Below are 193,921 nucleotides of genomic sequence, written 5' to 3' on the forward strand. Positions count from 1 at the left end.
ATGCCCGACATCACCACCGATGACATCCGCACGCTTGCCTTTGCCCATGCCACGGCCCCTCAAACTGTTCACCGCGCGGTGACCGCGGGCGGCCAGGCCGGTCACCCGGTGATCCTGCCCGCACGCCTGCGCCCCGCGATGGCAGGGCTGCGCGGCGATGAGGGCGCCTGGCCACTTTTGCGGAGTGAGACGGTGATATTGGTGCCACTCGACGGTGATCGCGCTGTGACCGATCTCGACACGCCCGGGGCCTGGGCCCGCTGGCGCGCGAGAGAGCGTTAGAGTGTTCAGACGGTAAAGCGTTTCGCGCGACGCTTGTTTCCAAAAACGAAACAACCCCGACAAAAAGCCGGGATTGTTCCGTTCAGAACCGGGTTGGCCCCCGCAACCGATCCTGGGAACCAGCCCGCGGGGGGAGCTGGCCGGTCCGGCTGCAAGGTATTACTTGGTCAGAAGCTGTGCCTCGTGCTTCTTGAGCGACCGGCGTGCGGCCTGATAGGCATTCACACCTTCGGCTTCGCGCAGTTCGGGGAAGAGCGTGAAGATTTCCTCACGGCTTTCCGCATCCATGTCGCCCAACGTCTGCTCACCGGGTTGGAAGCTCTCGGTCCACGATCCGTTCGAGAGCACGACCTCGTGCTGATCGAACATGAAGTGGATGTAGCTCACCTCGCCGGTGTCCACGTGATCCACACCCTCAAGCCCGGTCAGATGCTTGGCCGAGACCAGCACTTCGCGATCCTCGAAGTAGAGCGCCGATTTCTCGTTGTTGATCAGCACCCTGTGGTTCGGACTGACAAGAAGATCAGTCTCGGGAAGGCCGCGGCCCAACGCGCCCGCACGGATCAGAACCGGTTTGAGCTGCGGTGCCTGAAGAAGTTCGGCCCCCTCAAGATCACGCCGCCCGATCCAGCGGATTTCCTGAAGCCCGTTGTCGCGGGTGATGACCCGGTCACCGATCTCCAGATCCTCCACCTTGCGTTCGCCCTTCGGTGTCGCGATGAGCGTTCCGGGTGTGAAGCAGGGGATGATCCGCTCGATTTCCTGGAAGGTCATCGTGCCCGTCACCGACCCGCCTGGCGCATCGAGGAAGTTGATCCGCCCCGAGGTCGAGTCGCCATCGGGGTCGACCGTTTCATTCACCCGTTCGAAGTCGCCCGCGCCCGTGAGGTCGAGCGTATCGAAATCGTCGCCACCGGACCCGCCATCGGCATTGTCGCCATCTCCATCTGCGGCCGAGCCGATGATGAACGTGTCACGGCCAGTGTCGCCCGACATGTCGTCGGCCCCGGCGCCGCCGATGATGGTGTCATTGTCCGCACGGCCTTCGATGGTGTCGTCACCGTCGCCGCCTTCAATGATATCGTCGCCATTGCCACCTTGCAGGGTGTCCATGCCGTCGCCGCCGAGAATGCTGTCGTCACCGTCCTGACCGCGGATCGAGTCGTCGTCGATCCCGCCGTCCAGCGTATCGTTGCCGATACCGCCACGGATCGTGTCGTTGTCATCCTCGCCGAAGATCATGTCGTCGCCGGCACCGCCGCTCAGATCGTCGTCGCCGTTGTCCAGCTCGGGATCGGTCGCATCGGGAATGTTGGCCGCCGGGTCATTGACGCCACCATAGATGGTATCGTCACCCCTACCCCCGGTCACGGTATCGCTACCCTCACCCGCGATGATCTCGTCATTGCCGTCGCCGCCGTCGATCTCATCATCGTCAAGGCCACCGTCGATCACGTCATCGCCGGCACCGCCGGTGATCGTGTCGGCATCGTCGCCGGTCGTGATGGTGTCGTTCCCGGCGCCGCCCGCCGCGAGATCGCGGTCGTTATCGACATTGGGGTCTTCCGGCACCGTGGCCCCGAAACCGTCATCCGGCAGGGGGAAGTCGGGATCGCTCGGCGATCCGACCGACGCGGACGTGTCGATGACGTCATCGCCACCGCCGCCAAGCGCGGTATCCTGACCGTCGCCACCAAGAAGCGTGTCGTTCTCCGGCCCGCCGATCAGCGAATCGTCACCCTCACCGCCGACAAGGGTGTTTTCCCCGTCGTCACCGCGAAGCGAGTCGTCGCCATCGCCGCCGTCGATGATGTCGTCACCGCTATCGCCGCGCAGGCTGTCGTCGCCGTCGCCGCCACGGATGTCGTCATCGCCTTCACGGCCGCGCACGGTGTCGTCACCGCCGCCTGCTTCAACGATGTCATCCTGCGGCGCTTCGCCCGGCAGGATCGCGTCCATGTCGTCGATCGTGTCGCCATCCGGGTCGCCGGTATAGCCAAGGTCGATCGTCTCGCCCGCGTCGGTGCCGGAAACGATTCCATCGGGGCCCGGCGCGTCATCCGGCAGGATCAGGTTCTCGATCTCCGAGAACTCCATGGTGCCTGTCGGGTCGCCATCGTCATCGAGAAACTCGATCACGCCGCTGGTCGAATTTCCATCGGGATCATCGGTTTGGCTGACCACGCGAAGCGGGCCGCTCCCACTCAGATCGAGCGTGTCATTGTCGGTTCCGCCATCGCCGCCATCGGCGGTGTCACCGGCCGTGCCGCCGGTGATCGTGTCATCGCCGTCGCCGCCCGTGATCTGATCGGCACCTTCACCACCGGTCAGCTCATCATTGCCACCCTCGCCCAGCAACGTATCGTCGCCCTCACCACCGGTGAGCGTGTCATCGCCAGCCGCCACTTCGGGGAACGCATCGTAATAGACATCGGTCAGCTTGATACCCGAGGTGTCGGGTCCGTTCTGATCGTGATTGACCGTGATCTGCGACACCGGCCCCGGAATATCCACAAGAACAGAATAGGCCGGCGAGGAATCAGGCTCATAGCCGCCATCGCTATCGGCCGTATCGGCCCCGGCCACCGCGTCTGTATCCAGCAGCGTGACATTGCTGCCCGCTGTCAGGTTGACCTCGATGGGGTTACCCTCGGCATCAAGCGCCGAAATCCGCACGACGCCGTCGCCGTCGATGTCGTTGACGCGAAATGATACGTTTTCCACCGGATTCGAGAAGCCGAGCGCGTATTCAGTATTGGCCGTCTCGCCGCCCAGAACATTGTCGAGCGAGCTGTTGGAATCGGCGGGCGCGCCATCGGTGGCAATACCATCCACCAGATGGAAATTATCGGCAAAGACCGTGGGAGCATTCGAGCCCGAGGTGGTCGAGGTGAAGGTCACGTCGACATTTCCTGTGTCCTGCGTGAACGTGGTCAGAGCATCGCCGTCATCAATTCCAGGCGACCCGTCCGCGCCATCAGGATCGGGCGCTTCACTCCAGCGTAGAACCTCACGGGTGGCGATATTGTCAATGATATCGCGGTCGCCTGCGATCAGGTCGTCGCCCGCGCCGCCATCAAGGTCATCATTCCCCGCGCCGCCGAAAATCTCGTCGTCGCCGGCACCCGCGTCGACCGTATCGTCGCCATCGCCCGCGTTCACGATATCGTCGTCGCCCGTCTCGCCGGGAAGCGAGGCGTCACCGCCATCAATCACGTCACCTTCGGCATCACCGGGGGTCAGCGCGTTGATTTCGTTGTCAGTTGCATCGCCTTCGACGACGCCGCTACCCGTATCCGTTCTATCAATACCCATTACTCTTCTCCTAATGCCGGCCTGAGCCGTCCACGCAAACCGCGGAATAAGTTTTCTCGCCGCCGACGATGCAACGGTTACGCAAGCGACCTGCACGGACCTCGTGATCATTGGAGGGGAGATAATCGGCGCGTCGTTGCGTCACCAATTTCGTCAGGTCTTCGCCTGACCGATCGTGTTTCACGACACCGCATTACGCGGCTTTGCGATCACACGTCTCCCCGTACCTCTCTCGATACGAAATGCCGTGTGGTCGCCCCCGTGACCATCTTCATCGCCCCCCAGCTGGGCACATTCTTTTTAGGACAGCCGAAACGGCCAACAAAGGAAAAATTTAGGCAAATGCGCTTTCACCAAGGCACAAAGCGCCGATCCGCGCCCCGATTTGCCATGTGTGGGGCGGGTGTTCCGGGCCATTGTTTCCAAACCGGAACCTGTCGATCACGGCACAAACGACCTGTCTTAGAAGGTCAGAACGCTATTGCGCCGGTGCGGCGCGCCTCTCGTCGGACGAATGATTGTTTCTGTTTGGCGAACACTTAATCTCGATTGCCCAAATTAATCTTTGTTAAAAATGCGGCAGACGTTGTGTTGGCGATTTTTGTCCAATTCTGACGTTTCACGCAGTTTGAACCCGCTCTGGAAACGCTACCTCCGATTCGGGCCATCGGTGCAGATGTTTCGGCACGTTTCATGGCGCGCCCCGAAACGGTCTTACTCCTCGTTCCGGCAAAGGCACCGGCATTCGCCAATGAGTTGATATCTTGGTCGCTCTGGAGGGTGTGGTGCCCAAGGTCGGACTCGAACCGACACGCTATTGCTAGCGGGGGATTTTGAATCCCCTGCGTCTACCATTCCGCCACTTGGGCCACGGATGTGTCTCTAGCGAATGCGCATCCGCTCGTCCAGACCTCTTGACCCCGCGTGCCCCCCATGATCAATCCGGTCTCGCACAGCCGGGACACGAGACATGCTCAGACGCCTTTATGACTGGACGATCACGCTTGCGGATCATCCCCGTGCGCTTTGGGTTCTGGCATTTGTCTCGTTCATCGAAAGCTCGGTTTTTCCGATTCCTCCCGATGTGCTGATGATTCCGATGATCCTCGCGCGGCCCTCTCGGGCCTGGCTTGTCGCCACGGTTGCGCTCGTGTCGTCGGTGGTGGGCGGACTTCTGGGATATGCCATCGGCGCGCTGGCCTATGAACAGATCGGACAGCCCATTCTCGAGTCGCTGGGCAAGGTCCACGCGATGGAAGAATTCGCCACCCGTTTCAACGATTTCGGCTTTTGGGCGGTTCTCACGGCGGGGGTGACACCGTTCCCCTACAAGGTCATCACCATCATGTCGGGCTGGACCGGCATGCCGCTCGGCACCTTTATCGCCACTTCGATTCTCGCCCGGGGATTGCGGTTTTTCCTCGTGGCCGCCCTGCTGTGGAAATTCGGTGCGCCGGTGCGGAACTTTATCGAACGCCGCCTCGGGCTTATGTTCACTCTATTCGTGATCATCCTTCTGGCGGGGTTCTACGTGGTGAAGTTCCTGTGATGCAGCGCAACACGCTAATCGGCTTGGCGGCCTTTGGGTCGCTCGCGCTCCTGCTGGGGGCGTTCGCGTTTCAGCATCTGGGCGGCCTTCCCCCCTGCAAGCTCTGTATCTGGCAGCGATGGCCGCATGCCGTCGCAATTCCCATAGGGCTGATCGCGGTGGCGATCCGTGGCTGGCTTTTGCCGCTTCTGGGGATGCTCGCCGCACTGACCACAGGCGCAATTGGCCTCTATCACACCGGGGTCGAGCGCGGCCTGTGGGAGGGGCCCGCCACCTGCACAGCATCGGGCGGCGACGGGCTTAGCAATGCGGATTTCTTCGACAAGATCGTCACTGCCCCGGTGATCCGCTGCGACGATGTCGCGTGGGAGATGCTTGGCCTGTCGATGGCAAGCTGGAATGCGCTCATCGCGTTCGGACTGGCCGCGCTCTGGTGGGCAGCCCTGCGCAAAAGCTGATCGCTTGACCCCGCCTTGCCCGCGCCCCTATCGTCAACCGCGACAGGAGCACGAACATGCGCAATCTCGACCCACGACACTATACATCCCCGGAAATTCACGCCTCCGACGTGTCGCGCATATTTGCGCGCACATGGCAATTGATCGGGCCGGCCTCCCGTCTATCGGAGCGGGGTGACTATGTGGCGACCGAAATCGCCGGTCAGAAGGTTTTCGTGCTGATGACCCGCGAGGGTATCCGCGCCTTCCGAAATGTCTGCCGTCACCGCGGCGCGCGCCTTCTGCCCGAAGGTTCGGGGCGCTGTTCCACCATCCGCTGCCCCTATCACCAATGGGTCTGGGGCGAGGACGGATCGCTTCTCAATGTGCCGTGGTGGGGCGATGATCCCGATTTTGAAATGTCCGACTGGGCCCTTGATCAGATCGCGTGGGAGGTCTGGCGCGGGCTGCTTTTTGTCGCCATCGACCCCGAGCGCACATTGACAGAGCAATTGGGCGCCACCGCTCCCGAACTTGCCGAGGAACCGCTCGAAACCTTCCACTGGACCCACGAAGAGGTGATGACCTTCGACGCCAACTGGAAAATCTATACCGACAATTTCGTCGAAGGCTACCACATCCCCGGCGTCCACCCGCAATTTCACGCGGCCATCGAGTTTGACGCGTTCGAGACCACCGCCCATGACGGCCTTGTCCGCATGACCGCACCGCCGCGCGACGGGCTGTTTTATCGCGGCAAATGGCTCTGGATGTGGCCCAACTGGACGCTTTCGCTATTCGACGGCGGTATGAACACGTCGCGCATCAACCCGGTGGACCACCGGCGCACCGAACTGATCTACAATTTCTATTTCGCCGACACCTCCGAGGCAACGGCCGAGACCCGCGCCCGAACCATCGCCGACAACCTTCAGGTCATTCGCGAGGATTTCGAAATTTGCATCGAAACTCAGAAAAATTACGAAAGCGGCGGGTACCGCCCCGGTCCCCTCTCGCCCCGGCATGAACAGGGCGTGAAATATTTTCAGGATCAGTTGCGCAAGACGTCGAAGGCGGTGCAGACCGGCTAAACCGGTTCGCCCAAGCGGTTGGTAACCAGAACCAGACGCCGCGCCGCGCAGCTCAGGCCGAGGATTTCCGCGTGCTCAGAAGCAGGCTGGTTTCGCTTGATACCACGCCGTCGAACTTGCGGATCTGGCTGATCACCGCGTCGATCGCCTCAAGCGAGGTGGTGCCAAGTTCGGCGATCACGTCCCAGCGGCCATTCGTGGTATGAGTGGCGCGCACGGCGCTCAGACCGTTCAACTGCCGCAGGATGCGGTCGGTGCCCCGCCCCTCGATTCCCAGCATGATCAGCGCGCGCACCGGATCGCGGGCCGCCTCTCCCTTGAGCACGACGGTAAATCCCACGATGTCACCCGCGCGCTGCAACCGTTCGATACGGCTGCGCACCGTAGTGCGTGACACCCCCAACTCCAGCGCGAGCTGCGACAGAGAGGCGCGGGCATCATGGCGCAATGCGGATATGAGCCGCTGATCCGTTTCGTCCATTTCGGCTAAATTTCCTTCCGGTTTGGCTATAGTACTTCCCATAAGTTCAAAATAGCCGCTTCACCCCAACCTAAATGATCATCATCTTGCCGCCAACACCTTAAGTTCTGACGGAGGACATCATGACCAATTGTATCCTCATCGGCGTTCCGATGGACAGCGGCAAGCGCAGCCAAGGCTGCCGCATGGGCCCTGACGCCTATCGCGTTGCAGGCATTCACGAAGCCCTGAAAAGCCTCGGCCACAACGTCGAGGATGTCGGCAACATCACGCCCGACGCGGCGACAGCACCGGCCGAGCTTCCCGAACATGTCTTTGAACCCGCCGGGATGATCGGCTGGACCTCGGCGCTTGCCCGCGCTGCGCAGGACGCGCTGCCCAATGGTCTGCCGATCTTCATGGGCGGCGATCACGGCCTTGCCCTCGGGTCCATTCTTGGCGCCGCACGTCATGCCGCCAAGGCCGGACGCCCGCTTTTCGTGCTCTGGCCCGATGCCCATACTGATTATCATACGCCACAAAGCACCGGCTCGGGCAACCTGCACGGCGCGCCATTGGGGTATGTGACCGGGCGCGACGGCTTCCACGGATTTCCCGAAGTGACAAGCCCGGTCCCGCACGAGAATATCTGCCTTCTCGGTCTGCGCTCGGTGGATCCTGCCGAACGCGATGAGCTTCAGCAGACGGCGATGCGCTACCATGATATGCGCGGTATCGACGAAACCGGCATCGCGCGCCCTCTCGCGGCATTCCTCGAGGATGTGGCCAAGGCCGACGGCATGCTCCATGTCTCGCTCGACGTGGATTTCCTCGACCCGTCTTTCGCCCCGGCGGTGGGCACCACCGTTCCCGGCGGCGCGACCATCCGCGAGGCGCATCTGATGATGGAAATGATCTGCGACAGCGGTCTCATGACCTCGCTCGACCTTGTGGAACTGAACCCCTTTCTCGACGAGCGCGGCCGCACCGCACAGGTCATGGTGGACCTTGCGGCCTCGGCCCTTGGCCGCCGCGTCTTCGACCGACCCACCCGCGCATTCACCTGAGGAGTATCACGATGACCAACCTCCTGCCTTCCGAAAAGGCCCTCGTGCCTTTTGTCTCAGTCGACAACATGATGAAATTCGTCCACCATATCGGGATCGAACCGATGCTGCGCGGCCTTGCCGACTATATCGAGGCCGATTTCAAACGCTGGGAGTTGTTCGACAAGACGCCGCGTATCGCCTCGCACTCCGCCGAAGGCGTGATCGAGTTGATGCCTACCTCCGACGGTGAGGTCTATGGCTTCAAATACGTGAACGGCCATCCCAAAAACACCAAGTCCGGCCTTCAAACCGTGACCGCGTTCGGCCTGTTGGCCGATGTGGGCAACGGGTATCCCGTTTTGCTCAGTGAAATGACCGTTCTGACCGCACTGCGCACCGCCGCCACCTCGGCCATGGTGGCCAAGCATCTCGCCCCTCAAGGGTCCGACACTATGGCGATGATCGGTGCGGGGGCGCAAAGCGAATTTCAAAGTCTCGCCATGAAGGCCATCTGCGGCGTCAAGAACATCCGCCTTTACGATATCGATCCCGCCGCCACCGCCAAGGCCGTGCGCAACCTCACCGGGCAGGGCCTGAATGTCGTGGGCTGCAAGACCGCCGAAGAAAGCATGGAAGGGGCGCAGATCATCACCACCTGCACCGCCGACAAGCAATATGCCACCATCCTGACCGACAACATGGTCGGCTCGGGTGTCCACATCAACGCGATCGGCGGCGACTGCCCCGGCAAGACCGAGCTTGCCCCTGCGATCCTGCACCGTTCGGATATTTTCGTGGAGTTTCCGCCCCAGACCCGCATCGAGGGCGAAATTCAGCAGATGCCCGAAGATCACCCCGTCACCGAGATGTGGGAAGTCCTCAGCGGCAAGGCCACCGGACGCACCTCGCAAAGTCAGATCACGCTTTTCGACAGCGTTGGTTTCGCCATCGAGGATTTCAGCGCGCTCCGTTATATCCGGGATCACATCGCGGGGTCCGACTACTATCTTGATCTCGACCTACTGGCCGATCCCGACGATCCGCGCGATCTTTTCGGGATGCTGCAACGCGCCGCGACCTGAACCCCCGCGGCACCCTTTTGCATCCGGCGCCGGTGAAATTGCACCTCGCGTCTGAGGGCCGCGTGATAGCCCGCCCTCAGACACAGGATCGCAATGAGACCCAAGAGCATGGGACATGCCTTTCTGGTCAGGTCGGGAAAGCGATGCCCTCGGGCCGCAGTCTTCAAAAGCCGGATAGGTGGCCGTGGCCCGGAAAAGCCGGGTAAGCTCAGCCACCCGGCGAGGACGGTATGAGCCCCCGATCCTGCGCAGCGACCATCTCGCTGTCGCCGATGACGCCATCGCCGTTCGTGTCGATCTCGATGACACCCTCGCTCAGCGCGATCGCCGAATGCGCCATGAGGCTCATTCCAAGGGTGAGTGCGATATACTTGATCATGTGTCGGTTTCCCGTGTCAGGTCGGATTTTGGTCAAGCGCCGCCGAACGCAGCCCTACAGGTAACAGGAGGGTCAGATCGGTCGCTTGCGTCCGGCCACGCGCAGCGGCGGGCGGTGCTTCGCCCAAGCCCGGCCACGCGATGCGCCAAGCCTTGCCGACACGCTCCCCGATGAGGGCATGCCACCAGCGGTCTTTCCCGCCCTCGCGCTTCGGGACATCGTTCTGGCGATCGAGACCCTGCCGCCGGATCAGGCCGAGGTGCTGCTGATCGTGCTGGAAGGGCGAAACCAGCCCCCGCCGCATCGCCCTGCGCACGGGTGTTCCGGTCGGCACCGTCATGTCGCGGCTGACGCGGGCCCGCGTACATCTCCGGCGTCGGATGGAATTGGCCCCCGATGACAAGGTCTCAAATCTCTTTTGATCTGCCGATGTTGGTATCCGCGCCAGTCTGAACTTGGATCAAAGCCCCAAGGCGCGCCGCCGCTCTGCGGCAAATCCCTGCACGAGACGGTCAGCCACCAGCGCCAGCATCGCCATCGCCGCACCCGATGCGATGCCAAGACCGACATCCGCCTGCCCCAGTGCAAGATAGATCGACTGACCAAGACCCGTCGTCCCCACCAGCGCCGCGATGACCAGCATCGCGAAGGCATAAAGGATCGTCTGGTTCAGCCCCAGAAGGATCGTTGGCGTCGCATAGGGAATACGCACTTCGCGCATCAACTGCGCCGAGGTCGCCCCTGACGACACCGCCGCCTCGACCAATTCGTCCGGCGTCATGACAAGGCCGTGCCGCGTATAGCGGATCATCGGCACGATGGCATACATGCAGATGGCCAAAAACGCAGGAAACTCACCGATGCCAAAGAACATCAGGACCGGTATCAGAAAGACGAAAAGCGGAATGGTCTGAAGCATGTCACAGATCGGCCGCACCACGCGCCACGCCATCGGGCTCACCGCACACAAAAGGCCGATCCCCCCGCCCAGCACCGCACAGGCCAGAACCGCGACCCCCGACAGGTAAAGCGACAAAAGCGCCTTGTCCCACAAGCCGCTGACAAGGATGATGGCCATCATGATGCCCGCAAACCCCGCGAGCCGCGCGCCGCCGGCGCTCCACCCGATCGCGGCCGCCGCAATCACGACAAACGGCCAAGGAAGCTCGACCACCCCGGTTTCGAGCACACCTGCAAGGATCACGAGGACCAGACCGCCCACCACGCGCCCCGTCGCGATCAGTCCCAGCCCCAGAACCGCGGCCACCGCGTAAAAGACAAGGCTCATGGTCTGGGTCCATTGGAACCCCCAAGTGAACGGCAGGACCGCCCCGTCAAGCCCGATCCGCACCGGCAACAGCCCAAAGAACATCGCCCCGTTCTTGATCGCATCGAGCGTTCCGCCATTGGCCACCAGAAATCGGCTCAGCGCTGCATCGAGCCAGTCTTTCGCCGGCTCCATCAGCGTGATCGCCCCCGGTGCCGTCGCCTGCCCCCAAAGCACAAGCGTGATGACCACACCGATCGCCACGATACCCGCCGATATCCGTAGGGTATGGCGTTCGCGCTCGGTCGCCATGTGCAAGCTCATCCGGTCGATCACGATCGCAAAGACCACGATCACCATCCCGGCAAGAAGGCTTGGACCCAACTGCGCCTTGCGCATGGTCAGAAGAACTTCCCATCCGATATCCTCATAACCTCCGATCACGGCGGCGATGATCACCATGCTCAGCGCGGCCATCAGGCATTGATTGACGCCCACCATGATCTGGGTCTTGGCCGACGGGATTTCGATCAGGAAAAGCTGTTGAAGACGCGTGCCACCCGACATGATCGCGGCTTCCTTGATATCCATTTCGACACGCTCAAGCCCAAGGATCACGTTGCGCGCCATGGGCGGCGCGGCATAGATCGCACTTGCGATCAGGCCGACAACCGGGCCAAATCCGAACAAAAGCAGGAGCGGCGTGAGATAGGCGAAGGTGGGCACCGTCTGCATGACGTCCATGACGGTCTGCACGGCGCCCTTGACGCGCGGAATTTCATTGGCCAGCACACCCACTGTCCCCCCAAGGAACAGTGCCAAAGGCACCGAAACCGCCACCAGAGACAAGGTGTTCATGCTCTCGGTCCAATACCCCGAGGCCAGCACGAAGCCCATTCCCACAAGACCCAGAGACGCCATTCGAAGGCCGCCCACCCACCAGCCGAACGCGGTCACGAGCGCGATCAGAATCGGATAGGGCACCGTATTGAAAAGCCAGTTCGACCCATCCATCGCCCCGCCCAACGCGGCCGAGACGACCCGCATCGCGGGTTTTATCGCCTCGAGGAACCAACCAAGGCCCGCACCGATCCATTCGGTCATCGGCAGCGCCCAGTCCGACGGAAACTCGAACAACCACGGCGCATAGGGCTCAAGCGCAAGACATATGGCCCCCGTCAGGATCGTCACCATCGCGGCCCATGCACCGGGGCTCAGACGCCGCGCCGTGGCGGGGCCTGTGCCGGCACCCAGACCTATGTCGGGCGCGCTCATGTCTCGTCCACCTGCAATGCAGCGGCCAGATCGCTGGGATGCACGACGCCCACGATCTTGCCCGTGGCATCATGCACTGGCACGGGTTTATACCGGGTGATACATTTGCCCAACGCATCCTCGAGCGTCATGTCGGCGCGGATGCCGGGATCGTCCATCATGTCCGCCGTGCCTTCCGACGCGGGCCGAATGACCGAACTGATCTTGGCATGCCGTCCCTTGGCCACATCCTTCGAAAATTCGCGCACATAATCATCGACCGGTTTCAGCACGATCTCGGTCGGCGTTCCTATCTGCACGATCTTGCCATCGCGCATGATGGCGATACGGTCCGCGATCTTCAGCGCCTCGGCAATATCATGAGTGATGAAGACAATGGATTTCTTCAGCCGCGCCTGAATATCGATGAACTCGTCCTGCAACTGCCGCCGGATCAACGGGTCAAGCGCGCTGAACGGCTCGTCCAGAAACCAGATGTCGGGATTGACCGCGAGAGACCGGGCGATGCCGACACGCTGCCGCTGTCCACCCGAAAGCTCGCGCGGATAGGCGTCCTCGCGCCCCTCCAGCCCCACAAGCTCGATCACCTCATGCGCCCGCGTCAGGCGCTCGGCCCGGCCCTTGCCCTGCATCTTGAGCGGGAAGGCCACGTTTTCGGCCACGCTCATGTGCGGGAAAAGACCAAAATGCTGGAACACCATTCCAAGCTTGTCGCGCCGCAATTCGGTCATGCGCGCCTTGTTCGCCTCGAGGATATTCTCCCCCTCGATGGAAATCTCACCGCCCGTCGCCTCAATCAGGCGCGCGATACACCGCACGATGGTGGATTTGCCCGATCCCGACAGGCCCATGATCACGAAAAGTTCGCCCTGACGGACGTCAAAATTCGCGTCCCGCACCGCAGGGATAAGCCCGTCCGCGATAAGCCGCTCGGCGGTGGCGTCCCGGTCTCCGCCCGTGGCCTCCTGCGCCTCGCGAAGCTTTTCGCCGGCGCGCGCGCCAAATACCTGCCAGACATTGCGGCAGCGGATCGCCGGCCGGGTCGCGTCGGTCGTATCTGTCATGGTCATCCCCGAATGTCCCTGCGGGCCGGCGCCCACCCTGTCATGCCGGGTGGTTTCGCGGGCCTTCGCATACGCGCGCGCCCCGGACCAAGGCCCGGAACGCGCTTTGTTTCAATCTATCCGGTCACGCGGATCAGTTGACAGCCGCGTCCACGATCGGTTTCCACGCCTCTTCGTTCTCGGCCATCCAGTTCTCAACGGCCTGATCGACCGACATGCCATCAACATCGACCTGTCCCATCAGGGGTTGCTGATCGGCGACATCCATCTGGAAGTTTCCGAGAATTTCGGCCGCAGCCGGCCATTTCTCATCAAATCCCGACCAAGTGGCCTTGAAGATGCGCGTGGGCGCGAAATCACAATCATGCGTGGCATTTGGGTTCGTGCCCCAAGACGCATCGTTGAAACACTCCTCGTTACCCGCGGGCATCTCGACGAATTTCACGTCGTATTTCGACATCGCCCAATGCGGTTGCCAAAAAGTGATCAGTAGCGGGCTCTCCCGCTCGGTCGAGGCGCGAAGCTCGGCGATGAGCGCGCCTTCCGACCCGGCCGGCACCGCCTTGAAGGGAAGATCGAACCCCGTCAGCCGGTCCGCACCCGGCGTGCCCCAGTCAGCGGGATAATCCACAAGACGGCCCTGCGGCAGTGTCTCTGCGGTCGCGAATTTCTGCGCGCAGTCATTCAGCGCCTCCCACGCCGGAAGACCGGGGCACATTTCCTCGACATGCGCGGGATACGCGATCCCTTCCTTGGCCGCGAGTCCAAGGTCGCCGATTTCGGTCACGCCGCCGGCCTCGACTTGCTTGGCATAATCGTCGCTCACGTTCGAAGACCAGATTTCCAGCGCCGCGTGGATCTCACCATCCGCCATCGCCTGATACATGTTCATGTATCCCGCGGTGGTGTATTCCACCTCATAGCCCGCTTCTTTTAGCATTTCGCCCGCGATATGCGTCGTCACATGCTGGCCGGTCCATTCGTTCACGGCGAGTTTGATGGGCTCGTCCACGGCGCCCATTTCGGCGGCATGCCCAGCCGTCGCGATAGATGCGGCCGCAAGACCGATCAGTGTCTTTTTCATATTGTATCTCCCTGATGTTTTTTTAATTGACTGGCCAATCAGTAACCGCGCAACCGCAGCCGGACAACCACTTTCGACACATCTTAAGGCTCTTGCGACATACCGCAAACAGAAATACCGCCCTATTCCCCCGGGCGCCTAGTTCGTCACGAGGGAATATTGCGTGCCGTTTCCCTTGTTCGTCACCTGCACGGTATAGGTTTCGGTGCTTTGCGGATACCATCCGCAATGGGCGAAATCGCTGATATCCGTGTCCGAACAAACCAGCCGCCCTTTCCCGTCATAGACAAAGAGATCAAGGTTCGCGCCACCATGGCCCTCGATATAGATCTCAGCGAACCTGCCGCCCTTGAACGTCAGGCCCGGATACCGGTCCTTTCCCTTCGCCGCGATCGCCGCCGAGTTGAAGGCCGGACCGCCCTGCAACCCCTTTGGCACAGCCTGATCCATCGTTGCGCGGGCGGCTTTCACCGCCGCCTCCGCCACCGGATCGCCCTGCGCCATGTCCAAGGCCACGCCCAGCATCGCCGCCGCCGAAATCGGCCCGGCCTGTGCCGCGCTGCCCTCTTGGGGGGCACGGTCGGCGCGCATCATCCGAACCGGCGCGCGAATTTTCGACGCGGCCAGCACAAGGTAGGGGTCCAACTGCGCCAACCCTTCAAGATAGACCATCCGCGACGCTTCGAGCCGCTTGATATCGCTCATCTCCGCGGTCGCGCGCCCCGGCCCCGCCATCAGCGTCACAGCCAAGATCATCACACCCATCCATTTCATAAGGCACCCCCCGGTCTCGCCTGCGGCCCGCTGCGCCGCCCCCTCAACATAAATAGGCCACCCGGTCCCCGGCAACGATTTTCGGCCCAACTTATTTCCGGTCGACCCTGCCAGAGTTTCAGGCGGGCGACCTTTTTGATCCGATCCGGGGGCGGCACCTGGCCGATCACATCCGCCTCCAAGAATCCTTGCTCGGGCGCGCGCATCTGGCCTACCCTTTGAAACGACGTATTTTCAGGACCAACCCCTATGCCACGCTTGGCCGCCAGTCTTGCCTTTGCCGCCTCGCTCGCTCTTGCCGCCTGCGCGGTGACGAACACGCCCATTAACGCACCGCTTCCCGCCACCGTCGCCGCGCAACCCCCGCTTCAAACGCTTGATAACGCGGTCGACGATGGCATCTATATCGGCCTTGCCTTCTCGGGCGGGGGCACCCGTGCCTCCGCTTTTGGGTATGGTATGCTCGAAGAACTGCGCGCCACCGCCCGCGAGGCGTATGGCAACGACGGGTTGCTCTCTCATGTCGAGCTTGTCTCGGGCGTCTCGGGTGGCTCTGTCACAGCGGCTTATTACGGTCTGCACGGCCCGCGCGGTCTGCGCTCCTACCGCGAACGCTACCTCGTGCAGAACGCCGAGAAATACATGTCAAACTCCCCCTTCAACCCGGTTGCGATTGCGCGCGGGCTCTCTGGTGGCGCCAATTCACGCAAAACCTTCGCCCGGTTTCTCGACGAATCGATCTTTCACAAGGCCACCTTCGGCGACCTCTCACAGCGCGGCCATGCGGTGACGTGGATCAACGCCGCCGATATCGCCAACAACACGCCCTTCCTCTTTTCCTCCGAAACATTCGACGCGCTCTGCTCGGACCTCTCGCGCCTGCCGGTCTCCGAGGCGGTCGCGGCCTCTGCCGCCTTCCCGCTCGTTTTCTCGCCCATCGTGCTCGAGGCGCATACCGATGCCTGCACCTATACCGAGCCGGGCTGGCTCACCACCGCACGCTACAACCCCGAAGCCAGTTCGGCGATGAAAGCCTACGCCCGAACACTCGAAAGCTATCGCGACCCGGCCAAGGTCAAGTTCGTAAAACTTCTCGATGGCGGCATCACTGACAATTTCGGCACGACCGGCCTCACGATGGCACGCGCAAAATCACAGACACCGCATGGGCCTCTCACCGCGCGCGAGGCGGTAAACCTGCGCCGCATGCTCTTTCTCGTCGCCAATGCCGGGGTGCAGTCCGACTATGCTTGGACGCAAAAGATCAAGGGACCGGGCGGAGTGCCCCTCGCCATGGCCATCGCCAATTCGTCAATGTCCTCGGCCACGCGGGTTGGCTATGACGTGATGCGCATGACACTCGATGACTGGGTCGAGGATCTTGTCGAATTCCGCTGTGATCTTTCTCCCGCCGAGCTGCGCCGCCTGCGCGGATCCACCGACGGCTGGGACTGCGCGGATATAAAACTCTTCGTGGGCGAAGTCTCGTTTCAGGGGGTGTCCGATGATCGTCGCGACCGGCTGAATGAAATTCCCACGCGCTTGCGCCTGCCCGCCGAGGACGTGGACATGGTGATCGCGGCGGCCCGCGACGCGACCCGCAACAATCCCGAACTGCGCGGCTTCCTGCGCAGCCTCGAGACAGAGCGAACCCGCATCGCCATTCCCGACGGGGCCCGCCGCATCACGCCGCAATGACCCCCACGGGCGTTGCGAACGGGCCGCCGCCCAAACCCGCAATTCGCCCCCTTGCATTCCGCCAGAATCCCCGGCAACCTCTCGTCTGAATGATCGTTCAGCGGGGCTGCGTCGTGCGCCCCGCCTTTGGGCTTGCATCTAGGGAGGACAGCCATGCACTTCGTGTCACCGCAATCAACCGAGGAGGCGGCGCGCCACCTGGCCGAAGGTGGGGCCAAGGCCCGCATCCTCGCCGGCGGCACCGATCTTCTTGTCCAGATGAAATCCGGCATGGTCTCGCCCGAGACCGTCATCGACATCAAGCGCATTCCCGGCATGCGCGACATCACCGAAGAAGATGGCGGCTATCGTGTGGGTGCGGGTGTTCCGGGCCAACAACTCAACGAACATGCCGGCGTCAAATCGCTCTGGCCTGGCGTGGTCGAGGCATGTGACCTGATCGGCTCCACGCAGATTCAGGGGCGCTGCACCATCATCGGCAACCTCTGCAACGGGTCGCCAGCCGCCGACACCGTTCCGGCCATGGCCGCGGCGAACGCGGTGGCCCATGTCGTCGGGCCGTCGGGAACCCGCGACGTGCCGGTAGCCGACCTGCCTCAGGGGCCGGGCAAGCTCGCGCTCGAAGAAGGCGAGTTCGTGGCCTCCGTGCTGCTGCCCGCGCGCCCCAAACGCGCCGCCGACGCCTATCTGCGCTTCACGCCGCGCACCGAGATGGATATCGCCGTGGCCTCCGCCGCCGTGTCGCTTGAGCTGGCCGAAGACGGGACCGTCTCGGACGCCCGCGTCGTGCTGGGCGCCGTCGGCCCCAAGATCATCGTGGCGACCGCCGCCGCCGAGGCGATCATCGGCACCAAGCTGGACGATGACGCGCTCGAGGCGATGACCAAGGCCTGCCGCGATGCGGCCACGCCCATCGACGACAAACGCGGCACCGTCGAATTCCGAACCCAGGTTGCGGGTGTTCTGGCCAAACGCGCCGCCCGCATCGCCAAGGACCGTGCAGGAGAACGCACATGAGCAAGCTACACGTCACCACCACCGTCAATGGCGACGAATTGGATTTCGTCTGCCCCCCCGAAGAAACCCTGCTTGACGCACTGCGCGGGCGGCTCGGGCTCTCGGGCTCCAAGGAAGGCTGCGGCACCGGCGATTGCGGCGCCTGCACCGTCAAGATGGATGGCCGCCTCGTCTGTGCCTGCCTCGTCCTCGCCCCCGAGGCGCAGGGCGCCGAGATCGAAACCATCGAAGGCATGGCCACGGGCGAAAGCCTGCATCCCCTGCAATCGAGCTTCATCGACAATGCCGCCCTGCAATGCGGCATCTGCACGCCCGGCATCCTTGTCGCGGCCAAGGATCTGCTCGAACGCAACCCGGACCCCTCCGAAACCGAGATCCGCTATTGGCTCGCCGGCAATCTTTGCCGCTGCACAGGCTATGACAAGATCATCAAGGCGGTTCAGTTCGCCGCCGCCGAAATGCGGGGAGAGACAGCATGAACAAGATGTCCCGAGAGAAGCAAGACTTCAAAGTCATCGGCACCCGCGTCAAGCGCCCCGATGGCATCGACAAAGTGACGGGCCGCGCCCAGTATGGCGCCGATCTCGTCGTGCCCGGCATGCTCACCGGCGCGGTGCTTCGAAGCCCGCACGCCCATGCCAAGATCAACGCCATCGACACCTCCGAGGCAATGGCCCTGCCCGGCGTCAAGGCGATCGTCACAAACGCCGATTTCGCGGCGCTCGACGATGAGTTCCTGCTGGATGTCGCCGACAACTGCCTCGCGCGGGAAAAGGCGCTCTATCATGGCCACGCGGTTGCCGCGGTCGCAGCCAAGGACGCCCAGACCGCCAAGGCGGCGCTCAAGCTGATCAAGGTCGACTATACCCCCCTGCCCCATGTCACCGACGTGGACGACGCGATGGAATCCGACGCACCCGTGGTTCAGGCAGGCCGCAAACAGGAAAACGTCAAGGGCGACTATTCCGACAATGTCACGATGTATTGCGAATTCGGCCATGGCGATCTCGACGCGGGCTTCGCGAAGGCGGACCACGTGATCGAACGCAGCTTCAAGACCGCAGCCACCCACCAAGGCTATATCGAGCCGCATGCCTGCCTTGCCTCGATGACATCGGACGGCAAGGCTGACCTGTGGTGCTGCACCCAAGGTCAGTATTTCGTGCGCACGCTGTGTGCGGGCATACTCGGCATGGAAGCAAGCCAGCTTCGTGTCACCGCCTCGGAAATCGGCGGCGGCTTCGGCGGCAAAACCACCTGCTTCATCGAACCCGTGGCCCTCGCGCTCAGCCGCAAGGCGGGCCGCCCGGTCAAGCTTGTGATGACCCGCGACGAAGTGTTCCGCGCCACCGGGCCGACGGTCTCGTCCTCTTCGGACGTCAAGATTGGCATGACCAAGGATGGCCGCATCACCGCCGCCTACGCCGCGCTGCGCTATCAGGGCGGGGCATTTCCATGTGAAACCGTGGCGATGGGCGCACAATCGGCCTTCGCCGCCTATGATCTCGACGCGGTCAAGACCGAAGGCTGGAACGCTCTCACCAACCGCCCCAAGGAAGCGGCCTACCGCGCCCCCGGCGCACCGATGGCCGTCTACGCGGTCGAAAGCGTGGTCGACGAGCTGACTCAGCATTTCGGGCTCGATCCCCTCGACGTGCGGCTCAAGAACGCCGCCGACGCAGGCACATTGTCCTCCTATGGCCCCACCTTCGAGGCAATAGGCCTTGTCGCCACCCTTGAGGCGGCACAGAAACATCCGCATTACAGCGCACCCTTGGGTGAAAATCAGGGGCGCGGCGTGTCCTGCGGCTTCTGGTTCAACTTCGGGGGCAACACCTGCGTTTCGCTCAACATCAACGATGACGGGACCGTCGGCATCACCGAGGGCAACCCCGACATCGGCGGCAGCCGCGCATCCATCTCGATGATGGCCGCCGAAGAGCTGGGCATCCCCTATGAACAGGTGCGCACAATCGTCGCGGATACCTCGTCCTTGGGCTACAATGACGTGACAGACGGTAGCCGGGTGACCTTCGCCGTTGGTCTCGCCACCATCGAGGCCGCGCGCGACGCGATCAAGAAGATGTGCAGCCGCGTGGCCAAGATATGGGAGATCGACCCCGACGCGGTCATCTGGGAAAACGGTCAGGCCAAGCCGTCGGGCCCGAACGCAGGCGATTTCGAACCGATGAGCCTTGCGGAAATCGCCGCCCTCTCGTCTGAAACCGGCGGCCCCATCGCAGGCCATTACGAGGTGAATGCCGATGGCGCAGGCGTCTCGTTCGGCGTCCACCTTGCCGATGTCGAGGTGGACCCGGAAACCGGCGCGACCAAGGTTCTGCGCTATACCGCCTTCCAGGACGCGGGCAAAGCGGTGCATCCCGACTATGTCGAAGGCCAGATGCAGGGCGGCTCGGCCCAAGGTATCGGCTGGGCCCTGAACGAGGAATACATCTACGACGATGACGGTATGCTTCTCAACGCGGGCTTCCTTGATTACCGCGTGCCCGTGGCCTCAGACCTGCCATCGATCGAACCTGTGATCCTTGAGATCCCCAACCCCGGTCACCCTTACGGTGTGCGTGGCGTGGGCGAAACGTCGATCGTGCCGCCACTCGCGGCGCTCTCCAACGCGGTCAGCCGTGCGGCAGGTGTGCGTCTGCACGAACTGCCCATGTCGCCACCCAAGATCCTCAAGGCGATCACGTCCAAGGGTTAAAACGTATGGTTCAGGTCAAGCTCTGGGGCAATCTGCGCGACGCGACCGATGGTCAAGACGTGGTCGAGGTCGAGGCGGGCAACTTCAAACAGTTGCTCGACCGCCTGTCCGAGAAGTATCCGGGCCTGAAACCACAGATCGAGCGCGGGGTCTCCCTCGCGCTCGATGGCCGCATCTACCGCGAGGCATGGTTCACCGAAATCCAGCCGGACAGCGAAGTTGTTCTGATGCCATACATGAAAGGCGGCTGAAAAATTCATGCCTTCAAGCATGCTGCCTATGACCTGACACAACAGCGCAAGGCGAGCCGCTTCGAAGGCAGGAATTTTGCGACCGATCCAAGCGCACAGCCCTTAATCCTCCGCCCGGTCGCTTCATCACGCCCCTGAACGCCTCCCGCACCGACGTGATACCGACGTGAATACCGACGTGAATGCCGACGTCGGAAATCACGCTGTTTCATGTGCTTAACGCTCTTTTCCGGTCGTTTCGGGCAATTCGGGGGGATTGACCCGGCTCAATTCCCCTATTCTCCGGCGCGCTCCTCCTGTCTGTTAACCGCGAACACGCCACGAAAAGGGAGCAAACATGTCGATTCTCAAACTTCTCCAAGGGGCTCAGAACGGTCAGGGCCTCGGACAACTCGCGAGCCAATTCGGCTTGCCCGAGGACAAAGCCAACCAGCTTGCGGGTATGCTGGCTCCGGCCATCGGTCAGGCCACGAAAAAACGCGCCGAGGCGGGCGGCCTTGGCGATGTCCTCGGGGCCTTCAAAGGTGAGGATCAGGCAGCCCTCTTCGACGACGCCACGCAAGCCGCCAGTCACGACGGGCAGGAAAAAGGCGCTCAGTTCCTTGAAAAAATTCTCGGTGGCCGCGATCAGGCTCAGGCGCTTGCCAACGAGGCGGCGACCCGCGCCGGAGCCGATTCCGCAGCGGTTCAAAAATTCCTGCCCGCACTCGCGGCAATGGCACAGGGCGGCTTGCAAAAGCAGATGCCCGATAGCCAGATCGACGGAATGCTGAGCCAATCACAAAGCAGTGGCGGTGGTGGCCTGATGGGGCTTGTCGGCGGCCTTCTGGGGGGGAATAAATCCGCCGGCGGCGGTATGGACCTGTCGATGCTCAACACGCTGCTTGACGCCGATGGCGACGGCTCGGTTATGGACGATGTCCTCGACAAGTTCATGAAAAGATAAGGGATTTGCGCTTTCCGTTCGGTACGGCGTTACCGCCGGATCGTCAGATTGCATCCCACCGATCTTCACCAAACACAAAAGCGGGCCACGCTGAATGGCCCGCTTTTGGTTTTCTCAACAATGCGTTCCGCCTTTGACCCGACACACCGGATCAAAGCGAAACGCTTCTGCCTCAGCCGTCCTTGCGGATCGTCTCGTTCTTGGGGTCATAGGTGCTGTCGCAGGTCACGACCGCATCCCACAACTTGTCCAGCATCTTAACCTTGAGCTTGGTCCCCTCAACCGCAAGGTCGGGTTTGACATAACCCATACCGATGGATTTCTCGAAGGCCACCGAATACCCGCCCGAGGTCAGGCGACCGACGCGCGTGCCATCCTCGGAATAGAGCACCTCACGCCCCCAAGGGTCGGAATCCTCAGGCCCGTCAATAAGGACCGTGCAGCATTTCACCCGAACCCCGGTCTCGACCATTTTCTCCTTGCCAAGGAACTCCTTATCAAGGTCCACGAAGCGTGGCAGATCTGCCTCGAGTGGGGTGGCATCCCGGCCCAGCTCATTGCCGAAGGCGCGATAGCTTTTTTCCTGTCGAAGCCAGTTCTGCGCCCGCGCACCAACAAGCTTCATTCCGTGCTTTTCCCCTGCCTTTTCAAGCAGATCAAACAGGTAATTCTGCATTTCGATCGGATGATGAAGCTCCCAGCCAAGTTCACCGGTATAGGCCACGCGGATGGCGTTCACAGGGCACATGCCCAGCTCGATTTGCCGCGCACTCAACCACGGGAACCGCTTGTTGGACAGCGCGGTTTCGGGATCGGCATCCTTGATCACCTCATTCAGAACGTCGCGTGATTTCGGCCCTGCAATGGCAAAGACACCCCACTGGGTCGTCACGTCCTGAATTTCGATATACCCGAACTCGCCCGCCTTCTTCTCGGCCGCCTTGCGCAGGTAATCCGCGTCATACTCTGTCCACGCGCCCGCCGAGACGAGGTAATACTGATCCTCACCAGTGCGCACGATGGTATATTCTGTCCGCGTCGTTCCGTGCTCGGTCAGCGCATAAGTCAGGTTGATGCGGCCCACCTTGGGCAGCTTGTTGCAGGTAAACCAATCAAGGAACTGCGTCGCGCCGGGCCCTTTGACCACATGCTTGGTAAAGGCGCTGGCATCGATCAGGCCAACGCCTTCTCGGATGGCTTTTGCCTCGTCCACCGCATATTGCCACCAGCCACCCCGGCGGAAGCTGCGGGCGTCATGGTCAAAGTCTTCGTCCGCATCCAGAGGGCCGAAATAGTTGGGCCGCTCCCACCCGTTGGTCCAGCCGAACTGCGCGCCCCGTGCCTTCTGCCGGGCATAGGCCGGCACTGTCCGCAGCGGACGGCAGGCCGGCCGCTCTTCGTCGGGATGATGCAGGATATAGACATGCGCGTAAGCTTCTTCGTTCTTGCGCGCCGCGAACTCCGTCGTCATCCAGTTTTGCGAATACCGCTTGGGATCAAGGCTCGCCATGTCGATCTCGGCCTCGCCATCGACCATGAGCTGCGCAAGATAGTGCCCCGTGCCGCCCGCCGCGGTAATCCCGAAGGAAAAGCCCTCGGCCAGCCACATGTTGCGAAGCCCCGGAGCAGGCCCAACGAGCGGGTTGCCATCAGGCGTGTAACAGATCGGCCCGTTGAAATCGTCCTTCAGCCCGCAATTCTCGGCCGAGGGGATGCGATGGTTCATCGCCATGTACTGATCTTCGATCCGATCCAGATCGAGTTGGAAAAGATCGGCGCGGAAACTGTCGGGCACGCCGTATTCAAAGCACGCCGGCGCGCCCTTTTCATAGACGCCCAGGATCCAGCCGCCACGCTCCTCGCGAACATAGCTTTGCGCGTCGGCCTCGCGAATGACGGGATGTTCGGGATTGCCCTCATCCTTGCGGAATTTCACCAGCTCGGGGTCTTGATCCATCACGATGAACTGATGCTCGACCGGGATGGCGGGCATCTTGATTCCAAGCATCTTCGCGGTGCGCTGCGCATGGTTGCCCGACGCGGTGACGACATGCTCGGCGGTGATGACGATCTGCTCGTCCGAAGGCACGAGGTTGCCACCCTTTTCCACCATCTTGGTGCAGGTGACCTCCCACGCCTCGCCGTTCCAGTGGAACGCGTCGGCCTGCCATTTGCGTTCGATCATGACGCCCCGCTGGCGCGCGCCCTTGGCCATCGCCATGGTCACATCGGCAGGGTTAATATATCCGTCCGTCTGGTGATAGATCGCACCCTTCAGGTCTTCGGTGCGGATCAATGGCCACTTCGCCTTGATCTCGTCGGGCGTCATCCACTCATAAGGCACACCGCATGTCTCGGCGGTCGAGGCATAGAGCATATACTCGTCCATGCGCTCTTGGGTCTGCGCCAGCCGCAGGTTGCCGACCACGGCAAAGCCCGCGTTGAGCCCGGTCTCTTCCTCAAGTGTTTTGTAGAACTTGATCGAATAGTCGTGAATATGCGTCGTTGCGTAGGACATGTTGAAATAGGGCAGAAGGCCCGCCGCATGCCAGGTCGAGCCGGATGTCAGCTCGTCGCGCTCCAGAAGCATGACATCATCCCATCCGGCCTTGGCCAGGTGATAAGCAATCGAGGTTCCGACGGCACCGCCGCCCACAACCAGAGCTTTGACTTGCGTTTTCATATGCTGCGACTCCCACAAGCACTATTTCGATTTCATGCTCAATATCAGCCTTGCAGATCGGCGCAGGGTTCAGCCGACCATCGAGACCACAAAACCGACGCGCAGGTCCGATTGCGCGCGCCTCATTCGCCCAGTGCCACACCCTCACGGCGCGGGTCGGCCCCACCCTCGAGCCCATCGCGCATGTCGATCACGTGCAGGCCCGAGTTCAGGTCCCGCACCGCCGTCTCGAACCCGAGCCAACGAAGCTCGGGCTCAAGGCGTGTGGCGCTCGTGTCCGACTCGATATCATAGGTGCCAAACCGGTTCACCAGATGCGGATATGCGACCGCCTCTTGCGCGTTCAAATCCCAGTCGATCATCGCCACCAGCGTCTTGGACACATAGGGAATGATCCGGCTGCCCCCCGGACTGCCAAGCACGATCACCGGCGTTCCGTCGCGCATCACGATGGTCGGCGACATGGACGAGCGCGGGCGCTTGCCCGGTGCAACACTGTTGGCGATCGGGAGGCCGCCGCGATGAGTTCGAAACGAGAAATCCGTCAGTTCGTTGTTGAGCAAGAACCCCCGCACGAAAAGACGCGAGCCAAAGGCGTTCTCGATCGTCGTCGTCATCGCAAGCGCATTGCCATAGCTGTCGACGATCGAAATATGCGACGTCGACGGAAGCGCGCGCGAAGCGTCATCAGCCCAATTCAACGCGTGTTCGAACTCGGGCGCGCCCACTGGCGCCTCGTGCAACGCGCGCGCCCCGTTAAGCAATTTGCCCCGTGTCTCAAGGTAAGACGGATCGACCATCCCCGCGACGGGCACAGGCACATGATCCTCATCGGCCACGTATCTTCCACGATCCGCAAAGGCGAGTCGGCTTGCATCGCCGATCAGGCGCCACGCCTGCGGGCTCTCGGGGCCCATCGCACGCAGGTCAAACGCCTCAAGCGCGCCCAAGGTCTGCCCCACCGCAAGCGCGCCGGAACTCGGCGGTCCCATGCCGCAAATGTCATAGCCGCGATACGGCGCGCAGACCGGGTCGCGCTCCTTGACTTGGTAAAGCGCGAGGTCGATTTCGGCCAGAACACCGGGATTGTCCGCCGCTCCGGTCACGGTTGCCACGATGTCGCGCGCAATGTCACCCGTGTAAACGGCCGCCGATCCCTCTTCGGCAAGCTGCTCGAGCGTTGCGGCATAGGCAGGGTTACGCAGGTGATCGCCTGTCCGCAAAGGCATCCCGCCCGGCAGGAAATAGGCCGCCGTTTCGGGAAACCGCCCAAGCCTTTCGGCATCGCGGGCGATCGAACTCGACATGCGTTCGCTCACCTTGAAACCGTCGCGAGCATGGGCGATGGCCTCATCGAACAGACCCGGCCACGCGGCCCGGCCCCAGCGGCGATGCGCCTCCTCCATCAGCGCAGGGGTCGCGGGCGTTCCAACACTCAGCCCCCCGACAACCGCCTCGAAAAACCCGAGCGGCTCCCCCTCCGCCGTCTGGAAAAGCAGCGGTGTCGCGGCCAATGGCGCGGTCTCGCGCCCGTCAAGCGTAGTCAGCGTGCCGCTACCCGCATCCCACCAGACAAGGAACGCACCACCTCCCAGCCCGCTACTCTGCGGCTCCACCAGCCCCAACACGGCCTGCACCCCCACCATGGCATCCGCTGCGGTGCCGCCCTCGCGGAGCACTCTTGCGCCGGCCTCGACCGCCAGCGGATTCGCGGCGACCACCATCCAGTCATCGGCTTTGACAGGTCGACCGGCGGCCTTGTCCTCAAGCGAGCGGGCAACCTCATCGGATGTGACGACCTCTCCCGCGCCGCCCGCCTCAGGAGCGACCGAATCGGCGCTTTGCTGCGCGTGCGCCGTCCATGAAAGGCCAAGCGTAACAGAAATTATATATAATAATTTCAATATGTTACGATACTTTCTAGAAGTCGTATGGCAACACTTGATCGGGCGGTCTATGCCCATCTTCAAACACCTTTACATTGATGATGACACGCTCGCCCATTTCCACGCGCCCCTCGCGCGTGGCCGAGGCCATATGCGGCAAAAGCACCACGTTGGACAATGCCCGCAGGCGCGGGTTCACGCCGTTGTCCTGTTCATAAACATCGAGTCCGGCCCCGGACAGATCACCGGTGCGCAACATCCGAGTCAGGGCATTTTCGTCAATCACCTCACCACGTGAAGTATTAATGATAAACGCTTCTTTCTTCATGAGTTTCAGGCGTCGCGCATTCATCAGATGAAACGTCGATGGCGTGTGCGGGCAATGCAGGCTCATCACATCCATGCGCGCAACCATTTGGTCCAGGCTCTCCCAATAGGTTGCGCCAAGCTCGGTCTCGGTCTCCGCTCGCAGGCGGCGTCGGTTGTGGTAATGCACCTCAAGGCCAAAGGCTGCGGCGCGCCGCGCCACCTCTTGTCCGACCCGTCCCAAACCCAGAATGCCCAGCTTCTTGCCCGAAAGCCGCGCCCCCAGAAGCGCCGAGGGCGACCAGCCTCCCCAGGCGCCCTCCTGCATCATCGCCATCCCCTCCGGTATCCGCCGCCCCACCGCAAGGATTAGAGCCATGGTCATGTCTGCGGTGTCCGCCGCCGACACACCGGGCGTATTGGACACGATGATACCCCGCTGTCGCGCCGCCTGAACGTCGATATGATCGACCCCTGCGCCATAATTCGCGATCAGTTTCAGACGGTCGCCCATTTCGTCCAGAATCTCGGCATCGATCCGGTCGGTGATCGTCGGCACCAAAACATCGGCCTGTTGCCCCGCCCGGATCAGGGCCCTGCGGCCCATTGGCTGGTCATCCGCACTCAATTCGGCATTGAACAATTCACCCAGCCGAGTCTCGATCCGGTCCGGCAGGCGTCGCGTTACGACAACACTCAGGCGCTGAGATTGCATCATGGCCCTCCCCGGCCTTTCCAAATCACCTACTCGCTGCCAGAGTGGCGCAGGATCACGCGGGGCACAAGAACCCCGAGTCCAATGACAGGCAAATTCGGGCATCGCACATGAGAAAATCCCTGTTGACCGCCGCCCTCGTGGCGCTGCTGCCTGTGACGCTCATCGCCGAGGAGCGGGGGCCGGTCACAAATCTGCCCATGCCGCGTTTTGTCTCGATGAAAACAACCGAAGGATACGTCCGGCGCGGACCAAGCCGGACCCACCGCATTGACTGGATATTCAAGCATCCCGGCATTCCGCTCGAAATCACCGCCGAGCACGGCCATTGGCGGCGCGTGCGCGACCGCGACGGTATGGGCGGCTGGATGCACTATTCGCTGCTCTCGGGGTCGCGGACGGTGTTGATCGAAACCGATCTGCTCGAACTACGCAGAAGCCCGCTCCCCGATGCGCCCGTCGTGGCCCAGCTTGAACTGGGTGTCGTTGCGCGTGTCCGGGAATGCGCTGGCACATGGTGCGAGTTGGCGGTTCAGGGCTACAAGGGATGGGCGCCGAAATCACACCTTTGGGGCGTGGGCGCGGACGAGACCATCGACTGACTCACACGACCGCCCGGCCTTTGGGTGGTCACCACCACTTTTTTTCCGATTCCGGTCTTGCACAGCCATCGACCAGCGAGTAATTAGCGCGCGAAGTTGGGGTGTAGCCAAGTGGTAAGGCAACGGTTTTTGGTATCGTGTACCGTAGGTTCGAATCCTACCACCCCAGCCAATTTCCTCTGAGACATGATGCGCCGACCGCTCTGAGCGGAACCGTGCTTAATCGTCGTAATCTATGGAAACAATCCGCTCTTGCCGCGTTTGTTAACAGCAAACGGAAAGCGAGGTTATCCATGGCGACAGATATCACAACCGTAAATCCAGCAACAAATACCAAGATCGCAACATACGATCTCATGGACGACACGACGGTCAAACTGGCCATCGAAGAGTGTCACACCGCATTTCTTCAGTGGCGCGAATGGTCGTTGGAGGGGCGCGCGCAAGTCATCGGCGCCATCGCCAAGGCTCTGCGCGACAACAAGGAGGAGTTCGCCCAACTCATGACCAAAGAGGTGGGCAAGCTTATTGCCGACAGCCGCGAAGAGATCGAATTGTGCGCCGCGATCTGCGACTACACAGCCAAGACCGGACCAACCGAACTGGCCGATGAAGAACGCGACATCGCCCCCGGCAAAGGTGTCATCACCTATGCGCCAATCGGCGTCATCTATGGCATCCAGCCGTGGAATTTCCCTTGCTATCAGGCGGTTCGATACACGATCGCGAATCTCATGGCGGGCAATGGCGTCTTACTCAAACACGCTGCGAACTGCACCGGGAGCGGTCTTTACCTGCGCGATCTTTTCCAAAACGCGGGCCTGCCCGAGCATCTTTTCACCGTGCTTGTCATCGACCACGATCAATCCGATCGCGTCATCGAAAACGACCTTGTGCGCGGCATCACCCTGACGGGAAGCGACGACGCGGGCCGGATAGTGGCCGAAAAGGCCGCCTCGGTTCTCAAGAAGACGGTGCTCGAACTCGGGTCGAACGACGCATATCTGGTGCTTGAGGATGCCGATCTCGATGTCGCCGTCGAGGCCTGTGTCACGGGCCGCATCTACAATAACGGCCAGACTTGTGTGAACGCCAAACGCTTTATCGTGACGGCGCCGCACTACGACGAATTCGTCAAACGGTTCACCGATAAGATGGAGGCGACTGAACTGGGCGACCCAACCGAGGAAGAGACCGCCCTTGGCCCGATGGCCCGCGATGATCTGCGCGACAAGCTGGCCGAACAGGTCGCTGAAAGCGTGGCGAAGGGCGCGACTTTGCTCTGCGGAGGCGAACTACCTGAAAAGACCGGCGCGTGGTACCCCGCCACGGTGCTTGTCGATGTGGTTCCCGGGCAGCCAGCCTATGATGACGAGCTTTTCGGCCCTGTGGCCTCGATCATCCGTGCCGAGGATGACGAGGATGCCCTTCGTATCGCCAACGATAGCCGCTATGGCCTTGGTGGTGGCGTCTTCAGTCGCGACAGCGAAAGGGCCCGGACACTGGCGTCGAAGTATTTCGACACCGGCATGGTTTCGATCAACGGCTACACCATCGCCCTGCCGAACATGCCGTTCGGCGGCGTAAAGAATTCAGGCTATGGCCGCGAACATGGCGGCTTTGGTATGAAAGAATTCACCAACGCCAAATCGCTTTTTATAACGCAGTGACGAACCGGGGGTCGGGGAGTGGACACGGCTCGCCGCCCCCACTCCCCGGCCCCACCATCCGGCCAATCCTCTAGCCGAACACCTTGAGCCGCGGGCCGACACCCCGTTGCAAGATATCCGCAAGCCAATCCTGTGTGCCTTTGACCGAGCCAAGAATGTGAAACTGATGCTGACGGTATAGCCCGCGATAGGCGGCCCGGGCGAACCTGTCACCGATCATGAAATCATCGGTAAACCGTGTCCTGACTTTGGCGATGCTGCCCCCGTCGCCCAGTGACAAAACCGTGCCCTTATTGCGGAACTCGAACGGCTCGGGCGTCTGCCCCTCAAAAAGCCAGCGTGGCAGATAGCGGGCAAGATGGGCGGCCTGCTCGCTCGCCGCCTGCGCAGATGGCGGAGCCGGGTCGTCCTCTATCGCGGCGCAATCGCCCAAGGCAAAGATCGCATCCGACGCAAGGGTTTGCAGGGTCGGCTTTACGCACCACTGGCGCTTTTCATTCGTATCGAGCGCCGCGATGTCCTCTGCGATGCGCGGCCCCACTATTCCCGTAGTCCACGCGGTCAGGTCCGAGCGGAATCTTGCGCCGTCATCCGTCTCGACCGCACATTCGGTCACACGACTGACCAGTTGTCGCGTCTCTACCCGCACACCCTGCTTTTCCAGACGCTCGCGAATGCCCCTCCGCACTTCATCGGATAGGCCCGGCATGATCTCATCGGTCGCCTCGAGCATGGTCACCCGTATCTCGGGCAGGTCGGCACGCGGTGCAATCGTGTTGCATTGACGGCTTTCGATAAGATGCGAGGCCAGTTCCACACCGGTAGAGCCGGACCCGGCAATCACCACCTCGAAGGCACTGGCATCGCTCATCAGAGATTTGGCGAGCAGCCCCCGGGAGAGACGGACGAACATCTCTTCGGCGTCCTTGCCATCGTCGAGCATGAGGCTGTGCTCATGCACACCGTCAACCCCCAAATCGGGGGTCACTCCCCCCAGAGCCAGCACGAGAGCGTCGTAATTCACTTTGAACTCCGGCACGATAACCGCACCATCGGCGTTTCGCACGGCGCCAACCGTGATCGTGCGGTCCTGCGGCGACACATCGCTCAGGGTGCCCTGCCGGAACGAGAACCCCCAGTGTTCGGCCACCGTGGCATAGGAGATTTCATCCACATCAGCCGCGCCAAGACCTGCGGCCATTTCGTGCAGCCGCGGCTTCCAGACGTGACAGGCGTTGCGGTCGATCAAAAGCACATCGCGATGCCCAGCCCGTGCCAACGCGGTGACAAGTTCGAGGCCGCCAGCCCCTCCGCCCACCACGACGATCGGAAAGAATTTCTGAACTGTTGCGCGCATCACGTAGAACCTTGACGGCCTAAGCGCGGGCCATGCGCGTCGCGATGCGGCTTGGACGTGTCTGACATGGTCACTGATCACCTCCCATTGAGTGTCGCGGACGTCAACGCCCCCGGGGTTTACCGATCAACGAGTGAGGCCATGTCTGCGTTCCACAAAACCGGCGAACGACGTGATTTAGCCGTGAAGAAAATTCGGCGTCATGGATGGTGCCGTTAAACCTATGCCGACAGGTTTTCGCAGAATACCTTGGCGCAGGGTTCAAAGCGGCCCGACCACGTGCAAACGGGCCGCTTCCGGCCCGTCGCTTGTGTGTCCGATCCGGGCGCGTCGCTCAGGTAAACCACCACCGCTCAATGCAACGTTCGCCGTCCATGTCCCAATTCGAAGCGAACTGTTCGGGCAGGCCAAGCCCGTCACGGGTGCCAAAGACATACGAGGCAAACATCGGCGCAATCAGACCACCGTCATTGCTCAATATCTCCTGCATCTCGTGATACATCTCGCGCCGTTTCTCGGTTTCCAATTCGGCGCGCGCCTTGATCAGCAAGTCATCGAACCGGTCATTCGACCAGCGCGTCCCATTCCACGGCACGCCGCTCTTGTAGGCCGTGGCGAACATCAGATCCTCGACCGGGCGTCCCCCCCAATAGACCGCGACAAAGGGTTTCACGTTCCACGTATCAGTCCAGTAGCCGTCATTCGGCACCCGGACCGGCGTGATGTTGAGCCCGGTTCCCTTGGCCGAGTTCTGATATAGCGTGGCGGCATCCACCGCCCCGGCAAAGGCCGCATCGGCCGCCAAAAGCTCGATATCGACCGACTCGTACCCCGCTTTCTTGAGGTGGTGACGGGCCTTGTCGGGATCGTATTCACGCTGTGGCAGGTCCTTGTTGAAGAACCTCTGGCCTTGTCCGATCGGGTGGTCGTTGCCGATCACGCCATATCCAAAGAGGATCTTGTCGACCAATTCCTGCCGGTCGATGGCGTATTTCAGCGCGAGCCGCAAATCGCGATCGGTATAGGGATCGACCGTGCACATCATCTCGAATGTGAAATGCTGCGTTCCCGGCACTGAATGCACCGTGACACCTTGTGCTTGCTGGATCCGGTCCACGGTCTTGAGGTCGAGCCTGTCCACCGCATCAAAATCCCCAGTCTGAAGACCGGTGGTTCGCGCATTCGTGTCGGTCACCGACAAAAGTTCGGCCGAGTCAAAAAAAGCACGGTTGCCAAGATCCCAGTGATCGTCATTGCGCGACAAGTCGGCGCGCACGCCCGGCTCAAAATTATCGAGCTTGTATGCCCCCGCGCCTATCCCCGTGGTCCAGTCAACCTGCCCGTCCTCGGACATGCCGACGGGAATGTGATAGTCGCTAAGCGTGAAGGGGAAATCGGCGTTCCCGGCATCAAGCTCGAACACCACGCGGCGCTTGCCATCGGCGCGCACATTGGTCAGCGCGGCCAGCAGCGGCTTGGCCGCCGATGTCGAATCCTCGCCTCGGTGATGGTTGACCGACGCGATGACATCCTCGGGCAGGACCGACTTGCCATTGTGGAATGTCGTCCCCTCGCGCAGCTCGAATGACCATGTCTTGCCATCCGGCGATGCCTCCCAGCTTTCGGCAAGACCGGCGGTAAGGCTGCCGTCCGGGGCCACTTCGGTCAGGTAGCCGTGATAGGATTGCAGCAGATTGACCATATACCCGTTCTCGGCGGTGCCGGGGTTCATCGTGTCGGTTGTCTGACCATGTCCCTTGCCGATACGGAAGGTGCCCCCGCGCTTGGGCGCTGCGGCCTTTGCGCGGTCGGCAAGGCCGGTGGCCGTCGCCGCCGCCATCCCCGTCGCAAGCAGGGACCGCATAAAGCTCCGGCGGCTCATCCCACCCGCCATGAAGCGGTCACTCAGTTCCTTGATCTTTTGATCTTTCATGTTGTTCTCCCTGTTCTTGTTGGCAATCCGGCCGTTTCAGCCGGCATCGCGGCGCAATGACTGCGCCATGCAGTGAATGCCCCCTCCCATCATACTGAACATGTCCATTTCCGGGTCATAGACCTTGAACCCGTTGGCGCGCAGTTTGCCCACCAGATCCTTGCTTGCCGCCGGGGCAAGTACTCTTTCCCCGCCCAGCGACATGACATTACATCCAAGCGCCATCGTGTCGCGGAATCCCACGGGGATGATCTCTATGCCCTTCGATCTCAGCCAATCGGTCACGTGGTCCGGCGTCGTTTCAAGGCAAACCGCCGCACATTTCGGTGCGATCATGCAGACCATCAGGTCGATATGCACATAGTATGGATCGATATAGGCATAGTGGACCTCCCAGCCCTCCTTCTCGACCCATGCACCGATCTGACGCGCCGAGACTTCCTCGCAACGAAGCCCGGTATAACCGATCAGCACCGCGCCCGGCTCGATGATGTGAAAATCTCCACCCTCGAAGCTACCTGCGCTCACCATGTCATAGATCGGAATACCAGCCTCCAGGTAGAAGCGAAGCGCGGCGGAATACTCGCCGCGACGACGCGGATTTGCCATCTGGGTGATGACCGCGCCCCACGGCGTCATGAAGCTCGAATCGCGGGCATAGACGCCATAGCGAAGATGCTCGTCGGCGGGCAGCGTATGAATGCGCACCCCCGCCTCTTCATAGGCATCGCACATCTCGCGGTATTGCCGAACCGCCGCTTGGTGGTCCCAGGCTCGCCCGGTCCGGGCCGTTTCCCGATAGATCGAGCTGAAGGCGGTGTTGTCCATGTGCCCGAAGGTTTCGACCGGGCCAAGAAGCACATCCTGCAACAGGCCATATTCACTGTCGATCCCCCAGTCGCTTAGCGGCGCAGTGCCACCCTCAGGATTGCGGGCCTGAAGCGGGGATTGAGGGGCAACGATCTTGTCCTTGGGCATGACGTGTCTCCGGTATGAGGGCTTTTGGCAAGTTTACCGGCAAGTCCACCTTGATCAAAACGAATAAAATTGCTTGTATAGATGAGGTGAAATCATCAAGCGTGGCATGCGGTGAAGATCGGTGACAAATGGCTCTCGCTCAACGCGCTTCAGTCTTTCGAGGCTGCGGCCCGGCATCAGCATATGGGCCACGCAGCACAGGAACTGGGCGTCACGCAAAGCGCAGTCAGCCATCAGGTGCGCGCGCTCGAGGCAACGCTTGGCGTACGGCTTTTCGACCGACACGGGCGGCGGATCGAACTTAATCCGGCCGGAGAGCGCCTTGTCCGGTCGATCCAGTCGGGCTTCGATGATATCACGGCCACCGCGCTCGCGCTTTCGGCGGATGCGTTTTCGGGCACGCTTTCCATCGCGGTTCCGGTCTCGCTGATGGTCGAGTGGCTGGGTCCGAAACTCGCTGACTTCCTGAAACGCTTTCCCGATCTCTCTCTGCGATGCTCTTATGCCGAACGCACGATGAGCACGCTGCCTGCGGATGTGGACCTTGCCATCGTCTTTGCCGCCCATAGCTTTGCGGGCCACCGGGTAACGCCCTTCATCCGAACCGAAATCTTTCCGGTCTGCGCCCCTGAACTGACACGCGGCCCGCTCCCGCTCGACCCGTCGGTCCTGCGCAAGTCCACCATCATCCACGAAGATGGCGGCGACCTCTGGGCGCGTTGGTTCGCCAGCCGCGGCATCGAACAGGTTCGCCCGGCCCGCGACGTTCACGCCGGATCGCATCACGATGCGGTGGCCTATGCCCGCGAAGGTGTCGGCTTTGCCCTCTCCGATTGGTTCATGGGCGGGCGCGCCCTTGGCTCAGGGGCGCTCGTTCAGGCTTTTGGACCCGGCGTCATGGAGTATGAAGGTTACTACATCGTGACCCGCGGTGCTCAAACCCGCGACAGCGCGGCAGGCGCACTGGCCGCGTGGCTCATGCGCGCGGCGGCACAGGATGATGTCTCGGGGATCACCGGCTCCAAAGGCTGAGGCGGACTGCGCGCCCGGTGCGTTACCTGTGTTGGAACGCGATCGGCAGGTTGAAGGAATAGCTGGGTTGCCCAAGGCCACGCGGCGCGGCCGGATACCGGGTGCGCCGCACCGCTTCGACCGCCGCGCGATCAAGCGCCGCATCGCCCGAGGATTGCGCAACGCTCATCCCCAAAAGACGCCCCTGCCGCGACACCGTTATGCGCAGCTTGGTCGTGCCGGACGCAGTGGTGCCACGCGGATAGCGTTTGCGCCGCTCAATGCCGTGCCGGAGGGCTGCGCCCCATTGCGCCATCAAGCTATGACGTTGCGCCTTCGAGATCGTGGCGGCTGCGGCCTGTTTCGTCACACCCGCGCCCTGACCGCTATTGCTGCCGGACGAGGTCTGCGCGGTCGCACCTTTCTGCGCGGGCTTTGCATCGGCGCTTTTCGCTTGGGGCTTGGGGGCCTCGGGCGCGGCGCGTTCGGGCTTTTGGACAGGCTTGGGTGTGGGGGCGGTCTGCTCCGGGCGTTGCTGCGGGCGTAGCGACGCGGTGGGCGCGTCAGACACCGGCGGTTCGAAACTTTGCCTGTCGGTTTGCGGCAGGGTGTCATCGGGCAATGCCGGAGTTGCGGGTGCGGGCCGCTGCATAGGCTGCGCCGGCCTATCCCGCGTCTCTGTTGGAGCAGCGATCGCGACCGGTTCGGCCTTGGGGGCATCCATCTGGGAAGGTTGCATGGCCTCAACCGTCTGCATCGTCTCGGGCGGCTTGCTCCATGCTCCGACCAACTCGCTCATCTCCCCCGTGGCCGCGGCGAGCGTGACCGAAGCCGCACCTTCGTCTCCTGCCGCTGGCGTGCCAGCCCCGTTGCCTGCGTGCCATGCCCACGCGCCCAGATGCGCGGCGACGGCAAGGCCGCCAAAGGTGAAAAGCTCGACGATCCGCATCAGTCAGGTCTCGTTGCCAAGTGAAGGTTTTCGAACCCAAGGGCGCTCAGCCGCCCAAGGACGCGGGCAAGATCAGCCGCCGGAAGCGCACCATCGACATTCAGCGTCATCGGCATCTGTCGGTTCTCCTCATCCATCGCGGCCAGCATCGCCCAAACCGCCTCCGCGCGGGCCTCTCCCATGGCGAGCACGCCCTCACGTGTGACGTAAAGCACGCTCTCGGCCACCGCTGCCTCCGCGCCACTCGCGGCGGGCGGACTCACCTCGACAGGCGGCGGTGTGCTGATCTGCGCGCTCATCAAGAAAAAGATCAAAAGCAGAAAGACCACGTTGATCATCGGCAGGGCCGGTTCCGAGGCGCGTCGCATGCGGGAGGTCGAAAAATCCATGCGCCCTACTCCACCAACACCAGACGCGCAAAACCCGCTTCCGAGAGTGTCTCGATCAGGTCCGCCAACCGCTGAACATCCGCGCCGTCCACCCCGCGCAACACGACGATATCCTCGTTCGTTTCGGTCAGGTCCCGCAATGCAGTAACCAAGTCGGCCAGCCCAAGGGCTCTCCCGTTCAGGCGCAGCTCGTCCGGCCCAACGGTAACAAGGCGCGGCGGCCCTGAATAGTCGCCCGCGCCGCTGCCTCCCGACAGGGGCATGGAAGTCTCTCGCCCGAATTGCGCGGCCAGCATGAAAAAGACCAACAGCAGGAACACCACGTCAATCAGCGGTGTCAGCCCCGGCCGCCTGCGCGGGCGATATGCGGCAAAGCTGAACATCAGCCGCGACGCCCCGCTTTCTGTGAGCCGGCTTCGGGAATACCGGGCGCCGTGAAGACCTGCGTCGCCGCGTCCTCCATGTCGGCCTGCGCGCGCTCCACCACGCTTTCGAACCAACTCAGCGCCATCGAGGCGGGGATTGCCACAGCCATACCTGCCGCCGTCGTCAGAAGCGCCTCCCAGATACCCCCGGCAAGGATCGCGGGATCGGCACTGTTACCGCTTTCCTCAAGCGCCTGAAAGGCCTCGATCATGCCCAGAACCGTGCCCAGAAGTCCGATAAGCGGCGCGATTGTGGCGATGAGCTCAAGCGCCCGAAGGCCGCCCCGCGCCTCGTTGAGGATGCGCTTTGCCTCGCGCTCGGTCTCTTCTCGCGCCGCAGCGGAGCCAAGTGCGGTATCAGACCGGTTGCGCATCGCCGCCAAAGCCAACCGCGCCCGCAAACCCCGCCGACCATCCAGCAGGTCGCACGCCTCGGCGTGCTGCCCGGCCTTCCACATCGTCACCGCGCGGCCTGTCGCCTGCCCGGCCCACGCGCCAGTCACCACAAAGCGCCACACCTTCCACAGGATCAGGGCAAGGGTCACCACCGACAGAACCGCGATCAGCCAGAGCGCGGGCCCCCCGCGTGCCAGAAAGTCGATCAGACCATTGGTATCCATCGTGTCTCTCCCTCAGTTCCGTCCGGCCGGACCGGTCAGTTGCGGCGCGGCCCTTACGGTGGTCAGCCAATCGCGCGCGCCCTCGAAAACTGCGTCATAGACGGCCCGCCCCACCGCCTCACCGATATCCGTGTGCAACCCGGCATAAGCGGCCAATCCCGGGCGTGCCGCGATCGCGACACAGTCTGTCCCGGTCCCGGTTGCCACGCCGGTCGGCAACGGCAGGTCCGCATCCATCACCGCCGCGGTGCGGGCCTCGACCGCGATACTCATCGCCTCGAGCAACGCCGCATCGGTCAGCCGCCGGTTAAGCCGGATCGCCACATTGATCGTGCCCCAGTCCTGCCCCGTGCGGTCCATCCGCGCGCCCACCCGCTCGGCATTGGAAAGCCCAACGGTGGTGACCACATCTGCCCGCGTCGCCGCGGCCGTCGCCTGCGCGACATGATACCGGCTTACGTCGCGCGACGTGAGAAACGCCACCGCATCCGAGGCATTCCGCGCCTCAAGCTCCTGTGCGAACCAGCGCGTCACATCCAGGTCTACCGGCAGATCGGCATTGCGCACCTCACGCCAGACGATACGGCGCGCATCGGCGAAACCGGGCCGATTGATCGCCCAGCTCAGAACGCGCATCTCGGACCCAAGATCAAAGTCCAACCATGGCCGATTCAGCGACACGCCTTTCATCTCAGCACCTCCAGTGGCTGATAAACAGGGCCGTGTTCCGTCTCTCGGTACCATGCGCTGATTCCGAAGACCTCCGCGATCCGCTCAGGCGTCATGACCTCGGCCGGCGGACCATCCGCGACAAGCCGCCCCTCGCTCAGCAATAGAAGCCGGGTGCAATGACGCACCGCAAGGCCCAGATCGTGCAGCGAAACAAGCACGGATCGCCCCTGCCCGGCGAGGGCGACGAATGTCTGCATCGTGGCGATCTGATGCGCCGGATCAAGGCCCGCGATCGGTTCATCCGCCATAAGAAGCGGCGTGCCCTGCGCCAGCGCACGGGCAATCAGGACGCGCGTCTGTTCGCCCCCCGAAAGTTCGGTCGCGGGCCGGGTTCGCAGATGAGATAGCTCCATCCCCACAATGGCCCTGTCTATGGCCGCGCGATCCGCCGGGCCCGGGCGTTGACCGGCACCAAGATGCGGCAAACGGCCAAGCGTCACCACGGTTTCGACACTCACCGGCCAGGCGATCTCACGCGATTGCGGCATCCACGCGACGCTGCGCGCGCGGTCGGTCGCAGACAGCTCCGCAAGCGAGCTGCGCCCCCCGTGCGGCAACAAACCCAAGGCCGCCCGCATCAGTGTCGTCTTGCCCGCGCCATTGGGACCGATCAAGCCGATCACCTCACCCTCGTTCAATTGCAAGGAGATGTCGTGGAACACGTTCCGCCCTCCCCGCGTGACCGAAAGCGTCTCAAGCGTCAGAAGGCTCATATCCGGGCCCTCCGCGTCTTGACGATCAGATGCAGGAAAAGCGGCGCACCGATGATGGCTGTCAGCACTCCAAGCTTCAGGTCCCGTTCGGGCAGGATAAGTCGAACCGCGATATCAGCCGCCAACAACATGACCGCACCGCCAAGGGCCGACGCCCAGAGAAGGCGCGAAGGCCGCGCACCCACCAGCGGCCGCAGAAGATGCGGAACCACCAACCCAACAAAACCAATAGCGCCCGCCACCGCAGTGCCCGCCCCCACCACACAGGCCGTGCCGACAATCAGCATGAGCCGCAGCCGCATGAGGTTAATCCCCATCGCTTCCGCCGCGTCCTCGCCCAGTGTCAACGCATCCAGCCCCCGGCCAAGTGCCATCAGAAGCCCAAGGCCCATCCCCATGAACGGCAGAATGATCCAAACATGGGTCATGGACCTGTCGGCGAGCGACCCCATCATCCAGAACACGATTTCGCTCGCGGCGAAGGGGTTTGGCGACAGGTTCAGCACCAGGGACGTGAACGCGGCGGCCAGCGCCGAAATCGCGATTCCGGCAAGGATCAGCGTAAGCGAGGTGCCGCGCGGTCCCGCAAGCGCAAGGATCAGCAGGACCGCCGCCAGCGCACCGGCAAGCGCCGCCAAAGGCAGGGCAAGCGCGAACATCGCCGCAAACCCCGTCTGAAGCGCCAGAACAGCACCGAAAGCGGCCGACCCCGACACGCCAATCAGCCCCGGTTCGGCCAGCGGGTTGCGCAGATACCCCTGCATTGCCGCCCCGGCAAGGCCAAGACTGCCCCCGATCAGCACCGCAAGGATGGCGCGCGGCAGGCGGATTTCACGCATGATCATCGGCAAAGGCCCCTCGCCCCCGCCCATAAGAGCGCGCAGGCTCTCGGCCCAACCCACCTGCGCCGGCCCCACCATGAGCGAGCCCGCAAAAAGAAGCGCCACGACACACGCAAGAGGGACCAAGACCCGCGTCATTCGTCCGTGCCCTTGAGCGGGCCGAGCGCGTTGCGTGCTTGAGCCAGTTCCTCGATCGCGCGCAACACGAACGGCGTGCCGCAGACCCAATCACTGTCAGTCATCGCCGCCGTGCCGTTTGCGCCGCGCAACTCCTTGACCACAGGATGTTGCAGAATGGCTTCCGACCGCGACGCGCCGGGATATTTTTGCGCGGTGATCACGATATCGGGGTCAAGCGCCGCCAAAACCTCAAGCGGCATCCGCGCGCCCGACGCATAGCCGGCACGCAGAGCGGCATTTTCAAATCCCGCCGCCTCAAGGATATCGCCCGCCAGCGTCTGACCGCCCAAGGTATACCCATTGGCATAATAGAGCACCGCTTCGGGACGCGGGCCATCCCCAGCCCGAAGTTCGGTCAGACGGGACTCGAACTCGTCGATCATGGTCTGCGCCGCGTCCTCACGGCCCAGCACCGATCCCATCTTGGCGATCCGCGCCGCCACTTGGTCCAGACCTCTGGTCGTGTCGAAAATCGCCACCGGGATCCCCAAGCGGCGCAGCATTTCAACAGTTGCAAGATTGGTATATTGTCCGGCCAGCACAAGGTCGGGCTGCATCAGGTAGATTTCTTCGGCCAGTCCATGATTGACGCGATAGGCGCGCGCCTCCTCGACCATGGGGGACATCAGCGGATCCTGCGCGATGTCCGAGATCGAATAAAGCTGACCCTCTGCCGCCAGCATCATGGCAAGCTGATCTGTGCAAAGATTCATCGACACCACGCGCTCGGGCGTCCCGGCTGCGGCATCTGCCGCATAGCCTGTCGCGGCACCGGCCACCAAGGCCAGCGCCGCGAAACGGCCTATGATCTCAGAAGGACGCACGGACCCCGACGAACGCTGTGCGCCCCGGTGTGTTGAACCCGCCGGCCGTCTCGTAATCCTCGTCAAAGAGGTTCTCGACACGCAGATAGGCCTCGGCCCGGTCGGTCACGGCGAAGGTCACACCCGCCCCGACCAGTGTATAGTCCCCGACCTTGTTGTTGGCGGGGGCAAAGGCGCTTGGCACGATATCAGCGACGTGACGGATATCGGCCTCGGCTGTGACGCGCTCACCGATCTCACCCGTGATGCCCAGCGTGACATCATGCTTGGGCGTCCGCGTCAGGCGCGCACCGTTCGTTTCAGCATCGGTATAGGTATAGTTGCCATAGACCGTGACTGCGCCGTTCAGAGCATATTCCCCCGAAAGCTCGATCCCTTTGGACGTGGTCGTGCCCGGCACCTGATTATAGCAGCCGAAACCGCTGCCACAGGCCACGGCGGTCGTGTCGAACTGGATCAGATCGTCGATTTCGGTGTGAAACAGGGTTGCCTTGACAAAGCCCGCGTCGCCAAAGCGTTTTTCGACGCCCAACTCGTAGCTGATGCTCTCTTCGGGTTCCAGGGTAGGATCGCCAAATCCGCTGAACCGCTCAAAAAGCGAAGGCGCGCGAAACCCTGTTCCGGCCACCGCGCGAAAGGCGAGATCCTGAACCGGGCGCCACACAGCGGCGATACGGCCCGTCGTCTTGCCGCCGAAATCGGATTCGTCGTCATGGCGTATCGCGGCCGAAACATCCAACGCATCCGAAGGGCTGAACAGAAGTTCGGCCTGCACCGAATTTGTGTCGTTATCGCCCACGGCCCCGGCCTGAAACTCTTCCTCGGTCCGGTCGAACCCGAAGTTGAAGGTGGTCGTCGGGCTGATCTCATAGCTGCCCAGATATGAGAATTGGCGGCGTTCTCCGTCAAAACGGGGGGTAAAGCCGCCCGGATCACGGCGTGCGATATCAAAAAACGCAAAGCTCAGGGTATGGGTGACCGGTCCGGTGCGGACCTCGCCAAAGACGCGATATCCGGTTTCCTCGGTATCGACCTCGCCGCTGTTGTTGGTCGCAGAGCGGTCAATCTCAACCGACCCGTCGCGATAGAAAGCTGTGGCGCCCAATGTCACGTTGTCGCTCAGGTCATATTCGCCATAAAGGATGAGCGTATCCTGTTCGAAGCCGTCTTTTTCCGGGTCTCCCGCCCGTGCCGAAATTCCTTCTGAGGTGGTGCGCCCGTAGGTCAGCGCAATCTCGCCCCGCACACTCTTGACGCCCATGTTGAGCGTGCCCTGATACGTCTCGTTGCCTCCGGCTTCGGCCGTGAAGTCCCCGGAAAAGCCAAGCTCTTGCGGGCGATAGCTGGTGATGTCGATCAGCCCGGCTATGGCTTCGGAACCGTAAAGCGCGGATTGCGAGCCCTTGAGCACCTCGATGCGGCTGATCCCCGAGGGCGTGAGCCCGCCGAAATTGAACTGGTTCTGCACGCCCGAAGGGTTCGCCACGTCGATGCCATTGACCCGCACACTGACATAGCGGGCCGGCAGGCCGCGAATCTGGATGTTGCTGGACGCGCCCAACCCGCCATTCGCGGTCGAGCTGACGCCCGGCAACCGGTCAAGCCGGTCAATCACGGTCGTGTCCGTGGTGCTCAGTTTCTCGGCGTCGACCACATTGACCGATGCGCCGCTGCGCTCGGCTTCGATGGGCGAAAGGCTTCCCGACACGACGATCGTATCAAGGTCGAATGCCTCTTGTGCCGTTGCCGGCTGCATGAATGTGATGGCTGTTGTGCCCATGAGGGCCGCAAATGTCTTGCGTGTCATGTCCTGTAGTCCCTTCCGATCGCCGCGCGGGCGATTGACTTGTGTATATCTGCGGAAAGGATTCAGGGCTCCCGCAGACGGTGCGATTGCCACCACTACGGAAAGGTCCGTTATCCACGGCGCGCCCCGCGCCCGGATAGGGTGATCACCTCGGCAGGTCTCCTGACTTGCGGGTCAACGCTTGGCCGGGTCTTCCCACCACGCCCAAGACGCGGCAGTGACATACATCCGGCTTCGCTCACCGCCTACAGTTGCGGGGGCAGTCGCGGAATTGGCGCATTTGCATGCACCGCACCGCGTTCCCTATTACCCGGACATATGCGCCCGGACCGAAGCTCCCCGGCTTTAGCGCGAGTCCTGTCACGAGGAAAGAGAAAATTCGGGTCATATGGCTCCTACGATAGGCCCCGGTCCCGGATGAACGCCGATTTGTTCCGCGCGTCATGGCAAGGCCGATACGCCTGAAAGGCCGGTATCGGGTGCGGTGGTTTCACCTTCGCGCCACGCTCTCCTTCAATGCCGCATTCGCCCCCGGTCACTGCAAGAAGGGGCGCAAAACAGGCAGGAACGGTCCACTCTGCACAGTTTCTACGCATCTAATAAGATCATTGACGGTATGGGCTGCGTGGTGTCGCAAAATGTATCTTGTCCATGTGCGAATCCGTATACTGCAGTGCAGCATGTGCGCAGAGCTTGCACCGATCCAGTGACCACAGGAACCTCGCAAAGGCGGGCCTTTCATGATCAAGTTGTTATCCGGAGTTTGGGCTCTTCTTCTCGGCATCGTGCTTATCATGCTGGGAAATGGCATGCATTTTACCCTGATCGGCCTGCGCGGCGGGATCGAGGGGTTTTCGGCATCTGAGCTGGCTGTTGTCACGTCGGGGTATTTTCTGGGCTTCCTGTCGGGCGCGCGCTTTACTCCGGTTTTGATACAGCGTGTCGGACATGTGCGTGTCTTCGCCGCGCTCGGCAGCTTCATGTCGGCGGGCCTGATCGCACTGCCGCTCCTGACCGAGCCATGGGCATGGACCTTGCTCAGGATACTTGTCGGCTTCTGCATGTCGGGCATCTATGTCACGGCCGAAAGCTGGCTCAATGACGCCTCCACAAATGAAACGCGCGGCAAGGTGCTCTCGGCCTACATGATCGCGCAGACGCTCGGGATCATCGGGGCACAAGGGCTCTTGACGCTGGGCGATGCCGCAACGTCGGCGCTGTTCATCGCGGCCTCGATACTGGTGTCGATTTCGTTCGCGCCGATCCTGTTGTCGGTCACGCCGGTGCCGATCGTCGAAGTCGCGCGCCCGATGTCGCTGAAGAATCTCTTCGTGGGCTCGCCACTTGGCACGGTCGGGATTTTTCTGTTGGGAAGCGTCTACGCGACACAATCCGGCATGGGCGCAGTATTCGGCAGTCAGATCGGGCTTACAGCATCGCAAATCGCCTTGTTCGTCGCGATGCTGTTTGCCGGGGCACTGCTTCTGCAATACCCGATCGGATGGCTGTCGGACCGGATGGATCGCCGTAAGCTGATCTTCGGGGCGGCCACGCTGGGCGCGGTCTCCTGCGCCATAGGATGGATCAGCGGCGATGGGCTATGGGCCCTGATGGCCGCCGCCTTCTTTGCCGGTGGGGTCACGACGCCGCTTTATGCGCTGTTTCTGGCCTACACGAACGACTCCCTCTCGGCCGAGGACATGCCCGCCGCATCGGGTGGCCTTGTCTTTACCTTTGGCTTGGGGGCCATCGTGGGCCCGCTCGTGACCGGTTGGACGATGCAATGGCGCAACCCTCATGCGTTTTGGCTGACGCTTGGCACGACATTCGCCGTGATCGCGATTTATGCGCTTTACCGGATGACGCAACGCGCGACGGTGCCCGTCGAGGAGACGGAAAGCTACCTGAACATGCTGCCCACCGCCTCGACCGTGGCCGTTGAGGCCGCGGGCGAATGGGCCGCCGAACAGGCCGAAGCCGAGCGCAACGAAGAGGCCGCGTCATCGTCCGGGTCTGACCAAAGCTGACCTATGGCGGCGCGGGCCTGCGCCCGTCGCGCGGCCGCCGACACGCAAAAGGGCCGGATCGCTCCGGCCCTTGTCATTGGTTCGGATCTATCGGGCAGGCTCAGCCGAGAACAGTCTCGACGGCGCGCTTTGTGGCGGCGACCACCGTATCGGCCTCCTCCTTGGTCAGGCAGAAGGGAGGTGCGAACCCAAGGATATCCCCCTGCGGCATCGCCCGTGCGATCACGTTGTCCTGCTCCAGAAGCTTTGCCGACACCTGCGGACCGATCTTCTGCGACGGATCAAAGAATACGCGATCGTTGCGGTCCTTGACGAATTCAACCGCGCAAAGCATCCCTTCGCCGCGCACGTCGCCGACATGGGCATGGTCCCCCAGCGCGCTCTGCATCTCGGCATTGAGATAGGCGCCCACCTCACCGGCATTCTGCACAAGGTTCAACTCGTCGATCAGCCGCAGGTTCGCCACCCCCGCCGCCGCGCCGATGGGGTGCGCCGAATAGGTCCAGCCATGCCCGATGGGGCCGTTTTCATCCGTGCCCTGCTCAAGCACTTTCCAGACCTTGTCGCCCACGATCGACCCCGAAAGCGGCGCATAGGCCGAGGTGAGGCCCTTGGCGATGGTGATGATGTCGGGCGCGATCCCGTAATGGTCCGACCCGAACATCGTGCCAAGCCGGCCAAACCCCGTGACCACCTCGTCGGCGATAAGCAGGATGTCATGCTTTTTCAGAACCGACTGAATTGCGGCCCAATAGCCTTCGGGCGGCGGCACGATGCCCCCGGTACCCAGAACCGGCTCGGCCACGAAGGCAGCGATGGTGTCCGCGCCCTCTCGCTCGATCATCGCCTCAAGTTCGGAGACGCAATGGGCGACGAACTCTTCCTCCGTCTGATCCAGATCGTTGCGGCGGAAATAATACGGCGCTTCGGTGTGGAGCACCTGCTCGACCGGCAGGTCGAACTTCTTGTGGAAAAGCTCGAGCCCGGTCAGCGACCCTGTGACAAGACCCGACCCGTGATAGCCCCGCCAGCGCGAGATGATCTTCTTCTTCTCCGGGCGGCCCAGAATGTTGTTGTAATACCAGACAAGCTTCACGTTCGTCTCGTTCGCATCGGACCCGCCAAGGCCGAAATACACCTTGGACATCCCTTGCGGCGCGCGGTCGAGGATCATCTTGGCCAGAGTGATGCTCGCCTCGGTGCCATGGCCGACATACGAATGGTAATAGGCCAGTTCACGCGCCTGCGCGGCAATCGCATCTGCGATCTCCTCGCGGCCATATCCCACGTTGACACAATAAAGCCCCGCGAACGCATCCAGAAGTTTGGTGCCATCGCGATCCTCGATATGCGCGCCGCTGGCGGTGCGGATGATCCGCGCCGCGCTTTCCCCACGCGCGTGCTGTGCCAGATGGGTCGAAGGGTGAAAAAACGCCTCGCGGTCCCACTGTTCAAGTTGATCGTTTTTCAGCATGTCACATTCTCCGCCTGACCGTGATTATCGCCAAGCCCTAGCCGATTTAAAGTCCCACTGCCACCCCTGCGCACAGGGTCACGCGTGCCATTGTCAACCGCGCGGTGCCGCCCTACGGTCACGTATATTCGCAATCATAGGAAATAATAATGTCCGACCCCGCCACGGATGCGTCGATCTGGCTTCCCGACTGGACGGCGGCCCCCTATTGGCACGAGGCCGCGCCAGCGGAAACCACGGACGCGAGCCCGCTTGCGCAGGAGACAGACGTGCTGATCGTGGGGTCCGGTTATACCGGCCTCAACGCCGCGATAGAAACTGCTGGCGCCGGTCGTGATACTCTTGTTCTGGACAAGGACGCACCGGGGCACGGGTGCAGCACCCGCAACGGCGGCCAGATCGGCCACAGCATCAAGCCCGGCTTCGAAACTCTCGCCCGCCGCCACGGGGCCGACCGGGCACAGGCCATTCTGGATGAAAGCCGCACCGCCCTTCACTGGATTGAAGACCGTATTGGCACGCTCGGCATTGACTGTGATTTCAACCGAGCCGGGCGCTTTCACGCCGCACACTCGCCGCAAATCTACGAGGCACTCGCCCGTCACGCCGAGGCAAGCACTCATACCGACGGCACCGAGGCATTCGCGGTTCCACGCGCCGAGCAGCGCCGGGAACTGGGCAGCGATCTCTATCATGGGGGCGTGGTCTATCCGCAGGATGCGGGGCTTCACCCCGCACGCTATCACCAAGGCCTGCTGAAGGCGGCGCGCGACGCGGGGGCGCAGATCACCGGCCACTGTGGCGTCACCGCCATCGCGCGCACCGCCCGGGGCTTTGACGTCCAAACCACCCAAGGCACGGTGCATGCCCGTGACGTGATCGTCGCCACCAACGGCTATACCGGCACCGCCACGCCATGGCTGCGGCGCCGCGTCATTCCCATCGGCTCGTATATCATTGCCACCGAAGAGCTGCCTGCCGATCTGATGGACCGGCTCTTTCCAACCGACCGCGTGATCAGCGACACCCGGAAGGTCGTCTATTACTACCGCCCCTCGCCCGATCGCCGCCGCGTGATCTTCGGCGGGCGCGTCTCGGCGGGCGAAACAGACCCCGCCCTCAGCGGCCCACGCCTCCACGAGGAAATGCGCACGCTTTTCCCCGAGTTGCAGGGCACGCGCATCTCGCATTCATGGCTGGGGCACGTTGCCTATACCTTCGACGAAGTGATGCATGTCGGGCGGCATGAGGGCGTGCATTACGCGATGGGTTATTGCGGCACCGGCGTCTCGATGGCCTCCTATCTCGGGATGCGGCTCGGACAGAAAGTTCTGGGCACGCCCGAAGGCGCTACGGCCTTCGATGACCTACCCTTTGCCACCCGGCCATTCTATACCGGCACGCCGTGGTTCCTGCCGCCGCTCGTCGCATGGTATCGTTGGCGCGATCGCATGCAGCGCCGCCGCGCATAGCCACAGCGTGCGTTGACATTGACGACTGAATCGTCACCACTTCGCGGCGACACTACAGCATTACGGGATGCCGCAAGATGAAACTCATTTCGATCGAGACTTTCGCCAATGAATTCGTGGGCTTCGTCCGCGTCACCGCCGAAGATGGCAGTCAAGGGTGGGGCCAGGTCTCGACCTATCACTCGGACATCACGGCACAGGTGCTGCACCGGCAGGTCGCACCATGGGTGCTTGGTCAGGACACGACCGACCTTGATGACCTGCTCGATATCGTGACCGAGCGCGAACATAAATTCCCCGGCTCCTACTTGCGCCGCGCCCTTGCCGGTCTCGATACCGCGATCTGGGACATGCGCGGCAAACAGGCGGGCAAGCCGGTGGCAGAACTGATCGGCGGCTCCGCCGGAACAATCCGCGCCTATGCCAGCTCGATGAAACGCGACATCACCCCCGCCGACGAGGCCGCCCGCATGCAGCGCCTGCGCGACAGGTTCGGCTTTGACGCGTTCAAGGTGCGCGCCGGGGCCGAGGTCGGCCGGAACCGCGATGAATGGCCCGGTCGCACGGAAGAGATCATACCGACCATGCGCAAGGCCATGGGCGATGACGCTGCGCTCCTGATCGACGCGAATAGCTGCTACTCGCCCGACCGTGCCATCGAGGTGGGCCGCATGCTCGAGGATCATGGGTTTTCCCACTACGAAGAACCCTGCCCCTACTGGGAGTTGGAGCAGACGAAAGAGGTGACCGACACGCTGGATATCGACGTCACCGGAGGTGAACAGGATTGCGACCTGCCCACATGGCGCCGGATGATCGAGATGCGCGCGGTCGACATCGTGCAACCTGACATCCTTTATCTTGGCGGCATCTCCCGAACGCTTCGCGTCTGCCGAATGGCCGAGAATGCTGACCTTCCGGTCACGCCGCATTGCGCCAACCTCTCGCTGGTCACGCTCTTCACGATGCACCTGTTGCGTGCCATCCCGAACGCGGGCAAGTATCTCGAATTCTCGATTGAGGGCGACGATTATTACCCGTGGCAGGACGGGCTTTTCGTCGAAGACCCGTTCACCATCGAGGACGGTCACGCCCGTGTCACCGATGCCCCCGGCTGGGGGATCGAGGTCAACCCGGAATGGCTCGCCCGCTCACAGTATCAGGCGAGCACGCTCTGAGCGTCGACACTAAAGGCTCTTCCACATCTGGTTGGCCACGAATGCTGCACGGTAAAGCGGCGACATGAGTGGGGCCAAACGGTCCCGCTCAGGTGCCGTCACCGGCAACGGCAGGCAATCGGGGTCGCCGCCGCTCATCAAATCGGCCATGGCGTGCCCGAAAATCGTGCCCGTCGTGATGCCCCGGCCGTTATACCCGATGGGTGCATAAAGCCCCTCCTCAAGCCGTAGGATACGCGGCAGGTGATCCGGTGTCATCGCGATCTGGCCATGCCATGCCTCCTCGAAGGCGACATCGCCGAGATCGGGAAAAAGCCGTCGCAGTTTCCGCCTCGCCCAACGGCACGACAGGCCCGACTGAGCCGTGCCCACCACTTCCCCCATCGAGCCGATGATCAACCGCCCCTCGGCGTCGCGACGCAGGGAAAACATGATCGTGCCGGTGTCCCACAACCCCTGCCCGCCGGGCAGGATATGTGCGGCCCGCGCGCCCAGCGGCTCGGTCGAGATTTGAAAGAACGGGATGCGCGTCAAACACCGCTCAAGCCCCGGCCAAAGGTCATCCGTATAGGCGTTCGTCCCAAGCACCACGTTGCGGGCGCGGCATGTGCCCGCCGTGGTATCGACGTGCCAAAGACCGTCCTTTTGCCCAAGGCCCTTGGCGCGGACCCCGGTCACGATCCGGGCGCCCTGCGCCCGTGCCGCGCGGGCAAGACCCCGCGCATAGCCCATCGGCTGAACCGTGCCCGCTCGTGTATCCCTGAGCCCGCCGTGAAACGCCTCGGACCCGGTGAGGCGTGCGACCTCCCCCCGGTCAAGCAGGTCGACCGGCGCTTTCAGGCGCTGCCACTCGGCGTGCCGCGCCTCGAGGTCGCGCAGGCCACGCGGCGCATGGGCGGCGTGAATCGTCCCGTTGCGCACCGGGTTGCACCGAATCTGATGACGTTCAATCAAGGAAAAGACATAGTCCGGCGCCTCGCTGAACCGCCGCACAAAGCGCGGGCCATACGTCTCGCCCAGAAGATCGCAGACCTTGGCGGGCGGCAGCCATGCCGCGGCATTGACCAAGCCCACGTTGCGCCCCGACCCGCCATAGCCCACGTCCTGCGCTTCGATCACCTGAACCGATAGCCCCTTCTGAGCCGCGTGCAACGCCGTGGACAGCCCCGTATAGCCACCGCCGACAACAGCCACATCCACAACCTGATCCGCAAAGATATCGGATGCAAGGTCAGGTTCCTGTGCCGTGCCGTGCCAAAGTGAGATTGCCGTTGCCGAATTCATCATGCGCCTCCTCACGCCATGGACTCGCTGCCGCGGGTCCGTTTAGTGATGAAGCAGATCATTCACGCTGTCTATGGCAGCCACGCCCTGACCCGCGAAAAGGAGCCTCGACATGCCGACCCTCAAAACCACGGCCGCAGACATGGTCGCCGCCGCGCGCCAACGCATTGACGAGATCGACACCGAAACGCTGATCGCACAACAGGATGACCCGGACCTCGTGATCGTCGACATTCGCGATGTCCGCGAACGGCACAAGACAGGCCACATTCCCGGAAGCATCCACGCGCCCCGTGGGATGATAGAATTCTGGGTTGACCCTCAAAGCCCCTACCACAAGGACGTGTTCGCGCAGGAGGGGAAACGATACGTCTTTCACTGCGCCTCGGGTTGGCGCTCGGCCCTGACGGTGGCGACGTTGCAGGACATGGGGTTCAACGCCGCCCATCTTCGCGATGGCTTCTCCGATTGGGTGAAACAGGGTGGTGCCGTCGCCCTGCCTGAAAAGTAACCCCGCTTGGACAGCCCGTTGGCGCACATCTCTGACAGATCACTCATCTCCCTGCGATGAAAAACAGGCATCATGCGTCGGCTGCGCATGCGGCGACATTGCCGAAGTCCAAGGCTGGCCAATCTGCGTTCGGCTTCGAGCTGGCCATATGGCCACAGCACCGCAGAGGTCTTCGCCCGACCGGCACCACCTGAAAAATTGCTGACCATGACGGGGTTACAAAGTCTTGAACGAATGTTCGGCCTCGCCTAGTCTGCTGCCAACCATTTTGCACAAAGGGACAAGGCCATGGGATTCAAAGAAGCAATTCGTACAGTACTGAAGGAGAAATACGCCACATTTCAAGGCCGTGCGCCACGGTCGGAATTCTGGTGGTTCGTACTTTTCGTAACGCTTGTCGGTGTTGTTCTGATGGGCCTCGCCTTTGCCTTGGACGGTGGCCGGATGATGCAAGGCCGCGATCCCAACGCACTCTCCATGATCTTTTTCGCACTCTACGGCATCTTCTATCTTGCCGTCCTCATTCCCGGTATCGCCGTCTCGGTGCGCCGGCTGCATGACCGCAACATGTCGGGCTGGTGGTATCTGGGCATGATCGTGGCCAGCTTCATTCCGTTCGTGGGGATCATCGCCTCGATCGCATTCCTCGTGATCATGTGCCTCAAAGGCACGGACGGTGAAAACAAATATGGCCCCGACCCGCTGAAAGGTCCGGCCAACGCCGAAGTCTTCTCGTAAGACAATGGCGCGGTTTCGCGCCTCGGGCCCCGCGCTATGGCTGTGCGGGGCCGTTTTGTCTGTGGCGTTCGGATGCGCCACAGCGGCGCAGGATGCGCAGCCGGACATTTCACTTGTCGATCCCCCGCGCGCGGCAAATCAGGATTATGTCACCGCTGCACGTGATGCGCGTATTCAGACCGACATGCGCTATGCCGATCACTTAAGCGCCGCGTATCTGACCGGCGACAACCCGAACATGGAACCCACAACACCGTCGCGCGCGCCGTCACCGGTCCGCATTGAGGGTGGATTCGGCGTGTTCCTGATGGTCGCCTTGATCGTGCTCCTGCTCTTTCTCTGGCTGCGCTTCGGAGGCACCGGGGCGCTGCTGTCCGCCTCCCCCAAGGACAATGATGGGGCCCCGACCGCGCCCGACGCCTGGCAGATCAGCACGGACGAAGCCGCGATGGAGGGCCAGAACCTGATCGACCGCATCCGCGCAATGCCCGATCGCCGCGCGGCGCTCGTGCATCTGCTTCGCCACGCGCTGCTTGCAGCGGGAGAGGACAGTCAGACCCGTTTCGCCCGCTCCGACACCGAACGCGAGGCGTTTGCCCGCCTGCCCGAGGGCTGGCGGCACCGCGACATGCTGCGCTTCATCCTGCGCGCTGCCGAACTGGCGCATTACGGTGGCCGCCCCGTTTCGGAGGAGGCGTTCGAAACCGCGCTGCAACAGGGGGCTGCCATCCTTGGCACCGGGCAAAGGGGGCGGCACCATGCGTGACAAGGCCCCGTTTTTCGTGGTCGCTGGCCTCATCGTTCTGGGGCTTCTGGGACTTTTCATGCTGCGCGCCGGCGATGAGGGGCGCCGCGTCGACCGCTCGGCAATCGGCGTGCATGGGCTGGGTCTCGTCGTGCGTGAGGCCGGCTTGAATCTGCGCCAATCCCATCCCCGCCTTTCGCCGCATATACGCGATCTGTCGATCAGGGTTTTCGCCCTTTATGACACCAATCTTCTGGGCGACGACCCCGCCCCCGAAACCAAGCGCGACCTCTTCTTCCAGAAAACGCAAAAATCCATCACGCTCGACGATCTCCGCACCAAGCTTTCGGAGCTGCCAACGGTCCTTCTGCTGCCCAAGTGGACCACCGGCATGTTTGAGGCTGGCATCGCCCATGAGCTGACCCTGATCCCCGCCCCCTCGATCAGGCGGGTGACCAGACAGCTTGGCCTTCGCGGCCTGTCGCTGCGGCGGGCGGGCCCGTCCTTTTCCGATATCACGGCCGACGGGCACGCGATCGCGCTCTTTCATGCTCAGGGGTTTGAGCCGGGCTCGCTCCCCGCGATGTGCCGCCCCGAAGTCACGGCGGGCGAGCTTGTCCTCGTGATGTCCTGCGACGTTCCCGAAACACAGCAAATCACATGGATCGTTGCCGACCCCGACCTGATGAACAATCACGGGCTGGCGAATGGAGACAACCGGGCCATGGCGCTGACGGTTCTGCGGGCGCGGCTTGATGGGGATACGCGACCCATCTATCTCGACACCAGCGGCGAATTGCTCACCTCCTACGAGGAAGCCGAGAGCGAACGGCAGGAATACGAACGCTCGCCCACCGATCTCAGCCGGTTTTTCGACTATCCGTTCAATGTGCTTTGGGCGATGCTGCTGATCGTTTTGGGCGTTCTTTACTGGCGCGGCGCGCGGCGCTTCGGACCCATCGCCAAGCTGACCGATCAGGGGCGCGAGATGTCTCGCACCGCCACTATCGCCGCCAAGGGCCGGCTCCTGCGATTGTCAGGCAATGACGGACAGCTTGTGGCGGATTTCGTGCGCGCACAGCTACTGGATCTCACGCAGCAAACCTTTGGCCCCGATGTCGGTGCGGCAGGGCAAAAACGGTTCTTTGCGCATCTCGCCCGGCAGGATGCGAGCCTCGCGCATGACTTCGAAACAACAGCCCACGGCCTGATCTCGAACGCCGCTACCCTTCCCCGCGGCGAGCTGTACCGCCAGCTCGGCCACTATAAATCTCTTCTGGAAAAAGTTGTGAATGCTCATGGATCTCTCAGAATTTCAAAGAACCGCTGACACCATCCGCTCCGAGGTGGGCCGCGTGGTCCAAGGTCAGGAAGGCGTCGTGGATTTCCTGCTCACCTCAATCTTCGCACGCGGCCATTGTCTTCTCGAAGGTCCGCCGGGCACTGCGAAGACGTTGCTTGCACGGTGTCTTGCTCAGGTCATATCGCTTGATTTCGGGCGGGTTCAATTCACCCCCGATCTGATGCCGGGGGACGTGTTGGGGGTGAACCTCTACGATTTTCAGTCGGGGAGTTTCCGCCTGACCAAGGGCCCCGTGTTTACCGACATCCTTCTGGCCGATGAAATCAACCGCGCGCCGCCAAAAACGCAGTCGGCGCTGCTTCAGGCCATGAACGAGCGCGAGGTGACCATCGACGGGACGAACTATCCGCTGGGCGGCGAGTTTTTCGTGATCGCCACGCAAAACCCCATCGAACAGCATGGCACATACCCCCTGCCCGAAGCACAGCTTGACCGGTTTCTGTTCAAGCTTGTGGTGGATTTCCCCGACCGCGAGGCCGAGATTTCGATCCTTGCCCGCAACGCGTCCTTGCCCGTGGAAACCGACAAGGGCCGCACCGATCTTACCCCGGTTCTCAGCCGCGAGGCGCTTCAGGCGGGGCGCGCGCTGGTCGACTCGATCCGCTTGGACGAGACGATTTTGACTTATATCGTCGACCTTGTGCGCGCCACCCGCACCGATGCCGAAATCCTGCACGGCGCCTCGACGCGCGCGGCCGACGCGCTCGCGGGCGCAGTGCGGGCACGCGCCGCCCTTGACGGGCGCGATTATGCGATCCCCGACGACGTGCAGGCGCTCATCACGCCGGTCTTGCGCCACCGGATCGTGCTTGGCCCCACGGCCGAGATCGAAGGCCGAAGCCCGGATGACGTGCTCGCCACCATCGTCAACCGGCTGGACGCTCCGCGCTAGGATGCGCCCGTCCCGCCGCCTCATCGCCCTCGTGCTTGGGCTTGCCGCGCTCACCATCGTGCTGATGGTGGTCCTGCGCGAGGCAAGCGGCGCATTGTTCATCGTTTGGGGCGGGCTGCTGGCGGCGGCCGTGCTCGATCTCATCACCTCCGTCTCAAGCCGCAGCCTGAACCTCGAGGCCGACCTGCCCGAACACGGCTTCACCGGTCTGACCGCGCCGCTGACCGGGACGGTTTCGCGCGCATCCGGCGGCCTGCCCGCCCGCTTCGAGATGCGCCTCACGCTGGATGACGGGCTGACTGCCCCCTCCGAGGTCATCCTCACCCCCGACGCCGGTGCCACGTCCGTGCCATTCGACGTGCCCATCGCGATGACGCGCCGCGGCCCCCGCATGCTGCACACTCTCGTGCTGCGCTACATCTCGGGGATGGGATTGTTCGAAATCCTGCCGCGCTGGAACGTGAACCTGACCCTCACCGTCCTGCCCAACATTCAACCAGTCCTATCTGGTGAAATACAGGCGCAGCTTCTGCCGCTTATGGACGGGCTCAAATCCACCACCCTGCGCGGCGAAGGCTCGGAATTTCATCAACTGCGCGACTTTACCGCCGGTATGGACCCACGCACCATCGACTGGAAACGGTCGGCGCGGATGAATGCCCTCGTGGCGCGCGAAACGCGGGCGGAACGAAACCATCAGATCATGATCTGCGTCGACCATGGACACCTCATGGCTCAGCGTGTGGGCGCCCTTTCCAAGCTCGATCACGCGATCAACGCCGGGCTCGCGATGACATGGGCCGGCGTGCTGGGCGGGGACAATGTGGGGTTCTACACCTTTGGCGCCCGCCCGGGTCAGATGATCGCCCCGCGCTCGGGGCGAACGGCCTTCGCGCGCATCCGGGCCGCCTGCGCCGAACTTGACGAAAGCTTGTCGGAAACCAATCACACCCTTGCGATGACACATCTGCACGGGGCTCTGTCGCGGCGCTCTCTGGTGATCATCTTCTCTGATTTCGTCGACACCACCACCGCCGAACTCCTGATCGAGAACATGGCCGTCATGACACGTCAGCATCTCGTGCTCTACGTGGCGATGCGTGATCGCGCGATAGAAGACCTTGCGCGCCCCGAAACGCTCAGCATGGATGCCATCTCGCGGGCGATCTCGGCCACCCATATCCGGCAAGAGCGCGCGCAGGTGCTCGACCGGCTACGGCGTCTGGGGGTGCAATGCCTTGATACCGACCCCGAGAGCCTGACACCGGACCTCGTTTCGCGCTACATCGACATCAAGCTTCAGGGGCTCATATGACCGTCGCGGCCAACACGATTGCGGAGGATGACGCCATCCGCTCCACCCGCTTCCGCAAGGAGCGCGAAGATGGATGGAAACGGCTCGATACGCTTGTGACCACCGCCGAGAAACGCGGTGTTCAGGGGATGAGCTATGAGGACACGCTCGCGCTCGCCTCGCTCTACCGTCAGGCGATGAATTCGCTCAGTGTCGCGCGCGCCATCTCGATGGACCGTGCGCTGCTCAGATATCTCGAGGCGCTTTGCGCGCGCGCCTATCTTGTCGTCTATGCCCCCCAAGAAAGCGTGACTGGTGTTCTCGGGCGGCTCTTTACACACGGCATTCCACAGGCGGCACGGCGGTCGGGCACCGCGCTCTTCATCGGGTTTCTCGCCATGATGCTGGGCGCGTTCACCGGCTACATGCTCTATTTGCAGGATCCGGCATGGTTTTTCACCTTCGTCCCCGGTGGGCTGGCCGACGGGCGCACCCCGTCCGCCTCGACCGAATACCTGCGCCGCACCCTCTTTGACACGTCCACACGCTCAAGCGAGGCACTCGGTCTCTTCGCCTCCTATCTCTTCTCGCATAACACGCAGGTGGCGATCCTGACCTTTGCGCTCGGCATCTTCGTCACCCTGCCAAGTTTCATCCTGACCTATTACAACGGGCTTATCCTTGGGGCCTTTTTCGCGATGTTCGCGCAGGCAGGACTTGGCTATGAACTCTTGGGCTGGCTCTCGATCCACGGCGTGACCGAGCTTTCGGCGATTTGCGTGGCCTGCGCGGGAGGGGCGCAGATGGGGCTTGCGGTGCTGCTGCCGGGCAACCGAACCCGCCGCGCGGCCCTGCGCGACCGGGGCCGTGACGCGGTCAAGCTGATGATCCTCGCGGGGCTGATGCTTATCGTGGCGGCGTTCGTCGAAGGTTTCCTCCGCCAGCTCGTGCAATCCACCGAACTGCGTCTTGTCATCGGCTGGGGGCTTGGCCTCATGTGGCTGGCATGGCTTCTGCTCTCGGGCCGCGACGGGCCGCGCTCATGACCACGACAACCGTCACCAAACGCCACGGACTGCGCCGGCTTGAGAATTACCTCCCCCCCGAGGGCGTCCCCATCGCCTTCGACATCGCAGGGCTTGGCGCAAGGTTCGGCGCGCAATTTCTCGACATCCTCATAACTTTCGGCTCGGTATTGGCGCTGGTCTGGTTTTTGGCATGGCTCGATCTTCTGGGATGGAGCGCCTTTGTCACGCTCTTCGTGCTGCTGATCTTTTTCGTGCGCATCCCTTACTACGTTCTCGCGGAACTGGTCTGGAACGGTCGCACCCTTGGCAAGCGGATGGTCAGGATACGCGTGATCAGCGCCGATGGAACCCGTCTTACGCCCTATCAGGTGACGGCGCGCAACCTCATGAAAGAGGTCGAGGTCTTCACCCCGATCACGCTCCTGTTCGGCGCCGCAAATTTCCAATGGCCCGTGACCATCGCGATTTTCATCTGGACCTTCGGAACCCTTTTCGTGCCGCTGTTCAACAAGCGCAGGCAACGGCTCGGGGATATGGTCGCGGGAACGCTTGTAGTCGATCAGCCCAAGGCCGTGCTTATGCCCGACCTGACCGAGGCGGCCACCGGCACCGCCAAATCGGCGCGCTTCGACTTCGACCCCAGTCACCTTGGCATTTATGGCCGCTACGAACTTCAGGTGCTTGAACAGATTCTGCGCGAACCACCCAAAACCCCCGAGGCCCGCACCCGCATCACCGAGGTGGTCAAGACCATCCTCGCAAAAATCGACTATCCCGAACATGTCGCACATGCCGAGGAATGGGATTTCCTCCTCGAATTCTATCGCCAGCAACGCGAATACCTCGAAAGTCGGCATCTTTTCGGTGACAGCCGCGAGAACAAGTTCCACAGTCGAGGCCCCGGGGATGGCGGCACGAAAAATCCCGGTGGACAGACACCCAGAACGTGAATAGTCGTTTTTTATCCGGCTCGCGGTTCTTCGATAAGTTAGAGCGGGACCGGAGTGTTTGCAGGAGGAGTGTCATGTTCCTATCCGTCTTCGATATGTTCAAAGTAGGCGTCGGCCCCTCGTCGTCGCACACGATGGGCCCGATGGTTGCCGCCGCACGGTTTCTAGACAAGATGCGCGCCGCCCCGTTCGAGGCTCATGGCGTCAAGGGCTCCCTGCACGGAAGCCTTGCGTTTACCGGTGTCGGCCATGCCACCGACCGCGCCACCATACTGGGCCTCGCCGGATTCCGACCCGACACCTATGACCACGAAAAGGCCGAAGAGACGCTCACCCATATCCGTGAGACGCACACGCTATCCCCCGAAGGGCTGCCCACGCTTCAGTTCAATCCCAAGGACGATCTCGCGTTCGACTTCGGCCCCAACCTGCCCGGCCACGCAAACGGCATGATTCTCATGGCAACCGATGCGCAGGGCGACACGATCCTTCAGGAAACCTATTATTCCATCGGCGGCGGGTTCGTCCTGACCGAGGAAGAGCTGGCACAAGGCCGCGACACCGACGATGGCGCACCGGTGCCCTACCCGTTCAAATCCGCGGCCGAGATGCTGGAAATGGCCGAAACCTCGGGCAAAACCATCGCCCAGATGAAGCGCGCCAACGAGGAATCACGCGGCGGGGCCGAGAACCTCAAATCCGGTGTCGCGCGTATCTGGCAAGTGATGAACGATTGCATCGACCGGGGCCTCGCCGTTGACGGCGAACTGCCCGGCGGACTCAGGGTGAAACGCCGCGCCAAGGGCATTCATGACGCGCTGCTGGCCGAACGCGGGACCAATCTCAACGCGCCGCACAAGATCAATGACTGGATGAGCATCTATGCCATGGCCGTGAACGAGGAGAACGCCGCCGGCGGACAGGTCGTCACGGCCCCCACCAACGGGGCGGCAGGGGTGGTGCCCGCGGTGATCCGGTATTGGCTCGATCATGTGCCCGGCGCCTCGGCCGAGCGTGTGGACGAATTTCTGCTCACCGCGGCGGCCATAGGTGGGTTGGTCAAATTCAACGCTTCGATCTCGGGCGCCGAAGCCGGCTGTCAGGCCGAAGTGGGCAGCGCGTCTGCGATGGGCGCGGCCGGTCTTGCCGCAGTGCTGGGCGGCACCCCCGAGCAGATCGAAAATGCCGCCGAAATCGCGCTTGAACATCACCTCGGCATGACCTGCGACCCGGTGAAAGGGCTGGTTCAGGTGCCCTGCATCGAACGTAACGGACTGGGCGCGATCAAGGCGGTTTCCGCGGCCTCCCTCGCGCTGCGCGGCGATGGCACGCATCTCGTGCCGCTTGACGCCTGTATCGAAACAATGCGTCAAACCGGACTGGACATGAGCGAGAAATACAAGGAAACCTCGCTCGGCGGGCTCGCCGTCAATGTGCCCAACTGCTGATGACACGTCCGGGCAACATCACGCTCGGCGTTTTGTTCATGGTGGGATTCGCCATGATCGCCCCGGTCATGGACACCGCCGCCAAACTTATCGGTGATGCCGTCGCGGTGGGACAGGTCGCAACCACGCGGTTCGTGTTTCAAGTGGCCCTTCTGCTGCCACTGGCTTGGCTGGCGGGCTGGCTGCACCGGCCGCGCCGCGGCGAAATCCGGCTTCATGTGGCCCGCGCGGCGCTGTTGCTCGTGGCGACATCGTGCTTCTTCTTCTCGCTGCGCTACATGCCTGTCGCCGAGGCGATTTCGATCTTTTTCGTCGAGCCGTTCATTCTGACGCTTCTGGGGGCGTGGCTTTTGTCCGAGCCCATTGGACCGCCCCGCTACGTGGCCTGCGCCGTGGGCTTCGCGGGGGCCCTCCTGATCATTCAACCCAGCTTTCAGACGGTGGGTTTCGTCGCGCTTCTGCCGCTCGTCACCGCGTGCCTCTTCGCGCTCTACATGGTGCTCACCCGGCGCATGGCCACCGCCATGCACCCGATCACCCTTCAGGCTTATACCGGGATGGCGGCACTCGTGCTGGCGTTGCCCATCCTCTTTGCGATGAACGGCTCCGGCATAGCCGAGCTTGACCCCTCCTGGCCCGCCCCGCGCGAGCTTTGGTTGCTCGCCGCCGTGGGCCTCATCGCGACACTCAGTCATGTCTTCATCAGCTTCGCGCTGGCCTTCGCCCCGGCCTCGACCGTGGCCCCGCTGCAATATCTCGAGATCGTGTCGGCGACGATCATGGGCTTTTATGTCTTCGGCGAATTGCCCAACGGGCTGACATGGGTGGGCATCGTGCTCATTGTGGGCTCAGGCCTTTTCGTCTTCCTGCGTGAACGCCACCTTGAGCGCAGGCCACCGCCGCCGCCCTGACCCGTCACCAGCGCGCGGCACTCCGATCCAGCCCCTCCACCACGGCTTCCAGACAGCGCGCCGGCAAAACAACCAGCATCTTGGGCGCGGTAAAGCCCAGTTGCACCGGGCCCAGTGCCCGGTTCGATGTGCCGATCCCGCCATCTGGCGTGAAGTTCAGCCCTCCAATGGGCCACACAAGCCCCTCCGACCATCCCTCGACCGCGCCCAGCGGGAACAGCGACACGATGGTGGCCGCCGCAAGATCAAGCGCGATCTCGGGCGGAGCAAGGAACACCACGCTGTCCGCACTGGTCAGAACCGCCCGACGGTCGGGATAGCGCACCAGCGTGTTGCAGGCGGCAAGCTGATGATCCAGCCGTTTGCCCAAAAACCCCACCCCGATGACCAGCGGCGCGTCGATGCTGCGCAGCGCCTTATCGAAATCTGTGCTGTCCTGCTCAGTGATCAGATGTAGCCGGTCCATGGGGATGCGCGCCCGCCCCGCCGCCGAGAGGCTGTCGAGATCACCGATCACCACCTCGGGCTCGGCGCCGGCCGCGAACGCCGCATCCGCCCCGCTGTCTGCGGCAACGACTCGGGGGGCGTGGCGCATGGCCGCGCGCAGATCGCTCTTGCGCAGGCTCCCGCCACCAACCAAGGTTATCGGTGCGTTACTTTGAACAATCATGTAATTTTCCCGTGATTACCCGCCATTTACGAAACAGATCACAAATAAGCCACTAAATGATACGCTCGATTTCCAAGATTCGGGCCTCTTTCGGCAGGCTCACCATGGTAAACAAGGCTTGTGTGGGCAAACACAAAGCGAGCATCTGATGGTTAGTACAAGTAAAATTCTCACGGTTTCCTACGGGACGTTCTCCTGTACGCTCGAAGGCTTCGACGACAGCTTCGATACGATGAAGGCTATTGCGGAGTATTTTCGCGACCTTGCGGCGGATGACAGGTATTTCGGGGCCGAACCCCCCTCGCCTGATGCCGAGATGCTGGCGCGCATCGCCGAGCGCGAGATCGCCCGCCGGGTCGAGGCCCGTGATACCGACGGTCGCATTCACCTGCGCGCCGCCGACAGTGCTGACGATACCGCCGACGAGACCAGCCCCCCGAGTTCCGCTGCCAGACTGCCATATGGCTCGGATGTGGCCGCCAAGGCCACGGACAGCTCTGCCATGTCTCCCGCGCGCGACATGGCAGAGCGCGTCCAGACCCCATCCGCCGAGACCGAAGCACAGACGGAGGATCTTCCGGCTGATGACGCCTCCGAAGCACCGGAGACACCCGAGGCCGAGGCCATGGAGACGCCCGCGCCGCGCCGCACCACAGCGCCGCACGACCCCGCCGAAAGCGTCGCTGACAAGCTGCGCCGCATCCGTGCGGTCGCCAACCCCGGAAGCGCCGCCTTCTCGGGTGGCTACACCGAGGACGAGCACGCGCAGGATTTCCTGACCAGCACCGCCGCCGATCTTGACGACGCGCTTGCACAGGACGATGCCGCCGAACTGGCCAGCGAGACCGATGAGACCCGGGACGTCGCGCACCATGAGGCCCCGGACGAAGAAGCCCCGACCGAGGCTGTCGAGGAGGCGTCAGACGAGACCACCCCTGACGAGACGCCCGAAGACACCGCCGCGCCGGACATCACCCAAGACGTGCTTTCCGCGCTCTCCGCCGAAGACATCGCCGAAGAGGCTGACGACGCAACCGGGTTCGCAACAGCCGACGAAACGACCCCGGGCGACGACAGTTCCGCCGAGGACGATATTCAGGCGCATCTCGCACCCGATATCGAAACTGCGGCGGCCCCTGCCCCCGCACCCGAAGTCGAAGAGACCGACCTCATCGAGCCGCGAGAGGATGAGGACGACTCGGTTGACGAGGTTCTCGATACGCCAGAGGCCGCTTCCGACGGTCTCGAAGACACCCTCGCACAGCTTATGGCCGACGCCATGCAACCCGACGAGGCGTCACCCACCCTCGCACAGCGCGAGGTCGAAAGCGACGACGACACCGCACAGCCAGAGGCGGCCGACACCACAGAAGCAGCCGAGGACGAGCGCCCGCTCGAAGCGCGCGTCATCAAGATGAAGCGCACCGAGTTCGAAACCGCCATGACCGAAATCGGGCTCGAGGACGAGGGAGACGACGATTCGGGCCTCAGCCCAGAGGAAGAAGCCGAACTTCAGCGCGAGCTTGCCGAAGTCGAGGCGGAATTCACCCGGCCTTCCGAACCCACCAGCACCGGTGAGCACGAAGCGGCAGAAGAACAGGGCGATGCCGATCTGGAAGACGGTGAGGCGCACCGCGCAGAGGACATCGCGACACAGTCGGATGACGCCGGTCCCGAACCCGAGCCCGAGCCCGCCGGTGCCGACCGTCTGGGCAAGGAGGCGGACGACGCCGAGACCGACCGCATGTTCCGCGAGGCCGACACCCAGCTTGACGAAAGCGAAGGCAGTGAACGCCGTAGCGCGATTCAGCACCTGCGCGCTGCCGTTGCCGCCACACGGGCCGAGAAAAGCGCCGGAGGCGACATCACGAGCACAGCCGATGTCGCGCCCTATCGGCTTGACCTGGAACAGGCGGTGCGCCCGCGCCGCCCGGTGGCCAGCGGCTCTGCCCGCGCAGAACGCCCGTCCCAGGAACAGAGCGCGCCCCTGCGTCTCGTGGCCGAACAACGCATCGACCAACCAACTGAGCCGGTGCGCCCGCGCCGCGTGTCGCATTCCGAACTTCTGAGCGAAACTCAGGACACCGCCGTCACGACGCGCCACGACAGCGCGGACGACGCGAGCTTTGCCGACTATGCCGAGAAGGTGGGCGCCAACAGCCTGACCGACCTTCTCGAAGCCGCAGCGGCCTATCTCTCGGATGTCGAAGGCCGCGAACAGTTCTCGCGTCCCATGCTGATGCATAAACTTCGCGAGATCGACGAGGACGGATTTACCCGCGAAGACGGTCTGCGCTCCTTCGGTCAGCTTCTGCGCACCGGTAAGCTGCAAAAGCTCAAGGGCGGTCGCTTTGCAGTGACCGATGACACGGATTTCCGTCAGGCAGGCTAAAGCCTTTCGCCTTTACCCCGACAGAATGCTAAAATCATTGAAACCCCCGGCCACTGTGCCGGGGGTTTTTGTCTTGCCCCCCTTTGCAATCCGGACACCACACCTTATATCTCGGGTGTCCCATTCGGGACTATGGACATAAACGCGCTCGTAATACGCGGATCGGACCCGGGGGCGGTACCCGGCGACTCCACCAATATTCCCTTCATTTGGGGGACCTTGGGGTCGAAACAGGATCGACGAACGTCTAAAGGGGTTAGCTTTGTCCCGGTGAGGTACCACCGTTATCGGTCCGAAACGTACAGTTGCAAATGACAACCGTGCTCCGGTCGCCGTTGCTGCGTAAGCAGTAACAAGACCGAAACTTAAGCCCTTGCCTCTAGCAAGGTAAGGCGGGGTTCGCAGGCACCTGGCAACAGAAGCCTGCACTTTCCCCACGCGTTCATGATAATATGGTGACACCTGAACACGATGCTTGTGCCGTGGCACAGGAGCGTTAAACCGCGTGCATGACGTCCGCATTTTCCGATCTGTTCCGTGCCTTTGCCCGCATCGGCTTTCTGTCTTTCGGGGGGCCCGCCGCGCAGATTTCGCTCATGCACGAGGAGCTTGTGGATCGCCGTCGCTGGATTTCCGAGGATCAGTTTCTGGGCGCCCTGTCATTCTGTATGCTGCTCCCCGGTCCCGAGGCGATGCAGCTTGCCACCTATGCGGGTTGGAAACTGCGTGGCGTGCCCGGTGGACTCGTGGCCGGCCTTCTCTTCGTTGTGCCGGGGGCGGCTGTCATTCTCGTGCTGGCGCTGGCCTATGCCTCCTATGCCGATCTGAACTGGGTTCAGGCGGCGTTCCTCGGGGTCAAGGCGGCGGTCGTGGCCATCGTGCTGCGCGCCCTCTGGACCCTCTCACGCAAAGCGCTGCGTGGGCCGTTGCACTGGGCGCTTGCGGGGGTGGCGTTCGTCGCCATGTATGCGCTTTCGGTGCCATTCCCGCTGGTCATCCTCGCCGCGGCACTCACCGGCGCTGTCCTGACGCAAACGCAGCACGCACCCGAAACCGTGTCGCACCCCGGCCATCGCCACCTCTGGCACACGGTGCCGGTCTGGGCGGCGCTCTGGGCCGCGCCCCTCGTGCTTGCCTATCTCTCGGGTGCATCCTTCCTGACCGAGATCGGGCTCTTTTTCTCGCAGCTCGCCATTGTCACGTTCGGCGGCGCCTATGCCGTTCTGGCCTACATGACGCAATCCGTCGTGGAAACGCATGGCTGGCTTTCCACCGATCAGATGATCGACGCGCTCGGCCTTGCCGAAACCACCCCCGGACCGCTCATCCTCGTGACCGAGTTCGTGGGCCTTCTGGCGGGATTTCTCAAAGGCGGTTGGCCACTCGCGCTCATGGCAGGCGCACTGACGCTCTGGGTCACCTTCGTGCCTTGCTTCCTGTGGATTTTCGCCGGCGCGCCCTATGTCGAATGGCTACTTGCCAAACCTCGGCTGCGGGGCGCCCTGGCGGGTATTTCCGCCGCAGTGGTCGGGGTGATCCTGAACCTCGCGCTTTGGTTCGCGCTTCATGTGCTCTTCGACACCGTGCGCGTCACGGGCTGGGGTGCGGTGCCTCTCTGGTCGTCGCTGTCTCCCGTCGCGCTCGCACTCACACTGGCGTCGACACTCCTTTTGGTTGTGCTGCGCTGGCCAATCGCGCTCACGCTGGCGTTGTCCTCGGGTCTTGCCCTCGGTCTCTTCGCACTGCTCTGATCACACCTCCGATGACGGCTCGCTCAGGGCTTTTGTTTTCCTCCGAATCCCCTATGCTACGGTCGTGTGAACCGGGCCTGCGGGACCAAAAGGAACGACCATGTCACGCATCATCGATTACGGAAAACTGATGCACGCCGCCATGCGACGTCTCATTCAGGACGTGCTGAGCGACGTTCAGGACCACGGCCTGCCCGGCACCCACCACTTCTTTGTCACCTTCGACACGACGCATCCCGACTCGCGACTCGCCGACTGGCTGCGCGAACGCTATCCCTCCGAGATGACCGTCGTTATGCAGCATTGGTATGATGACCTTGAAGTGGGTGACGAAGGGTTCAGTATCACGCTGAATTTCGGCGATGCGCCGGAACACCTCTATATTCCCTATGACGCGATCCAGACCTTTGTGGACCCGTCCGTCGAATTCGGCCTTCGCTTCGAGCAGCAACAGGATGAGGACGATGTCGACCCGCTTGAAAAGCTCGACACCGACGCACCCGCCGCTCAGCAGGACGCCCCCGATCCCGAGACAGCCCAGGACACACCCCGCGAAGCCGATGTCGTCAGCCTCGACAGTTTTCGCAAGTCGTGAGCGGCTGCGGTCTGTATGCCGTGGCATACAGCGTTGATCTTTTCGCCCAAGCCGCTATGACAGGCTGACCAAGATCAGGAGTGTCCCATGACCGCCACCCGCACCGAATCCGACAGCTTTGGCCCCCTCGAGGTGCCTACCGAGAAATATTGGGGCGCTCAGACCCAGCGGTCGCTGATGAACTTTCCCATCGGTTGGGAAACACAGCCCGTGGCGATCGTCCGCGCCCTTGGCGTGATCAAGCAAGCCTGCGCCGAAGCCAACAAAGCGGCGGGCGTGCTCGACGAAAGGCTGGCTGATGCCATCATCGCCGCCGCTGGTGAGGTGGTCGAGGGCAAGCTCGACGGTCATTTTCCACTTGTCGTGTGGCAGACCGGATCGGGCACCCAGTCGAACATGAACGCCAACGAAGTCATCGCCAACCGCGCGATCGAAATTCTGGGTGGCGAAGTCGGTTCCAAGGATCCTGTGCATCCCAACGATCACTGCAACATGGGCCAAAGCTCGAACGATACTTTCCCGACCGCCATGCATATCGCAACGGCCATGATGGTGCGCGACGTGCTCAGGCCCGGCCTTGAAAAGCTGCTCGACGGTCTTGACCGGAAATCCGAGGAGTTCCGAGATATCATCAAGATCGGCCGCACCCACACCCAGGACGCCACGCCGCTGACCCTCGGACAGGAATTCTCGGGCTACGCACATCAGATCCGGCAGGGTCTCGGCCGGATCGACGCCGCGATGCCGGGTATTCACGAACTGGCACAGGGCGGTACGGCTGTCGGAACCGGGCTCAACACCCGCAAGGGCTGGGGCGAAGAGGTCGCGGCGAACATGGCCCGCATCACCGGCCTGCCCTTCGTCACCGCCCCCAACAAGTTCGAGGCGCTCGCGGCACATGACGCCATGGTTTTCCTGTCCGGCGCGATCGCAACCGTGGCGGGCTCCTGCTACAAGATCGCCAATGACATCCGGTTTCTGGGCTCGGGCCCCCGCTCCGGGCTTGGCGAATTGATCCTGCCGGAAAACGAACCCGGCTCCTCGATCATGCCCGGCAAGGTGAACCCGACTCAGGCCGAAGCCCTCACCCAAGTGGCCGCGCATGTCATGGGCAACGACGCGGCCATAAAGTTCGCAGGCTCACAGGGCCATTTCGAGCTCAATGTCTACAACCCGATGATGAGCTACAACCTGCTGCAATCCATCCAGCTTCTTGGCGACGCCGCCGACAGTTTCACCGAACGTATGCTCTCGGGCATCGAAGCGAACGAGCCGCGTATCGACAAGCTCATGCGCGAAAGCCTCATGCTCGTGACCGCGCTGGCGCCCGAAATCGGCTATGACAACGCCACCAAGGTCGCCAAGACCGCGCACAAGAACGGCACCACCCTGCGCGAAGAGGCGGTGAAGCTCGGCTTCGTCGACGAAGAGACGTTCGACCGGGTCGTGCGCCCACAGGACATGATCGGCCCGAAATGAGCGGCACGCCCGTCAACCTCAACCGTGTCCGCAAGGACAAGGCGCGCGCCGAGAAAAAGGCGCGCGCCGATGAAAACGCGGTGAAGTTCGGACGCAGCAAGTCGCAGAAATCGCTGGATGAGGCCCGCACCAAGAAATCCCGGCGCGAACATGATGGCCAAAAGCGCGAGCCATGAGCGCGCGCCCGGTCAAGCATTCCCTCACCCTGCGCGGACATCGCACCAGCGTGTCACTCGAAGAACCCTTCTGGCACGCCTTTCGCGAAATCGCGCGCGAACGCGGAATGCCCCTCAATGAACTGGCCGCAGAAATTGACGCGGCCCGCGCGGCGGGCGACGCCCCCGACAGCGGTCTCGCGTCCGCCATCCGTGTCCATGTGCTCGATCACTACAGGGCCGCCGCCCGGCGCGGCACGCCCGAGACCTGACCATCACGTTGTCACGTCTTGGCCTATAGGTCGTTCGCCCCTATAAGGGCCGCGAAGCTACAGGAAAGGCCGCCCATGCGCCGCGCAACCATCACCCGCAAGACGGCGGAAACCGACATCAGCGTCGAGCTTAACCTCGACGGCACTGGCAGTTACGACAATCAGACCGGCGTTGGATTCTTCGACCATATGCTTGATCAACTGGCGCGCCATGCGCTGTTCGACATGCGCGTACACTGCGCGGGCGACCTGCATATCGATGATCACCACACCGTCGAAGACGTGGGCATCGCGCTTGGTCAGGCCCTGACCCATGCGCTTGCCGACAAGCGTGGCATCCGCCGGTATGGAGCCTGCCTGCTGCCGATGGATGACGCTCTCGTGCGCGTGGCGCTCGATCTCTCGGGACGTCCCTATCTTGTCTACGACATGGACCTGCCCACGCCGCGTATCGGCACATTCGACACCGAACTTGTGCGCGAGTTTTTTCAGGCCTTCGCCACCCATGGCGGCATCACCCTGCATCTTGACGCGCTGCACGGTCTCAACAGTCACCACATGGCCGAAGCGGCCTTCAAATCGGTCGCCCGCGCCCTGCGCGAGGCGGTTGAAACCGATCCCCGCAAATCCGATGCCATTCCCTCGACCAAGGGCGCGCTCTGATCCCATGACAACGGTTCTCGTCGATTACAGCGCGGGCAATCTGCACTCCGCGGAAAAAGCGTTTCAACGCATGGCGCGCGAGGTCGACGCAGGCGAGGTGATCGTGACGTCCGACCCCGACATCGTGCGCCGCGCCGACCGCATCGTGCTGCCGGGTGACGGCGCTTTTCCGGCCTGTCGCGCGGCGCTGTTCGATCTCAGCGGCCTTTTCGAGGCGATCGAGGACCGGGTGATCACAGGCGGACGGCCCTTCATGGGGATTTGCATCGGAATGCAGATGCTTGCCTCACAGGGGCTGGAATACGGCGAAACGCCGGGCTTTGACTGGATCGCCGGAACCGTGGCCCCGATCCGCCCCGCCGACCCCGCGCTCAAGGTGCCGCACATGGGATGGAATGATCTGGTGATCGACCACCCACACCCGGTCCTTGACGGAATCTCGACCGGTGACCACGCCTATTTCGTCCACTCGTTTCAGTTTCAGGTCGACCACAAATCCGAACGTCTGGCCCATGCGGATTACGCGGGTGACATCACGGCAGTCGTGGGGCGCGACAACCTTGTCGGCACACAGTTTCACCCAGAGAAAAGCCAAACCACCGGTCTGCGCATTATCGCCAATTTCATGGGCTGGCGGCCCTGACAGGGATGGATGACGCGCGCCTTCAGGCCATACTCGAACAGATAACTGCCGATGCCTTCGCAGAGCCGGACAAAGGCCGTGTCGCCAACTACATTCCCCAGCTTGCAGCCATCGACGCCAATCAGTTCGCAATCGCCATCGCCCGGCCCGGCCGCCCGACCCTCACCGCGGGCAATGCCGACACGCGCTTCTCGATTCAATCCGTGTCCAAGGTTTTCACGCTTGCGCTGGCGCTCGGCACCTTGGGTGACCGCCTTTGGGAGCGTGTTGGTCGCGAACCTTCGGGACAGGCCTTCGACAGCATGGTCCTGCTCGAACAGGAAAAGGGGCGCCCTCGCAACCCGTTCATCAACGCCGGCGCCATCGTGACCACCGACGCGGTTCTATCAGGCGCCGAACCCCGCGAGGCGCTGGCCTCAATCCTTCGCTTCGTGCGCGACGCCGCGGCGGACGAGGACATCCACATCAACGACACCGTCGCGGCCTCGGAAATCGCCACCGGGCACCGCAACTTTGCGTTGGCGCATTATCTTCTGTCCCATGGCAATTTGATGCATCCGGCGGACCTCACCCTCGGCACCTATTTTCACCAATGCGCCATCGAGATGACTTGCGCACAGCTTGCCCATGCGGGGCTTTTCCTCACCGGGTGCGAGAATGCGCCGCGCCTCGTCTCGCATAGCCGCATCCGGCGGATCAACGCTCTGATGATGACATGCGGTCATTATGACGGGTCGGGCGACTATGCCTATCGCGTCGGCCTTCCGGGTAAAAGCGGGGTGGGCGGCGGGATCCTGACCATCGTTCCCGGCAGGGCCTCGGTTGCTGTCTGGGCACCCGGTCTCAACCGTTACGGCAATTCCAAACTTGGAACCGAGGCCATGCAAAGCTTGACCGATCTCACCGGCTGGTCGGTCTTTGGTGCAGCCCCGGACTAGGGCCAATCTCCCGAAGCCGCGCCCCATGCCCACGCATCACTGCACGCGGGTCCACTCCTGCCCTTTGCAGACCGGCCCGACGCACCCCTCGATTGACAGGGTGCGCCCGCCGCGAAGTTTCATTCTGGCGTCATAGGTCCGGTCATGGGCTGGCACATAGACACGGCCTCTCTTATAGGCGCCCTGCCCCGCCGGTTGCATGTCCCACAAGATGCGCTTGCCGACATTGCGCGTGGTGATGGGGTCGCCACCGGGACCAAAGGCTCGAATGATCGTTCCACAAAGCGCGACACCACAGGGGGCGATTTTGACATGGCCCACCTGTCCCTTGGCATCGGGCGGCACCTGCCAAACCCCAAGCGCCGGCTCTTGGGCTCCGGCGCTGACGGCAAAAGCCGTCACGGTGGCAAACAAGGGAACAAAACAACGTAACATCGTCATGATCATCGCCTCCGGCATCGGGCACCACGCCCGCTTGCCTATGAGATGGGACGCAATGATCGCAAGGCAAGCGGCAGGATCAGGCGGGACATACGAAAACGGGCGCCCAACGGCGCCCGAATTTACAGTCTGGGCGGAAATTCGCCTCCGCTCGGCTTATTTCACCTTCTTCCAAGTGCCGCCGTCACGGCAGATACCCAGAATACAGCCCTTCACCTTGAGCATCTGCCCCGACATCTGCAACCGCGACGAATACGTCTTGCCGCGATCCGGCGAATAAACCTTGCCGGCATAGGCGCCGTCGCCCTTAGGCACGGTCTCGGAAATGATCTTACGACCGACATTCTCGGTTGTGATTTCCTGCCCCGAGGCGTTGTAGGCCTTTATCAGCGTGCCGCACAGGGCATTGCCGCAGGGCTTCACATGGATCAGGCCGGAATTGCCGTTGTCATCCTGAGCGGTGCGCCAAAACCCCTCGAGCGGGTCCGCCGCCAAGGCCATGCCCGCACTCATCATCAGCGCCACCACCGCCATACCTATACGTTTCATCTCGTCTCCTCCCTGAGATTGCACGATCAGCATGACCCGCGAGCCGGGAGCGGATCAACAATGACGTCGGGTCGCGTTGCATTTCCGGCGGGCTCATGCCAAATCCGCCCGGACCATATCTGCCGGAGCGCATCATGATCCTCTATCCCGCCATCGACCTCAAGAACGGCCAGGCCGTGCGCCTTCTGCGCGGCGAAATGGAGGCCGCCACCGTCTTCAACGACGATCCGGCCGCGCAAGCGACCGAGTTCGTCGAGGCCGGATGTGAATGGTTGCATCTCGTTGATCTCAACGGCGCTTTCGAAGGGGAGCCGGTCAACGCCGCCCCGGTCGAGGCGATCCTCGCCGCCACCAATGTGCCCGCCCAATTGGGCGGCGGCATTCGCGACATGGCCACCATCGAGCGCTGGCTGTCCAAGGGGCTGGCGCGGGTCATCCTTGGCACCGTCGCGGTTGAAAACCCCGCGCTGGTGCGCGACGCCGCACGCGCCTTTCCCGGTCAGGTGGCGGTGGGCATCGACGCGCGGAATGGCCTCGTGGCGACCAAGGGCTGGGCCGAGGAGACGGATGTGGACGCCACCGACCTCGCGAAGTCCTTCGAGGACGCTGGCGTCGCGGCGATCATCTACACCGACATCAACCGCGACGGCGCGATGCAGGGCCCGAATATCGAGGCCACGGCGGCACTTGCCCGCGCGGTCTCGATCCCGGTGATCGCGTCGGGCGGGGTGTCCTCGCTGGATGACCTGATTGCATTGCGCGACTGTGGCGCCGGCCTGAACGGCGCCATTTCGGGCCGGGCGCTCTATGACGGGGCGCTCGACCTCAAGGCGGCGCTCGCCGCGCTCAAGGGCTGAGCGCGGCGCGCGGCTTTTTACGGCCCCGCAGCCTTGGACGTCAATTTGGCCAAGGCGCCGGTCATCATCTTGATGTATTGCGCATCGTCCGAGATCGCCAGATCGTCGAACATCTCTTCGGGGTCCTCATACGCGAGCCAAGTCTGTCCGGCGCCATCACGATAGACCAACACCTTCATCGGCAGGAAAAGCCCGGCCACAGGATCATCCTGCATCGCCTGCGTGCCGATCTTGGGGTTGCCGAAGATCAAAACCTGAGTGGGGTCGAGCTCCATATCCACCGACGCCGCCCCGGCGGCATGATCGACACGCGCAAAGACATTGGCCCCGGCCCCCGTCACCGCCGCCTCAAGCCGGTCCATGGTGGTGGCCACATCGCCCGAAGACTTGACCTTGACGATGTCGTCATTACTGGCCAAGGCAGGCAAACCGGCCAAGGTGATCGCCGCTGCGGCAAGGAAACGCTTCATGGTAAACTCCCTCAATTCTCAAAACAGATAATGATCGCATCCTCTGGCATCTTGACGGCATTGCCCATAAACAACCTCGTGAAAATCCTGTAACAGCGACAATATGCTCAAGACCCGTATCATTCCCTGTCTCGATGTCGCCGATGGCCGCGTGGTCAAGGGCGTGAATTTCGTAGGCCTGCGCGACGCGGGCGACCCGGTCGATGCCGCGCGCGCCTATGACGCGGCAGGCGCGGATGAGCTGTGTTTCCTCGATATCCACGCCACGCATGAGAACAGGGGCACCATGTTCGACGTGGTGCGCCGCACCGCCGAACACTGCTACATCCCGCTCACGGTGGGCGGCGGCGTGCGCACCCCCGAGGACGTGCGCAACCTTCTTCTTTCAGGGGCCGACAAGGTCAGTTTCAACTCGGCCGCCGTGGCCGACCCGGATGTGGTGCGCCGCGCCTCCGATCAGTTTGGATCGCAATGCATCGTCGTGGCCATCGACGCCAAGACCGTGGGCCCCGGCAAATGGGAAATCTTCACCCATGGCGGACGCAAACCCACCGGCATCGACGCGGTTGAATTCGCGCAGCTGGTCGCCTCCAAGGGCGCGGGCGAGATCCTGCTCACCTCGATGGATCGCGATGGCACGCGCGCGGGCTTCAACCTGCCGCTCACCCGCGCCATCTCGGATGCCGTGGACGTGCCGGTGATCGCCTCGGGCGGGGTCGGCACGCTGGATCACCTTGTCGATGGCGTCCTCCAAGGCGGCGCATCGGCGGTGCTCGCGGCCTCCATCTTTCACTTCGGCGATCACACCATTGCCGAGGCCAAGGCACACATGGCCGCAGCAGGCATACCGATGAGGACAGGCGCATGACACTGGAAGAACTGGCCGAAATCGTCGCCACCCGCGCCGCCGCCTCCCCCGACGAAAGCTGGACGGCACGGCTCATGGCCAAGGGTCCCGAGAAATGCGCCGAGAAGTTCGGTGAAGAGGCCGTGGAGGCGATCATCGAGGCGGTCAAGGACGACCGCACGCGCCTGACATCCGAGGCCGCGGATGTGCTCTATCACCTTCTCGTCATGCTGCAATCGCGCGATGTCGCGCTGTCGGACGTCATGGCCGAACTCAAGGCGCGCCAGCACAAGACAGGACTTCAGGAAAAGGCCGACCGACCGACATGATCCGCCATATCGTTTTTTTCAGCGCCTCAGACCCGAAGGACGTGGAGACCATCCGCGAGGGCCTGATGATGCTCAGCGAAATTCCCCATGCACAGCATTTCGAAGTCGGTCAGAACCTGCGCAGCGACACCATCACCGGCCCACAGGTCGACGTGGTGGTCTATGCCGAATTCGAGGACGAAACCGCGCTTGCCGCCTACAAGGCCCACCCGGTCTACGAGGCCTGCATCGCCCGTGTCCGCCCACTGCGCGAACTGCGCATAGCGGCCGATTTCAAGGCCACGAACTGACCGAAGGGGCGCTGTAGCTTTGCCCACCGCCCCCGCGGTCAGCGGTTTGTCACGACCGGACCCGACAGGTGCGTAGTCCCAGCACCGAATAGATCGGGCACGTCCCCACAAGCCCGGTCACCAAGGGCACAATGCCGATCAACCCCCAAAGGGTCTGTGGGCCAACAAACACCAGCGCCAAAAGCACGATCCCCACGATCACGCGCAGCACACGGTCCACCGTTCCTTCGTTCCTTGTCATCTCGGACACTCCTTCTTGGTTAAGATGCCCGAAGGATAGCAAAGGCGCCGGCCATGACACGGTGACAGAGTCACCGTTCGTCTGTGGCAATCCGTTGCAGGGTGGCACTTTGCAGGATCGCGATGCCACCGCTGTTGCGCTGTTCAACCAGTCCGCGCCGCGCAAACTCGGTCAGGCGCCGCGTCACATAGGCCCGCCCCGAGGCCGTCTCCGCCGCCAGAGCCGCGTGAGTGGCCTCGACCATCCCCGCCTCGTCCGCCAGCCGCAACAAAACCCTGGCCAGCCGCGCGTCGAAGGCGGTCAGGGCCACATCCTCGATCAACTGCTGGTATTCTCCGAACCGTGTCGCAACCGACCCAAGCACTTGCTCGCGAAAGGCGCGATCCTCCTCGAGACGGCTCTGGAACTGGCTGGCGGGGATCATCTCACCGTCCAGATCGGTTTCGGCGATGCCCTCGGCCCCATAGGTGCGCCCCTCCACAAGACAGGCGAACGTCTGCAAGCACACCTCGCCGGGGCGCACCCGGTAAAGCACCACCTCGCGCCCGCTGCTGCCCGACAGCGTGACGCGGATCGTCCCGGAACTCAGCACGATATAACCCGGACACGGCTCACCCGGGCTGAAAAGAATGCGGCCTTTCGTTGCCGCAAATTTACGGATCATGCGCATCATGAACACTCCCTCACTGGCCCATGTATCACGAAAAAGCCGCTTTGCGTCCGCCGCAATAGAAGGCCGCGTTCACAGTCTGGACGAAATGACGCCGGTGTTGAACCCGCCCATGCGCAACTCCCCGTGAAGCCGTTGATATTCAATCTTGGGACACCGGTTCATGATCACGTCCATGCCCCGCGCCCGCGCCTGTTCCGCAGCCGCCCGATGTTCCACCCCGATCTGCATCCAGATGGTCTTGAGGCTTGGAAATGCACCAAGTGCCGCGTCCACGATATCCGGCACATGCTCGGACCGGCGAAAGATGTCGACCATGTCGATCTCTGCCTTGATGTCGTTCAGGCTCGCATGCACCAACCGCCCAAAAAGCTCGGATCCCGCATGGCCCGGATTGACCGGAAAAATCTCATAGCCCTTGAGGCTCAGATACCGCGCCACGTAATAGCTCGGACGCACCGGATTGGCCGACACGCCAACCACCGCGATCCGTTTGGTCCGGCTCAGGATACCGCGCAGATACGCGTCGTCATACTCTTCGCCCATGCTTCGCTCCTTCAAGACACGCGGCTTGCTACGCGGCTATGTCGCAAAATTTTCCACGCGCGCCCAGCACAAAAAAAAGCGCCCAAGGAAACCTTGGGCGCAGTCACGGAACGAGGGACAGTGAAGGAAACACAGGCGTTCCGGGCCTGCGCTTCTGAGTCTTATGTAAGTCTTGGAACCAACTTAAAAAGAGCTTGTAATAGACGTGTGAACATCGCGTTAAGCTACACCTGAACGGTTTTTAACTCATTGTTTTTTCAATCAAAAATATCTTCCATTTCGTCCCACACCTCTTCCAGCGCCTTTGAGAACATCCGCATCGGCGAAAATTTGCGCACATGTTTGGGCTTTTTTCCACGCCGCGGTGCGGATTTGCGATGTGATGAACGGGGGGCCGGTCGCGCCGACGCAGCCTTCGGAGCAGGCTTGGCGGCACTTTCGGCCTTGCGCACCGGCATGGCTTTCATCTCGTGAAGCGGCGCGCCACAGGCCACACAGCTCAACTCGTGCCGCCCGGACTCAGTCAGAACCAGCGCGGCGCGCGTCCCGCAATAACAACATGTCGCGATCTTGGTGGCCATCAAACACCTGAATTACCTCTGCAAAGACGCATATAGGGAGACCGCCGCCGCATTTGAAACGTTGAGAGACCCAAACGCGCCAGAAAACGGGATTTTGACCAATCTGTCGCAGGTTTCGCGCGTCTTTTGCCGCAATCCCGGCCCTTCCGCCCCAAGCACAAGCGCCACGGGACGATCGCGCATCCCCTCAAGTGCGGCTTCGACCGTCACCTCCGCCTCGCCCGCAAGGCCAAGCGCCAGAAACCCCATGGCTTGCACCTCGGCGATCGCATCCGACAGGTTGCGCACCCTAAGATAGGGTTGCCGCTCAAGCGCGCCGCTCGCCGTCTTGGCCAGCGCCCCGGTCTCGGGCGCCGAATGATGGCGCGGCGCGATGACCGCCTGCGCGCCGAACACCTCGGCCGACCGCAGGATGGCGCCCACGTTATGCGGGTCCGTCACACGGTCGAGCATCACAAGTCGCGGTGCGCCTCCGGTATCGCGAAGGCACACATCCTCGAGGCTGCCCCAGTTCAGTGGCCTCACCTCAAGCGCCGCCCCCTGATGCACCGAATTGGGATCAAGCGGCGCGGGAAACTTGCGCGCATCGGCCATTTCCGGCGTGATCCCGGCGTCCGAAATCGCCTCGGAAAGCTTGTCGGCGGCATTCTTGGTCACGATCAGACGCAGCTTTTCACGCCGCGGGTTGACCAGCGCATCACGCACCGCATGCAACCCGAAAAGCCACACGGTTTCGTCCGCCGCGGCCTTCTTGGCCTGCTCCTTGTCGATCACCCAGCGTGGTTTCTTGGTCATGGTTCACCCCTTCCAAGGCATCACCCCTCCTTGCGGCTCCACGCCCCCTTCCGCAAGCGATTTTCCTATTGACGGTCCCCGGTGGCAACGGTAATCACCCGCCACGTCCGGTTCAGACCCGGGCAAGTGGGCGACAGGCCGCAAGGTGTGGCAGGGGACTGTAACTCCCTCGCGGAGACGCACGCTAGGTTCGATTCCTAGGTCGCCCACCAACCGCTTCCCTCGGGTATATAATCGACAGCCTTTGGCCACCCTCCAGCTCCAGCCGTTTCCATGAAACGACAGGAGACACGACGAGCAGCCCACTGGTTTTTCACGAAAAAATCGCGATGCCCCTACCAGCCGGCAAACTCCGCAAGCTTGGCCTCATCAACCTTGCCATCTCGTGCGTCGCGTATCGCCTGTCCGATGATCGAACAGCCCTCCTGCGCCTCGTCCTCGCTCAGGATGAGCGGCGGAGTGAGTTCAATGACGTTCGACGACATGCCGACGTAATAGAACACCGCGCCCAACTCCCACGCGCGATAAACCACCTTGCGCGCCAGATCGGCGGCGGGCGTCTTGGCCTCGTCCTCGATCAGTTCGACCCCGATGGCCAACCCCCGGCCCCGGACATCGCCGATCTGCGGCAATTCCCCCGAAAGCTCGCGCAGCCCAGTCATGAAAACGTCACCCATCCGCGCCGCATGCGCGGCAAGCCCCTCGGTCCGCATCGTATCAAGAACCGCCTTCGCGGCACTGGCACAGACCGGGTTGCCGTGAAGTGTCTGCATGGAAAAGGACTGCGCGAAATCGAGTATCCGCGCCGGACCAACCACCGCCGACACAGGTAATCCGCCACCAAGACCCTTGCCAAAGACGACAAGGTCCGGTGTGAACCCCTCATGCTCGAAACAATGCATGGCCCCTGTGCGCGCCAATCCCACCTTGACCTCGTCGCATACGGTCAGAATGCCGAACTCGGCACAAAGCGCCGCAAGCTTGGCCATGAACCCCTCGGAGGGCACGATCAGACCGCCATCGGCCTGAATGGGTTCGATGAAAAACGCCGCCACCTCCGCGCCCGGGCAATCCCCCTCAAGACGCGCGCGGATTTGCTCCAGCACGGCCTCCCCGCTCGCGTCGCCGTCATGGGGTCGATACGGGTCGGGATAGGGCACCAATGTCAGGTGCTCGGATTTCTCCACCCCCTCCTGCGCCGAATGTCCGGAAATCTCCATCGAAGCTTGTGAGCCACCGTGGTAGGCCCCCTCAAAAGCCATGATACGCTTGCGCCCGGTCGCCGCCGTCACCGCGCGCAACGCCGTTTCATTCGCGTCCGACCCCGAATGCCCAAGCCAGACACGCCGATCGTCCCCTCCGGGCGTGATCTTCAAAAGCGTCTCGGCCAGGTCCACCGCCGCCACGTTCGTAGTGGACAAAAGTGTGGCTCCCGCCTGATTTTCAACCGCGCGAGATACGGCCTCACAAAGCGCGGGATGCCCATATCCGAGGCTCGCCGCCCCCCAGCCCGCCGACAGGTCCAAAAGACGCCGGCCCCCCTCTTCGATCAGATAGGTTCCCGTCCCCCCGGTCAGCGCCACGGGAAAGAACCGCAGCTTTTCCAGACCCGAGATCACGGCACGGTCACGGTCGTAAAGTTGCATCGTCATCCTCCTTCAAGCTCGCGGATCAGGTCGTCACTCGTCATCTGGCGGCAGTATCCGTTGATCGTGCGCAGCGAATTATCATGCCGCTCCTGGCTGTAGGTCAGGCACGCATCGGTCACCTGCGTCACCAGATAACCAAGGTCACAGGCATCGCGAATGGCGCTTTCGACACATTGATCCGTGATCAGCCCGCTGATGATCACCTGCCGCACACCCAGATTGCGTAAAATGTAATCGATATGGGTCGAAACAAAGACCGAGGACGAGGATTTGGGCAAGACGATTTCGTCACCCTCTGGCGCGATCTGGTCAATGACCTGTCCGTCCCAGGACCCCTTGGGCACGTTGAAACCCGTGATCTTGTAATCAAGGCTCCGGTCGCGGCCATCAAGTGTCAGGCTCTCGATACAGGTATACATGACCTCCACGCCGGCCTTGCGCGCGGCGGCCTGAATCCGCTGCATAGCGGGGATCACATCCCCCTCCAGCCGTTCGAAATACCATTCGTATGGCTTGAACTCCTCCGCCGTCAGACCCTTGAATTCCGCCCCGTCGCGATTGGCGCTGAAATTCTGTACATCGACGAAAAGAAGCGCGGCGTCGCGCGGCTTGATCGGCACCTCTCGGGTGAGTGTCATGTCAGTGTCTCCATGAATTGCGTGATGATCCGGGTCAGGCGGTCAGCCCAGAGCCTCTGTCCGGCCTCGCCCGAGATCAGGTCGTTGCGTATTTCGATCAGGCTATGTGCGACGCCCCGCGCCTCACCGTGGCACGGCACGAACCAGTCGGAGTCGTCCTCGATCTGGTAGGGCTGATTGAGCCCGATGATCAGGTCAGGCGCCTCGCGCCCAAGCGCCTCGGCCAGTCGCGGTGATGTCTCATCGTCATGGCGAAAAAGGAACCCGACATCCCACGCCCGCTGCACCCCGCCAAATACGGGGGTAAAGCTGTGAATGGCAAAGATCGCCTTGCGCGGATGCTTCTCGAAAAGCCGGTCCACCTCGGCGTGGTAGGGCCGAAAGATTTCAAGCTCCCGCACGCGCCGTTCTGCGGTGGTCAGGTCACGGTTGCCCGGCACTTCGATCCCGTCGCTCACCTCGGGCATGGCGTCGGGCGCTTCGGGCGGGCGGTTACAGTCCGTCACCAGACGGCTATAGCGTTGCAACACCAGCGGCGCCTCAAGCGCGCGCGCCATGCGCCGCGCCACCGCCGCCGCCCCGATATCCCAACCGACATGCTTGTCGATATCCCCGGGTCGCAACCCAAGATCCCCCAATTGTTCAGGCACCGCCTTGCCGCCATGCTCACAGATCAGAAGAACGGGCGATCGGCTCTCGGCATTGAAAAGCTCCACCGGCTCGGGATCGTTCGGTCCAAGAAGCGCCGCATTCCCATCCTGCGCCGCCACCCCGCTCATACTTTGATCGCGCCCAGAACGCGCGACGGAACAAGGCCATTGGGCCGCACCAACAGGATCAGCACCACGATGCTAAGCCCGATCGGATCACGAAACTCCTGCATGTGCTGCGGAAGGAACGCCGCCAGATAGACCTCGATGAAGCCAAGGGCAAAACCTCCGGCAACGGCCCCCCGAAGGCTCCCCAACCCGCCGAGAATGGCCGCAATGAACGCCTTGAGCACAGGGGTGAAGCCCATCAGCGGATCGACCGACGCGCGCTGACTGACCCAAAGCACGGCGGCCACCCCGGCCAGCAGACCAGACAGGGCAAAGGCCCCGGCAATTACCGTATTGGCGCGGATGCCCATCAGGCGCGCCACCGCGAAATCCTCTGCCGCGGCGCGCATCGCGATCCCGGTCTTCTGCTTGCTCATGAACTGGTCAAGAAAGATCAGCATCACAACCGTCGCGGCGATGGCCACGATCTTGTTGACCCCGATGATGAGCCCGCCCACATGCACGCTCTCGGACAAGATCGCAGGCAAAAGCACGGCCTGCGACCGCGCTGAAATAAGGTTCTGGAACAGAACCTGAAGGATCATCGCCACCGCGAACGAGGTGATCAGCATGGTCGCCCCGGATCCGTTCCGCACCGGGCGAAACGCGATCCGCTCCATCGCGACGGCGGCTACCATCGCCGCCAGAATGGCCAACGGCACGGACACCGCGAACGGCAAACCCGCCGCCCCTGCATACATCAGCGTGTAACCCGAAATCGTCATCAACTCCCCATGCGCGAAGTTGATCAGGCCCATGATCGAAAACACAACGGCCAACCCCAGCGCCAAAAGCGCATAGGTGCCCCCAAGGGCCAGCGCATTGGTCGTTTGCTGCAAGAATAGATCCATCAATCCGCTCCCAGATAGGCGGCCTGCAAATCGCCCGCCTCCGCCAGTTCGCGCGCCGTGCCGCGCGTCGTGATCTCTCCTCCCGACAGGACATAGCCCCGGTCGGCCACCTCAAGCGCCATACCCACGTTCTGTTCGACCACCACCAGCGTCACCCCCTGATCCCGCAGCAGCGCGATCAGGTCAAAGACCTGCTCGACGATCTTGGGCGCGAGGCCCAGTGACGGTTCGTCCAGAAGAAGAAGACGTGGTCCGCTCATCAACGCGCGCCCCACGGCCAGCATCTGTTGCTGCCCGCCCGACAAGGTGCCGGCGAACTGCGCGCGCCGCTCGTGCAGGATGGGGAAAAGGTCAAAGACCCGCTCCCACGCCGCACTGATTGCCGCCTTGTCGGTAATTCCATAGGCCCCCATCCGCAGGTTTTCCTCGACGGTTAGGGTGCCAAAGACGCGCCGCCCCTCGGGCGACAGCGTCATGCCCATCGGCGCGAGCCGTTCGGGCGCATGATCGGTGATGTCCTCACCATCGAAAACGACCCGCCCGCCGGCAACAGGGACAAGCCCCACCAGCGCGTTCAGGGTCGAGGACTTCCCGGCGCCATTGGCGCCGAGAAGTGTGACGATCTCGCCTTCGTTGATCTCGAAATCGACGCCGCGCACGGCTTCGACCGCGCCGTAACGCACCTGAAGCCCTGATACACTCAATAGCGGCATCACGAGACCTTCCTTACTGCATCCGCGGCGCGGGAATGAGATCGGGATCGGGCGTGGGCTGTGCCACCAGCTCGCGTTTACCGTCCTTCACCCGCACCAGCGACACTTCGCGCACCGGCATGCCGTTCGTGCCCTTGTAGGTAATGAGGCTCGTGGCGCCCTGCACGTTCTCAAGATTGGCAAGCGCATCACGCAGCTCCTGTGGATCGGTCGATCCGGCCGCTTCCACAGCCGCCTCCAGAACCTTGATCAGGTCATATCCCACGGCATTGAAGACCGTTTCCGGCGGCTTGTTGTAGCGCGCTTCGTATTTTTCGTTGAACGCTTCAAGTTCGCTACCTTCGGTCGGATGTCCCGCCGTGGTAAAGACCAGCCCCTCGGCCACCTCTCCCAGCGAAAAGGTCGTCGGGCTGTCGATCCCGTCCGACCCAATGATCTGGCTCTCCACACCGGCGGCACGCAGCGCCTTGATAAGTGACGGAAAGTCCGGCTCGTAAGCCGAGGTCATGATCACATCGGGCTGCGGATCAAGTGCTGCGATTCGCGTCGCGATGGCCGAGAAATCCTGCTGACCGATCGTATGCGTGTCCCGGCCCAGCATCTCGCCGCCCAGTTCCTCAAAGACATCCGCAAAGTAAAGCGGCATCGTCGTATACTGTGTATCGGGCGAATAGATGATGTATCCCGTCCGGTGGCCCTGATCCCAGGCCCAGCTTGCCGACACCGTTGCCTGAACGTTGTCGCCGGGGAAGTTGGCGAACATGTATTCGCCCCCGATTTCGGGCAGCGTGGGCGACGATGCACAAGTCGAAATCGCCGGTATCTGCGCCGAACTGACAATGCCGATCGCCGCCAGCGACGGATCCGCATCACATGGCAGGATGAGCGCGGACACACCCTGATCGGCCAGTTCCTGCACCGCGATCGAGGTTTGCGCGGCATCTGACCGCACATCTTTCTGGATGAGTTCGATCTTGGTGTCGCCGCCGATTCCGCCGGCGTCGTTGATCTCGTCCACCGCGATCATAACACCCTCCATCACGGGGGCATCGAATGGGGCAAGCGCGCCTGTCTGCGCGGTCGCCACTCCCACGGTCAGCGTCTCGGCCGCCGCCGGCAACGCCAGACCTGCGGCCATGGCTGTGGATATGAGTAGATGTTTCATTCCTTTGTCTCCCTGTTGGTTTGGTTACGTGTTTCTTCAGTGCTCTTTACCCGGCCCCAAATAGGCTTCGATCACCTGCGGGTCGCGGCGAATCTCCGCCGGACTCCCTTCTGCGATCATGTGCCCTTCGTTCAGCACCGCGATCCGGTCGCAGAGCTGGTTTATGAGATGCAAATCGTGATCGACCAATAGGATGCCGATCCCAAGATCACGGGTCAGTCCCCGCAATTGTTCCATAAGCGCCGCCGTCTCCTCGCGGTTCATCCCCGCCGCGGGCTCGTCCAGAAACAGGATCGACGGCTGACAGGCCAGCGCCCGCGCGATCTCGACCCGGCGCTGATCTCCGTAGGAGAGCGTGCCGGCATCCTCGGCGGCCTTCTCCGCAAGTCCCATCCGCGCGATGGCCCGGTGGGCCCGCGCCCGTGCGTCGTCGCCCCCCTTGGTCGAGAGCGCCGCCACCAATACGTTCTGATGCACGCTCAGGTCGCGAAAGAGACGGATGTTCTGGAACGTGCGCGCGATACCCCGGCTCGCCACCCGCGGAGAGCTGAGACCCGTCAGGTCCTCATCGCCCCGCATCACGCGCCCCTCGCTCGGGCTCAAGATGCCCGACAGCATGTTGAGATAGGTCGTCTTGCCCGATCCGTTCGGCCCGATCAGGCCGACGATCTCACCCGGTGCCACCGATAGCGAAACGTCATCCACCGCCGTCAGCCCACCGAACCGCATCGTCAGGTTCTTGGCCCTGAGAGTGGTATCTTCCTGAAGGCCGCGCAACTCGGGGCTCTCGGCCACGTCTGCGGAACTGTGGAACACGCGTTCCTCCCATTCCTTCTTGCCCGCCAGCCCATCGGCCTTGCGAAACATCGCAAAAAGGATGATCAGGCCGATCCCGATCTGCGCCGTGCCCAGAACCGGCGGCATGTCGAATCCCGCGATGGAAAACCCGCTTTCAAGCCTGCGCAGAAACTCGGTCACGAGGGTGATCACCACCGCGCCCGTGATCGCGCCGGTCACCGTGCTCATCCCGCCGACGATCAGCATCGCCAAAAGCAGGAACGTGTCTGGAAAATAGAATTTCTTGGCACTGAACGCGCCAAGGAAATGCGCCAGTAGCGCGCCCGCCAGCGCCATCACCGCCGCACTCAGCACCCAGGCAATCAGGCGCTCACGGCGGATATTAACCCCCACAGCACCCGCCGAGATCGCATCCTCCCGGCCCGCCCGCAAGCGCAGCCCCGAGATCGAATCCCGATAGAACCGCGCCACCAGTAGTGCGATGATACAGCCTATCGCGGCGGTCCAGACCCCGGTGTCGCGCGGCACCCCGAAGAACGATTGCGCACCGCGTGTCACATCGCGCCAACCGATGATCACACCGTGCACGATGATCAAAAGACCCAGTGTCGCGATCACCGCGGCCGATCCTTCCAGCCGCCCGATCGCCAGCCCGATAACCAGCGCGACAACAGCCGTGAACGCCACGGCGATGACCGTGGCCGACACAAGGTCAAGCTGCGTGGTCGCGAGCCAATCCGGCAACTTCGGAAGCGTCGCGGTCTTGAGCGGCACGGGCAAGGTCAGGATCGACGCCGCATAGGCCCCGATTCCCATGAACGCCACATGCCCAAAGCTCAGGATGCCGCTATTGCCGGTATAGATTCCGATCCCCACGACACCGATCAGCGAGATGAAGAAAACCGTCAGGATACGCTCGGATGCGGCGCCCACAGACTGCGCGACAAGCACGGCCCCCACACCCAGCACCAGAATGGCCAAACACGATGCGACGATGTGTAGACGTGGCGAAACGATCATAGGAATCTCCTCCCGGCAGTGCGCCAAAGGTTTGATATTTTTTTTCCATAGTCAATGTTTTTTGTTTTCTTGATAAATTATTTTCTTATACAATCCCCGGGAAAACCAAGGAGACCCCATGCAGGTGCTTGAACGAATCGCGGCGATCGAGCCCGAGTTGACCGCCGCCGAGCGCAAGCTGCGCACGGCGCTGCTGCTCGATTATCCGTTCGCCGGCCTCGACACGATTCAATCTCTCGCCGCCAAGACCCAGACCTCCTCGCCCACCATCTCGCGCTTCGTGACCAAACTGGGCTTCGGCGGATATCAGGAGTTTCAACGCCACCTCATAGAAGAGTTGAAAGAGGGCAATCGCTCGCCGCTCGACCTTCACGAGCGCGAGCGCCCCATGCAGGGCGAATTCCTCGATGATTTCGTGGCGCGCGCGGAAAACATCGTGCGCGCCTCCACGGCGGCCACCTCGCACGCACAGTTTGCCCGGATCACCGACATGCTCGCCGATCCCAAGCGCAGCATCCACGTGATCGGCGGCCGCATCAGCGACGCCATCGCCCTCTATCTCTCACGCCACTTGCGGCAGATGCGTCCAAACGTGTTCCACTTGCCCGCCGACACCGAAATCTGGCCCGAATACCTTCTGCGGATGCGCCCGCGGGATATTCTCTTCGTCGTCGATTTCCGCCGCTATCAGCCCAGCCTCACCGAGCTTGCACAACGTGCAAGCGAAGGACGCGGCGCAAAGGTGTTCCTGATGACCGACAAGTGGCTGTCGCCCGTGTCGCGCCACGCCAGCGAGGTGGTCGCCGCCCCCATCGACAGCGGCACCGTCTGGGACAGCTACTCCGGCGCCCTCGTTCTGGTCGAGGCTATGGTCACACGCATCGCCGAAGAGACATGGGACGACACGCGCAAACGCATCGAATCATGGGACGCAATGCGCCTCGACACCAAGGAGACCCCGAATGATACGTGACCCCCTGATCTTTGCCGCCATCTCGGAACTCACGGGCAAGATGCGCGGCAAGGCGTTCCCGGCATCACAGCTCGACAAGCGAACCGAAAGCGGTATCGGCTGGGTTCCCACCAACGCGCTCATCACCTGTTTCGACACCATCGCCGACACCCCCTTCGGCTCTCTGGGCGATCTGTCGATAATGCCCGACCGGGACGCCGCCTATACCGTCGATTTCGAGGATGGCACCCCACCCGAGCGATTCATCCTAAGCGATATCGCCACCCCGGAAGGCACACCATGGCAGGGCTGCACCCGTGGTGCCCTGCGGGGCGCGCTTGACCGGCTGCACGGCCTTACCGGGCTTACGCTCAACGCCGCGTTCGAACACGAATTCCAACTTCTGACCAATGCCCCGGCCATTGGCGAAGCCTTCAGCCTTCAGGGGTTCTCGCGCCGCCGCGCGCTTGGCGAAGCATTGGTTGCCGCCATGGCTCAGGCCGGTCTGCGCGAAGACACATTCCTCAAGGAATACGGCGCCGAACAGTTCGAAGTCACGGTCAAGCCCGCCCCCGGCCTTGCCTCCGCCGACATCGCCTCGGTCCTGCGCGAACTTGTGCACATGACGGCGCGCCGCCACGACGAAACCGCGACATTCTCGCCCATCATTGATCCTGCGGGCGTTGGCAACGGCGTGCATGTCCATATGAGTTTCCTCGACAATGCCGGTGCCCCCGCCACGCATGATCCCGACGGGCCCAGCGGCATGGCAGCCGTCACCGCTCAATTCATCGCCGGTATACTTGCCCATCTCGACGCGATCATCGCTTTTGCCGCACCCTCGGCGATTTCCTACACACGTCTCACCCCTCACCGCTGGAGCGCGGCCTTCAATAATCTCGGCTTCCGCGACCGCGAAGCGGCTGTGCGCATCTGCCCGGTGACAGGCTCCGATCCGCAAAGCATCGCGCGCCAGTACAATTTCGAGTTCCGCGCCGCCGATGCCACGGCATCCCCGCATCTGCTTCTGGCCGCCATCGTCCACGCAGGCTGTCAGGGGATCGAAGACGGTCTGCCCGCCCCCACCGCCACCGAGGAAGATCTGTCGCTTCTTTCCGACAAAGACCTTGGCGCGCGCGGCCTCAAACCCCTGCCCGGCGATCTGTCCACCGCACTGGACCGCCTTGACGCCAGCGATGTGTTGCGCGGCTGGTTTCCCGAAGGGTTGGTCGATATCTACCTTGCGCATAAACGGGGTGAGCTTGACCATGCCATGTCACTCTCCGACGAGGCGCGGCTGGCTGCTTACGCCACCATCTACTGACCGCGCAGACCGCGCAATCGCTTGAGGATACCATGATCGAATTCAAGGCAACGCCGCCCGCGCTCGCCAACAAAGACATGGCCGCGCTGGCCCGAACGCATTTCGGTCTCGAGGGTCGGCTCACGCCCCTCGCCTCCGAGCGCGATCAGAACGCCCGCCTTGTCACTGACAGCGGAGATTTCGTGCTCAAGATCGCCAACGCGGACGAAGACCCCGGCCATCTCGACATGCAGAACGCGGCGCTCGCCCATCTTCACGCGGCGGGGGCCGAGGGCACACCGCGCCTTGTGCCCACACTGTCCGGCGCGGCGACCGCCACCGTAGGCCATGACGGCTCGCATCACGCGCTTCGCCTCGTCACATGGCTTTCGGGCACCCCGCTCAGCGAAACGGCGCGCACCCCCGCACAGCTACACAGCCTCGGGGCCTTCATGGGCCGCATCTCCACCGGGCTTCAGGGTTTCGGTCACCCGGCGGCCTTCCGACCCGATTTCGTCTGGTCTCTCGATCATGTGGCAAAGCTGCGGCCCTGGACCGACGACATCGCTGAGGCCGACAACCGCGCCCGCGTGACAGCACTGTTTGACCGCTACGATGCTCAGGTCGCGCCGCGCCTTCCGGCCCTGCGCGCGTCGGTGCTGCATCAGGACGCCAACGACAACAACGTCATCGTCGACCCGGACGCGCCCAACCGCGTGACCGGCCTGATAGATTTCGGCGATATGGCCTTCGGGCGCACAGTCAACGAGCTTGCGATAACCCTCGCCTATGCGCTCCTCGGGGTCGAGGATATCTACACCGCCATGCGCGCGGTGATCGAGGGCTACACCTCTGAATTCGCCATATCCGCCGACGAGGCGGATCTCCTCTACGATCTTGCCCGCATGCGCCTCGCCGCCAGCGTCTGTATCTCCTCACATCAGATCAAGGCGCATCCCGGCAACGACTATCTCCTTGTCTCGCAGAAACCCGCCTTCGACCTGCTCGCGCGGCTCGACCGGATCGACCCAGAGTTCATGATCGCGCTCTGCCGCAAGGCCGCGGGGCACGATGCCATCGCCACCGCACCGGACATACGCGCCGACCTGTCCGCCCGCCCCGCCGCGCCGGTCTGCCCTCCCTCGCTCGCGCGCGCGGCCCGGATGCCCCTGCTGATGGACGACACCTATCCCGACATGCCCGCCTATTCCGACCGGGCCTTCGACGACTGGCTCGCGCGCCATCGCCCCGATGACCTGCCCGAGAATATCCCGTTCTACGGCTTCGGCCCCTATGGCGAGGTGCGCAGCGTCTACACGGCCGAGCAATTCGCCGACGCCGCCAGCCCCGAACGCCGCACCCGCCATATGGGCGTCGATGTCTTCGGCCCGGCCGGCACGCCGGTGCGCGCGCCCATCGACGGCACGGTGTGGCTCGCCACTTACAATGCCGATCCGCTCGATTACGGCCACCTGCTGATCCTCGAACACCAGACCGCCGAAGGCGCGCCCTTCTTCACGCTCTACGGCCACCTCGCCAAGGATACGACGGGGCTCGCCAAGCCCGGAACCCGGGTCCGTGCCGGTGACACGATCGCCCATTTCGGCGACTGGCACGAAAACGGTGGCTGGTCTCCGCACCTGCACTTTCAGGTCATGTCCTCCATGCTCTCCCAGACCGACAACTTCTTCGGCGTCGGCCATGACAGCCTGTGGGACGTGTGGTCGGATATCTGCCTCGATCCGGCACCGCTTCTGGGCCTCGCCCCCGAAACCTTCACCGCCGATCCCAACCCGCCCGACGCGCTGATAGAGCGCCGCGCCCGCAACCTGAGCCCCGCGCTCTCGGTCTCCTACCGCAACAAGCTCAAGATCGTGCGCGGCGACGGGCCCTACCTCATCGACCATACCGGGCGCGCCTTTCTCGACGGGGTGAACAACATCACCCATGTGGGCCATTGCCACCCGCATGTCTTAAACGCGCTTGCCGCGCAGGCGGCCACGCTCAACACCAACACCCGCTACCTGAGCGAACCGATCCTCGACTATTCCGAACGGCTCGCCGCGAAGCTCCCCGAGGGGCTCGACACGCTCTTCTTCGTCAATTCCGGCTCCGAGGCGAACGAGCTTGCCTTGCGCATCGCGCGCACGGCACTCGGGCGCAAGAATACCGTCGTGCTCGACTGGGCCTATCACGGCAATACCGGCGGCATGGTCGACGTGAGTCCCTACAAGTTCAAGCGCAAGGGCGGCTTCCCCAAGCCCGATTTCGTCGAGATCGCGGATTTCCCCGATCCCTTCCGCGGCACCCATCGCGGCATGACGCCCGAAGCGGCCACCGCCTATGCCGCCGATGTTGCCCGCTGCCTTGACGATATCGAGGCGGCCACCGGATCGGGCGCGGCAAGCTTCATCGCCGAATCCGTGTCAGGCGTCGGCGGTCAGGTTTTCTATCCGCCGGGCTATCTCAGGGCTGCCTACGCGCATGTCCGCGCACGCGGCGGGCTTTGCATCGCGGACGAGGTGCAATGCGGCTTCGGGCGCATGGGCGATGCGTTCTGGGCCTTCGAAACCCAAGGCGTCACCCCCGATATCGTGGTCATGGGCAAACCCATCGGCAACGGCCACCCCCTCGCCGCCGTCGCCACCACCCGCGCGCTGGCCGAGAAATTCAGAACGGGCATGGAATATTTCAACTCCTTCGGCGGGAACCCGGTGTCGATGGCGGTCGGCATGGCCGTGCTCGACGTGATCGAACGCGAAGGACTTCAGGAAAGCGCACGCGACACCGGCGCGTATCTCATGGACGGGTTGCACGATCTGGCCGCGCGCTATCCGTTGGCAGGTGACGTGCGCGGACGCGGTCTCTTCTGCGGCATCGAACTCGTGCATGACCCCGAGACGCGCGCCCCCGCCTCCGAGGCCGCCACCACCATCGTCAACGACCTGCGCGAACAAGGCGTGCTTCTCTCCACCGACGGCCCGGATGAAAACGTGCTCAAGTTCAAGCCGCCCATGGTCTTCGCCCGCCCCGAGGCCGACATCCTGCTCGGCGCGCTCGACGCGGCCTTTGCCCGGCTGTAATCTGCGGCGGCTCTTCGCGCCTTGCTCCGCGCGGGATGCGGCACAACCGTTACTCACCCCCCGCCCCGCGCTGCAACCCCGCCCTTGCGTCCGGCCCGCGTTCCGGCAAACGTGGAGCCGAATTCCTCACCAAGGCTCCGCAATGCCCCGTCTCTCACGCCGCCACCTGCCCTCTCTCGGATCGTTCGCCACGTTCGAAGTGGCCGCCCGCCATCTCAGCTTCACCGCCGCCGCGCGCGAGTTGAACGTGACGCAGGCGGCGGTCTCCCAACAGATTCGCGCGCTCGAGGAGGCGCTTGAAACCCGGCTCTTCCGGCGACAACCCGGCGGCCTCGAGATCACCGACGCGGGCGCCGGGCTCCTGCGCGCGGTCAGCGCCGGGCTCGATACCGTGACCGCCGGTGTCGCCGCGCTCCACCCGGCCCCCGACGACACGACCCCCATCACCATCGCTGCCACGATCGGTGTCGCCACCCACTGGGTCACCGCCCTCACCCGCGCATGGCAAAGACACGAGCCCGAAGCCCGCTTTGTCCTTCTCGCCTCCGATGAGGACGACCGCCTCCACCGCGCGCAGGGCGTGGACCTTGCCTTCATCTGCGGCAATGATCGCTCGAACGCGGGGGATGAGCTCTATTACCTCTTCCCCGAAATGGTCCAACCCGTGTGCAGCCCCGGTTTCCTTGCCGAACATGGCCCGTTCGATCCGGCGGAACGGCTCTTGGATCAGCCGCTCCTGCACCTGCATGACAGCCACTGGCACTCACGCGCAATCAACTGGCAACCCCTCACATGGGCCTCGTGGTTCGAGGCACAGGGCGTGGCCTACACGCAGCCCGTCCCGGCCCTTGAGACCAATTGCAACCCGATCCTGATCGACGCGGCCTGCCGCGGCGAAGGCGTGATCCTCGGCTGGCGGCACATCGTGGCCGATCAGGTGGCGCGCGGCGATCTTGTCGCGGCACACCCCTTCACTTTGCGGGTCGAGCGCGCGAATTTCCTCAAGGTCAACGCGCCCGACCGCCCCAACCTGCGCCGCTTTGTCGAGTTCGTTCTGGATGAAAGCCGCGCAATCGCCGAGGCGTGACATGATGACCGTGTCGGCGGGTTCCGATGCGCTCCACCTCAGAGCTTGCCGTTTACCGACAGCATGATCGCCAAGGGCCGCGTGGATCTGAATTCGGCCAGAACGATCACGAAGCTTGACGTCAGCGGCACCGCGAGAAGCGCCCCGGGCAAGCCCCAGAGCGCCGTCCAGAACGCAAGCGCCAACAACACCACCAGCGGCGAGAGGTTGAAGGTGCGGCCCATCATGCGCGGCTCAAGGTATGACGCGACAAAGGTTTGAAGAATGGTAAGCGTCACCAGCGTCGTCGCCGCCATGCTCAGCGTGCCGAACTGCGCAAGGCTGAGCAGCACCGGAAAGATCACCGCGATCAATGAGCCGACGTAAGGGATATAGTTCAGCACCCCGATCAGGATGGCCCAGACCAGCGCGAACTCGATACCAATGGCCAACAGCACGGCATAGGACAGCAAGCCGAGGATGATGTTGATCATCGTCTTGACCAAAAGGTAAGTGCCGATCCGGTCATTGATGCGAGTGATAAGAGCCAGTGCTTGCTCGTGCTGCGTGGCGTCGCGAATGGCAAGGCTGAACTTGTTGGCAAATTGTGTCCGCTCCGCGAACAGGAACGACGCATAGAGAACGATAAAGAAAAATGTGCTGCCAAAGCCGCGAAGATTGCTGAGGATCGTGGGAATCCATTCGGCCGTATTGATCTGGTTGATGGTTGCGTTCTGCACCGCGAGCCATGTTGGCTCCCCCTCGATTCCAAAGGTAACGGCGTAGCGCGCCACAAGCGCATCAAGGTTGTCCTCGTATCTCGGCATCGCCTCCAGAACCCGCGCAAGGCTGTTGGTGATGAACAGCCCAAGCACGAACAGCGCGACGGAAAACCCGGTCAACAGGATGAGCCGCAAAAGCCATCCGGGCGCATGCCGCAAGACCGGCAATTTCGCCAGCGACGTCGTCGCCTCCGAGAGCACGTAGATCGCGATGACAGCGGCAAGAACCGGCAACAGCACAGGCTTGCCGATCCAAAGCAGCCAGCCAAGCATAACCGCCAACACGGTAACATAAGTGAATGTTGAAAGTTTCATGGGTGAAAAAGAACAGATCACCGCAGGAAGTGCGAGACATTATAACGACTGCGCAACGATCTTGTGATCGCAGAGCCTGAAAACTGCGGACCAAGAGAGGCCGCTTCGGGCCACTGCGTTACCTCGGCCCAAGACGTCGGATCAGTCCGGTATCAAACAGCGAACGCGCGCCGCAAACCCCTCATGAGGCGCGACCCAGACATCCCGCCATGCGCGTGGCGATGTCGCGTATCAATGCCGGGTAAAGATCCGGCCCCGGCGCAAGTTCGACCCCCATCGGGTCCAGCGCCACCAACTCGGCGCCACTTGCCTCGGCCACAGTCTCGGCCAATCGCGCGCTGAACGCGGGCTCCACGAAGATACAGCGGATGCGCCCCTCCTTGACCACCTCGCGTATTTCTCCAAGCCGGGCGGGCCCCGGGGCCTGTGCATCACTCATCGCAATGGCCCCGGCGGCCGTGACATCGAAGGCGCGCTCGAAATACTGATACGCGTCATGCGACACGACGAACCCCACATCGCGATAAGGGCCAAGACCGGCCCGGGCGGCATCGCGGGCCTGCATCACCGCGGCCCGCGCACGCGCCAGATTGGCCTTGTAAACGTCGGCGTTTCCGGGGTCACGCGCAGTCAACTCCGCGGCAATCGCCTCCAGCCAGATCAGACCGTTCCCCGGATCAAGCCAGCCATGCGGATCGATACCATCGGCATGGCCATGCGCCTCTTCGTGCTCCTCCGCGTGATCATGTGCGTCATGCTCGGCGTGGTCGGCGTGGTCGTCATGCTCATCGTGGGTGTCATGCGTGTCGTGGCCGTCATCCTCGACATGCGCCTCGTCATGATGATCTTCATGTCCGTGATCATGGTGCGCAGTCTCGAAACCCGCCTCCCGCCGCAGCGGCCAGCGCGTTGTCCCCGCCACATCCATCAGCACAAGCACATCCGCCCCGGCGCCAAGTGTCTCGCGCGCGTCGGTCAGCCACGGGGTCAGGCCGGCCCCTACCTGAACGATCATATCTGCCTGCGTAAGCGCCGCCGCCCCGGACGGCTTGAGCCGCGTATCATGCGGCGATGCGCCTTGCGGGACAAGTTGGTGGGGCCTGCTGACCCCGTCGGTCAACGCCGCCACAAGGGATGTCACAGGCGCGACATCGGTCACGATGCGCGGCGCCTCCGCCCGAGCGGCACCCGTTATGCCCACCATGACGGAAACCGCGACAAACAGGCTGGAAAGGCGGGACAAACGGCGCATGAAGCCTCCAAGGATCAATTTGTGTCAGATATGTTCGAGGCGGGTTGATATATGATATAATATAACATATCAATCCCCTATTCACTCCTGACCCCGGATGACCCATGCGCCAACTGGCCTTCGACACACACGACCACCACAGATGCATCGCCGCCACCCTGAAAAGCGCCGAAACTCAGTGCGCAAAGGCCGGGCTGCACTTTACGCCTGTGCGCCGCCGCGTGCTGGAATTGCTGGCGACCGAGCATCGCGCCATGGGCGCCTACGAGCTTCTGGACCACCTGCGCGCCGAAGGTCTCGGCTCACAGCCGCCAGTGATCTACCGGGCGTTGGATTTCCTTGTTGGTCACGGCTTCGCCCACAAGCTTGAGCGCCTCAACGCTTTTGTCGCCTGTTGCCATCCGGGGGCGGACCATAGCCCCGCGTTCCTCATTTGCCGCAACTGTGACGCAGTGGCCGAGATCAGGGCCCAAGGCGCGCGCGCCCTATTGGGTGACGCGGCCCACGCGGCTGGCTTTGCTGTAGACCGTGCCGTGATCGAGGCGATGGGCACCTGCCCCGCCTGTCAGCAGGCATCGGACGCCCCGGCATGACGCCAAAGCCACTTACCTCCGCCGAAAACAAGACAACGGTGCTCACACGGATCACCGACATGACGGTGCGCCTCGGCGGGCGCGTCGTGCTCGACCGTATTTCGCTCACCCTGCACGCGGGTCAGATCACCACTATCGTCGGGCCCAACGGTTCGGGCAAATCGACGCTATTGCGCAGCCTGATCGGCGCCGTCACACCCGAAAAGGGGCGCATCGAACACGCACCGGGCCTTCGCGTAGGTTATGTGCCACAGCGGCTTCATATCGACCCGACCCTGCCACTCACCGTGGAGCGGTTTCTCTCGCTGCCCACTCGTGTGCCCGCCTCGGTGGCCCGCGCCGCACTGAACGAAGCAGGTGCAGGCGACCTTACCAATCGGCAGATGAGCGCGCTCTCCGGCGGTCAGTTTCAGCGCGTGCTGCTTGCGCGGGCCCTTCTTTGCAAACCACACATACTGATCCTCGACGAAGCGACCCAAGGCTTGGACCAACCGGGCTCCGCGGCGTTCTATCGCCGTATCGAAGAGGTGCGCGCGCGGCTCGGCTGCGCCGTCGTCATGGTCAGTCATGAGCTTCACGTGGTCATGGCCGCCTCGGACCGGGTGATCTGCCTCAACGGGCATGTCTGCTGCGAAGGCGCGCCGGAACAGGTGGCACAAGCGGCCGAATACCGCGCACTCTTCGGCACCGGCACCCAAGGCGCGCTGGCACTCTACCGTCACGAACACAGTCACAGCCACGACCATGCGCCGGGTTGCGATCACGGTCATGCCGAACAAGGAACGCCCCATGACTCTGCTTGACGATTTCCTGATCCGCGCGGCACTTGCGGGGGTCGGCGTGGGGGTGGCGGCGGCACCGCTGGGCTGTTTCGTGGTGTGGCGGCGCATGGCCTATTTCGGCGACGCTACGGCCCATGCCGCGATCCTCGGGGTGGCTCTCTCTCTGGCCTTTTCGTTGCCGGTCTTCGCCGGTGCGCTCGCCGTGGCGCTGATCATGGCGCTGGCGATCACGGCCCTCACCCAACGCGGCCATGCGATGGACACCCTGCTCGGCGTGATGGCGCATTCCGCGCTGGCGGTGGGCCTTGTCGCGGTCTCCTTCCTCGAAGGCGTGCGGATTGACCTGATGGCCTATCTCTTTGGTGACATCCTCGCGGTCAGCCGGACCGATATCGGGATCATCTGGGCCGGTGCCGTGCTCGTGCTCGGGCTATTGGCATGGCGGTGGCAGGCGCTGCTGACGGCCACGCTCAACGCCGATCTGGCCTATGCCGCGGGGCTCGATCCAAGGCGCGAAAGTCTTGTTCTGACCCTCACACTGGCGCTTGTCGTCGCAGTGTCTATCAAGGTCGTGGGCGTCCTCCTGATCGCCGCGATGCTGATCATCCCGCCCGCCGCGGCGCGCCCCTTCGCGGCCACACCCGAACGGATGGCCGTCGCGGCGGGGCTCATTGGTGCGCTCTCGGCGCTTGGCGGACTCGCGCTCTCGTTTCGGTTCGACACGCCCACTGGCCCGACCATCGTCTGTGCGGCCGCCGCCTTCTTCGTGGTGTCGATCATCTCACGCGGCTTGCGCGGCGCGCCCTCTGGCTGAGGGCTGCGACCGCGCCACTGGCCGCCACCCCGGGGCCTGTCCAGCTCAGGCCGCGTAATCCGAGCCTTCATCGTCAAGGATCGCGCGCAGTTCCGCGAAATGCGCCCCGGCCTGTCCGGGATAATCCTCAAGCTCTTGCGCGGTTTTCTCGGCCACGTCATCGGGCAACACCCGAAGCGGCTGCCCGGTCTGCAATGCCCGGATATAGGTCTCGGCGGCACGCTCGAAATAATAGAGCCGGTTGAACGTGTCGGCCACACTGTCACCAATCACCAGAACGCCGTGATTGCCCATGATCATCACCTTGACCTTCGGATCGCTCAGAAGCCCGGCACAGCGCGCGCCCTCGTTCTCGAAGGCCAGCCCGCCATAACCATCATCGATGACACAGCGGTTGAAAAAGGTCGCACAGTTCTGATCGATGGGCGGCAGGCGGCTGTCCTTCAGACTGGCCAGAACCGTCGCATGGATCGCATGCACATGCATGACACAGCGCGCATGCGGACACTGCCGGTGAACCGATCCATGAAGCCCCCACGCGGTCGGGTCCGGCGCACCGGGCTTCTCCATCGCCTCGGGGTCGTTTGCATCCAGCAAAAGCAGGTCCGACGCCTTGATCCGCGCAAAGTGCTTCTGATTGGGGTTCATCAGGAACTCGGTCCCGTCCTCGTTCACCGCAAGGCTGATATGGTTCGCCACGGCCTCGTGCATGTTCAGCCGCGCGGTCCAGCGGAACGCCGCGGCAAGATCGACCCGCTCGGGCCAATGGGTAATGTTGGCGACATCTTTAAGGTGGGGGGTAGTACTCATGTTCAGGTCTCCTTGTGTTGCGGTCGGGCACGGCATTTGCCTTACCCGATCACCTCCTTGAGGATGCTCTGCACCATCTCGATATGCGGCCGGTCGATGGTCAGCGGCGGCGACATCGCGACCGAATTGCCGATGGGCCGGATGCCCAGCCCCTTGTCCCACGCCGCCTGCGCCACCTGCGCGGCGGTCCGCTCGGACTTGGGGTCGAACTCGATCGCGCCAAGGATACCCATGTTGCGAATGTCGACCACATCGCGACCGTCTTTGAGCGAATGCAGCATATCCTCCCAAACCGGCATCATCTCGGCGGCGTTCTCGAAAATCCCCTCGTCGCGATAGACGTCGAGCGTGGCAAGCGCCGCCGCACAGGCCAGCGGATGCCCCGAATAGGTATAGCCATGGAACAGGTCCGGCATCGCCTCGGGACCGCTCAGAAACGCCTCGCGCACCTTTGAGGTGGTAAAGACGCCACCCATCGGCACCGTCGCATTGCTCATACCCTTGGCGGCGGTGAAGATATCGGGCGTCACGTCGAAATACTGGCTGGCAAAGGGCGTGCCCATCCGGCCAAAGCCCGTGATCACCTCGTCAAAGATCATCAGGATGCCATGTTCATCACAAATCTCGCGCAGGCGTTGCAGATACCCCTTGGGCGGCGGGAACACCCCGCCCGCGCCCGCCACCGGCTCCACGATCACGGCGGCGATGTTGTGCCCGCCATGGGTTTCGCAGATACCGGCCAGATCCTCGGCCAGATGCGCGCCATCCTCGGGCTGCCCGCGAGAAAAGCGGTTCTCCGGCAAAAGCGTGTGCCGCATGTGCAGCGCGTTGGGATAAAGCGTGCCGAACTGCCCCTTGTTAAGGCCGATACCGCCCACCGAAAGCCCACCGAAATTGATCCCGTGATAGGCTTTCTGACGCCCCACGAGGATGCGCCGCTGACCCTCGCCGCGATGGGTGTGATAGGCCAGCGCGATCTTGAGCGCGGTATCCACCGCCTCTGAGCCCGAATTGGTGAAAAAGACGTGATCGAACCCCGGCGCCAGCGCCACCATCCGGCTTGCCGTCTGAAAGGCGATGGGATGGCTCTGGTTGAACGAATGGGCGAAATCCATCTCGGCGGCCTGCTTTTGAATGGCCTCGACAATGCGCGGATGGCCATGCCCCGCGTTCGAACACCAAAGCCCGCCGGTGCCGTCCAGTATCTCGCGCCCCTCGGGCGTCGAGTAGAACAGTCCCTTGGCCTTGTTCACAAGCTTGGGCGCCTTCTTGAAGGTGCGCGAGGCCGTGAAGGGCATCCAGAAACTGTCGAGATCGTTGGGAATGGGACTCTGGTCATTCATGGCCGTGCGCTCCTGAAAAGGGGTGGATTCGCCGTCAGATTGGGCGAAGCCGCGGCGGGTTGCAAGGGCAAGGCGCCGCGGCCCGCGCGGCCCCATGACCCACACCCGCAACGGCACATCGCAATCGGCCACATCCGGCACGTGATATTTCTGACGCCCACACATGACAAAAGGTTTTCAGTCACCCGCCGCGCCGCATTGAGAGGATCGAACGACAGTGCGAGTGAAGGGAGTGCGCAACAGAGTAGGCTTTGGTCAAACTTATGTAACCCGGTGGATCGGGCCGGAACTGCCGTTCACATCGAAGGTCGCGTCCGCGACGGACCCACCTGCGTGCCTCGAGACTAAAATGGCAGAGCTTCGCCCCCTGCATTGGCGAACTTGTAGGCTGCGAATAGATCATCGCCTATGGCGACCTGAGCCTTCTGATCTGCGCGCTGCGTTGCGCGCGCCTATGCCTCATAAGGTTCTGAGCAAGCATTTTGATCCAGGCAGGGCTTTATCGCGTAACCCGGAATATAAATCGAAATTCAAGTTTAAGAGAGGACCAAGGAAATGCTCACCAACACTAGAAACAAAATTGCTTTCGCGTGGAACTTCATATTCGATCACGAAGTAAGCCCGCTTCGCAACATTCCTGATGTCGCAGTCCGGCATTACGCGTTGCAGGTTTTGGGCGCGATGTGGGCTGTGGCGGCGTCGGTCGCTATCGGCAGTTACACATTTTTTGCCGCGAGCTTGTTAGGGCATTCCGTTCTGATAGCGGCGGTGGCGATTACTGTAGGAACCCTAACAACCGCCGCGAAGAAACCCGATGTTTTCATGCGCATTTCAGGTCGCCGTCATGATGGTGAGCATGAATAGACTTTTTCAACCCTGTTAGCGGGGCCGACTACTTGGTGACAGCCTTCGTGGAAAGGGAATTGGTGCGATTCCTGACTGATATGCTCTTTTACTCTGGGCTCTAAGGAAAGGCGTCATCGCCGTAGGGTGGCCCTTTATGAAAGAGAGTAATGCGCTCTTCACGCCGGCTCGGTCACCTCGCAGGTGTGTGAAGGATGGGCCATACACGGGATTAGCCGTGTTTTGCCTAAATGTGCCTTCCCTACGCATAGCCGCCGTTGATGCCAGGTGCAGTGAACGGCCCTCCCTGACCTGCCCCCTCCCTGACCTGCCCTCAGCTTCCACATCCATAACCAAGGTCATGCATGACCTCGCTTCGGCCAGCGTTCCCCGGCCTGTGTTCGGTGTCCCGCGCACATCAAGGCGAGCCACCCCGCACCGGCCCCGTCAATCGCGCGCGTAGACATCCTCGTAGCGCACGATGTCGTCCTCTCCGAGATACGAGCCCGTCTGCACCTCGATCAGCACCATGTCGAGCTTGCCGGGATTCTCCATCCGGTGAACGGCGCCCAGCGGGATGAAGACACTCTCGTTCTCGCCCACCAGCTTGATCTCGTCATCGACCGTCACCTTCGCGGTGCCCTGCACCACGATCCAATGCTCGGCCCGGTGATGGTGGCTCTGAAGCGAAAGCGCCGCGCCGGGCTTGACCACGATCCGCTTGACCTGAAACCGCTCACCGATGACAAGGCTCTCGAACCAGCCCCACGGGCGATGGTCCACGGGAAATTCCGTCGCCTGCTTGGCCGCCCGCTGTTTCAGCGCGGCAACCGCCTCCTTGACCCTTTGGCTCTGCGCGCGCGGCGCCACGACCACCGCGTCGGGCATCGACACTGCGATCATGTCGCGCAGGCCGATCCCCACAAGCTCTTGTGCCGCGTTCTCTGACCGGAGCAGGCTGCCTTCGCAATCAAGCGCGGTGGCATGGTCCGACACCACGTTGCCCGCACCGTCGGGGCCGCTTTCCTGCCACACCGCCTGCCAGTCGCCCAGATCGGACCACCCCGCGCCAAAGGGCATCACGGCAAGGTTTTCCGCCCGCTCCATGATGGCGTAATCTATGCTGTCCTCCGGCACCCCGGCCCACGCCTCGGGATCGAGCCGTGTGAACCCAAGGTCATAGGCCCCACCTTCGACCGCCGCGCGCACCGGCGCGATCATCTCCGGCGCATGCGCCTCGAACGCCGCAATGACAGCGCGCACCGAGAAAAGGAAAAGGCCCCCGTTCCAAAGGTAATGCCCCGCCTCCAGCATCGCCTGCGCGTTTTCCGCATCGGGCTTCTCGACGAACCGGACAAGGCTCTGCGGCGTGTCCGCCTCCGCTTGGCCCGGCTCGGCCAGTTCAAGCCAGCCATACCCCGTCTCGGCCCGCGTCGGCGCGATCCCGAAAGTCACCAGATCGCCCGCCGCGGCCCTCGGCGCGGCGGCGCGCACCGCCGCGCGGAACGCGGCCCCATCGGGGATCACATGATCCGAGGGCGCCACCAGCATCAGCCCATCCGGATCGCGCGCCTCAAGCCAGAGCGCCGCCGCCAGAACCGCGGGCGCCGTGTTGCGCCCTTCGGGTTCGATCAGCACGCCCTGCGGTGCGATCTCGGCCTCCGCCAACTGCTCAAGCACGATAAAGCGGAACGGCTCTCCGGTCAGGATCACGGGCGCGCCGAACCCTGCGCCCTGCACCCGGCGTGCAGATGCCTGAAAAAGGCTTTCATCCCCCACCAGCGCGGTGAACTGCTTGGGATAGCTCTTGCGCGACAGCGGCCAAAGACGTGTGCCCGACCCGCCGCAAAGGATCACCGGATGGATCGTGGGATGGGGTGCCTCGGGCATCGCGCCTCTCCTCAGAATGACGCCAACGCGTCGATGGCCTCGGGGATGGGATAGTGGTGATTCCCGACGAAAAGCCCGTGCGCGTCGATATAATCGGCGTTGCGCAACTCACCGTGAATTTCATAATCGAAGAACCGCATCACCTCGTTCTTGGCAAAGTTGCCGCCCACGATGGGCCGGCACTCGAACCCTTCGGCCTGCAGCCACTCGACAAGGGCGCGCCGCTCAACCCCCGCGTCCTCGCGCAGGACAAGCGAGAATCCGAACCAGCTACTGTGCCCGATCTCGCGCTGAATGGTGAATTTCGGATGATTGCCCAGCCGCTGCTGCACCATCGCCCCGTTCGCGCGCCGCCCTTCGACAAGCGCGGGCAGTTTCTCAAGCTGCGCCTGACCCAATGCACCCGACATCTCAAGCGGCCGAAGGTTGTATCCCGGCAGAACGAAGCGAAAGCTCTCTTCGAACGGATCGTCACTCTTTTCCCCGGTCACGTGGTTCACCTTGGGTAGGTTCCGCGTCCAGCCATGGGCGCGCAGCGACAGCATGACGTGATACAGTTCCTCATCATCCGTTACGACAATTCCGCCTTCCATCGTGCTGATATGATGCGAGAAAAATGCCGAATAGCTTCCCATCACGCCAAAGGTGCCACACTCCTTGCCACCCAGTGTCGCGCCCATCGACTCGCAGTTATCCTCGATCATGACCACGTCGCGCCCGTCCAGAATCCGCGCGATCGCATCGAAATCATTCGGATTGCCCAGAAGGTTCACCACCATCAACCCGCGCGTCCTGTCGGTGACCGCCTCTTCCAGCGCGGTCAGATCGTAATTCAGCGTCTCCCGGTCGATGTCCACGAATTTCATCCGAAGCCCGTATTGATGTAGCGGATAATAGGTGGTGGACCAACTGACCGCCGGCACGATGATCTCGTCCCCGGGATTGAGCCTCATCGCCTCGTTCGAGGTATAGCGCAGCGCCGCCGTCATCAGAAGGTTGGCGGAACTGCCCGAATTGACCATCACGGCAAAGCGCGTGCCGAACTGGCGCGCGAACTGCTCTTCAAAGGTCTTCACCTCGGGCCCCATGGAAAACATGTCCGAGGCGATCACACGCTGAAGCGCGTCCTGCTCGGCCTGATCCCAGCTTGATGTCGCCAGCGAAAATTTCACACTCATGCGCCTGTCACCTCCAGATAATGCCGGTATGTCCGCGCCAGACCCTCGTCCAGCGTGGTCGCGGCGCGCCAGCCCCATGCCTCTTGCCGCTCGGTCGAACACAGTTTCTGCTTCATGCCCACCGGCTTGCTCAGATCGTGGGTGAACGCCCCGGTCCAGCCGACAACCCGCGCGGCGGTGGCATAATAGTCATTGATCGAATGATCATGACCCAGCCCCACATTCATCAGGTCCGGCAACGCCGCCACGTCCCGGGCGGCGCGCATCACCGCATCGGCAAGATCGCTGGCAAACATGAACTCGCGCCGCGCGGTGCCGTCGCCCCAGATTTCGACCATGTCAAAGCCCTCGGTCTTGGCCGTGTGCAGCTTGTGAATAATGGCTGGCACCAGATGCGAATGCTTTGGATCAAACTTGTCGTATAACCCATAGAGATTACAGGGAATAAGCGTCTTGAACTGCGCGCCATCATCTTCGCGCCGGATGTATTCGCACAGCCGCGTCGCCATGATCTTAGCCAGCGCATACCCCTCGTTCGTGGGCTCGAGCGGCGCCGTGAGGATCATCTCTTCGCGCAACGGGTTCGGCGCCTCGCGCGGATACATGCAGGTCGAGGCAAGGTTGAGCAGGTTGCGCACGCCCCCGCGCCACGCCCCCATGATCACGTTCTGCCCCATCGCGGCATTGTCCGCCAAAAAGGCGACCGGGTTGGCCATGTTGGCATGAATCCCGCCCACACGCCCCGCCGCGTGGATCACAAGATCGGGCCGCTCCGCCTCGATGAACCGGGCCACCGCATCGCGGTCGGTCAGCTCCAGTTCGGCACTGCCGGGGGCCAGCACGGTCCAGTCGCGAGCCGCGGGATGCGCAAGGATGTTGCGCCCCACCATGCCGGTCCCGCCGGTCAGAAACAGCGTGCCGCGCGATCCCATTCTCAATCCTCGCGCATCAGCGGCAGGTCATAGCCGTGATCCATGAGGATGCGCTGCCGCCGCGCGTTGCGCAGGTCTTGGGCCACCATCTCGGCGCACATCTCGCGGGCGCTGATCTGCGGCTCCCAGCCCAGCTTCTCCTTGGCTTTCGAGGGATCGCCCAAAAGCGTCTCAACCTCGGCGGGCCGGAAATAGCGCGGATCAATGCGCAGGATCACATCGCCGGGCTTCACGGCGGGGGCCATGTCCGACCTGACCGCGCTCACCGTGGCAACCTCGTCCACCCCCTCGCCGGAAAACTCAAGCTCAAGGCCCAGTTCGGACGCCGACCAGACGATAAAGTCGCGCACCGAATACTGCTTGCCCGTGGCAATGACAAAATCCTCGGGTACGTCCTGTTGCAGCATCAGCCACTGCATCGCCACGTAATCCTTGGCATGGCCCCAGTCGCGCAGCGCGTCGATGTTGCCCATGTAAAGACATGGCTCCAGCCCCTGCGCGATATTGGCGAGACCACGGGTAATTTTGCGCGTGACGAAGGTTTCGCCCCGTCGCGGGCTCTCGTGGTTGAACAGGATGCCGTTGCAGGCATACATGCCGTAAGCTTCGCGATAATTGACCGTGATCCAGTAAGAATAGAGCTTGGCCACCGCATAGGGCGAACGCGGATGGAACGGCGTCGTTTCGCGCTGCGGTGTCTCCTGCACCAGACCGTAAAGCTCCGAGGTGGACGCCTGATAAAACCGGCAGGATTTCTCCATGCCAAGAAACCGGATCGCCTCGAGCAGGCGCAGCGTGCCCATCGCATCGACATCCGCCGTGTATTCGGGGCTCTCGAAACTCACCGCCACGTGGCTTTGCGCGCCAAGGTTATAGACCTCGTCGGGCTTGATGTCCGAAATCAGCCGCGTGAGGTTCGACGTGTCCGTCAAATCGCCGTAATGCAGCTTCAGGCTCGGATCGGGGGCGTGCGGGTCCTCGAAGATGTGATCGATCCGCGCCGTGTTGAACGATGACGCGCGGCGCTTGATGCCATGCACCTCGTATCCCTTCTCAAGAAGCAGCTCCGCCAGATAGGATCCGTCCTGTCCGGTGATCCCCGTTATCAACGCACGTTTCATGAATGGGTCCCCTCGGGAAGATGCCTCGCGTCTTCGCTACCTACGGAATTCGCGGGGCTTGGGCAACCGCCCAGCGTCGCCCGGGGGTATCCTTTCCTCCCCACCGGACAGGGCGTCACAGACGGAGTTGCGCACGCTGCGTTAACGGTTTGATCGACTCACCGGGCACCGACGCAATACCGACGTGGATGCCGACATGATACCGACGTGGGGTGCGGCGCGTTAACCTTCGTGCCACCGCGCCACGAAAAACACCTCCGCCGAGGATCTGCCGTCTTGCTCCGGCGTCCGCGCGATGCCACGCTGCCCCCGTCCCATTTCGTCCCGACAAGAGCGCCAGCAATGACAAACACCGACATTCCCGACCGCATGCAGGCCATGGTGCTGACTGGTCACGGCGGGCTCGAAGCCTACGAATGGCACGAGGATTGGCCGGTGCCCGCGCCGGGCGATCACGAGCTTCTGATCCGGGTCGGCGCCTGCGGCCTCAACAACACCGACGTGAACACCCGCACCGGCTGGTATTCCAAGGCGGTGCGCGAGGCCACGACCGGAACACTCCATGATCGGATCGACAGCGACGACCCGGCATGGGGCGGCACGCCAATCTCCTTTCCCCGCATTCAGGGGGCCGATGTCGTGGGCCGCGTGGTGGCGGTCGGGCCGCGCACCGATCCCTCGTTTATCGGCAAACGGGTGATGGTCGATGGCTGGCTTCGCGACTGGTCTGATCCTTCGAAAATGGAGGCGACGGGGTATTTCGGCTCGGAATGCGACGGCGGATTTGCTCAGTATACAAAGGCAGATCCGCGTGGTGTCATGGTCGTTCAAAGCGATCTGAGCGATGCCGAGCTTGCCACCTTCCAATGCGGTTTCACCACCGCCGAGGGCATGCTGACCCGCGCGGGTGTCGCGGTGGGCGACACCGTGTTGGTGCCCGGCGCGTCGGGCGGGGTTGGCGGCGCGCTGGTGCAACTGGCCAAACGGCGCGGCGCCCGCGTCATCGCCATGGCCTCCGAGGCCAAGCATGACACCCTGCGCGCCTTCGGCCCCGATCTTCTTTTGCCCCGAGCGCCCGACGATCTGCGTTCAGCACTCGGGGACGAAAAGGTGACGGTCGTGGCGGATGTGGTGGGCGGGCCATATTGGCCCCGGTTGATAGACGTGCTTGAACGCGGCGGACGCTACACCTGCTCGGGCGCCATCGCCGGGCCGATGGTCGAATTCGATCTTCGCACCTTCTACCTCCGCGACCTGACGTTCACCGGCTCGACAATCATTCCCACCCATGTCTTTCCCGATATCGTCACCTATATCGAACGCGGCGACCTGCGCCCCGCCCTTGCCGCGACATACCCGCTGCGCGATCTTCGCGCGGCCCAACAGGCCTTCATCGACAAGCAACATACCGGCAACATAGTGGTGATCCCATGACCGATCCGCGTTGGCAGACCCTTCTTGACGAAACCCGTGGCGTTCACGCCCGGATTCAAGCACTTAGTGACTTCTGCCCCTTCCCCGAATCCCTTGATACACGCGCCATCACCCCGCGGCACGATCCGCTCTGCGATGCGATGCAAACCGCCCATGAGCTGCCCGGCCACGGGTTCGAAACCTTCCGCGATGCCCTCATCGCCGCGGCCCCGCTCGGTCAATGGCGCGACACTTACCGCGACACCCCGATCGGAGACGAGTTGCACCGCCATTTCGGCTGCTACGAGGTGGTGGGCCGCGACGCGCCCTTCGTGACCGAGGCGATGCGCGGCTTCGTGATCTATCAAACCGCAGGCTTTCATTATCCGATGCACAGCCACCCCGCCGAGGAAGTCTATATCGTGATCGCGGGCGAGGGCGAATTTCATCTCGAAGGTCAGCCATCGCGCACATTGCGCCCCGGCGACACCATCTTCCACCCCTCGGGTGCGCCGCATGCCCTGACCACGCATGGCAGCCCCATCATGGCCTATGTGCTCTGGCGCGGTGATCTGATGACCAAGCCGGTCTTCACCGAAACCTGACGCCATGGGCGATCCGGGTTTTCATCTTTCCAGAAATACTCACACGCCCCCGGGGCCCGTCATGTCCGACCCCGTTTTTTCCGACCCCGCCTGCATCTGCCCCCTTCTGCCACGCCCCGGTTCGGCCTATACTGCGCCCGGGCAGAACGGATAAACAGGGACGAGCATGACGGCGGGAGCGCAGGAGACCCAACCTTTCAACGTGATGATCGTGGCGCAGGCGGGCCGCCTGCAATACGAGGCGGTGATCTTCTGCGCCTCTTTCCGCAGGCATAATCCCGATTTCGCAGGCCGCCTTTTCGTGGCCGAACCACAGCCGGGCCCGCTCTGGAAAAACGATCCGTCTATCCGCGGCCCCGAAACACGCGCCCTGCTCGAGGAACTGGGCGCCGAAATCGTGCCGTTCGAAAACCAGTATTTCGGCCATGACTATCCTTATGGCAACAAGATCGAGGCGCTTTTCGCTTTGCCCGAGGGCGAGCCTTTCGTGTTCTTCGACACCGATACGCTTTTTACCGGCCCGCTGGAATCGGTGCCCTTCGATTTCGCGCGCCCCTCCGCCTCGCTCCGCCGCGAAGGCACATGGCCCAAGCCCGAGCTTTACGGCCCCGGATACACCGATATGTGGAAATCGCTCTACGACAAGTTCGGGCTCGATTTCGAAAGCTCGCTGGATCTGAGCCAGCCGGACGAATACTGGAAACGCTATCTGTATTTCAACGCCGGGTTTTTCTTCTACGAATGCCCTCGCGTTTTCGGACAGACATTCCTTGAATACGCCTTGGCCATACGTGATGATCCTCCCCCCGAACTCGTCTGTCAGACATTCGACCCGTGGCTCGATCAGGTCGCGCTGCCACTGGTCATTCACGGGCTTGGCGGCGGGCGGAATACGTTGCCCGAAGGCTTCCTCGATGGCGCGGTGACATGCCACTACCGCGTGATACCGCTTCTTTATGCGCGCGAATCCGAGGCCGCCGTGGACGAAATCGAAGAATCCCTCGCCCCCAACCGGATCAAGAAGGTCGTCAAGGAATACGACCCGATCAAGCGCATGGTCTTTCAGGGTCGCGGTCGCAAGGTGCGCGACCTTTTCGATCAGGACAACCTGCCGCGCCGCGAACAGGCCATCCGCAACAAGATCAAGCGCGAAGGTTTCTGGATGCGCTGAGGTCGGGAACCGCGGCGCGTATGCGGTGTTTTCCCCGCATGACGCAAACCATCGGCGAGATGTTCTTTCACGGCTGGATCGACCTTCTGCGCGTCGCGCTGATCGGAACGCTGGCCTAAAGCGTTTCGCGAAAAACCTGAATCACAGCCTTTCGCGAAACGCGGCGCGACATTCAAGCGTTGCACGCGTTTCGCCTTTCGCTGATGTCTCAGGTTAAAGGCGAAACGCTTTATGTGGCACTGGTCGCCGCACTTCGGGTGTCGGGCAAGCGGACGCTGGCACAGCTCAACGCGTTCGATCTTGCCGTGACGGTCGCCTTCGGATCGACACTTGCGACGATCATGTTGTCGCGCGATGTGTCGCTGGCCGAAGGTGTGGTGGCGCTCGGGCTTCTGATCGTCCTGCAATGGGTGGTGACCGCATCTTCGGTCCGCTCGAAACGATTTGCCGAAATGGTGCGCGCTGAGCCCACGCTGCTCCTGCGCAACGGCGAATTCTGCGATGAAACGATGCGCCGTGAACGCGTCACCCGCGAAGAGGTGAAGTCGGCGCGGCGCCGTGCCGGGCTTAGCGGGCCGGAGGCGGCGCGCGCGGTGATCCTCGAAGGGGACGGATCGTTCAGCGTGACGACGATGGACGCGCCGCCGCAGGACCGCGCGGTCGCCGGGTTGGACGGGGCGAGACAGTCGGGAAACAAGACCTGACGGTCCGGACTTCGCGAAAAAGCGGAAGCACGGTACAATGGATCTCGTTTAGGTAGTGAGTCAATTCCAGTCTTGAACTTTTATTTATAAATTCAGGAGGGTCTGATGCAATACCGCGTCATTTTCGCACTCGTAGGTGTCGCTCTCGGCGCAGCCTGCGCAATTCCCAGCACAGAACGCACGGAAAATGTCGACGGCTATGCCTTCAAGACGCAGGCGGTTGAAATCGAGGATGGTATCGGCTTCCTGTTTCACCGGTATTACTACATCATCACTCATCCCGATGGCACCACCGTCGAGACCCGCCCGATAACGCGCAGGGTCGATGCGCGCAAAAGAAAGGACGCCGCGATCGCAAACTGGATCCGGCGCCGGAAGGCACCCGGACCGTCCCCGACGATCGCTGGGCCGCCCCCGACATCTGCCGATCTGCCCCCACCCACCGATGTCGAACCCGTAACCCCCACCGAATTCACTGGTGGCGATTGACCTCCGGCAAACCGGTTCCCTTCACCAGTTGTCGGCCCGTCATAGATGTCCTAAACCTGTCGGCAACCCATCCGACAGGAGACTGACCCATGACCGACGCCCCGACTTATGGTTTCGACACGCTGCAAATTCACGCAGGCGCGCGCCCCGACCCGGCCACCGGCGCCCGCCAGACCCCGATCTATCAGACAACCGCCTATGTGTTCCGCGATGCCGAACACGCCGCGGCGCTCTTCAATCTTCAGGAAGTCGGTTATATCTACTCGCGGCTGACCAATCCGACGGTCGCGGTGCTTCAGGAACGCGTTGCCACGCTCGAAGGCGGCGCGGGCGCGGTCTGCTGCTCTTCGGGACATGCGGCACAGATCATGGCACTTTTCCCGCTGATGGGGCCGGGCCGGAACGTGGTTGTGTCCACCCGTCTCTATGGCGGCTCGATCACTCAGTTCAGCCAAACCATCAAGCGCTTCGGCTGGACGGCCAAGTTTGTGGACATCGACGACATGGACGCCATCCGCGACGCCATCGACGATGACACCCGCGCGGTCTTCTGCGAATCCATCGCCAACCCGGGCGGCCATATCGCCGATCTGCGCGGCATCGCGGATGTGGCCGATGCGGCGGGCCTCCCGCTTATCGTCGACAACACGTCGGCGACACCATATCTTTGCCGGCCCATCGAGCACGGCGCGACGCTTGTCGTACACTCGATGACCAAATACCTCACCGGCAACGGCACGGTCACGGGCGGCGTGGTGGTCGATTCCGGCACGTTCGACTGGTCCGCCTCCGACAAGTTCCCGTCCCTTTCCGAACCTGAGTCCGCCTATCATGGGCTTAAGTTCCATGAGACGTTCGGCCCCCTCGCCTTCACCTTTCACGGCATCGCCGTCGGGCTGCGCGATCTTGGCATGACGCTCAATCCACAGGCCGCGCATTACACGCTGATGGGCATCGAAACGCTGTCGCTGCGGATGCGCGCGCATGTGAAAAACGCCGTCGAAGTGGCCGGCTGGCTTGAAAAGAACGAAAACGTCGAGGCGGTGACCTATGCCGGTCTGCCGTCGTCGCCCTATCATGACCGGGTCGCAAAGGTCTGCCCCAAAGGCGCAGGCGGGCTCTTTACCGTGGCGCTCAAGGGCGGATACGACGCCTGTGTCAAATTCGTGGACAGCCTCGAACTTTTCAGTCACGTCGCCAACCTTGGCGATACGCGCAGCCTTGTGATCCACTCGGCCTCGACGACCCACCGACAGCTCACCCCCGAGCAACAGGGGGCGGCCGGCGCCGCGCCCAACGTGGTGCGCATCTCGATCGGCACGGAAGACGCAGAGGACATTATCGCCGATCTGGAACAGGCGCTGGCCAAGGCTCATAGCTAAGGCGTGTCGATGGAAATCTGAGGCAAGATTTTCGCGAAACGCGGCACACCACGCGATCATTGCCCGCGTTTCGACGACAATCGAAGCCTCAGGTTAAAGTCGAAACAACCGACCCTGAGCAGGGACTGGCCCGCATCGCCGAAAATTGCGAGCCATCCCTTTGAATTAGCAGGAAGTCGCTTTAGACTGAGGTTTGTTGCAACGGGACTCGCGCCATGTGCGGTCCGATGGTATGACGCGTGCCGATGAAACCGAATTTTGCCCTTTCGCTCTCTTTCGAAGGCATCCACCTTCTTCGCCGCGCCTATCTTGGCTGGCACCATCTGGGTGAGGTCTCGCTGGACACGCCGGATCTTGCCGGTGCGCTCAGCGATCTGCGCGCCAAGGCGCTCAAATTCGCGCCCGGCGGCATCACGACCAAGCTCATCATCCCCGATGATCAGATCAAGTATCTGGACCTGCCAACCGACGAGCGCTGGACCAGTGACCGGGCCGGATTCGTGCGCGCGGCGCTGGAAGATGCCACCCCTTATGACGTGGCCGATCTGGCCTATGACTGGTCGGTTTCTGATGACCGGGTGCAGATCGCCGCCGTGGCCCGTGACACCCTGTCCGAGGCCGAGAGCTTTGCCGCGGACCACGAGTTTGCGCCCTTGTCCTTCGTGGCGCAGCCTTCGGACGGCAAATTCAACGGCGAGCCTTTTTTCGGGGAAACCTCGGTTGCGGCCCGGCATTTGCCCACGGGCGAGTCGGTCGAACGTGACATGACCCGTCTGCATGTGATCCCGGTGCCCGAGCCTGACCCCGAGCCTGCCGAGGAAACGCCACCCGCCCCCGAAGCCGGGACGAGTGAACCCTTGACCGAAGCCCCTGCGGATGCGCTGCCGCCCGACGCCTCAGGTGACGCGCCCTCCCCACCACCCGAAACGAGTGACGCGGACCACGCCGAACCGGTGGCCGCCGCAGTGGACGCCGATGACACACTGCCATTGCAGGACGACAAGGCCTCCCCGGCCGCCAACGAAGAGCCGAGCCCCGAGGCGAGCTTCTCTGAAATTCAGTCCGACCTTCTGGACAGTTTTCAACCAGAGAGCGCGGAAGACGAAGAGGCCACGGATCACGACGCGGAATATCCGCCAACAGCTGACACGAAACCCGACGACCAAGGCGCCGCTGCATCCATGACGGGCTTCACCTCGATCCGCGCCCGTCGCGGTGCCGAAGAAGACACACCGCTGGCACCTCGCCTGGAAGGGGTCTCGCGCCTGACATCCATAGCCGGGATGCCTGCCGCCCCGAATACGGACACGGATACGGATACGGAAGATCCCCCCCGAAAGGACGAGACCACAGCCGACAAGCAGGGCACGCCGCCCCTCTCCGCCCCCATGGTCGCCCCCCTCGCCTCGGACGAGGAAGGAAAGGCCCCGCCCTCGATCACCGCAAGCCCGGCCAGTGCCGCCATCGCCGCGCCCGGTGCAGGCGCCGGTGCGTTCTTCTCGGTGCGGCGTCCGGGGGCGAAACCCGCCAAACCGGCCGCCACCAAGACAGCAAAAGCAGCCGCCCCCGCCACCCGCCGCGCCGGACGTGGCGTCACCCGGACAGACGACGAAAAACAGCGCATGACCATCTTTGGGGCGCGCGAACAGGATGTCGGCGGCAAGCCCCGCTTCCTTGGCCTCATACTCACCGCGGTTCTGTTGCTTTTCCTTGTGCTCGTCGCCGTTTGGGCGTCCATCTTCCTTGATGACGGTCTGGCCGGTATCCTCGGACAGGATAGCGAGACCGAGACAGCCGAAACCACGCCGATCCCCGACCCGGATGATCCGGTAGCCGTGGCCACGGGCAACCAGCCCACGACCGACCGCGTGGTCGAGGCCGAAATCCCCGAAGACGCCGCCACGCCCGAACCCTCGACCCTGTCGGAAACGCCCTCCACGGCCCTGCCTCTCGCGCTCTCGCCCGACGAGGCCCGCACGCGTTACGCCGCCACCGGCATTTGGCAAATGTCGCCCACGCCGCCCGACGCCCCCGGCTCTGAGCGGTTGAGCAGCTTTGACACGGGCGGCGGCGGCACCGATCAGCCCGTGGCACGCCCCGACCCGAGCACCCTGCCACAGCTCGCCGCGTTGCAGGACATGACGCCGCCCACCCCGCTCACTCCGGACAGCCCGGATATCCAGCTCGATGTCGAGCCCGAGACGCAGGCCCAAGAGGCCCCGCTCGTTGAGGCGACACCGGATGGCGCGCTCACCCCCGATGGTATCCGCGTCTTTGCGGGGCGCCCCGAAGCGGAACCGCCCCGCGACATGGCGCGCACCGCCCCCCCCGAAGACGAGACCGCCCCCGAGACCAGCGAGGAGGCCGTTGCCGATGCGGGCGTTGTCGATCCGGCGCTGGCCCCGCCGCGCCCGCGCGTCCGGCCCGAGAGTGTCACCCCAGAGGCAGAAGCAGAAACCGACGCCGAGACCGACACCGCCGACCTGACCGACTCAGACGCGATCGCCGCGGCGGTCGCCTCCGCCTCGACCGCCAATCTCGACGCCGAAGCCGAGACGGAAACCGACACGCCCGAGCCGGGCACATTCGAAAACCCGACGGAACAGGCGATCAAGGTTTCGCTGACCCCCAGCCTGCGCCCCGCCGGTTTTGCCAGCACCGTCGAAGCCGCCCGCGAAGCCCAGGCCAGCCGCGCTGTCTCCGCCGAACAGTCGATGTCGGCGGCATTGCCAAGCTCTGCTTCGGTCTCGCGCTCCGCAACCGAGCAGAACGCGATAAATCTCCGGCAGGTGAACCTGATCGGCGTCTATGGCGCGCCCAGTAGCCGCCGGGCGCTCGTGCGCCTGTCCAACGGGCGTTACAAGAAGGTCAAGGTGGGCGACAGGCTCGATGGTGGGCGGGTCGCGGCCATCGGCGATTCGGAGCTGCGCTATGTGAAGCGCGGTCAGAACGTCGTGCTCAAGATGCCGCGCGGCTGATCACAAGGTAATTGTGGCCGCACGGGCGGTTCTGCGTGGCACGCCTGCGTCCCATCGTCTGCGTCCTCTCTCATATTGCCCTGCGCGATGGTCACCCCGAAGCACATCCGCTAATCTTCTGGTACGCAGCAAACGCGGGACGAACCCATGGACGGCATCCTTTTTCAGGCCACGATTTATCTGGTGGCGGCAGTCATTGCCGTGCCCATCGCCTCCCGTCTCGGGCTGGGGTCCGTGCTCGGATATCTCGCCGCGGGCATCATCATCGGCCCGATCCTCGGACTGGTGGGTCACGAAACGCACGAGCTTCAGCATGTGGCCGAATTTGGCGTCGTGATGATGCTGTTCATCATCGGGCTCGAACTCGATCCCAAGGCGCTGTGGAATATGCGCCACCGGCTTCTCGGGCTTGGCGGATTGCAGATCGTCCTGACCACGCTCGCGATCATGTCATTCGCTCTCCTGCTTGGTCAGGTCTGGACCGTTTCACTGGCCATCGGCCTGATTTTCGCGCTCTCCTCGACGGCCATCGTGCTTCAGACGCTCTCCGAAAAAGGGCTGATGCGCACCGGCGGCGGGCGCTCGGCCTTTTCGGTGCTCCTCACTCAGGACATCGCGGTCATTCCGATGCTGGCGATCATGCCGCTTCTGGCACTGCCCAAGACGTCGGACATGATCCTTGGCGAAACTCTCGACAAGCTGACGGGCCGTGGTGAGGCGCCTGACGTGGCACCGGCACATGAGATGGCCGTCTCCTATTTCGAAAGCTTGCCTGCATGGGGGATGACGCTTGTGACGATCGCGGTGATCGCGGGCATCATCGTGTTCGGAGTCTATCTCACCCGGCCCATTTTCCGCTTCATCCATGCGGCCAAACTGCGCGAGATGTATACCGCGCTGGCACTGCTGATCGTGGTGGGTATCTCTTATGTCATGAGTGTCGTGGGCCTCTCGCCCGCGCTCGGCGCGTTTCTGGCCGGGGTGGTTCTCGCCAACAGCGAATTCCGCCACGAACTCGAAAGCGACATCGAGCCGTTCAAGGGCCTGCTTCTGGGCCTGTTCTTCATTACCGTCGGCGCGGGCATCAATTTCGGCATCCTGTTCACGGTGCCCGGCCTGATATTCGGACTGGCGATTTCCGTGATCCTGATCAAGGGGCTGCTGCTCTATGTGCTGGGCCGCGCTTTTGGCCTGCACCGGCGTGACCTGTGGCTTTTCACGCTGTCACTCGCACAGGCCGGGGAATTCGGCTTCGTGCTGATCTCCTTCTCGGGACAATCAAACGTGCTCCCGTCCGAGCTTTCGGAGCTGCTCCTTCTCGTGGTGACGATGACGATGCTGATCACCCCGCTGCTCTTCCTGCTCTATTCCTACATGTCACGACGGATGGTCCATCCGGGCGACACACCCGAACCCGATCATGTCGACGAAGAAGGTCAGGTGATCATCGTCGGAATCGGGCGGTTCGGCCAGATCGTCAACCGCCTTGTCCGGTCGAGCGGATTCAGCACGGTTGTGCTCGATCACAATCTTCAGGCGATTCAGCGTATGCGCCGCTTCGGGGTCAAGGGTTTCTTCGGCGATCCGACCCGGCCCGAGATGCTGAACGCCGCAGGGCTCAAGGACGCGCGCATCCTCGTGGTGGCGGTCAACGATCCCGAAGCCTCGGTCAAGCTCGTGACACATGCGCGCCGCGAACGGCCCGACCTGCACATCGTCGCGCGCGCCCACGATCGCACCCATGTGTTCCGGCTCTACCAAGCTGGCGCCAACGACATCGTCCGCGAGATGTTCGACGCCTCGTTGCGCGCCGGGCGCTACGTGCTCGAGAATATGGGCCTGTCGGAATACGAGGCCGCGACCGCCGAACGCATCTTCTATCAGCATGACCGAGATTCGGTGCGTGAACTGGCCGCGCTCTGGCGGCCCGACGTGCCAACCATCGAGAACAGCGCCTATATCGCCCGGGCAAAGGATCTCGAGAAAGAGCTTGAGACAATGCTCCTGTTACACCTCGAAGAGAATAACGACCCCAAAACCGAAAAGGGCTGATTGCCGCGCACGTCTCAGGCGCAGATTGTTCCGCCTCCGGCGGGGATATTTTCAGCAAGAAGAAAGGGCGCCGCGCCTGGTTTGCCAAGGGTAGATCCGCGCAATACGCGCGCCGCCCTGCCCCCAAATGCGCACCGACGCGATACCGACGTGAATACCGACGTTCCGTTCGGCGGCGTCATTTCCCCTTAAGCACCGATCAGCCGCCCGAGACACCGGCCTCGTCGAAGGTGGCCATGCCGTTATGACAGGCAACCGCGCCCTGCAGGATTGCGATGGCCAGAGTGGCCCCCGAAGCTTCTCCCAATCGCATACCGAGCGACAGGATCGGGGCCTTGTTCAACCGGTCGAGAAGGGCTCCATGCGCGCCCTCCGCGCTCAGATGTCCAGCCACGCAATGATCCAGCGCCCCCGGTCGTGCAACCTCAAGGCAGGCGGCAGCGGCCGTGCAGATAAACCCATCCAGAATAACGGGAATTCGCTCACTCCGGGCGCGCAAGATCGCCCCCGCCATCGCCGCGATCTCGCGCCCGCCAAGCCGCCTCAGCGCCTCGAACCCGTCAGCCGTGGCCTCGGGGTGGCGGGCGACCGCGCGGGCCACGACCTCTGCCTTGAGCGTGAGGCCGGCATCGTCAAGGCCAGTGCCGCGCCCCGTCCAATCCGCCGCATCCCCCCCGAAAAGCGCGAGCGAGATCGCTGCGGCGCTGGTGGTGTTGCCGATACCCATTTCTCCGACAACCAAAAGATCACATTCTGAATCAACAGCTTGCCAGCCGGTCCTCATGCTGATCAAAAGCTCGTCTTCGGTCATCGCCGGGGCGAGTGTTATGTCCGCAGTCGGATGATCAAGTGCCAGAGCATGCACATCCATCCGCGCGCCCACCCCCTTCGAGAGCTGATTGACCGCCGCACCCCCGGCCTTGAAATTGGCAACCATCTGGGCCGTGACATCCGGCGGGAAGGCCGAAATACCCTGCGCTGTGACACCGTGGTTTCCGGCGAAAACAATGACTTGCGGCGCGTTCAGCACAGGCCGCGCGGTGCCGCGCCAGCCGGCATACCATTGTGCCAACTCTTCAAGACGGCCAAGCGACCCTGCCGGTTTGGTCAATTGCGCATCGCGCCGGGCCGCGGCCTCGCGCGCACCGACATCCGGCCCCGGCATCGCCGCAAGGCAGGCATGAACATCCTCCATCGAACCCAGATCGTGCGGCATCACATCCCCCTGTTGCACCGGGACCTGCCCCTGTGTATCCCAATCCACAGGGCAAAGGGCAGTCTAAATCGCCCGCCGTTTCCGGGAAAACCACCATGAGTTCAAGAGCTTCCGATCTGGCCACCGCATTCAGCCTGCTCAGCCGCCTGCCGGTGCCGCGCGACTGGATCAACACCGAGCGCAACGCACAGGCGGCGTGGGCCTATCCTGTTGTCGGGCTGGCTCATGGGGTGATTGCCGCCGCCGCCATGCTGCTTGCAACGGCGCTTGGCCTGCCGTCGGCATTGGCGGTGTTGGTCGCGCTCACCGCCCTCGTGCTGCTGAGCGGTGCGATGCACGAAGACGGGCTCGCGGATCTGGCCGATGGCGTGTGGGGTGGCTGGACCCCGGAGACCCGGCTCGAAATCATGCGCGACAGCCGCATCGGCACATTTGGGGTTGTCGCACTCGCCCTGTCGCTTGCTACGCGCGCCATCGCACTTTGGATTTTAATAGATATTTCTGTGTCTTATGCCTGTGTGGTACTGATCGCCGTGGCCGCCCTGTCGCGCGCGGGGATGCCGTTTCTCATGGCTCTGCTGCCTCAGGCGCGCAAAGACGGGCTGTCACGCAGCATCGGCGAGGTGCCACTTGGCGCGGCATGGATTGGCCTTGCTCTGGCCGGTGGGCCTGCGGTGCTGCTCTTGGGTTGGAGCACCCTCGCCCTTGTTTTCTGGGGCGGCCTCGCGGCGCTTGGTGTCGGATCGCTGGCGCGTCGCAAGCTCGGAGGTCAGACAGGCGACGTGCTGGGCGGTGCGCAACAAATCACCGAAATCACCCTGCTTCTCACACTGGTCGCATAAAAAACCGCCGCTCCCGGCGGGAACGGCGGCCTAAAGCGTTTCGCCTTTAACCTGAGACATCAGCGAAAGGCGAAACGCGTGCACCGCCTGAGTGTCGCGCTGCGTTTCGCGAAAATCTGTGAGACAGGTTTTTCGCGAAACGCTTTAGGCTGCGCGGGACACGAGCACCTCGTCCACCTGTTTGGCGGCCGCAGCTTCGTCATTGCCATTCACGGCGGCAACTTCACGGGTCAGACGCTCAAGCGCCGCTTCATAAAGCTGACGTTCGGAATAGCTTTGCTCGCGCTGATCATCGGTGCGGTGCAAATCCCGCACGACCTCTGCGATCGCGATAAGATCGCCAGAGTTGATCTTCTGCTCGTATTCCTGTGCCCTGCGTGACCACATGGCGCGTTTTGCCTTGGCCTTGCCCTTGAGCGTTTTCATCGCCTGCGTGACCACATCGGGGCTCGACAGCGACCGCATGCCGATCTCGGTCGCCTTGTGCGTGGGCACCCGCAACGTCATCTTGTCCTTTTCAAAGGAGATAACGAACAGTTCCAATTCGAATCCGGCAACTTCCTGCTTTTCGATCGACACGATCTGACCGACGCCATGCGCAGGGTAGACCACGTATTCATTCGGACGAAACTCGGATTTCTTCGACTTACTCATTCAGTTTTCCTCACAACTGCCGGAAACTTCGCTGTGAATCATGCGAACATCCGATTTTCGCGAACCGGCTTTCGGATATGATTTGGCACAAAGAAGTCCACCCCCGGGCAGCGTATCGGGAAGGTGGATATCGGACATCTGGCTACATTTGTAACAACACCATAACACAAAACGGGCCTCCGCAAAAGCGCATTGCTCGGGACTTCCGGGCATTCAAATCCCGAAAAACAACTTACGCAGCGTAAATTCCCCAACAAACGGCATTTCCAGATGCCTCGCTCGAATCAGCTCGATCAGCCACCCTCACCGGGGGCTTCGGAAAAGTATTTCTCGAGTTTACCTTCTTCGCCATCACGGTCCTGAGCGTCGGGAAGCTCATCTTTCTTGGTGATGATCACGGGCCACATTTCGGAATATTTCCGATTGAACTCGACCCATTGTTCCATGTCCGGCTCTGTGTCCGGGCGGATCGCGTCCGCAGGGCATTCGGGCTCACAGACACCACAATCAATGCACTCATCCGGATGAATGACGAGCATGTTCTCGCCTTCATAGAAACAATCGACCGGACACACCTCGACGCAGTCGGTGTATTTGCAAGCGATACAATTGTCGGTGACGATATAGGTCATGTCCGCGTCCGCGAAAAATGGGTTCGGACGCTACCTAATCCACAGGACCGGATCATTCAAGCGCCCTTGCCGCGATCAAATGCCCTGTTAGCGCGCCGGTCTCTGGTGTGGAATGGTTTACCCCCAAATTCAAACGTCAAGGAACGTCGGCGTCAGGGCACTTCTTCGTAAAGCGACTGGGCCTCGCTGGCCGGGCCCCGGCGGACGCCCATTTCCAACACACGGACAACTCGTACCCCGCCCGGCAGCGTGATCGTGAGGACATCACCAATGCGAATCGCGCGGCCCGGCTTGGACACGCGCCGTCCGTTCACTCTGAGCTTGCCGCCGCCGACCATCTGAGCGGCGAGCCCGCGCGTCTTGAAGAAGCGCGCGTGCCAAAGCCACTTGTCGAGGCGCAGAGAGGCGGTCGGCTCAGTCAGCATCGCGGCCAAGACGACGCATCTGGGTCAGCCAATCCGCACGCTGGTCAGCGCGGCTTTCGCCCTCGACCTGCCCCATCAAGGTGGTGCTGACCGGCTTCACGCCCGCGAATTTCAGGATGTTGCGCTCAAGGCTCTTGAGCGAATGCGACAGAAAGAAAAGCCGATAGACCAGCGCCGGCATCCCCATTGTCACCACCACGCGCGCCGATTTGCCCTTAAGTTTGGCCTGCCAATGACCGCTGTCGTCCACCGCCATGACAAAGCCGCCGCAGGAAAGATGTTCAAGCGCCGATTTCAGGACCGCCGGCATATCGCCAAGCCAGAGCGGATAGATGATCACAAGATGATCCGCAGCGCCAACGATGCTCTGCATATGCAAAACACCGTCATCCGTGGGCGCGGCCTCCCATTCGGCCTTGTTGCGGATATAAGGCAGATTCAGACGGCTTGTCTCGATCAGGTCAACGGTGTGACCTGCGGCTTCCGCCCCATCCCGGTAGGCACTGGCCAGAGCATGACAGAAATGCTCTCCTTCTGGATCGGGATGACCCTGAATGATGGCAATGCGCCGTGCCATGCTTTCTCCTGCCATGCCGGGTCAATCCCCTGTGCCACAAGGGATGGCGGCCCCCGATCACTCCTTGGTCTTGAGCCCCATCAGCGCCGCAGCAAACGGGTTGTCGGGATCTATCTTGTCGGATTTTGATGGTTTGGACGAAAAGGTCTTGGCGTCCTTGGCCGGAGGCTTGCCACCTTTTTTCGGGCGTCCCTTGCCCTTGGGCTTGCCCGCCGGTTTCGCGCCCCTTGGCGCATCACCGCGTGACTGGCGGTTGCCGCGACCGGCCCATGTGAACGTGTAAAAGACTTCGATCTCGGGGGTCTGGTCGTCGGGTGTTTCGCCCGGGGGGACTTCGGTTTCGCTCATTGCGGGAATGTCGGGTTCAACCTCGCCTTCGGGGGCGGGATCGGATGCCACCGGCGCCTCGCCTGCGTCCGCGATCTGCTCAACCTCGTCCTGCGCCGTGGTCACGCCGTCAGGCGCGTCGGCTGCGGGTGCGGGGGCATCTTCCATCACCTGATCCACCGGCTTGACCTTTTCGCGCTCACCGCGTTCGGCCTTATAGCCCAAGCCCTGCATCAGGTCGGCGAATTGCTCAAGCGTCATCCCGGTGATCGAGAGCATGTCGGCGCTCGCCTCAAAGCCGCTCCGGCTGTCTGCTGCGCGCAGCATGTCCGCCAACCGCTCAAGCATGTCGATACGGATCGCCCGCTCGCCCGCGGCGCGGTATCCGGCCATGGCAAAGTAGCCCGGAGGCGTCGAAGCCGTGGTTGCCGGAACGGTGACAAGGCCCGGCGGTGGTGCCTCTGGAAACTCGTCAAGTCCTTGGCTCAGCGACCACAAAACAAGGCGCAGCCGCGTTGGTGCCGGTTTGAGAAGGGCCGGCATGAAAACCGTGAATTGACCGAACCGCACGCCATGCTTGCGCAGCGCGCCGCGCGCGTCCTGATCCAGCGCCTTGACCTCCTCGGCGATGTCGCCGCGTGGCAGCACTCCCATAGCCTCGACCATGCGATAGCCAAAGCCGCGGGCCAGCCCTGTCAGCGCCTCGTCCTTTTGAATCGCCATAAGCGGCTCGAACAATGCCGCGATCTTGCGGTCGATAAAGTGCTGAAGCCGGCGCTCGACCTTCTGGCGCACATCCTCCGACGCCTCGTCATCGACAAATACCTTGACCGAAGGCTTGAGCGTGTCAGACCCTTTGACAAGCTTGCCCACGGCCTCTTCGCCCCACATCAGGCCACCTTGCTCGGTAAAGTCGATCTCGGTGTCGGGCGCATTGTAAAAGCGATCCGCGCGCAGGTGGAAATGGGGCGCAAGCGCCTGAAGGCTGGCTTGATCAAGCGCCTTCGCTTCGGGCCCGCTTGCCGCCTTGTCGCGGATGAACCTGAATCCTGCCAAACGGCCGGCATATTCGCCTTCGACCGTCACATCACCGTTTTCGCTAACTTCGGCCACCACGGCCTCCTTCTGTTTCAACCGGCGCAAAAGCACGCTCGTGCGCCGGTCCACAAATCTTTGCGTCAGCGCCCCGTGCAGGGCGTCTGACAGGCGGTCTTCTACTACACGGGTGACACCACGCCAATGCGTTTCGTCATCCACCCAGCCCTTTCGCTGCGCAACATAGGTCCACGTCCGAATAAAGGCGAGCCGTTTTGATAATGTGTCAATGTCCCCATCCGTCCGGTCCAGTCGCTTGATCTGCCGCGCGAGCCAGTCATCGGGGATACGGCCCAACGCGGTCATGTCAGTATAAATACGCTCGAGAAGGGCCGCATGTTCCGAAGAACTTATTCCGCGGAAGTCGGGAATCCGGCACACATCCCACAAAAGCTTGACCCGCGTCGCATCCCCGAGGCGATCCCGGATGTCGGGCATCTGGGCCAAAGTCCGAAGCGCGACCACATCGTCGGCCTCCCGGCTGCGGCCAAGCATGGGCAGTTCGGGCTTTGCATCCAGCGAGGCGAGCAACGCCTCGACCGTTCCGAACCTCAACTCGGGGTTTCGCCATTCCAGTCGCGTGATCGGCGCGAAGCGATGCTCTGTAATGGCCGTGACCACCTCTTCTTGCAGGTCCGGGGCCTCTCCGGTCACACCGAAGGTGCCATGACGCATGCCGCGCCCCGCCCGTCCGGCGATCTGAGCCAGTTCGTTTGGATGCAGCGGGCGCATCCGTCGGCCATCAAACTTCGAGAGCGCCGAAAACGCGACATGGTCGACATCAAGATTGAGGCCCATGCCGATCGCATCCGTGGCGACGAGATAATCCACATCGCCATTCTGATAAAGCTCGACCTGCGCGTTTCGGGTCCGGGGGCTGAGCGCCCCCATCACCACCGCCGCGCCGCCCTTCTGCCGGCGAAGAAGCTCGGCCATGGCATAGACATTATCAAGAGAGAAGCCGACGATGGCGCTGCGACCGGGCATTTTCGAAAGCTTCTTGGGCCCGGTATAGCTAAGCTGGGACATCCGCTCACGGCTTTGGAACTGCACCCCCGGCACCAGTGAGGCAATGGCCGACCGCATTGTCGCGGCCCCCAGAAACTGCGTCTCCTTGAGGCCGCGCATCCGCAACAGACGGTCGGTAAAGACATGGCCCCGCTCGGGATCGGCGCATAGCTGTATCTCGTCCACGGCCACGAAATCGGCACCGATGCCCTCGGGCATCGCCTCGACCGTGGCGACCCAGTATTTCGTGCGCGGCGGCACGATCCGCTCTTCGCCTGTGACAAGGGCCACAACCGACGGCCCGCGCAGCGCGACGATCTTGTCATAGACCTCGCGCGCCAAAAGACGCAGCGGGAGGCCGATAACACCGGTGCGATAGCCCAGCATCCGCTCAATGGCGTAATGCGTCTTGCCGGTGTTGGTCGGCCCAAGAACCGCATAAATGCGGGGCGGTTCGGCCATGAGTGCCTCCTGCGGCTTTGTAGGTGGGATCAGAGTTGCGTGCCCTGCGTGACATGGCTCAGACGCTCGAGCGCGGCAAGGGTATCTGGATCATGAGGATGGATGTCGCGGGCGGCCTCATACGCCCTGACGGCCAGTTCCTCCTGCCCCGTCTCTTCCAGAAGCGAGCCCAGACTATAGAGCGCGGTGTAATGGCGCGGCTCAAGCGCCAGAGCATGCTCCAGATCCGCAAGCGCCGGACCCAGCAGGCCCGCGCGGGCGCGCGCGATCGCGCGCACATGCCAGGCTTCGGCAAATTTCGGCGCATGATCGACCAGTGCGCCAAGATGATCCCGTGCCGCGGCAAGGTCTCCGGCCTCAAGCGCGTTCTTTCCGCGTCTGAGCAGAAAATCCATTGCGGGCGATCCCGATTTCGACAGTTCAAGCGCGATATCCTTGGCAATCGCGGGCGCCGCGGCCTCATCGGCCTTTTGCAATTGCGCAAACAGACGATCCAGCCGTGTCGCCTCACCCGACCAAGCGGGTAGGGAAAACATGACTGTCGCGAAAACTGCCGCGACGATATTCTTGAGATTATATCTGTGAACGCTCATAACCCGGAAGAGTTTAACGCATACGTCCGGAATGCAAACCCCCGGCCGATCAATTCCGAAGGAGAACCCCATGAGCGAAACGATCGACGCAGCCGTCAAGAGCCTCAATGAAAAGCTCGAAGGCAATGAATTCAACGGAACCGCCAAATTCGTTATCGAAGGCGAAGGCGCGGTAATGGTTGACAATGCGGGTGCGCGCGCGGGCGATGACGAGGCCGACGTGACCCTGACCGCCGATGCCGAAACCTTTCACGCGATCATGACGAACGACCTTGACCCAACCGCCGCCTTCATGACCGGAAAGCTGTCGGTCGACGGTGATATGGGCATGGCGATGCAACTGGGCAGCGCCCTCTCCTGAACGATGCAGACTGCGCCATTCCATCACGAAATCACCGATGGCCCTGAAGATGCAGAGGCCTGGTGGCTGCACACCGATGACGGGGTGCGCATCCGGATTGGCCTGTGGCGCCACGAAGGGGCGCGCGGGACGGTCCTCCTGTTTCCGGGACGCACAGAGTATGTCGAGAAATACGGCCGTGCGGCGCATGATTTCGCGGCGCGCGGCTATGATCTGCTCGCCGTGGACTGGCGGGGCCAGGGCCTTGCTGATCGGCTAATCGCTGATGAACTTTCGGGGCATGTGCATTTCTTTGACGATTATCAACATGATGTGCGTGCCGTTCTAGACGCGGCGCAGAAGCTTGAGCTGCCGAAGCCCTGGTATCTTCTCGGGCATTCCATGGGGGGATGCATCGGGCTACGCGCCCTGCACAATAATGCCCCGGTCGCCGGCGCGATCTTTTCGGCGCCGATGTGGGGCATTCGACTGGCTGACGTCGTGCGGCCGCTTGCCTGGTCTCTTGGCTGGGGAAGCCGCCGGCTTGGCATGGACCATTTCTATGCCCCCGGCACCCAGTCGAACCCCTATGTCCTGAGCGAGCCGTTCACAGCGAACAAGCTCACCTGCGACGAGGACATGTATCAATACATGATCGACCAGACCCGCGCCCGCCCCGCGCTTGGACTTGGTGGTCCGAGCTTGCGCTGGCTCTATGAGGCGCTGAGCGAATGCCGCAAGCTTGGCCGCATGCCCTCTCCTGAATTGCCGTGTATCACCTTTCTTGGCTCCGACGAGGAAATCGTCGATCCGGTCAGCGTCCATGACCGGATGAAGCGGTGGCCTGATGGCACGCTCAAGCTGCTTGAGGGTGCGCGCCACGAGGTCATGATGGAAAGCCCGACCACACGGACTTGCGTTTTTGACCGGATGGCTGATTTCATGGATGGCGTGCGAAACAAAAGCGCTGCGCGTCAGCCATCCATCGCCACCTCCTGACGCTGCCGCCCAAGACCTTCGATCTCAAGCTCCATAACATCCCCGGGGGTCAGAAAGCGCGGCGGCGTCATACCCATTCCGACGCCGGGCGGCGTGCCCGTCGCAATGACATCACCGGGGTGCAGGCTCATCATCTGGCTGAGATAGGACACCACATGCGCTACGCCGAAGATCATGGCGCTCGTGCTTCCCGTCTGCATCCGCTCTCCGTTCACATCAAGCGACATGCCAAGGGCCTGCGGGTCTCCCGCTTCGTCCGGGGTCACCAGCCACGGGCCGATGGGGCCGAACGTGTCGCAACTCTTGCCCTTGGTCCATTGGCCCTTGCGCTCGGTCTGAAAATGCCGCTCCGATATGTCATTGACGATGGTGAACCCCGCCACATGCGACAGCGCGTCGGCCTCGGACACGTATTTCGCGTGTCGACCGATCACCACACCAAGCTCGACCTCCCAATCTGACTTCTCGGACCCGCGCGGCAACATCACGGTGTCGTTCGGACCACAGATCGACGATGTGGCCTTCATGAACACGATAGGCTCGGGCGGCGGCGTCAAACCCGCCTCGGCCGCATGATCCGAAAAATTGAGACCGATCCCGATGAACTTGCCCGTCCCGGCAATCGGCGGCCCAAGGCGCGGCGTGCCCTCCACCAGAGGAAGCGCTTCGGGATTGACCTTAGGCAACCGGCCCAGAAGATCTCCGGCCAAGTCGGGCACAACACCCGACAAATCCCTCAAACGCCCCTCGGAATCAAGCATGGCCGGGCGCTCGGCCCCCGGCGCCCCATATCTGGCAAATCGCATCGTGTCCCCCATTCGATGTGTCGCGCTCACCCTATCGCAGGACCCGCGAATGACAAGCGGCCACGACTGGCATTTTACCCCCATGAGACTACTCTTCAAACATGGTTCTGAGATTCACACCTTCTGGCATCTACTGCCCCGCCGGGGATTTCCACATCGACCCTTGGCGCCCGGTGAATCGGGCTTTGATCACCCATGGCCATGCCGATCACGCGCGCCATGGTCATGCGCGCTATCTGGCCACCGACATCGCGGCACCGGTCATGCGGCATCGTTTGGGCGCCATCAAGCTCGACACCCTATGCTATGGCGAGGAACGCCGTATCGGCGGGGCCACCGTGTCTTTTCACCCGGCAGGGCATATCCCGGGCTCGGCCCAGATACGGGTCGAGGTGAAGGGCGAGGTCTGGGTTGTATCCGGCGACTACAAGACCGCACCTGACCGCCTGTCCACCCCGTTCGAGCCGGTGCGCTGTCACAGCTTCATCACCGAATGCACCTTTGGCCTGCCGGTCTTTACCTGGCCCACCGAAACCCAAGCCGCGCAAGAGATCAACGACTGGTGGGCGGCCAACGCCTCGGCGGGGCGGTTCTCGCGTCTGGGGGCCTATTCCTTGGGTAAGGCACAGCGCTTCCTGTCGCTGCTTGATCCATCTATCGCGCCGATCCTGACCCATGGAGCGGTGGAACAGACCAATGACGTATTGCGGGCGCAAGGTTATGACATGCCCCCGACCCTCCATGTGACGCCCGATCTCAAACCCGCCGATCATCCCGGTGCGCTCGTCCTCGCGCCACCCGCAGCCTTTGGAAGCACTTGGGCACGCCGCTTTCGCCCGGCCTCGACCGGGTTTGCAAGCGGCTGGATGCGCCTGCGCGGCGTGCGCCGGCGGCGCAGCGTCGATCGCGGATTCGTCATGTCCGATCATGCTGACTGGGACGGGCTGAATGCGGCAATCTCTGATACTGGCGCGGAAAACGTCTACACAACGCATGGTTACACCGATATCTTCGCATCCTGGCTCAAGGATCAGGGCTATAACGCCCGCGCGGTCCCGACCGAGTTCACCGGCGAAAGCGAAGAGGGCAGCATCCTTTGAAACGCTTCACCGATCTCTATACGACCATCGATCAGACAACCAAGACCACCGTCAAGGTGGACGCGCTGACCGAGTATTTCCGCGCCGCACCCGAGGCCGACAGGCTCTGGACCATCGCACTTTTCTCGGGGCGGCGCCCGCGCCGGGCGATCACCACCACGAAACTACGGGAATGGGCCGCAGAGCAGGCCGGGATTCCGCTATGGCTGTTCGAGGAGAGCTACGGCATCGTCGGCGATCTGGCCGAGACCATCGCATTGGTGCTGCCACCGGCAACGCAAGATCACGATGCCCCCCTGACCGACTGGATCGAGCAGATGCGCGCGCTTGACGACGCCGATGACGAGACGCGCAAGTCGGCCATCCTCGGCGCATGGGACCAGATGACCCCGCGCGAGCGCTTTGTCTTCAACAAGCTGCTGACCGGCGGTTTTCGCGTCGGCGTCTCGCGCAAGCTCATGACGCGCGCGCTGGCTCGGGCCACCCACCGAGACGAGGCCGAACTTGCCCACCGGCTCATGGGCGACTGGACGCCGGACACCACCACCTTCGCCGATCTGATCGAAGCGCCAGACGATGCCGCCGCCCTCTCGCGGCCTTACCCCTTCTGCCTCGCCTACGGGCTTGACGAAACACCCCCAGAAGAGCTTGGCCACCCCGGCGACTGGTGCGCCGAATGGAAATGGGACGGCATCCGCGGCCAACTCATCACGCGCGGCGGGGCGCATTTCGTCTGGTCGCGCGGTGAGGAGCTTATGACCGACCGCTTTCCCGAACTTGCCGTTGCGCGCGATCTTCTGCCGCCCGGAACCGTGATCGACGGGGAAATCGTGGCATGGACCGGCACGGCCCCCCTTCCCTTCAACGACCTGCAAAAACGGATCGGCCGCAAAACGGTGCCCAAAACGCTTCTGAAACGTGCTCCGGTCATCGTTCTGGCCTATGATCTGGTGGAAGACGACGGTGAGGATATCCGGGCACGGCCCTTTGCCGAACGGCGCGCACGCCTTGACGCGCTGATGCAAGGCCTGCCCGAGAACGCGCCGCTGCGCCTCTCGCGTCTCATTGCGTTCAAGACATGGGACGACCTGCGCCAACACCGCGCCACGGCCCGCGACCAACGCGCAGAAGGGCTGATGCTCAAGCGCGCGGACAGCCCTTATCATGCGGGGCGCAAAAAGGGGGACTGGTGGAAATGGAAGCTCGATCCGCTGACCATTGATGCGGTGATGATCTATGCACAGCAGGGCCATGGCCGCCGCGCCAACCTGTTTACCGACTTCACATTCGCGGTCTGGTCCGGCAACGATCTGGTTCCCTTCACCAAGGCTTACTCCGGCCTGACCGATGCCGAATTCCGCCAGATCACGGCGTGGGTGCGCAAGAATACACAGCAACGCTTTGGTCCGGTGCGACAGGTGACACCCGAACACGTGTTTGAAATCGCGTTCGAGGGCATCCACGAAAGCCCGCGCCACAAATCCGGTGTCGCGCTGCGCTTTCCGCGGATGAAGCGTTGGCGTCATGACAAACCAGTGCAAGAAGCGAACACACTTGATGATTTGCGCGCTATTCTCGCCCAATACGGCTGATACGGTTGAGCCCGCGCGCCCCGCCCACTATGTCAGACGCAAATCACAAGGAGAGCCCGCATGATCCACCTGCCACAGCCTGCCCGCGACGCCGAAACCGATCACGGAAGCCGCGATCTGGGGGACCTGCCGGAATGGGATCTCAGCGATCTCTACCCAGGTGCCGACGCGCCTGAGCTCAAACGCGATCTTGATTGGCTCAACAACGCCTGTGCCGAATTCGCAAAGGATTACGAGGGCAAACTCGACACGCTCGACGCGGGTGGCCTTTTGAAATGCATCCGCCGTGACGAGGAGATTACAAGTGTGGCGGGACGCATCATGTCTTTTGCGGGCCTGCGCTATCATCAGCAGACAACCGACCCCGAGCGCACCAAGTTCCTTTCGGACTGTCAGGAAAAGATCACGGCCTATACCACGCCGCTGGTCTTTTTCTCGCTCGAACTGAACCGCCTTGAGGATGATCACCTCGCCGCGCTCTATGACCAAAGCGCCGGGCTCAAGCGATACAAGCCAGTGCTCGACCGTATTCGCGCGATGAAGGATCATCAACTTTCGGACGAGCTTGAGAAATTCTTGCATGATCTGGGCGTAATGGGCGACGCATGGGAGCGGCTCTTTGACGAAACCATCGCGGGCCTGTCGTTCGAAGTGGATGGCGAAACCCTTGGGATCGAGGCGACGCTCAACCAACTCACCGAACAGGACCGTGACAAGCGCGCGGCAGCGGCGGAAGAACTCGCAAGGGTTTTCGGCGCGAACATCCGCACCTTCGCCCGTGTCCACAACACATTGACCAAGGAAAAAGAGGTCATCGACCGCTGGCGCAAGATGCCCACGCCCCAAAGCGCGCGGCACCTTGCCAACGATGTCGAGCCCGAGGTGGTCGAGGCCCTGCGCGACGCGGTGGTCGCGGCTTACCCCAAGCTCAGCCATCGGTATTACGAACTCAAGCGCAAGTGGCTCGGCCTTGACCGTATGCAAGTCTGGGATCGCAATGCCCCCTTGCCCATCGAAGAGACGAAGATCGTCGATTGGCCCACCGCACGCGGCATGGTGATGGACGCCTACACCGCCTTTGACCCCCGGATGGGCGATCTGGCGACGCCGTTCTTTGAAAAGGGCTGGATTGACGCCGGCGTAAAGCCCGGTAAGGCACCGGGCGCCTTCGCGCATCCCACGGTGACCGCCGTCCACCCTTACGTGATGCTCAATTATCTGGGCAAGCCGCGCGATGTCATGACACTTGCGCATGAACTTGGTCACGGCGTGCATCAGGTTCTGGCGGCGGATCAGGGCGAACTTCTCAGCTCGACCCCGCTCACCCTCGCCGAAACGGCTTCGGTGTTCGGCGAAATGCTCACCTTCCGCAAGATGCTCGACGCCGCGGACACCAAGCAGGAGCGCAAGGTGCTCCTTGCCGGCAAGGTCGAGGACATGATCAACACGGTCGTGCGTCAGATTGCGTTTTACGATTTCGAATGCAAGCTCCACGCCGCCCGGCGCGAGGGCGAACTGACCCCCGAAGATATCGGCGCCCTCTGGATGTCGGTACAGGGCGAATCACTCGGCCCCGCCTTCGACTTCATGGACGGGTATGAGCATTTCTGGGCATATATCCCGCATTTCGTTCATTCGGCCTTCTATGTCTACGCCTATGCCTTTGGCGACGGTCTCGTGAATGCGCTTTATGCCGTTTACGAAGAAAACCCCGAAGGCTTTCAGGACAAGTATTTCGAGATGCTTCGCGCCGGCGGCTCCAAACATCACAAAGAACTTCTGGAGCCCTTCGGCCTCGACGCCACGGATCCGAAATTCTGGGACAAGGGCCTGTCGATGATCTCGGACATGATAGACGAGCTCGAGGCGATGGAAGATCAGTGAAACAATCGGTCAAACCGCGCGTTGGTTAAGCGTTTCGCCTTTTATCTGAGACTCCAGCGAAAGGCGAAACACGTGCAACAGTCGGAAGGTGCCCTGCAAATCGCAAAAACATGTGATCACGTTTCTTGCGACACATTTTGGATGAACGGTCATCAAGAACGAAAATGAACAAGGAACGCACACCCTACCGCCGAACATGGCGCTTCAAACTGCGACGGTTTCAGGCCTGGACGCGCGCCCGCGTGCCGTTTGGCCTGCGCGCGGTCATCGGTCTATTGCTGATCATCGGCGGCATCTTCGGCTTCCTGCCAATCCTCGGCCTCTGGATGCTGCCACTTGGCATCGCCGTGGCGGCCTTGGACGTCAGGCCAATCATGCGGCGCCTGCGCCGCAACCGGAGCAGCGGCTCCCGCTGATCACTTCAACTGGCTGTCTTTGGAGCCACGCCGGTTAATACCACCGCGCGAATTGGCGCGGCCATCGCGCTCGGACGCACAATCAAAGCATAGCTTTACACCCGGAATCGCCTCTCTCCGCGGTTCGGGGATCGGCTCCTCGCATTCCGCGCAATGGGTGCGGCTTTCGCCCTCTGGCGCCGGTCGCGACTTGAGTCGCGCCAATTCATCGGCAATCGACGCTTCGATCTGTTCGCTCACCGCGCCATCACGGGCCCATCCACCGGCCATATCCTGTCCTCCTATGGTTGCGCCGACAACACCATGTAGCGCTCAAAAGCGGTTGCACCGCTCCACGCCTGTTCGATCATGCCGCGCAAGACACCCACTGCCGCCGGCGATGTCGCGGGCACCGAGTGGTTCAGTCCCTCGCCACTGCTTAGCGCTGTGAAATCAATCACCGAAACATCGAGACCGGCCACTTGATCGGGCCCTTGAATCCCGCCGAGGCGCGGCTTGCTGCCCGTGATCAGGCTGGCAAGATCAAGCGCACGGTCCTGCTGTGAGATGAAAATGAAAAATGGCTGTGGCAGTTGGCCGATTGCCTCCGCCTGTTTGTGAAAGAGGTCGGGGTCGATATCAGGCGACATCAGCGCCACGCTGCTGATGCGGGACAAAAGCCGCCTGTCGCCCTTCAGTGCAATTTGCCGCAACGTCTCCATCGCAAGATGTGCGCCCATTGAGTGCGCCACGATCGCGACCTTTTGACCGTCATCCGTCAGGGTGCGCAACGTCTTTTCAAGATCGTCTCGCGCGAAAAGAACGCTGTCACGGTCATAGGCATATCCGCTCGGAACCCCGGCGGACGCCCAGGAAAACATCGTGGCGGGGCCGTTGATGCCGAAATCGGCTTTCATCTGCGCAAAGCGGTAAAGCGCCTGCGACATCGTATTGTTGTAGCCATGAATGAACAAAAGTGTCTCGCCGCCCCCGCCTCGTGCGCGCAGATCGCGGCGCATTGCGACACCGCTGGCAAATCGCTGTGACTCGGTGACGACGAAATCGGTCGCCGCGTTGGGCGTTTCGTCGGGCCATTCGATCCGTCCGATCACATGGGTGGGCGGCACGCTGACCGTGATCCGCGCATGGCTCAGCTCCTTGGGACGCTCACGTCCGAAGGACGGGCCCGGATTGTCGAAATCCCGCTGCGCCGCGACGTATATCACCTGAGACGAGGCACCTTGAACAGGAGGCGCGACCCGTGCGACCGGCTGAGCCCCACAGGAGGCGAGCAGTATCAAACAGACAGCAAACCTGACATATCGTATCACAACAAACACCCCGCCCTTAACCGAGAAAACCCCGGCCCTTGTGGCCGAGGCTATCGTCTATGCCGACTCGCTCCAAGCTCTTAGGCGGGTGCCATTATGCCTTTTTCTTGCGCCAGCGTCCGCATACGCTTTTGCAACTTTTCGAAGGCACGCACCTCGATCTGACGGATACGTTCGCGGCTGACGTCATACTGCCCGCTCAATTCCTCAAGCGTGACACTCTCCTCATTAAGCCGACGCTGGGTCAGTATGTCTTTTTCGCGGTCGTTGAGCACATCCATCGCCTCGGTCAGCAGTCCGAGTCGCGACTCGAGCTCGTCGCGCTTTTCATAATCGCCGGCCTGATCGGCATCCTCATCCTCGAGCCAATCCTGCCATTGCATGGTGCCTTCGCCCTCTTGGCCAACGGTGGCATTGAGCGAAGCATCGCCGCCGGACATGCGGCGGTTCATGCTGATAACTTCGGTCTCGGTCACACCAAGATCATGCGCGATCCGTGCAACATTTTCGGGCCTCATGTCACCTTCCTCCAGCGCGCCGATGCGTGCCTTGGCCTTGCGAAGGTTGAAGAAAAGCTTTTTCTGCGCGCTCGTCGTGCCCAGCTTCACCATGGACCAGCTGCGCAGGATATATTCCTGAATACTGGCGCGAATCCACCACATCGCATAGGTGGCAAGGCGGAAGCCCTTTTCAGGGTCGAACCGTTTCACCGCCTGCATCAAGCCAACATTCGCCTCGGAAATCACCTCGGCCTGCGGCAAACCATAGCCGCGATAGCCCATGGCGATCTTGGCCGCAAGCCGCAGGTGCGATGTCACCATCCTGTGCGCGGCCTCGGTGTCTTGTTCCTCGACCCAACGCTTGGCCAGCATGTATTCTTCTTCCGGTTCCAGAAGCGGAAACTTCCGGATTTCCTGCATGTAGCGGTTCAGACCGCCTTCCGGGGTCGGTGCCGGCAGATTTGCATAGTTGCTCATGGTTCATTCCCTCGCTCAGCCCTATGTTAACGGGCGTAACATGGATTTGGGACCGGTCGGTCTGTTTTTCAAGACGCCTAGCGCCGAATTCCTAAGACATTATGAACGATATTATCCGCATTGCGAGGGTCTGTGTCACGCGCTCACGCAGTCGTGCGAAAGCGTTTACCCTCTCAAAGCGGACAAAAGCGCCTGCATGTCATCAGGTAAACGCGCCTCGAACGACATCTGTTCCCCGGTTGCGGGATGCTCAAAACCCAGTTCAGCGGCGTGTAGCGCCTGTCTCGGAAACGCCTCCGCCGCGGCAAGTGCCGCCGCCGTGAACCCGCGTTTGGACAGGCTTCGCCGCCCACCATAAACCGGATCACCGACAAGGCCGTGCCCGACATATCCCATATGAACACGGATCTGATGCGTCCGCCCTGTTTCAAGCCGGCATTCGATCAACGCGGCCCCGGCCGGGCGGCCCAGCGGCTCGATCACGCGCGCACGGGTCACGGCGTGCCGTCCGGCCTCGAACAGCACTGCCTGCCGCTGACGGTCGGTGCGGTGACGGGCAAGGTTCGTGGCGATGCGCAGAACGCCTCCCGGCTCGAAGGACACTCCGCGCAGCCCGCGCAGGCGCGGGTCGGCGGCCTCGGGCACCCCATGGGTGATCGCGAGGTAACTACGGGTCACGCTGTGCGCCGCGAACTGCTCGCTCAGGCCGTGATGCGCCCGGTCGCTCTTGGCGACCACGAGAAGCCCACTGGTATCCTTGTCGATACGGTGCACGATTCCCGGTCTGCGCACGCCGCCCACACCAGACAATTCGTTGCCGCAATGATGCAAAAGCGCGTTGACCAGCGTGCCACGGGGACTTCCGGGGGCCGGATGAACCACAAGACCCGCAGGCTTGTACACCACGAGCAGGTCTGCGTCTTCGTGAACGATATCGAGCGTGATGGCCTCGGGGCTTATTTCGCTCTCCTCGGCCTCGGGAAGCATGATGGTCACTTCGTCGCCTTCGGCCACCCGCGCCTTGGCCTCGGTGGTGATCGCACCGTTCACCGTGACCGACCCGTCACTCAGAAGCCGCGTCAGCCGCGTCCGCGAAAGATGTGCCGCCTCTGGCACATCACGCGAAAGCGCCTTATCAAGGCGCGGCGGCGGATCGGCCGCGATGAAAAACGTGATACGCGTGGGCCCCATGGACGACACTCCCAAGCCGGTAGACCCGGCCATGCTGACCTATCTGCGGCGTCTGGTGACGGTGCTGACAGTAACGATGATTGCCGGCCTTCTAGTGATCATTGCGCTCTTTGTCATCCGCTTCTCGTCGATGGGCACGGCCCCGGCGCCGTTGCCGGAGCGGATCACCCTTCCCGAGGGCGCACGCGCCAGCGCGTTTACTCAAGGGCCGGATTTTCTTGCTGTTGTGACGGAAGATGGACGTATTCTGATCTATGATCCTACAGGCGGCACACCCCGGCAGGAAATCATTGTCGACCAGTAAGGTGATGGTACCGCCTCCCCGGCTCGAACGGGGGACCTCTAGATCCACAATCTAGCGCTCTAACCTACTGAGCTAAGGCGGCACTGACGCGCGATTTATCCGCCCCGCCACACGATTGCAAGGGGGTTTCAGCGCCACATTGTGCCGGATTTCCCCTCTTTGATCCCCCGCCGTGGTTCGCGCTCATGCAAGGACAGACGCGCCGGAGAGACCCCTGCCGCGGCCTTGCACCCTACGGTCACCGCCATCGGGCTTGCCATCCCCCGCCCGAATGGATAGGCCACGGTCGCGCGCATATCCGGAGGGCGACATGGGCATCAACACCGAACGCGACATTGAAGCCAATCTTCAAATCGGGCCGACGGACACCGGCATGGTGCGTCTTTTCATCGACGCGGGAGAACTGGAAATCCCGATGGATTTTTCCCCCGAGGAAGCGGAAGAAATCGCCTCCGAGATCATGGCCGCAGCCCGCGCCGCCGCAGCCAGCCGGGGCTGAGGCCCTCCCTCTCCCCTGTCATGCGTGCGGGTCGCGCACCGTCTGAAGCCGTAGCGCGGCATGGCGTGCGATCTTCCGCGTGAGAACACCGCGTCTTGCACCCGGAAGCTTGTCCAGCGGCCCCATGCGGAGCATTTCGGCCTGATACGCGTCCGCGATGATAAGCCCCGTGCCACCCGGTAGAAGATCGGTGGGAAATGTCTCATCCACCGCCCAAAAGAACCGGTCACACCACTCAAGATAGCCGTGCCATTTCGCATCGGCCTGAAAATCGGCGCGCGACGATTTGCATTCTATGACCCATATTTCGCCCTTGGGACCAAGCGCCATGACATCAACCCGTTTGCCGCGCTCTGGCGTGAACTCCTCGACCGAGACAAAATCCAGTTCACGCAGATAGCGCGCCACACCCCGCGCCAGAAGCTGACCGGGCATGAGCACATGCTGCGGTGTAAGACCACTTTCCATGGCGCGACACTACGAACAAAGTGTGAACCTTGGCAAGGTCCCGCCACTTTGACTCGGCGTGTTTCGGCCTTATGTTGAACGCCGACGGGTGATCGCGCACGCTCGGCCGTCAGTCGCGCGCCCTGCGCCCCGCCAAAGGACAAACCATGACAGACCGCCCCGCCGCCGCCACTCAGCGCGAATCGTCTCGCGCCCGCGACATCCGCTATGCAAACGAGCTTGAGGGCCATGTCACATGGCTCGGCACGTTTTCCGGCACGGCACTGGGCGTTCTGGCCGTGGCCTCGGGGATTTACACCTATCTCGGCGTCTCGTCGCTTCTGGATGACACCGGGGTAATGTCGACCTTCGCCGCCATTGCGTATTCGGTGGCGGTTTCGGTCGGTATATTCGTCTTCTGGTCCTACCTTCTGCGGCTTTTTCCCGCGATGCGCACGGCACAGTCACGAGTGGCGCTTTTGGGCGCGATGGGCTTGGGATCGGTGGCCATTGTCGCGATGTCGAGCTGGCTCAACGCCGCGGCTTTGGCCGGATCGGCCGCGGTGGAACAGCATCTTGCCAAAACCGTGCAGGATTATCAGGCCAGCCTGGAACGAGCGCACGAGATCGCCCTGACGGGTCAGGCGCTCGAACGCGATGTGGCCCGCGTGCGGCAGTCCTTCGAAGACCTGAGCGAACAGGAGGCCACCGGCAATCTTTCGGGCCTTGCCGGGCGCGGTGCGGTCTTTCGGGTGCTGCGTCAGAAATCCGCCGAGCTTGCCGCGCTGGAGGCTCAGATCGCCACGCAAACCCCGCTCGTCAACGAGGCCTTCGCAGAAGGGAACGCGATCCTGTCGCGCATGCGGGCGCTCACCGTCGAACAGGGCCCGGTCGAGGCGCGCTCGGTCGAATTTTCCGAGGCGGCTGTGCGCCTTCAAGGGCTGATCACGCAGATGCGGCAACTGACAGTGGCGCCCCTCGTAGAACGCGCGGCACAGGATCTTGCCGCCTCAGTGGTGTTGCCCGAACTCGACAGCAGCACGGCCGCGGGACGCAGCGATCAGCAGGCGACGATCACCTCGGTTCTTGAGGTTCTGGGACAGCGGGCCACCACGCTCGAAGGGGCCGCCCGCGAGGTGATCAACCTCACCCCCGCCGCCGAAGTGACCTATACGCCCATTTCCGCGGCGGATGCGGTGATCCTTTATGCGCGCAACTTCGTCCCCTCATGGGCCGGCGCCATCGCAATCGACCTGCTGCCGGGGGTTCTGGTGATGATCCTCGCGGTTACCCATTCGGCGATTCGCGCGGGCCGTGACGGCGTGGCGCTCGAGGACAGCATGACCCTGACCGAACTACGCGCCGCCCTTTCCGCGGCGCGCGATGTCGATGCAGGCCTCGAACATTACGCCGCGCACCACGCCACCTCCCCCGAGAGACAGGGCCCGCCCCGACCAGATGACGACAAGGTGCAGCCCCTGTCGGGCACCGGGCGATGACCGAGGGGCTTGCCGCCAAATCCGAGCGCGGGCCGCGCGTCGCGCGTATCCTCAACGGCATTCTGATCTTTCAAATCGGGCTGGGTGTGCTTCTGGTGCTGGGCGACGTTGACCTAAGCCGCCTCTCGCTTCCGGGGATGGGGCCCGATGCGCCGGGCCTCACCGAACCGGTGCGCCCCGGCGATCAGCGGCGCCGTTTCGCGCCCGAACGCGACCGCCCGGCCACACGCCCTGCCCGCGATCCCGGCATATTGCCCGAACGGCTGTTGCTCACGCAGATCGACGGGGGGACATACCGGCTTGAAGGCGGGATCGAACCGGGCGATGGCGCGCGCATCGCCAAACGTCTTGATGAGGTTGCCCCAAAGGCCGAGCAATTGGTCCTGCAAAGCCCCGGCGGGTCGGTCGGCGACGCGCTCGCCCTTGGCCGGGTCCTGCGCGAACGTGGCATCACAACGCGCGTGCTTGCCGGGGAATACTGTTTCTCCGCTTGCCCCTATCTTCTTGCCGCCGGTGTGACGCGCGATATCGACAAAGACGCGCAGGTGGGCGTCCATCAGCACTATTTCGGTCAGAACACCGTCCTGCCCGCCGCCTTCGCAGTCGAAGACATACAGGCAGGTCAGGGCGAAGTGATGGTCTATCTCGATGACATGGGGATCGACCCGCTCGTGATGCAGCACGCGCTGACCACACCGCCCGATGAAATCTATGTCCTCGTGCCCGAGGAACTGCGCCGCTACGGATTTATTGCCGAAGACGGATAACTGACCCTTGCCGAGGGGGCGCCTCGGGCTTACCTGTTGTCGCAGGCGGGTTCTGCCCTTCTCGTGAACGGTTGCATTCCAGTGGCCTTAAGCAATTCCGAGGGAGCTGGCTCTGTCCGGGCCGTGGTCCGGTTAACCGGCGCCCACCTGTACATACAGGTCCTCGGGAATGAGATAACCAAACGGTCGCGGTGGGCCCGCCACTTCCCCGGCCACATGTGCTTCACTTGCCTCAGGCGCGGCGATCGCCATCGGCGCGAACGGGGATCGCGACGTGATCGTGCTGCATGACGGGGCTGCCATGCCCACCTTGATCGTCATCGTCGTCATCATCGTCCTTCATCGCCATCACGGCGATGGCGAATTGCACGCCTGCAAAGACGATACCGTTGGCCAACCACAAAATCAGAACAGCAAGCCAGCCCTTGTCCGAATGGGTAACCAGATGCCAGAGATTGGCGACATTGAACCAAAGCAGCATCCCGACAAAGACCGCCGCAGCGACGAACCCGATCGAGACATTAACGATATAAAGGCGGATAAGTTTTGGCATGGGTCCGAGGTCCCTTTTATTGCACTGCCTGAAAAGCTAGCACAAATGCCATCCGCCTCAACCGCATCGGCGGATTTTGTCCGGCTGATCCTCACGGCCTCAGACCGTTGGCCATGTGCCGAAGGCCACGCAACCCGATGTCCTTGCCTGTGATCAACGGCGCAACGCCCGCCGCAATGCACCGCTGTCGCAGGGTGAACGGACCACTCTTTTTCAGAACGCCTCGGGCTTGGCCTCGCGGGCCATGAAATCAAGCACGGCATTCACGAATTGCGGCTCGCGGCCTTCTGGATAAAAGCTTTTCGCGATGTCCACATATTCCACGATCACCACCCTTGGGGGCGCGTCGCTCTGGGTGAGTTCCGCGCCGGCGGCACGAAACAGCGCGCGCAGCGTCGGGTCGATCCGGTCAATCGGCCATTTCGCCACCAGCGCGCGGTCGGTCATCTTGTCGATGCGCCCCTGCCAGTTCACGGCATCGTCCAGAACCTTGCCGAAGTGATCGACATCGCCATCGGCCATGTCAACGCCATCCTCGACTTCGGCCCCGAACCGGTATTCGAGGAATTCGCGCCGCACCTCGGTGCTGGACTGGCTGGAATGCTCCATCTGGAACAGCGCCTGCACCGCATAAAGCCGTGCCGCCGAGCGCATCTTGCGCCGCTGATTGCCCGATATCTGTGGTGCGTCGCTCATGCCTTGGGGGTGTCCTTCGCCATCCCGGCAAGCCGGTATTCATCCGTGGCCGGCACGAACCCGACGCCCTTGCGCCCCGTGCCCCATTTCCGGGCCAGCGCGACAAGATGCAGGGCCGCCGCTGCCGCGCCCGCGCCCTTGTTCATGCGGTCGGGGTTGGCGCGCGCCTCGGCCTGATCGCGGTTCTCGACCGTCAGGATGCCATTGCCGATGCAAAGCCCCTGAAGCCCCAGAAGCATCAACCCACGAGAGCTATCGTTGCAAACCGTCTCATAATGGGTGGTTTCGCCCCGGATCACACAGCCAAGCGCGACATAACCATCAAAATTCGACATGCGTTCGGCGATCCCGATCGAGGTCGAAAGCTCAAGCGCGCCGGGCACTTCCTCGATGGTCCAGGTGCCGCCGGACGCCTCGATCTCGGCGGTGGCGCCGGTGATAAGCTGATCCGCGATGTCACGATAGAACGGCGCCACCACGATCAGAATCTTGACCGGCGCATCGAAACCGGCGCGCGGCAAGGTGTATTCGGTTTCAGCCATCTGTCATTCTCCGATGATGGGTCGGGTGCCGACGATCCGGATACCATAAGCATCAAGACCCAGATAGCGCGTGTCCGGGCTATCGGTCAGCAAGATAAGATCCTGAAGGCCCATGGTCGACATGATCTGGGCCCCAAGACCGGTATGTTTGATCGTGCGCGGTGCGTCGTCGTCCTCGATCTCGGAGGCAAGCTTGGGGCGTGGTTGCCGGAACAGGAAAACCGCGCCTCTCCCCTCCTCGGCGATGATGTCCATCGCGCGCGGCAACTTGCCGGTGGGGCCTTGCGGGCTCGCGTCAAGGCCGATGCCAAGCACATCCTCGAGCGCATTGAGCGCATGGGTCCGCGCGAGCACCGGACGGCCATCGGTGATGTCACCTTTTGACAGGACAACGTGCTCGGTGCCGGTGATCTGATCGGCATAGATCACCATGTCCCAAGCCCCGCCATGCGACGACGTGACCTTTTCACGGCGCACCTCGTAGATCAGGTTATCATGCTTGTGCCGATACGCGATAAGATCCGAGATCGTGCCGATCTTTATACCGAATTTCTCGGAGAACTCGATGAGATCGGGAAGGCGCGCCATGGTGCCGTCCTCGTTCATTATCTCACAGATCACCCCCGCGGGATTGAGCCCCGCAAGACGTGAGATATCGACCGACGCCTCGGTATGTCCGGCCCGCACCAGAACCCCGCCATTGCGCGCGCGCAACGGGAACACATGGCCCGGCGTGGCGATGGCGGCGGCGGTGTTCTGCTCATTGATGGCGGTGGCGATGGTCAGCGCGCGGTCGGCGGCCGAAATACCCGTGCTCACCCCCTCGCGCGCCTCGATCGAAACGGTGAAGGCGGTCTCGTGCCGGGATGAATTGTTGACTGCCATCATAGGCAGGCCCAACGCCTCGATCCGCTCGGCGGTCATCGGCAGGCAGATCAGGCCCCGACCATGCATCGCCATGAAATTTACCGCGTTCGCATCGGCGAATTCGGCCGGAATCACCAAGTCGCCTTCGTTTTCGCGGTCCTCGTGATCGACAAGGATATACATACGCCCGGCGCGCGCTTCGGCGATGATCTCCTCGGTCGAGGCGATAGCGCTACGCAGCCCCGCCTCGACGGGTCCGGGCTTTTCAAATGGAACAGTGTCGGACATGCAAAGGCCCCTCGGGATCAGACCGCGCCCGGATACAAGAGCCACGCCCGAGATACCAGAGCGGAGTTGCCGCAAACCGCAGGCCAAAGCCGTGCCCGGTCACTGGCCCGGCGAAACGCAAGCGCGTTACCCGCCAAGCCGGGCCGTCACGTTTTTCACAAAATCGTCGCCGCGCTTTTCGAAATTGTCATACTGATCGAAACTGGCCGCCGCCGGAGCAAGAAGCACGCAATCGCCCGGTTCGGCCTCGTCCATGGCACGGGCCACCGCTGTCTCCATCGTGGTGCACACATCCGCGGTGATCCCGTCAAGCTCAAGCGCGAAGGCCTGCGCCTCGCGGCCTATCACATATGCCTTGAGCACCCGCGACAACGCAGGTGCGAGCGTTTCAAGGCCGCCTTCCTTCTGCAAACCACCACAGATCCAGCGAACACGATCAAAGGCCATCAGCGCCTTCAGCGCACTGTCGACATTCGTCGCCTTGGAATCATTCACGAAGGTCACGCCACCGGCTTCGGCGATGATCTGACTGCGATGCCGCAGCCCCGCGAAGCTGGCAAACCCCGCCTCAACCTCACGCGGCGCGAGGCCAAGGCTCCGGCAGGCCGCATAGGCCGCGCAGGCGTTCTGATGATTATGCGCGCCGGGCAGGCCCCGAATCGGGCGCAGATCAATCGAGCCCGCCTGCCGCCCCTTGCGGTATTCGCTCAGAAACCCCTTGCGGGCAAAGACCTGCCAGCCCGGACCCGAAAGCTTCTGGCCCGACGACACGCGGATGACCCGGTTGTCGCTTGGCCCTTCGGAAAGCTGGTTGGCCAGATATTGCCCCTCGACCTCGTCCACGCCGATCACCGCGCGATCCGGCCCGCCTTCGGCAAAGAGCCTGCGCTTGGCCGCGAAATACCCGCCCTTGCCGCCATGGCGCTCAAGGTGGTCGGGGCTGAGATTGGTGAAGACCGCCACATCAGGGGTCAGCGCACGCGCCAATTCGGTCTGATACGAACTGAGTTCGAGCACGACGACCCCCCCCTCGCCCGGCGGGTCGATATCAAGCACGCCGCGCCCGATATTCCCGGCAAGCTGGGCCGGGCGCCCCGCCTCGGTCAGGACATGGTGAATAAGCGCGGCCGTGGTTGATTTGCCGTTGCTTCCGGTGACCGCCACGACACGTGGCAAGGTGTCGAAACTGTGCCATTGCGACGTCGCGAGCGAGCGGAAGAAAAGCCCGATATCATTGTCCACCGGCACCCCGGCCCCAAGCGCGCCGGCAACCACCCGGTGGGGGGCAGGATAAAGATGCGGAATACCGGGGCTCACGATCAGGCGGGCGATATCGTCAAAGGCGTTGGCGCGGGTCAGATCCTTGACCTCGAACCCTTCGGCGGCGGCGGTGTCGCGGGCGGGCTCCATATCGTCCCAGACCAGCGGATGCGCCCCGCCCGCCTTGAGCGCGCGGGCGGCAGACAGGCCCGACCGGCCCAACCCAAGCACGGCGATACGTGCATCCGTCATTCCCGTGACCGGTATCATGGCACCCCTCCTGATCACCTTGCCTCAGCCGTAACCGAGGCCACCGCGCGGGTCCAGAGCCCCGCATTTTCATGTCGGCATTCACGTCGGTATTCACGTAAGTATCGCGTCGGTGCGTTTGGCCGGTGCCTTCACCGCGCTTTAACGCGCCGCGCCGCAGGGTCACCGCACCTTCAGCGTCGCCAGACCGATCATCGCGAGGATAAGCGCGATGATCCAGAAGCGGATAACGATCTGCGGTTCGGACCAGCCCTTCTTCTCGTAATGATGGTGGATCGGCGCCATGAGGAAGACCCGTTTGCCCGTCCGCTTGAAATAGAAGACCTGAATGATCACGCTCAGAGCCTCGACCACGAAAAGCCCGCCCACGATGGCCAGCACGATCTCGTGCTTGGTGGCAACCGCGATGGCCCCGAGCGATCCGCCAAGCGCCAGCGACCCGGTATCGCCCATAAAGACCGCTGCCGGCGGCGCGTTATACCAAAGAAACCCGAGCCCCCCACCAACAAGTCCCGCGACAAAGACAAGGATCTCGCCGGTGCCCGGCACGTAATGCACCTCCAGATACTCTGTCACGTCCACCCGGCCCACCGTATAGGCGATGATGCCAAGGGTGACGCCCGCGATCATCACCGGCATGATCGCCAGCCCGTCCAGACCATCGGTCAGATTGACGGCGTTGGCCGAGCCCACGATGACGATGGTGGCAAACGGCACGAAGAAATAGCTCAGGTTGATCAGCACATCCTTGAAGACCGGAAGCGCGAGCTGATTTTGCAATTCGCCGGGGTGATACATCGTCGCCCAATAGGCCGCGATGGCCGAAATGATGAACCCGAGCCCCAGCCGCAACTTGCCGGGCACGCCTGTCACATTCTGTTTCGACACTTTCGCATAATCGTCGGCGAACCCGATCAAGCCAAAGGTTATCGTGACAAAAAGCACCAGCCACACGAACGGATTGTCCAGCCGCGCCCAGATTAGCGTCGAGGTCAGCACTGCACCCACGATCAGCAACCCGCCCATGGTCGGCGTGCCGGCCTTGGCGATATGGCCCTCGGGGCCGTCGTCGCGAATCGGCTGTCCCTTGCCCTGACGTCTGCGCAACACGTTGATCAACGGTCGCCCGAAGATGAACCCAAAGAAAAGCGCGGTCAGAAACGCCGCGCCCGCCCTGAAGGTGATGTAGCGGAACAGGTTGAAGAAATCGCCGCCATCGGACAGGGCGGTCAGCCAATAAAGCATACTCAGTCGTCCTCGGATCTGGGGCGCGATCGGCGCCCGGTATGTCGCAATGCCTCGGCCACGAGACTCACGCGGCTGCCCTTGGACCCCTTGACCAACACCACATCGCCCGCATCCACAAGATCGGGCAGTTCGGCCACCATCTCTTCGGCGGACTCCGCCCATGTGCCGCGTTGCGCGCGCGGCAGGGCCTCCCACAGGTGATACATGCGCGGACCGACACAGTGCACGGTATCAAGCGTCGCAATCGGCGCCATCTGGGCCACGGCGGCATGAAGGGCCGCCTCTTCGGCGCCCAGCTCAAGCATATCGCCAAGAATGGCTATGCGCCGTCCATGCGTGGTCCGGCCAACATTGTCGCGCGGATGGGCGGCGGCCAGAACCTCGAGCGCGGCCTCGAGCGAGGTGGGATTGGCGTTGAACGCGTCATCGATCAACTCAAGGCTCCAGCCGTCGCGCGCGGGATCAATGGCCACGGCCTCACGCGTGCCCCGGCCCGTGGGCGGCTCCCATAGCGCAAGGTCGGGCGCGGCCCGGCCCGGATCGGCGCCGAGCGCCGCCACGGCGGCCAGTGTCGCCAGCCCGTTCATCGCAAAATGCCGCCCCGCGCTTGCCAGCTTGAAAAGGGCCGTTTCACCGTTGATCACCGCCTGCACGACGGTGCTGTCGCCGGCGATCTGCACCTCGGCCAGACGATATTCACGGCCTTCGGTGCCAAAGCTCACCACATGCGCTTGCGCCGCGCGCGCCGCCTCGAGCAGGATGGCTGAGGTGGCGAGATCGACATTCACGATGGCGGTGCCACCGGGCTCAAGCCCCTCAAAGATCGCGGCCTTTTCGCGGGCAATGCCCTCGATCTGACCGAACGCTTCAAGATGGGCGGGCGCAATCGTGGTGACAAGCGCCACATGCGGACGCGCCAGCCGTGCGAGCGGTGCAATCTCGCCGGGGGCGTTCATGCCCAGTTCGAGCACCGCATAGTCGGTTTCGACCGGCATCCGCGCCAGCGTCAGGGGCACACCCCAATGGTTGTTGTAGCTGGCCTCGGCCGCATGGGTCCGGCCCTGCCGCGCCAGAACCGTGCGCAGCATTTCCTTGGTCGAGGTCTTGCCGACCGAGCCGGTGATCGCGACCACGCGCGCATTCGTGCGGGCACGGGCCGCCCGCCCGAGCGCCTCGAGCGCGCGCTGCACATCCGCGACCACGAGCAGCGGTGCATCCGCAGGCACCCCCTCGGGGATATGCGACACGAGCGCCGCGCCAGCCCCCTTCGCCAGCGCCTGCGCGACAAAGTCATGGCCGTCGCGGGCCGCCTTGAGCGCCACGAACATATCCCCCGGCGCAAGGCTGCGGGTGTCGATGGACACGCCCGTCACAGACCAGTCGCCGCGCACCTCTCCGCCGGTGGCGCGGGCCGCGTCGGCGGCGGTCCAGAGCGCGCTCACGCGCCGCTCCCGTCAAGCGCCATCACCGCCACGCTGGCCTGTTCGCAATCGTCGAACGGCAGCACATCGTCGCCCACCGTCTGTCCGGTTTCATGCCCCTTGCCCAAGATCAGCAGCGCATCCCCCGGCCCCAGTGCATCGACGCCGCGCAGGATCGCCTCGGCGCGGTCGCCGACCTCTATGGCTTCGGGACATCCTTCCATGACGGCCGCGCGGATCGCGGCCGGGGGCTCGTTTCTGGGGTTGTCGTCGGTGACGATCACCAAGTCGGCATTCTCGGCCGCCGCCTTGCCCATCAGCGGGCGCTTGGCGCGGTCGCGGTCGCCGCCCGCGCCCACGATCGCCACAAGCCGGCCAAGAACATGCGGACGCAAAGCCCGAAGAGCGGTGGCCACCGCATCCGGCGTGTGGGCATAATCCACAAAGACCGCCGCGCCATTGCCGCGCGTCGTGGCCAGCTCCATCCGCCCGCGCACGGTGCGCATCTGCGGCAGCGTCTCGAATACCCGCACCGGATCGGCCCCTGTGGCAATTGCAAGCCCGGCGGCGATCAGCAGGTTTTCGCCTTGGAACCCGCCAATCAGCGACACCAAAGTCTGAAACGGGCGCCCCTCCCAGTCAAAGCGCATGGTCTGGCCGGTCGCCTCGAATCGCTGTGCGCGCAGCACCAGATCGGCCGCCTCGTCGCGGCCCACGGTGATCACGCGCTGACCCCGGTCATGGGCAATGAGGGCCATGTCCGCGCCCTTGGGATCGTCGAGATTGACCACCGCCGTGCCCTCCTCGGGCAATACCCGGTCAAACAGTCCGGCCTTGGCGTTGAAATACTCCTCGAAACTGGCGTGATAATCGAGGTGATCCTGCGTGAAGTTGGTGAACGCCGCAGCCGTCAGGTGAACCCCATCAAGCCGCCGCTGCGCCAGCCCGTGCGAAGAGGCCTCCATCGCGGCATGGGTAACGCCGGCGGCCTGCACCTCCCAGAGGATGCGGTGCAGGGTGATCGGCTCGGGCGTGGTATGGGCAAGTGGCACCCGGTAGGCGCCCTCGACGCCGGTGGTGCCCAGGTTGGCAGCCTCATAGCCCAGTTCGTGCCAGATTTGCCGTGTGAAGCTTGCGACCGAGGTCTTGCCGTTGGTGCCGGTGACGGCCACCATAGTCTCGGGCTGTGCGCCGAACCACAGCGCGGCGGTATAGGCCAGCGTCTGGCGTGGATCCTCGGCCAGAACCAGCGCGGCAGTCGCACCGTCCAGCGCCTCACGCGCCAGGTTGGCGCCCGCCGCGTCGGTGAGGATCGCGCCCGCCCCCATGCGCAGCGCATATTCGATGAACTCGCCACCATGCACTCGCGTGCCCGGCAATGCGGCAAAGAGATACCCCTCGCGCACATCGCGGCTATCGACGGCGAGGCCGGTCACGAAGGCTTGCGCCCCCCCCTGTGCCGTCAGCCCCAGTTCGGTGAGTGTCTTGTGCGACCCCGTTGTCATCTGCCCCCGGCCCCTCATGCACGCGGCCTCCCGCGTCAGTTCGATGTCAGCGTTATATCAGCCAACTCGCCGGGTTCAATCACGGGGCGCAGCCCAAGCAGCGGCGCGACGCGCGCGACGATCTCGGCGGCGACGGGAACGGCGGTCCAGCCGGCTGTGCGGCGCGGCTCGTCGCCCGATGTTTCGACGGGTTCGTCCAGGGTGACGACCAACACGTATTTGGGATCATGCGCGGGGAAAAAGCTTGCGAAAGTGGCGATCACCTTGTCGTCGTAATAGCCGCCCGTGGGGCGTGGCTTGTCGGCCGTTCCGGTCTTGCCCGCAACCGCATAGCCGGGCACCTCGGCCATGCTGGCCGTGCCCTCGGTCACTACCTTGCGCAGCATGATGCGCGCGGCGTCAGCAGAGGCCCGGCTCATCACACGCGGCCCCGGCTCGGGGGTGGGATTGTGCAGCAGCGTGGGGGTGACACGCCGTCCGCCATTGGCGATGGCCGCATACCCGACCGCAAGATGCAGCGGCGAGGACGACAGGCCATGGCCATAGGAAATGGTCATCGTCGACAGCTCGTTCCAGCGCTGCGGAAGCAGCGGTTGTCCGCCTGCGGCCTCGATGATCTCAAGTGGTGTGGGCTCAAAAAAACCGAGTGATTTCAGGAACTCCTGCTGGCGTTCAGCGCCGATCTGCCGGGCGATCCGGGCGGTGCCCACGTTCGAGGATTTCACGATCACTTTCGACGCCGTAAGCTTGGGTCCGTAGTTGCGGAAATCACGGATCTTGAATCCGTCCTGCCGTAGCGGCCCTTGGGTGTCGATCATCGTGGACGGCGTCACGAGACCCAACTCAAGCGCCTGTGCCATGGCGAAAATCTTGAAGGTCGAGCCCAGCTCGTAGACCCCCTGCACGGAACGATTGAAGAGCGGGCTGTCGCTCGCATCGCCCGAGACCGGCGGGCGCGGACGGTCGTTCGGATCGAAATCGGGCAGAGAGGCGATCGAGACGACCTCGCCGGTATGGGCATCCATGAGAACCGCCGCCGCGCCCTTGGCATTCATCAGGCGCATTCCGCCATGAAGCACCCGTTCGATCGCGGCCTGAATAGTCAGGTCAAGCGACAGCTTGAGCGGCTTGTGCCCCTGTGCCGGATCACGCAGCCTTGCATCATAGAACTTCTCAAGCCCCGCAACGCCGATCACCTCGGCGGCATGCACACCTTCGCGGCCGAACGTGGCCCCGCCCAGAACATGCGCCGCCAGTTTGCCGTTGGGATAAAGACGCATCTCACGCGGTCCGAACAAAAGCCCCGGTTCACCGATATCATGCACCGCCTGACGCTGTTCCGGGCTGATTTTCTTCTTTACCCACAGGAACTTGCGCTTACCGGTGAAGTCACGCACCAGCCGGGCGTGATCCAGATCGGGAAAGATTCGGACAAGCTCGTCGGCGGCCCTCTCGGGTTCAATCATCTGTTGGGGCTGCGCATAAAGGCTATGGGTGTTGAAGTTCGTGGCAAGGATGCGGTTCTTGCGATCCACGATATCGGCCCGCTGAGCCAGAATGGCCGCGCCTGCGGCGCTTGCACGCGGCTCGGCGGGTTCGGACTGTGCCAGCACCGCCATGCGTCCGCCCAACACACAGAATGCAAGAAAGAACATGACCCCCATGACCAGAAGCCGCCCTTCGGCGCGGCGGCGGGCGCGATCGCGCATCTCTTCGTGGCGCAGTCGAATATTCTCGCGCTCGATCGCATCGGGATTGCCGCCTTCGCGGCGAACCTCGAGGATACGGGCCAGCGGGCGCAGCGGCGTGCGGATCATTGCGCGTCCTCCATGTTCGACACTTCGACCGAAGCGTCGAAATCGATTCCCAGCGACTCAAGCCCCTCTTCGGGTGGATAGGCGACCTGATCGACCTGCCCGAATTGATGCGATTGCAGCGGCATGAGGCGCAAGCTCTCATAGTTGATCTCGGCCAGCTCTCTCAGGCGGTCAGGCCGGTTCAGATAGGCCCACTCGGCCCTGAGCACGCGCAATCTCTCGCGCTTGTAGGCGATCTGACGCTCAAGTGATTCGGCCCGGTCCTGTGCGGCCTGGGTTTCGTAATTTTCGCGATAAGCCCAGAAGGCCAGCCCGATCACGGCAAGAGCACTGAGGATGTAAAGAAAACTGCGCATCAGAAGGATTTTCCAAGTTGCGGCATCCCGATGGCACGCCGGTCAAGCGGTGCCGGCGGCGCATCGGTGCGGGTGGCCACGCGCAGGCGGGCGCTGCGGGCGCGTGGATTGATCTCAAGCTCGGTCTCGTCGGCGCCGATCGCCTTGCGATGCGCCTGGGTGAATTGCGGCGGCGTCTCCTCGGCGGCGGGGGCATGACGGCTCCCGCGTCCCGCGCCCCCAAGCCGCGCCTGAATGAACCGTTTGACCATCCGGTCCTCGACCGAATGAAACGTCACCACGGCCAGCCGCCCGCCTGGGCGCAACGCGCGCTCGGCCGCGGCCAGCCCCTCGGCCAATTCGCCATATTCATCGTTCACCGCGATGCGCAGCGCCTGAAAGCTGCGGGTCGCGGGATGCGCCTGACCCGGCTTGGGGCGGGGCAGGCATTTCTCGACGATCGCGGTCAATTGCGCGGTGGTCACGATGGGTGCCTCGGTACGGGCACGGACGATGGCACGCGCGATCCGGCGGCTTGCCCGTTCTTCTCCGTAAAGAAACAGGATATCGGCCAGATCGGCCTCGTCTGCGGTGTTCACGATCTCGGCGGCGGTGGTGCCCTCCTGGCTCATCCGCATGTCGAGCGGGCCATCCTTTTGAAACGAGAAACCGCGCTGCGCCTGATCAAGCTGCATCGACGACACGCCCAGATCCAGCACCACACCGTCAAGTTCCGTGGCATAGCTGTCCATGCGCGAAAAGACCCCCTGAACCAATTCAAGCCGATCGCCATAGTCCGCACCCCAACGCGCCGCCATCTCATGCGCCAGCGGATCGCGGTCCACACCGATCACCTTATCCGCCCCCGCCTCGAGCAATGCGCGCGCATACCCGCCAGCCCCCAGCGTGCCGTCAAGCCAAACGCCGGAAACGGGCCCGACAGCCGCGAGAAGCGGACCAATCAGAACGGGAATGTGCGGGTCTTTGTCGGAGGATGATGCGGCGGCAGCGGACATCCCTCACCCCTCCTTCGCGTTATCCAGGAAAATGAGCGGATCAAAGTCGCCCGGCAACTCGTCGAGCCACTCCTCGGTGCGCGCCAGCTCCTCGGCCTCATAGGTCTCGGGCTTCCACACCTGGAACGTGTCGCCGGCGGCGATGAAGAACGCCTCGCCTTCGAGGCCGATCTTCTGCCGCAGCTTCGCAGGCAGGACAAGGCGGCCGGTCTCGTCCACATTCGTCGGAAAGGACTGACCGTGAAACAGGCGCTGAAGCATCTTGCGTTCCATTGATCCGCGCGGCAGCGCGTCGATCTTGGCGTCCACCTCTTCGATGGCTTCTATCGTATAACATTCAAGGTAATTGCGGCGGTGATCGCCGTAAACGATGACCAGTTCGGGATTGTCGCCTTCGCGCCAGTTGGGATCGGAGGATTCGAGCACACGGCGAAAAGAGGCCGGGATCGAGACCCTGCCCTTCGTGTCCACCTTGTGGTGGCTTTCACCTCTGAACCTACGACCCACGTTCCCTTCGGTCCCTCACATGTACGCCCCCGAAAAACGAAACGACGGATAGAGCTGCTGCCACTGCCCTATCCGCCGCCCTCGTCCCGCTATCGCGGGGTGTCCAGCTGCGCGCGCCACCTGGGGGGATGTCTGCTCGCCCGCGCGCCGGATCTCTTAATTTCGATGAAAGCGGGTGCCTGTATGAAACCTGACTTGGGAGTTTTTGTTTCGGGGTCTTTGTGACCCTCTCTTGATCCCGTCCTCATCGTGTCTAAAGGGATGACATGGGAATTCATGGAAAGCAATAACTTTTTACGGGAAATCAGCACATCATGTTGTTCGTGGTCCGCCCGAAAAACAAGATATGGCGGTGGTTTTGAGCACTTTAACGCATCACCTTGCTACAATCAGCAATTGAGACGCTATATATAGTGATTAGATCAGACCCAAAAATTTCCCACGATTTCCCGGCTTTTTTTTCTGAATACAGCAGTTCATCTCGGATCGCACGTCTGAATCTGTGCATGAAACCTGAATCATTTTGGGATTCGCGCCTTGATTCGACGCAAATCCCCTGCTTCCCATCATTTCCCGTGATCTTGTTTAGTTTCGAGAGAAACACAGCGCATGGCGCGACCGACGCTTGCCATGCGGCAGTCTCCGATGTCTCAAGTCAACGTCGACAGGTTGAAAGCCGTCCGGCCTCAGCCGCCCTGTCCCAGCCATTTGAACATGACCCGCGCCGGGACATAGCCCGCCTCGGGATGAAGGAACGCGTCGGGCAGAACGCCGACCGTCGCAAAGCCTTCATCCTCCCAAAGCGCGATGGCACGGGTGTTGGTCTCGACCACGCAATTGAATTGCATCGCGAGATAGCCAAGGCCGCGCGCCTCGTGTTGGCTGTGGCGGCACATGGCGCGCGCCACACCCCGGCCCCGCGCGGCCGCCGAGGTGATGTAACCGCAATTGCACACATGTGCGCCGCCGCCCTGGGCGTTGGTTTTGAGATAGTAGGTTCCGAGGAGTTCACCATCCTGCTCGGCCACATAGGTGGCGCGCGGCTCCTCCATCCAGAGGGCGCGAATCCTGTCCTGCGACAGCTGCGGATCGATGGCATATGTATCACCTGCGCGGATCACATCGCGCAAAGTCGGCCAGAGCACGTCGAAATCCTCGGTCCGAGCGAGCCTGATGGTGATATCAGAAGTGTCGGTCATCTGCCCCTCCCCCGCGCCTTAATGCGGGAGAGAGGCGCGGGGCGCAAGCCTCAGGCGTTCACATCAACCACGACGCGGCCCTTGACCTGCCCCTTGAGGATCGCGCGGCCCAGATCGGGAAGGTCCGACAGCGTCGCGGGTTGGACCATCGCCTCAAGCTTGTCCATCGGCAGATCGCGCGCGATCCGCTGCCATGCACGCACCCGGTTGTCATAGGGCTGCATGACCGAGTCGACGCCCAGAAGGTTGACACCGCGCAGGATGAACGGCGTGATGAGCGCGCCCTCGATCGCCGGGCCGCCCGCAAGGCCGATGGCCGCGACCGACCCGCCGTATTTCATCTGCTTGAGCACGCGGCCCAGCATCGCCCCCGCGACGGCATCGACCGCGCCGCCCCATTGCTCGCCCTCAAGCGGCTTTTTCGTCACTTCCGTCAGGTCTTCGCGCGCAACGATCTGCGTGGCGCCAAGGCCGCGCAAATACTCTTCCTGCTCGGGGCGCCCGGTGACCGCCGCCACCTCGTGACCCAGATTGGACAGGATCGCGGTCGCCACCGAGCCAACACCGCCTGCGGCCCCGGTGACAAGGATGGGACCATCCTTGATCCCCTGATCCTCAAGCGCCATCACCGCCAGCATAGCGGTGAACCCGGCAGTGCCCACAGCCATCGCCCGGCGCGTATCAAGCCCCTTGGGAAGCGGCACAAGCCAGTCGGCCTTGACGCGCGCCTTCTGGGCATATCCGCCCCAATGCGCCTCGCCCACGCGCCAGCCGGTCAGCACGACCTTGTCGCCGGGCTTGTAGCGGTCATCGTCCGACGCCTCGACCGTGCCAGCGAAATCAATGCCCGGAACATGCGGATAATTGCGCACCAGACCGCCGCCCGGCCCGATGCAAAGCCCGTCCTTGTAGTTGACCGTCGAATATTCGACCGCAACCGTCACCTCGCCGTCGGGAAGCCGGTCCTCACCGATCTGCTCGACCGTCGCGGATGTCTTGCCGCTCTCTTCGTCCTTTTCGACCACAAGTGCGTTAAACATCTCTTGCTCCTCTTGTTTCTGTCCAATTCAAAATACTCGAACCGGCGTTCAAAGCCAGAACGCCGGTTGCACCGTCGCGGCGCGATCCTCGCCGCGCACGTCGATACGAAGCTCCGTGCCCGCATCCCAATGCGTCATCCGCACCATCCCGATGGCGACATTCGTCCCGAAATCGGGCGACCACGCCGCCGAAGTCACCTGTCCCACACGCATATCCCGCGCATAAAGCGGCCACACCCGGTCACATCCCGGCACCGGGTCTCCGGCGATCGAAATGGCGCGGATTTGCTGCACGGGGCCTTCCTTGGCCACCCGCAGGAGCGCATCCCGTCCGATACAGCCGATGGCCGTATGCGTGTTGCAGAACCGGCCCAGCCCGCATTCATGCGGCGTGTTGTGGGCGGTCATGTCGTTGCCATAGCTCAGCAGCCCGGCCTCGACACGCTCGATCCCGTTGGGGCATCCGGCGCGCACCTGAATATCCTCGCCCGCGGCGAAAAGCGCGGTCCAGATCGGCATGCCAAGTTCACTGCCCTGCACGTAAATCTCGAAACCGCCCTGCTTGGAATAGCCAGAGCGCGCGATCACCACGTCGCACCCCTCGAAATCATAGACGCTGAAGCGAAAGAACCGCAGGTCGCGAATGCTGTCGCCGAACACCCGCGCCATAAGCTCGTCCGCCTTGGGCCCCTGCACCGCGAGCGGTGAGACATCCGGCTCGTCGATCAGCACATCGAGCCTGTAACCATGCGCCACGCCCTTGACCCACAAAAGCAGGTCGCTGTCGGCGATGGAGATCCACCACCGATCCTCGGCCAGCTTGACGGCCACCGGATCATTGAGCATGCCGCCCGTCTCGTCCACGATGGGCACATAGAAACACTGTCCCGCTGTCATCCCGCGCAGGTCGCGCGGGGTCAGCATCTGCATGAGCCGCCCCGCGTCGGGCCCGCGCAGTTCGACCTGCCGTTCACAGGACACATCCCAGACCTGCACATGGTGCTTGAGGTGGTGGTAATCCGCCTCGATACTGTCAAAGACCGTGGGCAGAAGCATCCGGTTGTAAACGGTATACCCCTTGACACCGGCGGCCTCGACACCGTCGGAAAAGGGTGTGCGGCGCAGGCGACGCGAGCAGGACAAAATCGGCGCGGTCATGGGCGTGTCTCCTCAGGCATGACGAAAAGATCCGTGTCGCCGGGCGCGGCTCCGGCGGCGGTCAGCATCGCGTGCACCTGTCCGCGATGATGGGTTTGGTGGTTGAAGAAATGCGCGACACATAGGTCTGTCGGTCGCGTCACCTCGCGCCCGAGCGCACCGGAATGAAAGGTCAGGTCACGCGCCAGCGCGCTGTCGTCCAGACCCGCCGCCCAATCGCGAATGCGCAGGTCCGTGGCCGCGCGCTCGGACCGGTAGGCGGTCCAATCCGTCACCATCGCGGCGCTTTGCCGGATGCCGTCGCGCGGCGCGGCGCCACCATCAAAGCGCGCCATCCATGTCAGATCAGCCCAGAGAAGATGGCTCAGCGTGCCGATGATCGAACCAAAGAACGCACCGCGCTCGGCAGCCCGCGCCGCAGGCGACAAGGTCGCCGCGGCGTCAAGCAGGCTATCGTTCTGCCACGCGTTATAGCGTGCCATCAGCCGCGCGTAGTCGGCGCTTGCGATCATTTGCCGGGGCCGCTCCAGTTGATCGGGCATATCTCGGCGGATTTTCCACCGAAATCCCAGACTCGGCCGTAATCACGCACCCGGCTTTTCTTGCCCTTGGCGGCGATGATGTCGGGGCCCATCCAGTATTGCGAATTGGTGATCGTCACCGGCTCATCGGGGTTGGCGCCATCGATCATCTCGATCTCGCCCTGAATCTTGCGGCCAATGCGAATGGCGCGCGTCTTGCCGTCGCGCACGATCTCCACCGGCTCGCGTTCAACACCGATGATCTCGGAGACCAGCATGGTGAAAAGGCCCGTGGTGCCCCCCGCCGCGCCCGAGAAAATCTGACAGATGCCATCATGGGCCGCATCGCTTGCGCTGTCATCGACATAGAGCGCGACCTTCCAGTTGCCTTCGCCCATGCGGCCCGGGATGTCGGCCAAAATGCCCACGTTGAGCCCCGAAAGATCGTGGCCGTCATAGTCGCCCTCGTCGATGGCAATGGCCATCCACGCATGACAATGCCCCTCGGTGGGCGGGTGTGCGCCAAGGCTCACGACACAAGGGCAGAACACCTCGCACGAGCAGTTGAGGAAAAGCTCGCCCTTGATTGCCCATTCGTGCGCGGGGGCGCCCTCTTGCTTTGGTTGCGCTGCCATATCTCTATCCTCCCGTTACATAGGGCGCGGCCAGAACGGCCAGCCCGCCAAGTATCAATATCACACCCATCGGGCGCGTGACGACATGTCCGATCTGCGGCAGCTTCTCGAGCACCATGAAAAGCGTCGCGAGGCCCATCCACGCGAGGTTCATCACCCCACCGGCAAAGCCCAGCGCCATGAAGCCCCAGCAGCAGCCAACGCAGAAAACACCAAGTCCCAACCCCATGCGCACCCCGCCGCCCATGCCGGTGTGCCAGTGGCCGAGGAAATACATCATCGGGCTGTGACAGACCCCGTGACACACCTCCTTGGTGCGGGTGAACTGAAACGCGCCCACCGCCAGCAGCAGCCCACCGGCCAGCCAATGCGACGTGGCGATGCCCAGCATATCCACCACGCCGCCAAACAGCAGCGCAAGCTGCGCGGCGGCGATCAGCGCGGCAAATGCCACCCAGACGATGAAATAGCCCGACAAGACGCCCAGCCATCCGGCCCAGTTCCCGTTGGCCGACGCGATCAGATCCTCGTAGGCGCGCAAAGTCGGCACCATCGTGGGCAGCATCATCGCCGCCATCATGATCGCCCACATCGCGAAAAGCGGGCCGAACCGGGCCATAGGCATGTCCATGGGCATGCGCGGGTCCATCGCGCGCATCCGGTCGGCCATATCGCCGGGCCGACCCAACAGATCGAGGTCCATTTGCATGGCCATCGCATACATCACCCACCACGCGGCAAGGATGGCCGCGAAGAAACCGAGCCACAGAACACTGCGCAAGGCGACATTCGAATGTTCAAACATGGGCGCACCTGCTACGATTCGGCGACAGGAACAAAATGTCAGACAATAAAATGTAAGACAAATGAAAAACAATGTAGACCGCTCCTCGGACCTTTCCGCACAGATCGCCCAAGCCATCCGCGACGCCATTGTCGAGGGGCGTATGATCGTGGACGAACGCCTGCCATCCGAGGCCGAGCTTGCGGATCAGTTCAAGGTGTCACGCCCCACGGTGCGCGAGGCGCTCAAGCGGCTCGCGGCGCAATCGCTCATCCGCACACAACGTGGCGCGACGGGTGGCGCCTTTGTCAGGCGGCTCAGCTATGAGGACGCATACGGTCAGCAAATCACCACCTCGACGCTGCTTTTGTCGATGAACGACGTGAGCTTCGACGTCGCCTGCGAAGCGCGCTATGCGCTCGAACGCGCCTGCGCGGCGCTGGCATCCGCGCGCCGCACCCCCGATCACCTTGCCACGATGCGCGCCGAAATCCACCGACAGGGTCAGCCGGGCCTCACCGATGAAAGCTTCTGTGCCTCGGACGTGACCTTTCACCGTGCGCTGGTGGATGCGGCGGGCAACCCGGTGCTCAGCTATCAGCTTGCCGGGGCGGTCGAGGCGATGCAGCCGCTGATGAACATGATCACCTTCACCGCCCGCTCACGCGAAGAGATCGTGACCCTGCACACCCGCATCGCCGATGCCCTCGATGCGGGCCAGGCCGAAGAGGTCGAGGCGAACCTGCACAAGCTTGAGACCTACACGCTCAGCCTTGCCCATGACCTGATGAAGGCGCGGCGCAAAAGCTAGGGCTTATCTTTGCGCATCGGCGCACGCGGGGGCGTCAGCCGAAATGCCGCACATCGCCATCACCCAGCACGGCCCGGCCCATCGGGATGTCCCATGGCATCGGAAAGATCGTCTCAAGCGTGCAATCGGGGTATCCGACCCCGATCACCTCGGGCGGGCTCGGCAATGCGGCAAGCGTGCGATCATAATATCCGCCACCATTGCCAAGCCGGTAGCCCGCGCCATCCAGCCCCAGAAGCGGCGAGATGACCAGATCGGGCACGGCCTCGGCCCCTTCCGCAGGCACCGGGATATTCCAGATGCCGCGCGCCATCCGACAGCGTGGCGCCCATCGCCGAAAAACGAGCGGCGCCGCCTTTTCCACAACCACCGGCAAAAGCACCTCCGCCCCCGCCTCATGGGCGCGCGCCATCCAATCGCGCAGGTCCGGTTCGGACCGGATGGGCCAATAGACCGCCACGCGCCGCCCGGCAAGATCACCAAGACCCCGGCCAAGCGCCTCACCGATGGTCCGGCTCATGCTGGCGCGCGCCTCCGCCGTCCACGCCTCGCGCGCGGCATATAGCCTTTGGCGTTCTGACTTGCGAAATTGCTGCACGTCCCGGGCCGTGTCGGGATCGACGGCATGGCCGCCAACGATCAAATGGGCGTGACAGGGATCATCACCGGGAGGATCATCATGCATCGGACTGGCCTTTCGCGACTCGTCCGGCAAGCCAAGCACAGGGCGCCCGTTGCCGCAACGGCACCCGCTTTGGACACAGGCCCCAAAGGCGGCTAATCGCGGAAAACTGGAAAGGCTTTACCTGTCCTGCGCGTCGGCATCGGGATCGGGCTGACCCACGCCACGGAACACACGCCGCAAGGGCAGCGCCCAAACCACGCCAAGTGCGACGAACACGAAAAACTCGACCATCATCGGCATGCCGGGCCACGCCCCGCGCAGCCAGTCGGTGAGTGTGACCGCCACCACGATATAAAGCGGCAAACCGATCAGAAGAATGATCAGCGACCACCGCCTGCGGACCTTGTAACTCAGCGCCATGACGTCTTCCTTTCTTGTCGCCGTCTATCCCGAAGATGGATCGCCACGCGCCGGCGTCAATCCGCGAACGGGTCGGTGACGAGGATCGTGTCGTCACGCTCAGGGCTTGTGGACAAAAGAGCGACGGGGCACTGAATCAGTTCCTCGACCCGGCGCACATACTTGATCGCGTTGGCCGGCAGGTCGGCCCAGCTTCGTGCGCCTTCGGTCGACTCGCTCCAGCCCGGCATCTCTTCGTAAAGAGGGGTGCAGCGCCATTGCTTCTCGGTCGCGGTGGGCAGGTAATCCAGTCGCTCTCCGTCGATCTCGTAGCCGACGCAGATTTTCAGCGTTTCGAACCCGTCCAGCACGTCAAGCTTGGTCAGCGAAATACCCGTCACACCCGAGGTTGCACAGGTCTGCCGCACCAAGGCCGCATCGAACCAGCCGCACCGCCGCTTGCGCCCCGTCACGGTGCCGAATTCGCGCCCGCGCGTGCCAAGGCGATGCCCGTCCTCGTCTTCAAGCTCGGTGGGAAAAGGCCCTTCGCCCACGCGGGTCGTATAGGCCTTCACGATTCCCAGCACATAGTCGATCGACCCCGGCCCGATACCCACCCCGGTGGCGGCCTGCCCCGCGATCACGTTCGACGAGGTGACAAAGGGGTAGGTGCCGAAATCAATGTCCAGAAGCGCGCCTTGCGCCCCTTCGAACAGGATACGTTCACCGCGTTTCTTACGCTCGTTCAGCACTTTCCAGACGGGCGCGGCATAGGGCAGGATCTGCTTGGCGATGTCGCGCAATTTGGCAATCAGCGCGTCCCGGTCGATAGGCTCGATGCCCAGCCCGCGGCGCAGCGGATCGTGATGCTGAAGCGCACGGTCCACCCGCGCCTCCAGCGTGGCGTCATCCGCCAGATCGGCCACCCGCACGGACCGGCGGCCCACCTTGTCCTCATAGGCCGGGCCGATACCACGGCCGGTGGTGCCGATCTTGGTTCCCTTGCTCGCGGCTTCTTCGCGGGCGCGGTCCAGTTCACCGTGAATCGGCAGGATAAGCGGCGTGTTCTCCGCGATCATCAGCGTCTCGGGCGTGATCGTCACCCCCTGTTCGCGGATCGTCGCGATCTCGGTCACAAGGTGCCACGGATCAAGCACCACGCCATTGCCGATGACGCTGAGCTTGCCGCCCCGCACCACGCCCGAAGGCAACGCGTTGAGCTTGTAAACCTTGCCGTCGATCACAAGGGTATGGCCCGCGTTGTGACCGCCTTGAAAGCGCGCGATCACATCGGCCCGCTCACTGAGCCAGTCCACGATCTTGCCTTTTCCCTCGTCGCCCCATTGGGCGCCCACGACGACGACATTAGCCATTACGTTCCTTTCCGGCGGTTGGTTTTGACCCCTGCCCCTCTTATCGGGCCGCGCCGGTCAGTGGAACCGCAAAATCATGGGTCCAGATAGGTCTGGGGGCTGGACAGCAGTGCCGCCAAACGGGCAGCATGCGTCAGCCGACGCTTTCAGGGGGGGGCAGACAAAAGATGACAGGTTTCCTGCTACGCTGGGCCGTGGCCTTTGGATTGCTCACCCTCACATTCAACCCGACCGCGTGGAACTATCTCGATTGGTCGCGCCGCAGCTACGGTGAGCAAACTCCGCTGATCGTGCTGCTGGGTCTGCTTTTGCTGATGGGCTACGTCATTTACCTGCGTGCCACGTTCCGTTCGATCGGGGGATTCGGGATGATCATGGTGATCGCCGTGGTGGCGGCGCTTTTCTGGGTGCTTTACGATTACGGCCTGCTAACGGTGCGCGACGAAAGCGAGTTGGTCTGGCTCGGGCTGCTCGTCCTGTCTCTGGTGTTGGGAATCGGCCTGAGCTGGAGCCATGTGCGCCGCCGGTTGAGCGGCCAGTCGGACATGGACGACGTGAGCGAATGACCGCGCGCCTGGCGGGCTTACCGTGGGTGGTCCGTGCCTGTTAACCTTTTGTTAACCGTCCGTCGACCAAGCTTTTTGGATGACACGCATCGCTGAAATTCCCACGATCCTGCCTGCGCATGACGACGACCGCACCGGCATCGCGATCGTGAGCTTTGAGGGCCGCCTTCTCGAATTGTCGCCCGAGATCGCGCCGATATTTCAGACCGACCTGAGCGCGCTGCGCAACCTCACCTTTCATGAACTGTCACACCCCGACGACTTGTTGCGCGACGAGGTGCTGTTCGAAAAGCTCCTTGAGGAGGGCACCGGAAGCTATTCGATGCTCAAGCGATATCGACGCGCCCGAGGCGACTATATCTGGACCGAGCTTGACGTGACACTCATGTGCGACACGCGCGGCGCGCCATCGCATTTCGTGTCGCGCATCCGGCCCACCGATATCCGCAACGAAACGCTCGATACGCTGCATGACCGGGTGACGCATGATCCCCTCACCCGACTGTTGAATCGTACGATGATCCTCGAACAGGTGGCGACGGCGGTGCGCCGGGGCCGGCGCCTCGGGCAAGGATTCGGACTTATCATGCTCGACCTCAACGGGTTCAAGGCCATCAATGACAGCCACGGGCACGAGGCGGGCGATCTGCTTTTGGCCAGGGTGGCGCAACGTCTGCGCGCGGCACTGGACACACCCGACCTGATCGGGCGGCTGGGGGGTGACGAATTCGCCGTGATCCTGCGCGGCACCGGCGACGAACAGGCGCTGCGCCACCGTCAGAAGCAAATCGCGGCATGTTTCGAACAGCCGTTCACGCCGCTTTACCCCGGCCACGCGGTGGACCTGGGGGCAAGTATAGGCGCGGCCTCCTACCCCCGTGATGGCGCCACCCCGTCCGAGCTTCTGCGGCATGCAGACCAAGCGATGTATGATTGCAAGCGCGCGGGCCGGTCGGCGTAACCGCGCGCACCGATCAAATCGGCATACGTTGCTCCACCAGTTCCGCCCACCAACTGCACCCTGTCGGGATCGACTCATCGCTGAAGTTGTAGGAGGCGTTGTGAACCGGCGCGGTATCGCCATTGCCCAAAAGGATATAGGCCCCCGGTCGCTCTTCGAGCATGAAGGCGAAATCCTCACCACCCATGACCAACGGGGCCTCGTCACACGTGCCCGAGACACGCCGGGCCACATCGGCCACGAAGGCGGTCTGATCGGGGTGGTTCGCCATCACCGGATACTGCCGTTCATAGCCGACCTCGACACGCGCGCCAAAGCCTTCGGCGGCCCCCCGTGCAAGCGCGGTGATCCGCTCTTCGGCCAGATCGTTCATCGCGGGGTCGAGCGTGCGCACCGTCCCCCTGAGCCGCACACTGTCGGGAATGACATTATAGGCGGAGGATGAGGTTTCGAACGAAGTGACCGACACGACGATCTGTCCGGTCGGATCGGCGCTCCGCGACGCCACCGTCTGAAGACCGAGAATCAGATGGCTCGCGATGACGGTCGGGTCCAGCGTCTCGTGCGGCTTGGCGGCGTGGCCGCCCCGGCCCGTTATCTCGATATCGAGCTTGGCTGTCGCCGCAAAGAAGGCGCCTTCGCGGATCGCGAAACTGCCAAGCGGAATCCCCGGCCAGTTGTGCATCCCGTACACTTCCTGAATGCCGAACCGCTCCATCAGCCCGTCGTCGCACATTTCCTTGCCACCGCCGCCGCCTTCTTCGGCGGGCTGAAAGATGACAATCGCCGTGCCATCGAAATTGCGCGTCTCAGACAGGTATTGCGCGGCCCCAAGAAGCATCGCGGTGTGTCCGTCATGGCCACAGGCATGCATCTTGCCCGGCACCGTCGAGGCATACTCGACCCCCGTCGCCTCCTCGATGGGGAGCGCATCCATGTCCGCGCGCAATCCGATCACCCTGCCCGATCCGTCCTTGCGCCCGCGGATAACACCCACCACGCCGGTCCGCCCCAGCCCGGTCACCACCTCGTCACAGCCGAACGCGCGCAGTTTCTCCTCGACCAGCGCACTGGTGCGGTAGGTGTCGAACAAAAGCTCGGGGTTGGCGTGGATATCGCGCCGCCATTCGGTAATCGTATCATGCAATTCGGCGAAACGGTTCGTCACGGGCATCGGGTCACTCCTAGGCCAATTCGATACGCGACCTAAGCAGATTCGCCCGCCAGAACATAGTGCCCCGCCGCGATTTCCCAAAGGGTCTCTGCCGGATCGGGCGGCGGCGGCAATGGCAGGGCGCGCCCGGCGCTCGCAGCGATCAAGGCCCGCGTATACGCGTGGGCAGGATTGTGCAGCACGGACGCCGCCGGGCCCTCTTCGACGATGCGCCCCTGCCACATCACGGCAATGCGATGGGCGATGCGCGCCACCTGCGCGATGTCGTGGCTGATAAAGAGACAGGCCAGATCGCGCGCCTGCTGCACCTCGCTCAGAAGCGTCTCCATACGGTTCCGTATCTCAGGATCAAGCGAGGCAAACGCCTCATCCGCGATCAGAAGTGCTGGCCGCGCAATCAGCGCCCGCGCCAGCGCCGCACGCTGCCGCTGCCCGCCCGACACGCCGCCCGGACGCCGCCCGAGCAGCGCCGGGTCAAGTCCCATACGGTCGGCCATCTCGGCCACGCGCGCCCGCACGTCATGGCGCGGCACTCCGAAATTGCGCAGCGTATCTCCGATCTGACGGCCAAGACTGCGCCGCGGATCAAGGCTTTGCATCGGGTCCTGAAACACCATCTGCATCCGCGAGCGCATGGCGCGCAGAGTGCGCGGCTCAAGCGCCATCACATCGCGACCCTCGATCTCGATCCGGCCTTGGGCGACACCGTCGGGCAAAAGACGCAGCGCCGCACGCGCCAGAGTGCTCTTGCCCGACCCTGATTGCCCCACCAAAGCCAAAACCTCGCCCCGGCGCACCGTCAGCGACACATCCCGCAGCGCAGGCCGCGCGGCGCCCCTGTGCCACACGGTCAGACCACGCAACGCCAGAACCGCCTCGGTTTCGACCGTGTCCCGAAACGCCGGCGTCTGGGGTGCGTCCTCCGCATCCCGGCGCACCGGGCGCACTGATTCGATCCGGCCCGCCCGCATATGCGCCACGCGGTCACCATGCGCGCGCGCCACGGTTTCGTCATGGGTGACAAGCAGAATCGCCAGCCCCTCCTCACGCCGAAGCCGGTCGAGAAGCGCGAGAATTTCCGCCTGCGTCACCGCGTCAAGCGCGGTGGTCGGCTCGTCCGCGATCAGAACGCGGGGCCGCCGCGACAGCGCCATGGCGATCATCACCCGCTGACACATCCCCCCCGAAAGTTCGTGCGGAAAGGCGTGCAGCACTTCGGGATCAAGCCCGACACGCGACAGCCACGCCGCCGCGGCGCCGCGCGTCTCGCCCCCCCGCACCCCGTCAAGTCGCAGCGTCTCGGCCATTTGCGCGCCGATCCGGCGCACCGGATTGAGCGACGCCGCCGGTTCCTGAAAGATCATCCCGATCTCGGCTCCGCGCACCCGGCGCAACGCAGGGGCGGGCAACTCCGAAAGGGTCCGCGCCCCAAGCCGCACCGCGCCCGTCGTGATGCGGACCCCCTCATCAAGCCTGAGAATCGCACGCGCGATGAGTGACTTGCCCGTGCCCGACGGCCCCACCAGACACAGGATTTCGCCCGCGCGCAGATCGAGATGCACATCGCACACAATAGGCGCCCCTCCCGCCGCAAGCCCCAGTTGCGACAGGCTCAGAACCGGCTGACCATCTGTTTCGGTCACGGATGCCTCCCTTTTTCTTGGGGTTTTCGCCGTTGTGCCCTACCCTTCCCCCAACGTTGCATGCCCGTCATGACGGGTCGATTACAATTTCGCGTGGCGTCGGCTGGCGATCTGGGTCATAGCCTGGGTCGAGCGGCGGCAATACCGGAGGGGAACAGTTGGGAATACGGCACTTCTTCGCAGCGACCGCTGGTCTTGTGGCCCTCGGCCTCGCGTGGCCGCTCATCGCCCAGCAACAGGACGCGCCGCCCGAAGACGAGGCACGTGGCCGCGACGGTCAGGTGCGCCTGCTTTACTGGCAGGCCCCGTCAACGCTCAACCCCTATCTTTCGGGCGGGGTCAAGGATATCGAAGCGGCCTCGCTCACGCTTGAACCGCTGGCCCGCTATGACGAGACCGGCAAGCTTGTGCCATGGCTCGCCCGCGTGATCCCGACCCGCGTCAACGGCGGGATCAGTGCCGATCTGACCCGCATCACCTGGTCGCTGCGTCAGGGTGTGACCTGGTCCGACGGCAGCCCGTTCACGGCGCGCGATGTGGTCTTTACATGGCGCTATTGCACCGCCGATGGCGCGGGCTGCGCACAGCGTGACGCCTTCGCTGATGTGGCCGATGTGTCCGCGCTCGACGATCACACGGTCGAGATCACGTTCACGGGGCCCAAACCCTTTCCCTATGCGCCCTTCGTAGGCGCTCAAGCCCCGATCCTTCAGGCCGCCCAGTTCAAGGACTGCCTTGGCCCCGCCGCCCCCGGCTGCACCGGGGCCAATTTCGCGCCGCTTGGCACCGGGCCCTTCACAGTGGCCGAATTCCGCACCAATGACGTGGTGCGATTCGCGGCCAATCCGCGCTATCGCACACCCGGCAAGCCAGCCTTCGCCGAGGTGCTGCTCAAGGGCGGAGGCAGCGCCGCCGAAGCCGCGCGCACCGTGCTTGAAACCGGCGAATTCGATTACGCGTGGAACCTGCAACTGCCGCCCGACCTCCTGAGCCGGATGGAGGCACATGGCAAGGGACGGGCCGTCGTCGGGTTCGGCACGCTCGTCGAGCGGCTGGCGATCAACTTCACCGACCCCGATCCGGCGCACGGGGCGGCCCGCGCCACCCGCGCACATCCGCATCCGATTCTGAGCGACCGGGCGGTGCGCAAGGCGCTCAGCCTTGCCATCGACCCCGCCACACTTGTCGCGGTGGGCTATGGCGCCGCCGGTCGCGTGACCTGCAACCTCCTGCCCGCGCCGCCGCTCTATGCGTCCTCCGCCAACAACGCCTGCCTTGAGCAAGACATGGCAGCGGCCCGCGCACGACTTGAAGAGGCGGGCTGGACCGACAGCGACGGCGATGGCATCCGCGACAAGGATGGCCGCCCTCTTCGTCTTATGCTGCAAACCTCGACCAATTCGGTGCGGCAAGATTTTCAGATGATCCTCAAGCAATGGTGGGCCCGGATCGGCATCGAAACCGAGTTGCGCAACATCGACGCGTCGGTCTTCTTCGGAAGCGATGCCGCCAGCCCGGATACGTTTCAGAAATTCCATGCGGATCTGGAAATGTTCGCGGGCAATTTCCCCGGCACGGATCCCGAATCCTATCTCGAAGGCTGGACCTGTGATGCCGCGCCGACACCCGAAAACCAATGGCAGGGTGCCAATGTCGGGCGCTGGTGCGACCCTGCCTATGATGCACTCGCGGCGGACCTGTCGCGCACCCCGGGGCTTGAGGCCCGCGCGGCCATCGCCCGTGCGATGAACGACATGCTGGTGCAGAATCACGTGGTGATCCCGCTGGTCAATCGCGGGCGGCTGTCGGCACATGCCAACGACCTTGGTGGCGTTGTGATGAACAGTTGGGACAGCGAGCTTTGGAACATCGCGGATTGGCATCGCCTGAAGTGAGATACGCGGCCACGCATCCGCAGGCGCGCCGCATCGCACGCCCCTCGCACCGGGCGGACAAGGCCCGATGCTGAGATACACGCTCCGACGCCTCGCGCTCGCGGTGCCGACACTTCTGGCCATCGCGCTGGTGGTCTTCGCCCTTCTCGAACTGGCCCCGGGTGATCCGATGGCGCAAGTGCCGCTATCGGTTTCGGACGCGGTGCGCGACGAAATGCGCGCGGCGCTTGGACTTGGCACGCCTGCGCCGCTGCGCTTTGCCCTTTGGCTGCAACAGCTTCTCTGGGTCGAGCCGCGCATCGCGCTCGATGCGCTTTTCGGCACGGACCTTGCACAGGGCGCGCCGCGCATCCTGAGCTGGCAGTCGCGCGCGCCGGTGATGTCGATCGTGGCCGAACGCCTGCCCCAGACGCTCTGGGTGGTGGGGCTTGCCTATCTCGTCGGGGTGCTTCTGGCGCTTCCCATCGGGATATGGTCGGCCTACCGGCAATATTCTATGCTCGATCATTTGGGCACCGGGGTGGCCATGCTGGGCTATGCCGTGCCGCCCTTCTTCTCGGGGCTTTTGCTCATTCTTGTCTTCACCGTCGGGCTGGGCTGGTTCCCATCGGTCTATGACACCACCCACAGAGTAACCGACTGGTCCAGCTTCTTCACGCAGGTCTGGCAGATGACGCTGCCCGTCGCGGTGCTCTCGCTTCAGACCACGGCGCTCATGGCGCGGTATCTGCGCGCGGCGATGCTGGACGAGATGGGCGCGCCCTATGTGCGTGCCGCCCGCGCCCGCGGCCTGCGCGAGGTGACGGTGGTGACGGCGCAAGCGGCGCGCAACGCGCTGGTGCCGGTGATCACCATCGCCGCGCTTGCCCTGCCGCAGGTCTTTGGCGGGGCCATCATCACCGAACAGATATTCCGCGTGAACGGCATCGGGCAGCTTCTCATCACCGCACTTCAGGCGGCGGACTGGCCGGTGGTGCGCACCGTGACCTTTCTTCTCGCCGTGCTCATCGTGGTGTTCAACATCCTCGCAGACCTGATCCATGGCTGGCTCGATCCAAGGGTGCGCTATGAGTGAACGTGGCGGCAATGCGGTGCTCTGGATCGCGGGCGCGGGCTTTGCCGCGCTCCTGCTGGCCGTCGCTCTGGGGCCGCTCCTCTGGCCGCACGCACCCGGCACAATGGACCTTTTGCAGCGCAACGCAGGGCCCAGTGCCGCGCATCCGCTGGGCACCGATCAGCTTGGCCGTGATCTTCTGGCCCGGCTCATCGTCGGGGGCCGGCTCACGTTGTCGGTGGGGCTGGCGGCGATGGCACTCTCGGTGACGCTGGGCACTGCGATCGGGGTGGTGGCGGGCATGTGGCGCGCGCTCGACGGTTGGCTGATGCGGCTGACCGACCTCTTTCTGTCCCTGCCGGTGTTGCCGTTGCTGCTTGTCGCCGTCATGCTTTTTCGCGACACGCTCACCCGCGGGCTGGGCGAGGTGTCCGGGCTTTTCACCCTTGTCGTCATCGGCATCGGCGCAACAAGCTGGATGCCCACCGCGCGGGTGGTGCGCGCCCTCGTGCTGGGCCTGCGCAGACGGGATTTCGTCACCGCCGCCGTGGCGGGCGGCGCGACGCGGGGCGCGGTGATCACCCGGCACATCCTGCCGCACTGCGCCTCGGCGATTCTGGTTTCCGGCGCACTTGGCGTTGCCAGCGCCATCGTCACCGAAAGCGCGCTCAGCTTCCTCGGTCTCGGCTTTCCGCCCGACACGGCAAGCTGGGGGCGCATGCTGGCCGATGGCGCGCCTTACCTTCAGGACCGCCCCGCACGGGTGATCTGGCCCGGGGTCATGATTTCGCTGACCGTGCTCTTCGTGACCTATCTCGGCGACGGGCTGCGCGACCGGATCGACCGCCGCGCGTGACAGGCTTGCGGTGCGCCCGCCTAAAGCGCTCCGCCTTAAAGTGTTTCACCTTTAACCTGAGACATCAGCGAAAGGCGAAACACGTGCAACGCCTGAATGTCGCGCTGCGTTTCGCGAAAATCTGTGATCCAAGTTTTTCGCGAAACGCTTTAGTGAACCGAACGCCTGATGCGCCGGATCACCCACCAAACCGCGAGCACCACCGGCAACGTCACCAGCGCCATCAGCATCCCCTTGTCGAGCCCAACACCCTTGGCCAGCGGCAGCAGGAGATACCCCGCAAGCGACACCGCGTAATAGCTGATCGCCACGACGCTCAGACCCTCGACCGTTTTTTGCAGCCGCAATTGCAGGTCCGCCCGACGGTCCATGCTTTCCAGCAGCGCCTGATTCTGCGCACTGCGTTCGACATCGACACGCGTTCGAAGCAATTCGCCCGCCCGCCGCGCCCGATCCGCCATCGCGTTAAGCCGGGCCTGCGTGGCGCGCACCGTGCGCATCGCGGGCTCATAGCGCCGCATCATGAATTCCGACAGGGTCTGCCGCCCCTCGAACCGCACCTCACGCAACACCTCGATGCGCTGATCCACGATGGTCTCATAGGCCGCCGTCGCCCCGAAGCGGAAGGACGAGCGCGCCACCAGCGCCTCAAGTTCGGCCGACACATCAAGAAGATCGCTCAGCGTCTCCTCGGCGCCGGTGGTGCCGCCTGTCATCGCCTCGATCATCCGGCTTAGCCGTTGATCCAACTCGCCCATCCGCCCGCTCATTTCCCGCGCACGGGAAAATCCCAGCATCGACAGGCTTTTGTATATCTCGATTTCACACAGTCGCGTGACGATGCGGCCCACCCGGTTGGGCCCAGTTTCGGGCGCGATCATGACCGACATGCGCTGATGCCCGGCGGCGTCAATGCAGAAATCCGTCGCCACGATCGCGGCATCGTCAAGAACCCGCGCCACCGCCACGCTTTCGGGCACGAACCAGTCACGGATCGCGGCGCGCGCCACCTCGGTGTCGGTCCACGGGTCCACCCGGATCAACGCCGAGGCGATACGCACCCCCGGCGCGTCGCGCAGCCAATCCTCGGGGAACACTTCGAAATCGGCGGGGTCGAAAGGCCGCGCACTCACCCCGCTGCGAAAGATGGTATAGGTGACGAACTCGGTATGGCTCTCCCATTTGAGCCGGTCACGCCCGATCCGTCCCATGTAATGCGTGGCGCCCGGCTGAGGGTGCGGCGCGCCATGCCGGTCCAGAAGCGCGGTCAGATGCGCCAGATCGGCCGCCCGGTCACGCGCAGCGGCTTTTTCCTCGCGCTTGATCGCCAGAAACACCGCCGTGGTCGGCGCCTTGAGCGCGGGAAACGGGCGCGCGTGCAGCTCATTGGTAAGCTGATAGCGCAGTGGATGATCTTCGATGGGCGGCATCGGTGTCTCCTTCGCCGCCCGATTACCCCGTCATTTCCATGACTTAAAGGAATACATTCGTATACCGCGGCGGCGGTTTACAGCGTCTGGGCAGGTTCCGAAGGCCGCGCCGCCCGTCCCCCACAGGGAACGGGCACCGCCTCAGTCGATCATCGGCAGTAGCTTGCCGACACTGTCTTTCGCGTCGCCATAGAACATCCGCGTATTCTCCTTGTAGAAAAGCGGATTTTCGATACCGGAATAGCCCGTGCCCTGCCCGCGCTTCGACACGAAAACCTGCTTGGCCTTCCACACCTCAAGCACCGGCATCCCGGCGATGGGACTGTTGGGGTCATCCTGCGCGGCGGGGTTCACGATATCGTTCGACCCGATCACGATGGCCACGTCGGTTTCGGGGAAGTCCTCGTTGATCTCGTCCATCTCGAGCACGATATCATAAGGCACCCGCGCCTCGGCCAGAAGCACGTTCATATGCCCGGGCAAACGCCCCGCAACAGGGTGGATCGCAAAGCGCACATCCTTGCCCTTGGCGCGCAGCTTGCTTGTCAGTTCGCTCACCGCCTGCTGCGCCTGCGCCACTGCCATGCCATAGCCCGGCACGATGATCACGCTTGATGCTTCGTTAAGCGCGGCGGCAACGGCATCGGCCTCGATGGCGACTTGCTCGCCCTCCACGGCCATCTGCTCGCCCGCCGGGCCGCCAAAGCCGCCAAGGATCACGCTGATGAATGACCGGTTCATGGCCTTGCACATGATATAGCTCAGGATCGCCCCGGACGACCCGACAAGCGCGCCCACCACGATCAACAGGTCATTGCCAAGGCTGAAACCGATCGCCGCCGCGGCCCACCCCGAATAGGAGTTGAGCATCGAAACGACCACGGGCATATCCGCCCCGCCGATCCCCTTGATCAGGTGATAGCCGATGAAAAGCGCGGCCAGCGTCATCAGGAACAAAGGCACGAACCCGCCGGTGTTGAAATACCACACGAGACACAAAAGCGAGAGAGCCGCCGCCGCCGCATTGAGCACATGCCCACCGGGCAGTTTCTTGGCGGCGCTGTCCACCTTGCCGGCCAGCTTGCCATAGGCGATGACCGACCCGGTAAAGGTGATCGCACCGATGAAGATGCCGAGGAAAAGCTCGACCCGCAGGATATTAATCTCGACCTGCGTCTTCTTGGCGATAAGCGCGCCGAAGCTTCCAAGTTCGGCCACGGCGTCTTTGCCAGCGGCCACCGCGTCGGCGGCGTTGCCGACCTCGAAATGCGCGTTGAAGCCCACGAAAACCGCCGCCAGACCGACAAGCGCGTGCATGCCGGCAACAAGCTCGGGCATCTGGGTCATTCCGACCCGACTGGCCAATTGATAGCCAATGGCCCCACCGCCCGCGATCAGCAGCAACGACAGAAGCCAAAGCCCCGATCCGGGCCCGATAAGCGTCGCAAAGACCGCCAGCGCCATGCCCGCGATCCCGTACCAGACCGCGCGTTTCGCGCTTTCCTGCCCCGAAAGGCCACCCAGCGACAGGATGAAGAGAACTGCCGCGACCACATAGGCCGCCGTTGTGAAACCGTATTCCATCGTGTCGGCCTCCTCAGGATTTCTGGAACATGGCGAGCATGCGCCGGGTGACAAGGAAACCGCCGAAAATGTTGATTCCGGCCATGAAAACACTGAGCGCGGCCAGCACGATCACAAGGAACGACCCCGAACCGATCTGCATGAGCGCCCCCAGAATGATGATCGACGAAATCGCGTTCGTGACCGCCATCAACGGTGTGTGCAGGCTGTGGCTCACGCCCCAGATCACTTGGAACCCGACGAAAACCGCCAACACGAAAACGATGAAATGCTGCATGAAACTTGCCGGCGCCATCAGTCCGACCCCAAGCAGCAGCACCGCGCCCACAATCAGAAGCGTGACCTGCCGTTTCGTCTGTGCCTTGAACGCGGCAACCTCCTGTGCCCGCCGCTCATCGGCAGTCAATTCGCGGGGGACGTCCTTCTTGGGGGCCGCCGCAATCGCCTGAACCTTTGGCGGCGGTGGCGGAAAGGTCACCTCGCCATCATGAGTGACGGTGGCGCCACGGATCACGTCATCTTCCATGTCATGCACGATCACCCCGTCCTTTTCAGGGGTGAGATCGGTCATCATGTGGCGGATATTGTTGGCATAAAGCGTCGAGGATTGCGTCGCCATCCGGCTCGGGAAATCGGTATACCCGACGATGGTCACACCGTTTTTCGTAACGATCTTGTCGTCCGGCACGGTCAGTTCGCAATTCCCTCCGCGCTCGGCGGCAAGGTCCACGATCACGCTGCCCGTCTTCATTTTCTCGACCATGTCGGCGGTCCAGAGCACCGGCGCATCGCGTCCGGGAATAAGGGCGGTGGTGATCACGATGTCCATCTCGGGCGCCAGTTCGCGGAACTTGGCAAGCTGCGCCTCGCGGAACTCGGGGCTCGAGGGGGCGGCATAGCCTCCGGTCGCGGCCCCGTCCTGGGTTTCCTCATCGAACTCAAGGAACACGAACTCGGCGCCCATGCTCTCGATCTGTTCGGCCACTTCGGGGCGCACGTCGAAGGCAAAGGTGATCGCACCAAGGCTCGTTGACGTGCCGATCGCGGCCAGCCCGGCCACACCGGCCCCGACCACGAGCACCTTGGCAGGCGGCACCTTGCCTGCCGCCGTCACCTGACCGGTCATCAGACGCGGAAAATTGCTCGCCGCCTCGACCACGGCGCGATAGCCCGCGATATTGGCCATCGACGACAGCGCGTCCATCTTCTGTGCCCGGCTGATGCGCGGCACCATCTCCATGGCGATCACGGTCGCGCGCTTGTCGGCGGCGGTTGCCATCTGGTCGTCATTGCCCGCCGGATTAAAGAACGAGATCAGCGTCTGCCCCTTCCTGAGCCGCTTGACCTCGGTGTCGGTCGGAACCCTGACCTTGGCGACGACGTCGCTGGATTTCCACAAGGCCGCGGCGGTCTTGATAATCTCGACACCGGCCTCCTTGTAATCCGCGTCCGAGAACCCGGCGCCCACACCCGCGCCGGCTTCTATGGCACATTCATGGCCCAGTTTCTGCAACGCCCGCGCCGAATCCGGTGTCATCGCGACCCGGTTTTCGCCCTCAAGCACCTCTTTCGGTGTTCCGATCTTCACCAGTTGGTCCCCCTCGCTTCTATTTTTTGGGCCGAAACGCCCATAGCGACGTTTTTCGGCGATCTAGCGCCGTTATTCCACATAAATTCCGCGCATGCGAGATGGTGATTTGCCCCAGTCCGGGCGCCAACGCCGCGTCATCGCCTTCCAAGTGCGCAAACCGTCTCTTAAACCCGATCGGCGGAACGGCGTCTTGCGGGGACGTCACCGATGATACGGACCAAGGTTCGCGCCGCCCCGACGGTCCGGCAAAGCTACCTTGACGCGACACCGCACCCCATCCGCTTTTTTTCAATTTGCCTCAACTTTGCCAAAATCGCTCCGCCTTTGCGCCGCACACAGTCTGTATCCAATCGCGAAACAATAGAGGCGCAGGTCCGATGCCAAACTATATCTCAAACGGTGTCTTTGAAACCAACACGGCCACCAACTCGTCGCAAACGCCCGCCGGGTGGACCGCGACCTCCGGTTCGCCGGATCTTCAGACCGATGGCAACTTCGAATGGGCGAACTTCGGCTGGATGCCATCCGATCTCGACGCGGCGGATGGCGGCGGATATGTCTCGATTTTTTCCAACAGCTCCTTCAACGAAGGGTTTTCGACCACGCTCAATACCCCCGTGCAAACCGGGGTCTCCTATACGTTCAGCTTCGATTTTTATGTCAACGACACGGATGGCTCCACCAATCAGCCCGGCGCGACCGATCTGACCGTCACCATCGGCTCGCAAACCCTGACCATCCCGATCGACAGCACCGGTCAGACCGCGCCCTATTGGCAAACCGCCAGCTTCACATTCACCGCAACCGAGAACACCAGCGATTTCAGCATCGCCACCTCAAGCGATCCCGGCGCGCTCAACCTGACGGGTATCGCGCTGGACAATCTCGCGCTTGAGCCGGTCCCGGATTACATCGTCGAAGGCACCGGCGGCGCCGACCTTATCGACATCGACTACGAAGACGACCCCGAGGGGGACCGGATCGACGCCGGTGACAACCTCACGGGGGACAATGACGATTCGGTCGAGGCAGGGGCAGGCAACGACACGGTTTTCGCGGGTCTCGGCAATGACACGGTTCTGGGTCAAGGCGGCGACGACCTGATTTTCGGCGGCCCCGGCGATGACGATCTGCGCGGCCAGGGCGGCAACGACACCATCGCCGGAGAGGCAGGCAACGACACGCTGCGCGGCGGTGCGGGCGCGGACGAACTTGACGGCGGTGCGGGCAATGACGATCTGACCGGCAACGCCGGAACCGACACGCTCAGCGGGGGCGCGGATAACGACACGCTTCAGGGCGGAACGGGCGATGACATGCTCATTGGCGATGGCGGCGACGCGCGCTGGTCCTACGAGGTCTACACCCAGAATTTCGGCTCCGGCAACGGGCAGGCCTTCACCATCGAGGACGGCACGCTCGCAGGCAGCGGCACGCAGGACACGCTCGATATCGACGCGCTCGGGCAGGCCGCCACAGGCGATGCCGACCCCGACGATTTCGGCGTCATCTTCACCTCGACGCTTTATGCGCCTGAGGCTGGCACCTATCGCTTCACCACCACGTCCGACGACGGCTCGACCATCCGCATCCTCGATTCGCAGGGCAACCCGGTCAACTTCACCAACCAGACCGGCAATGATGGTCCGTTCCTCGACAACGACTTTCACCAAGCCCCCACAACCCGCTGGGGCGAGGTGGATCTGGGCGCGAACGAGACCTATACGATCGAAGTCCGGGTCTGGGAAAACGCTGGCGGCGAAGTTCTGTCGGGCACAATCACCCCGCCGGGTGGTGTCGAGACGAGCCTCGACGAAAGCCCCCTTATCCTCGGGGCCGAGACCGCCGCGGGCGACGATGTCCTTGACGGCGGCGCGGACGCCGACCTGATTTTTGGCGGCGGCGGCAACGACACCCTGACCACAGGCGAAAACGACACCCTCTTTGGCGGCGACGGTGATGACCTGTTCATCCTCGGCCCGCAGACGGAAACCGGCGACGGCACCATCACCATCACCGGCGGCGAAGGCGATGAAACGGATGGCGACACGCTGCTGCTGACCCCCGATATCGGCCGCGACGATATCACCTTCACCAACACCGATGACACTGCAGGCGGGCTTTCGGGCAATTTCACCATGGCCGACGGCACGGTGGTGACCTTCAACGAAATCGAGAACATCATCTGCTTCACCCCCGGCACGTGCATCCTGACCGATCGCGGCGAACGCCCGATCGAAACACTGCGCCCCGGCGATGGCATCGTGACCCGTGATCATGGCGTGCAGCTGCTGCGCTGGATCGGGAACAGCACGGTGCGCGGCGAAGGTCGCTTTGCGCCGATCCGCATCGACCCATCGGTGATGCCGGGCGCACGCCGCGCGCTCCTCGTCTCACCGCAACACCGCATCCTCTTTGAAGGCTACCGCGCCGAACTTCTTTTCGGCAGCGACGAAGTGCTGGTAGGCGCGGCGCATCTCGAGGACGGGCACACCGTGCGCGCCGAGCCCTGCAATGCCGTCACCTATCTGCACCTCATGCTCGATCAGCACGAGGTTATCTATGCCGAAGGCGCCGCCACCGAAAGCTTTCACGCAGGCGCCAGCGGCCTGACCGCGATCTCGGATGCCGCACGCGAGGAAATGTTCGCCCTCTTTCCCGAATTGCGCAGCAATGCCGGCGCCCACGGCCAGACTGCGCGTCATTGCCTTAAGCGGCACGAGGCGCGGCTTCTGTTGCAGGACATGCCGATGGCGGCGACACAGCTTTCCGGTGGCGCAGCCGCCCTTCCGCTCAGCGCCTGACCTTAAGACGCGGATCAGGCGCTTCTGCGGGGGGCCTCACCGGACATCCGGCCCGTCTCCTGCGCGAAGGCGCGTGCCGCGTCCCCGAAGGTTTGAAAAAGCGGTCGCGACACCGGGTCATTGGCTGCATTCCACTCGGGATGCCATTGAACCCCCATGGCGAACCCCTTGGCTCCCTCAATATAGATCGCCTCGGGCGTGCCGTCCGGGGCATGGCCGTCGATGATCACCCGTCGCCCCACACGCACGATCCCCTGCCCGTGCAGCGTGTTGGTCATCACCTCGCGTGCGCCCATCAGCCGGTGAAACACCCCGCCCTCGGTAAAGGTCACGACGTGGCGCAGGGCGAACTGCTCCTCCAACGTGCCATCGGGGGGCATCCGGTGATTGTCGCGCCCCGGAAGATCGCGGATCTCGGGATGCAGGCTTCCGCCCATGGCAACGTTCATCTCCTGAAAGCCGCGGCACAGGCCCAGCACCGGCTGACCGGTTTCGACACAGGCCCGCACCAGCGGCAGGGTGATCGCATCGCGGGCCTGATCAAAGGCACCATGGGCCTCGGTGGGCTCCTCACCGTATTCGCTTGGATGCACATTGGGTCGCCCCCCAGTCAGCAGGAATCCGTCGCAGCGCGCCATCAGTTCGGCCACCGTCACATAGGCAGGGTCGGTCGGCACCAGCAACGGCATACATCCCGCCGCTTCGGCCACCGCCGCCGAATTCATCGTGCCCCCGGCATGCACCGGATAGCGGTCGTCGATGACATAGTGATTGCCGATGATGCCGATGACAGGGCGTTGCGCGGTCATTGGGGGCCTCTCCATAGTGGCGTCTCGGCCTTTCTTACAACTCCATGATTGGACTGAAAACCTCTATGCGCCGCGATCACCTTGTGCGCTGGCGCACTTCACGACCGATACACCAAGACTCCCAGCTTCAAAACGCAGCCACTCAGCCGTCATAGGCAAAAAACAAAGGCGCCAGACATATCTATCCGGCGCCTTCTGGCGTCACGCCATGCTTTGCGGTCATGCGGCGTGCTTTATTCGGTGACCTCATCAACAACCGGCGCTGGAATATCCGCCTCTTCCGCATCCCGCGGTTCATTGCCCTGATAGATCAGATAAGCCACCAAGCCGATCAGCAGAACGCCCGCGAAAATAACAACCGCGACCATCCCGGCCAGCGGCCCCTTGTGCCGTTTTTCCTGTTTTTTGATGTTCGTGTCAGGTGCTGACATCGTCATACCTCCAGTTATCTTGTCCCATGCGTCTTCCGGGGCATTGCGACCCCGGCCTTGGAGGCGTAACGTCCGCGCACCCGTTTTGTTCCATACCCGAGGAAGACACCGATGAAGGACGCGCAGCCCGCCACGATCTATCTCAAGGACTATCAGCCCTTCACGCATCTGGTGGACAGCGTGCACCTGACGTTTCGGCTGGCCCCGTCGGCCACCCGCGTTCTGAGCCGGATCGCCTTTCGCCCCGATCCCAAGGCCCCGGCCCGCCCCTTTCACCTTGATGGTGAGGGGTTGACGCTGATCTCGGCGCGCATAGACGGCAAGGAGGTATCGCCAGAGATCACCCCAACGGGCCTCATTTGCGAGGTGCCCGACGCCCCCTTCCTCTGGGAGGCCGAGGTCGAGATTGACCCCGCATCGAACACCGCGCTCGAAGGGCTTTACCGCTCGAACGGGATGTATTGCACCCAGTGCGAGGCCGAAGGTTTCCGCAAGATCACTTATTATCCCGACCGCCCCGACGTGATGTCGGTCTTCACCGTCCGCATCGAAGGCGAGGAACCGGTGATGCTGTCGAACGGCAACCCCGGCGATAGCGGCGAAGGCTGGGCCGAATGGCACGATCCATGGCCCAAACCCGCCTATCTCTTTGCCCTCGTGGCTGGTGATCTGCTGGCCCATCCCGACAGCTTCACCACACGCTCCGGCAGGGATGTGGCCCTGAACATCTGGGTCCGCCCCGGCGACGAAGACAAGTGCGCCTTCGGAATGGAGGCGCTCAAACGGTCGATGACATGGGACGAAGAGGTTTACGGTCGCGAATATGACTTGGACATATTCAACATTGTGGCCGTGGATGACTTCAATATGGGCGCGATGGAGAATAAGGGCTTGAACATTTTCAACTCAAGCTGCGTTCTCGCCTCACCCGAGACATCGACCGACGCCAACTTCGAACGTATCGAGGCGATCATCGCGCATGAGTATTTCCACAACTGGACCGGCAACCGCATCACCTGCCGCGACTGGTTTCAACTATGCCTCAAGGAAGGGCTCACGGTCTTTCGCGATGCACAGTTCACCTCTGACATGCGGTCGGCCCCGGTCAAGCGGATCGAGGACGTGATCGCCCTCCGCGCCCGCCAGTTCCGCGAAGATAACGGCCCGCTGGCGCATCCCGTGCGGCCCCATTCCTTTGTCGAGATCAACAACTTCTACACCGCCACCGTCTATGAAAAGGGCGCCGAACTGATCGGGATGCTCAAGACCTTGGTCGGGGACGCGGCCTATGACAAGGCGCTCGACCTTTACTTCACCCGCCATGATGGCGACGCTGCTACGATCGAAGATTGGCTCAGGGTCTTCGAGGACGTGACCGGGCGCGACCTGACGCAATTCAAACGCTGGTACGAGGACGCAGGCACACCCCGCCTGCATGTCTCGGATGACTTTAACACTGGCACGTATACCATTAACTTCAAACAGGAAACGCCTCCAACTCCCGGGCAGGACAGCAAACCGCCACGGGTGATTCCCATCGCCCTTGGCCTGCTTGATCAAAGCGGGACGGAAATACACGAGACGACCATCCTCGAGATGACCGAGGCCGAGCAGAGCTTTACCTTCGAAGGTCTTTCTGCGCGTCCTGTGCCCTCGATCCTGCGCGGCTTCTCCGCGCCCGTCATCGTCACCCGCGAGGCCACGAATGCCGAGCGTGCCTTTCTTCTGGCCCATGACACCGACACGTTCAACAAGTGGGAATCGGGCCGCGCCCTTGCCCGTGACGGGCTTGTGGCGATGATCCGCGATGGCGCGGCGCCCGACGATCTTTATCTCGATGCCATCGCCACCATGGCCCGCGACGACACGCTTGACCCGGCATTTCGCGCGCTGGCCCTCGGCCTGCCATCGCAAGAAGATTTGGCCCAAACGCTTTTCGAGGGCGGGCACACGCCCGATCCCCTCGCGATCTGGGAGGCGCTGGAAACCCTGCGCCACGCCCGCGCCGAGGCGATGCAGGACACCACCACGCGCCTATATGCAAAGTATCAGGTGACCGGGCCTTATGCCCCCGATGCCGCGCAATCGGGCGCGCGTGCGCTGGCCAACGCGGCGCTTGACATGATCACCCGCCTTGATGGCGGTCGACAGGCGCAAGCGCAGTATGACAGCGCCGACAACATGACCCAGCAGCTTGCCGCGCTTGGCAACCTGATCCGCGGCGGGCGCGGCGATCACGCGATATCCGCCTTCTATGATCAGTGGCATCATGACCGGCTGGTGATCGACAAATGGTTCAGCCTGCAAATCCTGAATGCCGACCCGTCCGAGACCGCGGATGTGGCCGAAACACTGACACGGCATCCCGATTTCACGCTGAAAAACCCCAACCGTTTTCGCGCCACGCTTGGCGCACTAAGCATGTCTCCGGCGGGTTTTCACCGCGCCGACGGGGCGGGTTACAGGCTTCTGGCCGACTGGCTCATGCAGCTTGATCCCCTCAACCCGCAGACCACGGCGCGGATGTGTACGGCCTTCGAAACATGGAAACGGTTTGATGGCGACCGTCAGGCAATGATCCGAACCGAGCTTGAGCGTATCCTCGCCCTCCCCGGCCTGAGCCGCGACACGACCGAGATGGTGACACGCATCCTCGGCGCCTGAGCACGCCGCTCAGTCTTCGGCACTCACGATCTGAACCGGCCGCGCGACGGGGCGACGCGGCGCTTCCAGATTTGCCGGGCGCGCCTGCGGTCGCCTGCTCGGGGCGGTGCAGTAGGGCTGTTTGCGAAGCCATGCCGACATGTCCCGCCGCTTGGTGGAGGATGTCATCGGACCCCAATCCGCCGCCACCCCGCGCCAGCGCCCGCGATGCACCGCGATCGCCTGATCGCGCGGCACTGTCGTGGCCATGATGCGAATCGCACAAGCAAGGTTCGCCGACCCGTCCTTGAGCGCGCGCCCCGTGCGCGCCGCACAGCCATATCCCCGCGCCGTCGCCGGCAATATCTGCAAAAGACCGTACCACCGCCCCCCGCCGCCCACGGCATCGGGGCGATAGGTGCTTTCATGCTTGGCCAGCGCCGACAAAAGGCCAACCCAGAAGGCGCGACGCCCCTTGGCACCGGCCCGTTCATAGGCCGGGCACCAACCCTTGATGTCGTGCGGCACCGTCCGGGTCAGCGGCGTGCCATGGGCTCTGAGCGCGGCCAGCGCGCTGCGTGTCCAGATGTCCGATTCCCCGCGCATCTCCCACCGCATGGGTGGCAAGGGTTCGGTCCGGGCGACCGGTCGCACTTGCGCAAGTGTCTGAACGGCAACTGTTCCTGCGCCTTCGGCCAACGCCACAGACGGACCAAGGCCAAGGCCGAAACAGAGAGATAGGACAAGAAATGGCAGCCGGATCATGACGTGATGATCCTCCGAAAACGCCGCCATGGCAATATTGGCCTGCAATCGCGCCTCGGCGATAACCCGCCCGCTTCACGCAATCTCCCGAGGCGGGTCATGTTTTGGCCCAATTGGACGGGCACTTCATAAGACTAGTTCTCATGTTGCCGGAATCTCTGTTTATGTTGCTTTTCGCCCGCCTCCAGACCGCCTTGTCCACCCGTCTGTTCCGCCGCGCGCCCGACACGCTGTCGCGCGCCGAACTCGACCGTATGTCCAAGCGGATCATCCTGCCATCGCTGCCCGTCACCGACGAAGAACTTGCCCGCGCGGCATTTCAGGATCGGGGTCAGAAACTCGCACGACAGGAAGACTGGTCAACCCTCGCCCGTGAAATCGCACAGGCCGACGCCGCGCGCACGGGCACGCCCGGGGGGGAAACGGCAGCGATGCTTCTGGCTTACGGCGCTCGCGGCGATGTGGTCGCCGCCGCCGAGGATGCGCTGCACGATGGCAAACCACCTGTCCAAGACGGTCTTGCGGCGCTGGAAGAGAACGCCACCGAAGCGGCCGAAACCGCAGACGGCCCCGACGCCTATCCCTGCGCGTTGATCGTCGCGCTGGCGCATATGGATGTGGGCCTCGCATGGCAGGCCGCGCCACGGTCACGCGCCCTTGGCGACACGCCCGACCGCGCCCGTCAGAGCCACCATCATTTCACTCGCGCCTCCGAGTTGCTGGCCCCCTTCTGCGCCAAAACCCTTGGCGCGCCCTCGCTTGCCGCCGCGCAATGTGCGCTTCTCGCCGGTCAGATGGTCACGGAACGGCAAGTGGCGGACAAATACGAGGCGCTCGTGCGGCTTGATCAGGCCAGTCCGCGCCACCTGCGCGCCCTTGGCCGCGCGCTTCTGCCCGAATGCGGCGGATCGCATGCCGGGCTCGACCTCGAGGCGCGGCGCATGGTGGCCCTGACCCGTGCGCATTGGGGCGCCGGGGCCTACGCGTGGGTTTATCTCGATGCGATGAGCCTTGATCCCGGATGCGTCGCACGGCTTGATCCGGTGTTTTTCGGGGATGCCTTGCGCGATGTTCTGTCCCGCTGCCCGGATCAACATGTGGCCAACCTTCTCTCGGCCTGCCTTGCCGCCGCGTTGCGCGACGAGACAATCGCACCCGACATCCGCAAGGAATTGACGGCCCTGCTGGAATGGGCGCTTGCCAATCATCTGCGCGAATTGCATCCGCTGGTCTGGACACAGGCCCTTCATCGGCCTGACACCGGCGTGGCGCTGCCCTCACGCGGGGCGCTGCTGCGGCTGGGGCGCCGGGCCGCCCTTGGCACCATCGCACAGGTCTTTGCCGACAAGCTCGCCGACGGAAGCTCCATCGCCTTTTCGCCCGCCGGCATGTACCGCCTGCCCAATATCTGATCCGTCAGCCGCCATCGCTCGCGTCTTGGCCGCCCCCGGCGGCCAATCGGGGATTGCCCCCCCGCGCCCGCTGTCCTAGAACGCAAGCGTTCTGACAACGGGATGCCCACCATGCTTGACCTGACCTACGAGTCCCCGAAACCCAAGGTGATCTCCGGGGCCAAACACGACTGGGAACTGGTGATCGGCATGGAGGTCCACGCGCAGGTGGCCTCGAACGCCAAGCTGTTCTCCGGTGCCTCCACCCGGTTCGGCGCCGAGCCTAACTCGAACGTCTCCTTCGTGGATGCCGCGATGCCCGGCATGCTGCCCGTCATCAACGAATTCTGCGTTGAACAGGCGGTGCGCACAGGGCTGGGCCTCAAGGCACAGATCAACCTCAAATCCGCGTTCGACCGCAAGAATTATTTCTATCCGGATCTGCCGCAGGGCTATCAGATTTCACAGCTGTATCATCCCATCGTCGGCGAGGGCGAAATTCTCGTGGATATGGAGCCGGGCATCGCGCGGCTGGTGCGGATCGAACGCATCCACATGGAACAGGATGCGGGCAAGTCGATCCACGACATGGACCCCAACATGTCCTTTGTCGATCTCAACCGCACCGGTGTCTGCCTGATGGAGATCGTCAGCCGCCCGGACATCCGCGGCCCCGAAGAGGCAGCCGCCTACGTGCTGAAGATGCGTCAGATCCTGCGCTATCTGAGTACCTGCGACGGCAACATGCAAAACGGCAACCTGCGGGCCGATGTGAACGTGTCTGTCTGCCGTCCCGGCGCCTATGAAAAATACATGGAGACACAGGATTTCGGCCATCTTGGCACCCGCTGCGAGATCAAGAACATGAACTCCATGCGCTTTATTCAACAGGCCATCGACCATGAGGCCCGCCGCCAGATCGCGATTGTCGAAGCGGGCGGCGAAGTGGTGCAGGAAACCCGCCTGTATGATCCCGACCGCGGCGAGACGCGTTCGATGCGCTCAAAGGAAGAGGCGCATGATTATCGCTACTTCCCCGATCCCGATCTTCTGCCGCTGGAAATCGAACAGGAGTGGGTCGACGGGATCGCGGCCACCCTCCCCGAACTGCCCGACGAGAAGAAGGCCCGCTTCGTGACCGAATTCGGGCTCAGCGAATACGATGCCTCGGTGCTCACCGCCGAGGTGGCGAATGCCGCCTATTTCGAAGAGGTCGCGGCCGGCGCGGGCGATGGCAAACTGGCCGCGAACTGGGTCATCAACGAGCTTTTCGGCCGCCTCAAGAAAGAGGATCACAGCATTGATCAAAGCCCGGTCAACCCCGAACAGCTTGCGGGAATCGTGCGCCTGATCAAGTCCGACGCCATTTCCGGCAAGATCGCCAAAGACCTGTTCGAGATCGTCTATACCGAAGGCGGCGACCCCGAGACGATCGTCGAAGAGCGCGGCATGAAACAGGTGACAGACACCGGCGCGATTGAGCAGGCGGTGGATCAGATCATCGCCGACAACCCCGCGCAGGTCGAAAAGGCACAGCAAAATCCAAAGCTTGCAGGCTGGTTCGTGGGTCAGGTCATGAAGGCCACCGGCGGCAAGGCCAATCCCAAGGCGGTGAACGAAATCGTGAGCGCGAAGCTAGGGCTCTGACCTCCTAGGCGCGGACCCGGCCCATCACGTCGCTCCGCCAAGCGCCCGAAGCAGTGCCACGATCATCGCGTCGCGCTCGGTCGCGCGCGCCTCGACGCTTGCGCCGCCGGTTTCATCCTGCAACCCTTTTTCCAGCATCCGGGCCACCTCGGGCGTCAGGTGCGGCGTGCCAAGATCGTCCCACCAGCCGTTGAACGTATCGCTGAAATGCTCACAGAACGCCGCCAGCCCGCCATCGCCCGCCCCCAACCCGAAAAGGGCGGTCGGCCCCATCGCAGCCCAGCGCAATCCCGGCCCCGCCGTCATCGCGCGGTCCACGTCGCCGACGCTTGCCACGCCCTCCTGCACAAGGTGGATGGCCTCGCGCCAGACCGCGGCCTGTAGCCGGTTCGCAACATGGCCCGGCACTTCCTTCTTTACCCGGATCGTCACCTTACCCAGATCGGCATAGAACGCCTCCGCTGCCGCGATCACGCCTGCGCCGGTGCGGTCGTTGCCCATCACCTCGACCAGCGGAATAAGGTGCGGTGGGTTGAACGGATGCCCAAGGATCAGCGGCGCAGGGTCGCGCCATCCCTCCTGCATCTGCCCCAGCGTCAGGCCCGAAGCCGAACTTGCCACGATCGCGCCCGCCTCAAGCTCCGGTTCGATCTCGGCAAAGGTCGCGTGCTTGATCGCAACCCGCTCGGGCACGTTCTCCTGCACGAAACCTGCGCCTTCCACGGCCCGCGCCGCGCTTTGGTGAAACGTGATTGCACCCGGATCGCCCCGCCCGGTCAGCCCCAGCTGTGTCATGGTCTCCCATGCGCGGGCGATATAGGCGCGCACCCGTGGCTCAGCCCCCTCATCGGGCTCATAGACGGCAACGGACCGCCCAGACGCCAGAAAAAGCGCCGCCCAGCTTGCCCCGATGGTCCCCGCTCCAAGAACGGCAGCGTGCGACATGTTCATCAGAAAAGCCCCGTGTTGATGGGCGATGCCGCCGTCATGCCGCCATCGATGGTGAATAGCTGCCCGGTGGCAAATCCCGCCTCGTCGCTTGCAAGCCAGACCGCCATCGCCGCAATGTCCGACGGTTTGCCGAACCGTCGGGTCGCATGTCGCGCCAACGCGTCTTCGCGGGCGCGCTCGGGGTCATCGGCCAACGCGAAACCGGCCTCGAGCATGCCGGTCTCGATCCAGCCCGGACAGATCGCGTTGCAGCGCAGGTGGGGCCCGTGATCCACCGCGATAGAACGGGTAAGCCCGTGAACGAACGCCTTCGACGCATTGTAAAGCGCCATTGAGGGGTCCGCCGCGTGCCCCGAGATGGAGCCGATATTGATGATCGAACCGCCCTTGCGCATCCGCGGCAGGATCGCGCGGCAGGTGTTGAACACCCCGCGGCAATTGGCCCCCACCACGAGGTTCCAGTCGTCATCCGTGCTTTCGACCACGGTCTTTTCCACCTGAACACCCGCGTTGTTGACAAGGATATCCACCTCGCCCGCAACCTCGGCCAGCGCCGCCACCTGCCTTACATCGGTCACATCGGCGGTGATCCATCCGCAGGCACCCGGCAGGTCATCGGGCCGTGCCCCGCGCCCACAGGTGATCACCTTCGCGCCCTCGGCCATGAAGGCGTCGACAATGCCGCGTCCGATGCCCTGCCGGCCGCCTGTCACAACGGCGCGCTTCCCCGCAAGCCGCATCAGAACGCCACCCGGTCGGCACCCTTGAGCGCCAGCCTCTCGCGTGCCTCACCGGGCGTCGCCACCCGCAGCCCGAGGTTTTCGACAATTCCGCGTATCCGCTCCACCTGTTCTGCGTTCGAGATGGCCAGTTCCCCCTTACCGATGAATAGACTATCCTCCAGCCCGACCCTCAGATTACCGCCCAGCATCGCGCTTTGTGTTGCAAACGGCATCTGGTGGCGCCCGGCGGCCAGAACCGACCACTCGTAATTCTCAGACCCGAACAGGCGGTCCGCAGTGCGGTGCAGGTGCATCAGGTGGTCAAGCTCGGCCCCCATACCGCCAAGGATGCCGAACACCATCTGGATAAAGAAGGGCGGCTTGATCAGCCCCTGATCGACGAACCATTTGACGTTGTAAAGATGCCCCAGATCATAGCACTCGAACTCGAAACGCGTGCCATGCGCCTCACCCAGATTTTCAAGAGCATACTTTATGGTCTTGAATGTGTTGGGAAAGATGAAATCCTCGGTCATCTCTAGGAAGGGGCGCTCCCAGTCATGCTCAAACTCGGTGTATTTCTGCAAAAGCGGGAAGATGCCGAAATTCATCGACCCCATGTTAAGGCTCGCCATCTCGGGGCTGGCGGTCGTCGCGGCCAAAAGACGCTCCTCCATGCTCATGCCGAGGCCCGCCCCGGTCGACACGTTGATCACCGCATCGGTGGCCTGCTTGATCACCGGCAGGAACTGGTTGAACGTCTCGAACCGGTGGTCGGGCTTTCCGGTCTCGGGATCGCGCGCGTGCAGATGGATGATCGACGCGCCTGCCTCCGCCGCCTCGATGCTGGCGGTGGCGATCTCGGCGGGGGTCACCGGTAAATGCGGGCTCATCGACGGCGTGTGAATACCCCCCGTCGGCGCACAGGTGATGATGACGGATTTGCTCATCTATCGGCCTTTCCGGGGACAACGCCCCTCTTTCTTCTTGCTTGAAATATCCATATCCCACACCTCATTTCCGCACCGCCCGCTGCCCTCTGGGCGCCTCACAGCCGCATCTGCTGCACCTGCGCCGACAGCCCTCCGTCCAGCACCCAAAGCTGCCCCGACGCATAGCGCGCCTCGTCTGAGGCCAGCCATGTGACAAGGTTCGCGATATCATCCGGCGTGCCGTAGGTGCGCATCGGATGCACGTTGCGCACGGCCTGCTGCAATTCGCCGATGGATTTACCGCCCGCACCAGACCCGTCTCCGGCGAAAAAGCTCTGCAACATCGGCGTGTCGATATATCCCGGACAGATCGCGTTCACACGGATGCCCTCGGGTCCGTGATCACAGGCCATCGCACGGGTCAGCGCATGCACAGCCCCCTTCGTCGCGCAATAGGCAGCCAGCCCCGGATCGGCGATGAACCCGTCATAAGAGCCGAAATTTATGATACTGGCGGAGGGGCCGCCCTGTGCCGCCGCCCGCATCAGCGGCAAGGCATGTTTCGACGTCAGGAATGTGCCGGTAACATTGACCGCAAAGGACCGGTTCCACTCCTCAAGGCTGGTCTCCTCGATCGTCTTCTCAATCTCGATCCCCGCCGCATTGACCAGAATATCAATCCGGCCTTCCTCGGCATCCACGCGTTCCATGGCCGCGCGCACTTCGTCCTCACTGGCCACGTCAAGCCTGAGGAACCGCGATGCGCCCTCGGCATCTCCCAGCGATCCACCCTCATTCAGATCGGCGGCAAAGACCACCGCGCCCTCGCGCTCGAACCGCCGGCAGATCGCGCGCCCTATGCCGCCGCGCCCGCCGGTGATCAGCGCCACCTTTCCTTCAAGCCTCATGTCCCGGTCGCGCCTCATCCGCTTGCCGCCTTCGCGTAGGCGTCAAGCACCAGCCCGTGAAAGTGATGCACCGCATGTTCGGATTTGCCCGATCCGCTGGGGTCGTTCACAATGCGGCCCTGCGTGAAGGCGGGCGTTTCCATCCCGCGCTGCACGCTTTCGACAAGGTTGATGTCCTCGACCTGAAGCACCTCGTCGAGATACCGGATCGCATCCTGTTCCATCGGGTCCGGCTCGGGCGTCTCAAGAAAGAAGTCATAGGTCTCAAGCGTGCGGTCAGGCCCGACGGGAATAATGTTGAGCACGATCATGCTCGACCGCCCCGGATAGCGCATCAAACAGGTCGTCGGCCACAGCCACCAGACCGCATGGGTGCGCACGGTGGCGTTGCTCACGTCGTAGGCGCTGTTCGCGCCCTTGCCCGCATCCGCCATGTGGCTCGAATAGATGCCATAGGTCGTGACCTTGTAGGTATCCATATCCACGAGATCGCAGAAATCCTTGTGCGCCGTCGGGCAGTGATAACATTCAAGGAAGTTGTCCACGACATTCTTCCAGTTCGACCTGATGTCATAGCTCAGGCGATGCCCGAAGGTCAGCTTGTCGATATCCGGCCCCCAGTGGCGGATCTCGGTCTCAAGGTCGCCCGATTGCGCATGAAGCGGCGCCGCGTCGGGATCGAGGTTGACATAGACGAACCCCGCGAACTCCTCGACCTGCACCGCATCAAGGCAGATGTCACGCGGCTCGAAATCCTCCAGATGCTCGGTTTCGGGCGCGCGGACAAGCTGACCGTTCAGCTTGTAGACCCACGCATGATAGGGGCACATGATGCGCGTCGTCTCGCCCTCGCCCGACAAGAGATGATGCGCCCGGTGCTTGCACACGTTCCAGAAGGCGCGCAGCACCCCGTCGCGGTCGCGCACCACGGCAATGGGGTGGCCCGCGATATCGGCGGTGACATAAGCGCCCGGCGCCCGCAGCTTTTCGACATGGCACACCCATTGCCACGACTTGCCAAGTATCTCACGCCGGTCGGCCTCGAACCATTCGGCGCGCGTATAGGCATCGGCCCTGAGCGACAATGAGCGCCCTTCGTCCTCTGAATATCCCGCGCCTATGGTCGCGAACGCGGCTTTCGATGGTAATTCGGTCATGGTGATGACTCCCCCGATTCCCGGCATGTCCTGTCACGATCATCCGCGAAAAACCGGCGGCATACCCACATTGCATTCGCCGCTCTATTAACCTTGATCGCCATCTCCGCGCTGCATCGGCCACGCCCTGAACTCAAACGGCACCCGCCCTTCGATCCGGTCCCGCGACGGGGCAAGACCGAACCGCGCCTTGTAGGCCCGGCTGAAATGCACCGGGCTGGCAAAGCCGCAGGCCACCGCCACCTCTGTCAGCGCAAGCTCGGTCTGCGTCACAAGGCCCCGCGCCCGGTCAAGCCTGATATCACGGTAATAGCTTTGCGGGCTGAGTTTCACATATTGCCGAAACAGCCGGTCAAGCTGGCGCTGCGAGACGTCGGCCATGCGGCATATCTCGGGGATTGGCACCGGGGTCTCAAGATGCCGTTCCATGATGTCGATGGCCCGGCGCACCTTGGGCGGCGCGGTATTGCCCAGCGGCTCGCGCCGTGCGTCCGTCTGCCGCGTTCCGGGGCCGCGCACTTCGTTCTGAAATAAGTATTTCGCACAATCATTGGCCAGCGCGTCACTCACCAGTTCGCGCAACAGGTAAAGTGCGTATTCACCTGATGCGACCCCGCCACACGCGCTGCCCACGCGCGCCTCGTGAACAAAGAGGTCCTCACAGACCTCCACCTCGGGAAACCGTTCTGCCATCGCGTCGATATGCTCGTAATGCACCGTTGCGCGCCGTCCCCGCAAAAGGCCCGCCTCGGCCATGATCACGGCGCCCGTGTCGATCCCGCCAACATAGGCCCCCGCCCGCGCAAAACGCCGGATCGCGGTCAGCATCGGCTTGCTGGCAAATCGCTCGGGCGTCCAACTGCTCGCGACGATAACCAGATCGGCGTGCGCGTGGCCCAGCGTCTCGAGTGGCGCGGTCTCGATCTGTGCCCCGTTGCTCGCCGGCAGGAGCCCACCCGCCTCACTGACAAGCCGCCAGCGAAAGATTTGCCGCCCGCCGAGATAGTTCGCGGCGCGAAACGGATCGAGAAACGTCATCGTCGCCGCCATGTTGAAATGGGGCGTCATCAGAACGGCGATCTCGAATCTGCGGCGGGGAATCGTCTCCATGATGGCCAATATAGTTTAACCGGCGGCGCATCTGGAAGGGCTGCGCGCGCGTCGTTAACCATGGCGATCATGCCCCGTCCACCGACGTGATACCGACGTGACTACCGACATGGATACAGACCCCTTTCCCGCCGCCTGTCCCTTGTTAACCACGCGTGTCGCAGACCGGTCCCCGCCGGGGCACGCCACGCCTGCGCACGCTGCCTCAACGTCTTGCTCACAGCATCAAAGGGCCTTTCCCTTTGCAATCCCCTGCGCGGGGTTCTAATCCGGTGACCACACAACAAGAGATACGCCCGCCGATGCCCGACGCCGCGCCCTTCATGTCTTCTTGGCTCGAGATCGAGCCGGGCTGGATCGACCACAACAACCACCTGAACATGGGCTATTACACCGTGCTTTTCGACCGCGCGGCAGACGAGGTGTTCGACAGGCTCGGCTTTGGCCCCGATTACGTAAGCTCAAGCAACCACACGACATTTTCGGGTGAATTCCACCTGCGCTACCTGCGCGAGGTCAAGCTCGGGGATCGGCTCCGCTCGTCTTTCTGGCTCATCGACCACGACGAGAAACGGTTTCACACCTTTCAGCAGCTTTATCACGAAGATGGCTGGATGTCCGCCACCGGCGAGGGGCTGACCCTGCATGTCAATCTCGACGGGCCCAAGGTCACGCCGATGCCGCCCGACATTCAAGCGCGTGTCGCCGAAATGGCCCGCGACCATGCCGCCCTGCCACAGCCCGAAGGGCTTGGGCGGCATATCGGCATCCCCCGCAAATCCGCCTGACCGAAGACGAGGATAGTCCCATGCAGCGTTACGAATACAAGGTCATCCCAGCCCCCTCCAAAGGATTGAAATCAAAGGGTATAAAAGGGACTGAGGCCCGTTTCGCCCATGCGATCGAAACCACGATGAACGAGATGGGCAATGCCGGATGGACCTATCTGCGCGCCGATATCCTCCCCTCAGAAGAGCGTCAGGGCCTGACCTCGACCACAACGGTCTACCGCACCCTTCTGGTCTTTCAACGCCTGATCAAGGAGCCGGTCGAAGACACGGCCCCGGCCCTCATCGCCGCCCCGGACACGTCCCCCGAAGAGACCGGGGACGAGACCGCCGAAGACGCCCCCGACGACACCACGCCGCCCTCTGCCGCCACCCTCGCCGCGACGCTTGCCCCCACCAACGACGCGCTGGACGAGGACACCCAAACGCCCGACCCGGATGAAGGCGACGCCGAAGACACCGACAAGGCCAACCGTTAGGCCCGTTCGCGCGGCGCTTCAGATGTCGATCTCGAGCGTCAGCGCATGAATCTGCGTCATCAGATCCTTGCCCAAAGCGTCGTGTATCGCTCTGTGCCTTGAAATCCTTGACATTTCAGCGAATTCCGGCGCCTTAATCCGCACCCGGAAATGGCTTTCTCCGCCTTCCTGAAATCCCGCGTGGCCGCGATGCGCCTCGCTTTCGTCGATCACGTCCAGCGTTTGCACGTCGAATCTCTCTTCAAGTCGTGCGCGTATCTTTTCCGATCGGGTCATTTTTTGCCCCTGCCCCCTTCAATTTGCTGCCCAATAGCCTATTCTCTCTGCTCCGAGTCGCAAAGGGAGTCACCATGGCCAAATCTGATCCCTTCGGGTTCGACATGTCCGTGTCGTCCGCCAAGAAGAAGAACCCCCGCGGTCGCCGCGGCATGTCCNTCACCATGGCCAAATCTGATCCCTTCGGGTTCGACATGTCCGTGTCGTCCGCCAAGAAGAAGAACCCCCGCGGTCGCCGCGGCATGTCCGGCGCGTCCGAGACCTCGACTCGCGTCTGCGATCACGAGGGCTGTAACGAGCCGGGCAAATACCGTGCGCCCAAAGCTCCGGACGTGCTCGATGAATTCTACTGGTTCTGCCAGACCCATGTCCGCGAATACAATCTCAAATGGAACTTCTTCAACGGCACCACCGAGGCCGAGATGAACGCCCAGATGTCGCAGGACAAGGTTTGGGAGCGCCACACCAAAAGTTTCACCGACCCCGAGGCGCGCGCCTGGGCCCGGTTGGGGATCGAGGATCCCCATCAGGTGCTTGGCGGCAATGCCACCCGCAATCCGGGCAAGTCGCGCGGCGGCGGTCGCAAGCTTCCCCCGACGGAACGGCGCGCCGTCGAAATCCTCGAGGCCGGGGACACCTGGACCAAGGCCGAGATCCGCAAATCATACAAAAAGCTGATCAAGGTGCTGCACCCGGACATGAACGGTGGTGACCGCAGTCAGGAAGAGCAGTTGCAAGAAGTCATGTGGGCGTGGGATCAGATCAAGCCGAGCCGCAATTTCAAGTGATCACGCCATAGGCCCGTAACAGGGACCGCAACGGGCGCCGTGGCCCCACCGCACGAAAAGTGACCGCGCCCACCCAAGGGCGCGATCACCAAAACTTTCGGCGCAGTATCTGCCGATCCGAGGCTCAACTCTCCAGTTTGGCGTCCAACGTGATGTCTGCGGTCAGAAGCTTGGAAATCGGGCAATTCAACTTGGTCTGCTCGGCCACCTCTTGAAACGTCTCGTCGTCGATTCCGGGGATGCGGGCGCTGACATCAAGATGCACTTTGGTTACCGCGAAACCACCGCCCTGTTCCTCGAGCGTGACGCGGGCGCGGGCGTTGATTTCATCCGCCTTGAGGTCCTTCTCACCCAAGCCGAGCGACATCGCCATCGCATAGCATGAGGCATGCGCCGCCCCGACCAGTTCCTCTGGATTGGTCCCCGGCGCGTCCTCGAACCGCGTGTTGAACCCGTAGGGTTGATTGTCGAGCGCGCCGCTTTCGGTGCTGACATGGCCCTTGCCGGACTTTAGATCGCCTTTCCAGACTGCGGAGCCTTTGCTATCGGGCATATGGATAACCTCCTGAAAACCCTTGTGCGTGATGCACGTTTCAAAATCAAAAAGACCGCTTTGCGGCCCGGTTCATCCGGTCAACGCAAAACGGTCCAAAAGGTTTCATTCTTGCGGCGTATCACGCCTCGGCGGGTTTGAAGACCAGGCTCACCCCGTTCAGGCAATGCCGCTTCCCTGTCGGGTCGGGCCCGTCATCGAAGATATGGCCAAGATGGCTGCCGCATCGGTCGCAATGGCATTCGGTGCGCACCATGAACAGGAGCGTGCGATCCTCCTTGGTTCCGATCGCATCGGGCAACGCTTTCCAGAAACTGGGCCAGCCGGTGCCGCTGTCGTATTTGTGCTCGCTCGAATAGAGTTTCTGATCACAGCCGCGGCAGTGGTAAATACCCGGCTCATAAACCTTGTCGAGCGGGGAACTCCCGGCGGGCTCGGTGCCTTCCTCGCGCATCACGTAAAACTCGCGCTCGCTCAGCATCTCGCGCCATTCGGCCTCACTCCGGGTGACTTCGAAATTGCCATCCGCGGCGGCCATCACGGCACGACCTGTGCCAAGGGTGGTTCCGGCCATCAGCGCCGAAACAATGAAATCTCGTCTTTGCATCGTAACCTCCTTGCGGGCTTTGCCGCTCATGGGATTACATTTAAGGTAAGGCGGGCCGCCGGGAACCCCCGGCGACCCTCACAATCGCGTTGAAATCGTTACATCTTGGGCAGGATCACGCCGTCCACGACGTGGATCACACCGTTTGACTGGTCAACATCCGCGATTGTCACGTTGATCGTGCGACCGTTCTCATCCTCAAGGGTGATGGTGTCACCATCATAGGTCGCATCAAGCTCGCAGCCGCCCACAGTGGGGACAACATGGCTGCCGCCATCATCGTCAATCATACCTTTGATCGCGGTCGACATTGCATCGGCCGAAACCACGTGACAGGTCAAAACCTGGGTCAGCATCTCCTTGTTCTCGGGCTGCGTAACCATCTCGACCGTGCCCTTGGGCAATTTGGTGAAGGCTTCGTTGGTCGGTGCGAACACCGTGAACGGACCTTCACTCGAAAGGGTTTCGACCAAGCCGGCGGATTTGACAAGCTTCACAAGCGTCGTGTGATCCTCCGAATTGACCGCGTTTTCCACGATGTTCTTGTCCGCATACATCGGCGCGCCGCCGACCATCGGATTTTCGCCCGCCATTGCAGCGGTGCCAGCGGTCAGTGCGATAATGCTGAGTGATGTCTTGAACATGTTTGTCTCTCCTGTGTCTTTTTATGTGGTCGGGCAGGATAGCCCGGACCGCGCCGAACTTTCCTTGCCCGGCTCACACGAAGTCACGCAGCCAAAACGCGATAGTTTCAGCGCGCGGATACTTTTTTTAAAATTTTTTGGATTTTCTTGTCCAAAGCGTTTCGCGAAAATCTGTGGTCCGGTTTTTTCGCGAAACGCTTTAGGCGTCCAATCAGCCGGCTCAGATCGACGAGACCTGCCCTGCGGCCAACACGTCCCCGGTCGGAAGCCCAGTCGGGGAACCGCCTGCGGGCTCGTCGGAAATGGCCAGCGTCGCATTTGGCATCGCGGCGCGATGCCCCTCGGCCACCTCAAAAACGGCATGCGGATCATCGGGCAACACACCCAAAGATGCCGGCGCCGCGTCCCCGTCGATCAGCCACAGCTCAAGCGCGCGCCCCGGGCGCGCCGCGCCCGCGCGCCGCTCAAGAACAAGCCGCGCCTCGCCCGCATGATAGGCCGCCTCGATGGTAAGGCTGCCATCCTCGGCCGTGATCTCGGCCACGTAATCGGGCGCACCCGGCCCATCGTTCAGGAAATCTGCCCCAAGGAACACCGCCAGCGCCAACGCAGCAACGGCAAGGCCGCCGCCGATCGCCGCAAGCCCAAACCACGACCAAATGCTGTGCCGTGGCGTGTCGAAAAGCTCGCTCTCGATCAGCGTCTTGACCTGTGCGGGCGGCGTCTCGGGGGGGATGTCCTCGGCAAGCTGTGCGAAATCCTCGGCCCATGCTGCATAAAGCGCGCGCAACTCCGGCTCGGCACCAAGACGCGCCTCAAAGACCGCGGCCTCCTCGGCCGACAACAGGCCAAGCGCGTATTCACCCGCCAGCACCGTGTCGTCGTCTCTGTCCGGTGTCTCGCTCATCGGCTGAGGCACTCCTTAAGTTTCAACAGGCTGCGGCGCAGCCACGTTCGCATCGTATTGACCGGCACGTCAAAGCGCGCGGACAGATCGGCATAGGTCTCACCCTCCAGATAGGCACGCCGCACCGCTTCCGCACGCTGCGCCTCGAGCTCGTCGAAACATGCGACGATCTGCGCACGCTCGGCGCCGCGAAGCATTTCGGCCTCGGGGGTGGGTGCCGGATCGGCCAGCGCCACGTCATCGACATCGACATCGCCGGTGGGTTGCGTCTTCTGACGGCGCAGGCGGTCGATGGCGGCATTGCGCGCCACGGTGATCAGCCACGTCATCGGGTTGAGCCCGTTGGCATTATACCGACCGGCATTGCGCCAGATCCGCACATAGACTTCCTGCAACACGTCCTCCGACGACGCCCTGTCATTCAAGACACGCAGAACGACACCGAAAAGTTTCGCGGAGGTGCGGGAATATAAATCGTCAAAGGCCGCCCGGTCCGCGATGGCGGCCCGCGCCAAAAGAGCTTCTATTTCGTCGCGGTCACGCATAACTGCCTTTCAAACACTGCCGAAACCGTAGCGTTCGTCGCGAAAAACGCCAGCGATTCTTCCCCTTGCCCTTGATCGTTATATGTTGCACCACAGACCCCGAAATACGAGGCGCGCGAGCGAAGGATGATACCCATGGCCGACGGACACACCGACATGAACGCGAAACCGACCGAAGAAATCTCTGTCCGCGACGTGTTCGGCATCGACACGGATATGGAAGTAAAGGCGTTCGCCGAGCGGTCCGAACGCGTTCCCGAAATCGACAGCACCTACAAGTTCGATCCCGACACCACGCTGGCGATCCTCGCGGGATTTTCCCACAATCGCCGGGTGATGATCCAAGGCTATCACGGCACCGGCAAATCCACCCATATCGAACAGGTCGCCGCGCGGCTCAATTGGCCCTGCGTGCGCGTCAACCTCGACAGTCACATCAGCCGCATCGACCTGATCGGCAAGGACGCGATCAAGCTGCGCGACGGCGTACAGGTGACCGAATTTCACGAAGGCATCCTGCCTTGGGCCCTGCGCAATCCCGTGGCGATCGTCTTTGACGAATACGACGCGGGCCGCGCGGACGTGATGTTCGTCATTCAGCGCGTGCTCGAACATGACGGCAAGCTGACGCTACTTGATCAGAACGAGATCATCACGCCCAACCCGTGCTTCCGCCTCTTCGCCACCGCCAATACCGTGGGCCTGGGCGACACCACCGGGCTTTACCACGGCACCCAACAGATCAACCAGGCACAGATGGACCGCTGGAGCCTTGTGGCGACGCTCAACTATCTCAGCCACGATGCCGAGACGAATATCGTTCTGGCCAAGAACCCGCTCTTCAACACCGAGAAGGGCCGCAAGACCGTCGGCCATATGGTCACCGTTGCCGACCTCACCCGCACCGCCTTCATGAACGGTGAGCTTTCGACCGTGATGTCACCCCGCACAGTGATCAACTGGGCCCAGAACACCCACATCTTCCGCGACGTGGGCTATGCCTTCCGCCTCACCTTCCTCAACAAATGCGACGAGCTTGAGCGTCAGACCGTGGCCGAGTTCTATCAGCGCTGCTTTGACGAGGAACTCCCCGAAAGCGCGGCAAGTCTGAGCTTGGGGTGATCCATCACGGGTCACAGGGAAGAAACCCATGAAAAAGCCCAACGACAACCCCGCCGATCCGTTCAAGAAGGCCTTGGCCGAAGCCACCAAGGTCATGGCCGACGACACGGATCTGACCGTCACCTATTCGGTCGACCCCGCAGGCATTTCGGGCGACAGCGTGCGCCTGCCCCAGATTTCGCGCCGGATGTCGCGCGAAGAGGTTCTGATGGCGCGCGGCACGGCGGATGCGCTGGCGCTCCGGCACAAGTATCACGACACCGGAACCCACACCAAATACGCCCCCCCCGGTCAGATGGCCCGCGAACTTTACGAGGCGATGGAAACCGCCCGCTGCGAGGCGGTGGGCGCCCGCACCATGCCCGGCACCGCCAGCAATATCGACGTCAAGATCGACGCCGAGGCCCGCCGCCGCGGCTTTGATCAGATCACCGACGCCTCCGAAGCACCACTGCCCGAGGCTGCGGGCTATCTGATCCGGCATCTCGCCACCGGGCGCGACCTGCCCGAAGGCGCGGCCAATGTCATGAGCCTCTGGCGCGATTTCATCGAGGCCGAGGCCGGCGGCACGCTCGAAAACCTCGAAGACACGCTCGCCGATCAATCCGCCTTCGCCCGTTTCGCCCGTCAGATCATCGACGATCTGGGCTATGGCGATCAGCTTGGCGATGATCCCGACGCCGAAGACGACGAGGATGACGAGGCCGAGGAGAGCACCGAGGAACAGGAAGAGCCCGACAGCAGCGGCGAACAGGACGACAGCCCCGACGACGCCGATGCCGACCCCGAGCAATCGCAGGACGATCAGCAGGATCAGTCGCAAGCGCAGGTCTCGATGGACGAGATGGCCGATGAGGACGCGGGCGAGGAAACCGAACTCCCCGAGGGCGAGGCCCCGACCGAGCCGCCCGCCCCGCCCCCGGTCTCCGAGGCCGATCCCGGCTATGTGGTCTATACAACCCGCTTCGACGAAGAGGTCAACGCACAGGATCTGGCCGAACCGGCCGAGCTTGAACGCCTGCGCGCCTATCTCGATCAACAGCTCGAGCCGCTCAAGGGCGCGGTGTCGCGCCTCGCCAACAAGCTTCAGCGCCGGCTTCAGGCACAGCAGAACCGCTCATGGGAATTTGACCGCGAAGAGGGTATCCTCGATGCGGGCCGCCTCGCGCGGGTCGTGGCGAACCCCACCACCCCGCTCAGCTTCAAGATCGAAAAAGACACCGAATTCCGCGACACCGTCGTGACGCTCCTGCTCGACAATTCCGGCTCGATGCGCGGCCGCCCCATCTCGATCGCGGCGATCTGTGCCGACGTGCTGGCCCGCACCCTCGAACGCTGCGCGGTCAAGGTCGAGATACTGGGCTTCACCACCCGCGCATGGAAAGGCGGCCAAAGCCGCGAGACATGGCTCAACGAAGGCCGGCCACAGCTTCCGGGCCGCCTCAACGACCTGCGCCACATCATTTACAAATCCGCCGACGCCCCCATGCGCCGCACGCGGACCAATCTCGGCCTCATGATGAAAGAGGGGTTGCTCAAGGAAAATATCGACGGTGAGGCGCTGGAATGGGCACACCGCCGGATGGTGAACCGCCGCGAAGCGCGCAAGATTCTGATGGTCATCTCGGATGGGGCGCCGGTCGACGATTCGACCCTTTCGGTGAATCCCGCGAATTATCTCGAAAAGCACCTCCGCGACGTCATCGCCATGGTCGAGCGGCGCCGTCAGGTGGAGCTTCTGGCGATCGGTATCGGCCATGACGTGACCCGCTATTACGAGCGCGCGGTGACGATTACCGATGTCGAACAACTCGCCGGTGCCATGACCGAACAGCTCGCGGCGCTATTCGACAGCGACCCGCGCGCCCGCGCACGTATCATGGGCATCCGCAAGGCGGGCTGACGCCACTCAGTCTTTCTTCTTGCCTGAAAATATCCCGGGGTGAGGCGGGGAAATCATCAATTTCCCCGGCGAGGGGCTGGCCCCTCTTGCCCCCTCCC

The 193,921-nt window shown here is 62.9% G+C and carries 187 protein-coding genes, 4 tRNA genes, 2 other RNA genes and 1 riboswitch (1 of these 194 only partly in view); of the genes, 88 read left to right on the forward strand and 105 right to left on the reverse strand.

Translation table 11 applies throughout. From position 1 onward, the window contains the following. Window positions 1-282 carry the end of a nucleotidyltransferase family protein gene (locus V8359_RS05405; protein ID WP_336427701.1) on the forward strand. The gene continues 306 nt to the left of window position 1, outside the view, so only the last 282 of its 588 coding nucleotides appear in the window; its start codon lies beyond the left edge, outside the window; it ends in the stop codon at window positions 280-282. A gap of 159 nt (window positions 283-441) precedes the next feature. Here V8359_RS05405 and V8359_RS05410 read toward each other — a convergent pair whose 3' ends face one another. Beyond that, entirely contained in the window at window positions 442-3,597 is a 3,156-nt protein-coding gene (locus tag V8359_RS05410) for a Hint domain-containing protein (protein WP_336427702.1), read from the reverse strand. A gap of 783 nt (window positions 3,598-4,380) precedes the next feature. Further along, window positions 4,381-4,466 (reverse strand) — tRNA-Leu (locus V8359_RS05415). Between the two features lie 101 nt (window positions 4,467-4,567). Between V8359_RS05415 and V8359_RS05420 the strand changes: the two genes are divergently transcribed. Genes V8359_RS05420 through V8359_RS05430 form a run of 3 tightly spaced genes read left to right on the forward strand, consistent with a single transcriptional unit; the run spans window position 4,568 to window position 6,674 of the window. Continuing rightward, on the forward strand, window positions 4,568-5,146 hold the full coding sequence (locus V8359_RS05420) for a YqaA family protein (RefSeq protein ID WP_336427703.1): 579 nt from the start codon (window positions 4,568-4,570) through the stop codon (window positions 5,144-5,146). Continuing rightward, a complete protein-coding gene (locus tag V8359_RS05425) occupies window positions 5,146-5,604 on the forward strand; it encodes a disulfide bond formation protein B (RefSeq protein WP_336427704.1) in 459 nt (152 codons plus the stop codon). The genes V8359_RS05420 and V8359_RS05425 overlap by 1 nt, the downstream gene beginning before the upstream one ends. Window positions 5,605-5,660: 56 nt before the next feature. After that, a complete protein-coding gene (locus V8359_RS05430) occupies window positions 5,661-6,674 on the forward strand; it encodes an aromatic ring-hydroxylating oxygenase subunit alpha (RefSeq protein WP_336427705.1) in 1,014 nt (337 codons plus the stop codon). 52 nt (window positions 6,675-6,726) lie between these two features. Here the strand turns inward: V8359_RS05430 and V8359_RS05435 are convergent, their stop codons facing one another. After that, entirely contained in the window at window positions 6,727-7,155 is a 429-nt protein-coding gene (locus V8359_RS05435) for an Lrp/AsnC family transcriptional regulator (RefSeq protein ID WP_336427706.1), read from the reverse strand. A gap of 122 nt (window positions 7,156-7,277) precedes the next feature. Here V8359_RS05435 and rocF point away from each other — a divergent pair, with 122 nt between their 5' ends. Together rocF and V8359_RS05445 are read left to right on the forward strand one after the other, a co-directional pair. Next, complete coding sequence (gene rocF, locus V8359_RS05440) at window positions 7,278-8,201, forward strand: arginase (protein ID WP_336427707.1); 924 nt, start codon at window positions 7,278-7,280, stop codon at window positions 8,199-8,201. A gap of 11 nt (window positions 8,202-8,212) precedes the next feature. Further along, window positions 8,213-9,265, forward strand: coding sequence for an ornithine cyclodeaminase (locus V8359_RS05445; RefSeq protein WP_336427708.1), 1,053 nt, complete (start codon window positions 8,213-8,215; stop codon window positions 9,263-9,265). A 208-nt stretch (window positions 9,266-9,473) separates the two neighbouring features. Here V8359_RS05445 and V8359_RS05450 read toward each other — a convergent pair whose 3' ends face one another. Then, window positions 9,474-9,644, reverse strand: a complete 171-nt coding sequence (locus V8359_RS05450; protein ID WP_336427709.1) for a hypothetical protein — start codon at window positions 9,642-9,644, stop codon at window positions 9,474-9,476. Between the two features lie 16 nt (window positions 9,645-9,660). Next, window positions 9,661-9,984 (reverse strand): hypothetical protein, encoded by a 324-nt coding sequence (locus V8359_RS05455; protein WP_336427710.1) that lies wholly within the window; start codon window positions 9,982-9,984, stop codon window positions 9,661-9,663. Between V8359_RS05455 and V8359_RS19300 the strand changes: the two genes are divergently transcribed. Next, on the forward strand, window positions 9,953-10,066 hold the full coding sequence (locus V8359_RS19300; protein ID WP_442970330.1) for a hypothetical protein: 114 nt from the start codon (window positions 9,953-9,955) through the stop codon (window positions 10,064-10,066). The genes V8359_RS05455 and V8359_RS19300 overlap by 32 nt on opposite strands. A gap of 38 nt (window positions 10,067-10,104) precedes the next feature. Here the strand turns inward: V8359_RS19300 and V8359_RS05460 are convergent, their stop codons facing one another. The 4 genes from V8359_RS05460 to V8359_RS05475 all read right to left on the reverse strand — a co-directional run bounded on the left by V8359_RS05460 (window position 10,105) and on the right by V8359_RS05475 (window position 15,108). Next, window positions 10,105-12,186 carry an ABC transporter permease gene (locus V8359_RS05460; RefSeq protein ID WP_336427711.1) on the reverse strand — a complete coding sequence of 694 codons (2,082 nt, stop codon included), beginning with the start codon at window positions 12,184-12,186 and terminating at the stop codon, window positions 10,105-10,107. After that, window positions 12,183-13,250 carry a quaternary amine ABC transporter ATP-binding protein gene (locus V8359_RS05465; RefSeq protein WP_442970315.1) on the reverse strand — a complete coding sequence of 356 codons (1,068 nt, stop codon included), beginning with the start codon at window positions 13,248-13,250 and terminating at the stop codon, window positions 12,183-12,185. Before V8359_RS05465 ends, V8359_RS05460 begins: the two co-directional genes overlap by 4 nt. Window positions 13,251-13,383: 133 nt before the next feature. Then, a complete protein-coding gene (locus V8359_RS05470) occupies window positions 13,384-14,334 on the reverse strand; it encodes an ABC transporter substrate-binding protein (RefSeq protein WP_336427713.1) in 951 nt (316 codons plus the stop codon). Between the two features lie 138 nt (window positions 14,335-14,472). After that, window positions 14,473-15,108 (reverse strand): hypothetical protein, encoded by a 636-nt coding sequence (locus V8359_RS05475; protein ID WP_336427714.1) that lies wholly within the window; start codon window positions 15,106-15,108, stop codon window positions 14,473-14,475. 249 nt (window positions 15,109-15,357) lie between these two features. On the opposite strand from V8359_RS05475, the gene V8359_RS05480 reads away from it, so the two are divergent. The 6 genes from V8359_RS05480 (at window position 15,358) to V8359_RS05505 (ending at window position 21,739) form a co-directional block, all read left to right on the forward strand. Further along, entirely contained in the window at window positions 15,358-16,806 is a 1,449-nt protein-coding gene (locus V8359_RS05480; RefSeq protein ID WP_336427715.1) for a patatin-like phospholipase family protein, read from the forward strand. 153 nt (window positions 16,807-16,959) lie between these two features. Then, the gene (locus V8359_RS05485) at window positions 16,960-17,823 is read left to right on the forward strand and encodes an FAD binding domain-containing protein (protein ID WP_336427716.1); all 864 of its coding nucleotides are present in this window, start codon (window positions 16,960-16,962) and stop codon (window positions 17,821-17,823) included. Further along, complete coding sequence (locus V8359_RS05490) at window positions 17,820-18,302, forward strand: (2Fe-2S)-binding protein (RefSeq protein WP_336427717.1); 483 nt, start codon at window positions 17,820-17,822, stop codon at window positions 18,300-18,302. The genes V8359_RS05485 and V8359_RS05490 overlap by 4 nt, the downstream gene beginning before the upstream one ends. Next, window positions 18,299-20,542 (forward strand): xanthine dehydrogenase family protein molybdopterin-binding subunit, encoded by a 2,244-nt coding sequence (locus V8359_RS05495; protein ID WP_336427718.1) that lies wholly within the window; start codon window positions 18,299-18,301, stop codon window positions 20,540-20,542. The genes V8359_RS05490 and V8359_RS05495 overlap by 4 nt, the downstream gene beginning before the upstream one ends. 5 nt (window positions 20,543-20,547) lie before the next feature. After that, complete coding sequence (locus V8359_RS05500) at window positions 20,548-20,793, forward strand: MoaD/ThiS family protein (RefSeq protein WP_336427719.1); 246 nt, start codon at window positions 20,548-20,550, stop codon at window positions 20,791-20,793. A gap of 337 nt (window positions 20,794-21,130) precedes the next feature. Next, window positions 21,131-21,739, forward strand: coding sequence for a DUF937 domain-containing protein (locus V8359_RS05505; protein WP_336427720.1), 609 nt, complete (start codon window positions 21,131-21,133; stop codon window positions 21,737-21,739). 172 nt (window positions 21,740-21,911) lie between these two features. Here V8359_RS05505 and V8359_RS05510 read toward each other — a convergent pair whose 3' ends face one another. The 3 genes from V8359_RS05510 to V8359_RS05520 form a co-directional block, all read right to left on the reverse strand. Next, on the reverse strand, window positions 21,912-24,422 hold the full coding sequence (locus tag V8359_RS05510; RefSeq protein ID WP_336427722.1) for a GcvT family protein: 2,511 nt from the start codon (window positions 24,420-24,422) through the stop codon (window positions 21,912-21,914). Between the two features lie 122 nt (window positions 24,423-24,544). Beyond that, window positions 24,545-26,386, reverse strand: coding sequence for a gamma-glutamyltransferase (gene ggt / locus V8359_RS05515; protein ID WP_442970316.1), 1,842 nt, complete (start codon window positions 26,384-26,386; stop codon window positions 24,545-24,547). Continuing rightward, complete coding sequence (locus tag V8359_RS05520; RefSeq protein ID WP_336427724.1) at window positions 26,343-27,329, reverse strand: 2-hydroxyacid dehydrogenase; 987 nt, start codon at window positions 27,327-27,329, stop codon at window positions 26,343-26,345. Before V8359_RS05520 ends, ggt begins: the two co-directional genes overlap by 44 nt. 110 nt (window positions 27,330-27,439) lie before the next feature. On the opposite strand from V8359_RS05520, the gene V8359_RS05525 reads away from it, so the two are divergent. From V8359_RS05525 to V8359_RS05535, 3 genes are all read left to right on the forward strand, one after another. Beyond that, the gene (locus V8359_RS05525) at window positions 27,440-27,931 is read left to right on the forward strand and encodes an SH3 domain-containing protein (protein WP_336427725.1); all 492 of its coding nucleotides are present in this window, start codon (window positions 27,440-27,442) and stop codon (window positions 27,929-27,931) included. A gap of 97 nt (window positions 27,932-28,028) precedes the next feature. Then, a tRNA-Gln gene (locus V8359_RS05530) sits at window positions 28,029-28,103 on the forward strand. A gap of 121 nt (window positions 28,104-28,224) precedes the next feature. Then, complete coding sequence (locus V8359_RS05535; protein ID WP_336427726.1) at window positions 28,225-29,601, forward strand: NAD-dependent succinate-semialdehyde dehydrogenase; 1,377 nt, start codon at window positions 28,225-28,227, stop codon at window positions 29,599-29,601. A gap of 70 nt (window positions 29,602-29,671) precedes the next feature. Here V8359_RS05535 and V8359_RS05540 read toward each other — a convergent pair whose 3' ends face one another. The 3 genes from V8359_RS05540 to V8359_RS05550 all read right to left on the reverse strand — a co-directional run bounded on the left by V8359_RS05540 (window position 29,672) and on the right by V8359_RS05550 (window position 33,869). After that, on the reverse strand, window positions 29,672-30,958 hold the full coding sequence (locus V8359_RS05540; RefSeq protein ID WP_336427727.1) for an NAD(P)/FAD-dependent oxidoreductase: 1,287 nt from the start codon (window positions 30,956-30,958) through the stop codon (window positions 29,672-29,674). 334 nt (window positions 30,959-31,292) lie between these two features. Further along, on the reverse strand, window positions 31,293-32,891 hold the full coding sequence (locus tag V8359_RS05545) for an ABC transporter substrate-binding protein (RefSeq protein WP_336427728.1): 1,599 nt from the start codon (window positions 32,889-32,891) through the stop codon (window positions 31,293-31,295). Between the two features lie 36 nt (window positions 32,892-32,927). Then, window positions 32,928-33,869: a dimethylarginine dimethylaminohydrolase family protein gene (locus tag V8359_RS05550; RefSeq protein WP_336427729.1), complete on the reverse strand. Its 942-nt coding sequence runs from the start codon at window positions 33,867-33,869 to the stop codon at window positions 32,928-32,930. A gap of 111 nt (window positions 33,870-33,980) precedes the next feature. On the opposite strand from V8359_RS05550, the gene V8359_RS05555 reads away from it, so the two are divergent. Then, window positions 33,981-34,901, forward strand: a complete 921-nt coding sequence (locus V8359_RS05555; RefSeq protein WP_336427730.1) for a LysR substrate-binding domain-containing protein — start codon at window positions 33,981-33,983, stop codon at window positions 34,899-34,901. 22 nt (window positions 34,902-34,923) lie between these two features. On the opposite strand, the gene V8359_RS05560 is transcribed toward V8359_RS05555, so the two are convergent. The 9 genes from V8359_RS05560 to V8359_RS05600 are packed head-to-tail and all read right to left on the reverse strand — an operon-like array spanning window position 34,924 to window position 42,361. Next, on the reverse strand, window positions 34,924-35,829 hold the full coding sequence (locus tag V8359_RS05560; protein ID WP_336427731.1) for an energy transducer TonB family protein: 906 nt from the start codon (window positions 35,827-35,829) through the stop codon (window positions 34,924-34,926). Then, a complete protein-coding gene (locus V8359_RS05565; RefSeq protein ID WP_336427732.1) occupies window positions 35,829-36,218 on the reverse strand; it encodes an ExbD/TolR family protein in 390 nt (129 codons plus the stop codon). The genes V8359_RS05560 and V8359_RS05565 overlap by 1 nt, the downstream gene beginning before the upstream one ends. Before the next feature lie 5 nt (window positions 36,219-36,223). Continuing rightward, the gene (locus tag V8359_RS05570) at window positions 36,224-36,601 is read right to left on the reverse strand and encodes an ExbD/TolR family protein (protein WP_336427733.1); all 378 of its coding nucleotides are present in this window, start codon (window positions 36,599-36,601) and stop codon (window positions 36,224-36,226) included. Next, the gene (locus V8359_RS05575; protein ID WP_336427734.1) at window positions 36,601-37,263 is read right to left on the reverse strand and encodes a MotA/TolQ/ExbB proton channel family protein; all 663 of its coding nucleotides are present in this window, start codon (window positions 37,261-37,263) and stop codon (window positions 36,601-36,603) included. Before V8359_RS05575 ends, V8359_RS05570 begins: the two co-directional genes overlap by 1 nt. Window positions 37,264-37,275: 12 nt before the next feature. Next, window positions 37,276-37,953 (reverse strand): adenosylcobinamide amidohydrolase, encoded by a 678-nt coding sequence (locus tag V8359_RS05580; protein WP_336427735.1) that lies wholly within the window; start codon window positions 37,951-37,953, stop codon window positions 37,276-37,278. Beyond that, the gene (locus tag V8359_RS05585) at window positions 37,950-38,708 is read right to left on the reverse strand and encodes an ABC transporter ATP-binding protein (protein WP_336427736.1); all 759 of its coding nucleotides are present in this window, start codon (window positions 38,706-38,708) and stop codon (window positions 37,950-37,952) included. Before V8359_RS05585 ends, V8359_RS05580 begins: the two co-directional genes overlap by 4 nt. Continuing rightward, window positions 38,705-39,688, reverse strand: a complete 984-nt coding sequence (locus V8359_RS05590) for a FecCD family ABC transporter permease (protein WP_336427737.1) — start codon at window positions 39,686-39,688, stop codon at window positions 38,705-38,707. The genes V8359_RS05585 and V8359_RS05590 overlap by 4 nt, the downstream gene beginning before the upstream one ends. Further along, window positions 39,685-40,554, reverse strand: coding sequence for an ABC transporter substrate-binding protein (locus V8359_RS05595; protein ID WP_336427738.1), 870 nt, complete (start codon window positions 40,552-40,554; stop codon window positions 39,685-39,687). The genes V8359_RS05590 and V8359_RS05595 overlap by 4 nt, the downstream gene beginning before the upstream one ends. After that, entirely contained in the window at window positions 40,541-42,361 is a 1,821-nt protein-coding gene (locus V8359_RS05600; protein ID WP_336427739.1) for a TonB-dependent receptor plug domain-containing protein, read from the reverse strand. The genes V8359_RS05595 and V8359_RS05600 overlap by 14 nt, the downstream gene beginning before the upstream one ends. A 135-nt stretch (window positions 42,362-42,496) precedes the next feature. Then, window positions 42,497-42,710: riboswitch (cobalamin riboswitch) on the reverse strand. Window positions 42,711-43,101: 391 nt separating this feature from the next. Between V8359_RS05600 and V8359_RS05605 the strand changes: the two genes are divergently transcribed. Beyond that, window positions 43,102-44,388: an MFS transporter gene (locus tag V8359_RS05605; RefSeq protein ID WP_336427740.1), complete on the forward strand. Its 1,287-nt coding sequence runs from the start codon at window positions 43,102-43,104 to the stop codon at window positions 44,386-44,388. Between the two features lie 100 nt (window positions 44,389-44,488). On the opposite strand, the gene V8359_RS05610 is transcribed toward V8359_RS05605, so the two are convergent. Then, window positions 44,489-45,862 carry an aspartate aminotransferase family protein gene (locus V8359_RS05610; RefSeq protein WP_336427741.1) on the reverse strand — a complete coding sequence of 458 codons (1,374 nt, stop codon included), beginning with the start codon at window positions 45,860-45,862 and terminating at the stop codon, window positions 44,489-44,491. Between the two features lie 149 nt (window positions 45,863-46,011). Here V8359_RS05610 and V8359_RS05615 point away from each other — a divergent pair, with 149 nt between their 5' ends. Then, window positions 46,012-47,334, forward strand: a complete 1,323-nt coding sequence (locus V8359_RS05615; RefSeq protein WP_336427742.1) for an NAD(P)/FAD-dependent oxidoreductase — start codon at window positions 46,012-46,014, stop codon at window positions 47,332-47,334. Between the two features lie 77 nt (window positions 47,335-47,411). Beyond that, window positions 47,412-48,512, forward strand: coding sequence for a mandelate racemase/muconate lactonizing enzyme family protein (locus V8359_RS05620; protein WP_336427743.1), 1,101 nt, complete (start codon window positions 47,412-47,414; stop codon window positions 48,510-48,512). A 9-nt stretch (window positions 48,513-48,521) separates the two neighbouring features. Here the strand turns inward: V8359_RS05620 and V8359_RS05625 are convergent, their stop codons facing one another. Further along, complete coding sequence (locus tag V8359_RS05625) at window positions 48,522-49,796, reverse strand: NAD(P)/FAD-dependent oxidoreductase (protein ID WP_336427744.1); 1,275 nt, start codon at window positions 49,794-49,796, stop codon at window positions 48,522-48,524. 112 nt (window positions 49,797-49,908) lie between these two features. On the opposite strand from V8359_RS05625, the gene V8359_RS05630 reads away from it, so the two are divergent. The 10 genes from V8359_RS05630 (at window position 49,909) to V8359_RS05675 (ending at window position 59,676) form a co-directional block, all read left to right on the forward strand. Continuing rightward, on the forward strand, window positions 49,909-50,307 hold the full coding sequence (locus V8359_RS05630) for a rhodanese-like domain-containing protein (protein WP_336427746.1): 399 nt from the start codon (window positions 49,909-49,911) through the stop codon (window positions 50,305-50,307). Window positions 50,308-50,595: 288 nt separating this feature from the next. After that, window positions 50,596-51,045: a DUF805 domain-containing protein gene (locus V8359_RS05635; protein ID WP_336427747.1), complete on the forward strand. Its 450-nt coding sequence runs from the start codon at window positions 50,596-50,598 to the stop codon at window positions 51,043-51,045. A 4-nt stretch (window positions 51,046-51,049) separates the two neighbouring features. Next, entirely contained in the window at window positions 51,050-51,811 is a 762-nt protein-coding gene (locus tag V8359_RS05640; protein ID WP_336427748.1) for a hypothetical protein, read from the forward strand. Further along, window positions 51,804-53,120: a hypothetical protein gene (locus tag V8359_RS05645; RefSeq protein ID WP_336427749.1), complete on the forward strand. Its 1,317-nt coding sequence runs from the start codon at window positions 51,804-51,806 to the stop codon at window positions 53,118-53,120. The genes V8359_RS05640 and V8359_RS05645 overlap by 8 nt, the downstream gene beginning before the upstream one ends. Further along, window positions 53,083-54,045, forward strand: coding sequence for an AAA family ATPase (locus V8359_RS05650; protein ID WP_336427750.1), 963 nt, complete (start codon window positions 53,083-53,085; stop codon window positions 54,043-54,045). The genes V8359_RS05645 and V8359_RS05650 overlap by 38 nt, the downstream gene beginning before the upstream one ends. Before the next feature lies 1 nt (window position 54,046). Continuing rightward, entirely contained in the window at window positions 54,047-55,360 is a 1,314-nt protein-coding gene (locus V8359_RS05655; RefSeq protein ID WP_336427751.1) for a DUF58 domain-containing protein, read from the forward strand. Then, entirely contained in the window at window positions 55,357-56,385 is a 1,029-nt protein-coding gene (locus V8359_RS05660; RefSeq protein WP_336427752.1) for a stage II sporulation protein M, read from the forward strand. The genes V8359_RS05655 and V8359_RS05660 overlap by 4 nt, the downstream gene beginning before the upstream one ends. Next, window positions 56,382-57,317 carry an RDD family protein gene (locus V8359_RS05665; protein ID WP_336427754.1) on the forward strand — a complete coding sequence of 312 codons (936 nt, stop codon included), beginning with the start codon at window positions 56,382-56,384 and terminating at the stop codon, window positions 57,315-57,317. Before V8359_RS05660 ends, V8359_RS05665 begins: the two co-directional genes overlap by 4 nt. A 74-nt stretch (window positions 57,318-57,391) precedes the next feature. Next, window positions 57,392-58,765: an L-serine ammonia-lyase gene (locus V8359_RS05670; RefSeq protein WP_336427756.1), complete on the forward strand. Its 1,374-nt coding sequence runs from the start codon at window positions 57,392-57,394 to the stop codon at window positions 58,763-58,765. Then, on the forward strand, window positions 58,765-59,676 hold the full coding sequence (locus V8359_RS05675) for a DMT family transporter (RefSeq protein WP_336427757.1): 912 nt from the start codon (window positions 58,765-58,767) through the stop codon (window positions 59,674-59,676). Before V8359_RS05670 ends, V8359_RS05675 begins: the two co-directional genes overlap by 1 nt. Before the next feature lie 4 nt (window positions 59,677-59,680). Here V8359_RS05675 and V8359_RS05680 read toward each other — a convergent pair whose 3' ends face one another. Further along, on the reverse strand, window positions 59,681-60,346 hold the full coding sequence (locus V8359_RS05680) for a thiamine diphosphokinase (RefSeq protein WP_336427758.1): 666 nt from the start codon (window positions 60,344-60,346) through the stop codon (window positions 59,681-59,683). Between the two features lie 148 nt (window positions 60,347-60,494). On the opposite strand from V8359_RS05680, the gene V8359_RS05685 reads away from it, so the two are divergent. The 10 genes from V8359_RS05685 (at window position 60,495) to V8359_RS05730 (ending at window position 69,234) form a co-directional block, all read left to right on the forward strand. Continuing rightward, window positions 60,495-62,738 carry a hypothetical protein gene (locus V8359_RS05685; protein ID WP_336427759.1) on the forward strand — a complete coding sequence of 748 codons (2,244 nt, stop codon included), beginning with the start codon at window positions 60,495-60,497 and terminating at the stop codon, window positions 62,736-62,738. A 78-nt stretch (window positions 62,739-62,816) separates the two neighbouring features. Then, window positions 62,817-63,168: a transfer-messenger RNA gene (ssrA, locus tag V8359_RS05690) on the forward strand. Window positions 63,169-63,247: 79 nt separating this feature from the next. Then, entirely contained in the window at window positions 63,248-64,489 is a 1,242-nt protein-coding gene (chrA, locus tag V8359_RS05695; protein ID WP_336427760.1) for a chromate efflux transporter, read from the forward strand. 100 nt (window positions 64,490-64,589) lie between these two features. Next, the gene (locus tag V8359_RS05700; protein ID WP_336427761.1) at window positions 64,590-65,084 is read left to right on the forward strand and encodes an SspB family protein; all 495 of its coding nucleotides are present in this window, start codon (window positions 64,590-64,592) and stop codon (window positions 65,082-65,084) included. Window positions 65,085-65,171: 87 nt separating this feature from the next. Continuing rightward, window positions 65,172-66,563, forward strand: coding sequence for a class II fumarate hydratase (fumC, locus tag V8359_RS05705; RefSeq protein WP_336427762.1), 1,392 nt, complete (start codon window positions 65,172-65,174; stop codon window positions 66,561-66,563). After that, on the forward strand, window positions 66,560-66,739 hold the full coding sequence (locus V8359_RS05710) for a DUF4169 family protein (RefSeq protein ID WP_336427763.1): 180 nt from the start codon (window positions 66,560-66,562) through the stop codon (window positions 66,737-66,739). Before fumC ends, V8359_RS05710 begins: the two co-directional genes overlap by 4 nt. Then, window positions 66,736-66,990 carry a ribbon-helix-helix domain-containing protein gene (locus V8359_RS05715; protein WP_336427764.1) on the forward strand — a complete coding sequence of 85 codons (255 nt, stop codon included), beginning with the start codon at window positions 66,736-66,738 and terminating at the stop codon, window positions 66,988-66,990. The genes V8359_RS05710 and V8359_RS05715 overlap by 4 nt, the downstream gene beginning before the upstream one ends. 75 nt (window positions 66,991-67,065) lie before the next feature. Then, on the forward strand, window positions 67,066-67,653 hold the full coding sequence (gene hisB, locus V8359_RS05720; protein WP_336427765.1) for an imidazoleglycerol-phosphate dehydratase HisB: 588 nt from the start codon (window positions 67,066-67,068) through the stop codon (window positions 67,651-67,653). A 4-nt stretch (window positions 67,654-67,657) separates the two neighbouring features. Beyond that, window positions 67,658-68,296, forward strand: coding sequence for an imidazole glycerol phosphate synthase subunit HisH (gene hisH, locus V8359_RS05725; protein WP_336427766.1), 639 nt, complete (start codon window positions 67,658-67,660; stop codon window positions 68,294-68,296). Between the two features lie 5 nt (window positions 68,297-68,301). Then, complete coding sequence (locus V8359_RS05730; protein ID WP_336427767.1) at window positions 68,302-69,234, forward strand: glutaminase; 933 nt, start codon at window positions 68,302-68,304, stop codon at window positions 69,232-69,234. Between the two features lie 36 nt (window positions 69,235-69,270). Here V8359_RS05730 and V8359_RS05735 read toward each other — a convergent pair whose 3' ends face one another. Next, window positions 69,271-69,675 (reverse strand): DUF2147 domain-containing protein, encoded by a 405-nt coding sequence (locus V8359_RS05735; protein ID WP_336427769.1) that lies wholly within the window; start codon window positions 69,673-69,675, stop codon window positions 69,271-69,273. Between the two features lie 156 nt (window positions 69,676-69,831). After that, window positions 69,832-70,224 (reverse strand): DUF2147 domain-containing protein, encoded by a 393-nt coding sequence (locus tag V8359_RS05740; protein ID WP_336427770.1) that lies wholly within the window; start codon window positions 70,222-70,224, stop codon window positions 69,832-69,834. Between the two features lie 134 nt (window positions 70,225-70,358). Between V8359_RS05740 and hisA the strand changes: the two genes are divergently transcribed. Then, window positions 70,359-71,081, forward strand: coding sequence for a 1-(5-phosphoribosyl)-5-[(5-phosphoribosylamino)methylideneamino]imidazole-4-carboxamide isomerase (gene hisA, locus V8359_RS05745; protein WP_336427771.1), 723 nt, complete (start codon window positions 70,359-70,361; stop codon window positions 71,079-71,081). A gap of 17 nt (window positions 71,082-71,098) precedes the next feature. Here the strand turns inward: hisA and V8359_RS05750 are convergent, their stop codons facing one another. Then, on the reverse strand, window positions 71,099-71,551 hold the full coding sequence (locus V8359_RS05750; RefSeq protein ID WP_336427773.1) for a DUF302 domain-containing protein: 453 nt from the start codon (window positions 71,549-71,551) through the stop codon (window positions 71,099-71,101). 103 nt (window positions 71,552-71,654) lie between these two features. Here V8359_RS05750 and hisF point away from each other — a divergent pair, with 103 nt between their 5' ends. From hisF to V8359_RS05765, 3 genes are read left to right on the forward strand one after another with little or no spacing between them, the layout of a single operon-like run. Next, window positions 71,655-72,419 carry an imidazole glycerol phosphate synthase subunit HisF gene (gene hisF, locus V8359_RS05755; RefSeq protein ID WP_336427774.1) on the forward strand — a complete coding sequence of 255 codons (765 nt, stop codon included), beginning with the start codon at window positions 71,655-71,657 and terminating at the stop codon, window positions 72,417-72,419. After that, window positions 72,416-72,727: a phosphoribosyl-ATP diphosphatase gene (locus tag V8359_RS05760; RefSeq protein WP_336427775.1), complete on the forward strand. Its 312-nt coding sequence runs from the start codon at window positions 72,416-72,418 to the stop codon at window positions 72,725-72,727. The genes hisF and V8359_RS05760 overlap by 4 nt, the downstream gene beginning before the upstream one ends. Beyond that, on the forward strand, window positions 72,724-73,017 hold the full coding sequence (locus V8359_RS05765) for a Dabb family protein (RefSeq protein WP_336427776.1): 294 nt from the start codon (window positions 72,724-72,726) through the stop codon (window positions 73,015-73,017). Before V8359_RS05760 ends, V8359_RS05765 begins: the two co-directional genes overlap by 4 nt. A 49-nt stretch (window positions 73,018-73,066) precedes the next feature. Here V8359_RS05765 and V8359_RS05770 read toward each other — a convergent pair whose 3' ends face one another. The 5 genes from V8359_RS05770 to rlmB all read right to left on the reverse strand — a co-directional run bounded on the left by V8359_RS05770 (window position 73,067) and on the right by rlmB (window position 75,850). Continuing rightward, the gene (locus tag V8359_RS05770; protein ID WP_336427777.1) at window positions 73,067-73,258 is read right to left on the reverse strand and encodes a YgaP family membrane protein; all 192 of its coding nucleotides are present in this window, start codon (window positions 73,256-73,258) and stop codon (window positions 73,067-73,069) included. A gap of 70 nt (window positions 73,259-73,328) precedes the next feature. Beyond that, window positions 73,329-73,931: a Crp/Fnr family transcriptional regulator gene (locus V8359_RS05775; RefSeq protein ID WP_336427778.1), complete on the reverse strand. Its 603-nt coding sequence runs from the start codon at window positions 73,929-73,931 to the stop codon at window positions 73,329-73,331. Between the two features lie 69 nt (window positions 73,932-74,000). Then, a complete protein-coding gene (locus V8359_RS05780) occupies window positions 74,001-74,474 on the reverse strand; it encodes a CoA-binding protein (protein ID WP_336427779.1) in 474 nt (157 codons plus the stop codon). Between the two features lie 257 nt (window positions 74,475-74,731). Continuing rightward, window positions 74,732-74,932 (reverse strand): hypothetical protein, encoded by a 201-nt coding sequence (locus V8359_RS19305; protein ID WP_442970318.1) that lies wholly within the window; start codon window positions 74,930-74,932, stop codon window positions 74,732-74,734. A gap of 135 nt (window positions 74,933-75,067) precedes the next feature. Then, window positions 75,068-75,850 (reverse strand): 23S rRNA (guanosine(2251)-2'-O)-methyltransferase RlmB, encoded by a 783-nt coding sequence (gene rlmB, locus V8359_RS05790; RefSeq protein WP_336427782.1) that lies wholly within the window; start codon window positions 75,848-75,850, stop codon window positions 75,068-75,070. A gap of 128 nt (window positions 75,851-75,978) precedes the next feature. Between rlmB and V8359_RS05795 the strand changes: the two genes are divergently transcribed. Further along, window positions 75,979-76,062 (forward strand) — tRNA-Tyr (locus V8359_RS05795). Window positions 76,063-76,185: 123 nt separating this feature from the next. Here the strand turns inward: V8359_RS05795 and V8359_RS05800 are convergent. Genes V8359_RS05800 through V8359_RS05830 form a run of 7 tightly spaced genes read right to left on the reverse strand, consistent with a single transcriptional unit; the run spans window position 76,186 to window position 83,502 of the window. After that, window positions 76,186-77,496, reverse strand: a complete 1,311-nt coding sequence (locus tag V8359_RS05800) for an aspartate aminotransferase family protein (RefSeq protein WP_336427783.1) — start codon at window positions 77,494-77,496, stop codon at window positions 76,186-76,188. Window positions 77,497-77,498: 2 nt separating this feature from the next. Further along, the gene (locus tag V8359_RS05805) at window positions 77,499-78,137 is read right to left on the reverse strand and encodes an isochorismatase family cysteine hydrolase (RefSeq protein ID WP_336427784.1); all 639 of its coding nucleotides are present in this window, start codon (window positions 78,135-78,137) and stop codon (window positions 77,499-77,501) included. Further along, window positions 78,134-78,916 (reverse strand): N-formylglutamate amidohydrolase, encoded by a 783-nt coding sequence (locus V8359_RS05810; protein ID WP_336427785.1) that lies wholly within the window; start codon window positions 78,914-78,916, stop codon window positions 78,134-78,136. Before V8359_RS05810 ends, V8359_RS05805 begins: the two co-directional genes overlap by 4 nt. Further along, window positions 78,913-79,806 carry a branched-chain amino acid ABC transporter permease gene (locus V8359_RS05815; RefSeq protein WP_336427787.1) on the reverse strand — a complete coding sequence of 298 codons (894 nt, stop codon included), beginning with the start codon at window positions 79,804-79,806 and terminating at the stop codon, window positions 78,913-78,915. The genes V8359_RS05810 and V8359_RS05815 overlap by 4 nt, the downstream gene beginning before the upstream one ends. Then, window positions 79,806-80,519 (reverse strand): ABC transporter ATP-binding protein, encoded by a 714-nt coding sequence (locus V8359_RS05820; RefSeq protein WP_336427788.1) that lies wholly within the window; start codon window positions 80,517-80,519, stop codon window positions 79,806-79,808. The genes V8359_RS05815 and V8359_RS05820 overlap by 1 nt, the downstream gene beginning before the upstream one ends. Before the next feature lie 13 nt (window positions 80,520-80,532). Further along, on the reverse strand, window positions 80,533-81,684 hold the full coding sequence (locus tag V8359_RS05825; RefSeq protein ID WP_336427789.1) for an ABC transporter substrate-binding protein: 1,152 nt from the start codon (window positions 81,682-81,684) through the stop codon (window positions 80,533-80,535). A 36-nt stretch (window positions 81,685-81,720) separates the two neighbouring features. Then, on the reverse strand, window positions 81,721-83,502 hold the full coding sequence (locus V8359_RS05830) for a branched-chain amino acid ABC transporter ATP-binding protein/permease (protein WP_336427790.1): 1,782 nt from the start codon (window positions 83,500-83,502) through the stop codon (window positions 81,721-81,723). 118 nt (window positions 83,503-83,620) lie between these two features. Here V8359_RS05830 and V8359_RS05835 point away from each other — a divergent pair, with 118 nt between their 5' ends. From V8359_RS05835 to V8359_RS05850, 4 genes are all read left to right on the forward strand, one after another. Next, window positions 83,621-84,475 carry a MurR/RpiR family transcriptional regulator gene (locus tag V8359_RS05835; RefSeq protein ID WP_336427791.1) on the forward strand — a complete coding sequence of 285 codons (855 nt, stop codon included), beginning with the start codon at window positions 83,621-83,623 and terminating at the stop codon, window positions 84,473-84,475. Then, complete coding sequence (locus V8359_RS05840) at window positions 84,465-85,778, forward strand: glutamine synthetase family protein (RefSeq protein ID WP_336427792.1); 1,314 nt, start codon at window positions 84,465-84,467, stop codon at window positions 85,776-85,778. Before V8359_RS05835 ends, V8359_RS05840 begins: the two co-directional genes overlap by 11 nt. Before the next feature lie 32 nt (window positions 85,779-85,810). Then, complete coding sequence (locus V8359_RS05845) at window positions 85,811-88,840, forward strand: aminotransferase class III-fold pyridoxal phosphate-dependent enzyme (protein ID WP_336427793.1); 3,030 nt, start codon at window positions 85,811-85,813, stop codon at window positions 88,838-88,840. Between the two features lie 142 nt (window positions 88,841-88,982). Further along, on the forward strand, window positions 88,983-89,927 hold the full coding sequence (locus tag V8359_RS05850; protein WP_336427794.1) for a LysR family transcriptional regulator: 945 nt from the start codon (window positions 88,983-88,985) through the stop codon (window positions 89,925-89,927). A gap of 38 nt (window positions 89,928-89,965) precedes the next feature. On the opposite strand, the gene V8359_RS05855 is transcribed toward V8359_RS05850, so the two are convergent. After that, window positions 89,966-91,003 carry an AI-2E family transporter gene (locus V8359_RS05855; RefSeq protein WP_336427795.1) on the reverse strand — a complete coding sequence of 346 codons (1,038 nt, stop codon included), beginning with the start codon at window positions 91,001-91,003 and terminating at the stop codon, window positions 89,966-89,968. Between the two features lie 181 nt (window positions 91,004-91,184). After that, a complete protein-coding gene (locus V8359_RS05860; RefSeq protein ID WP_336427796.1) occupies window positions 91,185-92,255 on the reverse strand; it encodes a zinc ABC transporter substrate-binding protein in 1,071 nt (356 codons plus the stop codon). A 104-nt stretch (window positions 92,256-92,359) separates the two neighbouring features. Between V8359_RS05860 and V8359_RS05865 the strand changes: the two genes are divergently transcribed. From V8359_RS05865 to V8359_RS05875, 3 genes are read left to right on the forward strand one after another with little or no spacing between them, the layout of a single operon-like run. Further along, window positions 92,360-92,848 carry a transcriptional repressor gene (locus V8359_RS05865; RefSeq protein WP_336427797.1) on the forward strand — a complete coding sequence of 163 codons (489 nt, stop codon included), beginning with the start codon at window positions 92,360-92,362 and terminating at the stop codon, window positions 92,846-92,848. Then, a complete protein-coding gene (locus V8359_RS05870) occupies window positions 92,845-93,651 on the forward strand; it encodes an ATP-binding cassette domain-containing protein (protein WP_442970319.1) in 807 nt (268 codons plus the stop codon). Before V8359_RS05865 ends, V8359_RS05870 begins: the two co-directional genes overlap by 4 nt. Further along, window positions 93,638-94,444 carry an iron chelate uptake ABC transporter family permease subunit gene (locus tag V8359_RS05875; RefSeq protein ID WP_336427798.1) on the forward strand — a complete coding sequence of 269 codons (807 nt, stop codon included), beginning with the start codon at window positions 93,638-93,640 and terminating at the stop codon, window positions 94,442-94,444. The genes V8359_RS05870 and V8359_RS05875 overlap by 14 nt, the downstream gene beginning before the upstream one ends. A gap of 45 nt (window positions 94,445-94,489) precedes the next feature. On the opposite strand, the gene V8359_RS05880 is transcribed toward V8359_RS05875, so the two are convergent. Both V8359_RS05880 and V8359_RS05885 read right to left on the reverse strand, forming a co-directional pair. Beyond that, window positions 94,490-95,254 (reverse strand): class II aldolase and adducin N-terminal domain-containing protein, encoded by a 765-nt coding sequence (locus tag V8359_RS05880; protein WP_336427799.1) that lies wholly within the window; start codon window positions 95,252-95,254, stop codon window positions 94,490-94,492. 41 nt (window positions 95,255-95,295) lie between these two features. Further along, window positions 95,296-96,597, reverse strand: a complete 1,302-nt coding sequence (locus V8359_RS05885) for an aminotransferase class III-fold pyridoxal phosphate-dependent enzyme (protein ID WP_336427800.1) — start codon at window positions 96,595-96,597, stop codon at window positions 95,296-95,298. Window positions 96,598-97,152: 555 nt separating this feature from the next. On the opposite strand from V8359_RS05885, the gene V8359_RS05890 reads away from it, so the two are divergent. Next, complete coding sequence (locus V8359_RS05890) at window positions 97,153-97,461, forward strand: hypothetical protein (RefSeq protein ID WP_336427801.1); 309 nt, start codon at window positions 97,153-97,155, stop codon at window positions 97,459-97,461. A gap of 426 nt (window positions 97,462-97,887) precedes the next feature. On the opposite strand, the gene V8359_RS05895 is transcribed toward V8359_RS05890, so the two are convergent. Genes V8359_RS05895 through gmd form a run of 4 tightly spaced genes read right to left on the reverse strand, consistent with a single transcriptional unit; the run spans window position 97,888 to window position 102,561 of the window. Then, entirely contained in the window at window positions 97,888-99,330 is a 1,443-nt protein-coding gene (locus tag V8359_RS05895) for a mannose-1-phosphate guanylyltransferase/mannose-6-phosphate isomerase (protein WP_336427802.1), read from the reverse strand. Between the two features lie 11 nt (window positions 99,331-99,341). Then, window positions 99,342-100,508, reverse strand: coding sequence for a DegT/DnrJ/EryC1/StrS family aminotransferase (locus V8359_RS05900; protein WP_336427803.1), 1,167 nt, complete (start codon window positions 100,506-100,508; stop codon window positions 99,342-99,344). After that, window positions 100,505-101,440: a GDP-L-fucose synthase family protein gene (locus tag V8359_RS05905; RefSeq protein WP_336427804.1), complete on the reverse strand. Its 936-nt coding sequence runs from the start codon at window positions 101,438-101,440 to the stop codon at window positions 100,505-100,507. Before V8359_RS05905 ends, V8359_RS05900 begins: the two co-directional genes overlap by 4 nt. Window positions 101,441-101,442: 2 nt before the next feature. Then, window positions 101,443-102,561: a GDP-mannose 4,6-dehydratase gene (gene gmd / locus V8359_RS05910; RefSeq protein WP_336427805.1), complete on the reverse strand. Its 1,119-nt coding sequence runs from the start codon at window positions 102,559-102,561 to the stop codon at window positions 101,443-101,445. A gap of 342 nt (window positions 102,562-102,903) precedes the next feature. Between gmd and V8359_RS05915 the strand changes: the two genes are divergently transcribed. The 8 genes from V8359_RS05915 to V8359_RS05950 all read left to right on the forward strand — a co-directional run bounded on the left by V8359_RS05915 (window position 102,904) and on the right by V8359_RS05950 (window position 113,355). Beyond that, complete coding sequence (locus V8359_RS05915) at window positions 102,904-103,995, forward strand: alcohol dehydrogenase family protein (RefSeq protein WP_336427807.1); 1,092 nt, start codon at window positions 102,904-102,906, stop codon at window positions 103,993-103,995. Continuing rightward, a complete protein-coding gene (locus V8359_RS05920; RefSeq protein WP_336427808.1) occupies window positions 103,992-104,579 on the forward strand; it encodes a dimethylsulfonioproprionate lyase family protein in 588 nt (195 codons plus the stop codon). Before V8359_RS05915 ends, V8359_RS05920 begins: the two co-directional genes overlap by 4 nt. A gap of 166 nt (window positions 104,580-104,745) precedes the next feature. After that, the gene (locus V8359_RS05925; protein ID WP_336427809.1) at window positions 104,746-105,750 is read left to right on the forward strand and encodes a hypothetical protein; all 1,005 of its coding nucleotides are present in this window, start codon (window positions 104,746-104,748) and stop codon (window positions 105,748-105,750) included. A 203-nt stretch (window positions 105,751-105,953) separates the two neighbouring features. Continuing rightward, window positions 105,954-106,454 (forward strand): DUF421 domain-containing protein, encoded by a 501-nt coding sequence (locus V8359_RS05930; protein WP_336427810.1) that lies wholly within the window; start codon window positions 105,954-105,956, stop codon window positions 106,452-106,454. A 105-nt stretch (window positions 106,455-106,559) separates the two neighbouring features. Next, a complete protein-coding gene (locus V8359_RS05935) occupies window positions 106,560-106,943 on the forward strand; it encodes a hypothetical protein (RefSeq protein WP_336427811.1) in 384 nt (127 codons plus the stop codon). Window positions 106,944-107,032: 89 nt separating this feature from the next. After that, a complete protein-coding gene (locus tag V8359_RS05940; protein ID WP_336427813.1) occupies window positions 107,033-108,325 on the forward strand; it encodes an O-acetylhomoserine aminocarboxypropyltransferase/cysteine synthase family protein in 1,293 nt (430 codons plus the stop codon). Window positions 108,326-108,570: 245 nt separating this feature from the next. Next, window positions 108,571-111,303: a hypothetical protein gene (locus V8359_RS05945; protein WP_336427814.1), complete on the forward strand. Its 2,733-nt coding sequence runs from the start codon at window positions 108,571-108,573 to the stop codon at window positions 111,301-111,303. A 147-nt stretch (window positions 111,304-111,450) separates the two neighbouring features. Beyond that, entirely contained in the window at window positions 111,451-113,355 is a 1,905-nt protein-coding gene (locus V8359_RS05950) for a monovalent cation:proton antiporter-2 (CPA2) family protein (protein WP_336427815.1), read from the forward strand. Between the two features lie 199 nt (window positions 113,356-113,554). Here the strand turns inward: V8359_RS05950 and cobT (V8359_RS05955) are convergent, their stop codons facing one another. Next, on the reverse strand, window positions 113,555-114,571 hold the full coding sequence (gene cobT, locus V8359_RS05955) for a nicotinate-nucleotide--dimethylbenzimidazole phosphoribosyltransferase (RefSeq protein ID WP_336427816.1): 1,017 nt from the start codon (window positions 114,569-114,571) through the stop codon (window positions 113,555-113,557). 95 nt (window positions 114,572-114,666) lie between these two features. On the opposite strand from cobT (V8359_RS05955), the gene cobS (V8359_RS05960) reads away from it, so the two are divergent. Continuing rightward, on the forward strand, window positions 114,667-115,413 hold the full coding sequence (cobS, locus tag V8359_RS05960; RefSeq protein WP_336427817.1) for an adenosylcobinamide-GDP ribazoletransferase: 747 nt from the start codon (window positions 114,667-114,669) through the stop codon (window positions 115,411-115,413). A gap of 144 nt (window positions 115,414-115,557) precedes the next feature. Here the strand turns inward: cobS (V8359_RS05960) and V8359_RS05965 are convergent, their stop codons facing one another. The 6 genes from V8359_RS05965 to V8359_RS05990 form a co-directional block, all read right to left on the reverse strand. Further along, complete coding sequence (locus V8359_RS05965; RefSeq protein ID WP_336427819.1) at window positions 115,558-116,067, reverse strand: CarD family transcriptional regulator; 510 nt, start codon at window positions 116,065-116,067, stop codon at window positions 115,558-115,560. A 293-nt stretch (window positions 116,068-116,360) separates the two neighbouring features. After that, window positions 116,361-116,699, reverse strand: coding sequence for a ferredoxin FdxA (gene fdxA / locus V8359_RS05970; RefSeq protein WP_336427820.1), 339 nt, complete (start codon window positions 116,697-116,699; stop codon window positions 116,361-116,363). A 152-nt stretch (window positions 116,700-116,851) separates the two neighbouring features. Then, a complete protein-coding gene (locus tag V8359_RS05975; RefSeq protein ID WP_336427933.1) occupies window positions 116,852-117,124 on the reverse strand; it encodes an RNA-binding S4 domain-containing protein in 273 nt (90 codons plus the stop codon). Further along, entirely contained in the window at window positions 117,114-117,701 is a 588-nt protein-coding gene (locus V8359_RS05980) for an NAD(P)H-dependent oxidoreductase (RefSeq protein WP_336427821.1), read from the reverse strand. Before V8359_RS05980 ends, V8359_RS05975 begins: the two co-directional genes overlap by 11 nt. A 57-nt stretch (window positions 117,702-117,758) precedes the next feature. Then, window positions 117,759-120,593, reverse strand: a complete 2,835-nt coding sequence (locus tag V8359_RS05985) for a helicase-related protein (protein WP_336427822.1) — start codon at window positions 120,591-120,593, stop codon at window positions 117,759-117,761. A 29-nt stretch (window positions 120,594-120,622) separates the two neighbouring features. Then, complete coding sequence (locus V8359_RS05990) at window positions 120,623-121,129, reverse strand: tetratricopeptide repeat protein (protein ID WP_336427823.1); 507 nt, start codon at window positions 121,127-121,129, stop codon at window positions 120,623-120,625. Between the two features lie 127 nt (window positions 121,130-121,256). Between V8359_RS05990 and V8359_RS05995 the strand changes: the two genes are divergently transcribed. Both V8359_RS05995 and V8359_RS06000 read left to right on the forward strand, forming a co-directional pair. Then, the gene (locus V8359_RS05995; protein ID WP_336427824.1) at window positions 121,257-121,547 is read left to right on the forward strand and encodes an SCP2 sterol-binding domain-containing protein; all 291 of its coding nucleotides are present in this window, start codon (window positions 121,257-121,259) and stop codon (window positions 121,545-121,547) included. A 3-nt stretch (window positions 121,548-121,550) separates the two neighbouring features. Then, on the forward strand, window positions 121,551-122,525 hold the full coding sequence (locus V8359_RS06000; RefSeq protein ID WP_336427825.1) for an alpha/beta hydrolase: 975 nt from the start codon (window positions 121,551-121,553) through the stop codon (window positions 122,523-122,525). Here the strand turns inward: V8359_RS06000 and V8359_RS06005 are convergent. Further along, a complete protein-coding gene (locus V8359_RS06005) occupies window positions 122,501-123,331 on the reverse strand; it encodes a fumarylacetoacetate hydrolase family protein (protein ID WP_336427826.1) in 831 nt (276 codons plus the stop codon). The two genes, V8359_RS06000 and V8359_RS06005, sit on opposite strands and share 25 nt — an antisense overlap. Window positions 123,332-123,432: 101 nt before the next feature. On the opposite strand from V8359_RS06005, the gene V8359_RS06010 reads away from it, so the two are divergent. The 4 genes from V8359_RS06010 (at window position 123,433) to V8359_RS06025 (ending at window position 128,323) form a co-directional block, all read left to right on the forward strand. Continuing rightward, window positions 123,433-124,431, forward strand: coding sequence for a ligase-associated DNA damage response exonuclease (locus V8359_RS06010; protein ID WP_336427827.1), 999 nt, complete (start codon window positions 123,433-123,435; stop codon window positions 124,429-124,431). Beyond that, the gene (locus V8359_RS06015) at window positions 124,428-126,023 is read left to right on the forward strand and encodes an ATP-dependent DNA ligase (RefSeq protein WP_336427828.1); all 1,596 of its coding nucleotides are present in this window, start codon (window positions 124,428-124,430) and stop codon (window positions 126,021-126,023) included. Before V8359_RS06010 ends, V8359_RS06015 begins: the two co-directional genes overlap by 4 nt. Window positions 126,024-126,083: 60 nt before the next feature. Next, the gene (locus V8359_RS06020; protein WP_336427829.1) at window positions 126,084-127,907 is read left to right on the forward strand and encodes a M3 family oligoendopeptidase; all 1,824 of its coding nucleotides are present in this window, start codon (window positions 126,084-126,086) and stop codon (window positions 127,905-127,907) included. A gap of 164 nt (window positions 127,908-128,071) precedes the next feature. After that, a complete protein-coding gene (locus tag V8359_RS06025; RefSeq protein ID WP_336427830.1) occupies window positions 128,072-128,323 on the forward strand; it encodes a hypothetical protein in 252 nt (83 codons plus the stop codon). Here V8359_RS06025 and V8359_RS06030 read toward each other — a convergent pair whose 3' ends face one another. The 4 genes from V8359_RS06030 to V8359_RS06045 all read right to left on the reverse strand — a co-directional run bounded on the left by V8359_RS06030 (window position 128,324) and on the right by V8359_RS06045 (window position 131,801). Continuing rightward, window positions 128,324-128,593 carry a DksA/TraR family C4-type zinc finger protein gene (locus V8359_RS06030; RefSeq protein WP_336427831.1) on the reverse strand — a complete coding sequence of 90 codons (270 nt, stop codon included), beginning with the start codon at window positions 128,591-128,593 and terminating at the stop codon, window positions 128,324-128,326. It lies immediately after the preceding gene. Window positions 128,594-128,604: 11 nt separating this feature from the next. Continuing rightward, window positions 128,605-129,528, reverse strand: a complete 924-nt coding sequence (locus V8359_RS06035) for an alpha/beta hydrolase (RefSeq protein ID WP_336427832.1) — start codon at window positions 129,526-129,528, stop codon at window positions 128,605-128,607. A gap of 185 nt (window positions 129,529-129,713) precedes the next feature. Then, a complete protein-coding gene (rpoH, locus tag V8359_RS06040) occupies window positions 129,714-130,610 on the reverse strand; it encodes an RNA polymerase sigma factor RpoH (protein ID WP_336427833.1) in 897 nt (298 codons plus the stop codon). A gap of 165 nt (window positions 130,611-130,775) precedes the next feature. Next, window positions 130,776-131,801, reverse strand: a complete 1,026-nt coding sequence (locus V8359_RS06045; RefSeq protein ID WP_336427834.1) for an RluA family pseudouridine synthase — start codon at window positions 131,799-131,801, stop codon at window positions 130,776-130,778. Window positions 131,802-131,832: 31 nt separating this feature from the next. On the opposite strand from V8359_RS06045, the gene V8359_RS06050 reads away from it, so the two are divergent. Then, window positions 131,833-132,105, forward strand: a complete 273-nt coding sequence (locus V8359_RS06050; RefSeq protein ID WP_336427835.1) for a DUF6476 family protein — start codon at window positions 131,833-131,835, stop codon at window positions 132,103-132,105. A gap of 5 nt (window positions 132,106-132,110) precedes the next feature. Here V8359_RS06050 and V8359_RS06055 read toward each other — a convergent pair. Then, a tRNA-His gene (locus V8359_RS06055) sits at window positions 132,111-132,187 on the reverse strand. Between the two features lie 228 nt (window positions 132,188-132,415). Here V8359_RS06055 and V8359_RS06060 point away from each other — a divergent pair. Next, window positions 132,416-132,604, forward strand: coding sequence for a DUF6324 family protein (locus V8359_RS06060; protein ID WP_336427836.1), 189 nt, complete (start codon window positions 132,416-132,418; stop codon window positions 132,602-132,604). Between the two features lie 18 nt (window positions 132,605-132,622). On the opposite strand, the gene V8359_RS06065 is transcribed toward V8359_RS06060, so the two are convergent. Next, window positions 132,623-133,072, reverse strand: a complete 450-nt coding sequence (locus V8359_RS06065; RefSeq protein WP_336427837.1) for an MmcB family DNA repair protein — start codon at window positions 133,070-133,072, stop codon at window positions 132,623-132,625. A 146-nt stretch (window positions 133,073-133,218) separates the two neighbouring features. Here V8359_RS06065 and V8359_RS06070 point away from each other — a divergent pair, with 146 nt between their 5' ends. From V8359_RS06070 to ssrS, 3 genes are all read left to right on the forward strand, one after another. Further along, the gene (locus V8359_RS06070) at window positions 133,219-134,550 is read left to right on the forward strand and encodes a hypothetical protein (protein WP_336427839.1); all 1,332 of its coding nucleotides are present in this window, start codon (window positions 133,219-133,221) and stop codon (window positions 134,548-134,550) included. Next, complete coding sequence (locus V8359_RS06075; RefSeq protein ID WP_336427840.1) at window positions 134,547-135,317, forward strand: hypothetical protein; 771 nt, start codon at window positions 134,547-134,549, stop codon at window positions 135,315-135,317. Before V8359_RS06070 ends, V8359_RS06075 begins: the two co-directional genes overlap by 4 nt. A 46-nt stretch (window positions 135,318-135,363) precedes the next feature. Further along, window positions 135,364-135,519: non-coding RNA, 6S RNA (gene ssrS / locus V8359_RS19310), on the forward strand. 30 nt (window positions 135,520-135,549) lie between these two features. Here ssrS and V8359_RS06080 read toward each other — a convergent pair. The 18 genes from V8359_RS06080 to V8359_RS06165 all read right to left on the reverse strand — a co-directional run bounded on the left by V8359_RS06080 (window position 135,550) and on the right by V8359_RS06165 (window position 153,000). Further along, a complete protein-coding gene (locus V8359_RS06080; RefSeq protein WP_336427841.1) occupies window positions 135,550-135,870 on the reverse strand; it encodes a hypothetical protein in 321 nt (106 codons plus the stop codon). A gap of 213 nt (window positions 135,871-136,083) precedes the next feature. After that, window positions 136,084-136,566, reverse strand: a complete 483-nt coding sequence (gene nusB / locus V8359_RS06085) for a transcription antitermination factor NusB (protein ID WP_336427842.1) — start codon at window positions 136,564-136,566, stop codon at window positions 136,084-136,086. Beyond that, window positions 136,563-137,108 carry a 6,7-dimethyl-8-ribityllumazine synthase gene (locus tag V8359_RS06090; protein WP_336427843.1) on the reverse strand — a complete coding sequence of 182 codons (546 nt, stop codon included), beginning with the start codon at window positions 137,106-137,108 and terminating at the stop codon, window positions 136,563-136,565. The genes nusB and V8359_RS06090 overlap by 4 nt, the downstream gene beginning before the upstream one ends. 3 nt (window positions 137,109-137,111) lie before the next feature. After that, on the reverse strand, window positions 137,112-138,263 hold the full coding sequence (gene ribB, locus V8359_RS06095; protein ID WP_336427844.1) for a 3,4-dihydroxy-2-butanone-4-phosphate synthase: 1,152 nt from the start codon (window positions 138,261-138,263) through the stop codon (window positions 137,112-137,114). A gap of 126 nt (window positions 138,264-138,389) precedes the next feature. Further along, complete coding sequence (gene murD, locus V8359_RS06100) at window positions 138,390-139,793, reverse strand: UDP-N-acetylmuramoyl-L-alanine--D-glutamate ligase (protein ID WP_336427845.1); 1,404 nt, start codon at window positions 139,791-139,793, stop codon at window positions 138,390-138,392. Between the two features lie 162 nt (window positions 139,794-139,955). Continuing rightward, a complete protein-coding gene (gene mraY / locus V8359_RS06105) occupies window positions 139,956-141,038 on the reverse strand; it encodes a phospho-N-acetylmuramoyl-pentapeptide-transferase (protein ID WP_336427846.1) in 1,083 nt (360 codons plus the stop codon). A gap of 2 nt (window positions 141,039-141,040) precedes the next feature. Further along, window positions 141,041-142,483: a UDP-N-acetylmuramoyl-tripeptide--D-alanyl-D-alanine ligase gene (locus tag V8359_RS06110; RefSeq protein ID WP_336427848.1), complete on the reverse strand. Its 1,443-nt coding sequence runs from the start codon at window positions 142,481-142,483 to the stop codon at window positions 141,041-141,043. Beyond that, complete coding sequence (locus tag V8359_RS06115; RefSeq protein ID WP_336427849.1) at window positions 142,480-143,967, reverse strand: UDP-N-acetylmuramoyl-L-alanyl-D-glutamate--2,6-diaminopimelate ligase; 1,488 nt, start codon at window positions 143,965-143,967, stop codon at window positions 142,480-142,482. The genes V8359_RS06110 and V8359_RS06115 overlap by 4 nt, the downstream gene beginning before the upstream one ends. Window positions 143,968-144,002: 35 nt before the next feature. Next, window positions 144,003-145,784 (reverse strand): peptidoglycan D,D-transpeptidase FtsI family protein, encoded by a 1,782-nt coding sequence (locus V8359_RS06120; protein ID WP_336427850.1) that lies wholly within the window; start codon window positions 145,782-145,784, stop codon window positions 144,003-144,005. After that, window positions 145,781-146,140: a cell division protein FtsL gene (gene ftsL, locus V8359_RS06125; protein WP_336427851.1), complete on the reverse strand. Its 360-nt coding sequence runs from the start codon at window positions 146,138-146,140 to the stop codon at window positions 145,781-145,783. The genes V8359_RS06120 and ftsL overlap by 4 nt, the downstream gene beginning before the upstream one ends. After that, window positions 146,140-147,135, reverse strand: coding sequence for a 16S rRNA (cytosine(1402)-N(4))-methyltransferase RsmH (rsmH, locus tag V8359_RS06130; protein WP_336427852.1), 996 nt, complete (start codon window positions 147,133-147,135; stop codon window positions 146,140-146,142). The genes ftsL and rsmH overlap by 1 nt, the downstream gene beginning before the upstream one ends. A gap of 3 nt (window positions 147,136-147,138) precedes the next feature. Further along, window positions 147,139-147,642, reverse strand: coding sequence for a division/cell wall cluster transcriptional repressor MraZ (mraZ, locus tag V8359_RS06135; protein ID WP_336427853.1), 504 nt, complete (start codon window positions 147,640-147,642; stop codon window positions 147,139-147,141). A gap of 686 nt (window positions 147,643-148,328) precedes the next feature. Further along, window positions 148,329-148,841 carry a GNAT family N-acetyltransferase gene (locus V8359_RS06140; protein ID WP_336427854.1) on the reverse strand — a complete coding sequence of 171 codons (513 nt, stop codon included), beginning with the start codon at window positions 148,839-148,841 and terminating at the stop codon, window positions 148,329-148,331. Window positions 148,842-148,891: 50 nt separating this feature from the next. Continuing rightward, window positions 148,892-149,881, reverse strand: coding sequence for an oxidoreductase (locus V8359_RS06145; protein WP_336427855.1), 990 nt, complete (start codon window positions 149,879-149,881; stop codon window positions 148,892-148,894). A gap of 48 nt (window positions 149,882-149,929) precedes the next feature. Continuing rightward, entirely contained in the window at window positions 149,930-151,039 is a 1,110-nt protein-coding gene (locus tag V8359_RS06150) for a dimethylsulfoniopropionate demethylase (RefSeq protein ID WP_336427856.1), read from the reverse strand. Next, a complete protein-coding gene (locus tag V8359_RS06155; protein WP_336427857.1) occupies window positions 151,036-151,581 on the reverse strand; it encodes a DinB family protein in 546 nt (181 codons plus the stop codon). The genes V8359_RS06150 and V8359_RS06155 overlap by 4 nt, the downstream gene beginning before the upstream one ends. Continuing rightward, on the reverse strand, window positions 151,548-152,195 hold the full coding sequence (locus tag V8359_RS06160) for a DUF1326 domain-containing protein (protein ID WP_336427858.1): 648 nt from the start codon (window positions 152,193-152,195) through the stop codon (window positions 151,548-151,550). Before V8359_RS06160 ends, V8359_RS06155 begins: the two co-directional genes overlap by 34 nt. A 4-nt stretch (window positions 152,196-152,199) precedes the next feature. After that, a complete protein-coding gene (locus V8359_RS06165) occupies window positions 152,200-153,000 on the reverse strand; it encodes a DUF2182 domain-containing protein (protein ID WP_336427859.1) in 801 nt (266 codons plus the stop codon). A gap of 61 nt (window positions 153,001-153,061) precedes the next feature. Here V8359_RS06165 and V8359_RS06170 point away from each other — a divergent pair, with 61 nt between their 5' ends. Continuing rightward, window positions 153,062-153,790 (forward strand): FadR/GntR family transcriptional regulator, encoded by a 729-nt coding sequence (locus tag V8359_RS06170; RefSeq protein WP_336427860.1) that lies wholly within the window; start codon window positions 153,062-153,064, stop codon window positions 153,788-153,790. A gap of 34 nt (window positions 153,791-153,824) precedes the next feature. Here the strand turns inward: V8359_RS06170 and V8359_RS06175 are convergent, their stop codons facing one another. The 3 genes from V8359_RS06175 to V8359_RS06185 all read right to left on the reverse strand — a co-directional run bounded on the left by V8359_RS06175 (window position 153,825) and on the right by V8359_RS06185 (window position 156,187). After that, on the reverse strand, window positions 153,825-154,475 hold the full coding sequence (locus V8359_RS06175; RefSeq protein ID WP_336427861.1) for a 5-formyltetrahydrofolate cyclo-ligase: 651 nt from the start codon (window positions 154,473-154,475) through the stop codon (window positions 153,825-153,827). Window positions 154,476-154,592: 117 nt separating this feature from the next. Continuing rightward, window positions 154,593-154,835 (reverse strand): DUF2842 domain-containing protein, encoded by a 243-nt coding sequence (locus V8359_RS06180; protein ID WP_336427863.1) that lies wholly within the window; start codon window positions 154,833-154,835, stop codon window positions 154,593-154,595. Between the two features lie 56 nt (window positions 154,836-154,891). Then, a complete protein-coding gene (locus tag V8359_RS06185) occupies window positions 154,892-156,187 on the reverse strand; it encodes an adenylosuccinate synthase (RefSeq protein ID WP_336427864.1) in 1,296 nt (431 codons plus the stop codon). Window positions 156,188-156,354: 167 nt separating this feature from the next. On the opposite strand from V8359_RS06185, the gene V8359_RS06190 reads away from it, so the two are divergent. Both V8359_RS06190 and V8359_RS06195 read left to right on the forward strand, forming a co-directional pair. Then, window positions 156,355-156,753, forward strand: coding sequence for a DUF6524 family protein (locus V8359_RS06190; RefSeq protein WP_336427865.1), 399 nt, complete (start codon window positions 156,355-156,357; stop codon window positions 156,751-156,753). A gap of 79 nt (window positions 156,754-156,832) precedes the next feature. Next, entirely contained in the window at window positions 156,833-157,714 is an 882-nt protein-coding gene (locus tag V8359_RS06195) for a diguanylate cyclase domain-containing protein (protein ID WP_336427866.1), read from the forward strand. A gap of 13 nt (window positions 157,715-157,727) precedes the next feature. Here the strand turns inward: V8359_RS06195 and V8359_RS06200 are convergent, their stop codons facing one another. Continuing rightward, window positions 157,728-158,888, reverse strand: a complete 1,161-nt coding sequence (locus tag V8359_RS06200) for a M20 aminoacylase family protein (protein WP_336427867.1) — start codon at window positions 158,886-158,888, stop codon at window positions 157,728-157,730. A gap of 32 nt (window positions 158,889-158,920) precedes the next feature. Beyond that, a complete protein-coding gene (locus tag V8359_RS06205) occupies window positions 158,921-160,531 on the reverse strand; it encodes an ABC transporter ATP-binding protein (protein ID WP_336427868.1) in 1,611 nt (536 codons plus the stop codon). Between the two features lie 197 nt (window positions 160,532-160,728). Here V8359_RS06205 and V8359_RS06210 point away from each other — a divergent pair, with 197 nt between their 5' ends. The 3 genes from V8359_RS06210 (at window position 160,729) to V8359_RS06220 (ending at window position 164,336) form a co-directional block, all read left to right on the forward strand. After that, window positions 160,729-162,426, forward strand: a complete 1,698-nt coding sequence (locus tag V8359_RS06210) for a peptide ABC transporter substrate-binding protein (RefSeq protein ID WP_442970331.1) — start codon at window positions 160,729-160,731, stop codon at window positions 162,424-162,426. 67 nt (window positions 162,427-162,493) lie between these two features. Further along, window positions 162,494-163,501 carry an ABC transporter permease gene (locus tag V8359_RS06215; protein ID WP_336427869.1) on the forward strand — a complete coding sequence of 336 codons (1,008 nt, stop codon included), beginning with the start codon at window positions 162,494-162,496 and terminating at the stop codon, window positions 163,499-163,501. Then, window positions 163,494-164,336, forward strand: coding sequence for an ABC transporter permease (locus V8359_RS06220; protein ID WP_336427870.1), 843 nt, complete (start codon window positions 163,494-163,496; stop codon window positions 164,334-164,336). Before V8359_RS06215 ends, V8359_RS06220 begins: the two co-directional genes overlap by 8 nt. Before the next feature lie 149 nt (window positions 164,337-164,485). Here V8359_RS06220 and V8359_RS06225 read toward each other — a convergent pair whose 3' ends face one another. The 3 genes from V8359_RS06225 to V8359_RS06235 form a co-directional block, all read right to left on the reverse strand. Next, the gene (locus V8359_RS06225; RefSeq protein WP_336427872.1) at window positions 164,486-165,766 is read right to left on the reverse strand and encodes a DUF3422 family protein; all 1,281 of its coding nucleotides are present in this window, start codon (window positions 165,764-165,766) and stop codon (window positions 164,486-164,488) included. 141 nt (window positions 165,767-165,907) lie between these two features. Beyond that, entirely contained in the window at window positions 165,908-167,350 is a 1,443-nt protein-coding gene (locus V8359_RS06230; protein ID WP_336427873.1) for an NAD(P)(+) transhydrogenase (Re/Si-specific) subunit beta, read from the reverse strand. A 13-nt stretch (window positions 167,351-167,363) separates the two neighbouring features. Further along, window positions 167,364-168,938, reverse strand: a complete 1,575-nt coding sequence (locus tag V8359_RS06235; protein ID WP_336427874.1) for a Re/Si-specific NAD(P)(+) transhydrogenase subunit alpha — start codon at window positions 168,936-168,938, stop codon at window positions 167,364-167,366. Between the two features lie 380 nt (window positions 168,939-169,318). Here V8359_RS06235 and V8359_RS06240 point away from each other — a divergent pair, with 380 nt between their 5' ends. After that, window positions 169,319-171,745: a Hint domain-containing protein gene (locus V8359_RS06240; protein WP_336427875.1), complete on the forward strand. Its 2,427-nt coding sequence runs from the start codon at window positions 169,319-169,321 to the stop codon at window positions 171,743-171,745. 14 nt (window positions 171,746-171,759) lie between these two features. On the opposite strand, the gene V8359_RS06245 is transcribed toward V8359_RS06240, so the two are convergent. Both V8359_RS06245 and V8359_RS06250 read right to left on the reverse strand, forming a co-directional pair. After that, a complete protein-coding gene (locus tag V8359_RS06245) occupies window positions 171,760-172,554 on the reverse strand; it encodes a gamma-glutamyl-gamma-aminobutyrate hydrolase family protein (RefSeq protein WP_336427876.1) in 795 nt (264 codons plus the stop codon). Between the two features lie 233 nt (window positions 172,555-172,787). Then, the gene (locus V8359_RS06250; RefSeq protein WP_336427877.1) at window positions 172,788-172,985 is read right to left on the reverse strand and encodes a hypothetical protein; all 198 of its coding nucleotides are present in this window, start codon (window positions 172,983-172,985) and stop codon (window positions 172,788-172,790) included. Window positions 172,986-173,096: 111 nt separating this feature from the next. On the opposite strand from V8359_RS06250, the gene pepN reads away from it, so the two are divergent. Beyond that, window positions 173,097-175,649: an aminopeptidase N gene (pepN, locus tag V8359_RS06255; RefSeq protein ID WP_336427878.1), complete on the forward strand. Its 2,553-nt coding sequence runs from the start codon at window positions 173,097-173,099 to the stop codon at window positions 175,647-175,649. 9 nt (window positions 175,650-175,658) lie between these two features. Here the strand turns inward: pepN and V8359_RS06260 are convergent, their stop codons facing one another. Then, window positions 175,659-176,423: a transglycosylase SLT domain-containing protein gene (locus V8359_RS06260; RefSeq protein WP_336427879.1), complete on the reverse strand. Its 765-nt coding sequence runs from the start codon at window positions 176,421-176,423 to the stop codon at window positions 175,659-175,661. Window positions 176,424-176,557: 134 nt separating this feature from the next. Between V8359_RS06260 and V8359_RS06265 the strand changes: the two genes are divergently transcribed. Continuing rightward, the gene (locus tag V8359_RS06265) at window positions 176,558-177,805 is read left to right on the forward strand and encodes a hypothetical protein (RefSeq protein WP_336427880.1); all 1,248 of its coding nucleotides are present in this window, start codon (window positions 176,558-176,560) and stop codon (window positions 177,803-177,805) included. 111 nt (window positions 177,806-177,916) lie between these two features. Further along, window positions 177,917-179,431 carry an Asp-tRNA(Asn)/Glu-tRNA(Gln) amidotransferase subunit GatB gene (gene gatB / locus V8359_RS06270; protein ID WP_336427881.1) on the forward strand — a complete coding sequence of 505 codons (1,515 nt, stop codon included), beginning with the start codon at window positions 177,917-177,919 and terminating at the stop codon, window positions 179,429-179,431. 24 nt (window positions 179,432-179,455) lie between these two features. On the opposite strand, the gene V8359_RS06275 is transcribed toward gatB, so the two are convergent. The 6 genes from V8359_RS06275 to V8359_RS06300 form a co-directional block, all read right to left on the reverse strand. Next, complete coding sequence (locus tag V8359_RS06275) at window positions 179,456-180,382, reverse strand: 3-hydroxyacyl-CoA dehydrogenase family protein (protein ID WP_336427882.1); 927 nt, start codon at window positions 180,380-180,382, stop codon at window positions 179,456-179,458. Then, entirely contained in the window at window positions 180,382-181,122 is a 741-nt protein-coding gene (locus tag V8359_RS06280) for an SDR family NAD(P)-dependent oxidoreductase (protein WP_336427883.1), read from the reverse strand. Before V8359_RS06280 ends, V8359_RS06275 begins: the two co-directional genes overlap by 1 nt. Then, window positions 181,122-182,054 (reverse strand): 3-keto-5-aminohexanoate cleavage protein, encoded by a 933-nt coding sequence (locus tag V8359_RS06285; protein ID WP_336427884.1) that lies wholly within the window; start codon window positions 182,052-182,054, stop codon window positions 181,122-181,124. Before V8359_RS06285 ends, V8359_RS06280 begins: the two co-directional genes overlap by 1 nt. Before the next feature lie 98 nt (window positions 182,055-182,152). Further along, entirely contained in the window at window positions 182,153-182,944 is a 792-nt protein-coding gene (locus tag V8359_RS06290) for an SDR family NAD(P)-dependent oxidoreductase (RefSeq protein ID WP_336427885.1), read from the reverse strand. Window positions 182,945-182,958: 14 nt separating this feature from the next. After that, the gene (locus tag V8359_RS06295; protein ID WP_336427886.1) at window positions 182,959-184,101 is read right to left on the reverse strand and encodes an aromatic ring-hydroxylating oxygenase subunit alpha; all 1,143 of its coding nucleotides are present in this window, start codon (window positions 184,099-184,101) and stop codon (window positions 182,959-182,961) included. An 87-nt stretch (window positions 184,102-184,188) separates the two neighbouring features. Continuing rightward, window positions 184,189-185,211 (reverse strand): GlxA family transcriptional regulator, encoded by a 1,023-nt coding sequence (locus V8359_RS06300; protein WP_336427887.1) that lies wholly within the window; start codon window positions 185,209-185,211, stop codon window positions 184,189-184,191. A gap of 302 nt (window positions 185,212-185,513) precedes the next feature. Between V8359_RS06300 and V8359_RS06305 the strand changes: the two genes are divergently transcribed. Next, window positions 185,514-185,999 carry a thioesterase family protein gene (locus V8359_RS06305; RefSeq protein WP_336427935.1) on the forward strand — a complete coding sequence of 162 codons (486 nt, stop codon included), beginning with the start codon at window positions 185,514-185,516 and terminating at the stop codon, window positions 185,997-185,999. 20 nt (window positions 186,000-186,019) lie between these two features. Next, on the forward strand, window positions 186,020-186,478 hold the full coding sequence (locus tag V8359_RS06310; protein WP_336427888.1) for a DUF4177 domain-containing protein: 459 nt from the start codon (window positions 186,020-186,022) through the stop codon (window positions 186,476-186,478). A gap of 18 nt (window positions 186,479-186,496) precedes the next feature. Here the strand turns inward: V8359_RS06310 and V8359_RS06315 are convergent, their stop codons facing one another. Beyond that, a complete protein-coding gene (locus tag V8359_RS06315; protein ID WP_336427889.1) occupies window positions 186,497-186,754 on the reverse strand; it encodes a BolA family protein in 258 nt (85 codons plus the stop codon). A 164-nt stretch (window positions 186,755-186,918) separates the two neighbouring features. On the opposite strand from V8359_RS06315, the gene V8359_RS06320 reads away from it, so the two are divergent. Further along, entirely contained in the window at window positions 186,919-187,542 is a 624-nt protein-coding gene (locus V8359_RS06320) for a DnaJ domain-containing protein (protein ID WP_336427936.1), read from the forward strand. Between the two features lie 124 nt (window positions 187,543-187,666). Here the strand turns inward: V8359_RS06320 and V8359_RS06325 are convergent, their stop codons facing one another. From V8359_RS06325 to V8359_RS06345, 5 genes are all read right to left on the reverse strand, one after another. Next, window positions 187,667-188,095 carry an OsmC family protein gene (locus tag V8359_RS06325; RefSeq protein WP_336427890.1) on the reverse strand — a complete coding sequence of 143 codons (429 nt, stop codon included), beginning with the start codon at window positions 188,093-188,095 and terminating at the stop codon, window positions 187,667-187,669. Window positions 188,096-188,216: 121 nt separating this feature from the next. Continuing rightward, window positions 188,217-188,702, reverse strand: a complete 486-nt coding sequence (msrB, locus tag V8359_RS06330) for a peptide-methionine (R)-S-oxide reductase MsrB (protein ID WP_336427891.1) — start codon at window positions 188,700-188,702, stop codon at window positions 188,217-188,219. Between the two features lie 98 nt (window positions 188,703-188,800). Continuing rightward, complete coding sequence (locus tag V8359_RS06335) at window positions 188,801-189,346, reverse strand: fasciclin domain-containing protein (protein WP_336427892.1); 546 nt, start codon at window positions 189,344-189,346, stop codon at window positions 188,801-188,803. 220 nt (window positions 189,347-189,566) lie between these two features. Beyond that, the gene (locus V8359_RS06340) at window positions 189,567-190,253 is read right to left on the reverse strand and encodes an anti-sigma factor (RefSeq protein ID WP_336427893.1); all 687 of its coding nucleotides are present in this window, start codon (window positions 190,251-190,253) and stop codon (window positions 189,567-189,569) included. After that, window positions 190,250-190,798, reverse strand: coding sequence for a sigma-70 family RNA polymerase sigma factor (locus V8359_RS06345; RefSeq protein ID WP_336427894.1), 549 nt, complete (start codon window positions 190,796-190,798; stop codon window positions 190,250-190,252). The genes V8359_RS06340 and V8359_RS06345 overlap by 4 nt, the downstream gene beginning before the upstream one ends. A 135-nt stretch (window positions 190,799-190,933) precedes the next feature. On the opposite strand from V8359_RS06345, the gene cobS (V8359_RS06350) reads away from it, so the two are divergent. Together cobS (V8359_RS06350) and cobT (V8359_RS06355) are read left to right on the forward strand one after the other, a co-directional pair. Further along, on the forward strand, window positions 190,934-191,920 hold the full coding sequence (gene cobS, locus V8359_RS06350) for a cobaltochelatase subunit CobS (RefSeq protein ID WP_336427895.1): 987 nt from the start codon (window positions 190,934-190,936) through the stop codon (window positions 191,918-191,920). 28 nt (window positions 191,921-191,948) lie between these two features. After that, entirely contained in the window at window positions 191,949-193,823 is a 1,875-nt protein-coding gene (gene cobT / locus V8359_RS06355) for a cobaltochelatase subunit CobT (protein ID WP_336427896.1), read from the forward strand. The last annotated feature ends 98 nt before the right edge of the window (window positions 193,824-193,921 follow it).

Origin of the sequence: Roseovarius sp. E0-M6 (assembly GCF_037083845.1) — a bacterium.
GTDB lineage: Bacteria > Pseudomonadota > Alphaproteobacteria > Rhodobacterales > Rhodobacteraceae > Roseovarius.

Coding starts and splice junctions, on each gene's coding strand:
- V8359_RS05410 (WP_336427702.1), bottom strand. CDS start 3,597: ATGGGTATTGATAGAACGGATACGGGTAGCGGCGTCGTCGAAGGCGAT.
- V8359_RS05420 (WP_336427703.1), top strand. CDS start 4,568: ATGCTCAGACGCCTTTATGACTGGACGATCACGCTTGCGGATCATCCC.
- V8359_RS05425 (WP_336427704.1), top strand. CDS start 5,146: ATGCAGCGCAACACGCTAATCGGCTTGGCGGCCTTTGGGTCGCTCGCG.
- V8359_RS05430 (WP_336427705.1), top strand. CDS start 5,661: ATGCGCAATCTCGACCCACGACACTATACATCCCCGGAAATTCACGCC.
- V8359_RS05435 (WP_336427706.1), bottom strand. CDS start 7,155: ATGGACGAAACGGATCAGCGGCTCATATCCGCATTGCGCCATGATGCC.
- rocF (WP_336427707.1), top strand. CDS start 7,278: ATGACCAATTGTATCCTCATCGGCGTTCCGATGGACAGCGGCAAGCGC.
- V8359_RS05445 (WP_336427708.1), top strand. CDS start 8,213: ATGACCAACCTCCTGCCTTCCGAAAAGGCCCTCGTGCCTTTTGTCTCA.
- V8359_RS05450 (WP_336427709.1), bottom strand. CDS start 9,644: ATGATCAAGTATATCGCACTCACCCTTGGAATGAGCCTCATGGCGCAT.
- V8359_RS05455 (WP_336427710.1), bottom strand. CDS start 9,984: ATGACGGTGCCGACCGGAACACCCGTGCGCAGGGCGATGCGGCGGGGG.
- V8359_RS05460 (WP_336427711.1), bottom strand. CDS start 12,186: ATGAGCGCGCCCGACATAGGTCTGGGTGCCGGCACAGGCCCCGCCACG.
- V8359_RS05465 (WP_442970315.1), bottom strand. CDS start 13,250: ATGACAGATACGACCGACGCGACCCGGCCGGCGATCCGCTGCCGCAAT.
- V8359_RS05470 (WP_336427713.1), bottom strand. CDS start 14,334: ATGAAAAAGACACTGATCGGTCTTGCGGCCGCATCTATCGCGACGGCT.
- V8359_RS05475 (WP_336427714.1), bottom strand. CDS start 15,108: ATGAAATGGATGGGTGTGATGATCTTGGCTGTGACGCTGATGGCGGGG.
- V8359_RS05480 (WP_336427715.1), top strand. CDS start 15,358: ATGCCACGCTTGGCCGCCAGTCTTGCCTTTGCCGCCTCGCTCGCTCTT.
- V8359_RS05485 (WP_336427716.1), top strand. CDS start 16,960: ATGCACTTCGTGTCACCGCAATCAACCGAGGAGGCGGCGCGCCACCTG.
- V8359_RS05490 (WP_336427717.1), top strand. CDS start 17,820: ATGAGCAAGCTACACGTCACCACCACCGTCAATGGCGACGAATTGGAT.
- V8359_RS05495 (WP_336427718.1), top strand. CDS start 18,299: ATGAACAAGATGTCCCGAGAGAAGCAAGACTTCAAAGTCATCGGCACC.
- V8359_RS05500 (WP_336427719.1), top strand. CDS start 20,548: ATGGTTCAGGTCAAGCTCTGGGGCAATCTGCGCGACGCGACCGATGGT.
- V8359_RS05505 (WP_336427720.1), top strand. CDS start 21,131: ATGTCGATTCTCAAACTTCTCCAAGGGGCTCAGAACGGTCAGGGCCTC.
- V8359_RS05510 (WP_336427722.1), bottom strand. CDS start 24,422: ATGAAAACGCAAGTCAAAGCTCTGGTTGTGGGCGGCGGTGCCGTCGGA.
- ggt (WP_442970316.1), bottom strand. CDS start 26,386: ATGGGCATAGACCGCCCGATCAAGTGTTGCCATACGACTTCTAGAAAG.
- V8359_RS05520 (WP_336427724.1), bottom strand. CDS start 27,329: ATGCAATCTCAGCGCCTGAGTGTTGTCGTAACGCGACGCCTGCCGGAC.
- V8359_RS05525 (WP_336427725.1), top strand. CDS start 27,440: ATGAGAAAATCCCTGTTGACCGCCGCCCTCGTGGCGCTGCTGCCTGTG.
- V8359_RS05535 (WP_336427726.1), top strand. CDS start 28,225: ATGGCGACAGATATCACAACCGTAAATCCAGCAACAAATACCAAGATC.
- V8359_RS05540 (WP_336427727.1), bottom strand. CDS start 30,958: ATGCGCGCAACAGTTCAGAAATTCTTTCCGATCGTCGTGGTGGGCGGA.
- V8359_RS05545 (WP_336427728.1), bottom strand. CDS start 32,891: ATGAAAGATCAAAAGATCAAGGAACTGAGTGACCGCTTCATGGCGGGT.
- V8359_RS05550 (WP_336427729.1), bottom strand. CDS start 33,869: ATGCCCAAGGACAAGATCGTTGCCCCTCAATCCCCGCTTCAGGCCCGC.
- V8359_RS05560 (WP_336427731.1), bottom strand. CDS start 35,829: ATGCGGATCGTCGAGCTTTTCACCTTTGGCGGCCTTGCCGTCGCCGCG.
- V8359_RS05565 (WP_336427732.1), bottom strand. CDS start 36,218: ATGGATTTTTCGACCTCCCGCATGCGACGCGCCTCGGAACCGGCCCTG.
- V8359_RS05570 (WP_336427733.1), bottom strand. CDS start 36,601: ATGTTCAGCTTTGCCGCATATCGCCCGCGCAGGCGGCCGGGGCTGACA.
- V8359_RS05575 (WP_336427734.1), bottom strand. CDS start 37,263: ATGGATACCAATGGTCTGATCGACTTTCTGGCACGCGGGGGGCCCGCG.
- V8359_RS05580 (WP_336427735.1), bottom strand. CDS start 37,953: ATGAAAGGCGTGTCGCTGAATCGGCCATGGTTGGACTTTGATCTTGGG.
- V8359_RS05585 (WP_336427736.1), bottom strand. CDS start 38,708: ATGAGCCTTCTGACGCTTGAGACGCTTTCGGTCACGCGGGGAGGGCGG.
- V8359_RS05590 (WP_336427737.1), bottom strand. CDS start 39,688: ATGACGCGGGTCTTGGTCCCTCTTGCGTGTGTCGTGGCGCTTCTTTTT.
- V8359_RS05600 (WP_336427739.1), bottom strand. CDS start 42,361: ATGACACGCAAGACATTTGCGGCCCTCATGGGCACAACAGCCATCACA.
- V8359_RS05605 (WP_336427740.1), top strand. CDS start 43,102: ATGATCAAGTTGTTATCCGGAGTTTGGGCTCTTCTTCTCGGCATCGTG.
- V8359_RS05610 (WP_336427741.1), bottom strand. CDS start 45,862: ATGCTGAAAAACGATCAACTTGAACAGTGGGACCGCGAGGCGTTTTTT.
- V8359_RS05615 (WP_336427742.1), top strand. CDS start 46,012: ATGTCCGACCCCGCCACGGATGCGTCGATCTGGCTTCCCGACTGGACG.
- V8359_RS05620 (WP_336427743.1), top strand. CDS start 47,412: ATGAAACTCATTTCGATCGAGACTTTCGCCAATGAATTCGTGGGCTTC.
- V8359_RS05625 (WP_336427744.1), bottom strand. CDS start 49,796: ATGAATTCGGCAACGGCAATCTCACTTTGGCACGGCACGGCACAGGAA.
- V8359_RS05630 (WP_336427746.1), top strand. CDS start 49,909: ATGCCGACCCTCAAAACCACGGCCGCAGACATGGTCGCCGCCGCGCGC.
- V8359_RS05635 (WP_336427747.1), top strand. CDS start 50,596: ATGGGATTCAAAGAAGCAATTCGTACAGTACTGAAGGAGAAATACGCC.
- V8359_RS05640 (WP_336427748.1), top strand. CDS start 51,050: ATGGCGCGGTTTCGCGCCTCGGGCCCCGCGCTATGGCTGTGCGGGGCC.
- V8359_RS05645 (WP_336427749.1), top strand. CDS start 51,804: ATGCGTGACAAGGCCCCGTTTTTCGTGGTCGCTGGCCTCATCGTTCTG.
- V8359_RS05650 (WP_336427750.1), top strand. CDS start 53,083: ATGCTCATGGATCTCTCAGAATTTCAAAGAACCGCTGACACCATCCGC.
- V8359_RS05655 (WP_336427751.1), top strand. CDS start 54,047: ATGCGCCCGTCCCGCCGCCTCATCGCCCTCGTGCTTGGGCTTGCCGCG.
- V8359_RS05660 (WP_336427752.1), top strand. CDS start 55,357: ATGACCGTCGCGGCCAACACGATTGCGGAGGATGACGCCATCCGCTCC.
- V8359_RS05665 (WP_336427754.1), top strand. CDS start 56,382: ATGACCACGACAACCGTCACCAAACGCCACGGACTGCGCCGGCTTGAG.
- V8359_RS05670 (WP_336427756.1), top strand. CDS start 57,392: ATGTTCCTATCCGTCTTCGATATGTTCAAAGTAGGCGTCGGCCCCTCG.
- V8359_RS05675 (WP_336427757.1), top strand. CDS start 58,765: ATGACACGTCCGGGCAACATCACGCTCGGCGTTTTGTTCATGGTGGGA.
- V8359_RS05680 (WP_336427758.1), bottom strand. CDS start 60,346: ATGATTGTTCAAAGTAACGCACCGATAACCTTGGTTGGTGGCGGGAGC.
- V8359_RS05685 (WP_336427759.1), top strand. CDS start 60,495: ATGGTTAGTACAAGTAAAATTCTCACGGTTTCCTACGGGACGTTCTCC.
- chrA (WP_336427760.1), top strand. CDS start 63,248: ATGACGTCCGCATTTTCCGATCTGTTCCGTGCCTTTGCCCGCATCGGC.
- V8359_RS05700 (WP_336427761.1), top strand. CDS start 64,590: ATGTCACGCATCATCGATTACGGAAAACTGATGCACGCCGCCATGCGA.
- fumC (WP_336427762.1), top strand. CDS start 65,172: ATGACCGCCACCCGCACCGAATCCGACAGCTTTGGCCCCCTCGAGGTG.
- V8359_RS05710 (WP_336427763.1), top strand. CDS start 66,560: ATGAGCGGCACGCCCGTCAACCTCAACCGTGTCCGCAAGGACAAGGCG.
- V8359_RS05715 (WP_336427764.1), top strand. CDS start 66,736: ATGAGCGCGCGCCCGGTCAAGCATTCCCTCACCCTGCGCGGACATCGC.
- hisB (WP_336427765.1), top strand. CDS start 67,066: ATGCGCCGCGCAACCATCACCCGCAAGACGGCGGAAACCGACATCAGC.
- hisH (WP_336427766.1), top strand. CDS start 67,658: ATGACAACGGTTCTCGTCGATTACAGCGCGGGCAATCTGCACTCCGCG.
- V8359_RS05730 (WP_336427767.1), top strand. CDS start 68,302: ATGGATGACGCGCGCCTTCAGGCCATACTCGAACAGATAACTGCCGAT.
- V8359_RS05735 (WP_336427769.1), bottom strand. CDS start 69,675: ATGACGATGTTACGTTGTTTTGTTCCCTTGTTTGCCACCGTGACGGCT.
- V8359_RS05740 (WP_336427770.1), bottom strand. CDS start 70,224: ATGAAACGTATAGGTATGGCGGTGGTGGCGCTGATGATGAGTGCGGGC.
- hisA (WP_336427771.1), top strand. CDS start 70,359: ATGATCCTCTATCCCGCCATCGACCTCAAGAACGGCCAGGCCGTGCGC.
- V8359_RS05750 (WP_336427773.1), bottom strand. CDS start 71,551: ATGAAGCGTTTCCTTGCCGCAGCGGCGATCACCTTGGCCGGTTTGCCT.
- hisF (WP_336427774.1), top strand. CDS start 71,655: ATGCTCAAGACCCGTATCATTCCCTGTCTCGATGTCGCCGATGGCCGC.
- V8359_RS05760 (WP_336427775.1), top strand. CDS start 72,416: ATGACACTGGAAGAACTGGCCGAAATCGTCGCCACCCGCGCCGCCGCC.
- V8359_RS05765 (WP_336427776.1), top strand. CDS start 72,724: ATGATCCGCCATATCGTTTTTTTCAGCGCCTCAGACCCGAAGGACGTG.
- V8359_RS05770 (WP_336427777.1), bottom strand. CDS start 73,258: ATGACAAGGAACGAAGGAACGGTGGACCGTGTGCTGCGCGTGATCGTG.
- V8359_RS05775 (WP_336427778.1), bottom strand. CDS start 73,931: ATGATGCGCATGATCCGTAAATTTGCGGCAACGAAAGGCCGCATTCTT.
- V8359_RS05780 (WP_336427779.1), bottom strand. CDS start 74,474: ATGGGCGAAGAGTATGACGACGCGTATCTGCGCGGTATCCTGAGCCGG.
- V8359_RS19305 (WP_442970318.1), bottom strand. CDS start 74,932: ATGCCGGTGCGCAAGGCCGAAAGTGCCGCCAAGCCTGCTCCGAAGGCT.
- rlmB (WP_336427782.1), bottom strand. CDS start 75,850: ATGACCAAGAAACCACGCTGGGTGATCGACAAGGAGCAGGCCAAGAAG.
- V8359_RS05800 (WP_336427783.1), bottom strand. CDS start 77,496: ATGCAACTTTACGACCGTGACCGTGCCGTGATCTCGGGTCTGGAAAAG.
- V8359_RS05805 (WP_336427784.1), bottom strand. CDS start 78,137: ATGACACTCACCCGAGAGGTGCCGATCAAGCCGCGCGACGCCGCGCTT.
- V8359_RS05810 (WP_336427785.1), bottom strand. CDS start 78,916: ATGAGCGGGGTGGCGGCGCAGGATGGGAATGCGGCGCTTCTTGGACCG.
- V8359_RS05815 (WP_336427787.1), bottom strand. CDS start 79,806: ATGGATCTATTCTTGCAGCAAACGACCAATGCGCTGGCCCTTGGGGGC.
- V8359_RS05820 (WP_336427788.1), bottom strand. CDS start 80,519: ATGCCGCTATTGAGTGTATCAGGGCTTCAGGTGCGTTACGGCGCGGTC.
- V8359_RS05825 (WP_336427789.1), bottom strand. CDS start 81,684: ATGAAACATCTACTCATATCCACAGCCATGGCCGCAGGTCTGGCGTTG.
- V8359_RS05830 (WP_336427790.1), bottom strand. CDS start 83,502: ATGATCGTTTCGCCACGTCTACACATCGTCGCATCGTGTTTGGCCATT.
- V8359_RS05835 (WP_336427791.1), top strand. CDS start 83,621: ATGCAGGTGCTTGAACGAATCGCGGCGATCGAGCCCGAGTTGACCGCC.
- V8359_RS05840 (WP_336427792.1), top strand. CDS start 84,465: ATGATACGTGACCCCCTGATCTTTGCCGCCATCTCGGAACTCACGGGC.
- V8359_RS05845 (WP_336427793.1), top strand. CDS start 85,811: ATGATCGAATTCAAGGCAACGCCGCCCGCGCTCGCCAACAAAGACATG.
- V8359_RS05850 (WP_336427794.1), top strand. CDS start 88,983: ATGCCCCGTCTCTCACGCCGCCACCTGCCCTCTCTCGGATCGTTCGCC.
- V8359_RS05855 (WP_336427795.1), bottom strand. CDS start 91,003: ATGAAACTTTCAACATTCACTTATGTTACCGTGTTGGCGGTTATGCTT.
- V8359_RS05860 (WP_336427796.1), bottom strand. CDS start 92,255: ATGCGCCGTTTGTCCCGCCTTTCCAGCCTGTTTGTCGCGGTTTCCGTC.
- V8359_RS05865 (WP_336427797.1), top strand. CDS start 92,360: ATGCGCCAACTGGCCTTCGACACACACGACCACCACAGATGCATCGCC.
- V8359_RS05870 (WP_442970319.1), top strand. CDS start 92,845: ATGACGCCAAAGCCACTTACCTCCGCCGAAAACAAGACAACGGTGCTC.
- V8359_RS05875 (WP_336427798.1), top strand. CDS start 93,638: ATGACTCTGCTTGACGATTTCCTGATCCGCGCGGCACTTGCGGGGGTC.
- V8359_RS05880 (WP_336427799.1), bottom strand. CDS start 95,254: ATGAGTACTACCCCCCACCTTAAAGATGTCGCCAACATTACCCATTGG.
- V8359_RS05885 (WP_336427800.1), bottom strand. CDS start 96,597: ATGAATGACCAGAGTCCCATTCCCAACGATCTCGACAGTTTCTGGATG.
- V8359_RS05890 (WP_336427801.1), top strand. CDS start 97,153: ATGCTCACCAACACTAGAAACAAAATTGCTTTCGCGTGGAACTTCATA.
- V8359_RS05895 (WP_336427802.1), bottom strand. CDS start 99,330: ATGCCCGAGGCACCCCATCCCACGATCCATCCGGTGATCCTTTGCGGC.
- V8359_RS05900 (WP_336427803.1), bottom strand. CDS start 100,508: ATGAGTGTGAAATTTTCGCTGGCGACATCAAGCTGGGATCAGGCCGAG.
- V8359_RS05905 (WP_336427804.1), bottom strand. CDS start 101,440: ATGGGATCGCGCGGCACGCTGTTTCTGACCGGCGGGACCGGCATGGTG.
- gmd (WP_336427805.1), bottom strand. CDS start 102,561: ATGAAACGTGCGTTGATAACGGGGATCACCGGACAGGACGGATCCTAT.
- V8359_RS05915 (WP_336427807.1), top strand. CDS start 102,904: ATGACAAACACCGACATTCCCGACCGCATGCAGGCCATGGTGCTGACT.
- V8359_RS05920 (WP_336427808.1), top strand. CDS start 103,992: ATGACCGATCCGCGTTGGCAGACCCTTCTTGACGAAACCCGTGGCGTT.
- V8359_RS05925 (WP_336427809.1), top strand. CDS start 104,746: ATGACGGCGGGAGCGCAGGAGACCCAACCTTTCAACGTGATGATCGTG.
- V8359_RS05930 (WP_336427810.1), top strand. CDS start 105,954: ATGTCTCAGGTTAAAGGCGAAACGCTTTATGTGGCACTGGTCGCCGCA.
- V8359_RS05935 (WP_336427811.1), top strand. CDS start 106,560: ATGCAATACCGCGTCATTTTCGCACTCGTAGGTGTCGCTCTCGGCGCA.
- V8359_RS05940 (WP_336427813.1), top strand. CDS start 107,033: ATGACCGACGCCCCGACTTATGGTTTCGACACGCTGCAAATTCACGCA.
- V8359_RS05945 (WP_336427814.1), top strand. CDS start 108,571: ATGAAACCGAATTTTGCCCTTTCGCTCTCTTTCGAAGGCATCCACCTT.
- V8359_RS05950 (WP_336427815.1), top strand. CDS start 111,451: ATGGACGGCATCCTTTTTCAGGCCACGATTTATCTGGTGGCGGCAGTC.
- cobT (WP_336427816.1), bottom strand. CDS start 114,571: ATGCCGCACGATCTGGGTTCGATGGAGGATGTTCATGCCTGCCTTGCG.
- cobS (WP_336427817.1), top strand. CDS start 114,667: ATGAGTTCAAGAGCTTCCGATCTGGCCACCGCATTCAGCCTGCTCAGC.
- V8359_RS05965 (WP_336427819.1), bottom strand. CDS start 116,067: ATGAGTAAGTCGAAGAAATCCGAGTTTCGTCCGAATGAATACGTGGTC.
- fdxA (WP_336427820.1), bottom strand. CDS start 116,699: ATGACCTATATCGTCACCGACAATTGTATCGCTTGCAAATACACCGAC.
- V8359_RS05975 (WP_336427933.1), bottom strand. CDS start 117,124: ATGCTGACTGAGCCGACCGCCTCTCTGCGCCTCGACAAGTGGCTTTGG.
- V8359_RS05980 (WP_336427821.1), bottom strand. CDS start 117,701: ATGGCACGGCGCATTGCCATCATTCAGGGTCATCCCGATCCAGAAGGA.
- V8359_RS05985 (WP_336427822.1), bottom strand. CDS start 120,593: ATGGCCGAACCGCCCCGCATTTATGCGGTTCTTGGGCCGACCAACACC.
- V8359_RS05990 (WP_336427823.1), bottom strand. CDS start 121,129: ATGTTTTCCCTACCCGCTTGGTCGGGTGAGGCGACACGGCTGGATCGT.
- V8359_RS05995 (WP_336427824.1), top strand. CDS start 121,257: ATGAGCGAAACGATCGACGCAGCCGTCAAGAGCCTCAATGAAAAGCTC.
- V8359_RS06000 (WP_336427825.1), top strand. CDS start 121,551: ATGCAGACTGCGCCATTCCATCACGAAATCACCGATGGCCCTGAAGAT.
- V8359_RS06005 (WP_336427826.1), bottom strand. CDS start 123,331: ATGCGATTTGCCAGATATGGGGCGCCGGGGGCCGAGCGCCCGGCCATG.
- V8359_RS06010 (WP_336427827.1), top strand. CDS start 123,433: ATGGTTCTGAGATTCACACCTTCTGGCATCTACTGCCCCGCCGGGGAT.
- V8359_RS06020 (WP_336427829.1), top strand. CDS start 126,084: ATGATCCACCTGCCACAGCCTGCCCGCGACGCCGAAACCGATCACGGA.
- V8359_RS06025 (WP_336427830.1), top strand. CDS start 128,072: ATGAACAAGGAACGCACACCCTACCGCCGAACATGGCGCTTCAAACTG.
- V8359_RS06030 (WP_336427831.1), bottom strand. CDS start 128,593: ATGGCCGGTGGATGGGCCCGTGATGGCGCGGTGAGCGAACAGATCGAA.
- rpoH (WP_336427833.1), bottom strand. CDS start 130,610: ATGAGCAACTATGCAAATCTGCCGGCACCGACCCCGGAAGGCGGTCTG.
- V8359_RS06045 (WP_336427834.1), bottom strand. CDS start 131,801: ATGGGGCCCACGCGTATCACGTTTTTCATCGCGGCCGATCCGCCGCCG.
- V8359_RS06050 (WP_336427835.1), top strand. CDS start 131,833: ATGCTGACCTATCTGCGGCGTCTGGTGACGGTGCTGACAGTAACGATG.
- V8359_RS06060 (WP_336427836.1), top strand. CDS start 132,416: ATGGGCATCAACACCGAACGCGACATTGAAGCCAATCTTCAAATCGGG.
- V8359_RS06065 (WP_336427837.1), bottom strand. CDS start 133,072: ATGGAAAGTGGTCTTACACCGCAGCATGTGCTCATGCCCGGTCAGCTT.
- V8359_RS06070 (WP_336427839.1), top strand. CDS start 133,219: ATGACAGACCGCCCCGCCGCCGCCACTCAGCGCGAATCGTCTCGCGCC.
- V8359_RS06075 (WP_336427840.1), top strand. CDS start 134,547: ATGACCGAGGGGCTTGCCGCCAAATCCGAGCGCGGGCCGCGCGTCGCG.
- V8359_RS06080 (WP_336427841.1), bottom strand. CDS start 135,870: ATGCCAAAACTTATCCGCCTTTATATCGTTAATGTCTCGATCGGGTTC.
- nusB (WP_336427842.1), bottom strand. CDS start 136,566: ATGAGCGACGCACCACAGATATCGGGCAATCAGCGGCGCAAGATGCGC.
- V8359_RS06090 (WP_336427843.1), bottom strand. CDS start 137,108: ATGGCTGAAACCGAATACACCTTGCCGCGCGCCGGTTTCGATGCGCCG.
- ribB (WP_336427844.1), bottom strand. CDS start 138,263: ATGTCCGACACTGTTCCATTTGAAAAGCCCGGACCCGTCGAGGCGGGG.
- murD (WP_336427845.1), bottom strand. CDS start 139,793: ATGATACCGGTCACGGGAATGACGGATGCACGTATCGCCGTGCTTGGG.
- mraY (WP_336427846.1), bottom strand. CDS start 141,038: ATGCTTTATTGGCTGACCGCCCTGTCCGATGGCGGCGATTTCTTCAAC.
- V8359_RS06115 (WP_336427849.1), bottom strand. CDS start 143,967: ATGACAACGGGGTCGCACAAGACACTCACCGAACTGGGGCTGACGGCA.
- V8359_RS06120 (WP_336427850.1), bottom strand. CDS start 145,784: ATGATCCGCACGCCGCTGCGCCCGCTGGCCCGTATCCTCGAGGTTCGC.
- ftsL (WP_336427851.1), bottom strand. CDS start 146,140: ATGCGCAGTTTTCTTTACATCCTCAGTGCTCTTGCCGTGATCGGGCTG.
- rsmH (WP_336427852.1), bottom strand. CDS start 147,135: ATGTCCGCTGCCGCCGCATCATCCTCCGACAAAGACCCGCACATTCCC.
- V8359_RS06140 (WP_336427854.1), bottom strand. CDS start 148,841: ATGACCGACACTTCTGATATCACCATCAGGCTCGCTCGGACCGAGGAT.
- V8359_RS06145 (WP_336427855.1), bottom strand. CDS start 149,881: ATGTTTAACGCACTTGTGGTCGAAAAGGACGAAGAGAGCGGCAAGACA.
- V8359_RS06150 (WP_336427856.1), bottom strand. CDS start 151,039: ATGACCGCGCCGATTTTGTCCTGCTCGCGTCGCCTGCGCCGCACACCC.
- V8359_RS06155 (WP_336427857.1), bottom strand. CDS start 151,581: ATGCCCGATCAACTGGAGCGGCCCCGGCAAATGATCGCAAGCGCCGAC.
- V8359_RS06160 (WP_336427858.1), bottom strand. CDS start 152,195: ATGGCAGCGCAACCAAAGCAAGAGGGCGCCCCCGCGCACGAATGGGCA.
- V8359_RS06165 (WP_336427859.1), bottom strand. CDS start 153,000: ATGTTTGAACATTCGAATGTCGCCTTGCGCAGTGTTCTGTGGCTCGGT.
- V8359_RS06170 (WP_336427860.1), top strand. CDS start 153,062: ATGAAAAACAATGTAGACCGCTCCTCGGACCTTTCCGCACAGATCGCC.
- V8359_RS06175 (WP_336427861.1), bottom strand. CDS start 154,475: ATGCATGATGATCCTCCCGGTGATGATCCCTGTCACGCCCATTTGATC.
- V8359_RS06180 (WP_336427863.1), bottom strand. CDS start 154,835: ATGGCGCTGAGTTACAAGGTCCGCAGGCGGTGGTCGCTGATCATTCTT.
- V8359_RS06185 (WP_336427864.1), bottom strand. CDS start 156,187: ATGGCTAATGTCGTCGTCGTGGGCGCCCAATGGGGCGACGAGGGAAAA.
- V8359_RS06190 (WP_336427865.1), top strand. CDS start 156,355: ATGACAGGTTTCCTGCTACGCTGGGCCGTGGCCTTTGGATTGCTCACC.
- V8359_RS06195 (WP_336427866.1), top strand. CDS start 156,833: ATGACACGCATCGCTGAAATTCCCACGATCCTGCCTGCGCATGACGAC.
- V8359_RS06200 (WP_336427867.1), bottom strand. CDS start 158,888: ATGCCCGTGACGAACCGTTTCGCCGAATTGCATGATACGATTACCGAA.
- V8359_RS06215 (WP_336427869.1), top strand. CDS start 162,494: ATGCTGAGATACACGCTCCGACGCCTCGCGCTCGCGGTGCCGACACTT.
- V8359_RS06220 (WP_336427870.1), top strand. CDS start 163,494: ATGAGTGAACGTGGCGGCAATGCGGTGCTCTGGATCGCGGGCGCGGGC.
- V8359_RS06225 (WP_336427872.1), bottom strand. CDS start 165,766: ATGCCGCCCATCGAAGATCATCCACTGCGCTATCAGCTTACCAATGAG.
- V8359_RS06230 (WP_336427873.1), bottom strand. CDS start 167,350: ATGGAATACGGTTTCACAACGGCGGCCTATGTGGTCGCGGCAGTTCTC.
- V8359_RS06240 (WP_336427875.1), top strand. CDS start 169,319: ATGCCAAACTATATCTCAAACGGTGTCTTTGAAACCAACACGGCCACC.
- V8359_RS06245 (WP_336427876.1), bottom strand. CDS start 172,554: ATGACCGCGCAACGCCCTGTCATCGGCATCATCGGCAATCACTATGTC.
- V8359_RS06250 (WP_336427877.1), bottom strand. CDS start 172,985: ATGTCAGCACCTGACACGAACATCAAAAAACAGGAAAAACGGCACAAG.
- pepN (WP_336427878.1), top strand. CDS start 173,097: ATGAAGGACGCGCAGCCCGCCACGATCTATCTCAAGGACTATCAGCCC.
- V8359_RS06260 (WP_336427879.1), bottom strand. CDS start 176,423: ATGGCGGCGTTTTCGGAGGATCATCACGTCATGATCCGGCTGCCATTT.
- V8359_RS06265 (WP_336427880.1), top strand. CDS start 176,558: ATGTTGCTTTTCGCCCGCCTCCAGACCGCCTTGTCCACCCGTCTGTTC.
- gatB (WP_336427881.1), top strand. CDS start 177,917: ATGCTTGACCTGACCTACGAGTCCCCGAAACCCAAGGTGATCTCCGGG.
- V8359_RS06275 (WP_336427882.1), bottom strand. CDS start 180,382: ATGAACATGTCGCACGCTGCCGTTCTTGGAGCGGGGACCATCGGGGCA.
- V8359_RS06280 (WP_336427883.1), bottom strand. CDS start 181,122: ATGCGGCTTGCGGGGAAGCGCGCCGTTGTGACAGGCGGCCGGCAGGGC.
- V8359_RS06285 (WP_336427884.1), bottom strand. CDS start 182,054: ATGAGCAAATCCGTCATCATCACCTGTGCGCCGACGGGGGGTATTCAC.
- V8359_RS06290 (WP_336427885.1), bottom strand. CDS start 182,944: ATGAGGCTTGAAGGAAAGGTGGCGCTGATCACCGGCGGGCGCGGCGGC.
- V8359_RS06295 (WP_336427886.1), bottom strand. CDS start 184,101: ATGACCGAATTACCATCGAAAGCCGCGTTCGCGACCATAGGCGCGGGA.
- V8359_RS06300 (WP_336427887.1), bottom strand. CDS start 185,211: ATGGAGACGATTCCCCGCCGCAGATTCGAGATCGCCGTTCTGATGACG.
- V8359_RS06305 (WP_336427935.1), top strand. CDS start 185,514: ATGCCCGACGCCGCGCCCTTCATGTCTTCTTGGCTCGAGATCGAGCCG.
- V8359_RS06310 (WP_336427888.1), top strand. CDS start 186,020: ATGCAGCGTTACGAATACAAGGTCATCCCAGCCCCCTCCAAAGGATTG.
- V8359_RS06315 (WP_336427889.1), bottom strand. CDS start 186,754: ATGACCCGATCGGAAAAGATACGCGCACGACTTGAAGAGAGATTCGAC.
- V8359_RS06320 (WP_336427936.1), top strand. CDS start 186,919: ATGGCCAAATCTGATCCCTTCGGGTTCGACATGTCCGTGTCGTCCGCC.
- V8359_RS06325 (WP_336427890.1), bottom strand. CDS start 188,095: ATGCCCGATAGCAAAGGCTCCGCAGTCTGGAAAGGCGATCTAAAGTCC.
- msrB (WP_336427891.1), bottom strand. CDS start 188,702: ATGCAAAGACGAGATTTCATTGTTTCGGCGCTGATGGCCGGAACCACC.
- V8359_RS06335 (WP_336427892.1), bottom strand. CDS start 189,346: ATGTTCAAGACATCACTCAGCATTATCGCACTGACCGCTGGCACCGCT.
- V8359_RS06340 (WP_336427893.1), bottom strand. CDS start 190,253: ATGAGCGAGACACCGGACAGAGACGACGACACGGTGCTGGCGGGTGAA.
- V8359_RS06345 (WP_336427894.1), bottom strand. CDS start 190,798: ATGCGTGACCGCGACGAAATAGAAGCTCTTTTGGCGCGGGCCGCCATC.
- cobS (WP_336427895.1), top strand. CDS start 190,934: ATGGCCGACGGACACACCGACATGAACGCGAAACCGACCGAAGAAATC.
- cobT (WP_336427896.1), top strand. CDS start 191,949: ATGAAAAAGCCCAACGACAACCCCGCCGATCCGTTCAAGAAGGCCTTG.